We start from the raw sequence: 230,686 nt of genomic DNA on the forward strand, positions 1-230,686 counted from the left end.
ATAAGAATAGGCAGGATGAGAAAGGGCCGCTTTTTGGCTTCTTTGGTAGCGGACAGCAAGTTTTACAGGTTCACTGGTGCGTAAAAGAGCCATCGGAACAGTATGATTTTCCTTTTCCGGTAAATTAGAATGCGACTGCTCAGCTGCTTGATTTGGATAACTCTTTGGATCTTTAAAAGAGGTTCCTGCAAGGGCTTCGGCTAAGTCTGTGAAACCATCACCATCACTGTCTTTCACCGAAGATAGTGAAATAAGCCTAGAATTAGGATTAATGACAGCGTATTGCGTCAAATCAGCCTTAGCCAAATAATCTGCAAAAACAGTATCCATAGACGGTCCTTCTTCGCGGCTGCCGCCCAGCATGGTATAACCATCTCCACCTGCTGCTAGGAAATCATTGGTTACCAGATAGTAAGTTGCTGCTGTGTCCAAAGGTTTATAAGTCTTTGATTCTGGATCTAAGATATCAATATGAAGGATGCGTTTTTCTGGTTTCAGATTAGTATCATAATACACTTTAGCTCCCGCGACCTGTAAAAAGCCGCCGCTTGGTTCCATCAATGGCTGAGCGTTTTCATCAAGAACTGGATTCCCTTGACTGTCCACTTGTAAAATGGATCCTAAAGATTTAAGGAACATGTCTTTAATGCTCTGCCCTTTTACGGCAATCTGCGAAACGGTGTTGCCAAAAGGCAGAACAGCAATAATATCCCCTTTTGTAACCGGCTTATTCCTAGCAATTGTCTCCCGCAGACCGCCGCCATTAGTCACGGCCAAATGAGATTTGTGGGAAAAACCTGTCTGTCCATAATCCAATAAAGCATCTGCGACAGCATTGCCAAGATTAGTCTCCCGGACACGTACATTTGTCCGTTCACCGTTGAGTTCAACAGGGCTGTTAGGAATGACGACAGTCGCGCTGTCAGCCTTGTAAGCAGCATCAATCTTGTCTACCATGGCCTGAACGGTCGGATCAGGCTGAACTGAACTTATATCCTCAGCACTTAATAGGGCATTGCTCAGCACTTCTTTTGAATTCAATTTGATAAGGCCGACATTATTTAAGTAGCTGCCAGTCTGATTATAGATGACATTGCCATAAACGGCTGTTTTAGCTGTATGAGAGTGCCCGTCAAGAACGATAACATTTTTTCCAGCCAACAAACTATTCTTAGCCAAAGCCTGAGCCAGACTGTCTCCGCGCCATTCTGATTTTGTTGTTGTATCAACTCCCAGATGAGCTAGGATAATATAATTCTGATAGGATTTTCCTTCTGCTCTGGCCTGTGCTTCAGTCTGAGCAATAACATTGTTAACCTCGGTAATGGGATCAGTAAAAGTCACACCGACAACATTGCGTGGATGAGTTTTAGTCGCTGTTTCAGGTGTTGTAACACCGATAACCACATACTCATCCCCATCAATCTTTTTATTTTTGTCAATAACGGTTGAAGCCTCAAAAAGCCGTACACCATTGACATAAATATTAGAGCTGATAATGGGAAAGGTCATCTTCTGACTCAGCGTTTTCAGCTGATTCAAGCCAAAATCAAACTCATGGTTGCCAACCGTCATGGCATCATAACCGGCAGCATTCATAAGGGCAACCGCGTCTGTTCCCTGACTGTTATTGGTAATGGGCAGTCCTTGAGTCGCATCTCCCGAATCTAACAGCAAGGTAGTACCTTGCTGCCGAGAATCATTGGCAAGACCTGCTAATTTGGGCATACCGATAACACCGCTGCCGCTGTCTTCAAGAAAGCGCCCATGAATATCATTAGTGTGCAAAATCGTTACCGACGCATCATCCCTAGAATCAGAAGCCGGAGCTGCAATCCTTGCTGGTTCTGAAGAAGATGTAAGTTCTTCTGCTGGCTGAGCTGCTTCTTCTGAAACACTTGATACTGAAGTTTGCGGCTGACTGGCAGTGTCTGGCTCTGCTAGTTCAGACACTGCCGTTGTAACAGCATTTGACTGGACGCTTTCGTCTGGTATCTGTTCTGTCTGGGCACTGACAGCCGGAACCTGTTCACTGTCAGTGTTAACTGCCACAGATGTCTCATCTGCATAAGCATGCATAGACAAAAGAGCAGTTGATAAAAACAAAGTTGGTACAAGTAAAGCTTTTCTTTTCATACAATCCCTCCGGTTAAGTTATAGCATAGTAATCTTTCTTTTCTAAATTTTTAGAAAGGCCTGAAAATTTATCCTATCATCCATCTGTACAGTCAAAATGGGGCGGACTTTACTGTCCTAATCCTATTTTTCAGGCTTGATAAACAATTTGACCGCCGCAGATTGTATATTTGACTTGTCCTTTTAATGTTTCCCCAATAAAAGGCGAATTGGCAGCCTTAGACGCAAAATTTTCCGAAATCAAGCGCTCTTCTTTATCAGCAAAGATGACAAGATCTGCCGGTCCGCCTTCAGCTAAATAGCCTGCATCAAAATCATAAAGCTGTGCTGGATTGATGGTCATCTTAGCTAAAAAGTCCATCAAACTAAGATGCCCTGCCTCTACCAAATAAGTCAATCCCAATGAGAGAGATGTTTCCAAACCTGTCATTCCTGATGGTGCCTTGGTAACATCTGCTGTATTTTTTTCATCCGCATGATGGGGAGCATGATCTGTTGCAATGACAGAAATAACACCTGATTTGAGCCCTTCAATAACCGCAAGACGGTCTGATTCTAAACGAAGCGGCGGATTCATCTTAGCATTAGCTCCTTTTTCTAACAAAAGATTTTCAGTCTTGGAGAAATGCTGCGGTGCCGCTTCTGCTGTTACCTGAGCACCCAGTTTTTGTGCAAATTCAACCACTTTGACAGACTCCGCTTTGGACAGATGCTGAATATGAATATGAGCCTGTCTGTCATAAGCAATCATGACATCACGCGCAATCATGCTGTACTCAGCCACACCTGTTGCTCCGCAGATTTTAAAATGCTCCTTGGCAATCTTTTCGTTAAAGCCTAAAATACCGTTTAATTCTGGATCTTCTTCATGAAGACTGATAAAGGTATCATTTTTCTTAGCCAAATCCAGAGCTTCCTTAACAACCTTAGAGCTTGTCAAAGGAATCCCGTCATCTGAAAAACCAACGGCTCCTGCTTTTAGAAGTGCTTCAAAGTCAGTCAAATGCTGACCATCAAAATTTTTAGTAATGGTCGCTACAGACTTAATGTTAATCTTTTCTTTAACAGCACTTTCCAAAACTTCTGTCAAGGTCTCAACATCAGAAATCGTTGGTGTTGTATTAGCCATCATGACAACTGTCGTTACCCCGCCAGCTGCTGCTGCCAAAGCTCCCGTATGAATATCTTCTTTATGGGTCTGGCCGGGTTCCCGAAAATGGACGTGGACATCAACTAAGCCGGGAGCTACAACAAGCCCTTTGGCATCAATAACCTGAGCGTCTGCAGCTTCAATATTTTCTGCAATCTTGACGACTTTTTTGCCATCAAGCAAGACATCCGCTAGCTGATCAAGACCAGACTTAGGATCAAGAACACGACCGTTTTTAATTAATAACATAATATCTCCTTACTTAAGCCAATCAATAGGTTCCAAACCTTGACTGATTAAAAAATCATTCGTCCGCGAAAAAGGTTTACTGCCAAAAAATCCTCGATGAGCAGACAAAGGGCTAGGATGCGGCGACTCAATAATATGATGAATAGAGTTAGTAATAAGTGCCTTCTTCTTACGGGCAAAACCGCCCCAAAGGATAAAGACAACAGGTGTCTCTTTCTGGTTAACAACCTTAATGACAGCATCTGTAAAAGGCTCCCAGATTCCGTTCGCATGGGCATTAGCCTGATGTTCAGGAACTGTCAAACTAGCATTGAGCAAAAGCACACCTTGCTTGGCCCAAGAGGTCAAATCATGACTTGGTTTTTGTCCTATATCATCTGCTAATTCCTTTAAAATATTTTGGAGAGACGGCGGAGCAGGGACTTGATCGGGTACAGAAAAAGATAATCCCTGCGCCTGATTGGGTCCATGATAAGGATCCTGACCAATAATGACAACCTTGACCTTATCCAAAGGCGTGGTCTGAATGGCATTAAAGACCTTGTTTCTAGGCGGGTAAATAACACCTTGCGCATAAACTTCATTCATAAAATGATTAATCTGAGCAAAGTAACCTTCCGGCAGTTCTCTCTTAATCAAATCATGCCAAGCGGAATGTTCCATACATTTCTCCTTACTAAGTTCATCAATAAACACTGAGTTTTGCCTCTAAATGATTTTGAAAGATTTCAAATAAAAAGCAAAGCAGCCAATAAATAAAAGCAATCAGAATATACATAGACATGTAGTCATACTCACGGCCGCCGATAATTTTTGCATTTTGGAAGATATCCGGCACTGTAATCATAGCCGCTAAAGAAGAGCTCTTAAGCATATCCAGCATAACATTTCCCAAAGGCGGAATGGCAATCCGAAAGGCTTGCGGTAAAATAATACTTTTTAAAATAGATTTGGCAGGCAGGCCAAGAGACCTAGCTGCTTCCCATTGCCCCTTATCTACTGCTGATATGGAAGAGCGAAAGATTTCGGCTATATAGGCAGCGCTGACTGTGCTAAAACCAATATAAGCACAGAGTAAGGCAGGCAGCTGCACCTCAAAATAAGGCAGACCAAAATAAAGGACAAATAAAACAACAAGCATAGGAACGCCGCGCATAATAGAAATATATATCCGCGCAAAAGATCTGAACCAAGAATTCTTAGACATCCTCAGGAAAGAAATAATGATTCCCAAAAGACAGCCTGTCAGAAAGCTAAGTACCGAGATACCTAAGGTATATGGAATCCCCGTCAAAACAAAAAATAAACTTTTGACGATTAACTGAAAATTAATAAACATGAATTTGGAGTTTCCTTCTGCCGAAAGCTGTGCTTATACTCAATGAAAATCAAAATCAGACTAGGCGACGCAGACACAAGCAGAACTGTCTTCATCAAATCAAGACAAGAACGTCTGAGTTTGATTTTTGAAAAGTATTAATTGCATTCGTTAACGCTTATTAAACCTATTGTAACAAATTTTCAAACAGCATTCCAGTTAAGAAAAAAAGACAAAATAAAAGGAGTGGGACAAAAGAATCCCAACCCCGATTTTTTATAGTCATTATTTCTTGACGCAGCGCTTGGTTGGACAGATCTATTCCTTACTGTACAAGTGATAGCTCCAACAGTTTGGGGAACTGTTGGAGGTTATCTAATCCCATGAACGATAGTTCATATCAATCCCTAACCAACTGTACGGAGAGACGATCAAATCAGATTCTTTGCATTACTGATTTCTGTCCCATTCTCCTTTTCTCAGTCAATTTTAGAAATATCAATTTTCTTGTAGTTATTCTGGCGCTTTTTCGTCACATCTTCTCCTTGGAAGAATTTTTTAGATAGTTTTGAAAGACTTCCGTCCTTGCGCATATCTTTCATAGCCTTATTAATTTTCTTTTGCAATACTTTATTTTTCAAGGACAGTGTGAAACTTGTGCTGTAAGGGTTAGCATAAATCCCCTTATTTATTTTGACAGGATATTTATCCTTGACTGCTGCAACGGCCATTTTCTGCAGATAATAATCATTGATAATCACATCTGTGCGGCCATCAACCAAATCTTTCATGTAAACATCATTGGTTACATTGTCATAGACAACTAATTTTGCCCCTAATTTTTTAGCAATCTTCATATAATTAGTGCTGGCTGCTCCAGCGGCTTTCTTCCCTTTGATATCTGACCAAGAATGAATGCCTGAGTCATCCTTAGAACGAACAACCATTGATGTAAAAGAATATTTGTAGGGAGACGTCCTCAAAAATTTGCTGATATTCTTGTTGCCATCCTCTAAAGAGAAATTGGCGATATCAACTTGACCGCTCTTGACAGCTGTCAGCATGCCATCGACACCCATTTCAGTAAATTGGATCTTTAATCCTAAACGTTTTCCTATCTCTTTAAGAATCTCAACATCATAACCAGTCAGTTTATTATTGTCATCGTGATAAGACTGCGGATAAAGCGTTCCTGCAGTAGCCACTTTAAGAGTCCCTCTCTTTTCAATCTTATCCCAATTCCTCTGTCCAGAACTTGAAGATTGGGAACAGGCAGCTAGAAAGACAGCTGCCATTAAGAGACCCAAAGCAGTGAAAATTTTCTTTTTCATTGTGTATTTTCTCCTTAAATGAAATCAATATTTTTGTAATTCTGAAGAGGCTTACTTTGTGAAAATACACTTTTCTCAGAAATTTTTCAAGTTTTTTGTCTGCAATCTGAACTATCAAACAAAAAGCGACTGCTCCTCAAAAGACTGTGCCAGAGCCAAGAGCAAATCCTCTCTTCCTTTGGCGGCTGTTAACTGAACACCAAGTGACAGGCCTTGAGCATCGCGGTAAAGAGGAAGAGAGATAGCAGGCTGTCCTGTCAGATTGGCTTGCTGTGTAAAGGGTGTCCAAGCTAAACTGTCAGCAAACATCTGCCAAATGAGCTCCTGCTGCCGGCTGCTGTCAAAATCAGCCAGATGCATTAAGTCATTTTTTAAAGCAGCTGATAATTGAAACTGCCCATGTTTAGGTGCGGTCTCAGCCGTTGTCGGTGTTAGGAGTAAATCATATTTTTCATGGAAGAGAGCCATACGATGACTGTACTGATCCCATTGGCTGAGTACCTTAGAGTAGCATTTAGCAGGAATTTTTTGACCAGCCTGATAGAGAGCCCAGGACATGACTTCCATATCATTCACTGTCAGATCACGTCCCAAGGAAGCAGCCAGTCCGTCAAGCATGGCAGCCGTTTCGACACTATTCATCATATAGTAGGACTGCATAGCCTCTATACCGTCTAAGGGTTGCGCTGCTTCTTCTACCCTATGGCCGGCATCTTCCAGGTATTTAGCCGCTTTTTGAACAGCAGAAATAGCTGAGCTGGAAACTGAACTGCCAATAGGTGAATCAAGCAGCAGGGCTACTTTCAGCTTTTTCTCCAAAGGCTGCACTAGCGAGGCTTTTGATAAAGTCGGCAGAACAAAAGGACTTTCCATTTGACAGGTTTGAAGATAGTACAGTAAGCGTTTAGTATCACGCACTGTCTTGGTCAAGGCAAATTGGACAGAAGCTCCCTGCCAGCCTCTAAAAGAAGAAGGGCCAACCGGAATACGCCCTCGTGTGGGCTTTAATCCAATCAATCCATTAAAAGAAGCCGGAATACGAATCGAACCGCCGCCATCACTAGCAGCAGCCAAGGGCGAAACGCCAGAACTAACCAAGGCAGCAGCACCGCCACTGGATCCGCCTGCATTGCGGCTCATGTCATCAGGCAAATTGACATTACCATACAAGCTGGAATCACTGATGTTCTTAAAACCGAATTCCGGTGTATTGCTGCGGCCTAAAATAATGAAACCTAAGTTTTCCAAAGCTTTGACATAGTTGTCAGAATGACTAGCACGATAATTAGCCAACAAAGGAGAGCCAGACGTTGACAATTCGCCAGACTGTTCCTGACCCAAATCTTTAAGAAAGAGCGGAACACCTGCAAAAGGCTTGCCTGAAAAATCTCGATTTTGCGCTTCTTGCAAGGCCTTTTCAAAACGCGTATCTACGATGGCATTTAGCTTAGGGTTGACAGTCTGACTTCTTTCAATAGACTCTTTTACTAATTCCTTTGGGGAAACTTCTCCGCGCAAAACAGCCTGTGCCATTGCGGTTGCATCCAGCCACTCATTAGCTACCATATCTGTCTCCTATACTTTACCAACCAAATCAATTTGGGCTTTGGCGACAATATGACCCTCAGACGCATGCAGCAGCTCATTAAGATAGAAACCTTCATTGAGAGGCAGGTCCTCATCAAGAGCATAGACAGTTAGGGTATAGACATGATCCTTATCAGGTGGGTATGGTCCCAGATAGCCATCATACATATCGGAATAATCAGTCGTCAGAAACCTGCTGACGAGACTATTTTTCCCCTTCAAATGCTTTTGATCCTGTCTGGCAAAATCCTCTGAAATAAGCGTGATATCTGCCGGTACATTAGCAACAGTCCAGTGAATATAAGCAAAACCGCAGACCGGAATAGAATCATAATCCACCAAAGTCCAAGCTAAGGTTTTAGCATTTTCTGGAACATCTATCATTTCAAAAGGGAAAGATTTAATAGCGTACCCCTTATTGGTTTCACTGGCCTTTTTGGCATAGGCATCAGGGATAATGTGATTTTCAAACGGAACTGTAATTTTCATAGGACACCTCCCGATTCGTTAGTTTTCTGCTGATTTTTATTAAAAGTGTCAGCCTTAGTCCTGCCAAGTTTGCTGATTTTCTTTAAATTTCTTTAGGAGCTGCAGACCGTCTGCATCAATGTAACCTTGTACTTTAGCGACTTTAATCAATTCTGAATAATTTGAAAGTGTCACAAGTTTTACAGCGGCTTTTTCAAAATTTTCAGCAGCTTTTGGCAGTTCATAAGTAAAAATAGCAACCACACCAAGTACATCAGCGCCTTCTCTTTTCGCTGCCGCAACTGCATCAAGGACCGATCCGCCTGTTGAGATTAAATCTTCAACAATGACCATCTTTTGTCCTTTAATGACCCGGCCTTCAATTTGGTTGCCTGCACCGTGATCTTTTGGTTTGCTGCGGATATAAGCAAAAGGCAAATTCATCTTGTCTGCAATGATAGCACCGTGCGGAATACCAGCAGTCGCTGTCCCTGCAATAACCTCTGCCTCAGGAAACTCTTCTTTGATGGTTTCAACAAAGCCATTTTCAATCAAAGTACGCGTTTCAGGATAGGAAAGCGTAATACGATTATCTGTGTAAATAGGTGACTTAATCCCAGACGCCCAAGTAAAAGGATCTTCTGGTTTTAAGTAAACGGCCTTAATATCCAGTAAATCACGCGCGATGTCTTTTGCTAATGTCATAAAATTCCTCTTTCTTTTTTGAAATTCAGCACACACTGCTGTTTAAAATAGATTGGTTAAACTGGTCCTTTCAAGACTCATGGGCAGTACAGCCTTTCTTTTTACAGACCAGTCCATTCTGCCTTAATCGCCCGATAGGCTTCAACGGGGTCTTGGGCCTGCGTAACCGGACGGCCAACAACGATATAATCTGACCCAATAGCACGCGCGTCACTCGGTGTCATAACACGCTTTTGGTCGCCAATAGCAGAGCCCGCTGGACGAATGCCTGGTGTCAAACAGATGAAATCTTGTGAGGTCGCTGCTTTGATCGCCTCCACTTCATGGGCAGAACAGACAACCCCATCAAGACCGGCTTCCGCAGTTTTTCTTGCATAATGGGCCACGGATTCTGTTAAGCTCGTCTGAATGTTTTGATCGCTATGCATCTGTTCCTCAGATGTCGATGTTAATTGGGTCACCGCAATCAGTTTTGGGCCCTGTCCCAAGCCTTCACGCGCAGCCTTCATCATGTCAACACCGCCTGCGGCATGGACATTGGTCATATCAACTCCAAGTTCAGACAGCACCTTCATAGCTGATTTGACTGTATTGGGAATATCGTGCAGCTTCAAATCCAGAAAAACCGAGTGCCCAAGCATCTTCACATAGCGGACAATCTCAGGACCTGCTGCATAATAAAGCTCCATACCAATCTTGACGTAGAGTTTTTCCTCGGTTGGAAATTGTGCTAAGAAAGATTTCACATCATCAAAAGAAGGAAAATCAAGAGCAATTACAGGGCGATTTTCACGCATTTCTAACATCCTTTCTGAGTTGTTCAAGCGTTTCAATACCATATTTATCCATGACCTTAGGCAGGTCTTCAATGATATTAGGACAGGCAAAGGGATCTGTAAAATTAGCTGTTCCGACAGCAATGGCTGAAGCCCCGGCTACCATCATTTCCAGAGCGGCCTCAGCCGAGTCAACACCGCCCATGCCAATAATTGGCAGCTGTGATGACTGAGCGACTTGACGAATCAACTTAAGAGCTACTGGAAAAACAGCCGGACCGCTCATACCGCCCGTACCATTAGCAATAATGGGTTTTCTGGTCTTTAAATCAAAGCGCATGCCCACCAAGGTATTAATCATGGTAAAGCCTGCTGCGCCAGCTTCTTCTGCGGCCTTAGCTACCGTGGTAATGTCCGCCACGCTCGGTGTCAGTTTAACATAGACAGGCACTTGCGAAACCTCAACCGCAGCTTTGACTGCAGCGTAGGCCAATTCTGGCACCTGCCCAATCAGCAGTCCTTCATTGCCATGATCCACATTGGGACAGGAAATATTAAGCTCAATAGCTTTGACATTTGGCGCCTGAGAAATTTTTTCAGACACATGGGCATACTCATCATTTGAGAAGCCGGCAACATTAGCAATAATAGGCAGTTTCGGATAATGTTCAGCCAGCCAAGGCAGTTTTTCAGCAATGACAGCATCCACTCCCGGATTTTGCAAGCCAATCGCGTTCAGCATGCCTGAAGGTGTCTCTGCCACACGCGGTGTCGGATTGCCAAAACGCGGGTACTGAGTGGTCGCCTTAATCATGATAGAACCGAGCCGATTTAAATCATAATATTTAGCATACTCCTGGCCAAAGCCAAAACAGCCGGAAGCCGGAATAATGGGATTTTTCAGATTTAATCCCGGCAGCTTAACAGCAAGTCTATTTGTCACGGGCTTCCTCCTAATCTAAAGTAATCTGACCGGTTTTAAAAACCGGACCGTCTTCACAAACACGCAGATTTCTGGAATCTTCCTGCCCCTTAAGGTGAACAACACAGGCATAGCAAGCCCCCATGCCGCAAGCCATGCGTGATTCTGTTGATAAATAAGCGTGCGGATGCTTTTCAAATTTTTTATCAACATATTTGAGCATGCCGGGAGCTCCACAGGCATAAACCGCATCGGGCCTAAAGTTCAGGTTATCAACCACAGCTGACACATAACCTTTTTGACCGTAAGAACCGTCATCGGTTGTCACCGTAACATCGCCATAGCGGCGCAGCTTTTCTTCCAAAATGACAGCATCTTTATTGGCAAAGCCAATCACAGAAGTCACTGCAACCCCCTTATCATGCAGCTGCTTAGCTGTCTCAACCAAAGGCGGAACACCAATACCGCCGCCAATAAGCAAAGCAGTTTGATTGGCTCCAATAACGGATAAATCAAAACCATTGCCTTGAGGCCCCAGACAGTCAACCGTATCACCTGTCTTCAGCTGCGAAAAGACAGCCGTCCCCCCGCCTTCAATCCGGTAAACAATAGTAGCTTCTTTTTTTCGCCGATCAATCTCAGATATAGAAATCGGCCGCCGCAAAAGCTTGCTGCTATCCGGCACCCGCAGATGCAAAAACTGACCAGCCTGCATGTCACTGACCATCTCACCAGTTAGCACCATTTCAAAAATATCAGGAGCGAGTTTTCGCTGAGCGACCACCGTCATGTCTTCCTTTAAAATCATAAACACCCTTCTACGAAAAAACCTTGCCGGCAAAGCAAGGTTACACAAAAATCAGGCAGACAATTCTTCTGCCTCTTCAACGCACTCTCCCCTTGACAGCCTCTCTGAACCACATTAAAGGTTATTCATTTTTCTCATTATAGCTTGAAATCAGATGGATGTCAAATGGGGAGAGCTAGTCATCTTTTGATCTATGAAAAAGTTAACTTTTAGTCTCATTAATAGGAGATGAATACTCAAACAAGTCATCACATTTAATATTATCAACTAACTCTTGAAATAAAGGTAATTCTTTTATTGAATATTCCTCACTACCTAAGAATTCTGATAATAAATTCATATATCATTGCCCCTAGTGATTATCTCTATAATATCCAATTTTCTAAGGCTTCTCTGCCATCAATTTTAGAAAATTGCAGCAAGCCTAAACTAGTCTTCTACCAAATAAATATCTGCCGTATGATTGACTTGTTCGCTTTCCGGCGGCAATTGCATATAATTGCCATATTTTTTTTCTAAATAGTAATCCCAGTTTGAAGGACTTTTAACTGTCAGACCTTCAAAGTTAACATTAACAGTTGTTAAGAAAGCTTCCTTAGGCATCATTTCTTGCGCTTTTCTAGCCATGATATTCTCACCAACAAAATCACTGTCAGCAATGGTATAGCGCTGACACATTTTATCTGTGTAATTAACTAGACGTTTTACACCTACTATATTCAGTAAACTTTTAACTACTGGCTTAACTATTTTTTTAATCCTAGACTTACCTTCGCCTGTTCTAGACAGTGCAATGACTAAAAGTTTGTTTAATCTCCCCATTTGATTCAAATAAGACTGCACTTTTTGTTTATCACTAGGCAAGCCATCTAAAGGGAAAATATCAATCCATAGAAAGTTTTCTTCCGTGTCATCAATAAATTGTCGATTACAGATAGTTTGTTTATTCAGGATTCGACAATATGGTCTTTTTAAATTATTAAGACGGTTGCTGGCTACTGTAAAAGGGAACTCTTTTTCAAAGATATCATGCAGAGCCAAAAATTTTTCGTAGTCTTCTCTTGGCATCAGCAGATCAATATCATCATCCCACGGAATAAATCCCTGATGACGGACAGCCCCTAATAGAGTACCGCCGCACAAAACGTAGGTTAATTGATGACGATCGCAAAATTCCACAACAGCTTTCATCATATCCAACTCTAACAGCTGAATCTCCCTAAGCGTTAGTTTTTTTGTCATGGAGATCCTCCTTGATTTGGCTGGTAGAAATATCTGGCGTTCTTTCCAAATAAACTACTTCGCACAAATCTTTTAAATCATCAAAATGCCCAGTCCAGTCATTACCAATGACAAATACATCAATGTCAAAATCTACTACATCTGTACGTTTTTGTTCCCAATTTTCTTCAGGAATTACCTTATCAACATAACGAATCGCTTCTAACATTTTTTTACGTTCCTCATAGGAAAAATAGGTTTTCTTATTTTTCTCACGTGAGTTAAATTCATCTGTTGATAAGGCAACAATCAGACAGTCTCCTAACTTGCTGGCTCTTCGCAATAATTCGATATGACCGTAATGCAGCAAATCAAATGTTCCATAAGTAATTACCTTCTTCATAATCACTGCTCTCCTATTTCTGTTTTCACGTTAATATGCTGTGCCAATTGTTCATGTTCTGGCGGCAATTGCATATAGTCGCCATACATATGAGTTAAATAGGCATCAATTTGTTCAGGTGCCCTTACCTGCATACCTTCAAATGCAATGGTCGTGCCTGAACCAAAATAATCCTTCGGTACAAATTCTTTAAAGTAGTAGGCCCCCATACAAGTACCAATCACATCGCACTGCTCAACTGTATGTGACTTTAAAGTGGCATCTAAGCGATTTTTTACCTTGGTGGGATTAAAAAGCTTACCAATTTTAGTTGCTTTACCAAAGGTAATCGCTAAACGTTGTTTCCAATCTCTTTTGGTATCTCGCAGTTGATCAATATAATGCAGACCAAGTGCCAGTCTGTAGCTGTCCATCTTCAACTTAAAAAATTTTCGCTTCATAGTCTGGTTCGGCAAGCCGTCAATAGGTAAGATATCCATCCAGACCGGAGCAGGTTGGTTTGTTCTGGGATCAATAATCTGAACTTGAGTATTAACCAAACGAACAGGGTAAAAATATAGATGAGGATTATCTTTGTAATAAGCTATATCGATTGGCTGAACATTTTGTTCCTTAAAAATACGAATAAACTTTTCATAATCTTCGCGTGGCATAGCTACATCAATATCATCATCCCAGGGAATAAAGCCGCCATGGCGTACAGCACCAATCAACGTGCCTCCGATAATAAAATAATTTAATTGATTATTTTCACAAATGATTTGAAATACTTTAAAAATTTCAATTTCTGCCAATTGCAAATTTCGTAGTGTCTTATCTGTCATGCTTTAGTCCCTTACTAAATCCAATTAGGAAATCCTTTAGGGTATAAAACTTTTAATAAGTAATAAGCTTGGTAGTTTGTCATGCGAACTAATTTTAAAAATTTACCCAATTTACCCAAGGCTAAAATTCCTTTGTAAACTTCTGGAGAAACCGAATGAATAGCTTGATCAAAGGTTTTCAGACGCTGTTTGGTTTTTACAGTGACATCTAAGAGAAATAGGGTTTTAACTCCCTGCAGATAAGCCGATGTTGCTCGATGCAAAAGATAAGGAGCATTCTCATTCGTTTTCTTATTAGCGTAAAACTGAGCCAGCCGTTCACTGATTCCTAGCATCATCTCCACATTTTTAATCCTTGATGCGCGGCTGACACTTTGACCGTCACGCCCTACACGATAGCCATATACTGGCAAATCAATGTATTGGATAGTTTTGATGTAGGCAAAAGGAATTGTGGCATACAAAATATCGGTATATAGGGTTCTTCCCGGCAATTCAAAAGAAGCTTGCCGCAAAATATCGGTTCGATAGCACAGACTCCACATACTGATCGTTTGAAAGTTTTTGAGATGGGAAAACAAAGTTGACTCTTTGGGGTAAGCCGTTAAACTCTTCTTTTGCAGTTCGTTTTTATTGGGACCCCAGTTAAAGGGTGTCACCAAGACATCCGTTTGACTGTGCTCTAATAATTCGATGAGCTGATCCAGACTTTTAGTATCAAACCAGTCATCGCCATCTAATAACTTAAAGTACTTGCCCGTTGCATGAGCCATACTGTAGTTAACCGTTGTTCCATATCCCCCATTTTCTTTGTGAACAGGAATGACAGACGGATATTGTTTTTCATATTTTTGGGCAATTTCATAGGTCCGATCGCTTCCGCCATCGTCAACAACAAAGATTTCCAAACGGTCACAGTATTTGGAGGCCACCAGCGAGTCCAGTGTCTCCTCAATATACTCTTCAACATTATAAGCCGCAATGGATATGGTTAATAATTTTTGCACTCTGTACTCCTAAAATTTTCATAGTTGCCAGTAAGACTGCTGGCAGCAATTCTCTTATTTAAACTGTAGTTTATACTTTCCAATTCCCAAGGATCTCGTGAAAATGAGAGAAGCTAATACATAAGCAATAATAAAGATTTCCAAATTCGTAATATTTAAAACTGCTTCATAAAAGCGGTTAGAAAAGAACAGCATGCACAGGTCGTTAAACAAATATGCGTAAATAAACAGCCTGAAATCAATTACAGAATGAGGAACCGGATGATTCACAATTTTATCATAAAATTTCGAATAGTACCATGGAATGACTGTAAAAACAGGTACCCAGAAAAACAGACCAAAATCATAGATAAATTGATAAAAAGTTGTGTAAACATTGCCAAGACCATATTTAACACTGTACCTGACAAACGGAATATCCAAGGTATAAATACTGTCATCTTTGCCGACTTTGGCAAATACGTAGTTATATAAGGTTGAAAAGGTCTGCTGTCCCAAATGCTCCTGCGGTATCGGCAAAGCATAGGTCTGAATAAAGACGTCCAAATTATAAAGCGGAGCACCTGTATAAATGAATAAGTAATGGAAAAGATTGTAATGGCTTGAACGGCCAAAAATGCCCATGGTTACTAAGGACAAAACAACAGTGACAACGCCAATCACCAGCAATCGCTGAAGTAACTGTTTTTTGATGCCAATGCTTGAATCTTTTTTGAGATACAAAACATAATAAACACAGACAGCAAATGTTACCATACGTAAAATCGGCGATCTGCTCCCCGCAAGATAAATAGCAACACACATTAAAAGAAGTGTTATCACTTGTTCAATTTTTATTTTTTTATAAGCTACAAAGTTGTTAATAGCAACAAACAGCGTGAGATAGCCAAAAGAAAAAGATATTGTTTTAAAAATATTATAATAGCGCGGCGGTATAATTCCTAGTTCACGATAATGGTCTGAGTGAAATTTAGACATATCGTTGAAAAAAGAAATCTTTTGAGACAGGGAATAGTCCGAATGATCCAAAGCATTTGCCAGCTGTGTCAAATGCTGATACTTAAGAAAAATAACAAGCAAGAGCAGACCAATAAAAACAAGAGAAATCCATGTTGGTAAATTGATATAGGTCAACTCGCTATTTTTTAATGGAATTTTAGCAGCTATTTGTTTTTTTGAAGACGATTTTGAATGATAATAAAAATTAAACAGTGTGAATATTGTAAAAGCAACAGCCAAAATGAGAACAGTTTCAATGTGAAATGTCAAACTCATATAAGTGAGTGCCAGGGTACACATGACGGCCTGTAATAAAAATATCAATGAAAAAATGACGGCCGGATTCATGAAGTCTTTATTTGCAATTCTGAAATTAATGAATAAGGATACCAACGCTGTCAGTATAATCAAAAAAAGCATCATCACCTTCTTCTCCTCTTCTAAAAACTCTTCCCATATTTCTTTCCTAAAAATTTAGCAGCTAAGAAGGCCTTGCCTTTTTGGAAAAGATTAATTTTTTCCATGTACATAAAAGGAACTTCTTTGATGGTAAGCTCTTTTTGCTGGGCCAGCCACACATTGAAAAGGCGTTCGCTAACGCGACCGAACAGGCGCGCATCAAAACTTGAATAGCCTGTAAGATCAAGGCGCTCATAAAGCTTGTCAATCAGAGCAAAGAGCCACTCACAGTAAGCATCGGCCAGCTCTTTTTTCATGATAAACATATTAAACATATAACCGCTGCGCTGCTTCATGACGCTGTCAAAGGCTGGGAGATAATCCGGATACAGCTCTGCCATTATCTCTCTGGTTACATCCAAATGTTTAGCATCATGGGTATGAGCATAGTGGGAATAAAGGGTTTCAATATAGTACTTTCGCTTTTTAGGAACTATGACATCAGCTGTGTCAAGGAGTTTTTCTGCATCAGCTTGTGACAGAATAACATCATCAATCTTTATGTCTTCTTTATAGGACTGTTTCTTTTTGGTGAAATAGCGCCGATAGTGAACCAATCCCAGATAGTCGCAGTCCAGATTTTTCCATGCCCAGTAAAGGCCTGTCAGCTCACAGTAATAGGGGTTTAAGCGCGAAATGTTATCGCCGGTATTGTCCCCTTTATATCCCAGGTCTTCCTTGCCTTCTCTGCCGACATGCAAGGGAAGATAGAGATTTTGATCCTTTGGCATCTTAAATTGCTTGTGTGTTGCCACAATTAATTTAATGTCTTTCACGCTAATTTCCTACTTTCAGAGTATAGACAAAGTCTTTTTTGAGATTTTCCTTAGGTGATAACGGACGGCAGCGACTTCCTTCGGAATTCCATACCTAAGATTTGAGCCTAAGGTCTCAAATCTTCCGAGTTCCTGAAACTTCAGAGTTTCAGGAACTTTTATCACGGCGGAAAATCTCGATTAAGGCTCACTTCGCTCGCGAATAAATGCCATCAAATTGGCATCATTTTCAGAACTTTAAAACATACACATGCCATATTCATAGAAAAAACAGGTTTGTCTTCAAGTTACTACTTTACTTCTTTTCTGACGCATTGAAGGGCTGCTGCAATGACCTGGTGCATGTCATAGTAACGATAATGCCCCAGACGGCCGCCGAAGATAACCTTGTCTTCCTTATCAGCTAAAGCCTTGTAAGCATTATAAAGATGATTGTTGCGGTCATTATTGACAGGATAATAAGGCTCATCCCCTTTTTGCCAAGTCTTTGAATATTCTTTGGTGATAATCGTTTTTTCCTGAGTGCCGAATTCAAAGTGCTTATGCTCAATGATCCGTGTATAAGGTGTCTCGCTGTCAGTATAATTGACCACGGCATTGCCCTGATAATTTTCCATATCCAGCAGCTCCGTCTCAAAACGAAGGCTGCGGTATTCCAGCTCGCCCAGCTGATAGTCAAAGAACTGATCGATCATGCCGGTAAAGACAATCTTTGGAAAGTCTGCCAGATAGCGCTCCTTATTCTCAAAGAAGTCCACGTCTACTTCAACATCAATATTATCATGAGCCAGCATTTTGTCAACAATCTGCGTGTAACCGCCGATAGGAATACCCTGATAGGTATCGTTGAAATAATTGTTATCATAGGTCAGGCGAACCGGCAGCCGGCGGATGATGAATGCAGGTAAATCACGGCAGGGCTTGCCCCATTGCTTCTGGGTATAATCTTTGATGAGCTTTTCATAAATATCCGTTCCGACAAGGGAAATGGCCTGTTCTTCCAAATTTTCCGGTTTCTTACCGCCCAGAACTGCTCGCTGCTCTTCAATTTTTGCCATAGCCTGCTCTGGCGTCACCACACCCCACAGCTTATTGAAAGTATTCATATTGAAGGGAAGATTGTAAATCTCTCCCTTGTAATTGGCAATGGGTGAGTTGGTGTAGCGGTTAAATTCCGCAAACTGATTGATGTAATCCCAAATTTCTTTATCAGATGTATGGAAAATATGGGCACCATATTCATGAACCTGAATGCCGTGCATTTCTTTGGTATAAATGTTGCCGGCAATGTGGCTGCGCTTTTCAATGACTTTGATTTTTTTGCCCTTAAGAGCTGCCTCATGAGCAAAAACAGCACCGAATAAGCCCGCTCCTACTACTAAGTAATCGTAATGTGACATGTGATTCTCCTATTTAAACCGCAGCAATAATGATTGAAGGGTATCTAATGTAAACTTTTCCTTTGTGATAAGCAAAAACATACCATAAACAGCAAAAAAGACAAGAGCTGTCACAGCAAGGGTTAAGAAGGTCCCCACAGACAAAAAGCCTTTTAAAACCAAAGTAGCACAGACCGCCGCCAAGGTACTTAATATGATTTTCCATAAACCGATTCGCTTGAGCATAGGCACAATCAAATCACGTAAGAAGTATAACTGAACCAAAACAACTGTCAGCTCTGCAACGCTTCCGGCAAAGGCTGCTCCGGCAGCGCCGAATAAAGGAATGGTAATGACATTGATCAGAACATCCACCACAGCTCCGATGATTGTCGAGACAACTACTAGCATTTCTTTTTGCATAGGAACTAAAATCTGTATGCCCATTAAATTGGAAATGCCGATAAAAATAACCGTCGGCATAATCAGCTGCATAGGAAGAACAGCGGGCAGGAAATTGTCTCCCGATAAAAAGAGAATGCTTTCCTTAGCGTCAAGAATAAAGAACAGAGTCAGGGGCACAGCCAGAACAAAAACAAAACTGAGGGCTTTCTCAACCAGCGTTCTGAATTCATCATGGCGCTCCTGCTCGTGGTAAAAGGACAAACGAGGCAGCAAAACTGTCCCCAGTGAGGTCACAATACTGACCAGAATCTGCTTAATCTTTACAGCGGCGGTATAATAGCCAACCTGATGATCTCCTTTAATAAATCCGAGCAAGGTAGTATCTACATTGAGATAAATGGTCGTTGACACCGTCAAAAGGAAAAAAGTCAGACAGGGTTTGATATGCTGCTTTAAATCTAAGTTTTTGAGGGGCTTGAGGTCAATCAGTCTTCTTAAGTTTAAGAAGTTCATCAAATTGGATCCTACTCCTGCAAATACTGTTATGGCACCATAAATGACATAGTCTTCTTTATTTTTCACCAGAAGCAAGAGTAAAATCAGCGACAGAAATTTGAAAATAATAGACCGAACCGTAATATAGGAATATTTTTCCAAGGCCTTATAGAGCCATTCAACCCCCAGAACATTGAAGATTAGTGTTGAAGACATAATCAGGTAAAGTGTTTTTTCCTGAGAAAGTTTTGGAACCATAAAAACAGAAACAGCTAAACCAATCAAGGCCAGCAGCATAACAGCGGAATTGAGCAGAAAAATTTCCTGAACTGTTTTTCTTAATTTAGCCTGATCATTTCGAATCTTGGCACAGGCTCTTATACCGTAAGTAGGAATCCCCATCATACCGACCATGGTGAAATAAGTAATGATTGAAGTCGCAAACGATACCGTTCCGACCCCCTGAGCCTGCAGCACTCTGGACGCATAGGGAAAAGTTATCAGAGGAAAAATAAAATTTGAAATGGTCAGAACAAAGTTCATCACGAAATTAAATCTGACGGAATTATAACGATTCACTGTATATCATACTCCAATTTACGGATAGTTTAGTTTATGGATATTGAGCCCAGGACTGCTGCTCAATGGGCCCCTTCGCCTGTGAAAACTTTCTTGATGGTCAAAAAGAAAATTTTTAAATCTAACTTGAAAGAAAAGTTTCTGACGTAATAGAGCTCCAGCTGACAGCGCTCAGGATACAAGACTTCGCTTCTTCCAGAAACCTGCCACCAGCCCGTTGCTCCCGGCTTAATAGACAGGAGCTCTGCTTGTTCATTCGGTGTGTATTCTTCTAATTCAGATGCCAGAATAGGTCTGGGGCCAATAAAGCTCATATCTCCCTTGATTAAGTTGATAAATTGCGGCAATTCATCGATACTGGTTTTCCGAATAAAATGGCCGATCCTGGTCAGCCTTGGATCTTCTTCAGGCGACAATTTATAGCTGTTATCAAGGTACTGCTGATAGAGTTCGGGGTTTGTTTTTAAAACGTCCTCAGCATTGACAACCATAGAGCGGAATTTTATGATTTTAAAGGTCTTTCGCCCCTTGCCCATTCTTTCCTGGGTAAAAAAGATACCGCCCTTATCTCTGCCAAAAAGATAGCAAACAAAGATAATCAATGAAATCGGAAGCAGGAGAAAAACTGCGCCAAGCAGACCGATAATAATGTCTAACAGACGCTTGACGTATAAATAAAACCGATGAACTTCCTCAAGATCATTTTCAGTCAAATAATCCCCTCCTATCTTTTCTTTTTTCATGAATCATGGTTTGACCGATTCTTCAGAATGGCAGTTTTTGATTAGATTTTACCTATTTTCCATCCATAGTATCATTGATAGCATCTTTAGCTTTTGCTAGGCTGGACTCATCAATAGACAGCATATAAAGGCTGGCATTTGGCATCGCATAAGACGTCAGTTCTCCAGTTGAGCCTGTGCCGGTAAGCGCCTGTGACTTCACAGTGTATTTTGAACCGGACTCCAGCTGTGAGTTGACTAAAGACATCATTGTATTTAAGGACATGTTGGTTTGGATAGATTTTCCAAGTCCCTTAATAATGCTGTTGTAATTAGATACAGCTTTCATAGAAGACAGTTTGTCAACAATAGCTGCAATGACTTTTTCCTGATTTTTACCGCGGTCATTATCACCGGCTTCCAATGAATAGCGTTCACGGACAAAAGCTAGGGCTTTTTCAGAATTCAGTTTCAGCTTTCCAACTGGAAAATCATAGTGACCGATGTGGCTAGTAAAGGCTTGATCGTTATAAACTTCAATACCGCCCAGCAAATCAACCAGAGTTATGAAGGAAGTAAAGTTAATCCGTGCGTAGTAATCAATATCAATATCGTAGAGATTTTCTAAGGTATGGATAGATGAATCAATACCATAGATACCGGCATGAGTCAGTTTATCTTTTTGATTGTTGCCGCCATCAGCAATGGGAACATAGGAGTCGCGCGGTGTTGTTGTCAAAAGAATCTTTTTGGTCTTGCGGTTAACCGTCATGATGATATTAACATCTGAACGTGAAACCGATGAAATAGATCCATAGCTGTCAATACCGCTGATATAGAGGTTAAAGACATCCCGGTTGGCTTTCTTCTTGGCTGAAGCCACCTTTTGTTTAATGGTATAGCTGTAGATTGTCTTTAGCTTATCCTTATAGTTTTCATCTGTTTGAGAAAGCAGTTCATTGTAGGCGCTGTTCAACACCATAGCCTTGCTGGAGTCTTCCTGAAGGCTTTGATAAGCACTCTGATAAGAATCAGTTGCTTCTGTTGTTAAATTAACACCCTCGTCAGTTTGAATTTTACTGATAAGAGAAGCAATATTAGTTCCGTCATTGCCGGTTGGTGCTAAAACGCTCTTTAAATCAGCAACCTTGGACACTGAGCTGTCTTTAGGCACCACAACACTCATTTTAACTTCTGAATAAGATGCAGTTTGATTCATCCTGTCAGACATATCAATTGCTGACTTCAGGAAGTACAATGCTCCTGAAGCTGCTAAGCTTCCCAGCAAGAGAAGAATAAATGTGAACTTGCTGGCACGTTTTTTTAGGATCAGCACCAGCGACAGCAAAACGATTGCAATCAAAACTACTGCCGCTATTACATTTAGACCTCTAAAGGCCAAGAAATCATAGGCAAAAACAAAAAAGAGAGTCACAGCAGACAGGACCGTAAAAAGAACTAAGAGGATACTGTTGATAATACTTAGTTTTTTGTGATTTCCTGTATGATGACTCTGATGACTTCTATTTGAGCGACTAACCATGCTTTCCTTCTCCCAAACTTTAATTATTTAATAGGTAATATTAACCTGTTCATTATACCATTTCAAAAGCTCCTTTGCAATGGTGAACTATGAGCAGAAATCCGCTTATAAGCAAGCTGTATTTATTAACAGCCTGATTTGTGTTACAATAAGCATATGCGTATCCAACAATTACATTACATTATAAAAATCGTAGAAACCGGCAGCATGAACGAGGCTGCCAAACAGCTGTTTATCACTCAGCCTTCACTGTCCAATGCTGTCCGCGACTTAGAGCGTGAAATGGGCATTGAAATCTTTATCCGCAATCCTAAGGGCATCACTTTGACCAAGGATGGTGTCGAATTTCTTTCTTACGCCCGCCAGGTGGTCGAACAGACAGCTCTGCTTGAAGAGCGCTATAAGAGTCAGGGACACACACGCGAACTTTTCAGCGTTTCTGCCCAGCACTACGCTTTTGTTGTCAATGCCTTTGTCAGTCTGCTGAAGGAAACTGACATGACCCGCTACGAGCTTTTTTTGCGCGAAACCAGAACCTATGAAATCATTGATGATGTCAAGAATTTTCGTTCAGAAATCGGCGTGCTCTTTTTAAACAGCTATAATCATGATGTTTTAACAAAGATGTTTGATGATAATCATTTGACCTATACCAATCTTTTCAAGGCACGCCCTCATATTTTTGTCAGTAAATCCAATCCTCTGGCCGACCGAAAAATAGTTTCCATGAGTGATTTGGAAGATTTCCCTTATCTCAGCTATGATCAGGGAATCTATAATTCCTTTTATTTTTCGGAAGAAATTATGTCTCAGATTCCCCACAAAAAATCCATTGTCGTATCCGACCGGGCAACACTCTTTAATCTTATGATCGGTCTGGATGGCTACACTATCGCCACCGGTATCTTAAACAGCAATCTCAACGGAGATAATATCGTTTCCATCCCTCTTGACGTGGACGATGAAATTGACATCATCTATCTCAAACATGAAAAAGCCAATCTTTCCAAAATGGGCGAAAAATTCATTGACTATCTGCTTGAAGAAGTTAAGTTTAATAAATAAAAAAGAGCCTGATGGCTCTTTTCAACTTGAAGATAAAGTCTTTTGTGAGACTTTCCTTAGGTGATGCGGACGGCAGCGACTTCCTTCGGAATTCCATGCCTAAGATTTGAGCCTAAGGTCTCAAATCTTCCGAATGGCAGAAACAATGGGGTTTCTGCCACTTTTATCACGGCGGAAAGTCTCGGATTAAGGCTCGCTTCGCTCGCAAACCAAAGCCATTTAATCGATAGTTGAAGAACTTCAAAGCATGTTTGCATTGAAAAATGTGTTTGTCTACACTCTGAAAAAGCCTGATGGCTCTTTTTTATTTAACTGTGTTAAAACAACTACAGCGGACTATCAATAGATCTTTTTGATCAGTCCATTGACCTTATCGAAATAAAAGATGCCGCTGTCATAAATGACCCCTGAAAAAATAGCCAGATCAATAATCTTCTCTAAAAACATTTTGGAAGAAAAGCCTGTCGTCCGGTGAAGTTCCTCTTCATCAAAAGGTTTGATGAGGTGAGCTAGAGGGTTGCGGGCTGATTTTTCAAAGTCTCGCAGCAACAAAACAGCAGCTTTAATTTCTTTAGGCAGATCGGTCAGCTCAATAAAGTCAACCAAGCTTTTAGAAGTCACTTTGCTGTCCCTGGCCTTAGCAACAAAGCGCTGAACAAAGGAATTTGAAGAGCTGTGCATCTTGTCAAATTTCCAAACATCGTACTGGTCATTTTTGGCATCATAAATATAAGCATCAATATTTGGCACCTGACTGTTCAGCAAACGCATGAAGAGCCGGTATAAGATCGGACTGACACTTCTGACAAAGTCAATAATGTTATCATTGCGCAGCTTTGCTTCCAGATCCATGATATAGTTTGCCAGCAACTCTTCTTCGTAGGCATTGTCCAGCAAGGAAATCTGATAGGTAGCCTCCAGCTCTTTCAGACATTGACGGTTCTCAAAAAGAAAGTCAACATTGAGTTCCCGCCTCTCTTTCAGCAGCTCCAAAAGAAAAATAATATCATCAGAAAACTCACAGCTGGCCTTTACAATCTGATAAGCATGGTGATAAGCGTAAACATTCAAAAGAATGTCCAGAGTTTCTTTTTCTGTCATTTTAAGCAATCAGGGTTTCTAAGCCTACCTTCATCATATCGGTGAAGGTTCTTTCACGTTCTTGGGCAGTCGTGTCCTCGTCTGCGACCAGACTATCTGAAATGGTCATGATACCCAGCGCCTGGACACCATGCTTAGCTGCAAGGTAATAGAGCGCCGCTGCTTCCATCTCAACAGCCTTTACACCCATTTGCCCCAATTTGATATTATTCTCAGCAAAATCAGAGTAAAAGGCATCGATTGACAAGACACTGCCGACATGGGTTGTCAAGTCCATGTCCTTAGCAATATGATAGGCCTTGTCCAGAAGTCTGAAATCGGCAATCTGCGGAAAATCATACTGAGGCCATTCGTTTTTTATCATGCTGGATGTGGTTCCTGCAGCCTGGGCCAAAACCAATTCACGGACATGAACATCCTGATTGAGCGAACCAGCAGTTCCGACACGAATCAGTTTTTTGACGCCGTAAGATGTAATCAACTCATTGGCATAAATAGAAATAGATGGCATGCCCATCCCTGTTCCCATGACAGAGATGCGCTCTCCTTTGTAAGTGCCGGTATAGCCCAGCATGCCGCGGACATTGTTAAAACACTCGGCATCCTCTAAAAAGTTTTCGGCAATAAATTTAGCACGCAGGGGATCGCCTGGCAGTAAGATTTTATCAGCAATTTGCCCTTCTTGGGCACCAATGTGAATAGACATAATTTATGATACAGAGAGCGACCAGAAAGCGACTGAAAATTAGGAAACCGCAGGGAAATCCCGATTTCCCATGAGGTTTATCTATTTTCTAAGCTTTCCGCTCGAGTTCAAATCAGAATGATTTCACTCTCTTTCCTTTCTTTCATTTTCAGAACTAAACCTAGGGCGGGTTCAATTCCTTTCATTTTAATTTGCAGGTATAGGGAAATCCAAGTCCTTAGCCCGTATTCAGTCACATAGAATATAGCACCCTATCCTTTCATTTAATTTTTGAAGAACCTAGGAGGACTACAACGAAGTAAGACTTACCTATTTTCTTTTATTTGTAGTTCCAGCCATTCCTAAAATAAACCAGAAACAAGCCATGATAAACCAAAAAACTCTTTGATGATTGGAGGTCAAACTAGCCATCAAGGTGATTAAAGCTGCTATAAAATATAGATACTCGTTTTTAAACTTTTTCATACGAGTTCTCCTCTGCCGTCAATTTGTCTAAAAAATGGTAGAGAGCTTGATTCATTTTAGAGTAATCGTAATCAAGAATTTCCCATGCAGGCTGATAGTAAGGCTCTTTCTGCACATGTTGGTCATAATTGACTTCGTGGGCTAGCAAGGCTTTCACCAGTTCTTTTGAAAATTCCAAGTGGCATTGAAATGCGTAAACTTTGTCTGCATACTTAACAATTTGCCGCGGACAGCCTTTGGAAGCTGCTAAAACAAGAGCCTCATCTGTCAGCCCCGGCATATCACCGTGCCAATGACCGACAACCATACCATCTGCAAACTCTGCCAGCAAAGGATCTTGCCTGCCTGCTTCTGTTAAATAGATAGGGAAATTCCCAATTTCCCTATTTGGACTGGGCGGGCAATCCGCACCAAAAGCTACGCCCAGAAGCTGCGCTCCCAGACAGGCGCCAACGATATATTTATCAGCGGCTGCTGCTGATCGAATCAAGGCCATTTCTGAATCTGCATCATAGTAAGGAAATTCCTTTTTAGTGCTGAAAGGACTTTGAGGCCCTCCCATAAGAATTAACATATCAAAGTCATCTACGCTCTCAGGAAGCTTTTCATAATGATAAACCTTGGTCATAGATACTTCGTGACCGCGCAAAGCTGCCCAAGCCAAATAAGCACCCGCTGCCTCAAAAGTCTCATGAAGAATAAAATGAATTCTCATTGATAACACACTTCCTTCGTCTGATTTTTATAGAGCTTTCGAAATAAAAATGACTTTAACACCATTTTTCTGCAGTCAAAACGATTATTTCTCATCACTATCATCATCTGATTTTCCAACAGCTAATGCAGTTTGTGCTGCTCCAAGACAGATAAAGAGAATCCCCATTATTCTGGAAGGGCCTTGAACTAAAGAGATAAGTCCAGCTATGTAAAATAGGATGGCACTTACTAAGTGCCATTTTTTAGCATCCCTGTTATTCATACAAACACCTTCTTTCAAATTGATTTTACAATTCTGCCAAAATGGCTTTAACCAATCTCTTGAAGTCTTCTTTGATACGCTCAGTCACGGCGACTACTTCATCATGATTGAGCTCATCTTGAAAACCAGCGGCATGGTTGGTGATAGCTGAAATTCCCAGAACCTTGAGTTCTGAATGCGCTGCGACGATAACTTCAGGAACAGTTGACATACCAACAGCATCAGCTCCCAGTGTTTTAAAGGCTCGGATTTCAGCCGGTGTTTCGTAAGAAGGGCCTGATACACCGATATAAACCCCTTCGTCCAGCTGAATTCCCAGCTTTTGTGCAACAGCTTGAGCCTTTTCCCGATAATCCCTGCTATAGGCATTGGACATATCAGGAAAACGCGGACCGAAGTCTTCAAGATTTTTCCCAATTAATGGATTTTGTCCTGTCAGGTTGATATGATCCGAAATTGCCATGAGTGTTCCCGGACCAAAACCGATACCGCCAGCAGCATTGGTCACGATGACGCCTTGACAGCCCAAGGCTTTCATGATTCGCACTGGGAAAGTCACTACTTCCAGTGGATTGCCTTCATAGAAATGAAAACGTCCCTGCAAAGCCAAGACCTTGCGGCCAGCCAAGTCACCATAGATCAGCTTGCCAGCATGACCTGTGACTGTTGAGCGTCCCCAGTTGGGAATATCAGCATAGTCAAGAACGATAGCATTTTGGATCTCTTCTGCCAGCTCACCCAGACCAGAGCCTAGGATCAGGCCAAATTCAGGCGCTGTCATGCCCTTGGCTTGTAAAAATTCGCGGGTTACATTGATTTTTTCTACTAGTGTCATAAATTAAGATATTAAGGGCGTTGAGCGAACAATACCAAAATAGAAAACTGACCGACAGCTTTACCGCCCAAGTTCTATTTGTATCTAAAAGCATCTGTAGCTGTAATTATCTAAAAATGAACAGCTACGGATTTGTTTCAGAAGTCCTTAGCCCGTGTTCAGTTAAACTAACTATCTTACAAGCTCAACTGAACAATCCTTTCTGTAAATTTTAATTTTTTCTTTTAATTAAGATTGCAAGAATGTCAAAATTCTTTGATTAAAATCTTTAGCTTCAACATAGGCGGAATGCCCTAAATGAGGGTAGATGTAAGAGCTACAATCAAGAGCCTGAGCTAATTCAGCTGACGACTGGGCACCTACTACTTTATCCTGAGCGCCTCCGATTACAAAGACAGGGCAGGCAATTTCTTTGAGCTTGTCGCTGGCATCAAAATGCAAAATGGAATCCGCTAAGATAATAAATCTATCCAACTCTTTCGGTTTCATCAATTTTGACCAGAGAAAAATCAACCAGCGGTACCTTCTAAGCCAAGGTTCTGAAAAAACCTTGTTCATAGCATTAAGAATCAGCTGTTCCCGATCATTGGCTTTAGCCAGTTTAATCCAATTGCCTATGGTAGATAGAGCTGTATCATTAGCTTTCGGCAACGTTACACCAAGAACCAATTTATGGACTAGTTCTGGATAACGTATTGCTAGCAGCTGAGCAATCATCCCACCTTGTGAAACACCGACAACATCAACGGTTTTAAGCCGCAGCTGTTTAATAGCTTCAGCCAATTCATCTGCCATATCTTCAATGCTGTAGCCAGTCTCTGCCTGAGCTCTGCGGTCAAACATATAAACTTTATAATCTTTGGCAAAGATACGATAAGCATAAGACATGGAAAAAGCTCTGCCTTTGAGTCGCTGTGTACTCAAACCCAGTATCAATATTAAGGGTCTGCTTCCTTTTCCAAAAGTAAGATAATCCATTTGGATACTATTCAAAATTAGCGTTTTATTTTTGGCCTTATACATTCTACACCAATTTATCCAAGAAGCTTTCCCCAATCATGGCCTTGTCTACTCCGAAGTTCTCAGCAATGGTTGCTGAAATATCGGCATAGTGGCCAACTGGGATAGTACCGCTGCTCTTGAAGGTTGGGCTGTAAGCCAAAAGCGGCACATATTCACGGGTATGATCAGTTCCCGCGTAGGTTGGGTCATTGCCGTGATCGGCCGTAATGAGCAGCAAATCTTCTTCTTTCATCGCCGCTACAATCTCTGGCAGGCGCTCATCAAACTCATGCAAGCAATCACGGTAGCCGTGTGCATTGCGGCGGTGACCATAAAGGGCATCAAAATCAACTAAGTTGGTAAATGAGAAACCTTTGGTGAACTCTGGCAGGCCCATGGTCTTAATCAAGGTGTCCACACCATGGCTGTTTGATTTATTGTGCCCCATATCGTGATTGATACCAGCGCCATTGAAGATATCATTGATTTTACCAACGGCATAGGTGTCAATTCCAGCTTCATTAAGTTTATCCAAAACTGTCGGCGCAAAAGGCGACACTGCTAAATCACGGCGGTTGGCTGTCCGCGTAAAGTTACCGGGTTCCCCGACATAGGGGCGAGCAATAATACGGCCAAGAAGAGCAGGACGCTCCAATGTAATAGACCGCGCATATTCACAGATTTTGTAAAGTTCCTCCAAAGGAATCACATCTTCGTGGGCTGCAATTTGGAGCACTGGGTCAGCAGAGGTGTAGATAATCAATTCACCTGTTTCCATCTGACGCGGACCAAAATCAGCAATGACCTGAGTACCGGAATATGGCTTATTGGCTTCACGAATGACCTTACGACCTGAAAAGTCTTCGATTTTGGTGATAATTTCTTCAGGAAAGCCATCCCAAAAGGTATCAAAAGGTTCTGTGATATTGAGCCCCATAATTTCCCAATGCCCTGTCATGGTATCTTTCCCGAGGGATACTTCTTCTAGTTTTGTTGCGTAGCCAGTTGGCTGACTTTCAGCGGCAACTGTTTTTAGAGCCTGCGGACGCGGGATATTTCCAAGACCAATCTTCGCCATGTTAGGCACATTAAGCCCGACAGTTTTTGAGATGTGCCCCAGAGTATCGGAAGCACCATCAGGCACGCCCGCATTAGAGAAGTTATTAGCATCGGGCGCTGCCCCAATCCCAACAGAGTCTAAAACAACAAGATGAATACGATTAAAAGTTGACATAGTTTTCCAATCTAAGATAACAGGCTATTTCCTGTCATCACTATTAATTTATAATATTAAAATGAAGTCAAAACAGCAAGAATCTAGCTGTCAAAGCGAGAAAGACAGTTTCTGCCGCCTGCCCCCTAGACTTTTTAAATGAATTTCCTTGAGCTTAAGTGCTTGAAACCGTCAAATCAGGCATGATTTTCTAAAATCCGCACGCCGTCTTTGCCAGCAACAATGACACGGTTGACCATGCCGCAAAAAAGACCGTGTTCAACAAGGCCGACTTGATGATCCAGTTTGCTGCCAAAGGCAACAGGATCAGAAATGGCGCCTAAGTCCAAATCAATGATAAAGTTTTTCATATCCGTCACGAAACGAACACCGTCATATTCCCTGAAAGAAGGCTTGTATCCCTTCTTTTCAAATTCTCTGAAAAGACGTTCAGCCCCATACTGAACAACCTCAACCGGCAGTTTAAAAGCTCCCAGAGTATCAACCAGCTTACTCTCATCAACAACCCAGATATAATCTTTGGTAGGAACTGCGACCACTTTTTCCATGAGCAGGGCACCGCCGCCGCCTTTGATACCATTAAAATTTGGATCAACTTCATCTGCACCATCAACAGTCACATCAATAGAGTCAACCTCATCAACAGACTTCAGCGGAATACCAAGGTTCTCAGCCTGAGCAGTTGTCCCGCTTGAAGTTGTCACACCAACAATCTGCAAGCCTTCTTCCTGAACACGGCGGCCGATTTCCTCAACAAAATAATAGGCTGTTGAACCTGTTCCAAGTCCCACAGTCATACCGTCTTTGACATATTCTGCCGCTTTGATGCCCGCAATTTTTTTGAGCTCTTCCATAAAGCTTCCTCTTTCACACATAATCACTTTATTATAACATGAAATCGCATACTTGTTAAATGGCAATCTTCCTTTTCTGAACGTCTCAAAATCTTGCAGCTTCCGTTCTTTTGCGCTACAATTAAACTATGATCACTAAAGAATTCGACACAATTACTGCTATCGCAACACCTCTGGGTGAAGGAGCCATCGGCATCGTCCGTATTTCAGGCTCTGAAGCGCTAGCCATTACTAAAAAAATTTTTAAGGGAAAAAATTTGGATAATGTTCCCTCTCATACCATTAATTATGGACATATCGTTGAAAATGGGGAAATTATTGATGAAGTCATGGTTTCTGTCATGCGGGCGCCCAAAACATTCACGCGCGAAGATGTGATTGAAATCAATACGCATGGCGGCGTGGCTGTCACTAATGAAATCCTTCAGCTGGTCATTCGTTCTGGTGCCCGTATGGCAGAGCCCGGCGAATTTACCAAACGTGCCTTTCTCAATGGGCGTGTTGATTTAGCGCAGGCTGAAGCTGTTATGGATCTCATTCGCGCTAAAACAGATAAGGCTATGGCTATCGCTGTCCAGCAATTAGATGGTTCTCTTTCCAACCTTATCAATAACACACGCCAAGAAATCCTCAATACTCTGGCTCAGGTCGAAGTCAATATCGACTATCCCGAGTATGATGATGTGGAAGAAATGACAACCGCACTCATGCGGGAAAAAACGCAAGAGTTTGAAACTTTGTTGACCAATCTCCTTAAAACAGCCCGCAGAGGGAAAATCCTGCGTGAGGGCTTATCTACAGCTATCATCGGCCGGCCTAATGTCGGTAAATCCAGTCTGCTCAATAATCTTTTACGAGAGGAAAAGGCTATTGTCACCGATATCGAAGGAACGACTCGTGATGTCATTGAAGAGTATGTCAATATCAAGGGAGTGCCGCTCAAGCTTATTGACACCGCCGGTATTCGTGAAACGGATGATTTGGTTGAAAAAATCGGCGTTGAGCGTTCTAAAAAAGCCTTGGAAGAGGCTGACCTTGTTTTGCTTGTCCTCAACAGCGCTGAAAAACTGACAGATCAAGACCGCGCCTTACTAGATATTAGTAAAAACAGCAATCGTCTCATTCTTCTTAATAAGACAGATCTGCCAGAGCAAATTGAAACCGACCAGCTTCCAAACGATTGTATCAAAATCTCTGTCCTCAACAACCAAAATATTGATGCTATTGAAGAACGGATCAATGATATTTTCTTTGACAATGCCGCTAGTGTCGAAAAAGATGCCACCTACCTCTCTAATGCCCGCCATATTTCCTTGATTGAGCAAGCCCTTGAAAGTCTGCATGCTGTTAATGAAGGGCTGGAACTTGGCATGCCAGTAGACTTGCTGCAAGTGGACATGACCAGAACTTGGGAAATCCTTGGCGAGATTACTGGCGATGCGGCCCCAGATGAACTCATTACCCAACTCTTTAGCCAGTTTTGTTTAGGGAAGTAAAAAAGTAGGCCAACCTCTGCTATTGCTCAGCAAGCAAAAGGTTACACCTACTTTTTTTAATTTATTTCTCTTCTTGTTTTTTATAGAATGCCAACGCTAAACCGGCTGCTAAAGCCGCTGATCCAAAGACGGTCAAATAAGCATTTGACTGACTTCCTGTTTCAGGGAGACTAGCTTCTTCACTTGTTCTATTAGTTTTATGAATAAGAGGATCATAATGAACAGGGGTTGTTCTATCAGTTTTATGAATAAGACGATCATAACGAACAGGGGTTGTTCTATCGTTTGCTGGACTTATTTGCCCTGTAGAATTAGCTCCCTTTGGTTGAACTATTACTTCAATATAAAAATCATATTTTTCAGTAACAATTTTCAGCAAGCGTCCTTCCTTAATCGTTTCAACAATCCAAGTTGAAACATCTTCTGACAAGGCTTTTGAAAAATCACTATAAATATCAATGTAAATACCATTAGTATCTGTAAAGAGAGATTGATAGGTAGATTTCAAGTAATTTTCAGTAATAACTGTAGTACTGATACCAGCTGTTTTTAAGCTATTAATAGCTGATTCTACACTTGGTGTATCTGCAGTAGCGAAGTCATAGTCTTCATCCGTAATTAAAACAGCAAAACGTTTGACATTAGGATCTGTAGACCAGTCATAATTATTGGCAATATAAGAAAGAGGAATTGTTGCTGATTCAACAGAACCGTTGATTTGAATATTATCCAACGCTTTAGTAAAAGCATCTGTGTCTGTTGTAAAATTTGAACCAGAAAAGTCAATATAGTGAACACCACTACTACTATCATTATCATAGTCAACCAGTCCAAGTCTTGTCGTTACTTTTTTATCAGCAAGGCCTTTGACAAAATTCTTAATATTATTTCGAACACTTGCAATTTCATCACTCATGGAACCTGTGTGGTCAATAACAAAAACAATATCAGCGCTTCCAGCAACTGTCTCACTAGTATCTGCTTCTTTAACAATTTCTACAGTTGTTGTCTTAACAACCTTTTCACTGGTTGTAATGATGTAATCAACAGTTTCTTCAGTTTTTGAAGATTCTCTAACTTCCACCACTGGTGCTGATTTCCCAACTTTTTCTGATGGTTCCGCCAGACTAGTAGTCTTAACGGTAGCTGAACTTTCAGATCTCGTAATTTCCTTATTACCCTCTTGAGTTTTTGTTACTTTAGGATCTGTTTGTGATGTTTCGACAGCGATAACATCACCAGTTTTCGCTTGCCTTTCAGGTACTACTGCTGTCTGACTCTTCTGTTTCACTTCTTCTTTAGCTGCCGCAACCACACTAGAGGTTGATGCCTGTTGAGAGGCTGGATTAGAAGCTGATTGAGCAGATGCTTGTTGAGAAGTTGGCTGAGTCGTTGATGCTGGTGTGTTTGCACTACTCGTTGTAGAGGCTGGCGCTGATGTGTTTGCTGAATTTGTTGTTGATGCTGGTGTAGCATTTGTTGTCGCATTTGTTACTGGAGTAGAGCCAGTTGCAGAATTTGCTTGACTTGATGTCGGTGTTGAAGCTACTGTGTTCGTTTCTTGAGCTCCTACTTGAGTTGCTGTCCCAAAGACAAAAGCAATTGCCACTGATGTAAGTCCAAATTTGAGTTTCCGAAAAGAGTAACGTTTTTTCATTTCCATACTGTTTTTCTCCTATTTTTTAGTTACGACATACTATCGTAATTCAATAGTAACACTTCTGAAAATATAATTCAATAAAAAATCGGATTAAGACAATTTTTTTACTAAAAAAGACCACTAAAAATCTTTTGAGGAAAAAATTTAGTAGTCTGATTTCTTATTTTTTTATAATTTTTTCAACGAGATTTTTTAGGTCTGGTAGTACTTGCTCTTCAAACCAAGGATGTTTAGACATCCAAATTTGATTTCGAGGCGATGGGTGAACAAGTGGGAAGAATTCCGGCAGATAGTCTTTATAATGTTCGACTGTATCTGTCAGCTTGACAGAAGACTTTTGATGTAAATAATATTTTTGGGCATAATTGCCAATTAGAACAGTCAGCTGAACGTCCGGCAATAAGTCTAAAATCGGCTGATGCCACTTCTGAGCAAAGCCTTTGCGAGGCGGCAGATCACCTGATTTTCCCTTGCCGGGATAATAAAAGTCCATAGGAATAACAGCAAAATAACCAGAATGATAGAAAGTATCGTAATCAACTCCCATCCAGTCACGCAGACGCTCGCCGCTCTTATCATTCCAGTAGAGCCGCGATTCCTGCGCTTTAATGCCCGGCGCCTGCCCGACAATATTAATACGTGCTGTTTTAGGTGCTGCAAAGAGAGGTTCAATGCCTTTTTCTGTAAAAACTTTATTTTGACTGTCTGCCATAATGGCCTTGGTAATTTCTTCAATAGCCGTCATTGTTTTCCCCTTTGTGAAAAAGAACTGAGATAAGCAGCCATCATCAGTTCTTTGTTTTTTTAGATAAGATGTGTCCATGCATATGGTCTACTGCTTACTTGTTACTTGATTAATTCATAGATGGCTTCGGCGTAAATAGCTGCTGCTTTATACAAATCTTCCACCTCAATAAATTCATTAGCCTGATGCATGGTGTCTGTTGAATGCGGGAACATTGCTCCAAAAGCAACGCCGCGTTTCAGCAGACGGCCAAAGGTACCGCCGCCGATAACCCACTCATGACCTTTATCACCTGTATGCTTTTCATAGACAGCCAAAAGCGTTGACACCAACGGATCATCCATCGGTACATAATGGGGAGTGTGCTCGTGTTCAGACAGAGTGACTTCTTTAACGCCGCTTAACTGTTCCAGTTTTGTTTTTATGGTTTGTGAATCTATTCCTTGAGGATAGCGGAAATTAAGAGCGATGGTATTGTTCTCTGATTCTGCATCAAAATCAAAGACACCGGCATTCATGGACAAAGCTCCCATTTGTTTATCAACAAAGGCAACGCCTAATTTTTCGCCCGCATGATCGTTCAGCAATATCTTACCTGCTAAATCAAGGTAGGCTTTGGCATCGCCAGCAAAATCAAAGCGAGACAAAAAGAGAGCCAAATAAGTAGCGCCGTTGATACCAGCCTCTGGAGTAGAGCCGTGAGCGGACTTCCCATGAATCGTCAATTTAAAACGGCCCTCGTTTTCAGTCAGACTGGCTTTAAGATTGTGAGACTCAGCAAAAGTATCTAAAGACAGCTGCAGGTCTTCTGAGCTAATATTGCCGGTAAAGACAGCCACCGCTGACTCCGGAACCATATTCTCACGCAGACCGCCCTTGAAGGATTCAAGAGTGAAAGAACCGCCGTTTTTGCTGCCAAAATGCAAATATTCGGTGATGTTCCCCTTTTCACCATTGATGATAGGGAAATACGCATCCGGTGAAAAGCCAAAATCAGGATCGGGTACACCGACATGTTCAAAATAATAATCCATATCCGCCCAGCCAGACTCTTCGTCCGTACCGACAACAAAGCGCACCTTTTTAGAAACCGGCAGCCCCAATTCCTTGATAATCTTTAAACCATAGTAACAGGCAATTGTCGGTCCCTTATCATCACTGGCACCGCGCGCATAGAGCTTGCCTTTAATAATCTCAGGCAAATAAGGAGATGTTTTCCAGCCGCTGCCGGCAGGAACAACATCCAAATGAGCAAAGATGCCTAAAACTTCATCTCCCTGCCCATATTCAAAATGACCGGCGTAATTATTGACATTCTTAGTTTCGTAGCCGTCGCGCTCTGCCATTTTCAAAAAATGATCAAGAGCCTGAGCAGGACCCGGTCCGAATGGGTGTTTTGCATCAGCCTTGCTGTCATCTCGCTCAGAATTAATCTGTAAAATCCGAAAAAGATCAGCCAGAATATCTCCTCGGCGTTTATCTACTTCCTTTTGAAAATCTACAAACATCTTAACTTAACCCCTATCTTTCTTCAATAATTTCATCAACTGGCAAACGATAGCTTGGCTCTATCTTTTCGTCTGTATAGCCAACCGTAATCAAGAGTTCTGGACGAAAGCGCTCGTCAATATCTAAAACAGCATTAGTTTTAGTCTTATCAAAGCCAAGAATAATATTAGAGGAAATACCTTGGTCTGTTAAAGCTAAAACCAGATTCATGGCTACAAGACCTGCATTTAAAGCCAAGTATTCACCTTTAGTTTTTTCATCAAAAGTCGCAAAACGAGCTGGCAAAGTTTCCATGAAATACCCAATCATATCATCAGGAAGATTCTTACTGCCAATTCGCGCAATTTTGCGAGCACGCTGAATCAAATCAGTATCGGTAAATAAAGCAATGACATACTGTGCACCTTCAACCTGAGCTTTGTTTAAAGCAGGCAAATCTTCAGCCAAGGCAGCCTTTTTATCTTTAACAATGACAAACTTCCAAGGCTGGATATTATGAGCGCTGGGAGCTAATTGGGCAATCTCAATCGCTGTTCTGATATCTTTAAAATCAACTGCCTTATCATTAAAGTGCTTCGTTGCATGGCGTTTTTTATTTAATTCTAAAAATTTCATATATGGACATTCCTTCTAATAGGGTAATAGTTACTTTTATATTTTACCACTTTTTGAAACGGTTTTCAGCTTTTTCAGTATCTTCTAAAAAATAAATAGGGAAACCTAGGGCAGTAAAAAAGCAGACTAGAAATCTGCTTTTTGATTTATAGCCAAGTGGCAGAGGCCGCAATAATGCCTTTGGCAATTTCATTGTTTCTCAATTCTGATCTCTCTAAATTGTTAAGAGAATCATAGAAAGCCTTAACAGGCAGCGATAATTTCTTCTTTTCCTGAAAATATCTCAACGATAAGCGCTGTAAATCCCGACAGAGACGGTAAGATTGTCTTGAAAAATCACGTCCAGCCTCCACTTCTTTCTTGAAGATCAGCAGCAATTCGCGTTCTTCTGGAAAAATATCTGGATTCAGCAAAAGATTGTAGCAATCTGTCATGAGTTGCGTTTGCTTGGCGTCATCATTTGTTTTCGTCATTCAATTCCCTCCCTGCACTGAGTCATCATTGTAAAAATAAGTGCTCTTTAAAATTATATTTTCAAAAACTGCCTTAGTTTATCATAAAAACAAGAAAAAATATAATGAAAATTTTTCCAAAGTAAAACTCACACTTCTTCCTTTAATTGTTTGAAGTTTCTGTTCTCTGATTTACCCCAGCAGTCAGTCTCAGAATTTGCGGCCATACAAGATTAATAGTCTGTGTTCAAAGGGTGGATTTGATAGCCTTGATCATCAAAATTTGCCGGGGCCAGCCAGTTGTCAAATTTAGCTTTCATGGCTTGGTATTCTTCTTCCAGCATGGAATACCAATTGGTATCGCGGCTGCGGTTTTTATAGACTGCTGCTCGCCGAAAGGTGCCTTCAAAAGTAAATCCCAGACGCTTAGCCGCCTGATTAGAAGGCGCATTAAGGCTGTCGCACTTCCATTCATAGCGGCGGTAATGCAGTTCGTCAAACACATAGCGCATGACCAAGTACTGGGCCTCAGTTGCCACTCGTGAGTGTTTTAGTTCCAGACCGTAAAGAACCCAGCCCATTTCCACTACACGGTTTTTGGGATCTATTCGCATGAGAGAAAATGTTCCTATTACCTTGTGACTCTCCTTATCCAAGATGGCCAAGTAGTAAGGATCCTTGGAATCAGCCATCCCTTCAAAGTAATCTCTAAAATCTTCTTTATTTTCAAAACGGTCAATCGACAGATAAGTCCATTGTTCTTTGGGACTGTCAGGACCATAAAAAGTATAAGCATCCTCAAAATGTCTGTCCACATTCAGAGGTTCAACAATGGTATAAATTCCTACGAGCTGTTCAATGTCTGGCAACTGACCGGGCACAAAATCAAGCACTGGTTCTCCAATTGGCTGATCAAAGTTATTTGTTGGCATAACTGTCTCCTTATTTACCCTCAAGGGTTTTGCCTTTTCTCTTCTACATTAACTCTGTGTAGTCGCATATCCTCAGCAGTTTCTAAAGGAAAACAAGGCTTCAATTTTTCGCAAGCCCTGCCCTTAATCTTTTTCCTGCAGCTTCTCCTGCACATTTTCTGCGACCTTTTGTGGGATTCCCAGAGCAATTATCTCATCCGTGCTGGCCGCTTTAATCTTGGGCAGACTCTTAAAATGCTTCATAAGCAGCTGCTTGCGCTTTGGTCCAAGTCCTGCGATGCCATCTAGTTTGGAAGAGAAGGAATTTTTACCGCGCAGCTGGCGATGGAAGGTAATGGCAAAGCGGTGCACTTCATCTTGGATGCGCTGCAGGAGAAAGAACTCTTCTGAATTTCTAGGCAGTTCGACCACTGCCAGCGGATCGCCAAAGAGCAGTTCATGGGTCTGGTGCTTGTCATTTTTCTGCAAACCAGCGATAGGAATATTAAGTCCCAATTTATTTTCAATGACATCACGCGCCACATTGACCTGACCTTGGCCCCCATCAATGATAATAAGGTCTGGCGGTGTCAGACCATCTCGCATGACGCGGCTGTATCTGCGGTAAATAACCTCGCGCATGCTGGCATAATCATCCGGACCAGTAACGGTTTTGATTTTATATTTGCGGTATTCTTTTTTACTGGGCTTGCCATTTTCAAAAACGACCATAGCCGCAACCGAACTGGTTCCTTGGATATTGGAGTTATCAAAAGCTTCAATGCGCACCGGCTTAGGGATGTTAAGTAACTCTCCAATATTTTCAATAGCACCCTGTGTTTTTTTCAAATCCCTTTCCAGCAGGTCAAATTTTTGCTGCAGGCTGACGCGGGCATTTTTCGTCGCTAAATTAACCAACTGCTTCTTCTCACCGCGCTGCGGTTTGATAATCTTAGTATTGACCAGAGCCTTGACCAATTCTTCGTCAATATCCTTAGGAATAAAAATCTCTTTGGGAATAAAGTGACGTTTATCTTGATAGAACTGCCCCAAATAGGTCAGAAAATCTTCTTCGGGCTCGTTGTAATAAGGAAACATATTGACATCGCGCTGGATGAGCTTGCCTTGCCGGACAAAAAAGACCTGCACGCACATCCAGCCCTTTTCCACGTAATAACCAAAAATGTCCCGGTCAATCAAATCCTGAGCCATTACCCGCTGCTTGGTTCTGAGAACACCGATCGCACTGATCAAATCGCGGTACTCCGCAGCCCGTTCAAATTCCATATTTTCAGCCATGGTCTGCATTTTTTCCTTGAGCCCATTGACAATCTTATCGTCATAGCCATTTAAAAAATTGCTGACATCGTCTATCATCTTATCGTAATAGGCCTGGTCAGTATGGCAAATGGTGTGAGCGGAACACTGGCCGATGTGATAGTAAAAGCAAACCTTTTCCGGAGGATTGGTACATTTCTTAAAGGGGAAAATCCTGTCCAGCAGCTTTTTAATTTCATTAGCAGCCCCGACATCAGGATAGGGACCAAAGTAATGCCCCTTATCTTTTTTGACCTGACGCGTAATCAACAGGCGAGGGTATCTTTCATTGGTAATCTTAATAAATGGATAAGACTTGTCATCTCTGAGTCTGATATTGTATTTGGGGTGGTTTTCCTGAATGAGATTAATTTCTAAAAGAAGGGCCTCAATATTGGAACCCGTCACAATGTATTCAAAATCTTCGATTTCTGACACCAGCATCTCTGTCTTAGTGTCATGGCTGCCGTGAAAATAGCTGCGCACACGATTCTTTAAATTTTTAGCCTTCCCCACATAAATAATCGTTCCCTTTTTATCCTTGTGAAGATAGCAGCCGGGACTGTCCGGCAAAAGTTCTAATTTATGCTGTATCAATTGATTCATAATGTTATTATAACAAAAACAAGGCAGGTTTTCTGACTTTTGTCACAGTTGATTTTGCTTTTCTTTCCAGTAACTTTCTAACACTGCCTTCTATTCACGAACTTTTAGGCAAACCTTAACACCTCGTGAGATTGTCGATAAAACTTTAGCTTTCTCTGATGAACTTCGCTTTTATTATGAGCTTTACCCACTACTGCTCTTCCATTTTCAAGAAAAACGAGCCACTCAATTTTTTAGACTGATTGAAGACCATTTGAACGGTGTCAATCAGCACTTGTCAACAGTCTTCAAAATCTTTCTCAAATACAAAGCTTTTGGTTTTCGAAACTTCAAAAACTTTAAAACTAAAATTCTCATCGCTTTGAACATGCAAAGAGAGAGAACCAATCTGATTCTCTCTCTTTGCTAATTATAAGTCATCCACTACAGTTGACAAAGAGCCCCCATCTTAAGCTCGTTTTTTTAGGCTTACACTGCTGCCAGAGATTGCTCAAAAGCAGCAAATCTTATCTTTATTTCCCTTTTCTTGACAAGTCTGGTACTGTTGATTCGTCTGCCTGAAAGTGCAGCACTTGCCCTTTAGAACAATCACAAATTGTGCTTAGCCATGCGCTCTTTAAAAATATCATTGACAATTAAGCTCAGACTTTCTTTAGCCTCGGGACTCAAATCGCCCTCTTTTTGCGCTTCCGCATAAGCTTCGGGAAACTCACGCGCAATCAACTTGCAGGTTGCTTTAGTCGCATGCCCGCGTACTAACAGCGGAATACGCTCCATATATTCAGGCTTAACCAAAGCTATGATTTTCTCATCAGCGTTCATCTACTCTCACTCCTTTACCCTAAATACTATACTCCTTTTTTAGGGAGATGTAAATTCCTAAACATGCCTCTGTTTTAGTATCTAATAATTTCTTTTTTAACTGTTTTTAAAATATCATCAGAAATATCAGCTATATTCAAGAGAAAAACTTTATTCTGTCTTGGGTTGTAGACCCCCAGCTTCGTTATTGATTGAAATTCAGGATGAACGGATTGTATTCCCATGAGATAATAGATTAATAGTTGAAGGGTATGGTCTGTTAGTAGGCTTGGTTTTAGAAACTTTAAAATCCCACAATGTATCTGCTGTCAAAAAATCACCATCACCAGCAGTAATGGTGTCTGTGTAACCACCTTCTAATGTAAAACCATCTTTTACAATCGGACCGTATTGTGTAAAGAAAGCCAGACTTCGTTCTACCATAATACGAATATTCAAAATCGTTGCCTCATCTGGAATGATATCTTCAACAGGCTTATACCCTGATCGACCTGCTCTAAAAATAACATCGAAGCCAGCTAACTGACAAGCACTAATAATAGAGGTATCGTCAAGACCAGTAATTTTAGAAAGCAAATCAGAACTAGCTTCCGATTTCTCTATCATAAGAGCTCCGTACAAGGAAATCTTGAAAGCTTCTTCTAGCGACGCACCATTCATGAACCGTGTCAGATAGTCCACACAAAGTCCCACAAGCGAAGGGTGAATATTCTCCTCCCTACTAAGTTCCTTACCATCTATCAACTCATCGACTGAAAATAACTTAGGTGGTAAGTAGCTACCATAGGGCTGTTTGACTTGTTTAATACGCTGAGTAACTGATACGTTCCTGTCTTTATTTTTGTGAATAATTAAAAAAGACATGGGAAAAATAACAATTATTTGAAAAAGTTATAATACCTGTTCAAGTCGTTATCCACTTCTAACACTTTAAGTGTTGTAGTATCACCAAAGTTTCCTGCAAAGCTATGCGACAAGGAGACAGTAAACGCTAAACAATTCACAATTGAATCTGCACTACTACTTCTCTGAAAATTTACTAAGCATAAATTAGCGATTTCAGGTTCTCCTTTATCATCACTAGGTATTTTACTGAATTCATATCTTTTATATAAATGATTTTGGCTTGGTCCTTTAATAGATATTATGTTATCGTTCGTCAATAGGGCTAACCTTCCTCCTCCTAAAACAGAATACAAAGTATTAAGTGTTATTTGTATAATATCCCTGAGGACGTATAAAGAGAAAAAGAAATACTCTAACTGTTCTTCGAAAGATAATGAACCATGTATTTTATGCTTACTTATGTTTAATAAGCTTGGAGGAACCTCTTCATAGCCATATTGACTTTCGTCTCTGCTAAATATTGTAAAAATTTCTAACATATTATTTAGCTGAATCTTATTTAAAATATCACTACTAATCTGTTTTTGTTGCTCTCTAAGAGAGTTTACTAAATGCAACTTTTTAAAACTCTGAGAAAGTTTGGAGAGATCTATATTTTCTATGTTCTCCATTGGGATATTTTCATAAAAATCATTACCGATTTTCCTTAATTTGGTATATGGATTTAAAGACTCTTTTATTGGGGTAGGCAAAAAATCTAATTCATTAATCAACAAATTACATACCTTCAATAAAAATTCATTTCCATATTTGCATATCTTTAGCTCTTCTTCACTTAAAAGTGGCATTTTTGAAATTATGCCATTATTATTTTTTTCGTTTGATTCACTAATACCCAGTAATACGCCGTAAAAATGATTTTGTCTATCATTTGTCATTGAAAGCCATATTGATTTAGCTAATTGGCCGTCTGAATTATTTAAGTTCGATCTCATATTTTTAATTTTATTAGCTAGATCTGAGCGCTCTAAAACCTTGCATAATGCAAATAAATTTGATTTATATGTACTCATTTTATCTCTCCAATTTGTTGATTATATACTTTATTTTCTGCTCCAATTCTTTCTCTGATAATTGATTTCTAAAATCTTCGGTTGGTATTATCTGATTAGTAAATTTGTGCTTTTTACCTTCAACAATATCTAAGATATAATTTGGAAAATACCTCCTCATCATATTTAAAAACTTTTCAATAAAATTAACTAAACCATCTCTGTTATTTTTTATAAAAGAATTCCACACCTCTGTATGATATCTGCTTACTGTTGCTAATACATACAATGCCATAACTCCTAAGAACATTGGATTAATAGTGGGAGTATTCGCAAGTTCCAACTGGAGATAATACTCCCCTAGAAAAGATTTTTTTATATTATTTTCTTTACCTAATTTGAGATAAAAGATATATTCGTCATTGCTATTTTTTTGATATTGTAAAAATGTACGCTTAAAACTTTCTGAGTTAACAATATTGTTAATGGAACTAGACTGGGTTATGTCTAATTTAGATACATAAACAGTAAAGTCCTCAGATATGCGTTCAATTAATGGTAATACATGACCTGTCTCTTTTTTAGTTATATCAACATACTCTCTATAAAGTTCCGGTATAGATGAAAGAATATCCCCGAGTTTTAATTGAAATTTTTGATTAATTTGTGTTTCAGATAAACTGTTAGTATACTCTTTTAAGCCCGCACCTCTGTTATTATATACTTGAATTTCAATATCTAATAAGTTTTTATCATCTAATGTGGACTTTATTAGACTGAGTCCATGTCCTGTAATTTCAACAACTCTCCCTTCTTTCAAACAGGTCGCTGCGTAAAGCAAATTGATTGTCCCATAATATAAAAGCAGAGGAGAAGTCTGTAAAGTTACAACCTTACTGGCTTCAAAGTATTCAAATGCTTGAACTAAAGAGCCTGAAATAGTATCCAACATCTTTTGCTCAAAATCAGTACCTCTCTTAGAAAAAAATTCTTCTAAATATCCATTATAAGAATAATTTTTTAAACTATTCCAAATATCAGATTCTGGCTCTTCTGAGAAAAATATTTGTTCATGATTATCCAATTATTTGTACCTCAATCTAATTTTTAACACTAAATAAACATCTCCTGTAATAGTTTTTTCTTCAAAATTTCTAGTTGGCCAATTTTTTCTTGATATGATGACATTAAACTATCAATGCTTGAAAAGAATTTACCGATAGCTTCTTGTTCTTCATCGGTAGGAAATATAAATCTCATTTTTTTAAAATCACCAGTTGTAAATTGATTGATTGTTGCACCTAGATTTTTATGAATCTCTCTTTTAAAATTAGCGTGATCTAAAGTGGCACTAATAAAATTATAATTTTTGGCTCTTATTCCCGTCATAAAAGCGCCAATTACCGTATTAGGTAAATTACTCTTGATAAGTGCATGCTTTTCAATTAAATTTCTAGAGCTGTTTCTCACAACCACTATGATATCTCCTACTTGTACTTCTTCTGATTTTGCAACTTCTGTATTTACAAATAAATTATCATTAAAAGTTAATCAATTTGCTTGTATATTTGAAGATCTTAATACAAGCGTACCACCATTTGAAATATCATCAGGCGTATAGGTTAAACCTGAGTAAAACTTGACGACTTCTCCCAATTTCTTCTCTTCCATTACGAAAGTTATTACAGTAGAATGACATCATTTCTGAAAAAGACATATTATTATTGGCCTCAATTTTTGACTCACTAAGTTTATTTTTTATTTCTGTATAAAATGTATAGGACAAAACTTTTCTGGTCTCAGTACTTATGCCAGCTCCACAAAATAAAATTAAGTCATTTTTTAATGTTACCCTCTATTACATCTTTCGGCAAAACGAATTCATTATAATTTTCACAATAAACACAACCAGCAACTTTTTCCCCATCAATTTTCACCATATAATCACCTTACTCTTTCTTCCATAAATCCGTCAAAATAACATCATCACTGCTTGGTCTGTTTTCTTTCTCTTTATCTACCTTAACAAAAACTGGTACTTGCATAGCATTTCCTGTTATGATAACTTCCCCTTGACCAAGTGACGGAATCCTTTGAAACGAAGATTTATCAAGTGTAGGCATAGTATTAGATAACATTCTAAGATCGTTATCATTGACAAGTCTATGAATGAAATAGTTGTGGATTTGTGAAAGTATTGTCGGAGAAATATCGGCTGGTCGTTGACTTGCAAGTGTTAAATAAAAACCAAACTTTCTTCCTTCTTTGATAATTTCTTCAAATACACTTAGTCTATAATCCTGCCAACTATCTCCAAGACTATGATTTTGCGCATTTAAGATATTATGGGATTCATCAATAATTAAATGTTTTGTACATGAAACTTCGTCGCCTGCTACCAATAATTTCTGTTGATCATAAATCATTTTTGATAATAGCATTGGAATAAGTCTAGTAATTTCCTGATTTGCATGCACTAAATTAATGACATTGATACTTGAAAAAGACTGATTAATACCATCTGTTATTTCTACAACCTTTTTAAGACTCTCCAGAGCGGTATCAATTCGATGAAATAAAGGATTGATGTGTTCAATATTGGTTGATTTCCAAGCAGATTGATGTACCTTTTGAAAATCTAAATGGAATTTTAATTTGTGAATGTCATCTAATTGTTTAAAACGATTTGAAAGTTTTTCTTGTATCGCCTCAATGTTCAACTGATTTATAATGTCTTCGGTCATGTCTGATTTATCATTAATATATGATGATGTTCCAGAAATTTTGTAGGCTTTAGATGTCGAATAATACTCTAAAGATAAAAGTGTTTTCAAAATATCTTGTTCTGAGCCTTCTAAATACTGTTTAGCAACATTTATCCAATTATCTTTTGCGTCTGAACTAGCTGCATCACCACTAGTTAAAATTTTCTTTAATGTACCGACTACAAATTTTGAAATACTTTCTCCAGTGAAATTTCCACTATTCCAAATTTGTAAAGCTTTCCTCAAAAAAGGAACTTGGGTAGCTGATGTTGCTCCAAATAAGATTGATAATATATCTGGATCAAAAAGATAATCCGTTGTCACAGGTATCTTATCGCTATTTTCAGTTCTGGTATTTATATTAAAAACTCTCTTATTCTCTATTGGGTCAATTCCAAAACTATTATCAGAAGTATACTCCCCATTAAAATCTATTATAAAAAATTGGGACTTTTTCAAAATCTCATTTCTATATTCTGAACGAAGCAATTCCAAATATAATTTATGCAGTGTATTTGATTTTCCACTACCAGTATTGCCAAATACACCAATATGTGAAGCGAAGATTTTATTAATTGATAAGGGGACTGTCTGTCCTTCTAATATCGATTTACCAATTGAAATAACATCATTATCTGCACCTACTCCATAGATTATTTTTAAATCTTCCAATGTTGTTAATGTTACTTCATTACCTATCATTGATACAAATTGACTGGTTACTTGAAATTTCTTATTTTCAATAACACCTTTAGTTTTAATCTGGACAATCCTATTGATTGAATTTTTAGAGTATCTATTATCAAATTCAGTGCTCTTAATCGTATTCTGCTGGTCAATAATTTTTTCAGTAACAACAGTCGCAATTAATTTAATATCATTCTGAATAATTGTTAAGAATGCTCCAATTTTTGGGCCATTTAATACATCACCGTGCCACAAGAATTCTGAATCATTTGACATTTGATACATACCAACCTGTGAAATATCACCATCCACACCAACAATAACACCTAATTTTTTTACCGGGATATTCTCTCTCATCAATCTTTTTCATCCTTATCATGGTTGCTAGAAATCGAACTCAATAAGGCTGTTAAGTTCGCAATTGTAAAACTAAACCACTCTTCTCCATTTGATTCATTTGAAGTCTTTAACGTTTTCTCTTCAATATCTTTCGGAGTGATAATTTTTAAATTTCGCAGTTCATTATCTAACGATAGATTGTCTAAAATCCTTTTCCTATCATCATCAGAATACCCGAAAACATATATTATCAATTCAGGATTTTGAAGTGCTCTAGTAATCATTTTAGCAATATGCTTATCTTGAAAAGAAAATCCAATGACAAACAATACAGACTGAGGCTTATCTAATTCTAATTGGAAAACCCGAAGCATTTCATGAAAATGGTTATTTAAAAATGTCTCTTGCCCTTCCAATCCAGTTGGTTTGACAATAACAGGTTTATCTACAACTTCCTGCTTTATCATAATTGAATTGTCTTGTCGTTTTTCCCAATTCATAGAACCATGGGGCTTAATTAACGAAATAGATGGTAACTCATTCAAATAATTATCATTCAAGCCTCGGTAAGCAACTGTTTTATTATAATTTGAACTATCTAATTTCCTGTCAAAATAACCATTAGCACCATCATTAAAGATAAATTTATTAACTTTCATTAATTTATCAACTGATTTTTCAATAAATAAATCGTAGTTAGTTGTAAAGATATTAATATTTTTTGTCGTTTGTCTTGAATTAGAAAGATAGAGTAAATCAATGATGGTCTTAATAAATCTATCGTATTGATTTACTACTTTCTCAATTTTTTCATCCTTTATGCTTTCATCAGAAGTTAACTTATCACTTACTTCCTTAATTTTTTTCTCTAAATTTTGATTTGCAATAGTATCTTCAACTTCTTTTCCTTCAGCATCTTTTTTGAAATAACTCATTAAAGGAATCGCAGGCACTGAGGCACCGGAACCAATTAAAAAGTTTAATCTCTTTGTAATAGCATTTTTTCTTAGTTGTTTAATATCAATTCCTTCTTTGTTCATAAATTTTTAAAATCTTTCTGACTTTTAATACTCGTTATATTTATTATACCACCACTTCTGTCCCTCTCAAAGGATAGCTCCCTGATTTTCAAACAATTCTTATTGTCTCCAGCTCTGCTATTTCCAAAAGAAAAAGACCAGACTGGAAATGACTGATCTTTAAACAAGGTATTTAGCCATTGGCAAAAATTTATTTAGTCTTTGGCATTATCAATTTCATATGTTAGAATGAATCTGATAAAAATAACTTTTGAAGTATTAAGGCTAAATCCCAGAATGGGGTAGGCACTTCTGCGCTAAGCATTCCTAGTACTTAGGATTATCTTTTTTAGTATTACTATTCTTTAGACCCTCAGAAAAGTTTTGAGGGACTTTTATTTTATAACCAAAAAGAAAAACCGCATTGCTACACCCACTCACTGACCTTACAAAAAAACTTATCACGAGGCTTTGTGACAAGTTTTTCTATCCCATCCTCTCTTTCAGCTTTTCCACAAAAAGATAGGCCGCTGGGCAAAAGAGGGTATTTTTGAGGGTCAGATGATTAATTTGATAAATTTTTTTGCGGTCTGTATGCGGAAACTCGCGGCAGGCCTTGGGGCGCACGTCATAGATGGAGCAAAGATTGTCGTCTGCTCCTAAAAAGGGACAGGGCATGGCCTTAAAAACCTTATCGCCATCTTCATCCACATGCAGGTAGAGGTCTTCAAAAACCGGCAGCCTCATGCGAAAATGCTTGGCAATTCTGGTAATATCAGCTTCTGTAAACAGCGGACCTAAAGTTCTGCAGCAGTTGGCACAGGCCATGCAGTCTATTTCCTCAAACACTTGGTTGTGCACTTCCTGAACAATCTTATCCAGATTTTTCGGTGCTGTTTTCTTTAATGCTGCTAAAAAGAGCCGGTGTTCTTTCTGCTTTTGGAGAGCTAAGTCATGATATTTTTCAAGGTCAATACTTGTCTTAGGCATATTATTACTTTCTAAAAGGGTTAATCACTAGAATTATACCATAAAAATCAGCCGTCAAAAAAAGAAGAGATATAGACATTCATGTTCACAGCATGGCCTAAGTCTCTCTTCTTTTACAATATTAAACGATTCATCGGTTTACTGGAATTTAAAGAATTTTATCTTCCCAGGGAGTGGCTGTTTTCTTAAGCACCTTATTGAGTTCGTCAATATTGCGAAATCCTTCTGTCCGCAGCCAGTCTCTGGCTGCTTTTTCGTCTTTTTCCATATAAACCTGTACACAGCCTGACCAAGTCGCCCGGCCGCAGAGAACGCCGTTGAAGTTAGCACCGGCTTCGTGAGCCAAGAGCAAGGTTTCTTGGAACAGCTGAGCACTGACACCAGCACTTAGGTAGATATAAGGAAGATTGGTTGAGGTATCTTGCTCCTGAAAAGCTTTGAGCGCTTCTTCCTTTGTGAAAAGGACTTTATCAGCAGCATAACCTTCAACAAAATGCATATTTACTGGTACTTCCACTTTTAGGACATCCACTCCAAAACGAGGATCAGAAAAAACTGCCATCGCGCCATTTACCTTATGGGTTTTTACCTTTGCAAAGGCTGTGCTATTGTTATCTGCAATGTTTTCATCATAGGTCAGAATTTCGAGGAAGAAAGGGATGTCTTCTGCCTGACACTCAGAGCCTACGCGTTCGATATAGACCTGTTTTTGCCGATTGACAGCTTCATCGCCATCCACATCGTAATAAAGCAAGAATTTAACCGCATCGGCTCCTTGCTCTTTCAAACGCTTGACCGACCACTCTGGCAGACAGTCTGGCAGCCGGCTGGTTGTCTTTGCGTCATAACCTGTTTTTTCATAGGCCAGCAAGAGGCCCGAATGCTTATCTTTAACATCAACAGCAGGAAGTCCATATTCTGGATCTAAAAGAATGGATGAGGCATACTTTGTTAATTCTTCAGATACTAAGGACTTGAGGCGCTCTATTTGTTCTCTAGTAGGGGTGCTGTCTTGATAGTTTGCCATCATTTTACGAAGAGCCCCGCGCTGGTCAAATGCCAGCGCAGAGATAATACCGTTTTGGCTGACCTTTTCCAGACAGGCTCTTTTTTTAGGGGTTAATGTTAACATCTTTCTCCATCCTTATCCTTCATTAAAAATATATTCATAAACTAACTGCTCAACTTATCTTCCAGCAAGGCTTTTAGCTCTGGGGGTGTCTGTGCAGCTTCAAAAGCTTTCTTAAAGTCATCTTTCATCAATAAACGAGCCAGCTGAGACAGCAATTTCAAGTGCGTTGTACCGGCTTCAGTTTCTGGAATAAATAAGGCAACAATATATTGAGTTGGTTTGCCGTCCATTGACTCCCAATTAATTCCTGCCGCCAGTTTTAAGAGAGCTACACCAGGTTTAGTGATGGTGCTTGATTTCGCATGAGGAATAGCAAAACCATCCATCATTCCTGTTGAGCCTTCTGCTTCTCTGTCTTTCAAAGCTTTTAAAACCTCAGAAGCTTCTTTGGCGTAGCCTTCTTTAACAACCAGCTCTGACAGATATTGAAAAACGTCTTCTTGGCTTTCCAAAGTCAAAGCGATTTTAATTAACGATTCATCAATCATACTATTCTCCTCTTTTAGGCTTTCTTAGCTTTGGATTTTTGAATCAAGCCCATGAGAATGCCTGAAACCACAGCACCGATAGCGATAGCCAATACCCAAAGAAAGGCATGTGTGACAACTGGCAGAACCAAAAATCCACCATGCGGAGCAGGCACTTTAACCTTCCACATATAGGTCAGAACAGCTCCTATAGAGGAACCTAACATAAGAGTTGGAATATTGCGCAGCGGGTCTTTTGCTGCAAAAGGAATGGCTCCTTCAGTAATATGGGTAGAACCTAGAATAAGATTTGCTAATCCGGCATTACGGTCCTCAGCACTGTAGGAATCTTTAAAAAGGGTGGTTGCAACAAATGTTGTCAGCGGAGGTACGATACAGGCTGCCGAAACACCAGCCATAAAGGACGTATTGCCTTGTGCCAAAAGAGCTGTCCCTGTAACATAAGCCGCTTTATTAACAGGTCCACCCATATCAAAAGCACTCATACAGCCAATAATAACACCTAAGACTAGCGGATTGGCATTTTCAAAGTCTGCCAGCCACTTCATCAAGCTTGTATTCACCCATACCATAGGGGAATTAATGAGGGCCATGACCAGTCCTGTAAGCAAGACACCAAATACTGGATAGAGGAAGATAGCTTTCAGACCATCCAATGATTTTGGCAGACCGCTAAATACTTTGATCAAAGCCAAAATAATATAACCTGCAGCAAATCCACCAAGAATCCCGCCTAAAAATCCTGAGCCGCCGTTAGCTGCCATCAAACCGGCTACGAGACCTGCTACAAAGCCTGGGCGCTTAGCAATGGATTCAGCAATGAAAGCGGCTAAGACCGGCGTCATCATTCCCATTGCAACGCCGCCAATATCATTTTTCAACAGAGCAGCAAACCAGTTATATTGGTCGCTGTTTTTGTCAAATGAATAAATACCAAAGAGAAAGGAAACCGCTACCAAGACACCGCCGGCTACAACAAAGGGCAGCATGTGTGAAACGCCATTCATTAAATGTTTATATAGCTGACGGCCTATACTTTCCTGGCTGGGAGCTTCTTGATTTTCAGAATGCTCATTTTGCTGTCTGCCTTCTTTGATATAGCCTTTGCCAGCAAGAGCATCATCAATGAGCTGATCTGCTTTTTTAATACCATCAGCCACAGACACCTCAATCAGGCGTTTGCCGGCAAAGCGTTCTGCCTGAACATCTTTATCTGCTGCAATGATAACCGCATCTGCCGCTGCAATTTCTTCCTGTGACAAGGCATTCTCCACACCAACTTGTCCGTGAGTTTCTACCTTGATGCTGACGCCTCTGTCAGCTGCTGCTTTTTCCAAAGCTTCCTGTGCCATAAATGTATGAGCAATTCCTGTTGGGCAGCCAGTTGCTGCAATAATTTTGTATTTTGCCATTTTTTTACTCCTATATCTGATGACATTTAATTTGTTTTTGCAATAGTTCAACATCGCTAAAATCGGTTAAACCGCTTCTGAAGGCTGTTGATGAGCCAGCTGCAACACTTCTTGGTAATACAGCAGTAATTGCCTCCTGCCGGATTAGTCCCGTTAAAAAAGTTGCCAGCAAGGTGTCACCGGCACAAGCTGTATTAACCACCTCACCTTGCGGAGCATTGCACTCAAACACTTCTAAAGCTGAATTCACAGCCACCGCACCAGCTCCGCCCAATGAGACCAGAATGTTTTGAGCGCCTTTGTTCACCAGCTCTTTAGCACACTCAACAATTTCAGTAAGGCTGAGCGATTCTTTTCCAAACCAGTTAGCCAGCTCTTCTTCATTAGGCTTCAGCAGATAAGGCCTGTAGGTCAAACTTTCTAAAACAGTCGGATGACTGACATCAAAAATCAGCTGCAGGCCTTTCTCCTGACCAATTTTTGAGATTTCTGTCAGGATTTCAGGCTTCACACCTCGAGGCAAGCTTCCTGAGACTACCAAGTAATCCCCTTCTGCAAAATTTCTTATTTGCCCTAAGAGTTCTTCCTGAGCCGTCTCACTGACCAATGGACCTCGATTCACCAGCTTGAATTCCTTATGTTCGGCATTTACTTTTGTAAAAACATTGATCCGGGTGAGACCGTCAACCTCAACAAATTGCTCTCCTATGTCCTTGGAAACCAAAGTATCAGCTATAAACCTGCCGGTAAAGCCTCCTGCAAATCCAATAGCTGTTGTGGAAATGCCCAGCTGCTTCATAATAAAAGAAACATTAACCCCCTTTCCATTGGCCTGGACATCATCTGACAAGGTACGGTTCACTTTTGATGCCAGCATCTGCTCGGTTTCAATAAACAAATCAATAGCTAGGTTCATCGTACATGTGTAAACCCTTGACATTATTTCCCTCCTTTCGTTTTTTTGATATAATCTTTTTACAGTCATTATCTTACTATTTTATCGTTGAAAGTGTTTCCAAAAGCAAAGGGAAGTTTGAAACGATTTTCAGGAGTTATTATGAATAAATCAACAAAGCTGACAGACACCGAAGGATATCTCTGGTCTTATATCACTAAAAATACCAACTCCATTGCAAGATACAGCATTTCCGAGCTCAGCGAAGCAGCCAATGTTTCAAATGCTACTATCACAAGAACACTGCAGAAAAAAGGCTATAATGGCTTTTCTGATTTTAAACATTCTATTGTCATGCAAAAGAAGGATCAGCTCAATATCCTTGACAGTAAAAAAATGGCTATGGATACCAAGCATTCAATCGTTAAAAATTATCAGGAAGTTGTCAGAACCTTGAACATGCTTGATGTAGATGCTTTGGAAGAAGCCATTCCTCAGCTGACTGAGGCTAAAAGGATTATTATTTTTGCCAGAGGTTTCTCAGAAATGCTGGGCAAGGAGTTGCTGGTTAAATTTCAATTGCTGCATAAATACTGTGAGATGCATACTGATCCAAACATCATTGTTCCTGTCAGCAAACAGCTGCTGCCGCATGACTTTGTTCTCTTTATTTCATTAAATGGTGAAACCGCATCCCTTGTCACAGCAGCAAAAAATTGCCAACAAAACAATATTCCTAATTTATTAATAACCGCCAACAAATCTGGCAGTCTGGCCAAATTTGCTAGATTAAAATTATACGGTTTTAAAACAGAGCTGTCTTACTTTCCAGATTTCGAGGTGCATTCCCGCCTGCCGCTCTATATTTTAGGCAGGGTCTTGCTGGATACTTTTTCAGCCAGTGTTCAGTCAAAGTAAAAACTATCCTTGCTGACTGCAAAGATAGTTTTTGTTTATTCTGCTGCTGTAGTTATATTACCGGTGCGATGCTGCAGCTGTTCTGCCGCTACACTATTTATTTTTGAGGAGTTTGCCATGACCTTTGAACAACTGCTCTATGCAGAAATTTTAGCACAGCATCATTCGATTCAAAAAGCTGCGGACATCACAGCCGAGATTCAATCTTTTCAGGCTTAAGCCGACCAACAGTCTAACACACTAAACACCAAAACAAAGATCTGCCAAAAAATCTGGTCCAGGTCCTACTTGAGCGCTACTAGCTGCAGTTATTAGTTATTACAGCAAGTGGGAAAAGTCATCTGAGAACATCAAGCGTATAAGCACTGTTATTAGGAGACACAGCCAGTCTTTAGCTACTCCTTCTTTTTTTCATATCAAACTGCACACAGCTCCGTCCGCATAACTTGCTCCCTTAACTTTCCTTATTTTCATCGAACAGCTCGTGTTCTCGTTTTTGAATTTGATTTTCATAGTTTTCAATTTTGTAATTGAGACGCTCACGAGCCTGATTCAGTTCGTAAATCCGCGCATCCATTTCTTCACGCTGCTCTATAAGTAAGGCCAGACGAGCCTCTTCAGTGCCTTCTCCTTTTTCCAACAAGGCAATGTACTCGATAAGCGACTCCACGCTCATACCTGCCTTGCGAAAACAGCGGACAAATTCCAAAATACCAATCTCATGCTCTGTAAAATTCCGTACACCCGACTTGTGGCGCGGTACAGGCGGAATCAAGCCAATCCGCTCATAGTAGCGGATGGTATCCGCAGACACCCCTGTCAGTTCACTGACCTTTTTAATATTCATTTTCTTCTCCTTGATTTTTTGAAATATAGCAAAACTGACAGCTAATCTTCGCTGATAACAATCAAAGATTTGACAGCCTCACGCTTGTCCATAGCTTCATAGGCCGCCTGAATATCATCCAGCCCGAAACGCTTAGTAAAGACTCGGCCAGGGTGAATATCCCCATTTAAAACGGCCTCCAAGAGAATTTCCCTGTCATAAGTTGTCACAGAAGCTATACCCCCACGCAAGCCAATATTCTTCCAAAACAAGGCATTGGTAGCAATCTCAGAATTGTGCGGCACACCGACACGGCCGATAATGGCACCCGGCCGGCAGATTTTTGTTGCTGTATCAACAGACAGGTCTGTTCCGACGCACTCAAGAACAGCGTCAGCTCCATTGCCTTCGGTCAAATCAAGAACTCTTGCCACACCTTCATCGCCGCGCTCTGCAACAATGTCCGTCGCTCCAAATTCCTTAGCCAGAGCCTGCCGATCAGCATGGCGGCTCATTGCAATAATGCGGCCAGCACCCAAGAGCTTAGCGCCGATAACAGCGCAAAGGCCAACAGCACCATCTCCCATAACAACGACCGTATCCCCTGCTTTCACTTCTGCTGTTTTAGCAGCATGATAGCCCGTGGCCATCACATCTGCGAGGGACAAAAGAGAATTCAGCTGCTCATCAGAATAATTTGAAGGTTGACCCGGAATTTTAACCAGAGCCCAATTGGCATTGGTATAGCGCAGATACTCACCCTGATAGCCTGCATTGCCGCCTGGTTCTTGATTCGTACAGTTGCCATCAAAGCCAGCCCGACAAGCTGCACAGTGTCCGCAGCCATGCGTGAAAGGCACAATAACAAAGTCGCCTGCCTTCACGTCTGTCACAGCAGCACCGACTTCTTGGACAATACCAATAGCCTCGTGACCGGCAAAAGAACCATTTTCACGCTGCGAAATGCCACGAAACCACCACAAATCAGACCCGCACACGCAGGCACGTACAATTTTAATAATGGCATCCGTGTCTTTCTGCAGCTTAGGCTTGGGTGCCTCAGTCACAGTCATTTTTCCTGGTTCAATAAATGTTGCTACTTTCATCTGTATTCCTTCTTTCGTTAAAATTAGCTGGACATCCGTGCTATCACACTCAGATAGACCCACTGACACCTATCATTATACACCTTAGAGTGCACTTCAAGGCAAGAAAAAATCAAGGAAAAGTATATTTCCTTGATGAAATGACCATAATTTTACGTCATAAAACCTGTGGTGCTAGCAGCTATCAAGTATCTCTGATGACTGCTCTCTGTCAGGCATGATACTTTTACTTCATCGGCAGCTGGAAATGCTTTAGGAAATCAGGCAGACGCCTGTTGACGGACTCTTTTGTATTTTTTAAAGAATGCCCTGCAAAATGACTGACCAAAACAGCCAATGATTTACGCATGAGACGGCGTTTATCATCATCCAGATCTTGAAAATAATCCGTCATGACATGGCCTAATTTTTGCGGAATATCCCGATTCCGGCCTAAAAAATCATTGAGACTGTCAATTCCGTTATCCATAAAAAGATTAAAGAAAGTATCAAAAAAAATCTTCAGCTCCTGGCTGGACAGCTCTTCATTCCACGTTTGAAAGGTTTTCTCTAAAGCAAGACTGAAGTCTGTCCCTTTGCTGACTTTGATGAACTGCCCCAGTTGCAAATCAACCTGCCAGTTAGCGACATTGTGCTGATTGATGCCAAAAGAAACACTGTCTACAATTTTAGCATCAACTCCAGCCCTACGCATAATACCGACAATGGACTCTTTAGGACGGATGGCCAAGATTTTTGACTGAATATTGCCATAGCCAAAAGAAGACAGTACACTTTGATGAAGCCCAGGCGCATCAAGCATGTAAACCGCTGAAATCTTTTCTTGATAAGAACTGAGCAGATGGCTGCTGGCATAAACAGCCAGATTGCCGCCTTTAGAGTGGCCAGAGACGACCGCCTGCCCATCAAAATCTTTGAGAAAGTCCGCTAAATAGCGGCTGGCCATCCGCTGAGCTGGAATTTCACGCATATATGTCATTCGAAAATCTTCCTGCCAGCCAATCAAACTGTCATCCGTTCCTCGAAAGATAACCTGTGTATGCTTGAGAGACGGCAGACTGAGAACCATAGCAGCAAACTGCCGTTCAAATTCCGGACTGACTTCATTGACATAACAACTAAGAGACAAGTCTGCAAAACGCTGGCTGGAAAGAAGGCTATCCAGCAGCAATAAGCGCTCCTTGGTCACTAAAAAATCATGCTTAAAATGAACCAGTGCTTCTTTATCCAGATAATCTTTAAGGCATAGGCTGTCTCTCGTTAAAGACGGCTGCTGCAGCCACTCTCCCAAGGGCAGATAGCCCAGCTCATTGAGACAGGCTATATCTACTTCATTTAAGGGCAGGTCTGCAAAAGACTGCTCGGTATTTGCTTTAACATAATCAATAAAATTAGCCACAGTTTTCCTACTTTAAGATGTGTTTTTTACTTTCATTCTACAAAGTTTTTGCTTACAGGTCAATGAAAATATGGTATGATAAAAAAAGATTTTGAACACGATAGAAAGGTTACGCTATTACGCTATGTCAAAGACACTGATTTTTAGAATTCTCATTGCTCTTGCTGGTATCATTGGTGTCTCTATCCAAATCACACAGTCCGGCTGGGGCATGCTTTTATATTACACAACTCTCTCAAATGCTTTAGTATTCAGCTTTCTTATTTACCTCATTATCCAAGAAATAATGGCTCCGCAGAAACCTTTTACCCTTCAGCTGCTGCGTCTTAAGGGCGGTGTTACCATGATTATCATCATGACGTTCATGGTTTACCATTTTATCCTAGCTCCTAAGGTGAGAGCCTATGATTACTATACGCTTCGGAATTTTCTGGTTCACTATGTTCTTCCTTTGGGAATGATAGCTGACACTTTGATTGTTGATCGGCCGAGAGTTTATCGTTGGTTTGATCCTTTGATTTGGACAGTTTTTCCTTTAGTGTATTTTGCTTTGGCGCTTATCAACGGACTTATTGTAAAATGGGAGGTCCCCGGTTCTGCTGACAGTCCTTTCCCTTACTTTTTTATCAATGTGACCAAATATGGTTTCAAAAGTGTCCTAATCAATGCCCTTAGCATTGCTCTTATTTATCTTTTTCTCAGTTATAGTTTAGTATGTATCAAATACTTCATCGGTTCCAAAAAGAGAGCCGTCCAGAATCAAACGGCAAGACTAAAAATTTCTTCAAACTAAAAAGCAGGGCGCAGCTGTCTGACACAGACAGTTTTGCAGCTCTGCTTCTTTTCTTATTGCTGATCAGATTTATAGAGAACTCCCTTACTGAAATCATCACTGCCAAAAGTTGTTTGTGAACTGATATAAAGACGGTCACGGGAAGTGTCTGATGTATCACTGTAACCTTCAGTGAAGAATTCAGCAGGAATCGCTGCTCCGCCTTTGACAAACAAGAGATTGTAAACGACTGTTCCATCGGCTGAACTTAAGCTAGCCTGATAAATAGTATCGCTTGCAGCTTGGCCAGGAGTCAGTGTAAACTCTGTTACATTTTGAACAGTGGCACTCTCAAGCCCTGTTGCATTGAATTTCAGACTATCTCCCAGTTCATTGGTCCAAGTACCTACTGCAGAAGTATAATCCCCGGCCGCAAGGGCTGCTAAATCAAAACTGGACGCCGGTGCTTGCGAAGAAGTTGTTGTCTCCTGCTTTTCTTCTGGATCTTTCTTAGGATTGACTACATGTGTCTGCGTTTTGCTGCCTGATGTTTTGTCCGAATTCTTAAAGTAGGCAGAAACAAAATAGACAGCCAAACCTATAATAATAAGAAGCAGTCCCAGCAATAAGATGCTAAATACTGTCTTTCTTCTGGATTTTCTGCGGCTAGCACGACGTCTTGGCATAATCAGCCCTCCAATTTCAATATTACTCTTCCATTTATTTTACACAATTTTTTGTTAAAAAAACAGACTTTTTGGGGTTTTTTAAAGAATTTTTTCCATTTTGGTTTCCCGAGCTTTTAAGCCCTGACGCTCATAAAAGGCTAAGGCTCCTTCATTGTCATTCCAGACATTGAGAGTAAGGTCATAGCAGCCCAATTCTTTAGCATATTTTAAGGCAAAGTCAAAAAGTTTCTGACCGATTTTTTGTCCTCTGACTTCTTCGGATACACACAAATCATCGATAAAGAGAGTTTTCAGCGGTTTTGATACCGAAGGCTCCTTGCTTGCCTTTATTATTAAAAACAAATGGCCCAAAACTCGCCCTTTATCATCAACATAAACAAAGATTGGTTTTGATGCATCCTGCAGTAAATCTTTTAATTCCTCTTCGGAATATTTACTTCCCTGCTCTGTATCCTGAAAGAGATCTGGACGAACCCTTTGGTGAACCTGAAAAATCTGATTTAAAAGCTTTTGCAGGTCTGGAATATCTGTAATTTGTGCTAATCTAATGGGCATAATAATCTCCTTCTGCTATTAAAAGCTATTTTTTCTTATTATCGTCATCATCCATAGATAAAACGCTGAGAAAGGCTTCCTGAGGAACCTCAACCGAACCGATTGATTTCATCCGCTTTTTCCCAGCCTTTTGTTTTTCAAGAAGTTTGCGTTTTCTGGAAACATCACCGCCGTAACATTTGGCAAGGACATTTTTCCGCAAAGCTTTAATATCAGAACGAGCCACAATTTTTTGACCGATAGCTGCCTGAACTGGCACTTCGAACTGCTGACGCGGAATAATTTTCTTGAGCTTCTCAACAATCAGCTTGCCGCGTTCATAGGCAAATTCCTTATGCACAATAAAGCTGAGCGCATCAACCTTATCGCCATTGAGCAGAATATCCATTTTAACCAGCTGTGATTTCCGGTACTCAGAAATCTCATAGTCAAAACTGGCATAGCCGCGGGTAGAAGATTTTAATTTATCAAAGAAATCAAATACAATCTCAGCCAAAGGAATTTGATAAATGACATTAACACGATTATCATCAATATAATCCATAGTCACAAAGTCACCGCGCTTGCGCTGCGATAATTCCATGACAGCTCCCACATATTCCTGCGGCACCATAATCTGTGCTTTAACATAGGGTTCTTCAATCGTATCAATCTTGGTCGGATCCGGAAATTCAGATGGATTGGACACTTCCAGCACCTCATTATCGGTCGTATTGACATGATAAACTACTGACGGTGCTGTCATGATGAGGTCAATATTGAATTCACGCTCCAAACGCTCCTGAATGACATCCATATGCAGCAAACCTAAGAAACCACAGCGAAATCCAAAACCAAGAGCTTGAGAAGTCTCAGGTTCAAACTGAAGGCTGGCATCATTGAGCTGCAATTTTTCAAGAGCTTCCCTCAAATCATTATATTTTCCAGAATCAATCGGATAAATCCCTGCAAAAACCATGGGATTCAGCTGTTTATAACCATGCAGCGGTGCCTCAGCCGGACGATTCGCCAAAGTCACCGTATCACCGACACGCGTATCTGCCACGGTCTTGATAGAAGCTGCCAAATAACCAACATCTCCGGTCGCCAAAAAATCACGGCTGATAGCCTTAGGGGTAAAGATACCTACCTCTGTCACATCAAAGGTCTTACCATTGCTCATCAGCTTGATCTTATCTCCAGGCCTAACCATGCCATCTATGACCCGAATCTGCAAGATAACACCGCGATAGGCATCATAAACAGAATCAAAAATAAGCGCTTTGAGCGGTGCTTCGACATCGCCAGCAGGAGCCGGAACCTTTTCGACAATCTGTTCAAGAATATCTTCAATGCCGATTCCTGCCTTGGCAGATGCTAGAACAGCTTCGCTGGCATCAAGACCAATCACATCTTCAATCTCAGCTCGCACGCGCTCGGGATCCGCAGCCGGCAGGTCAATTTTATTGATGACCGGCAAAATTTCCAAATCATTATCCAGTGCCAAATAAACATTGGCCAAGGTCTGCGCTTCAATTCCCTGGGCAGCATCTACCACCAAAATCGCTCCCTCACAGGCTGCCAAAGAACGCGACACCTCATAGGTAAAGTCCACATGCCCCGGCGTGTCAATCAAGTGGAAAATGTAAGTCTCACCGTCTTTAGCGGTATAATTAAGCTCAATAGCATTGAGTTTAATGGTAATACCGCGCTCACGTTCCAAGTCCATGCTATCCAATAACTGAGCCTGCATCTCCCGGCTGGAAACTGTTTCTGTTTTTTCTAATATGCGATCTGCCAGGGTGGATTTCCCATGGTCAATGTGGGCTATAATCGAGAAATTCCTAATTTTTTCCTGACGTTTTTTAAGTTTTTCAGTATCCATTTTTTGTCCTTGTCAAAATTAATCAGTAGCTTTATTATAACAAAAAAGACAGGACCTTACCATATCTTATCCCTGATTTCCCTCTTGAAAGAATCCAAGGCAAAATCCTGCTTTTTAAGCCAATAACTATAGCAGTCTCGCACAGCGGCTGAGAGTATGCAAGATTATCACAAACCTTTGCTGCCTTATCCAGCAGGCATTTTTATCCAAGCCTAAAAATAAAAAAGTCGATTTCTGCAAATTCACGATTCAGCTCCAAACCCATCACTAACTGGCAAAGTTTAAAAAACAAAGAATCTAGGATCGTAACTATCCCAGATTCTTAAAGTAATATTTTTTAAATAAGAATGATTACTGATCTTTGCGTCTGTGTGCTGCAATAGCTGTTGCCGCTGCAAAAGCTGTTGAAACAAGACCGAGAGCAAACATCGCTGTTTGATTGTCATCACCAGTTTGTGGAAGAGATGGCTGATACTCACGTTCTCTGACACGCACCTCATCTTTTCTTGCAGGCCTAAAGCTAGTTGGCTTATTTGGTACAGATGATTTTGGTGCATCTGGTGTTGGTGTGTTCGGCCTTGTTGGAGGTGTAGTTTGCGGTGTCACCGGTTTTTCAGGTGTTTCAGGAGGTATTACCGGAGGAACATCCTCTTGCTTAGATTCTACAACAAAGTTTTTATGCCAAGTAACCGTTGGCTTTTCAAGGTTTGGCTCGCTTGGTTTTTTCGGTTCTTCACCTGGATTTTCAGGAACCGCAACTGTGGAGTTAGTCGCAAACCAAATAGATGTTGGCAGTCCTTGATCATTGCCGCCGACAGTAAAGGTGAATGGTTCGCCCTTATAAGTCATAGCACCGGCTCCATAATAAGCTGTGGCAGAGCGAGGATCCCCGTCTGCATTGACAGCATCCCAGCCATCATCGCCATCACCATCAAAAGTTGCACCATTTTTCTTATATTGGTTATCATTAATTGAGTAGATCTCATTGCCGTGCAGACTAATAGACGATCCCGGAATTTGGATAAATTCGTTATTTCCTAATTCAACTTTTTCAACATGATCACCATAATCTGCTGTCCAGTGGTTAAGTGACGACAAACTCATAATTGATCTGTTATCACTCAAATCAATAGCTTTGCCATTCTCATCAAAGAAGGTAATCTGCATTGTGACGCTGATCTTGTCATTTCTGCCGGTGTTAGATGTCTGTGCACCGATAAAAATTGTTTTCGTCGGATCATGGAAGAGCTCAACAATAGCAGTTCCATCCTTATTTGTTGAACTGTTCAGCTTATAAGTAGTGACAACCTTACTGATTTTTTGTTTATTATAGCTTGAATTAACAATATTTTCATAAGTGACCGCAATCGTGTCACCAACAGCCATTTTAAACCAAGTGTCTTCATTCGGATCGTAAGGGTTGTTTAAGGTAAATTCGCTATCAGTATACTTATCAGTATTAAACTGTTCCAAAATGTCATCTGCCTGGTGAGCAGCCCGGGCCGCTTTGTCCAAATAGTCAGTAACCCCCTGAATGGTCACTGTAGCTTTTGGCTCGCTTTCAAAAATAAGTCCCTGAGCCTTCTCAACCCTGCCGGCACCCTGACCAGAAGCAACCTGCTGCTGATAATCATCATAGGCTTTCTTTTTAGCATCATATTCAGATTTTTGTGTATTATAATCTGCTAAATCTTGTTGGTACTGTTTTTGATCCTGAGCATACTGAGTCTTAGCCTTGTCATAGTCAGCTACTGCTTGATTAATTTTTTGCGCCTGAGCTTTGTTGTCAGCATCTGCCGCTGCTACAGAAGGCTGCTTCACAGCAGGAGTTTCAGTAACATTTAAATTAGCATTTTGTGCTGCTGCTTTTGCATCTTCTAATTCTTGAGATGTAACATCAGATGTTGTTACTGTTGTATTGCCAACTGTCTCTGTTTTTGTGACAGTCACTGATGGCGACTGTGCCTGCTGGCTAGCATCTGCAGGTGCTGTCTCAGCAGCGTTGCTGTTAACATTGGTATTTGCAGTTGTACTAGGCGCCTGACTGGCTGCGGCATCTTCTGCCAACACATTAGTTGTCCCAAATGCGGCTAAAGCAAGACCGCTCAATAAAGTAATCCTAGCAGTTTTCGATTTCATAAAAAACCTTCCTTATATATTGATTCTAATATAAAATACTATCTCATTATAGCAGGATAAAATATATTTGCAATCATTTTGACTTAAATTAAATTTTTCTGAAAATTATACTTGTACTTGCATGGTAAAGATGAGGTAATTCTAAAATTTAAAATATAAATAGCCTACGTAATATTTTTAAGCTTACTTTCTTTAAATTTCTGTTTTAAATCGGATTCTGGGCCTAAAAAAACAGAATCTAGATTGATACCATAATAATCAGCCAAAGCGTTAGCCAGATGAATGGGGATATCCGAGCTATCCTCTTCGTACTTCAGCAGAGTTTGTTGTTCAATGCCCAGACAATCAGCCACCTCTTTAGGACTTAAACTATAGTTCACTCTGAGAGCTCGCAAGGTCAACTTCTCCACTGTTACATCCCCTTTCATCTCACCAACATTCCCATACAGCCCGATTTTAGGGGCATGGTCAAAAATAGCAGCATTATAGCAACGCTCTTGACTTTCAGAAGGGGACTGACTTAGAAAAAGGGAAACCAGTCAGCCGTTTTGACGGAAACAAAGATTTTGAAATTTTGAAATAATGCTGAGGTGAAGATTTTATATCGTCAAAACTTGGCCCCAATGAAAACTATTTTTAATAGGAATATTATAATTCGTTTTAAGACGAAAGTCAAGCCTTTGCCTTTTTTATTTACTTTTACGGTTGAAAACGGTATTATGTAAATAGTAATTTTCTAAAGAAGGTGAAATATGGGACGCGGAAAATTAACACCACAAGATTTAGAAGACATGAAAGTGATCTCCTCCAATATCCAGCGCCTGCTGACAGAAAGCGGCATGAATCAATCACAGCTTGCATCTGTTCTCAATATTCCTAAAAGCAGCCTCAATGAGTACGTCAAAGGGCGGACACTGCCAAAAGCCGGAAATATTCAAAAAATCGCGGATTACTTTGGCTTGCAGAAATCTGATATTGATCCCAGATTTTCTAAAAGTTCCAGCTCTTCTGTACTTGAACAAATTTCTTACATGGCTCGGCAGCTGAACAGTCCAAGGCAGCAAAAACTCCTTGATTTTGGAAAGCAGCTGCTGGCTGATCAAAAGCAGGCTACGGGATTAGCTGCCCAAAAACACTTGGCAGACAGCCAAAGTTCGAGTGCTGCCGGCGGTGCTAAGTATCAAGAGATTGTGGATAAATTTATTACAGATGAAATAAAACATCAGGATAATATTCATTTAGACAATATTAAAAAAGCCAAGGATCTCTACCAAGCCTTGGGACATAGCTATAAATCTATCGTGCTTTATGGTGAGGTCTCGGCTGGTACCGGTGTCTGGGTTGGCCATGAAAAACAGGAAACCATTAAGTACCCAGCACCTATTCCTAAACATGATATTGCTCTCAGGGTAAACGGCAACAGTATGGAACCTCTGTTTTATAACGGTGAAGTCATCTTTGTAAAGAAAACACAGGAAATTTACCACGGTCAATTTATCGTTGTCATTGTCAACAATGAAGCTTATCTCAAAAAACTATACAAAAAAGACCATGAGATCAGGCTGATTTCGATTAATCCCCATTATGACGATATTATTTTGCAAGAAGATGACGACATAGAAATTATCGGCACTGTTATTAGCTGACGCCTATCCTGTCTGACAAGTAAACTATCCATTATACAGCTGGTATTTGCTTGCGCCAAAGGACGCGAAACATACTAAAAGCCGCATCATAAAAACTGCAGTGAATCCGCTGCAGTTTTTTCAATGCTTAAACTAAAAAAAGAAAATCCGTAGATTCTCTTTCAATCTGTTCTCTCCCACTGTAGACTTAACCTAAAAGATCAAAGACCGACAAACCAATTTCAAAATTAGATTTTGGAACCATTCGAAACAACACAGCTCTAAAACTATCCCCACGGGTAAGATCATCAGGTTGTAGTTTTGGAACCATTCGAAACAACACAGCTCTAAAACCAGCCTTTGGCACAATTGCAACAGCTATTGTGTTTTGGAACCATTCGAAACAACACAGCTCTAAAACGCGCCAAAAGCCGATAAGCCAGTAATTGAAGGTTTTGGAACCATTCGAAACAACACAGCTCTAAAACCAGCCTTTGGCACAATTGCAACAGCTATTGTGTTTTGGAACCATTCGAAACAACACAGCTCTAAAACAAAGACATTCAAACTGCTATCCGCTTGTTAGTTTTGGAACCATTCGAAACAACACAGCTCTAAAACGGCAAGCCTTGAAAACTATCTTTTGTATCAGTTTTGGAACCATTCGAAACAACACAGCTCTAAAACCCAGTAGCTATCCTTGATGATATAGTGCACGTTTTGGAACCATTCGAAACAACACAGCTCTAAAACACATAGTTGCCTGTTAGGTCAAAAGCAATAGTTTTGGAACCATTCGAAACAACACAGCTCTAAAACCCAAAAACGTCGATAAATGTATCAAAATCAGTTTTGGAACCATTCGAAACAACACAGCTCTAAAACATCTTTTTAAAACTATTTTCAATGCCAGGGGTTTTGGAACCATTCGAAACAACACAGCTCTAAAACCGCATAGATAGCAGCGTTAGCGTTTTGATGTTTTGGAACCATTCGAAACAACACAGCTCTAAAACCTCGTGGACCAATTTTCGTCCCGAAATTTCGTAATCGCGCTATTCATCTCAGCCAGATTTCAGCTTCGAAATGATTCCTTTTTAAAGTTTTAATTATTTATATTATACCTTAAAAAGCGCTAAAAATCAACATTTCCAGCACTTCCTACTTTTATTTATAATTGTAATTTCTTTTCCAAAGCCTTTGTTAGTACTTCAGAATAATTCACTTGATCACGATCTGCCAATCGCACTAACCATTCGGGAACCGTCACATTTTTCCGAATGGCTTTGTTATTTCTAAGATAAGGACTAGGATCAGCTTGAATCATGGTAACGAAACCATCATCGACAGACACTTCCCTTATGTCACTTGGACTAGGTAATTTCATTCCCTCATCTAAATAAGATGCCAGTACACTTTCTAACATTTGACGAGCATTCTTCATAGCTTCTTCCAAATCTTCCCCTTGTGTACCACCACCAAATTCAGGAAATTCAACCCAGTATCCCTTTTTCTCCTTGTGAAAAATCGCTGGATATGATTTTAACATAGCTACTTCCTCCTCTGTTCTAGCAGCCCTAAATCCTTCAAGATTTTCTTTTCAAGACCAACTTTAAGTGATTGATTACCATGAATCGGAATCGTTACGATACAAGACACTCCATTTTTCTTAAAATGATGATGACTCCCTCTCACCCGAACTTCTTCCCATCCATTTTTTACAGCCAACCTGGCTAATTCTTTGCCAGTCAAGGGCAACTCCTATCTCCTCCTTTAATTCTATACGTATTATACGTATTTGTCAATCCATAATAAAAGATAGTTCCAAATTATAGAACTATCTTATTTATTCGTATTTAGTTGCCACTTTCTGTTATCAAGAAATAATCTTCATCTAAAATATACTGGGAAAAACCATCAACTTGATGTGGTTCCAGAAATAGAACAGTCATATGTGATAAGTGAATATATTCTAAAATTTGCACTATTTCTTCCTTCTGAAAATAGGACAAGGAATTAATAAAAACTAGAAGTTTCTTCTTACTTAAGTATTTATAAACTTGAAGGATTTCAAATATTTTTTCAAAAATGGTGTCACTTCTGGTTTCAACTTTAACACCTAAAGCCTTAATCAACTCTAAAATTGTGATCTCATCATATTCCAAGTCTAATTCATTCTCTAAGCATTCATAAGCAATCAACTCTGTAATAGTATTCGCCAGTTTTTCAACCATGGACTTAACTTCTGGTTTTTCATTAAATTGATTTTCTAAATCAGCATGCACTAATTTCATCAGAGATGGCGCATTGACATCATAGCCTAATATGTCTGTCACAAGCATCAACTCGGGTGTTTTTAAACTCTTCAATTTTTCATCAAATAGTTTGAGCTCACCATCTTCTTCATATTGATAAAAATTTTTCACCAACTGAGCGAAGACCTGTACATCTTCTATGGCTAAAATCGTTGATTTCCCAAGTTCAATCGGTTCATCTAAAATCGGAAAATTAAGTTTCATCAGGAAAAGCCTCCCCTAAAAATACCAAACGTGAATCTGAACTGGCAACACTAGTATCACGCTTACCGTTCAAATAAATCATACGGGAAAATTGCTTTTCAGTCACTGTCAATAAGGTGATGCTTCCCTTCTTTGGATTATTCTCTTTCAAACGGGCAATCATGGCTGTATTAGCAGAGTTATTCAAAAGCAGTTTGCTGTATATTGAAAACTGATGCATAATGAAACCTTCGCTTAGTAAAAACTTCCGAAATTTCCGATAGGCTTTGCGTTCCTCAGCAGTATCTGTGGGCATATCAAACATTAAAATCATTCGCATATATCGGTAACTCATATCCTAAATTCAGGAACCCCTTTCCCATCATTATTCAGCGCCTTAATCACCTTTTTAGTATAATCACTGACAATATTTGTCAGATACATCTCTTTATTTTTGTAAAGGTAGGTATCTGAAAACATGCTGAACAATTCCCGTTTTATTTTAACAAAAGAACTGTTTCGATTTTCGTAAACAATACGATCAACAATTGGACGGAAAGGTTCCATAATATCACTGGCAAAGTTAAATTGATTGAATTGATTAGCATGTTTAAGACCAAACTGCGTCATACAGCCAGATACAACCACTTCACGCGCAAACATACTTAACAGCAAGGTATAGCCATAGTCAAGACCTGCATTGATATCATTATCTTGTTCTCTGGAAAAATCATTTCCAAATAAGGTATTAAAATAAATCCGTGCAGAATGTCCCTCTCGATTACTAGGATCAAAAGGCTCTAAACCATGATACAACTCCATGATAGATTGTGATTTTTCAAAATAAGAGCATTCTCCCAAATAACAAGACTGGTTTAAAATCTTCTGTGCAATGATGTTTGTCCAAACATCACGTTTTATCTCTTCTGCCCAAGAAATCTGATTGTTTAATTGTAAACTAGAATCGTGACGTGCATAGTAAGGCATGAGCGTGGCTGTTGGCAGACGTTTATCATCACAAAAAATGACTAAAATATTTTCATCAACTAAACGCTTGATTAGCATGGTTGATAAGACAATATCTGTTGTCTCAAGCAATAAGATGTCAATCTCAGACAGATGAATCATCTCTGTCTGATAAGCATCTTTAAAAATCAAGTGGTTGTTTTTATAAGACAACTTGGAATGTGTATTGACAACTACTGTTCTCCATCCTGCCATCAGTCTTCTCCTAATTTACTAAGATCAATCCGCGTTTCGTAAAGACCAGTGATGGATTGGTGGATGAGGGTGGCAGAGAGAATGGACTGAGGTGACCCATATCGCTTCCTCGGTATTGTTGTCCCAAAAAACTTAAAGTCTGCTGGTGCACCCAATGCTGTTAATGTTAATAAATTAACGAAAGAACTACAGATTTCACTCACGGAATACTCTGCCATAGATTTAGAAAGAGATCTTATTTTACTTAAATTTTTATCTACATCAACAAACTTATCCGCAAACTGCCTAATATAATTCAATAAATCTTGAAACTCAGAGCAATGCTCGTTTATATAGTTTTTATGAGCTGGCTCTCCAACGCTATTTATATGTTTAGCATGATAAAGCAATTTCACAAGATAAGCTGGCAAAATCATTTCATTTGCTTTTTGCAGATCTCCACGTTTGTTATCATTAGCCATAACACTTGATAGCATTCTCCTACTACCGTCTTGGAACTCAAATAGGCTATATTTAGGTAACTTGATTATCTTTTTCTCTTGAACTCCTTGATATCCTTTTCTACTTAAAAAATCTAAGGAATTATTTTCAAAATCATTTTTTTCAAGAATTGTAATACCAAGCAATTCAGAACCTAATTTTAATTTCTTTACCTTGCCATTCTCATTTTTACTATCTGCAACTACTAAAACGCAATAAGCTACTGTTGGACTGCCAAATCCTCCATACTTACTAGCTTCTAAAGTATTTTTCCGATTCAATAATTTATCAAAACTACCACGCGGATATATCGTTTCATTTGTTAATCCACCTGTCTGTTCCTCTACCTTCTTCACAATATTGATTTGTGGATAGGAGAGAACTTTTTTGACAGTAGCGATATGCTTTGTTTTATCCCAGGCAATTTCTCCTGTTTCATCATTCACTTCAATCATCGGACGTTCAATAATTCGCTCATCTGCTAGTTTGACTTTGGATTTGAACATATTCATGATATTAGAATAGAAAAACATCCTTTGAGTTGCCGTTTTACGTTCTCGGTAGCTATTATATTTTGGATACTCGCCATACACAAATTCCGGTTCCAGTTTAGGATATTTCATTAGGAGAGCCTTAGCCACAACTGCATTAAGATAAGCATCATGCGCATGATGGTAATCATTAATTTCACGCACTTTATAGAGTTCAAACTCCTTACGGAAGTTAGATACCAGATTGGATTTTAGAGTGACTACTTTGACCTTACGAATCCGTTTCTTATCTTCATCAAATTCTTTATTAAAATGTTCATCAAGAATACGTGCTACATGTTTAGTAATTTGACGTGTTTCAACTAATTGACGCTTGATAAAGCCAGCCTTATCATTTGGTGTTAATTCTTTTTTGGTTAAATTACTGTATTTCCGTTGAGAAATCAGCCCACAGTTCAACAATTTATTCCAAAACGGTCTCATCCTATTGACAACATCTTCACTTGGTACATCATCTGACTTCCCACGATTTTTAGCTGACGAGACTAGAACACGATTATCAATCGAATTATCCTTAATAAAGGCCTGCGGAATAATATGGTCAATATCATAGTCACTTAAACGATTAATATCTAATGACTCACCAGTATACATATCTCGGCCATTTTGGAGATAATACAGGAAAAGACGATCATTCTGCAAAGCTTGGTTATCTGTTGGATGTTCTTTTAAAATTTTATAATTTAAATCGCGGTCAAGATTTTTTATTGCCTCCTCAAGTCGTTTATAACGTTGTTGTGAATTGCGACGCCCCTTGGCCGTCGTTTGATTTTCACGTGCCATTTCAACAACAATTTGTTCTGGTTCGTATCCCATGACTTTCACCAGTTCATCAACAATCTTAACACTTTGTAAAATGCCTTTTTTAATAGCAGGACTGCCTGCTAAATCTTGAACAACTTGATGCAAATCATCGCTATTATCACTATACTGAGCCTTCGCAATCTCATCTTTAAACGTTAAGTTATCATCCGTAATTAGCTGCATCAAATTACGATTTGAACGACCATCATCAACTAAATAATCCATGATTGTCTTACGTGATCGTTTATCTCGAATTCCGTTGAGTAATTTCGCTGACAAACGCCCCCAGCCCGTGTAGCGACGGCGTGCAAGATTATCAATCACTTTTTTATCAAACAAGTCCGCATATTTTGCCAATCGTTGCTTAATCATTTCTCTGTCTTCGAAGAGTGTTAATGTAAGAACAATATCTTCAAGAATATCAGCGTTTTCAGAATCGTCCATAAACGCTTTATCTTTAATAATCTTTAATAGATCCTGATAGATACCATAAGAGGCATTAAATGTTTCAGTTTCCTTATCCAAGCCTTGGATATCAACAATTCTAAACTCATCAAAATTCTTCTCTAAGAACGTTAACAGTTTTCTCTTAGTAACTTTTCGTTCTTTCTTGAAAAGACCATCAAAAATTTCTTGTTTCAAATTCGCATCAAAGAATTTAGCTGTGCCTGTTTCAGTAACATATTTAATTTTAGTCAATTCATTATAGACGGTATATTTTTCGTACAAGGGACTATGCTTTGGTAGCACTTTCTCGTTTGGCAAATACAAATCTTGATTAGTCATACGTTCAATAAAAGCCTGAGCTGATTTGTTTTTATCAATAATCTCTTCAAAATTCCAAGGTGTCACTTTTTCTTCCGAATTAAAGCTTGCCCAAGCAAAATCACTATGACCATGACGATCCAAAGGACCGACATAGTAAGGGATTCTAAAGGTCAAAATTTGTTGAATTTTTTCAGCATGTTCTTTTAGGAACGGATAGTATTCACCTTGACGTCTTAAGATAGCCTTCATCTCAGCTAAATGTACCTGATGAGGAATTGAACCATTATCAAAGGTACGTTGCTTTCTTAGAAAATCCTCACGATCGATTTTTTCAATAAAGTCTGCACTGCCATCTACTTTACCAATTAGATTTTTCACGTATTTATAAAAGTCTTCCTGGCTGGTTTTACCTTCAATATAACCCGCATAGCCATTCTTACTTGCATCAGAAAAGACTTCTTTAAATACATCATGTGTAAAATTCGCTTTGACAAAGGCTTTTAGTTTAGCTAAATCCTTATTATGCTCTTCATAACGTCTAACCATAGAAGCAGATAAGATCGCTTTTGTACTCAAATCATTAACCGTCAAGATTCCTGATAACAAAATGCTGTCGTACAGCTTTCGAGCAGCTACAAAGACATCTGTATATTCATCACCAATTTGTCCTAATAAATTCTCCAAATCTTCATCATAAGAATCCTTAGATAACTGTAGCTTAGCATCTTCAGCTAAATTAAAATTCGTCTTAAAATTAGGGAGTAATCCAAAAACAAGTGACACGAGGTTTCCAAAAAATGAATTTTTCTTTTGACTTGGGAAATGAAATAATAGAGCTTCTACTTTACGAGACTTATTCATTTTTTCAGTAATAATATCAGAGATATTGATCTTTACATCTGCCAGATGACTATCTTCCTGTGTCACATCATAAGCCGTTAAAAACTGGCTGAACAATTCCTGACTATCAGTATTTTTTACATCCAATTTCGGATCATCAATTAAAAAATGGCCTCTAAACTTAATCATATGTGCCAAAGCCAAATAAACCAAACGTAAATCAGCTTTTTCTGGAGTATCTGCAAGATATTTTCGTAAATGATAAATGGTAGGAAACTGTTCATGATATTTCACTTCATCCACAACATTTCCAAAAATAGGATGGTGGTCTCCTCGCTTATCTTCAGAAACAAGAAAAGAATCTTCTAAACGATGGAAAAAACTCTCATCAACCTTATTCATTTCATCTGAAAAAATATCTTGCAAATACAGCAAACGATTTCGCCGACGTGTATAACGACGGCGTGCTGTACGTTTCAAGCGTCTATCTTCCGCAGTATTTCCACTATCAAACAATAAAGCTCCCAATAAATTTTTCTTAATGTAATTTTTGTCTGTATTTCCCAGAACTTTCATCTTCTTGGCAGGAACTTTGTAGTCATCTGTTATGACAGCCCAGCCGACAGAGTTGGTACCAATATCAAGTCCAATAGAGTAAGGCTTTTTCATCAAATTCTCCTTCAAAAATCTCTTGCAAAATAGCATTAAAAATTGTAAAATAAGTATGTTGGAATTATTCGAAACAACACAGCAAGTTAAAATAAGGTTTATCCGTATTCAACTTGAAAAAGTGCGCACCGATTCGGTGCTTTTTTCTACCATTTGTCAAGTCTATCAACGGTTTTGAGAACTATTTTTTAAAGATATAGTAGATGTTTAAAGTCTACTGTATCTTTTTAAGTTGTTTAAATCTAAAAAGTGTACACTAAACCAACACCTTATTTTGTGATTTTTTTGATAAGGTGTTACAATAATAGTGCATAACCCCTTTATTGATTTTGGGTTGAAGTATAATCGTAAAGTTTGTTATGCGTTATGAGGTAATACATTGTCCGAATGAGACGATGTATGGAGGCAATCGTGTGCGGCTTAGTTGAAGTCGTTTGCGATTGTCTTTTTCGTTTCTCATAAAAGTCTGCGATATGGCAAGGATTGGTGTGACTGGCTGAAGCGATATTGTGAATGCATTTGAAAAGAATCTTTCTGGCATAAGGGTTGCCGCGTTTGGTAATATGTTCCTGTGCCAAAAAGTTTCCAGATTCATAGTGCCTAAGATCAATGCCGATAAAGGCGTTGATTTGATTGGCAGAATGAAACCGACGAATGTCACCGAGTTCACCAATAATGCTTGTTGCAGTTGTTTCAGCGATACCAGGAATAGAGAGAAGGATCTCATATTCTGGTAAGGATTGAGCTAGTTCCACCATTTCGTCTAAGATTGTTTGTCTCTTTTCAGAAAGTCTGAGTAATTCTTGTGCATAGTAACGGATCTCTTCGAACATTGGAGAGGTTTTCTTAACGGCACAATAAGACTGATTGGCTAGTGCTGTCAGCTTCTCTGCTAAGTAAACCACACGCTTGTCAGAAATGCGTTTTGAAGTGGATTGCCGAATACTATCTAAGAGTTCATTGCCATCCCTATCTAAGACCAACTCCTTACAAGGAAAAGTCATGACCAATTTCCAGTATTGTTCCCCAGTTGGTGTTGCCAAGATATTTTCCAACTCTGGGAAAGTGACTTGCAAAACCTTGTGCAGACGATTTTTGGCCCGAACAATGTCCTCAGTCAGATTCTGATAGAAACGGCTGAGATCCCGCAAGTTTTGGTAGACTTCTTCTTGGACATAAGTCGGTTTACGATTCAGCACAAATTGAGATTGAGCCAGTTTTTCAGCGTCAATTTGATCGGTTTTACGCACACGCAAGCTATCCAGTTGCTTCTTAGCTTCTAAGGGATTAAGTCGTGTGTAAGCATAGCCATTATCTTCTAGAAAAGCTTGGAGACGGCGAGAGTAGACACCTGTTGCTTCAAAGATGATTTCTGGCTTGTGGACGGTTTTCAAATCGCCAAGTAGCCGAGCAAAGCCAATGGCATCATTGGGCATGGTATAGCCATGAACCTTCTCGCCGTTGACTAGAATAGCCACTTCTGAACTTACCTTACTCACGTCAATCCCAAATACTACTCGCATGCTATTACCTCTTTGTCTTGAATGATTCCTTGTTTTAGTGATGTCATTTTCAATACGCGACGTCTGGCGCCCCACATACTTTGATAACATTCTTCCTAAAACAGGTGTCTTGCCAGTTTTTATTGCGACGTCTAGCGTCAAAAGCACCCACGACTTAACAAGACACCTCTACTTTAACATAAAGAAAAAGCAGTGAGTACTTTCTCCCGTTGGAGATTTCCTCACTACTAATCTTAGTATGTTTTTATTTTATAATCCCAATATCTAAACCTAAAATTTTTCCGTTTGTCATAAAGAACTCCCTTTTATTTTTATGTAAGCGCTTCTATTATACCACTATCTATGAAATATTTTAACGATATAAAAGAAAAAATACAGAAATTTCTCTGTATTTTTTCAACGAGATATATTAGGCAAGCTTTAAAAGGTATGTCTATTTTTCTTTGAAACTGTCAGTCAGATGAATAAAACGAATGAAGTGCTGAAAATTGTTGGATAGGCGAGCGATGAGGTCGGGATCTTTGATTTGCCCGTTTTCATCAAAAGCCCTTGGGGCAGTTTTTAGAAAGAAAGGCTTATCAGCCATGACCCACGCTTTTAAGCCGGGGGCTGCGAGAACTCGTTTCAGGTCTTCTTGTGCCTTTTGCGGAATATGCTCATTAAGGGAAGCTCCGACAAGCATGACAGCTTTATTCTCAAAGGGACTCTGCTGATAGGAAAACCATTCTAACATGGATTTAAGATTGGGTGTCAGGCTGTGATTGTATTCTTCTGCTGCTAAAATAAGACCGTCTGCAGCTAAAATACTGTCTGTCAATTTTTGTAAGATGGGATACTTATCTCGGCTGTCATCCTGATTAAAAAGCGGAAGCTTCTCTAGTTCAAGCCATTCAAAATCAAAAGCCAGTCCAAACCGTTCTTGAATAAATGACAGCAATAAATAATTGTAAGAAAAGGATGTGCTTGCATCCGTAATTCCCAGCAATTTCATTTCTTGTCTCCTTTACATCATAATCGTCTTATTATACACAAAAACCCCACCAGCTTCTAGCATTTGATTTGAGATAAAAAAAGCGAAACAAAAGATAATCATCTAGTGTTTCGCTTCTTGTCTTTATTCCGTTCGTAGGGCTTCAACCGGATCTTTTTTGGCGGCAACCCGCGATGGCAGAATACCTGCAAAGACGGTCAGCAAGATAGAAATAGCAATCAGCACCACTGCCGACCAGACAGGCAGAGAAGAGATATTATTGATATCCAGCAGATTGTTGACAATCATATTGATAGGAATATTGAGCAAAAGGGTGATTAGAATACCAAGAATACCAGCAATGGCTCCCTCAATAACAGTCTCTGCGGTGAAAATACGCATCACGTCTTTTTTAGAAGCCCCCATGGCACGCAGGATACCAATTTCTTTGGTCCGTTCAAGAACTGAAATATAGGTAATAATACCAATCATGATAGATGATACAACCAGTGAAATCGCAACAAAGCCAACCAGAATATAAGTAACCGCGTTAATCATTGTGGTTACCGATGACATCATTAAACCAACAGTATCCGTGTAATTAATAACTTTTGATTTTTGCTTATCTTTTTTGACCTGTTTGTTATAATCGCTGATCAAATCTTTAAGAGCTTCCTTATTCTCAAAAGAATCTGCATAGAAGTTTATGGTTTCAGGATTGGCTGTGTCTATAATGCCGATTTTTTCTAAATTGTCATCGTAGGTAGCCGTTGCATTTTCATTATAGCGATTCACATAATCTGCCAGCTCCTCTGCTGACATTGAAGCTAAAGCAGCTCTTTGTTCAGCACTTAGATTAGCAGATGAAAAGGGCTTGCTGGAACTTGAAAAGTCCTGACCGGTAAAGATATTGCGCTTCTTATTAGCCAGCTGTTCTTTAGCAATACTGCTGGCATTGATCTTTTCAGAGAGATAGCTGGTCAATTTCTGGCTGTAGCCAACCCCAGCATTTGAACTGCCTGAAGCCGTTCCCTTCTGAGGTTTTACGATGCCCACAATTTTGATCGTTTCGGCCGCATTGACCAGCTTTTTCATATAAGTATCATTATCAGACCGATCAACCCAGATTCCTCCTTCTTTTTGATAGACATCTGAATTGATAACCAGCTTATAGGTTCTGCCGACTAAATCGGAGTATTGATAGCTGCTTTCTTTGATATGTTTCAGCTCTTTGCTGCTGTTTAATTCGCTGACATCTTTAATCCCTAGACTGTAGAGAACATAGTCATCAATTTTGTTATTTTCCTCTGCTATCAGGACAACTTCATTGTATTTTTGCGGCAGATGGCCATCAACAACTTGATATTGAGAAGACAGCATTTTCGGACTTGATGATAATTCCTGCCAAACATTGAGATTGGAAAGCAGCACCTGAATATTGCTGCCGGCATTTTTCACTTCCTTGCTCAGATTGCTGGGATTAACTGGCCTAACACCTTTAGAAGTATTAGTTTGATAAATTCTTGGCGACAGTTTGTAAGAATACTGGATGTCCTTAGTTACTTTACGGAATTTGCGCGAATGCTTTTTAATATAAGCTTTAAAGGAGGCTAAATCATTATCCACAACCTGAGTTGAAATCATGTTTTTTAGAATATTATCGGTTTTGAGCGTCTTCTTTTCTGACTTTTTCTTGCTGCTGTTGCTATCTTCATTGCCGGCAGCAAACAAGCCCATAAAATTTTCATTAGAAGATTTCTCAATGGACAAGGGATAAGCAACTAAGGTATCTTCCTGGGTCTTTGAGATGTATTTTTGAGCACCGTTTGAAAGGGATAAGATCAAGGCAATCCCAATGATGCCAATAGAACCTGCAAAAGCAGTCAGAAAGGTTCGGCCTTTTTTGGTCAGTAAATTATTGAAAGACAGCGACAGAGCCGTCATAAAAGACATCTTGGTCTTCTTAAAATCAACTGCTGACTGGTCAAGATCCTTATCGTTATAGGGATTGCTGTCATCAATAATCCGACCGTCCAAAACCCGAATGATGCGGTTAGAGTACTTTTCTGCCAAATTTGGATTGTGCGTTACCATAATAACCAAACGTTCTTGAGCGATTTCTTTGAGTAAATTCATAATCTGCAAAGACGTTTCTGAATCCAGAGCTCCGGTCGGCTCGTCAGCCAGTAAAATATCCGGATTATTGACTAAAGCACGCGCAATAGCGACCCGCTGCACCTGACCGCCTGACATCTGACTGGGTCTTTTATGTATATGGTCTTCTAGGCCAACACGTTTCAAGACCTCCAAAGCGCGGCTGCTGCGCTCTGATTTGGAAACGCCTGACAGGGTCAGTGCCAATTCAACATTTGCCAGCGCTGTCTGGTGTGAAATGAGATTATAGGACTGAAAGACAAATCCAATCGTATTATTGCGGTAACGATCCCAGTTCTTATCTTTAAAGTCCTTGGTTGACTTACCATTAATCAATAAATCACCGGATGTATATTGGTCTAAGCCTCCCACAATATTAAGCAGGGTCGTTTTTCCGGATCCAGACTGTCCTAAAACAGAAACAAACTCACTGGCCCGGAAATTGATACTGATATCGTCCAAGGCCGTCCGCTTGATTCCCGCCGTGTCATAGATTTTGGTAATGTGCTTTAGCTCTAACATCATAACTCCCAGCAATATATAATAGTAACTATTATTTTAGAGTTTTACGGCTAAAACTGCAAAGAAAAAACGTCTCAAACATAAAAGTTTTATCCTATTAAAAAAGAAAACAAACCAGCCGTCAGAACTGGTTTGTTAGAGTGCAGACAAAGGTCATTTTCATTAAAACATGCTTTTGCGCATTATGTAATAATTCTAATGAGACTTTCTGCTGTGATAAAAGTGTTTGGAATATTACCGTTTCAAGCACTCAGAAGATTTGAAAACTCAGACTCAAATCTTAGCATGAAATTCTATAGGAAAGCGCTGCTGTCCGTATCACTTAGAAAAGGATTTGGTCTCTTCTACACTATTTCTCTTTTCTTACTTTTCTTTCTGATTTGCCATAAAAGAGCGCAAAAAGAAGACTCATAAAGAAGGAAAAAGAGAATAAAACAATGCAAAAAGAAAGTCTCAGGCAAAATATAAATGACAGAATCCGTATAAGGATTAAAAAGCCAAGTCTCATCTCCAGCAAAAAGAACCTGATGGAAAAGCGTAAAAAAGCTATCAAAACCAATTGCTACAGCTATCAATGTCAATATAATAGGAATGAGTGCTGCAATCTTTAGAGCTTGCTTATACAGGATACCATAACCCTTTTGGATGCTATTTCTCATAAAAAGAAGGAAGCTAGGAAGGGTTAGAAGAAAACAGACTTGCGCCAAGTGAAAAAGCCATTTCACTTGCTCAAAATGATGCAAGCCATCTTTGGAAGACGGAAAATCAGGCATAGCCAGCTGCCAATGAAAAGGACTGGTCAAATACAGCATTAAACGATTAAAATTATGCTGAATCTGACTGCTTTTCATATAAACTACTTTTTCCAAACCTAAGCAAGAAATTTCCAAAGGGTAAAGAAGCCAGACCAAATAAATAGTCGCAAGAATTGAAAAAGCCAGCAAAAACAGAAGGCTAAAAGCAAAGTGAATCTTATCTTTCATCAAAATCCCACTCCGCAAGACTGGATAGAACAAAATCAGGCTGGACTGGCAAAGCAGGCACTTCTTCTGGCTTGGTAAAACCAGTCGTGACTAAAAGCGTAGCAATATCATTCTTAATGCCAGCGGTAATGTCTGTCAGATAATTATCCCCAACCATAATAGCCTCATGACGTTTAACACCTAGACGTTCCAAAGCCTTATTCATAATGACAGCTTCAGGTTTACCGATAATAATCGGTTTCACACGTGTCGCTTTTTCTAAAAGAGACAAAATAGAACCCGCTCCTGGTAATAAGCCGCGTTCCGTTGGAATATTGAGATCAGGGTTTGTTCCAATAAAAACAGCTCCCTTTTGAATGGCCAAGGTTGCCAGCGTCAGTTTTTCATAAGTCAAATCTGTATCTAAACCAACCACAACATAGGCCGGATTTTCGGTATCTTCCAGATAACCCGCCTCAGCAAGAGCTGTTTTCAAACCTGTTTCACCAATAACATAAGCCGTTTTCCCGCGATTCATATCATTCATATAATCAATGGTCGCCAAGGTCGCTGTATAAATAGTTTCCAGCGGTGTTTGAATATTGAAAGAAGCCGCCAGCATTTCCTGAACCATTTTAGGTGTGCGCGTGGTATTATTAGTAACTAAAATATAAGGAATCTGTCTTTCCTGCAATCGTTTAACAAAATCTTCTCCTGCAGGAATCCTGTCCTTACCCTTATAAATCGTGCCATCTAGGTCAATCAGATAACCCTTATATGCCATTAGTTTTTCTGCTCTCTTTCCATTTTTTCTTGTTTTAGTCCTTTAAGACAGCTGAGCGCTGTTAGGGTGTCTGCTGTCCTGTCTATGTAGGATTCTCTTTTTATCTCTCCCCCAAGTCTGCTGGATTTTTAAGCGGCTGCTCTTTATTGGATACTTTCCCATTCTGTAATGGCTTGAGCGTTGATACCGCCGTTTGACATGATTTCATGCTTGGTTAAAAGACCTTCTTGTTCTAAGTGTGAATTGATATCATGGCCATACTGAACTTCTTTGACATACTTGAGATTAATTTTTTTAGGGACATGGTTCTTTAAAAACTCAAAGTCAAGCACATCATACATCCATTCCAGATAACGGCTGTTGTTGACATGACCGTTGATATCAAGGTCAAAATAACGAACATGGTAAAGAGTGCTGCTTGCATTTTCCAGCGGTCTGTATTTAGGGCCCCGCAAAATTTTTCGGATTTTTTCAGATTCATAAGGAGCAATCAGGTCTTCCGGAACATCATGCACCTTACGCGTATCATAATCCATAAGAACAAAGGTTGAAAAAATATCCACAATCTTTTCCCCTTTGTCATCGTAAATACGGAATTTACGATAGCAAAAATAGCGATTGTAAGAAATCGGTTCTGTTTCAATTTCCACAACTTCATTGAAGCGCGGCAGCCGCTTGATAGTCACCTCGTGCTCAGAGACAACCCAGACTAAATTGTAATCTTGAAAAAGGCGCTCATCTCCTAATCCTAAGCCAACAGACTGATCACTGGCAATCTGCAAAGCGACAGATAGCAGATGTGGCAGCTTCACATGATGATTGACATCACTTTCATAAAAAGGTATTTGATAATGTGTTTTGTATTTTTTCCCCATAATTTTTTACTCCAAAATAAATTTTTCAGCAACAGTGTCGCCTAAAAAAAGACCCTTTTTAGTCATTCTAATCCTGTCTTTGTCCGACACAATCAATCCGCTTTCTTCTAAATCATGAAGGGCCGGCCCATAAACTTCCTGAAGTGTCCGGCCGAATTTTTCTTCAAACCGCGAAAGAGACACCCCTGATTTTTTTCGCAGACCTAAAAAAAGCTCTTCTTCCATCTGTTCTGCCTGAGTCAGTTTTTCTTCCTGAAGTCTGGCATGTCCTTCTTCTGCAGTAGCTTTTAAATAGTGCTGGATGGGCCCTCGATTGCGATAACGGATGCCCTCAACATAGCCAGAAGCTCCAGCACCGCAGCCAAAATACTCAGCATTGTCCCAATACATCAGATTGTGGCGGCTTTCAAAACCGGGTTTGGTGAAGTTAGAAATCTCATAGTGCTCAAAACCATGGGCTTCCATTTCAGCAATGATATAGTCAAACATTTCCGCTTCTAAATCTTCTGTCGGCAGATTGAGTTGCCCGCGGCGCATTTTATTCATGAAAACCGTATGATGCTCTAAAATTAAACTGTAAAGACTGAGATGCGGAATATCCAAGGCCAGCGCTTTAGCAACGTTTTCCCTGACATCAGCCATGGTTTGATTGGGCAGGGCATAAATGAGATCGATGGAAATGTTGTCAAATCCAGCTTTTCTCAGACTGTCAACACTTTCATAAATCTGCGCCTCATTATGCCCTCGGCCAATTTGCCTGAGATGCTTATCATTAAAGGTCTGTACTCCCAAAGACACACGATTAACAGCTGACTGCTTTAGCACTGCTACTTTATCCGGCGTTAAGTCTCCCGGATTGGCTTCAATGGTAAATTCTTCCAGCGTGTCCAAGTTAAGATTTTTGGATAAGTGGCTCAGCAAATACTCCAGCTGCTTTGCTGAAAGGGCTGTCGGCGTCCCACCGCCGATATAGAGCGTCTGCAGATCTTTAATCCGGTAATAATCATTGAATTCCTTAATTAAAGCTTCCAGATAAGCATCAACTGGCTGATTCTGGATAAAAACTTTTGAAAAATCACAATAATAACAAATCTGTGTACAGAAAGGAATATGCACATAGGCTGATCTTGGTTTTGAATACATGATATTATTTTACCATTTTTAACCTGAAATAACAGAAAATCCCCATTTTTTACAGTAGTAAGTTGACAAAATAACGTAGACAGTGTAAACTTATTTTTAAAAGTAGACGTTGTCTACTTTTAAAAAACTTGGAAAGATCTGAATCAAAGCACAGCACAAAAAATAAAAATCTATATCAGTTACAATGATACCGACAACTGCTGCCTGGCTTGGTTCAGAGGATTTACGATGAAACGAAACACTGCAGAACTCAAAGAAAAACTGATACAAACCGGTGTTGCTGAGATAAAAAAACATGGCATTGACAGGCTCTCTTTAAGGACAGTAGCCAAATCTTGCGGTGTTACTCACGCCACACCCTACCGTCATTTTAAAAGTAAAGAAGACTACCTAAGGGTTGTTTTGAAGCGTCTTTCTGCCTTTCTCAGTCAGGAGATGGAAAAAGGCCTGCAGCAAGAGCTGACTGCGAGCAGACAGCTGGCAAAAATGGGATTTAATTTTATTGCTTTTGCTCAGGCCTACCCCTACTTCTTTGAAGCACTCTTTATCAAATTTCCTTTTAAATATATGGAAGTCACTCAGGAAACAATCGTAACAGCCTCTGATTTACCGGGATTTGATAAATTTAAACGTATTGTTTTGAATCTCCGTAGAGAGGAGCACTTTAGCAATAGCGAAGTTGAGACGCTCTTTCATTTTTGGAGCTTTATTTCGGGCTTAGCTATTTTAGCCAAGAGTCCAATTGGCAGGGACTTAAATAATGAGGCCATCCAGACAATAATCAATCACATGCTTGACATTTACATCAAAGGAGAACAATCATGAAGATTTTAATTATTTACACACACCCAAATCATCAAAGTTTTAACGGTGCTATTCTCAAACAGGTTCAAAATAATCTTTCTAAGACACACACTGTTAAAACATTAGATTTATATGCTGAACAGTTTGATCCGGTTTTACAGTTTGATGAAAATCATAGACGGCGTGATTTGGATAAAGTTGCTGAAATGGAACAATACCGTGATCTTGTCACTTGGGCAGACCATCTCATCTTCATCTTTCCTATCTGGTGGAGCGGTATGCCTGCTATTCTCAAGGGCTTCATTGATCGAGTCTTTGTATCTGGCTTTGCCTATTCCTACAAAAAAATGGGGATGCAAGGGCATCTTCAAGGAAAGTCAGCTTGGATTATCACAAGCCACAATACACCGGGTTTCTTACTGCCTTTCGTTCAAGATTACGGTAAAATACTAAAACGGCAAATCCTAGGTATGTGCGGCATCAAGCCTTGCAAGATAACCTCTTTACCTTATCTCAGAGCAACTAACCTAGAAAAACGCCAAAAAATGCTGGATAAAATCGCTCAGCAGGCCAGCAAAATCTAAAGATAAGACAAAATGAAAAGGGAATGTTCAAACTGAATTTCCCTTTTCTTTAAGTTTAAAATACTAAACTGTAAGCATCTTCCAAATAAGAAACAATAGCTGCTAAGAATTCAGAAGCTGGTGCGCCATCTAGGACTTGATGGTCAATGCTCAGACTAAGTGGCAGGTATTGTTTTTCTACTACTTGTCCTTCTTCATCCAAAGCAAGAGCTTTTTGAATAGTACCAACACCTAAGATAGCCACTTCTGGTGTATTTAAAATTGGAGTAAAGTATTCAACACCCTGACCGCCAAGGCTAGTGATACTGAACGTTGAACCAGAATAAAGAGAAGCATCTAGAGTTCCCTTTCTAGCCTGTGCTGCCTGTTCTTTAATCGTTCGGCCCAAATCCGACAAAGTCCGCTTGTCTGCGTTAGGGATAACCGGCACTACTAAACCATCGCTCAAAGCAGTCGCTATACCAATATGGATTTCTGATTGCACTTGATACTGGCCGTTAGCATACCAAGCATTAACTTCTGGGTGATCTTGCAAGGCTTTAGTAACAGCCTTCGTTAGGAGTGTGGTGATTCCAATTTCGCCATTTTCCAGCGGTTCTTTAACCTTAGACTGAATATCTTTTCTAAAGGCCAGCAAAGACGTTACATCAGCTTTACGGTGGATGGTTAGCTGTGCACTTGTCTGCAGACTGTTCATCATGCGCTCAGCAATAACTTTGCGCATCCCTGTTAAACCAACTCCGTATGCAGCAGATACAGGAGCAGCTGCTTGGATGGCTGCAGGCTGAGGAGCTGGAACACTTGCTGGGTTAAAGGCTTCAACGTCCCGCCGTGTAATACGCCCGTTTCCGCCCGTTCCTTTAATGTAGGAAATATCCAAGCCTCGTTCTTCAGCAATTTTACGAGCCAGCGGTGTGATGAAAATACGTCCGCCTCCATGCTTGACAGCTGCTGCAGGAGCCGCTTCTGCAGTTTCAGTTTGGTTTGGAGAACTGCTGCTTTCTTCTGCTGTAAGATCTGGCTTAGGCTCTGTACTTTCCGCATCAGGAACAGTTTCTCCTTCTTGACCTACCCAAGCAATGACTTGCTTGCAAGGGACAGTTTCTCCCTCGCCTTTAACAATCTTCAAAATGACGCCGGCTGTCGGAGCTTCAACTTCACTTGTTAATTTTTCAGAGCTAATTTCCAATACAGGATCGCCCGCAGCAACGCTATCGCCTTCTTTGACGAGCCATTGGTTAATCAGCCCTTCTGACATAGTTAAACCTAATTTAGGCATCACAATTTCTGTTGCCATATTATCCCCCCTTCTAGGCCTTCAAGTCATCAATCAATTCAGCTGCTTCTTCGATGACACGGTCTGCATTAGGGATGTATAATTGTTCAAGGTTGGTAGCAAATGGTACCGGCACATTTGGTGCACAAACACATTTAATTGGGCCGTCTAAGTAATCGAATGCCTTATCATTAACAACAGAAGCAATATCTGTCGCAGTATTGTTATGCGGATTGGATTCATCCACAACAATCAAGCGTCCCGTCTTTTTAACTGATTGGATAACTGTTTCTTGATCCCAAGGCGCGACAGTTCTCAGGTCAATAACTTCAACAGAAATACCGTCCTGCGCCAAACGGTCAGCCACTTCATAAGCCACATAAAGCATCTTACCGATAGTTACAATAGTCAAGTCACTGCCTTCACGGCGGACAGCAGCCTTACCGATTGGAACCGTATAATATTCTTCCGGCACTTCCCCTTTAGAGCCATAGAGAGTCTTGTCTTCTGAAAAGATGACAATATTGTTATCTTCAATCGCCGAAAGAAGAAGCCCCTTAGCATCATAAGGTGTTGCCGGAACGACTACCTTAAGACCTGGAATTGACCCAAAAATACCATAGTAAGAGCCCGAGTGCTGAGCAGCTGCTGAAGCTCCTGCACCATGCATAGTTCTTACTGTCATAGGAACCTTGGCTTTGCCACCGAACATGTAACGTACTTTGGACCCTTGACCAATAAGAGCATCAAAACAAAAGCCCAAGAAATCATTGAACATCAGCTCAGGAATAGGACGCAAGCCCGTTAGAGCCATCCCGACAGCAGCTGACATATAGCCATGTTCTGAAAGAGGGGTGTCAATGACACGATCGCGGCCATATTTAGGCATAAGTCCAGTGGTAACTCCCATAACGCCGCCCCAAGCTTCTTCATTTTGTTCTTCTAAATGTTTAACTTTGACACCGCCTGCGATATCTTCACCAAGTAAAACGACTGTGTCATCTTTGGCCATTGCCATATCAAGCGCTTCGTTAATTGCTTTCATAAATAACAGTTCTCTAGCCATTTCTAACCTCCTTCATTTACTCAGCAAATACATCTTCAAGCAGGGATTCTGGAGCAGGAATCGGACTGTCTTGGGCATATTGAATAGCTTCTTCAACATCTTTTCGCGATTCTTCCAAAATTTCATTCAATTCTTCTTCAGTCAGCAGCTCGTGTTCAATAACATGATCGCGGAAGACTTCCAAAGGATCAACATCTGCCCATTCCTTTTCTTCACCGTCAGGTGCCTTATATTTTTGTTCATCACCTTCAAAGTGACCGTAATTACGGTAGGTAACAGCTTCAATCAGAGTTGGACCTTCACCCTTTCTCGCACGTTCAACTGCTTCTTTAGCCACTTGATAAACAGCAAAGAGATCCTTACCATTAACCCGAATGCCTGGCATATCATAAGCCAGAGCTCTTTCAGCAATTGTTGGAGATGCGGATGAATACCACTGAGGCGTCGATTCAGCAAAGAGATTGTTTTCATTGACAAAAATGACAGGCAGTTTCCAAATAGAAGCCATGTTCAGACATTCATGGAAAAGTCCTTCATTAGCAGCCCCATCACCGAAAAAGCAGACAGCTACACTATCGGTTTTTAGATACTTGTTGCGCATGGCTGCTCCGGTTGCCAGACCAAAACCGCCGCCAACCATACCGTTGGCACCTAAAATTCCCTTATCGATGTCAGCAATATGCATGGAGCCGCCCTTGCCCTTGCCAAGACCTGTTGCTTTACCGAAAATTTCGGCCATCATTCCTTTCAAGTCGCCGCCTTTAGCCACACAGTGTCCATGGCCGCGGTGGGTACTGGTGATATAATCCTTGTCTGTCAGATTAGCACAAACCCCTGTAGCAACTGCTTCTTCGCCTGCATAAAGGTGAACAAAGCCCGGAATTTGGCCTGCTGCAAAAAAGCGGCGGGCATTTTCTTCAAAATTCCGAATATCCCACATGGTCTTGTACATGTCCTTAGCCTGTTCTTTTGAAACTTCCTCAGCTTCAATGTCTGTTGCTGTGTGAACTTTCAGGTCAACCAGTTCTGAAACAGATGTATTGCTTCTGGTTCTCGTTAAATCTTGTGGTAAATCTTTATAGTTTGGCATTCTGCTTCCCTCCTATGTTAAAGTCTTTACTGAACAATTCGTTTAGCAACTTCCTGTATCAGTTCTGAAATAGTTGGATGAGCAAAGACAGTGTCAACAACTTGATCCAAGGTTCCCTCTGCCTGTCTCAGTAAAATCAGCTGCTGCAGTAAATCCGTTGCGTGCTCGCCAACAATAACAGCTCCTAATAGTTGGTGGTACCTCCTTTCTGAGATGAGTTTTACAAATCCTTCTGATTCAGCCGCTGCAAGGGCTCGGCCGTTGAAAGAAAACGGCAGCTGTTCAACCTGAACATCATATCCTTGTTCCTTGGCTTCCTCTTCACTGAGTCCGAAAGAGACTACTTCTGGACTGGTATAAAGCGAACGCGGGACACCCAAAGCATCAACAGGCTCTTCCGCCCGGCGGCAAATAGCCTTAACGGCCTTGATGCCTTCCATGCTGGCAACATGAGCCAGCATATAACTCTCTGTTAAATCACCAATAGCATAGACATGAGGGAGGGTTGTTTCGTAGTAGTCATCAACCTTGATAAATCCCCGCTCCGTCAAAGCAGCGCCCATTTCCTCTGCCAGTTTGGTCTTTGGTTTGCGTCCCGTCGCTACCAATAATTGGTCAAATTCCTGAGTTCCGGCACTTTCTAAGACAACTGCCTGACTCGTCACTTCTTTTATCAAAGCGCCTTCAAAGATACGCACTCCCAATGCCTTTAGCTTATTTCTGATGATGCTGCGGGCAGCTTCATCTTCTGTTAAGAGAATTTGCGGCGCTACTTCGATAACCGTAACATCCACACCCAGCGGTTTCATGGCAAAAGCCAATTCAATAGCAATAACACCGCCGCCAATAATGACAAGTTTCTCAGGCAGAACCTTTAAATCGAAAAAGGTATCTGTTGTCAGATAAGCTGCCGAATCAATACCATTAATGGGCGGAATAAACGGATAGCTTCCAGTTGCCAGAATGACATCTTTTCCTGAAATTTTTTCGCCATTGACGATAAAGGTCTTGTCCTTATCAAATATTGCCTCGCCTTCATAGTAATCAATTTTCAGTGCTTTAAAAGTTGCATGAATCCCGCCTTGCAAGGCAGAGACAACTTGATTTTTACGGCGGACTAATTTTTCAAAGTCAATTCCTTCAAGATTAGCTGAGATCCCATGTTTTGCGGCTTCCTTCATTGACAATAGCCAATGGCTGTGCTGAAGATAGGCTTTTGAGGGAATACAGCCAACATTCAGACAAGTACCGCCAATCGACTTTTTTTCAATAACGGCAACCTTTTTGCCAAGCCTAGCAGCTTCCTCAGCGGCAACATAGCCTCCAGGTCCGGCACCAATGATTAAAACATCGTATTTAGCCAAAATATCACGCTCCTTTCTCATAAGACTAAAGGGCATTAGATACCGTTGTTGAAAACGCTTTCCACAACTTGATTGTAGTACTTTTTAGAAGGAATTTCAAGCAAAAACAGTTTGTGAAATTTATTTTTTTCATCTTTTTTTAAAATAAAAATCATCGATTAAGACGCTTTTATAAAGGTATTAACCGATGATAGGTTTCTTAAAAAATCAAAAAATTAGTGAAATATTAAAAAACTAAGAAAAACTAAAGGCGAGTTTACCATCTTTAAGCGACACCTTGACGAAAAGCTCCTTTTTAGAGTCAGTTTGATTTTGAATAATGTGCAAGGCAAGCGGATTTTCCAATTCCTGCATAATAGTTCTCTGTATGGGACGGGCGCCAAAGGCCACATCAAATCCCTTCTGTGCCAAAAAAGAATAGACAGGCTCAGTCAGCTCAAGATGGACATCCTGATCCAAGAGACGCTTTTGCAAGTCTGTTACCATGACCTTAACCACGCCAATCATATTGTCTGCTGAAAGCGCATTAAAGAGAACAGTCTCATCAATTCGATTGAGAAATTCTGGCCTGAAACTGTGATTCAGCTCCTCTAACACTTCTTGGCGAACCTCATCAGTCAGACAGCCATAGTCATGCAGACTCTGTAGAATCTTGGATGAACCTATATTGCTGGTCATAATCAGAATCGTATTTTTAAAGTCAATGGTCCGTCCCTTAGAATCTGTTAGCCGGCCTTCATCAAGAACCTGCAAAAGCGTGTTAAAAACATCCGGATGGGCTTTTTCAATTTCATCAAGAAGAACAATAGAGTACAGGCGCTGGCGTACTGCTTCTGTCAGCTGGCCGCCTTCTTCATAGCCGACATAGCCAGGAGGGGGACCAACCAAACGAGCAACGGCATGCTTTTCCATATATTCAGACATGTCCAGACGCACCATCTCAAGTTCACTGCCAAAGAGTACTTCAGCTAAGCGTTTAGCTAGGGCAGTCTTGCCGACACCTGTCGGACCCAAGAAAAGGAAAGAGCCAATCGGCCGTTTAGGATTTTGAATGCCGGCACGAGAACGAATAATGGCCTGTGACACCTTTTGAACAGCCTGATTTTGTCCAATGATTTTCTCATGCAGCAAATCTTCTAGGTGTAAGAGACGGTCACGTTCGTTTTCCATGACACCTTGGACCTTGATACCGGTCAGCCGCTCAACAATAGCTGCAATATCCTCTCTGGTGACTAAAACATCAATCATTGATGCCTGAGACAAGCGCTCTTGCTCCAAATCCTTAATGACTTGCTGCTGCTCTGCAATTTTACTGTCTTTTAAATTAACGTAGTCAGCAATCCGATCTTCTTCTAAAGCTCGGTCAGCTTGGTCTTCTAATTCTGCCAGCTGCAGCTGAATATCCTGTTCCTGATCCAAAAGCTGGCGCTCATTTTGCCACTGTGCTAACAGAGCATTTTTTTGATCTTCCAATTTTGCTAAGCGCGCGGTCAGCTGGTCTGTGTCTTTAGCATCAGCCAATCGCAGCAGATGAATTTTCTGAGAGACAATCTGTACTGATAACTCATCTATTTGCTTAGGATAGGCCCGAGCAGCAATCTGCTTGACCGCACAAGCCTCATCAATTAAGTCCAAAGCCTTATCCGGCAAAAAACGATCCGAAATATAACGTTTAGACAATGACACCGCAGCTTCAAGTATATCTTCTGCAAGTCTGACCCCGTGAAAATTTTCATAAATTGACTGCAGACCCTTTAAAATCTCCATGGTCTGCTCTGTATCCGGTTCATGGATTGGAATTCTTTGAAAACGTCTTTCCAGAGCCTTGTCATATTCAATGCTTTGCCGGTATTCTGCATAGGTTGTTGAGCCTAAAATCCGAATATCTCCCCTTGCCAGCAGCGGTTTTAAAATGCTGGCAGCATCAACCGAGCCTTCTGTCCGTCCGGCACTGATAATCGAATGGATTTCATCCACGAAGAGAATGATTTTACCCTCTGAAGTCACAATATCATTTAAGAGCGCTTTGAAACGCTCCTCAAACTCGCCTCGATATTTGGTTCCTGCCAGCAGCGCCCCCATATCAAGGCTGTAGATCACTTTACCCTGAAGATTTTTAGGCACCTGATTTTTAACCAAACGCTGAACAAAACCTTCCATAACAGCCGTTTTACCGACACCTGGATGACCTACCAGGACAGCATTGTTTTTAGTCTTTCGCGATAAAACCCGGATGATGTCATTGATTTCATCCTGTCGGCCGATAATTTTATTGGCATGGCCATCCAGAATACGCTGATTCAGATTAGTGGCATATTTTTCTAAAGCATCATAAATAGCCTCTTGACTGGAAGAAATCGCTGGCTTTCCCTTACGCACCTTGTTCATTTTTTGATAAAGCATGTCTTTAGTTAAACCATGCTCCAGCAAAAAAACAGTCAGTGGATTGCGCTGTTGGTCAAAAAGCGCTAAAATGAGGTGCTCCGCAGTCACCACCTGATCGCCCAAATCCGTCATCTCCTCTTGTGCATCATCCAAAAGTTTTTTCAGACGCTGGCTGTACAGGCGGGCATAGCTGCCTTTTTCGGTGCTTGAAAAAGTAGGGATTTTGGCCACTTCCTGATCAATCACTTTAAGCAGCTGATGGCTGTTTATCCCTACAGATTCATAAAACTGAAAGGCAAACTGATCAGGCTGCACTAAAACTGACCATAAGTGAGGAATATCCACTTGATAATTGTGGTGAGTAACAGCTAACTCTTTTGCCTCTGCCAGAGAATCCTCAACCAGCTGAGTCATCTTATCTGCCATAAAATCACCCTTTCTCATTTGTTAAACGCTTACATTTTCTAATCTACGTTTAGTATAGCACAAATTATTCTTTCTGGCATTGTTTGCAGCTGCTCAGTACCTGCAAACAAAAAGGAGCAGAAAATAAAGGCATTTCTGACTCCTATTTATTATTTAATATAATCATTGTGGCAAACAGTATTGGCATCAATGGCGTTAAAGCTTGTTTTAAATACCTATTTCTGCTTCTACGACCTTGGCAATCGTATTAACATAATAATCAACCTCTTCAGAGCTGGGAGCTTCTGCCATGATACGCAAGAGCGGCTCTGTTCCGCTCGGACGGACTAGAATGCGCCCGTTGCCTGCCATCTCTGTTTCCATCTTTTCAATCACGCTTGCAATCAAAGGTACATCCATAGCCTTATCTTTCATATCGTTTTCAACACGAATATTAACCAGTTTTTGAGGATAGATGGTTACTTCACTGGCTAATTCGGACAGTGATTTTCCAGTTTCTTTCATGACCTTGGTCAGCTGAATAGCTGTTAGCTGGCCGTCCCCAGTAGTGTTATAGTCCATAATAATCACATGGCCGGACTGCTCTCCGCCCAGATTATAGCCGGAACGGCGCATTTCTTCAACGACATAGCGGTCGCCGACAGCAGTGATTTCTTCATTGATGTTTTCTCTATCCAAGGCCTTGTGAAAACCGATGTTTGACATTACCGTTGTCACGATAGTATTCTTAGCCAATTTTCCTTTTTCAGAAAGGTATTTGCCGATAATGTACATGATCTTATCGCCATCAACAATCTCACCGTTTTCATCAACAGCAATCAAACGGTCGCTGTCTCCATCAAAGGCAAGACCGACAGCCGCATCGGATTCTTTAACCAGCTCCTGAAGCTGTTCAGGATGAGTAGATCCTACACCATCATTGATATTAAGACCGTCAGGATCATCGCCAATGACAGTAATGTCAGCATTTAAGTCTAGGAATACTTGACGGGCAGACGAAGAAGCCGCGCCATTAGCTGCATCAATAGCAACCTTCATCCCTTCCAAATCCAGGCCGGTAGAAACGAGGAATTTTTCATACTTGCGGACACCCTCAGGATAGTCAATAAGTCTTCCTAAACCATCAGCACTCGGCCGCGGAAGAAGGTCTTCTTCAGCATCCAAAAGTGTTTCAATTTCCAGTTCGCGGTCATCATCCAGTTTAAAGCCATCACTGCCAAAGAATTTAATGCCATTGTCCAAAGCTGGATTATGGCTGGCCGAAATCATAACACCAGCACTGGCTTTCTCGGTACGAACCAAGTAGGAAACGCCAGGTGTTGCTAAAACTCCTAGCTGATAAACCTCAATGCCTGCTGACAAAAGACCTGCAACCAAAGCACTTTCAAGCATCTGACCTGAAATACGTGTGTCACGTGCCACAAAAACCGTTGGATTTTCTTTTTCATGCTGGCTGAGCACATAACCGCCAAAACGGCCGAGTTTAAAGGCTAACTCCGGCGTTAATTCAACATTTGCTTCACCGCGCACACCGTCGGTACCAAAATATTTTCCCATAATAATTTGATGCTAGGCATCTTCCTCCCTTTAATCTAATGTCATTATAATATTATTTTTTCTTAGCTGTCAACTTAACCGTAACTTTATCAGGACTAACCTTAAGATTGCCAGCTGACAGGCTGACTGTCTTGGTCGTATCCTTGGTAACATCGGAAATATTGACTTTGACCTTAACGTAAGCGGTCTTATCAAGCTCTGCCTGTTTACCGTAAACAACAGCTTCTTTGGTCTGCAGTTCGTAACGAATGTCAGACAGATTGCTGTTGAGCTGACCAGTCAGTTCAACAACAATTGGAACTTTTTTAGACAGCTCCTCCACATCAACATCCAAGTCTGTTTTAGTCGGATTAATGATACTTGGTAAAATTTTGCCGTTTTCAGAAACTGCCTGCAGGGTTACCGTACTGCTGTAATCCTTAGACAGAATCTCTTCTTCTGGCAAAATAGCTGCGACATGGTCAATTTGATTGATGGTTGCTTCATCACTGGTTACCTCCACCTCAGACACCCCAGTTGAGACTTTTGCCAGCCTGTAGCCATCTGCAATCTGATCGGCATTAATCTTTCCTTCAACTCTAAAGGTCTTTGTTTTTTTCTTGCCGACATTGACCGTGATGGTGGTCGGTGAAGACTCTGCACTGACACCGCTGGGAAGGTTTTTCACTTCCAAAGGCACTCTGTTGGTTCCTTCTCTGGCATTTGATAAGTCGGCAACCACCTTAAAATGTCTAGTGTCGTCATTGATCTCGGAATCCAATTTGACCCGATTGGTGGATGTCAAGTAGACTTCTGTATCATAAGAATAACCGCTGATAAAGTATTTATTGCTGTCATACTTGATATCGATAGGGACATTTTCCAAAGTATGGCTGTAGGTCTGTAAGAGCCCGCTTGTGTGATTTCTTGAACTGTAATTAACAGAATTAGCAGTCAGAAACAGCAAAATGGCAAAGAAGATTGAAACAAGAGCCAGCCAGAGGCGTTTGGTAAAAATTCGTTTAAACATGATGTTGACCTCCAAAGAACTGTTTCAGACGATTCTTTTTCTTGGGTTCTTCTTTGATAAAATGGTCACGCAGCAAAACTTCAAAAGCGTCGATAGACAAATCGTGAACAAAGTCTCCCTTATAAGCAATTGATATAGCTCCTGTTTCCTCAGAAACGACAAAGGTAAAGGCGTCAGAGTTTTCAGAAAGTCCGATAGCCGCCCGGTGTCTTGTGCCAAATTCCTTGGAAATATGGCTGGATTCTGAAAGAGGCAGGTAAGCACAGGAAGCCGCTATCTTATTGCCTTCAACGATGACAGCTCCATCATGCAAAGGTGTGTTAGGAATGAAAATATTAATCAGCAGCTCTCCTGAAATATCTGCATCCAAGAGAATTCCTGTCGCAATATATTCCTGCAGAGTCTGCGTTTCTTCCACAGCAACCAGCGCTCCGATTTTCCGCGGACTCATATAAGCAACAGCTTTTACAAAGGCATTGACCAACTGTTCCTCATCGCTGAGCTGCTGCCTTTGAATAAGGGACTGAGGAGTCCGGCCGAAACGCTCCAAACCCGAACGAATTTCAGGAGCAAAGATAACAACGCCGGCAATAACCCCGTAAGTAATCACCTGATTCATCAAGAAAGCAATCGTCGTAAATCCTAGAAATTCTGCCACAAACTTAAAAAGGACAAATAAGACAACCCCTTGAACTAAAGACATGACCTTAGTTCCGGCCAGAGCCTTGATAAATTTGTAAATCAGCCATGATACAATGGCAATATCAAGGGCGTGAATCAAAATTTTCAGCGGGCTGTCAAACAGACTGGCCCAAAAATTAGCATTAACATCAAATAAAGTACTCATACCATTCTCTCTTTTAGTAAAAACTAGCTAAATACATGCTTTACCATTATATCACTTTTCAGGCGATTTTTCTTGTATCTCAAACGCTTTTTTTATGATAAAATAAACGTATGACTCTTAAAACACAATTAGGCATTATTGCTGGCAGAACCGCCCATTTTATTCTCAGCAAATTGGGACGCGGCTCAACCCTGCCGGGGAAAATTGCCCTTAAATTTGACAAAGATATCTTAAATACGCTGGCCAAAGACTACGAAATCATCGTTGTGACGGGGACTAACGGTAAAACCCTGACCACTGCCCTGACAGTCGGTATCCTCAAGGAAGCATACGGCCAAGTGCTGACGAATCCCAGCGGTGCTAATATGATCACAGGCATTACAGCGACCTTTTTAACGGCCAAAAAAAATAAGAATGGCAAAAAGATAGCTGTCTTGGAGATTGATGAGGCCAGCCTCCCTAAAATCACAGAATACCTGACACCCAGCCTTTTTGTCTTCACTAACATTTTTCGTGACCAGATGGATCGTTACGGAGAAATCTATACAACCTATCAGATGATTTTAGACGGTGCAGCCAAGGCACCGCAGGCAACTATTTTAGCTAACGGAGACAGCCCGCTTTTTCATTCTGTCAAAACGATCAATCCTATGCGCTACTATGGCTTTGATATTGAAAAGCATGAAGCTAAACTGGCCCACTACAATACAGAAGGAATTCTTTGTCCCAACTGTCAGCACATCTTACAGTATCACTTCAACACCTATGCTAATTTGGGCGATTATATCTGCCAGCATTGCGGCTTTAAACGGCCTCGGCTGGATTATGCACTGACGGATTTGACCAAAATCACCAATACAGCTTCTGAATTTATCATTGATAAGCATAGCTACAAAATTAATGTCGGCGGACTATATAACATTTACAATGCCCTTGCTGCTGTTGCAGTTGCCGAATTTTTTGGGGTTGCTCCTGAAAAAATTAAGGCTGGTTTTAATAAGAGCCGGGCAGTCTTTGGCCGCCAGGAAACCTTTAAAATCGGCAATAAATCTTGCACACTGGTTCTCATTAAGAATCCTGTCGGAGCCAGTCAGGCGCTTGATATGATTAAATTGGCTCCCTATCCTTTCACCTTGTCTGTTCTTCTCAATGCCAATTATGCTGACGGAATTGATACCAGCTGGATTTGGGATGCGAATTTTGAAAGTATCTTAGAGATGGATATTCCTGAAATTTTCACAGGGGGTATCCGCCATTCAGAAATTGCCAGACGTCTGCGGGTAACAGGATATGACGAGAACAAGATTCACCAAGCCGAAAAATTAGAGGACATCATGACCATGATTGAACAGCAGGAGACAGACCATGCCTATATTCTGGCGACTTACACTGCCATGCTGGAATTTCGCAGCCTTTTAGCAGGCAAACATGCTGTCGGAAAGGAGATGAACTAATGGTTTATACATCTTTGCAGTCCCCTGACAGACCGGATTATCAATATCAACTCAGAGTTGCCCATCTCTATGGCAATCTGCTCAACACCTACGGTGATAACGGCAATGTGCTCATGCTCAAATATGTCGGTGAAAAATTAAAGGCCCAAATGACCTTTGATATTGTTTCACTGGGAGATTCTTTTAATGAAAAGAACTACGATATCATTTTCTTCGGCGGCGGCCAAGATTATGAACAATCTATCGTTGCCAAGGATCTGCCCGATAAAAAGGTTAGCATCAGCCGCTTTATTGAGGCAGGAGGTGTTGGTCTTGCCATCTGCGGCGGCTTTCAGCTTTTGGGAAAGCACTATATCCAAGCTGACGGAAAAAAGATTGACGGTATCGGTGTGATGGGCCACTATACGCTCAATCAGGACAACAATCGCTATATTGGTGATATCAAGATTCACAATGACGAATTTAACGAGACCTATTATGGTTTTGAAAATCATCAGGGCAGGACTTTCCTATCAGACGACGAAAAACCTTTGGGTAAGGTCGTTTACGGCAACGGTAACAATCAAGAAGACGGCACCGAAGGTGTCCATTATAAAAATATTTTTGGCTCCTATTTTCACGGTCCCCTGCTTTCACGCAATGCCAACCTTGCCTATCGTTTAGTCACCACTGCTCTTAAAAATAAATATGGTCAAAACATCAGTCTGCCTGCTTACCAAGATATTCTCAGCCTTGAAGTCGCTGAAGAATACGGCGACGTTAAAAGCAAGGCAGAATTTGAGAAATAGCAGGCATCAAAAAGAGTGCAGCAGTATTCCAGAAGGAATTGATCTTGCTGCACTCTTTTGATTGTCATGCCATCTTTATCGTTGAATAAACAGTCGCTACCTTACTTAACAGACTAAATGCACAGAGACTGGAAATTGTATTGACCCTCACAAGAGTTGGACAAAAAATCTAACTTTAGAGGTGTGGTACACCTTCCTTCCAGACTCTTTTAAAACTGCATCAACACGAGTTTGTGCGCTCAGCTAGAGCTTAGCTAATATGCTGCCTAGCTACTGACAGCCTTCTGCTTTTTCCGATAAAGCTGCCCATTCTTCCATAAGCTCCTCCTGCTGAAACGCCAACTGATCCATCTCCTTTTGCAGCTCCATAAGTTGGTTGGCATCGTTGGTTGCTGCCATCTGCTCACTAATGCTATTTTGCCGATTTTCAAGCTCTTCTATCCTTCTCTCTGCTTCTTCGAGCTGACGGATTACTTTCCTTAATTCTTTTTGACTAGCCTTTTGACTGTGATAATCTTGGGCTGCCGCTGATGCTGAAGACGATGGGGCTTGGTTTTCCAGTTTAGCTGTTTTTTCTGGTTTCTTTTCTAAATAATAATCATAATCCCCCAGATAGAGCTTAGAACCGCTTTCTGAAATTTCTAGGACCTTTGTGGCAAGACGGTTAATAAAATAACGGTCGTGACTGACAAAAATGAGTGTCCCATCAAAATCAATCAAGGCATCTTCAAGAACTTCCTTGCTGTCAATATCCAGATGATTGGTCGGTTCATCCAAAACCAGAAAATTATTGTCTTCCATGGATAATTTAGCCAGCAGCAAGCGAGCCTTTTCACCACCTGACAGCATGGCGACTGTCTTTTGCACATCATCACCAGAAAACAGAAAGGCTCCCAAACGGTTTCTGATGTCTATTTCCCGGCTTGTCGGAAAAGCCGACCAAAGTTCTTCCAAAACAGTATTGCCAGCTGTCAGATTAGACTGAGTTTGGTCGTAATAACCCAGCAAAACATTGGCACCGTATTTGATATCGCCTTTAATGAGCGGGACTGTTCCAAGAATTGACTTTATTAAAGTTGTTTTTCCGATGCCATTAGGGCCAACAACAGCTATAGCATCATACTTGCTGACGTCCATATTAATGGGGGCAGACAAAATCTCGCCCTCATAACCAATAGCCGCATCGGTAACTTTTAGAACTTCTCTGCCGGAAGGCTTGCTTGATTTAAAGGTCATGTGAGCTTTTTTAGCCTTGCTGTCAGGCTTTTCCAAGCGTTCCATTTTTTCCAGCTGCTTACGCCGCGACTGTGCACGCTTGGTCGTTGACGCACGGACAATATTGCGCTGAACAAAATCTTCTAATTTGGCAATTTCCTTTTGCTGCTTTTCAAACAGCTTTTCCTCAGCTAAAAGTTTCTGGGCTTTTTGCTCCATAAAACTAGAATAATTGCCAACATACCGATCCAATGAATGCTTGGTCAAATCAAGGGTTAGGGTTGCTACCTTATCTAAGAAATAGCGGTCATGGCTGACGATAATCAGCGCCCCTTGATAATGTGTCAAATAGTTTTCCAGCCAGGCGATGGTTTCAATGTCCAAATGGTTGGTCGGCTCATCAAGAACTAAGAGTTCAGGTTTTTCTAAAAGCATCTTGGCCAAGGCTAAACGCGTATTTTGTCCGCCAGACAGATCTGAAATTTTCATTTGCCACATGGACTCATCAAATTGGAATGCATTTAAAATAGCACGAATGTCACTCTCATAAGTAAAACCGCCTCTTATTCTAAAGTCTTCAGACAGTTTATCATAAGTCTGCATGAGATCATCCAATTCAGAACCTGTCAGCTCACCCATTTTCATTTCCAGCTGACGCAGGCGCTCTTCGTCTTGGCGCAGATTATCAAAAACATGGAGCATTTCTTCAAAAATAGTGCTGTCAGACTCAAAACGGCTGTTCTGTGCCAAGTATGACAAAGACAGTCCCCGCTTTTTGTCAATGCTTCCTGAGCTCGCTGCTTCTTCTCCCACCAGTATTTTTAAAAGAGTAGATTTTCCTGCACCATTGCGTCCGACAAGAGCAATGCGATCGCGCTCATCTACCTGAATAGTAATATTATCAAAAAGTACATCACCGGCAAAAGAACGTTCAATCTTGTTTCCTTGTAAAATAATCATAGGTCTATTCTATCAAATCTCCATCATCTAAGCCAGCTGCAATAGCAAAAAAAGAGCGGCTGCTCAACTCTCAGGCACAGCTGCCGAAGTTTAAGTCAACCGTTCTTTTGATTATTTCGTCATTTTTGCTAGCTTTCAAGCAGCAATCAGTCTCCCAAAACAGCCATAGTGGTCAAGGCTGAGTCATAATAATTCGTTGAGGACAGACCGTCCATAAAGACTTTCTTTTCCTGCTGGTGGAGACGCTCATATTTATGGTCTAACTTTTTAGCCGCATAAAAGATAGGTGCATCAAAGCTGGCAGACTGATGCGCATCCAAACGTTTGCCGTTCAGCTTATAACCCGCATAAATGCTTTTTTGTTTCATAAAGAAATTCATCATCTTTTTGAGCATCTTCTGACTTTGCTTGTCCTTGCTTCTGGCTAGGTTATAAGGCATGCGGCAGGCATTGTAATAATAATCGCCGTCATACTTGCTGGCAACCAAATTCGCTTTAGCAGCCTTAACTTCACCGGACTCGCGAACCCACATAAAGTCTGGGAAAAGGCCAGTCTTATGCTGATCGCTCATTTTTTCCAAGCTGTTAAGCATTGAAGATTTAATCGTTTTCCAAGTATCATTTTTACTAAAATCGTAGAAAACATCAAACTGTTCGGGCAGGACATCTGACGTTCTAACTAGGTCATAATAATCAGTTCCCTTGACGGCCCAATTTCCGACAGTCAGGGATTTCGTTTCTGCATTATAATTGTAGGCTAAAATATCATTTAAGAGGAGCTTAGCCTGCTTCTTATAAGTATCAGCTTTATCAGACCAAAGCTCAGCAGCCTTAATCAAAGAATAAGCAATATAGAGATCCCCGTCTGTGGCGCTGTTAGACAAGTCTTCAATAGAACCGTCTGCTTTGATGTTTTGCTTCCAAGACATCAGCTGCGTACCTGCGGTACGGTGGTCCATATAATAGCGATAGAGCTTGCTAAATTCTTCCTTACTGTCGGCACCTTTTCGAGCAGCCTCAACAGCAATATACATCCCATAGCCTTGTCCTTCAGAAAGGGCTGTTGTCGCGTCTTCGTCTGTTGCTGTCTTGATATAGGCGCTTTTGCCGTGGGTCACCACATAGTATTTGGACCATTCTTCATAAACGTTTTGCTGCATATCATCAGTACTTTTAATACGAATAATGTAAAATCCTGCAGTCAGTATCGCAAGAAAGAGGATAAACCAAATATATTTTAATTTCTTCTTTTTCACTTCTTTCTCCTTTAACCTGCAAATCGTTTCGTTTTAACCCACTTCGTTCCATCACGGCGTAAGATTTTATCCATCATAACAGAACAAACAGATGAAATTGATACTATGATAAAGAGCTGCGTATAAGTAAAATAAGACAATAACGCAATCCAAATCTGGCTAACCGTTGCCTGACCGTGCTGGGTCGCCTGCGAGATGGAAATTTGCAAAAGGTAAAGCAAGATCATCAAGAACCAGTTAAAGAGCAAAAGCTGCGCCATATACACATTGTTGGTATCAAAGGCAAAAGGAATCTGAACACCTGGTTTGAATAAACCAATAATCAAGGCTATCAGATTAGAGAAGAAAAGAATATCTGATAAAACAATAGCCGCATTAAACCAAAAGAAGGTACAGGCATAATAGAAAACTTCCCATTTGACACGCCAGTTGCCGCGACCAAAAAGATGTTTGAAATTGGCAATAACCACTTCATAATTTCCCTTAGCCCAGCGCTTTCTTTGCAAATAGTAAGATTTCAGCGTTTCAGGTTCTTGCTGGAAGGCTTCAGAGTTATGGGCCAGGGCGATTAGTTTTCCGCTTTGCATAATTTTAAAGGAAATATCCGCATCTTCTGTCAGCGCACCATTTCGCCAGCCGCCAATACTCTTAACAAATTCTGTGTTGATGATAAAGTTCGTTCCGGGAATCCGGCCAATCTTACCCAAATGCCACATGCCAACATGCTGGATCCGCTGTGTCACAACGATTTCCTGATTGATACAGCGAGTCAGGAAATTTTGGTTGGCGTTACGAGTCTTATTGCGTCCAAAGGCTGCAACATGGCGTTCAGGATCTTCCATCACTTTTTGCACAAGGAAATACAGAGCATTTCTTTCAGGCATAGCATCAGCATCGTAAACGCAGATGTAATCCCCTTTTGCCATTTTCAGGGCGTCATTCAAAACGCCTGCCTTTCCGCCAGTACCAGTACGGTCAATCAAGGTTAAATCACGGTTAGCATATTGCGGCATAGCCTTCACCTTTTGCATTTCCTGATAGGTATTATCTTCACAGTTATCCGCAAAGAGAATAACTTCTACCTTATCATGAGGGTAATTCATGTCTAAAATAGCCTTAGCTGTCTGCGCGATAACCACATCTTCATTATGGGCCGGAACAACCACTGTTATCATCGGATATTCAGGCAAAGGGCTGGTATCAACGTCAAAATCACTGTGCTTAAACCAGAAATGAACGGCCGACATTAAAATGATTAAGGCCATTGCCAAAGAAGACCAAATTGAGATTAAACTAATAATCATTAAAATCTGACTAATCATCATCCACCGCCTTAAAGTTTTTATTCACTCGTTCAAGAATCACTAAATAGCTGATGAATAAGATGACAAAACAAGCCGCAAAAAAGAGACTTATGCCAAGTCCGATATTAAAAAATACATTTGTTAAATTCATAACTCCACTCACTTAATATTCTACAATGATATGAGTTTCCAAGAGACGTTCCAATCTCTTGATAATATCCTCATAATAGGCATAACGCTGCCAATTCTCATGATCAACCATCTGATAGCCATACTGAAATTGGATCTCATGAGTACTGTTTTCGTTATTAAACCGAATCTTGCTCAGATTAATACTGATTTCTTCTTCAAGTCCCCTATGCCAGTTGGGATCTGAACTGGTCTGAACAATGAAAAACAAACCATTTCTCAAGTAAAAGACCCTGTCGCTGTCTTGTTTGGACTTAAAGATAGCACGGTTAATCCGCTTAATACTGGCATAGTATTCTTTGGGCTGCGTTTGCTTAAATTGTTCGGCATGTGCCCAGCTGACCAGCATGGTCTGAATTGTGATATCATCAGAATGCTGAGCCTTGCGGGCATAATATTCATAATAGCTCTTAGCCTTAGAAGTCTGAACTGCAATAGAACTTTTTTTCTCTAAAATCAGACCTTCCATCCGATTGGCAATGATTAATATAATAGGCAGAGCAACAATTAAAACCAAGCGGTCTCTCAAAGGAATATAAGAAATACCGACTATAAGAATAAAAGCTCCAATAATAAGAGTAAAGAGCTCTGTCCAAGTGACCAGCAAATCAGTCAAGAACCAAGGGGTCAGTACAGCCATAAAAATAAGAAAACCATAAATACCCGCAATCATCGGTCCATACTGAAAAGCAACATAGATGCTTGAACCAGCAGCCAAGATCAAAAGCAAGAACATACCGGAAAGATTTAGTAATCGTCTCATGCTAAACTCATTCCCCCATTCCAAAATCTTCTGGACGCTCACCGCCGTTAAAATAATAAGAAATAGCGTCTAAAATACGTTCAGAGGCTTGACCGTCTCCATATGGATTTTTAGTCTGAGCCATCTCATCATAGGCTTCTTTATTATCCAGCAGCTCTGTCATCGCGCTTCTTACAGCATCTTCTTCGGTACCCACCAGTTTCAAAGTTCCAGCAGCTACACCTTCCGGACGCTCTGTCGTATCCCTCAATACTAAGACCGGCTTGCCCAGCGAAGGAGCCTCTTCCTGAACACCGCCAGAATCCGACATGATGAAATAGCTCTTGTTGGCTAAATTATGAAAGTCCACAACATCGAGCGGTTCAATCAGATGAACCCGTTTAACATCTGCTAAAATTTCCTTGGCCGCTTCCTGTACAGAAGGGCTGAGATGAACTGGATAGACAATTTCAACATCGGGATAGGCAGCTAGAACTGATCTCATCGTTTTAAAGACTCTGCGCATGGGCTCACCTTGATTTTCACGGCGGTGCATGGTAACCAAAATAATCCGGTTGTCTGGATTAATGGCATCAAGCACCTGGTGATGGTAGTCCTCTTTTACGGTCAGAGCCAAGGCATCAATAGCTGTGTTTCCAGTGACAAAAATTTGTTCAGCGGGATGATTTTCTGTTAACAGATTATCCCGGCTTTGATTGGTCGGTGCAAAGTAAAGATCCGATACAACATCGGTTACCTGACGGTTAACCTCTTCAGGAAATGGCGAATACTTATTCCATGTCCTAAGACCTGCCTCAACATGACCGATTTTAATTTGATTGTAAAAAGCAGAGATACTGGTTGCAAGAGTTGTTGTTGTATCACCGTGTACTAAAATAACATCAGGTTTTTCACTCTTGAGGACTTCGTCAAGTTTGTTAATCACATTGGTTGTAATTGTTGACAAGGTCTGCTGCTTACTCATGATGTTCAAATCATAATCAGGGTCAATGCCAAATGTTTCCAGTACCTGATCAAGCATCTGCCGATGCTGAGCAGTCACAACAGTCACCGCATCAAAACGATCAGTCTGCTGTTTTAAAGACCTGATCAAGGGAGCCATCTTAATGGCCTCCGGTCTGGTACCGAAAACAAGCATAACTTTAATTTTTTTCATGTTTCCTCTTTATGATAATTTTGAATTAATGTGTGCTAAAATGACACATCTTTGTCATAATATCACTATTTTATTACAAATTCAAGACAAAAAGCTTTGAATTTTTTAAAAAACTTTTCCTTTATTTTATTATTATATTAAAAAACGCTCTTATTAAATAAGAGCGTTCAATTATTCAAAATCTTTATTTTATCAACCTTCAGCTGAGTTTAAGCAGAGCATCATATTTTTCTAATAAAATAATAAAAATAACAAAATCTGACAATTGCAACTATTTCACAAATAACAATAAGATTAAATAAATATGATGATTACATTATATCATTAAAATATTTCACATTTACTGAGCATAGAGCTTCTTAACAGCTGCAACATCTACATCTTGGATGCCATGATAAGAACCCGATGAAGCCATTACTGAAATCTCATTATCATCGTGACCAAGACCGATAGCATGTCCCAATTCATGTTCTGCTGTATGAACGATTCGCTCAAAACTATAGCCGTAGTCTTTGTTTAAAAGATAGTAACGATTAAGTTTAATATCAACATGGCTGATCCGATTGGTGACAGCGTTAGTTTCAGATTCGGCCAGACCGGCAGCCTGAGAAGCAGCATCTGTATAATCAGTTGCTACGATATCAGCTGACTCTTTATTAGAAACAATAGTAAAAGTGAAACTGCCTGTCGCATTCCAATTAGCAATGGCTGTCTGATAAGCTTTAATAAAAGTCTCATCAGTTGAAGCTATATAAACCGCGGCCTTATTTTCAGCCCAGCGGCTGCCTCTGTCATGCTCATAATTATCCGTAGATAATTTGGACATGGTATCTTGCAGGTTGAAATCATTGCTAAAAAAAGCTGAAATCTTATTGAGCTGATTAGAAACTGCAGCTCCAAAATTATCTTTATTACTGCTGGTGAAATAGAAAAAAGCTAAACCGATGACCGCTAGGATAATGACCGTTCGAAAAATACTCCAAATCAGGCTGAAAATGAGCCTAGGAATAAAAAATAAAATCCTGATTATTTTTTTCATAAGAGATGTCCTTTCGTTTTTGTTAGAAAAGACCTAAAACTTTCAAATTAAATTTAAGTATAGCAGGCATCAAAATAAAAAGCAAGAATTTTATACCAGCACAGATTGGCAAAAAAGAAAAACGAGGCAAAACAGCCAGCGGCTTTGTCAGCCTCAGCTTTTCTGTCTCGTTTACAACTATTTCTATTCAAGATTCAGTTTTTTAAACTGTCCCTTTTTAACTTTGGTATAGCCTTGTTTCTTAAGCAATTTTTCACTTTGTTTTAAACTAACATAAGTTGCTTTTTTGCCTGACGGTGTGTCAATATCTATTTCCGGCAGTTTTTCTGCTAGCTCATTAAGATTAACTTTGTCATAGTTGACACTAACCTTTTCTATCATATAGGTATCTTTATATTCGATGCTTTCTTTGACCCCTGTAATACCTTGGTATTTTTCTGCATCAGCAGAAAACTTTTCCTTGGCTGCTTCTGCTTCATCTACCTTAAGAGCTGCATAGGTTATAGTATTTTTTGTTAGCTGTTTGGTAACACGGTCACTTCCTTTTTTGTGGTAGTAAGTCAGTCGAACATCTGCTGCACCTTCTTTAAACATTTGATAATAGACAGCTTCCGTACGAGAGGACTTTGCGCTGGCTGTGTCTTGAATCAGCAGAGCTGCAAGCAAGACTGCAGCAAATGTTCCTAAAATAAGAATGAGTTTCTTTTTCATAAATACCTTCCTCGCTTTTCCATTTATAATTTATACCCTTTCATTGTAACCTCTTACAAATAACCTGTCAAGGTCTCCAAAAAGCCTTGATATAGGATTAAGACAGCCGCTCTTCTTTTTGATAGTCAATCGGCAGCCGCTCCAAAAGAAAATCCAGCTGCTTTTCCCAATAATACCACTCGTGCCTGCCGTGATCTGTGCGGTAGTCAATGTCGAGCCCCAGAGCCCTCAGCTTTTCAACAGCTATTTCATTAGCCTGATAGAGAAAATCTTCATAGCCGCACCAGGCATAAAATTTTGTTTTTTTATCTGATTTTTTTGCCAGTGTAGTCAGAAAATGTTCCTGCAGCTCTTCTCCTTGCAAATCGCCAAAGATTCCCTGCCAGTAGCTTGGCGAACCTTCTGTAACCGTCGTTAAACTTTTTCCGTCAATACCAATGCCAAGTGCTCCTGAAAATGACGCCGCATATGAAAACATATCGGTGGAAAGAGCAATCTTGTAAGCACCGTAGCCGCCCATAGAAAGACCTGCAATAAAAGTTTTTTCGCGCTTCTTTGTCATATTAGGAAAAAAACGCTGCATAACTTCCGGCAGTTCCTTGGCAATCATATCGTAATAGTTAAGGCCGTAAGCGGTATTGGTATACCAGGCTAAATCTGTTGAAGGCATGATGACAATTAAATTCGTTTTTCTCAGCAGGCGCTCAATAGCTGTCCGCTTTTGCCACGAGTTCTCATTGCCGCCCATCCCGTGTAAAAGATACAGCACAGGAATGTCTGTGTCATTAACATATTCTTCTTTAACCTCTGCGGCATCCGGATAGATGACATTGACATGGCGCACCATATCTAAACTTTGTGATTGATATTCTATTTGAAAAAAAGCCATTAATCAATTTTCCTCCCAATTTATTTCTCTCATTATAGCATAAATTAATTTCTTTTGATAAACTTAAAAAGAAAGGTAGGAAAGAAAAATGCTCACAATCTACGGTGATCTGACTGATAATGAAACAAGGTGCACTGACTATCATGGACCGACAGACATTGTCGCTTTGAAATGCTTTGCCTGTCAAAAATACTACCCTTGTTTTAAGTGTCACAACTGCCATGAACAGCATTTATTTGCCCCGTACCCACAATACCTGAAGAAAGACAAAGCAGTCTTTTGTGGTGCCTGCCAAAAAGAGTTAACTATTGAAGATTACAAAGGACAGCCTGCCTGCCCTTGCTGTGGCCATCCCTTTAATCCTAACTGCAGCCGCCACTATGACTACTATTTTTCAGATAAGCCCTAATTATCTACGCGCAGCTATGCTAGTTGGTATATCAAAAAAAGAATGGGACAAAAATCAGCTATTGAAGCAGTTGATTTCATAGTCCCACTCTTTTCTTTTTATGTTCTTTATCTCACTTCCATGACAACCGGTAAAATTGCCGGCCGGCGCTTGGTCTGATCAAACAGAAATTTACCGATTTCATCGCGGACAAGGGATTTTAATTCGCTCCAGTCAAAAGTGTCTTGAGCCAGATAATTTTCGACAGCATTGTTAACAATATCAGCACTTTCACGCAAAATATCCCGGCTCTTTTTGACATAAACAAAACCGCGGGTGTTAATTCTTGCCTTAGAAATAATCTTCTTTTCTTTCTTATTGACAGTCAAGGCGACAATAAAGATACCGTCTTCCGACAGAACCTTGCGGTCACGCAGGACGATATTGCCCACATCACCAATCGCATTGCCGTCAATCATAACATCCCCTGCAGGCACAGCTCCTTCATGAACAAAACCGTCTTGGCCGTAAACCATGATATCGCCACGCTTCATGATGTAAATATTTTCTGGGAACATGCCGATTTCAAGCGCTAAATCAGCGTGAGCTGCCAGCTCTCGATACTCTCCTTGAACTGGGAAGAGGTATTTGGGTTTAAGAAGGTTAATCATCAGCTGAAGGTCGCGGCCATTGGCATGCCCTGACACTCGAAGATCCTGTGTAATCAGTCTAACATTGCCGCCCGCCTTATAAATCAGATTTTCAACTTGTGCCACAACGGCTTCTTTCGAAACCGTCGGTGTTGTCACAATGTAAACCAAGTCTCCGTCTTTAATTTCCACATAGCGGTGACGGCCGACAGCTATTTTTCTCAGACCGTTCAAAGGCTCACTCATCCGGCCTGTTTCTAAAATAATCAGCTCATGATCTTCAAACTTATGCATATCCTTAGGCTTCACAATGAGCTTTTCATCCACAACTGAAAGCTTTTTAAGGCGGATAGCTGTGCGGACAATATTTTCAACATCAAAACCAGTCAGAACAACACGGCGGCCGTTATTGGCAGCAGAATCAAAGACCTGCTGGATACGAACAAGGTTAGAAGCCACTGCTGCAACAATAATGCGCCCTTCCCAGTTGGAGATGATCTGCTCCATCTCAACTCCTACCTCAGCTTCACTGGCAATTTGCACATTGCTGTCAGCATTTGCCGAGTCTGATAACAGAGCCAAAACACCTTCACGTCCAACCTCAGCAATACGGGCTAAATCGGTCTGATAGAGCTTACTTGCAGCCTGATCAAACTTGAAATCACCGGTATAAACGATGTTGCCTTCCTTGGTGCCAACAACAATTCCCAAACTTTCAGGGATTGAGTGGGTTGTTTTAAAGAAAGAAACCAGGGCATCCTTAAATTCAATCTCAGTTTCGGCATCCACCACATGAAAGTTATGAAATTTTTTTGTAGCATCATTATTTTTGACAACCAGTTTGGCTAGTTCAATAGTCAGTTCTGAGCCAAAAACCGGTGCCTTGACATTGGTTAAGAGATAAGGCAGAGCGCCAATTGCGTCGGCATGTCCGTGCGTCAGAAAGATTCCTCGAACTCGTTTTTTATTGTCAATCAGATAATCTAAATTGGGTATGATAACATCCACACCTAGCTGTTCATTTTCTGGATATTTCAATCCGGCATCTAGAATAAAAATAGAATCATTGACCTCTACTAGATAGAAGTTCTTGCCGTTTTCCCGAACTCCTCCCAGGGCCATAATTTTAATGTCAGTCATTAGTTCTCCTTATGTTTTCATAGTGTTTTTCAGATCATTTCAGTCCTGTGACTCCTTGTCTTCTTTCACTATCTTTATTTTCATACAAACGATCCCTGCCTCCCGTGTTCATGCACAAGACAGCAGGTCGAATTACTGCGGGCAATTAAAAAATTGCATACATGAGTAGTATACAACTTTTCAGCTTATTTTTCAATTTATTCAGGCTCTATAATATCTGTAGTGGGTAACTCCCATTCAGATATCATAGAGCCATTTTAGGTCACTGTCTCATTTTTCTAACTTCAAAAGAGTATGCACTAACCTTTAGTGTAAAATAAGACAATTTCCTTATTTTGACTACTGTCCTCAAAATATTTTTATTCTATAGTCTTGATAGACTTGACAAATAGTAGAGAAAAGAGCCTTTATTCAAACAGGCCATAGTAGTCAGAGATATCCATTTGAGCCTTTTCTTCAGCAGATAAATCCTGAATAATACGACCGCCCTTCATGACCAGCAGGCGGCTGCCGTATTTGAGAGCATCTTCCATGCGGTGAGTAATCATGAGAGCCGTCAGATGATCACGGCTGACAAATTCTTCGGTCAGCTCCATCAAGGCCACGCTGGTTTTTGGATCAAGAGCAGCCGTATGTTCATCCAGCAGCAACAGCTCAGGCCTTTTAATCGTCGCCATGAGCAGACTGAGCGCCTGCCGCTGTCCTCCTGAAAGGAGACCAGCCGGCGTTTCCAAATGCTTTTCCAAACCATTGCCAATTTTATCAATAACCGCCTGAAATTCTTTTTTGTGAGCATTGATATTGCGCGAAATAAGGCTGCGCCGCTCTCCGCGGTACTTAGCAATTAAAAGGTTTTCAGCTACTGTCATTCGAGGCGCCGTCCCCATTTTAGGATCCTGAAAAACACGGGATAAGTATTTAGCACGCTTTTCCGCAGGATAAGCAGTGACATCCTCACCCATCATATAAATGCTGCCGCTGGTCAGACTGAGCGTCCCGGCAAGAACATTAAAAAGCGTGGATTTACCGGCTCCGTTTCCGCCGAGAATCGTCAGAAAATCGTGCTCATAAATATCAAGGCTGACATCATTGAGAATTGTCTTATAGTCATCAAAACCATTATTCACTTTGACCGTAGCATTTTTTAATTCAACAATTTTTTTAGTCATCGGGACAGTTTCACTCCTTTAAAGAATTTCTTTTTCAATTCCGGAATCATAAGACAGACAGCCAAGACTACCGCACTAAAGAGTTTGAGATAGTTTGTTTTAAAGCCTAGAGAAATAACTGCCAAAATTAAAAATTGGTACAAAACAGAGCCAACAACAATAGCTATCAGGCGCTCCAACAAGGTCAGACCCGTTGAAAAGAGCACTTCTCCGATAATGATACTGGCTAAGCCGATGACAATGACACCAATACCTTTGGAAACATCAGCATAACCGTCCTGCTGACTGATAAGGGCGCCAGCCAGGGCAATCAGACCATTAGATAAGACTAAGCCCATCAGCTCCATTTTATCAGTATTTATTCCAAAACTCTGTGCCATATCATGGTTGTCACCAGTTGCGATATAGGCCTGGCCTAGGCGTGTATTCAAAAAGAAAATCATACTGCCGACCACCAGAACGACAAAGATAAGCCCCAGAACAAGCAGGTTGATGCTGCCGGAAAAAGGCAGCAGATCTTGTAATTTTCTGGCGTCCAGCAGGCCCAGATTGGCACGTCCCATAATCATCAGCATGATAGAATGACAGGAAGTCATAACCAAAATTCCCGATAAAAGGGTAGGAATCTTTCCTTTTGTATAAAGAAGCCCCGTTACCAAGCCTGCCAGACAGCCTGCCAAAACAGCTATTACAGTTGCCAGCAGAGGGTTGGTTCCCTGTGTGATTAGCGTCACTGCTACGGCGCCGCCCAAGGGAAAGGAGCCTTCTGTTGTCATATCCGGAAAATCTAAAATCCGAAAGGTCATAAAAATTCCTAAGCCTAAAATAGACCAAAGAAAACCTTGTGAAATCGTTGAAAGTAACATCTTCTATCCTTCTTTTATAAATATCTTTTATTTTAACACAAAAAAAGGAAGGGGACAAAAGTCATTTTGATTGGTTGACTTTATCTCCTCCTTTGATCAAGAAAAATCTTTTGGGGGTAAGCCTTGCTTACTTGTTTTTTGTCTTTTTAAGCACATCAGCAGGAATAGTGATACCCAGCTCCTTAGCTACCTTTTTATTGACAACAGGGGTTCCCTTGTCAAATATATTAACAGGCAGGTCAGAAACGTTTTTCCCTTCAAATAATTTCACAGCCATCTTGCCAGTGGCAACACCAAGCTCATACTGATCAACAACAACCGAAGCAAGACCGCCTTCATTGACCATGGTATCCACACTTGGATAGATAGGTTTTTTTGCTGCCTTAGCAGCTGATACTACAGTCGGGAAGGCACTGGCAATGGTATTGTCCAGCGGAATCCAGACAGCATCTGCCTTCTCCAGCATGACATTCATGGTCGTAGCAATTTCATTGGTTGAAGGGACAGAATATTCCAGTACTTCATAGCCCTTTTTCTCGGCCCTTTTCTTGAATTCTGCCACCTGAGATTTAGAATTGTCTTCGCTGCTTGAATAGATAACACCAATCGTTTTGACTTTTGGTGTTAAGGTCTTTACTAAATCAACTTGAGCCTTGATTGGAGTCTTGTCAGACACACCTGTGACATTGCCGTCTGGTTTTTTTAGATTTTTAACCAGCTTAGCGCCGACTGGATCTGTCACAGCTCCCATAACAATCGGAGTGTCCTTGGTCGCACTGGCCAAGCCCTGTGCTGCCGGTGTTGCAATTCCAATCAGGACATCATTTTTATGGTTAACTAGGGTTTGGCTCATGGTTTGCACCTTGCTTTGGTCCCCTTCAGCATTCATAAAATCAATTTTTATTTTCTTGCCGGAATAGCCCTCTTCTTTCATGCCGGCTTTGATCCCCCGGTAAATTTCATCCAGAGCATTGTGGCTGACATATTGAAGCACACCAACTTTAAAGGTATCCGACTGGGATGATTTTTGATTTTGACTGCTGAGAGACTGGTAGACAATAATGCCGATGACAAGCAGAGCCAGAGCTGCTAGAACTCCTATTAAACGTTTATTTTTCATGTTTCCTCCTCAAATAAATACCGTCTTTATTTTACTGCAATTTTCAGCATTTTTCAATACAGCATTAAAAACGCTTTCCCTGCTCTTTAAAAGCGCATTGCAGCTTTCGTGTGGTATAATAGAAAAGACTAAGAGAAAAGAGGAAAAACCATGTCCTTTGATGGCTTTTTTTTGCATCATTTAACCTTGGAATTAAAAGAACAGCTCCTGTGGGGGCGGATTCAAAAGGTTAATCAGCCTTTTGAACATGAACTGGTTTTGTCAATCCGCAACAACCGCCAAAATTATAAACTGCTGCTTTCGGCTCACTCTGTTTTCGGCCGAATTCAGGTGACTAAAACTGATTTTCAAAATCCTCAAAATCCTAATACCTTTACTATGATTATGCGGAAGTATTTGCAGGGAGCCGTGATTGAACAGATTGAACAAATTGATAATGACCGTATTGTCGAAATCACTGTCTCCAGCAAAAATGAAATTGGAGATCAAATCAAGGTGACTTTGATCACAGAGATTATGGGCAAGCACAGTAATATTATACTGATTGACAAAAATGAACAAAAAATCATTGAGTCCATTAAACATATCGGCTTTTCTCAAAACAGCTACCGTACCATTCTGCCCGGTGCCAGCTATCTGGCGCCGCCAAAAACAAAAGGGGAAAACCCCTTTACTGTTTCTGATGAAAAGCTCTTTGAAATCCTGCAGACAGAAAATCTAGCCGCTGATAATTTACAAAAGCTCTTTCAGGGACTGGGCCGTGATACAGCTGAGGAATTAAGCAGGCGCTTGAATACTGACAGACTGAAACAGTTTAAGCAGTTCTTCGACCTGCCGGTCTGTCCTGTTTTGACTGAAAAATCTTTTTCTGCAGTAAACTGGCATAATGCTCAGGAACAATTTGCCAGTCTTTCTGATTTACTGGATTATTTTTACCAAGACAAGGCTGAACGCGACCGCATTGCTCAGCAGGCCAGCGATCTCATTCACCGCATTCAAAATGAACTGGAAAAAAATAAGAAAAAACTCAAAAAACAAGAAAAAGACCTGCTAGATACAGATAAGGCAGAAGACTTCCGCCAAAAGGGAGAATTGCTGACAACTTATTTGAATCAGGTTCCTAACAACCAAGACCAGGTTATCCTTGACAATTACTACACAGGCGAAAAAGTAAGAATTGCACTTGACAAGGCTCTGACACCCAGCCAGAATGCCCAGCGTTATTTTAAAAAGTATCAAAAATTAAAGGAAGCCGTTAAGCATCTGGGCAGATTAATCGAAGAAACCAAGGCCACTATTCAATATTTAGACAGTGTTGATACTGCTCTCAATCAGGCCAGTCTTGCTGAAATCAGCGATATTCGCGAAGAATTAGTCGAAACAGGCTTTGTTAAACGCCGCCACAAAGAAAAAATACAAAAGCGCAAGAAACCTGAACGCTATTTAGCTTCTGACGGCAAAACCATCATCATGGTAGGCAAAAATAATTTGCAAAATGATGAGCTGACCTTTAAAATGGCTAAAAAGGGCGAGCTGTGGTTTCACGCCAAGGACATCCCAGGCAGCCATGTTCTCATTAAGGATAATCTTAATCCTAGTGATGAGGTTAAAACAGACGCTGCTGAATTAGCTGCCTATTTTTCAAAAGCCCGCCTCTCTAACCTCGTTCAGGTTGATATGATTGAAGCCAAAAAGCTCAACAAACCTACCGGCGGAAAGCCAGGCTTTGTCACCTATACAGGACAGAAAACTTTGCGTGTCACTCCTGATGAGGATAAAATAAAAGCTATGAAAATCTAAAAAGCGGGCCGGACAACCATGATAGTTTCTCTACCTCCCGTACACGAGTATAATCCGGAGGCTTACCTATAAAAAGTGTCCTGTTTCCCGCCTTTTTATAATCATAAAATTTTGACGCAGCGGTTGTCTGAGCTGGGACGGCGAAATCAATCCTTCCAAATTACCAATTTCTGTCCACCCTTCTAAAAAACTCAATTGCCCGCTTCAGTTCATTGCTATCGCCGCCTTCTTATTTTCTGCTGTTAGGCTCCTCCTCTTTTTAAGCTTTATTTGTACTTTTTATAAAATAATACTATAATAATAAAATATTTATAGAAAAGGATGAAATTATGTCAGATCAATCAGATACCAAACAGACCAGCCAAGGTTCAGAAGAACTGGAAAACGGTATGGTTCGCGGCTTGCAAAACCGCCACGTTCAGCTCATTGCCATCGCCGGAACGATTGGAACCGGACTTTTCCTGGGAGCTGGCAGATCCATCAGCCTAACCGGACCGTCTATTATCATCGTCTACCTGATCACAGGTTTTTTTATGTTCTTGATGATGCGGGCCATCGGTGAAATGCTCTATTACGATCCCGACCAGCATACGTTCATTAATTTTATTACTAAATATGTTGGCAAGGATTGGGGTTACTTTTCCGGCTGGTCTTACTGGCTGTCGCTGATTTTTTTAGGCATGGCAGAAATTACTGCCGTTGCGACCTATGTTCAGTACTGGTTTCCTGCTTGGCCGGCCTGGATTATCCAGATTGTTTTCTTAATACTGCTGTCTTCTATCAACCTGATTGCAGTCAGAGTTTTCGGAGAAACAGAATTCTGGTTTGCTATGATTAAAATTATCGCTATTCTGGCCTTGATTGCTACCGGAATTTTCATGGTACTGACTGATTTTAAAACCTCTCAGGGTCATGCCAGCCTAAGCAATATTACCAACCATTTCGAATTTTTCCCTAAGGGCTGGACAAGATTCTTTATGGCCTTTCAAATGGTCTTCTTCGCCTATCAGGCTATCGAATTTGTCGGAATTACTACCTCAGAAACACAAAATCCCAGAAAAGTCTTGCCTAAGGCTATTCAAGAAATTCCCGTTCGGATTGTCATCTTCTATATCGGTGCCTTGATTGCCATCATGGCCATCTTTCCTTGGCGGGCCCTGCCGGTTAATTCATCGCCTTTTGTGATGGTCTTTAGACTTGCCGGAATTAAGTGGGCTGCTGCTTTAATTAACTTTGTCGTTTTAACCTCAGCAGCTTCGGCACTTAATTCCACTCTCTATTCAACAGGACGGCACCTTTACCAGCTGGCCAATGAAGTACCCAATCCTCTTTTGAGTTATTTCAAGGCTGATCGCTTGTCACGAACAGGTGTCCCAAGCAGAGCTATTATCATGTCAGCAGTTGTCATTGCTATTTCGGCCTTCATCACTGTTTTACCGGGAATATCTGATGCTTTTGCCCTGATCACGGCATCATCATCAGGCGTTTATATTGCTATTTATATCCTAACGATGATTGCCCATTACAAATACAGACAGTCTAAAGATTTCATGCCGGACGGCTACCTGATGCCAGCTTATAAGTTTTCTAATCCTATCACCACACTCTTTCTTGCCTTTGTCTTTATTTCCCTCTTTTTACAGGAGTCAACCTACATCGGAGCTATTGGTGCAACGATTTGGATTATCGGTTTTGGTCTTTACAGCAAACTTAAATTTAAAAATCAGCCCTAGCCAATCAAACTAAAAAGTGAGATAGATATCCATTCCCAAGGAATGACGATCTCTATCTCACTTTTTGCATAGTCAATTGAGGGCTGCCTTACGATTGACAAAACAGATAGCTCTTATCCAAACGCTGTTAGCTTTCTAGATTACAGCTATTCAGCCTTGTCAATATCACCGCGGACTTCTTTGGCATTGAATTTAGCAAACAGATACTGACGGTCTTGAACAGGAAAACGCTGATCCAGCTGATCAACCGCTCCCACTTCAACCTGACCCTCTCTAATCACATAATCCATAACATGACCGCCAAAGGTATGATCATCAGAAATGAAATGAAGATGATAGCCTGCCACGCTGACCCCATGAAAAATTTCCGGAGTCCAAATACCAACAATTGTACCTGTAATATTTTCGGCGGTATATTCGGGCTGGTGGGTCGCTACTTCTGCAAATTTTTTATCCGATGTTGACCGCGGAATCATGCGCACATGCATTTTGGCAAAAGTACCATGAATTTTAATCGAACGGAAAAGATTTTCGCCGTCATAATAAGATTCTATGCGTGCCTGCAATTCCTTATCTGTCATTTCAAAACGCTGTTTAAAGATAACCTCAGCTTGATGATGAATAACCGCTGCATAAGGAACCTTCATATCATCAGGCACTTCAACAACTTCTGGCTTGTCTCCGGATCCCTTGGCCTGATAAGCTTTGCCATCCAAGACAATAAGCTCTCCGTCAATAGAATCAAGTGTTCCAAGACCTAAATCACCGTACTCCAGCAGCTCACCTACTGTTAGGGAACCGCCGTAAAGACCCGCCATAAGGGCTCCCAGAGTATTGTATTGAAACAATTTATTGGCTTCCATTTTTAAACTCCTTTTTAGTAAAACTCATCTGGTAAAATCGTTTCACCTAGTTTAATGTTATCCTTGTAATCAATTGGAATATCAATGAGCACCGGACCGTTTTCAGCTTCTTTTAGAGCCGTTTTTAAAATAGCATCAAAATGCTCCTTGCTGTCGGCACGATAGCCCTTAGCACCGAAACTTTCAGCGTATTTGACAAAGTCAACAGATCCGAAATCAACGCCCGATGACCGTCCGTATTTCATCTCTTCCTGAAACTCAACCATATTGTATTTACCGTCATTCCAAATGATATGAACGATAGGCAGCTTCAGACGGACCGCTGTTTCCAGCTCCTGTCCGGAAAAGAGAAAGCCCCCATCGCCTGAAATCGAAATGACTTTGGTATTTGGCCGCAAAAGACTGGCTGAAATGGCCCAAGGCAAAGCAACTCCTAAAGTCTGCATACCATTTGAGAAAAGCAGATGACGGGCTTCATAGCTCTTGAAATAGCGAGCCATCCAGATATAGTGGCTGCCGACATCAACAGTAACAGTCATATCATCTGTTGTCTGCCTTTGAAGAACATCAATCACATCAAGCGGATGAACAAGGCCCTCTTTTGGTATCTTATCAAATTTGACATCGTCAGTTACATTCGTTTTGAGACCGACAAGATACTCTCTGGAGCCTTCCGGCAAATCATAGCCCTTGACAGCAGGCAACAATAAATCCAGTGTCTCTGCTATATCGCCAATCAGTTCACGCTCAGGCTGGAAGTAGGTATCAATCTCAGCAGGAGCTACATCAATAACGATAATACGAGCTGAGATTTCGGCATTCCAGTTTCGGGCTTCATATTCAATCGGATCATAGCCGATAGCGATAATCAAATCTGATTTTTTCAGCAGCATATCACCCGGCTGGTTGCGAAAAAGCCCGACGCGGCCAAAGAAGGTATCTTCTTCGAGATCACGCGAAACGATACCGGCACCTTGGAAAGTTTCTACAACCGGCAATTTAACAGATTCCAAAAGCTGGCGGATAGAGGCTGTTACATCGGCAGTCGATGCCCCGTTGCCCAAAAGCAAAACAGGCAGGACAGCATTTTTAATAGCCTGGGCTAGATAATTAATATCAGCAACAGACGCTGAGCCTAGTTTAGGGTCTGTCAGAGGTTTAATAGCTTTAACAGAAACGGAGCTGTCTGTCACATCCTGAGGAATGGACAAAAAGCTGGCGCCAGGTTTGCCGGCTTTAGACAAACGATAGGCATTAGCAATATTTTCAGATAGAGTTTCTGGATCTTGGACCTCAGCCGAATATTTGGTAATTGGCTCTAGCATAGCAACATTGTTCATGGATTGGTGAGCCCGTTTTAAAAGGTCGCCCCGCTTGACCTGACCGCCAATTGCAAGGACGGGATCACCTTCAGCTGTCGCTGTCACAAGACCGGTCGCCAGATTAGAAATACCAGGACCGCTGGTTGCAATAACCACACCCGGTTCACCTGTGATACGTCCAATTCCCTGAGCCATAAAAGCAGCATTTTGTTCATGGCGGGCAACAATCAGTTCAGGACCCTTATCCTCTAAAGTGTCAAAAACACGGTCAATTTTAGCGCCGGGAATGCCAAACACGTATTTGACATCATGATTAATGAGGCTGTCAACGATTAAGTCAGCCCCATAGTTTTTCTTATTGTTTTCTGTCATTTAATATCCTTTCTTCACAAGTTTCATGTCAATTATACCACAGATTTTTCAAGACTTTGTGAATTTTTATTTGTGAATTTTTGAGCGAAATCATAAAAACTCTTCCAAACACGGATACCTCTTTCTGTCTGTTCAGAGTTCTGCCAAAAAATCTGCTACATCACTGTCATCAGGTACCAGCTGCAAATAGCTGTCAGCCAAGGATTTGACCTTTTCTTGATAGCCAAATTCTCGCAAAATATAGATATAGTCCTTGAGAAATTCCGGATTGCCGGCCAAATCTGCTGCCAGATCTTCATACAGCTCAAGTGCTTTTTCATCCTGATCCAATGCCTGATAAGCCTTAGCAATGTTCCATTTGGTCAGCACATTGTCAATAGCTTCAGTATCTAAGTTTACTACTTCCTCAAAGCGTTCTTCTTCCAGATACAAGTTGCTGAGCCGCATCAGAATTTCTTCATCATCTTCGGCAACATCCAAAGCCTTAAGCAAATAGTTTTCTGCTGCTTTTTTATCGTGCAGCTCATAGGACAGCTGTGAAGCTAAAAGCAGCAGGCGGCTGTCAAAAGCATTTTTGGTCAGGCCTTGCTGCAGCAGCCGCAGGGCATCTTCTGTCTTGTGTTCAGCATGAAGAGAAAGGGCATAAACATATTCATAGCCGGCAAAATCAGGATTTATAGTATCCAACTGCTTAAAGTAGAGATTGGCTCTTTGGTATTCTTCTTGGTCATAAAGAAGAACAGCCGTTTCAAACACCGTTTGGTCATCGAATTCAATCTCAATAGCTTTTTCAAAAAACTCGATAGCTGCTTCAAATTTACCTAAACCAGCATAGGCACGGCCTATTCTTTCATAGGTCGAGATTCCTGTTTCCTCTAGAATTTCACGATTGTCCAGCTGAGCGTAGTGCTTGATAGCGTCCTGAAAAAGCTCCAAATTCATTTCAATTTCTGCCAGACCAAAAATCACAAGAGAGTCCTGGCTGATACGGCTAGCTTCAAGCATTTTTTCCCTGGCAACATCTGTAAGTCCTTCCGCATCATATAAATCAGCCTTGACAAGCAGAGCAGCCAGATAATCGGGGCTTTCAGACGCAATAGCATCCAAATACATGAAAGCCTCGTCAGTCTGACCGTCCTCACTGGCAATCTGAGCCAGATTGATATTAACTTCGGGAAAATCAGGCTGCAGCTGCAAATAAATCTCTTTAGCCTGAGGGTAAAAGCCAATAGACTGCAAGTATTCGGCCAAAGACAGAAGTGTCTCAGCGTCGTCTTCTCTCAGCGCCCGTTTTAAATATTTTTTAGCATGCACTAAATCCTGATTGTGAATAGCTGCAAGCATTTTTTCACTGTTTAACATTTTCTTTACTGACCTCATCTTCCTTTTCATAGAGACCGCTGACAGGCTTGTACCACTCGAAAATTTCCTTGACAAGAACTTTTAAGGAGGCATAGACAGGAATTCCTAAGAAAACACCCCAAACACCAAACATAGAACCGGCTGTCAGCAAAATAAACATAATGGTAATAGGATGGATACTGAGTTTGCTGCCTAGAACAAGCGGCGAAACAAAACGCCCTTCAATAGTCTGTTCAATAATAAAAACCACTATTACCTTAATCACCATAATCGGGCCCTCAACCAGCGCTAAAATTAAAACTGGTATTGTAGCCAAAAAACTTCCTAAATAAGGAATCAAATTTAAAAAACCGGCAACAATCCCGAAAGTCACTGCATAAGGCAAACCAATAATACTGAACATAAGGGAAAACAGAAAACCAACAATGATAGCTACCGTTACCTGCCCTTGAACGTAGCTGGCCAACTGGTTGCTAACATCATTGAGAATGCGGTGAGCCGGCTGGCGCATTTTTGTCGGCAGGTAAGAAACAAAAGCTTTTTTCATCTTGCTACTGTCGCGCAAAAGATAAAAAACAATAAAAGGCGAAATCAAAATAGAAACCGTAACACGCGCAAGCACAGAAGCAAAATTTCCTGCCCAGGTTACAGCACCCTTAGAAAAGGACTCTGCATAATCTACAGCCTTTTGACTGAAATTCGTAACTGTCTCTTCGATTTGCGGGCGAAAGCTGGCTAAAATATCATTTTTTAACAGACCCGCAACTTGATCATCAACAGACCTAACATAGCTTGGCAGCTGCCTGATAAAAGAAGACAGCTGATCATTGAGCATTGGAAAAAGATTAGCAATTCCCCAAGCTAAAAGCCCAGCTATCGCCAGAAAAACAATCGTAATGGCTGTGACACGGCTGGTACCCCGCTTTTCAATAAAATCAACAATAGGTTTTAAGAGATAGTACAGCAAAGCCGCAATGACCAGAGGAAGCATAATAACAGCCATAAAAGAAAAGATGGGCTTTAAAATAGGGCTTATTTTCGTGAAAACAAGAATATTCAAAAAAAACAAAAGCAAAACCAGTAAAACTGTTACAGCTTTATTATTTAAAAACCATTTAAAAAACCAAGTCATATCAAATTTCTTTTGATTATTATCCATCCGCATCCTCCTAACAAGTACTCCTTAGCTTATGGCTGCCCTTTGGACTAAGGCTTTTAAAGCTATTTGTCATAAAACGTCACTTGTTTATCAATCAATTTTTTCTGAACATAGGTAAATTTGGCTGAGAAAAAAGGAACATCTTCCAAAATCCATTTAAAAATTTCATAGTCCCCTTCCCATGTCGGCTTTTGAAGTACCTGATCATAAGGAACCCAAGCAAGAGTCCCCTCACGGCTTTCCTCATCTGAAATAAGCTCACCTTCAAAATCAGTTACCTTAAACACATAAGTGTACCAGTCGTGTCCCGGCGTAAAGTCAGGAAAGGTAATTACTCCTTTGAAGTCCATCTTTTTGACCTTTAAATGGGTTTCTTCAAAAATTTCCCGACGCGCACACTCATCGGGACTTTCTCCTCTTTCTATTTTGCCGCCGACACTGATCCACTTACCCTCATGAACATCATTTTCTTTTTTATTTCGATGCAAGAGCAGCAATTCACGTCCGTTATCAATATAACAAATCGTTGCTAACTTTGTCATTTCTCCTGTCCTCTCTTTTCTCTTTATTATTATAACAAAAATTATGCTATAATTTGGACAAGAAAACTACAGGGAAGAATCAAATGATTGAAACGGTTTATTTTGGCATTTACACCAGACACACACCAAAGAGGAACTACACTGCTCGTTTCGATACTGAAAGAGGAACTTTATCAGATCTAGAATTGCTTGCGGCTGCGGCCAAAGAAAATCCGACTTATCTAGCTTTTGACCGGAACAATCATCTTTTCAGCGTCTCAAAACAAGCTGACAGAGGCGAAGCTGCCAGCTTTGCTCCGGACAATCAAGCTCATCAATCGCGTCTTAGAGGCAGACGCTCCGCTGTGCCACCTCATTGTCGGCCATCAAGATCTGACAATATTACCATTTTTAGGCGTGATGGTCAAACAGGACGGCTGACAGAAGTCAGCCACAGTTTTAAAGTCCCTGAAATAGTTTGTGTGGCCTTTAAGAATGAGAAAGAGTGATGATATGGTGCCAAAATTAGGTTTAAAAACCAGCAGCGACCCCGAACAATTGAACAGCCGCCTGATCCATCAGCCAGAGATTCTAGAATTTTATACCGACCAAGCTGATTTTTCAAAAAACGGGCTCAAGCGTCTGAACGACGCCATCCAAGAGGTTAAAGAGCGCGCTACAGACAAAATTATTCTCCGTCAGCCCATGACTTTTCAAGGTGATTTTCTGGAGATGATTGTGCCTAAAGAGCTCTTTCCTAAAAGCTTTCATTTCTTGGAAAAATCAACCAGTGACCTGCTGCAGCTGGCATTTGACCATCATATTCAGGTTCTGCTTCACGGTTCTTATGAAATGCGAAATCAGGCTCTGATAGCCTATTACGGCAGCTGGGAAGCCGCTAATCAATATCTTTTTGACCAGCTGGACAAATTTTCAGAGCTGGGCCAGGAACATATCATGTTTGAAAATTCGATCTCACCCCTTTTTTACTTTGGCGACCCTGATTACGATGCTCTGCTATTTGCTAAAAATTACCGGCTGGCCTACGATCTTTCACACGCCTTTATCAAAATGCGGGGCAGCAATCGCAAACTCCTTGCTTCACTGAAAACTTTGAAAGATCATATTGTCCATTACCATTTAGTGGATTCTATGGGCAAAACGCACGACAGCCTGCCTTTGGGGCAAGGAAAAATCAACTGGAAAGCTGTTCTTGAGCTGCTCAATCCAGATGCTACTTCCATCTATGAAATCAATCTTAAAAACATGCTGGACCCTACCGAGCAGCTGCAAAGCCATAATTTTTTGCTGCAGCTGGCACAGAAATAAGGAAGGGACTTCCAAATTCACGCCTTTTATGGTTTAATAGAGGAAAAGAAATGAGGTAAACCTATGAACCCAACTGAACTGTTTAATCATGTTAAAGAACTTGTTGAAAAACAAGACTTCTCTGCTGCTCAGGATTTTATTGACCAGCACAAAAACGATTTGGGAGAGTATTTTGAACAGGCTAAAGGCCTTATTGACGGCGGTAAGGGGCTTGATGGCCTTGCTGACAAAGTCAAAGGACTTTTCGGCGGTAAATAAGACAATCAAAAACTTAGTTTATCCAAGGATAGGCTAAGTTTTTTTAGTATAAGCCAAAATACAAAAAAGAACCTTGCTACCAACGACAAACGTTGATATGACAAGGTTTTTTAACTTTTACTTAATAACTTCCTGAGTTTTAGCGTAGTTAGCCTCAACAGCTTCTTTTTCAGCCTTCCACCAGTCTTCGTGTTCAGTGTACCATTTAATGGTATCTTCTAGGCCTTCTTCAAAGTTGGTGAACTGCGGTTTCCATCCGAGTTCTTCACGCAGTTTTGTCGAATCAATGGCATAGCGCAAATCGTGTCCTGCACGGTCTGTCACATGGTCGTAAGCATCTTTAGGTTGTCCCATCTTTTCAAGAATTAACTCAAGAACTTCTTTGTTGTTCTTTTCACCATCAGCACCGATAAGGTAAGTTTCACCGATGCGTCCTTTAGTCAAGATAGCCCAAACACCAGTTGAATGGTCGTTTGTGTGAATCCAGTCACGAACGTTTTTACCGTCACCGTAAAGTTTTGGTTTAATTCCTGATAAAATGTTTGTGATTTGACGAGGAATGAATTTTTCGATGTGTTGGTATGGTCCATAGTTGTTAGAGCAGTTAGAAATGGTTGCTTTGACACCAAAGGAACGTACCCAAGCTTTAACAATCAAATCTGATGCAGCTTTTGTTGATGAGTAAGGTGATGATGGATTGTACTTAGTTTCAGCCGTGAATTTCTCACCTTCGCCTTCACCATGACCTGGTAAGTCTTCACGAAGGGGAAGATCACCATAAACTTCGTCCGTTGAGACGTGGTGGAAACGGATGTTGTATTTACGCGCCGCTTCGAGCAAAGTATAAGTTCCCACAAAGTTAGTATAAATAAATGGTGATGGGTCATTGAGGGAATTGTCATTGTGACTTTCAGCCGCATAGTGAACGATTGCATCCGCTTTGGCAGCCAATTTGTCAACCAATTCGGCATCCGCAATATCACCAACAACCAGCTCAACACGGTCACCAAGAATTTCTTCCAAGTTAGCACGGTTCCCAGCATATGTGAGTTTGTCAAGAACGGTCACATGAACATCTGGATGGTTGTTATAAACATAGTGGACGAAGTTTGAACCGATGAAACCAGCGCCACCGGTTACGATGATATTTTTATATTCTGTCATTTTTTTCTCCGAAAAGTTTTTTTCTTTTTTGATAGTTTCCTTAGGTAGTGGGGACGCCAGCAAACCTTCGGTTTCATGGCTAAATTTTGAACCTAAGGTTTCAAAATTTCCCTGCAAGATTACGTAAAACGTAATCTTGGAACCTGTGTTCACAAGTAAAGTGCTTTTATATAAGAGATAGTTTTTCGCTAATCAAGGCAGTTTTTTGAGGGAATACTGACTGTATTCTGAAAAAAACTAACGATGAGTAGCTGAAAAACTAGCCTTAGATGAAAGTGCTGAACTATGAATACAAGTTCCCATTTTCACTACGGCGGAAACTATCGCTAATGGCTCGCTAGGCTCGCCTTCTTCTATTGCCAGATTACTTTAAAATCTCTTTCAAGTAAGCAATCTTAGCAAAATCTTTTTGGTTATTTTTGTCTGCCCGATATGAATCTTTGGAAGAGGCCAGATAGATTTTCAAATATTGCTCAAGCGTTGGTAAGTAATAATGAACACCCTGAGTCTCCATTTCTTCTAACTCTTCTAGCTCCACACCTGCAAAGTCAGGAAGTGAATGAAGGCCACCAAATTCAACAGACAGGCCATCCTTTTGAAATTCATGCTCATGGCGGTCGACCAGGGTATAACCCAGTTGATTCATCATGGCAATCAGCTCATCCTCACGGTAAATCCGTTCTTCATCAGGTGCTTCCCAACCCCGTGGATCACTGGGCACATGAATATCAAGGTCCCTTGCCTACCAATCTCGTCCTGTTCGCCTTTCCAGACCGACAGAGCCCATTAACAAGGGAGTAATTCCTAGCTTGTTTAACTGCTCTGCTATTTCCAAAAAAGCTTGAAACATTAGAGGTCCTCTTTTCTCAAAGGTTTAACGTCTTTGAGTAAAGGATGATTTTTATCTGCTTCTGAGACTTCTGCTTCTGCCAAGTTTTCCCATGTGATGCCAAGTGCTGGGTCAGCATAGTTGACAAAGGCGTATTTTGGTTTTAGTTCGAGCGCCCAGTAGTCATTAACGAGATAACTATAAGAAACCTTGTCAGACAAGACTTGAAAACCATTGGCAACACCGCGCGGTACAAAGATACCCTTGCTAGCATCGATGACGGTTTGGTAGACATGTCCAAAACTATCACCCTCGCGCAAATCAACCCAAGAACCAAGAACTTTTCCCTCATCAGCTACTGAAATGTATTTATCCCATGGTTCTGCGTGAAGACCACGAAGAACATTTTTGCGGGAGAAGGAAACATTATTCTGCAATTTTCCTTCTGCAAAGAAGCTTTCTGGGAATCCTAGCGGCACCATTTTTTCTTTTTGGAAATTCTCTTTAAACCAGCCACGGTTATCGCCGTGAACAGGAATATCAAATTCCAGCATACCGGGAATAGCTTCAATCTTGCGAGCAGCTAATTCTTTTCCAAAAAATTGTTCTGTCATTTAAGCTTCTCCAATCAAACGGAGCAAGTATTGTCCGTATTCATTTTTCTTAAGAGGCTGAGCGAGTTCGCGAACTTGCTCCTTGGTGATGTAGCCCATGCGATAGGCAATTTCTTCCAAATTAGCCACTTGCAGATTTTGCATGCGCTGAACAGTTTCAATATATTGGGCTGCTTCAAGCAGGCTTTCATGCGTACCAGTATCCAGCCAAGCAAAGCCACGTTCCATGACCTCAACAGAGAGATTGCCGCGATCAAGATAAGCTTTATTGACATCTGTAATTTCAAGTTCTCCACGAGGGCTTGGTTTGATATTTTTAGCAATATCAATGACATCGTTATCATAGAAATAAAGACCTGTGACAGCATAGTGGGACTTAGGATGTTCTGGCTTTTCTTCAATTGAAACAGCGTTCATATTCTCATCAAATTCGACAACACCAAAACGTTCCGGATCCTTAACCTGATAACCAAAGACTGTTGCTCCTTTTTCCTTGCTGGCAGCCTTTTGCAGCATGCGGCTGAGACCAGGACCGTAATAAATATTGTCTCCTAAAATAAGGGCCACATTATCATCACCAATAAATTCTTCGCCAATAATAAAGGCTTGCGCGAGACCATCCGGACTTGGCTGTTCAGCATACGAAAGTTTAATGCCGAATTCTGAGCCATCCTGAAGCAGCTCTTCAAAACGCGGCAGATCCTGCGGCGTTGAGATGATCAAAATATCTTTGATTCCCGCCAGCATCAGAGTTGAAAGCGGATAGTAGATCATTGGTTTATCATAAACCGGCATGAGTTGTTTTGATGCAGCGCGCGTCAGTGGATACAAACGTGTACCAGAGCCGCCTGCAAGAATAATACCCTTCATTCTAGGTCTCCTCTTTATATTTAATCATCTTACATTTTATCACTTTTTGTTAGCGGTGTCACTAACCACCCTTAATCACATATTTGTCAGGACTGTAATCGTCGGCTGGCAAATCTAAAGACTTACCAGTCAGCATTTTAACCAGCTGATTGGCTATGAGAGGACCTGTAGTCAGTCCAGACGACCCCAGACCGCTTGCCGCATAGACATTGGGCAAGCCAGACACTTCTCCAAAAAATGGAGAAAAGTCACTGGTGTAGGCACGTATTCCGACACGGGTGCCTGTTGAAGCAGCAGCTTTTAATTTAGGGAGATAGGCCTGTGCTTCTTTTTCCAATGCATCTAAGCGATCGCTGTCAATTTTTAAATCAAATCCCTGATTATTCTCATGGGTAGAACCTATGCTGACCTTGCCGCCGACAAATGGAATAATATCCACTTCCCCTTCCGGCATAATCACCGGATAGTGCTCAGTTTTTAAATCCTTAAAAAAGAAATCCCTTAGCTGTCCCTTTTGCGGTCTGACATCAGCTTTGTAACCTAGCGGCTCTAGGATTTGCGGCAGCCAAGCACCACAGGCAAGTAAAACAGTATCAAAAGTTTGACCGTCAACATCATAGCAGCCATCAGCTCTGACCCCTAAGAGAACTTCCTTACTGATGAGTTCAGCCTGACTGGCTTCAAGCAGAGTCTGTGTCAATTTAGCCCCATCCACCCGAGCGGCTCCAGAAGCATAGAGCAAGCTGGTAAAACCAGTCAAATCAGCTAAGCCCTCATCAAGCTCTGCCCGCTTTCGGATTTGCAGCTGTCCGATTAAGGCCGCTTCTTTTTTTCGCTCTTTTAGCTTATCTTCATTTTTCTTAAGCAAGAAGACCCCTGCCTGATCATAAAAGTCAGCTTCATAGGCATCCGCTTGTAAATCAGCTACTAAGGTCTGATAGAAGTCTGCACCCAGACGGGCCAGTCGATACCAAGCCTTATTGCGGCGCTTTGAAAACCAGGGACAGATGATGCCTGCAGCTGCCTTGGTAGCCTGACCAACTCCTTGGTCAAAGACGGTTACCAACATATCTTTTTCTTTGGACAGATAATAAGCAGCGGTTGAACCTACAATTCCTGCGCCGATGACAGCAACTTTTTTCATCAAATTCCCTCATTATTTAGCTTTGCTTTAGACTTAATCCTATCATCAAAGCAATCCTACAAATGATAGAAAGGATTCGTATTGGCTTGGCTGGTCAAAATCTCAATGTCCCAGTTCTCTTCAGACTTCCATGCTTCAAATTTGGAAGCCAGTTTGTCAGCAAAAAGCACTTCAATGTGATGCCCTGGATCCAAGGCTAAAAGACCGTTGGTCAGCATTTCTTGAGCCGTATGGTAATAGATATCACCTGTGATATAGACCTGAGCTCCCTTATTCAGAGCTTCTTGGTAAAAACTTTGACCGCTGCCGCCGCAAATGGCTAAGCGCGATATGACCGGATTCGCCTGTTTGTAAGATACCAGGCGAATGCTGTCCAAATGAAAAATCTTTTTAACTTTCACTGCCAAATCTTCAAAAGGAAGCGGTGCAATGTCTCCGACACGTCCAATACCATAGCCATCCTTGCTGAGACTCAAGACCTCACGATTGGTAACCTCCAGCAAGTCGCAAAACCAATCGTTAAGCCCGTCAGGAACAATATCAATATTGGTATGGCTGACATAGACAGCAATGTCATGTTTAATCAAATCAATATAAATCTGGTTTTGTGCGCTTGCAGTCAAATCTTTTAAAGGCCGAAAAATTGGAGCGTGCTTAACAATCAGCAAATCTATCTTTTTTTCAATAGCTTCAGCAACCGTCGTTTCACGCACATCAAGAGCAATCATAATCCTTTTGATATCTTTATCAAGTGTTCCAATTTGCAGTCCAGATATATCGCCTTCAAGGGACAGCTCCTGCGGACAGTAAGCCTCATAGCGTTCAATAATCTGCCGTGCTTTCATGAAGTACCTCCTTAATCTGACTTATTTTTACCTTTATAGCCAGCCGATCCTGTTCATTTTTCTCAGGAATTTTCATCAAGGCCTGCTCTAATTTAGACAGTTCTCTTTGCCACCGTGCTTTAAAAACAGCTGACAGTTCCCGACGCAGGAAAGGACCAAAACGCAAATCCATATCCGACAAAGTCATCTGCCCCTTTTCAGCAACTAATATTTCATAGTATTTTTGCTTATCTGTCACTATCTTTTCAGCCGTTATCGCAAAGCCATTGGCCATTAGCCAAAGGCGCAGTTCATCTTCGCAGTTATTGGGCTGCAAAATCAGCTGCTTTACTAAAGACAGCTTAGCCTTCCCAGCTTCTAAAATTTCTGCAATCAAACGTCCGCCCATACCACAAACCGCAATAACATCAATATCATCTGATTCTGTAAAGGCCGCTAAACCGTCTGCTAGACGGACATCTACGCAATCTGATAAACCAGCTTGAGCCACATTTTCTAGGGCAGAGCTGTAGGGGCCTTCTGCCACCTCACCGGCTATAGCATAATCAATGCAGCCTTTTCCCAGCAGATAAAGCGGCAGATAGGCATGATCACTGCCGACATCAAGAAGCCTTGCACCCTTAGGTACAAAGCCCGCAATTTCCTGTAAACGCTCAGAAAGGTTGATGCCCTTCTTTTTATCTCGCATCCGAGTCACTCCATAAATTCATGGCCGACAGAAAATCGTCCGAAACTGTCACATTAGCCGGATTGGCTTCTTCACGCTCCTGCCGTCTTTCTTCAACCTGACGCAGGGTCGTAATTCCCTCCCGGCGCCAATTTCTCAAAATAGCCTGAATGTAATTCCAATTGGTTTTGCCATTAAACACAGCCTCCCGCAGAGCTGCCCGAACAAGATCAGGATCTGTTTTATCATCTGAAACTGTCTTTTCTAAGTCTTCCAATTCAAAGGGACTGAGCAGCCGTCCCAGCTCTCTTTCAAAATCTTCAACTAAATCTTTAAAGGCATTGCTGCTGTCAGCATTCGACTCCGGCTGACCTTTGCTCCGTTCGGGCTGCTCTAGCAGGTCATCCAGTTTTTTAAGAGCCAAGGCTGCATCAAAAATGACTTCACTCTCACCGTCCAGCTCAATTGTTTTCATGGCTAAAAGCTCCTGGCTGATCAGATTTGAAACACAGCGGTTAACCTGAGCTACGGTTTTTCCGACAGCTGCAGCAATTTGGCTAGTGGCAATTTCTTCCATATTTGTCGTATTTTGAAGATAGAAAAACTGCCAGACCAAAAAGTCATCAGTGCTGCTGAAAATATCTTTGTAATGAAAAAGCAAGGCACTGGGCAAAACCAAGTTCCCTGACTTATAATGTTGCAAAAAGCTCATAGGACCTCCTTACAGATAGCCATAAAATGAAACATCATTTTCTAACTCCTCTAAGCGATAAGGTGTTTCTTGATAGACCGCGTAATTAATCCAATTACTGAAGAACGTTGCCGCAGCAAGATTCCAGCGCATTTCTGGATAAGATTCGGGGTTGTCATTTTGATAATAGTTGCTTGGAATGTTAGGGTTTTTACCAGCCTTGAGGTCACGTTTATACTCATTGCCCAAGGTTTCTCGGTCATATTCCAAATGGCCAAAACTATAAATTTCCCGCATATCGCGGCTGGATAAAATGGACAAACCTACTTCCTCACCGCTGGCAATCACTTCAAGGTTTGTCTTATTGATAACATCTTTTAGGAGAACTTCTGTATGACGGGAATGAGGAGCGAGAAAACAATCATCAAAGCCTCTCATCAAAGGACTGTATGGTTTTTCTACCTTCTGCCAGTAGATACCTGAGAGTTTATCGCCCATATCAATCTTATCAATACCATAACGATAATAAAGTCCGGCCTGAGCCCCCCAGCAAAGATGTAAGGTTGAATAGACATGGGTCTTAGACCACTGAAAAACCTGGCAGAGCTCCTCCCAGTAATCAACCTCCTCAAAAGACATCGTCTCTACCGGTGCTCCCGTGATGATCAGCCCATCATAAAAGTTGCCTTTAATGTCTTCTAAGGTCTTATAAAAAGTCTTCATATGCTCAGCCTGTGTATTTTTCGAATGGTGGCTGGCCATGTATAAAAAGTCCACATTCATCTGCAAAGGAGTGTTGGCTAAGAGCCTAAGCAGCTGAGTTTCCGTTGCTACCTTTGTCGGCATCAGATTTAAAATCAGAATGCTCATCGGCCTTATATCCTGATGAATGGCCCTTTTATTATCCATAACGAAGATATTTTCAGACTTTAGAATATCCACCGCAGGTAATTTTTTATCAAGAGTAATTGGCATGAAAATATCTCCATTTCTACAATATCTATTCTAATATTATAAAGCAGAGAGATATAGTTTTCAAATATATAATTTCTCTATTTAGATATAGCAAACAGCTATAATCCACCCTTAATAATGAATGAGCACCTTATAATCATAATCGCCGATAGCCTTGCGGCCTTCAAGCTCATCCAGCTCAATCAAAAAGGCGCAGCCAGCAACAATTCCTCCCAGTCTTTCAATCATTTCAATCGTTGCCTTAACAGTTCCGCCAGTTGCCAAAAGGTCATCAACAATCAGCACACGCTGTCCTGGTTTGATGGCATCAGCATGCATGGTCAGAGTATCAATACCATATTCTTTTTCGTAATTAGCTTCAATCACCTTGCGCGGAAGCTTTCCGGGCTTACGGACCGGAGCAAAACCAACACCCAGCTCATAAGCAACCGGACAGCCGACAATAAAGCCACGTGCTTCTGGGCCGACAATCATATCAATCTTTTTGTCTGTCGCATACTGGACAATTTCGCGGACAGCATAGCTGTAGGCATTTCCATTAGCCATCAAAGGACTAATATCACGAAAGAGAATCCCGTCTTCTGGATAGTTCTCAATGGTTGCAATGTAATCTTTTAAATCCATTTCCTTACTTTCTAGGGCAATCTGCCAAAAAATCATTTACTCTTTATTATAGCATGAATTAGTCATTTTAGAAAATATTACCACTAAGACTCACGACAAACGCATGAGACGCTCCAATTCATTTTCTGAACGATAGAACCCTTTTTTAACTTAGAGTAGGCGGCTTAGATACTTGTCAAAGGACAAACTAAGGACATATTTCTTATGCCTCATACTCATTTTCTTTCCTGTATCTAGTCGCTTCAATACAGCTAAACAAAATTTATCCATCACATTCAAATTAAAAGCTAAGTGCTTGTTTAGCGTCTTATTGGCATCCTCACGAAAAACAACATCCAATAACCAGTGCATACTTTCTATCTGCCAATGCCCTCTAACATAAGCACACAATTCCTGAGCACTGACCTGGCAACTCAGAATAAAGTAGCGACTCTCTTTGCTTTCTTGTCCATTCTTTGTTATCTGAATACGAGCTCGACCTATACTCTGAATATGTCCCCAATCCGGATGAACTTTTCTCAGCCAACCGACATCGTGGAGGACATCATACTGTCTGACCTCGATTTGACCGTGGGCTTTTTCAACGGTTTCGTAAGTATCATCCCGCCTAGAATCCAACTCAAAATAGGGACGAATATCCTCTAATAGTCCCTTCTGATTCTCTTTAACAGCCAAACAGTAGTCGCCTTTTTTCTGGATAATCTTTTCCGCAATGGCCTTTTGAGTTCCTATAGCATCTATACTAATCAGGCAACCTTTGATAGAAATCATATCTAGTAAGACGGGGAACGCTGTGATTTCGTTGCTCTTCTCATCAGTCGCCACTTGACCGTAGGCTATCCCTAAGTCTGTCGCATAAGCTGTGACAATATGCAAGGCTTTCTGGGTTTGACTGGCGTTGCCTCGGACAGTTTTGCCATCAATCGCAACCAACCGTTTCGAAAAGGTTGTAAAAGTCTTGGCAGAGAGATCAGCCTCCTCTAAAATGTTAGCCCACATCTGCGTAACTTCTACAAGAACCTGTGGGTCTAATGTCGCGAAAACACGCTGAAGCGTATCGTGTGATGGGATGCCATTTTCTAAACTAAGAACAGTCCGTAAGGAGCTTTCGTAGGCATTGCCAAAGGCTTCAATCTCATCCCAGTACTCTGCGCCTGATAAACGAGCGAAGAATATTAAGAGAACAATGTCTGATAACAAATGTTTGATTTTCCAGGGCTCCCTGACATCTCTAACTTCTACCAAAAAACGAATCATCTCATTCATAACTACGACCTCCACTACTATTATAACGGAAGTCCTTTATCTCGTTTATGAAATTAATTTCTGAAAACGATATTTTCTTCATGCGTTTGTCGTGACTAAGACTCATTGGAATACATACAATTAATGTTCAGCAATTACTGATGATTGTTATGTAAAATAAATCCATACAGCCGCTACCACAGCTGTATGGATTTATCTTTTATTATCTTGTATTATCTTGTTTTACAGTTAGTTAATAGCGCATCACTCTTTTAACCAACTCCGCACAAGTTAGCTGCTTGCTTTCCTTGTCTTAAGGATTCCACCGACAAAATCGACTTACTTTTGATTTTTCGAAGTCAGGTAATCATAGATTTCCTGCGGGGTACCTAAGGCCATCAGCCCTTGAAATTTTACAAGTTTTTTCAAATCTTGATAGATATGACTCTCAGAGATCTCCCGTTTTTGCGCATCCTTATTAACTGTCATGATCCCATCATCAATAGTGACAAAATCCAGTTCATCAAAAATCTGAATCATCTTGACCAGCAAAATGTCTGGAATGTTTAGAAATTGGCTAAGCTCTTTTAATTTATGGCGCACATCAAATTCTGGAAATTGATAAATTGTCTTGTAGAGCTTGGCAAACTGCTCACGTGTTCCGTAACCTGTCAGATAATAACGATGCTTGATGATATTTTTAAAGTAAATAACCTCAAAATTACGATTTTCAAAAAGCGCTAGAAGATCTTCTTCATTTTCAGGAACTTCCAGCAGGACTACGGCCTTGCTGGCTGTTTTACCATCCAAAACAGGCACTGTTTGAGGAAGTGCGCTGCTGCGCGAGCGAATGTCAACCAGCTGGATGCCCTCAACCCTTGCATCTACCAACATAAGCTGAAGACTGGTATTGCCATTCCACCGATTAACAGATATGGTCACGGCCAATTCTAGATTCTGAGCCTGTTGAAATTCCTGAAGCAGAGCTCCCTGATTAAAAGCAATCAGATCAAATTCAGATGCTTCCTGAGCAAGACGAAGCTTGAGATGAGCACCGTTTTGTCCCATGATCCTAGCCTGTTTAACCTTAAAATCCTTTATCAGAAAAACAGGTTTATCATTGTCCATGCCAAAGGGCGCCAGTTTTTCCAAACCTTTAACGGTTTCAAAGCTCAGCTGTGACAAAGGAAGCTCAGCATCAATAACCAGCGGATTCTTTTGAGAGAGGTCAATATGGTGCTCTTCAATATAGGATACAAGGACTTGTTCAAGTTTTTCCAGCTGGTCGGCTTCCAAAGTCATACCGGCCGCACCGCTGTGTCCGCCAAAGGCCGTAAACAAGTCTCTATGCTCATTCAAAGCAGCAAAAATATTGACCGTGCTCAAGCTGCGGGCGCTCCCCTTAGCCAAGCCGTTTTCAATATTGAGGACAATCACCGGCTGGTTAATTTCTTCCATAATACGTCCTGCGACAATGCCCAAGACGCCGGCATGCCAGCCTTCTTTGGCCAGAACCTGGGCAGGTTTTGTTGTATCAACCATGGCCATGGCCTCATCAAAAATTGTCTGAACAATGGCCTTGCGTTCCTCGTTTTTATCATTAATCATGACCGCAATCGTACGGGCTTCTTCTTCATCAAAGCCTGTCAATAGCTCTACAGCAGGATTGGGATCATCCAAGCGGCCTAAAGCATTGAGCTGCGGAGCCACTTTGAAGCCGATGGTCTCTTCGCTGATACTGTCTGCTTGAACGCCTGAGAGAGCCAGCAATTCCTGCAGGCCAATACGCTCTGTCTGCTTAAGCAGTTCTAGGCCGTATTTTACCATGATACGGTTTTCATCTGTCAGAGAAACCATATCAGCAATCGTTCCGATAGCTACTAAATCCAGCATCTCCACAGGAACAGACTCTAAAAGAGCGCAGGCCAGTTTAAAGGCAACACCGCAGCCGGCTAAATATTTAAAAGGATAGGCTGCATCAGGATGCTCAGGGTGAACAATGGCATAAGCAGATGGCAGTTCTTGGGGCAGGCTGTGATGGTCTGTCACAATGACATCAACGCCCTCTTTCTGCGCATAGGCAATCGCCTCTTTGCCGGCAACACCATTATCTACCGTAACAATCAAAGACACACCCTGCTGTTCAATAAAATACCGATAGACACTCTGGTTTGGACCATAACCATCTGTAAAACGGTTGGGAAGATAGACCAGACATTCTGCTCCCATCATCTCCAGCGCTTCTTTGACAATAGAACTGGATGTCATACCATCAGCATCATAATCGCCGTAAATTAAAATAGTTTCATAGTTTTCAATGGCCTGACGAATCCGCTTAACCGCTTTTTCCATATCGTTTAAAAGATAGGGATCATGAAGCTGTGACAAATCAGGATGCAAAAACTGCTCGAGAGCACTAGCTTCGTTAAGGCCGCGTCCATAGAGAATTTGGGCAGCCGCTTGACTGAGCTTTTCTTTTTTAATCAGCTCAAAAAAGCCATCATCTGGCTTTTCCTGTTTTATTTTCCAATCAAATTTGGATGTAATCATTTATAATTAAATACCTTTCTGGCCAAAAAATCCGACAATCTTGGAAAAAGGCTATAGGCCTTGTGTGCAGCTCTTAGCGTCCAAGGCAGGTTGAGTTCTCGCTTGTTTTTCCCTAAAAGCGCAATGATTTTCTTTGCGACATCACTCGGCTGCAGAGTGAATTCTTCAATACTCTTAAGGTAATTGCCGCTAGGATCAGCCTTATCAAAGAATTTAGTGGCAATCGGTCCGGGATTGACAGTAGTCACGTAAACACCCTTGTCTGCTAACTCCAAGCGCAGAGCATTGGAAAAACCGATAACAGCAAATTTGGTGGCTGAGTAAATCGTTGACTTGTTCGTCGCAATCAGGCCAGCCATGCTGGCAATATTAACGATGTGCCCCTTGCCTGCTTCAGCCATTCTTTGGCCGACAAGGCGTGAAAAATTGATGGTCGCCAAAGTGTTAACATCAAACATTTCCCGAATGTCACTGTTTGAGAATTGATCAAAATCCTTAAATTCACCAAAGCCGGCATTGTTGATAAAAATATCAATGCGGCCAAATTGCTGATAAATAGTATCAACTATCGCCTTTAAAGCCTTATCATCTGTGATGTCAACTGAAAAACAGCTCACTGGTCTGCGATGGGCATACATGGTTTCTAATTTTTCCTTGCTCCGGCCGAGCAAAACAAGCTGATCAGTCTGCGGAAGACGCTTAATCATCGCCTCTGCAATTCCTCCGGACGCTCCGGTGATTACAATAATACGTTCCTTCATAGTTTTACTTCCTCTAAATCCCTGACAACATGGACATCTTCAAAAATTTCCTGAGCATCGCTGCGCATCTTACTGATGTCCCGCGACAGAAAACGAGCACTGATATGGTTGAGCAGCAGTTTCTTAGCCGAAGCAGCTTTTGCTACTTTAGCTGCTTCCATATTGGTAGAGTGGCCGTGACGCCTGGCTAATTTTTCATCCCCCTTACCGTAGGTTGACTCATGAACCAAGACATCTGCTCCCAAAGCCAGACGGATGCTGGCATTTGTTTTGCGGGTATCTCCTAAAATAGTAACAACTTTTCCTTTTTTAGGAGCTGAAATATAATCCTTAGCAATAATTTTTCTCCCATCCTCCAAGACAATATCCTGGCCATTTTTTATTTTGCCAAAGAGCGGGCCAAAAGGGACCCCTGCGGCAGTCAGCTTTTCAGCATCAAGCGTGCCTTCCAAATCTTTTTGCACTACACGGTAGCCTACACAAAAAATAGTATGGTCTAATTTTTCAGCATAGATTGTGAATTGATCCGTTTCAAGAATCTTTCCCAAATGTTTTTCATTAAATTCATGAAAGTAAATCCGGTAAGGCAGATGAGCGCCCGAAGCCCGCAAACTGCCCATTACCAGCCCTTTGATGCCAACAGGGCCGTAAATATCAACATCTGTCTGCTCTTCATTAGCCTGAAAGGCGCGGCTTGATAAAAAGCCCGGCAGACCAAATACGTGATCGCCATGCAGATGGGTAATAAAAATCTTTCTGATTTTACGCGGCTTGATTGTTGTTTCTAAAATTTGACGCTGAGTTCCTTCCCCGCAGTCAAACATCCAAATTTCATTAATTTCATCCAAAAGTTTTAAAACAAGACTTGATACATTCCTGGCTTTAGCCGGCTGGCCGGCACCAGTTCCTAAAAATTGAATTTCCATACTTACTATACTTTCTGTTTATACTTTTCTATACTGGTTAATCTTCAACAATATAAAGCACAGCTTGACGCTGAGCATAGCTGTAATAGCGCTGACCTTGATAGGCCTTAGCCGCTTCCATAATTTCTTCCTGATTAAAACCGGAGATTTTAACGGATCCATCTTTTAATTTCTTAATATCAGTCAGAAGGGCTGAGCTGTTTTCGATGATCTCATTCTCACTTTCTTCAAAGGCCAAAGGTTTCATTTTTATGGTCTGGCCGTCCACAAAAACCTTATACTGCGGAAAAATCTGAGCCAATTCAAATAAAAGACTGTCAGTAATCGGCTCGTCCAGCTCACTGAAAACCTGAGCAATTTCCTCTTCATTTTCATAGGCAAAGCCATAGGATTTTCCCGATAGATTAAGGCGAACAAAGGGTTTATGCTCGTCAAAGGAAGGCTTGTCGGTCAATAGCTGCAGCTTTTGACTCAAATCAAAATAATAATCTGTCGCTGCCTTAGGTGACTGCTTTTGATAAATTTCAGCAAAATAGGCATTAATAACACTGGGCGGCGGTGTGATAAAGGCCAGCTTATCTGCATGAGACAGAGACGCCAGTTTATTTTTCAAATAAACCTTATCCAAGCTGGTGAACCCGCCATACTTAAGAGCTAAGTCAAGATAGTTCGACATAAAATGTTTCCAGCCTCCACTTGTTTTTTTCTGCAATATAGCCTCTAATCTCTTTGCTATCTTGATCAACATCATAGGAATCAAGCAGAGCTATACGGCTTAGATCATAGAGTTTATAGGCATTTTCCTGATTTATCTTAAGGGTGAAGGGCATAAACATAGTTTTTATTTTCTCCACAATAGCCTGACGTAAAATCAAAGCTCCTTCCTGAGATTTAGCCGAAAGACTGACATAAGGATACTGGCTGGCCGCAAATTTTTTGACCTTGTCCATTTTATTATAAACCACTAAACGCGGAATCGCTGACATGCCAAGGTCAGACAGAATATCCAGAACAACCTGTTCATGTTCCTCATGGTTAGGATCGCTAGCATCAACAATATGCAGCAGCAAATCAACCTGACGGCTCTCCTCCAGCGTTGATTTAAAAGCTGCTACAAGTTCGGTTGGTAAATCCTGAATAAAACCAACGGTATCTGTCAAAGTCACCTGAAAACAGTCCAACAGATAAATTTGCTTGGTTGTTGCATCAAGTGTTGCAAAAAGCTCATTGGCTTCATACTGGCTCTTGTCAGTCAACATATTCATGATTGTTGACTTTCCAGCATTGGTATAGCCAATCAAACCAATTTTAAAAATCTCTGAATCAAGCCGCTTGTCACGATTGGTTCCCCGATTTTTTTCGACAATTTTCAACTGGCGCTCTATATCTGCAATTTGTTTGCGAATGGAGCGACGATTGAGTTCTAACTGACTTTCTCCAGGACCGCGGCTGCCGATTCCACCTGCCTGACGGCTAAGCATAAGACCCTGTCCGACAAGGCGCGGCAGCATATATTTGAGCTGAGCTAAATGAACCTGAAGTTTTCCTTCGTGGCTTCTGGCCCGCATGGCAAAAATATCCAAAATAAGCTGCATGCGGTCAATCACTTTGATACCAAACTCTGCTTCCAGATAAGTGTTTTGACGCGGTGTCAAGCGATTGTTGACGATAACCGTATCAATTTCATCAGCAGCAATCATTTGTTTGATTTCAAGCAATTTCCCTGAACCAATGAAACTTTTACTGTCATAGCGTTCCCTTTTTTGGGAATAGGAATGAATGACCTCAGCTCCTGCTGTCTGTGCGAGACTGGCCAGCTCTTTCATGGACATCTCAAAGTTATCACTGTCCGGTAGATCTACTCCGACAAGGATAACACGCTCTTGTTTCTGACTGGTTTCAATCATTCATTCCTGCCCCTTGCTTTCATCAATTTTCAGCCTTTTTCCATTACCATCAGAATGGTAATTTTACACATTATTATATCACAGCTGTCTGGAAAAGTCAGACAATTTTCCTATTCTTTATCAGCCCTTAACGAATGTAAAGTGCATTTAAAATAAGAAAAAATAAATCCTTGACAAGACCAGCTTTTCGCAGAAATTTGCTGTGTTTTTCTTTGTTAAGGCGTCACCCTTCCCCTAAAAAATTAGCTGCTGCCCGATCGATCTTTGTCTTGTAATCTGCTTCACTGACCATGTAAAAATCCACAGCCATGCGGTTTTTAAACCAAGTCAGCTGACGCTTGGCAAAACGGCGGGTATTCTGTTTGATTTTAGCAACCGCTGCTTCCAAACTTACCTCTCCTGCAAAATAGGCAAAAAGTTCCTTGTAACCAATGCCGCGGCTGGCTTGTGACTTAGGGTAGTTTTCATAAAGCCATCTTGCCTCATCTAACAGGCCTTGAGCCATCATCTGGTCAACACGCTGGTTAATCCGCTCATACAGCCTTTGGCGCTCATCATTTAGACCAATCACTAAAAAATCGTAAGGTTTCTCATGATTGCGGGCTCCCTGACTGAATCTGTGAAGTTCCAGCGCCCGGGTGGCCCGGCGGCGGTTTACCTCTGGCAATTTAATCTCATAAGTCTTCAGCAAATCCAAAAGCTCCTGATCCGACAGCTCCTCTAACTCTTTGCGGTAATGTAAAACTTCCTCTTGATTGACCTCACCGCCCAGATGATAACCTTCTAAGAGACTCTGCAAATACAGTCCAGTCCCTCCGACAATGATAGGCAGCTGTCTGCGCTCCCTAATCGCTTCAACAGCACTCGCTGCTTCCTGAACAAAATCAAAAGCTGAATAACTGTCATTGACATCGCGTACATCCAGCAGATGGTGAGGGACCGCTGCCTGTTCAGCTGCGCTTGCTTTGGCCGTTCCGATATCCAGCTTGCGGTAGACCTGCTGACTGTCTCCGCTGATGATTTCTCCTCCATATTTTTGAGCCAGCTCTATACCCAAAGCTGTCTTACCGACTGCCGTCGGACCTAAGACCACAAGTATTTTTTCTTTCATACACTTTTTCCTTGAAAAAAACAATAATTTTTAAGATAATAATACTATTATAACATATAAAAGGAGTCTTATTTATGGCTAAAAAACACGCATTTGCTAGAGGTCTTGCGACAGGTGTCATCGGTACTGCTGCAACAGTTGCCGGAGCTGTCTTTGCTGTTAAGAAAACAATTATCGATCCGGAAGAAAAGAAAGCTGCCTTTATTGAAGAAAATCGTAAGAAAGCTGCACGCCGCCGCGTTACTCGATAAAAACAAGAAAAAATCGTCCTCAGGGGCGTTTTTTTCTTAGAATAAATAGTATTAAGATAATGAAGGAGAACGGACTTTGACTAAATTAAATGCGGTTAATCTAGGTGAACTTTATAGAGAACTTAGGCTGGCTAGAGGTCTAAAAATGAAAGATGTTGTTAATCACAATTTATCACAGCCTCAATTATCTAAATTTGAAAATGGTCAAACAATGCTCTCCGCAGATAAATTACTGATTGCAATCTCTGCCATCCACATGAGTTTTTCTGAATTTGAGCATGCTTATCATCACTATGAAGACAGTCCATTTTTTAAACAGGCTAAACTCATTTCTGAATATCATGCCAATAAAGATATTAGCAGTTTGGAAAGTCTTTTAAAAAATGATAATTCTGAAACATATGATACCTATAAGCAACTTAATAGACTGGTTATCCACTGCGCAATACACACTCTAAAACCAGAGCATACCATTTCAGATAAGGACAAAGAATTCATCGCCACCTACCTCTATAGCATTGAAGAGTGGACGGAATATGAATTGTATATTTTTGGAAATACCTTACAGATATTATCCAATAGTGACCTCATTTTTCTTGGAAAAGCTTTCACCGAGAGAGACTCCTTGTATTTGTCAATTCCAAATAGTAAACATCGAACACAACTCGTTCTTCTAAATATTATCTTTGTGCTATTGGAAAGAGAGCAAGGATATTACGCTGATTACTTCATGAAGCATCTTGAAAAGATCCTAAACTATCAAGATATGTTTGCAAAGACTGTCCTTATTTTTCTGAAAAAAGTGCTCAATTATCAAGAAGGACAAACCACGGATAGCATAACTATAGAACACTATATTCAATCTGTTAAAGAGTTAGGGCATGAGGAAGTTGCAGAATTTCTCCAAGATAGTTTAAACAGTCTCATACAAGATTGACAAAACTTTGACAATTAAGAGTGCTTTTTTACTAGGACTAAACTCATTACGATTAATAATAAAGCATAAGCAATAAAACCTAGATAAGCAAGGGAACTACTAACCGTTGTCAACATCGGAAATATCAGGCTTGTCATAGGTGGCACTATTACCAAGAGAGCATTAATACTGGTAATAATTCCGCCGATTCTGTCTATGGGATAACGGTTGACCACTTCTGCTGAGAATCTTGGGGAAACAATCCCTAAGAGCAGAGCGAGGCAGCCATTCGCTGCGAAAATCATCCAAAGGTTACTGAAGACAAAACCTAGTCCTACTAAGAGAATCATCAAATCAGACCAAAGGTTAATATAAAAGATTGAATGGTTCTTAAATACCTTTGTGGTCAAGCTATTTCCGATAATCATAAATACAGTAATCATCCCTGATAAGAGTGCAATTTTTACAGGGTTGCTTAAAGTAACTAATTCATTATTCTCCCTAATAAACAAGGCAAATAATGGCGTCAAGCCTCCAAAAAAACCATTTAACATAGCTAGCTGAACTAGATTAACCAACAAAATACGGTCAGTAAGGAAAGATTTTAAATTCTCTCTAACAACCAAAATAGTATTCCCGTGCTCAAATGGTTTTATCTTAGCTTCTTGATTTTTAAGAGCAGGCTTAATGATGGCGTAAAGTATTGCAACGCTCAGAAAAATAAATGCATTTATCATTGCAAGAGAACTTTCTGTATACATCGTTAACAGAGATGCTCCAAGAAGGGTTGCTAAAACAGTGACCAATTGTGTTCCTAAGCTGACAAGTCCTTGCGCTTCTTCCATGTCTTCTGGCTTTATTAAAGTCTTGGTAAAAGGTGAAAAAAGCGCTGCCGCGTAATTCCCACTAATATCCGATAACAGATTTAAAAAGGAAGCAAAGACAACCAAAGGCAATGTTAGTTGGTATCTCAATAGAAGTCCAATACCAATATACATACCTGTTCGGAAAAGCGAGCTGCTTACTAAATGGTTTAGCTTTTGCTTTTGCCTATCAGCCATCACTCCTAAGAATAAACTAATCAATATAGGAAGTGTTTCTGAAGCGGACACAATCATTAGAGCAAAGCTGCTATTCGGTAATGAACTTGCTATAGTCAGCATTGCTGTATAAAACAACCTATCTCCAATCTTTGATACTAAATTAATTCCTGTTAATTGTGCAAACAGTCTATTCTTCTTTAAGAACTTTAACATATAGGATTCTCCGCAATTAAGCTATCGATTTGATAACAAGACTTTGTTCTCATAATCCCACTCCTTTAAATAAGTCTGCTTTAGTAAGTAGCTAGTCTAATTCCTTTAGTGAGTACAGTGATTTGCTCTAATTTCACATTTATCACCCCAGGCTCTTACTTGCATACTATCACAAAAAAAGGGCTAAGGAGCTTATATTCAAATATGAATTTATTTTATTTTTGGTTTTCATCTTTGAAGAGATAAATGTTGGAGACCTATACAAAAAATCGCTAGCTTATTCAAAATAATCAATCCTTCAACCTAAAATATACTGAACTAAGCCATTTTATTCTTTTATAGCATTGTTTGCTGATGCTTCCAATCTCTCACCGTTTTCTAGTAACTGAACAAACCGTCTTTTGATTTTTTCTTGACTATTGCCTATCAATGTGGGAAAATATTTTTATTAAATGAAAGGGGTTACAATATGATTATTGGTGTACCTAAGGAAATCAAGAACAATGAAAACCGAGTGGGGCTGACACCAGCCGGTGTGCTCACACTCAAACAGGCTGGTCACGAAGTCTGGGTCGAAAAGGATGCGGGCCTTGGATCCGGCTTTAGCGATACTGAATATGAAGAACAGGGAGCTCTTATCAAATCTACAGCCCAGGAAGCTTGGGCTGCTGACATGGTCATCAAGGTTAAAGAACCTTTAGAAAGTGAATACCAGTTTTTCCGCCCAGGCCTCTTGCTTTTCACTTACTTGCACTTAGCACCAGCACCAGAACTAACGCAGGCTCTGATCGATGGGGATGTGATTGCAATTGGCTACGAAACCGTTGTTGACCATGGTACGCTTCCGCTGCTCAATCCTATGAGTGAAGTAGCAGGACGCATGGCAACTCAGCTCGGTGCTCAGTTCCTCACTAAAATTGAAGGCGGCGCTGGCATTCTTCTCGGCGGTGTTCCCGGTGTTAAAAAAGGACATGTTGTCATTATCGGCGGAGGCAATGTCGGTGTTAATGCCGCACAGATGGCTGTCGGACTCGGTGCTAAAGTCACTATTGTGGACATCAATCCAACACGTTTAGCAGAATTAGATGCTCAGTTTGATGGAAAAGTACAGACACTCATGTCAAATCCGCTTAATATTGCTCAAGCCGTCAAAGATGCTGACCTTGTTATCGGGGCAGTGCTCATCCCTGGTGCACGCGCTCCAAAACTGGTTACCAAAGAAATGATTGCTCAAATGCGACCAGGATCAGTTGTTATTGATGTTGCTGTTGACCAAGGCGGTATCATTGAAACAGCTGACCGTGTAACTACTCACGATACACCAACCTACCTTGTTGACGGTGTCCTTCACTATGCCGTTGCCAACATGCCTGGAGCCGTCGCCCGCACCTCTACTCTCGCTCTTACAAACGCAACCTTACCTTATGCTCTTGAATTAGCCAACAAAGGCGCGGATAAAGCCCTCGCAGAAAGTTCGGCCCTGCGCACCGGACTAAATATCTACCGCGGTAAAGTCACTAACAAAGCTGTAGCTGACTCACTCGGTTTAAAATACAGCGATTTATAATTCAAAAACCACGAACCTTCTCACTAGTTCTAAAGGCCTGGGAAGGTTCGTGGTTTTTTGAGTGTTTGCGAACTTCTATTTTTGACTTTATAACTGTCAGCCTTAATTTCCTAAGGCCATTCGAAAAGAGAATACTTCAAGAGGCTGGACAAACTCAGATTACTTTTTTTGCTGTTGTCAGTGCCTTTAAAAATCAGTAAGTTCTGTGGCAAAAACGGCAGGCATTTGGGTGTTTAAGAGATGGCCGCCTTTTTTTATGATAGCAAGTTTGGCATTGGGAATCAGCTCTGCCATTTCTTTGGCAGGCAAAAGATTAGGCTTATCCTTTTGTCCGCAGAGAATCAAGGTTGGTAGCTGAATACATTTGAGCCTTTCGCTTAAATCAAGATTGGACATAGACTTTAAAAAAGTAAGGAGAGGTCTCTTAGCGACTCCCCGCTTTTTAAAAACCGACTGAGGCAAAAGCTGAAAGACAAATAGCTGCAGTTTGTAGAGAAAATTTCCTTTCAAACGGTATTGCGCACCAGAGATGATCAGACCTTTGAGATGCACAAAGTGGTACTGACTCAGTGCCAGAGCCAGCACACCGCCCAAGGACAGACCGATTAAAATAAAATCTTCTTCTATCTCTTGGAGACTGCCAGCAACCTGCTCTGTCAAAGTCTCAAAATTTTCAGACATTTTTCCATCTACAAATAAATCTAAAGTCAAGCAATGCTGATGAGGCAGGGCTGCTATCACATCATCCCAAGCCGTCTTGTCCTGTCCCAAGCCGTGCAAAAAAATTAATCTCATACCTCATGCTCCTTCGGCCACATCTATCCAGTATCGTTTCATCAGATCCCCTGTCGATTCGTCCAGACGGCTATCTTCGTAAACACCTCCGTTTGCTAGAATGGTGCGTTCAGAACCAATATTCCAGTCTGCGCAGGTCACCAGAACCTTGTCGATTCCTAATTTTTGGGCTTCACTCAGAGCTAAATGCAACTGCACTTTGGCATAGCCTTTCTGCCGCTCATCAGGACGAATGGAGTAGCCAATGTGACCTGAAACATTAAGCAACTCTAGACTATTGAGATGATGTCTGATATTGCAAATACCAACCATCCGTTTATCAGACTGACGGATACAGAGAAAAGCTGTTGCCGTCCAGCCTTCTTCTGCTGGTTTATCCATTTCCAGTTTTTCTAAGTAGGCTAGCCAATCAGACACCTTATCAAATTGATAAAGACCGGCCCCGCCGTGCATGTGCTCATCTTTAAAAGCATCCTTGTAAGCTAATAATTCCTCCTCCCAGTCAAGACTGGGGCGGACTAAGATTAAGTTTTCGGTCATTAGGTTCGCTCGCTTTCGTTTAGGGGGGTGAGTGTTCAGATGTGATTTGGAATCCCAATACCAAACTCTCTGCCAATATTTTCTCAATCACCTGAGGATTATCAGTTGTTTGATGGTCATTTTTCTCTCCTAAATTATCTCCCCTTTTTCAATCCCATACTCCTCCAGAATTTGCTGGATGCGGTCGAATTGGAGGCGGAAGTGCTCGAGTTTGTGGCCGTCGGAGCCGATGGAATACTTGTGGCAGCCTAAGTCTTTGACTAGACCGAGCGCATAGCGGTAGAGGTGCTCGTGACCATAGAGGTACATGGACTTGCTGTTGAGTTCAAAGGCTAGGTTATGGTCGATCATCTTTTGGAAAATGCGGCGAAGCTGGGCTTCGTATACCTTTAATTCCTCCACAGTGACATCAAAGAGTCTGAAACCATAGTCAAAATGGGCCAAAACATCCGCCTCCACGCGCCCGATGGCATATTCCAGCTTGTCTAGGTATTCTTGGATAATGGCATTCTTGTCCATATCCGCCACTTCTTCATCCAGGTAATCATTGACCCCATTGTGATGGACGGAAAGCAGCTTCAAATCATAGTCCTTGTCGGCCAAAAAGCTGAGAATATCTGCTTCTCGCGGCTGGTAATAGCCAATTTCAATCCCGCGCTTGATGCGGTTGCCATACTGGGCATTGAGCGCAGCGATTTCTTCCGAATAAGCCTCATAATCAGGGACATCGTCCTGCTTGCTATAGGGGTTGGACAGATCGTAGTGCTCTGTCGTGACGATGTCACCATCATAATGAGTCAGATAGTCCTCAAAGCTGGCATCAGAATCGTAGGAAAAATGGGTGTGTAGATGGTTGTCGCGCATAGAAAATCTCCTAATATTCTTTAAAAATCAAAACGGTACCTTGCTAATTTATTCTGCCGTACTTTGGTGATATCAGTTAGGCTTGCTTCATTTCCTAGCTCATCACCTTTCTTCTATTTTACCAAAAAGGAGAGGGAAGAGAAAACTTCTTTTTCTGTTGAAGAGACTTATATTGGCAAAAAAGAGATATAGTTTTAAACTATACCTCTTTCTCTAAATTAACTATTTTTCAAAAAGGCTCAGCTCCTGTACAATAAAAGGCAAGAAATCTAGAAAGAGGCATGTATATGGCACAATCAAAATTCCAACTCGTCGGCTCCCTGCTTCGTCCGGCTGACCTTCTTGACTATAAGAATAAAATCGAACACCGCGATGATATTCAATATCCCTTTTATGACAGCTTCCCTGGCTATCTTGAGACAGAAACGGCAGATATTAAAAAAGTCATTGCCGATGAAAAGGCCAATGGCATTGATATTCTGACAGACGGTGAATATTCTAAATCAATGTGGCATTTAGACTTTGTTTGGGGACTGAAAGGCATTGAACGCTATATTGCAGACCATGGTTACACCTTCCAAGACCATGACGGCGGGCATTTTGAAACCCGCAAAGATATCGGTATTCGTATCACTGAGCCGCTTTCAGGCAAAAACCATCATTTCTTGGACATCTACAAACTGCTCAAGGAAGAGGCTGGCGATACGCAAACCAAATTAACGATTTGGGGCCCTGCTCACGCTTATACCGAACTGGCCATCTTTGATGGACTTGCCGGTCCCGATCAAGTTTACAAAACCAATGACGAATTAAAGGCCGGCCTCATCAAGGCTTACAAGGAATTCTTGGATGAGTACAAGGCAGCTGGCGGTGAAATCATTCAATTTGACGACTGTCTCTGGGAACTCTTTGACGAATCCAACCCCGCTTCCTTTTTTGCAGAAGGCAATGCCAGCCTGGCCGATCTTGCCGATGAATTTATTGCTATTAACAACGAAGTGGCAGACTACGGTCACCAATTAGGGCTTAAGGTCTGGACGCACAACTGTCGCGGCAACTACGAAAGCCGCTCAGCTTCAGGCGGAACTTACGAAGCCATTGCCGAAAAGTTCCTGCGTGATCAGCACTACGACCGCTTTTTCTTAGAATGGGACAGCGATGTATCAGGTGATTTAAAGGCTCTTGCTTCCCTTAAAGATAAAGAGGCCGAAGTGGTTCTCGGACTGCTTTCCAGTAAGACAACCGATCTTGATGATGAAGAACGCGTTCTGAAGTTATTGGAGCAAGCCAGCACCATTCTTCCGAAAGAACGTCTGCTGCTGTCACATCAATGCGGCTTTGCTTCCTGTGATTCCGGCAATGAACTGGCTATTCCTCAGCAATGGGCCAAAATCAAACAAGGTCAAGAAATCGCTGAGAAGTTTTGGGGGTAAAGCAAACAGCTGTTAATTTTCTGTCCTTCTTGCACTGCGCTGGGTGCTCCTTGCGGTTGGTTCAGCTCATTTTTAAGACCGAATCCTTACAGCTCAGCGGCCTGCGGATGCCTCTAGCTTTGCATGTCTGATGCGCAGGCCGTCTGCTGTATTAAAAATCCATTTGGAGATTCCTAACTCCAAATGGATTTTTAGCATGCTCTGAAAAATTCCCCTGCAGCAAAGGAAAAACCAGCTACTGGCTAATAGTCGCTGCTTTAGCTGATTTTTGAATTAGAAGCTGCGGTTCAGCATTTTGCCGAATTTATAAAACGGTGATGTCAAAATATTTGCGATCAGTCTGCCCGGGAGCCAGCAGGCTGACACCGCGCTTTTCTTCCACATAATCAGATTCATCCAAAGACGTTGACAGGCCGCTCCAAGGTTCCAAGGCTATAAAAGGGCTTTTAGTGACTGTTGACCAAAGAATAAGGTAGGGAAAATCTGCAAAATCCAGACGCAGACCCCCATCCTGATTTCGAGAACGCAGGGTGACACTTCTTGACTGCAACTGATCTAAAGTAATGGCATTATGCTCGAATAAAGAATAATCTAAGTCAAGGAATTTCTGCTCTTCCAAGAAAGGGCTTCTGTCTCCTAAATCAAGCAGTCCTGTTTCAGGGAAGGACCTTGGCACCGTGCAGGTCTCTTCTTTTTCAAATTCAAGATAGTAGTCTTCATAGCGATCCCCTTCAAACAAAGGACAGTTAAAACCGGGATGCCCTCCGATAAAATAAGGCATTGTCCTTTCCTTTTCATTATTGCTTACCTGATACTCTGTGCGGATGGTTGACCCTTTTAAAGTGTAGATAATCTTTAATTCAAAGCGATAGGGATACTGCGTCAGCATTTCCTCGTCCGGCTCAATGGTAAAAGCAAGACTGTTTTCACTCAGCTGTTCAAAGGCAAACTGTTTCTTTCGCACCAGCCCATGTCTGGGAATGCGGCCGTAAAAATGCGGATGCTCTTTAATATTGTAAATTCCCCAGTCATTTCTCAAGCTGCCGCAAATGGGGAAAAGAACCGGTGCTTGGGAACTCCAGTATTCAGGATTTCCCTGCCATAGATACTCTATGCCGTTTTGATCTTTGACAGAAGACAGGGCACCGCCGAATTCTTTAAACTGAACCCTAAGTTTTTCGTTTTTTAGTTCGATTGTCATGTTTATCCTCCCTGTTGAGACTTGAAAATAAAGCAAGAGCGCAGCCAAAGACTGCAACTCTTGCCCATAAAGTCCTTTCAAAAAATACAAACGTTTTATTTTGACTGATTTAGCAGCTTATGTGTTAAATAATGGAGTATTGTTGAATGCCAGCAGACAAGAAAGTATTGCTAAATCATCAGTCAATAGTATGCGTTTCAGCCAATTTTTTATACCAGTAGGCACTCTTTTTAGGGTAGCGCTCCTGCGTATCAAAATCAACATAGAAGAGACCATAGCGCTTTTCATAGCCATTTGACCATGAGAAGACATCCATAAGTGACCAGATAAAGTAACCTTTGACATTGGCACCGTCAGCGATAGCATCGGAAATGACTTCCAAGTGTTTCTTCACGTAATCAATGCGGCCGTCATCATAAACAGTATTGTCTACAAATTCATCTTTATAGCCCAGACCATTTTCGGTGATATAAATTTTCTTGTAGTTTGGATAATCTTTCTTCACGCGCATAATTTGGTCATAGAGACCTTGCGGATAGATAATCCAGTCCCAATCCGTTTTTGGTACATCAACCGGCGCTTCTCTGCGGCCAACACCCTTAATCTGGTACTTAGAACTTCCCTTTTCGCCCTTACCATTATGAATGATCTCTGTTTCGCCATCGAAAGCCTGCATCCAGTCACTCATATAGTAATTGATTCCCAAGAAGTCATTCAAATCCTTTGCTGCTTCAAGTGCTGCAAAGTCCTCATCACGAAGGTCAAGCTCCCCGCCATTCAGAGCAAGGATATGGTTAACGCCTTCCATGGTTTTTTCTGAATACCTGCCAAGATAGGTGGCATCAAGAATAAACTTGTTATGGATAATATCTTCCAGCTCTGCTGCACGCACATCGGCCGAATTAGACGGATCGTAAGGATATTTAGTTGGCAGGGCATGTACGACACCGATTTCACCGGAGTAGCCCCCGTCTTTGAAAAGTTTAACCGCACGGGCATGGGAAACCATCATATTGTGATGGGATTGGAAAACTTTGGCCAAGTCATACTTAATACCCGGCGGGAACTTTCCTACCAGATACTGACCATCGCCGATCGGACCGATTTCATTGAAGGTTGTCCAATAGTTGACTTCTGGAAATTCCTTGAAACAGAACTCAGCATAATCAACAAAGTGGTCTATATTGTCGCGGTTAAGAAAGTCGCCTTTAGAATGCAGAGCTTCCGGAGTATCAAAGTGGTGCAGGGTCACAAAGGGTTCAACATGGCGCTTGTGGCATTCTGCAAACAGTTTGTGATAGAATGCAACCCCTTTAGGATTGACTTGGCCAAAGCCTGTCGGAAAAATCCGCGACCAGGCGATGGAAATTCGGATACCGTTGACACCAAATTCTTCAGCCAATTTTAAATCAACAGGGTATTTATGATAAAAATCGCTGGCAGGCTCTGCTGTGTACCAATAATTATCTTCCAGATACTTGTCCCAGGCAACCGGACCCTTGCCCTCTCCTTTGGTGACACCTTCTGCCTGATAGGCAGCCGTCGCACCGCCGAAGATAAAATCTTTAGGTAATGTTTTAGTCATCTTGTGACCTCTCAATCTTTAAATTGCTCTTCAACAAAAGCCAGAGCTCCCTGACCGTCACGGGTCAGCTGAATATATTGGGCTCCTTCAGTCCTAGCCAATTTAATATCAAGCTTGTCTGTTTCTGCTTTCATATCTTCATAGTTAGATGCCACTTGCGGTGCCAGAATAACTAATTGATACTGCGGCAGAATTTCGCGGTGGGCACCATAGCTGCCGGCAGCTGCCTTGACAGGTGCTCCGTATTCGGCAGCTGCCTTATTGAGTGCATTGGCCAAGAGACCGCTGGTTCCGCCGCCGGCACAGAGAACCAGAACATTTGTCTGCTCAGTGATGGCACTGTCAGCTGTTTCGGCAGTGCCTGCTTTTCCAAGAATAGCATCTGCTTTTTTAGTATCAAAGTTGGCGGCAACTTTTTCTTTAAGAGAATCCGCTGCGCTCTTACCCTCTGCTTCTTCGGCTAAGATTTGTTCATCATAGACTTTAACAAAAGGATAGTAAATGGCAACATCAATCACAATCAAGAGAGCTGCAAGGACAAAGGCTAATACACCGAAACCTGTCCCCATGATAATTCCCAACGGTCCGGGAGTTGTCCAAGGAAGATTGACACTGAAACTATTCATTCCCAAGGTATCTACAAAGAATTTGAAAACCCAAACATTAACAATTGGTGCTAGGATAAAAGGAATGAAGAAAACAGGGTTCAAAACAATGGGTGCTCCAAATAAGATTGGTTCGTTAACACCAAAGAAAGTTGGTACAACAGAAGCACGGCCGATAGCCTTGTTGCGTTTTGACTTAGTCAGCCACATGAACATGAAAGGAACAACCAAGGTCGCACCTGTCCCGCCCATGGTAACGATAAACATTTGAGTTCCTGAAGTAATGACCTTATCCGCATGCTGACCTGCTTGCAGCAGCTGATAGTTGGTTTCAACATTAGCATAGGTAATGGCTGCGATAGCCGGCTCCACGATAGAAGGACCGTGAATACCAACAAACCAAAACAGTGCATAGGCTCCAAAGATAATGGTGATTCCAAGATAGCCGTCAGCTGCCGAGAACAGGGGTGCTAAGAGAGTTCCGATTGATTCAGCGACATTAACGCCAAGAACCGCTTTGATTCCCAACTGGATAGCATAAAGAATAACGATTGAGAAAGCAAAGGGGAAGATATCCTTGAATACTTGAGAAATATTTGGCGGAACTTCCTCAGGCATGCGAATGGTCACATTATTTTTGACGCAGACCTTGTAAACATTAACAGTGATAAAAGCTGCAATGAAGGCTGTCAAGAGACCTTTGGTTCCCATGAAGGCGCTTAGGAAGCCGCCTTCTTTAGCTGGGTCGGCTGCCATGATTAAGAATCCAGCCATTGATGCCAGCATTGTTGAGATAAAGTTAATCTGATTGGTATCATCTAATTGGCGATTCATTGAATCGGTCAAAGACTTAGCCGTTGTACCGGCAACCAGAAAACCGATAATCCCCATCGTATAGTTATACGGTGTCATCAAGCCGTTTTCGATATTTTTCGGCCAAGAAAAGCCGAAGATATTAGGCACGTAAGCAATCAGAAGAAAGAGACTGGAAAACAGGATAACAGGCATCGCTGAAATGAAACCGTCACGAATAGCGCGAAGATAAATATTGCGAGATACCTTTTCAAAGAAGGGTTTTCCTTTCTCAATCTGGGCAATTAATGCATTCATATTTAGCTACCTCTCTTATATAGTTCAATCAAGTGCTTCATCAAATCTTTCAGCAAGATAGTGGTCATCAAATGATCCTGACCATGCATCAATGTAACACTCAGCTCAATCGCATCTCCCTGTGCCTCTTTTGTCAAAAGACTAGTCTGCGCTTTATGAGCATCAGTGATACAGTCCTCAGCTGCTGAAACAAGCTCATCAGCCTTAGCGAAATCGCCGGCTTGGGCTGCATTCAGGGCTTCAAGCAGCTTTGAGCGTGCATCGCCGGCATAGGCTACAATCTCAAACCCTAATAGGGTACTTTCTTCTCTATTCATAATTTTTCCTCCTGTCATTATTTAATTTGACATCACAGCAAACGTTGAATATGTAAAGCTATATAAAGTCTTTCACTTTGGTAAACATTTATTCCGGTTTCATTCGCGATAATAGTATAAATCTCATTGCCGATTTTATAGGCTTCCGGATAAGTCTTCTTAATCTGTTTTTCCATGTCCAAAAGGGACCTGTTATCATCTTTACTTCTATCTAAATACTCAATGAAAAAAGTTAAATGAATCATCAGGCGATCATAAAAATTAGCATTGTACGTGTTTCTCTTAATATTATGCTGCTCCAAAATTTTTTGGACTTTTTCTAAAATATTTTTAGCAGCACCTGTCTGTGAGGTTTTCACTTTGATATCAACACTCTTAGCATTAATAAAATGCAGAGCAATTCTCTCCACTTCATCATCTGGGAAATCAGCTGATAATTTTTGTCGGAAAATTTCCAAAGCTTCGGAAGCCATGGCATATTCCTGACTATAGTCTTGTGAAATCCGAGGTAGCTTGCTCTCTTGATAAGAACCATCAAGAATCGCTTTGTAAGAAAAATAAATATGATCAGTCAAGGTAACATATAAGTATTCTTGAACAGGGTAACTATATTTGGCTGATAAGCTATCAATAACATCGTAAGTTACTGTGATAAAGTCAAGCGGCACATCCTTTAAAAGAGTTAAAAAGTTCTTTTTCGATTCTGAATTTTTTAAAGAAAAAACTTTTTCAATTTTATTAGTGACAATTAAGTCACCTTTACTTTTATTAAAAGTAAGTCCTAACCCCATCACAACAGCTTGCTCTCCATATTCATCTTTAACAAGAGCTACATTATTATTTAAGGCTTGTACAATCCTATACATGTGCTTTTTCCTCCTTTCTATTCCAAACAAAAAAGACCACAAACAAACCAAAGAGATTTATCGCTCCCTTGACCCATTTGTAGTCTCGCCTAATTCGATTAGTTACGATCTACTCTATTCTATTATGCATTTATACTAACATAAATAAGGAAAAATGTAAACCCTTACTTTTCATGGAATTTTCGCTTAGTTTTCATTATCAAGGTTATTATACTCAATTCTTAAACTAATCTTTTGCTTCCTTATAAACCTTATTGCGTTTTTTCATCTGACCGACATACCAGAAGAACAGTAAGGTATAGACAGCTAAGGCAAGCAGGGCATATAGAAGAAATGTCATATCACCTTCAGAGGCTTTCCCTACGAAGTAAGCTAAGAACTTTTCTACCGGCCCTTCCATAGTTGTGTGTGAAATCATTGTTGAAGAACTCAGTCCTTTTGGAAAGGCACCAACTTTTTTCGCCGTCTCTGTAATAAACGGAGCAATCAAAGTACCAGACCACAGAAACAAAGGCAGCTCAATCGCACCGATAACAATCATGCGGATCAATTTACCACGGGTAACAACAAGCAAAGCCGGTGTAACCCCCATAGCAATAATTCCGGCCAGAGGCAAAAGTTTGTTGCCCGGAAGGATCATCGCTTCTAAGAGCATGATAGGGGCTAAAACATTAGCTGCTGCCCAAATTTCAGCACGCCCGGCCAAGAATGGCCAGTCCAACCCAATATTTAAGGTACGGCCTTTAAGTTTTGATGAAGCAAAGTCGGTAATGCCCTGAGACAAAGGCTCAACCGCCGCAATAAACCAAGAACCGATTAAAGAGAAGAGCTCCAAGCAGACTGCTGCTGTGAAAGCTAAAGTCAGTATATCAACAGGCTTTTGTCCTGCTAAGAGTCCCACAAAAATCCCTAAATAGATACCAATAGCAAATTTTGAACCCCAAAATCCGATTTTAGCATTTAATTTTGCGGCATCAAAATCATATTTATCCAGCCATGGAAACAGCTTGTCAAACAGCTTATCAAATACCATAATAATAGGATTCATCATGTAGTTCATATGAGTAGTTGTCATAGGATTTTCATCCCCGGTATTTAATAAGTCATTAAACGTTGGTTTCATCACGTCTGAGTTGATAATCTTTAAGATACCAATAAAGATAATTAAAACTGTCGCAATAATGAGATTGGCACCGCTGTAAATCGCAAACAATCCGACAATAGAGAGATGCCAAATATCAAAAATATCAACATCCAAGGTATTTGTTTTATTTAAAACCAACATGATGATATTGACAATCAGCATAACCAACAGAAAATAAAGTGTGTAGGGCGACCCCCAAGTAATGGTAGCCAAGGGTGCCCAGCCTACATCGGTGATATTCAGATGAAGGCCTGTCCTAGCCACAAAATCTGCCATTGCTCCTGAAAAAGCTGTCGATAAAATATTGATGATTGCACTGATACCTGTCAGAGCAATTCCCAGTTTAATGCCCCCTTCCAGTGCCTTAGAAAATTTAACTTTAAAACAGAGTGCAATGACCGTCAGCACAATCGTCATTAAAGGCGCGGCCCCTAAATCAATAATCGGCTGAAATACCTTATTTGCAAGATCAATAATTACATTCATCTTTTACTCCTCTCACTAAAGGCTATTTGTTTAAGCCTTTAATGACCTCTTCCATTTTTTGATAAACAGGTTCGGCCATGGCTGGGATACGGTATAAAATAGCACCGGCATCAACAACTGGAATTTTAACGTCAAATCCTAAATCCGTTTTAGAAATTTGAGCAAAAATATCATAATGAGACAGCATTTCCTCATTGATATCTTTAATCATCACAGCATCACATGATACTTGGTAGCCTCGTTTGGTTAATTCAGATTCCAAAGCGCTTTTAATTTGGTGACTAGAATTAACACCTGCCCCACAGGCAGCTAAAATTTTAATCATTTGTTTTCTCCTTAAAATTGTTGTTTCAAAAAGTCATAAATTTTTTGAGGATCATTCAAGTTAAAAAAGTCAATTAACTCATTAGAATCCTGTCGATTGATGAAATCCATAACGTTTTGCAGCAAACCTGCCTGTTCTTTCTCATCATTATTTAAAATCATAAAGAGAAAAGAAACGTCAACATCTTCATCAGGAAGTATCATGTTCTTGAACATAACAGGATGCTTTAATTTGACTGGTACGATACGGGTATCTTTAACAAATTCACTTTCTGTGTGAGGGATCGCTATATTAGGCAGCAAAGGATTAATCGGAGACAGCGGCAAAGCAGTTGGATAATTCTCTTCTCTCTCAATTAAATGATCAATATAATCCTCTGTTACCAAATCCTTGTCCAAAAGTTTTGACGCAATCTCCTTGAAAATCTCTTCTTGGTTCACCTTATCAGAAACAAACACAGTATCCTCATGAATCAGTGAAGTCATTGTAACTATGCCTCCTTAACTTAAGAATAAAAGGTTTGACTTTCACCTTTTTAGACTTTTTCCTTCCAAGATGTTGCTGTCTTTTGCAGCACTTTATTGAGCTCATCAATATTTTGAAAACCTGTTGTCCGCAGCCATTGACGCGCAGCTTCTTCGCCTTGTTCAATGTAGTCTTTGACAGAACCTGCCCAAGTAGCGCGGCCGCAAAGGACACCGTTAAAGTTTGCCCCTGATTCATGAGCGAAGACGAGGGTATCTTGGAACAATTTAGCAGATACACCTGCACTCAGGTAAATATAAGGGAGGTCAGTTGCTTGGTCCTGCTGTTTGAAGAAGGCTGCTGCTTCTGCTTTGCTGTAAACCGTTTCGCCGTTGCCAAAGCCTTCAACATAGTTCATGTTAACAGGGACTTCAACTTTCAGCACATCAATATTAAAGCGCGGATTTGAAAAGACCTTCATCGCTTCGATAACCTTATGAGGTTTAACTTTTGCATACTCAGGGCTCGCTGCATCAGCAATCTTTTCATCATAAGCCAGAATTTCCAAGAAGAAAGGAATATCTTCTGCCACGCATTCAGAACCAATGCGTTCAATATAGGCTTGCTTTTGCTGATTAAGCTCGTCAGAACTGTCGACATCATAGTAAAGCAGGAATTTGACAGCATCGGCGCCTTGTTCTTTCAGGCGTTTGGCTGACCAAACATCCAAGCAGTCCGGCAAACGTTTGGTACTGGTAGTGTCATAGCCTGTTTTTTCATAGGCCAACAGCAAACCCGCATTTTTATCAAGAGCTTTTGTGGCAGGCAGGCCGTATTCTGGATCAAGCAGCATTGATGAAGCATAGGGGGTCAATTCCTGTGCTACCAGCACTTTTAATTCTTCCATCTGTGCAACGCTCGGCTCTTGCGTTTGATGCTGTGCCATCAAACGTTTCAAAGCGCCGCGCTGGTCAAAGGCAAGCGCTGAAATAATCCCGTTTTCATCGCTCAGTTTTTCCATGTATTTGCGTTTTTGTTCTGTCAGTACCATTTTTAAACCTCTTTTACTTGAATTTGTTGATACAAAGTATCGTAGTTAGCCATGTTGACATGACCGGTCATTTTTTCCTGGGCATTCAGCATGCCAAGAACATTTGCCTTTTTCAAAAGGCTAGCATCATCTTCGTCGTGCGCCAGTGCTGACGCAATTCCAGCTACGGTTGAGTCGCCTGATCCAACTGGATTGACAACATCAATTTTAGGAATATCCACTTTGTAGAATTTATCCCTATGTTTAGCAAAAGCGCCGTCTGCTCCCAAAGAAACAATAATCCACTCAATTCCTTCAAACAAGGGATCAAGCAGGACGTCCTTCAGGCTGTCTGTGTCTTCTGAAATATCTCTGCCTAATAACTGTGATAATTCCTCACTGTTAGGTTTGATGACGGCTGGTTTTTCTGAAGATTTCAAAACAGCTTCAAGCGCTGCACCTGAGCAGTCAAGAACTACTTTTTTCCGGTATAAGTTAGCCAGTCCGATCAATTCTGCATAATAAGTCTTTTCAAGACCCTCCGGCAGACTGCCGGAAATCGTTACCACATCAAAGGAGGTCAAGATCAGTTTAAAATGATGCAAAAAGCCTTCAGCTTCATCAGGGTCAATCAAAGGGCCGCTTTCTAAAATTTCAGTTTGCAGTCCCTCATGCAGAATTGCAATGCAGTTTCGTGTTTCGCCATGAATAGGGAAAAACTGATGTTTGATGCCTGCCTGTGTCAGTTTTTCAGTCAAATAATCACCTAGTCTGCCGCCAATTAAACCCGTCGCACTAACGTCATCGCCTACTTCTGCTAAGACACGTGTCACATTCAATCCCTTGCCGCCCGGCGTCTTGGTGACTTCTGAGACACGGTTGACCGTATCAAGCTTGAGCTTATCCAGCGGATAGGAAACATCGATGGAAGGATTCATCGTTACGGTAAGAATCATAAGGTCAGCCTTTCTTAATCGTGATATTCCCCGCGATCCCATTTGTCAAGAAACTCTTTAAAGAAGTCAGGGTCTTTTTGATCAGCATTAGAAGTTTCAACGTGAGCGATTTTAGCAATCAATTTTTTGTTTTCCTCCGTTTCTTTGTATTCGGCTTTGATGAAAGCTTCAATAATATCATTCATCAAGAGCCCGCCAACAATTTTCCCGCCAAAACTAATAACGTTAGCATTAAGTTCTTCTTTGGCATAGAGAGCTGAGGTCATATCACGAACCAAGGCAGAACGAACACCCGGTACTTTATTTGCTGCATTAGAGATACCAACACCGGTACCGCAGATACAAACACCCAAATCGGCCTGTCCGCTGCTTACAGCTTCTCCGACTTTTTTTCCAAAAATAGGGTAGTGGGTGCGGACATGGTCATAAGTTCCGAAATCAAGTACTTCATAGCCTTTTGATTTTAAAAATTCTGAGACAGCCATTTTTTCATCTGTCACAATGTGGTCACAGCCGATAGCGATTTTCATTTTATCCTCCTTTTTAGCACATCTTGTTAAGCATATCTACGCGAATTTGGTGGCGGCCGCCGTCATAGTGGCCTTCAACGAATCCTTTGACAATGTTTTTCGCCAATTCATCACCAACAATTTCTGCACCCATGGTAATGATACGTGCATTATTGTGGGCACGTGTCATGTATGCAGAGCGTTCATCCGATACTTCTGCTGCAATCATTCCTTTAACTTTGGTTGCTACCATAAAGGAGCCAGCACCGTAAGCATCAATAACAACACCTAAATTATCGTCAGCTTTATCAACCTCTGCTGCTACAGCTAAGGTAAGATCAACGAAATCCTGACCTTCTGCACTGACATCTGTGACATCAAAACCTTTTGCCTGCAGATAATCTTTCACAAGATTTTTCAGTCTTTCTCCTGCCTTATCGGCACCAAGTACAATTGCCATGTTTTTACTCCTTTTTGTTTGTTTTTGTTTGTTATAAGATAATAATAAACCAAAACAAACATTTTGTCAAGAAAAATTTATCTGTTTTTGTTTATTTTAAAAATACCAATAAAGGTTGATCTAACAATGATTTCTGTTAATATCTAATAATTTCTGAGAATTTTTTCCTTTCAAGTTTGTTTTTTTTTGTTTATAAATGTGATATTTTTCTATCTTTATGCTATAATATCATCAAAAGGGCACTGTATAGGAGTTTCATATGATTAAAAAAGAGAGATTAAATTGGATATTAGAACAATTAAAACATCAATCTATTATTACTGTAAATGATATTATCAAAGAACTTGGAGTTTCTGATATGACTGTCCGACGCGATTTGGCTGAGCTCGAAAAAGAGCACCAGCTGATCCGAGTACACGGCGGTGCCCAAAGCATCAATCTGTTAAACAAACCCGAAAAGTCAAACACTGAAAAACAATCTGAACAGGTCAGTGAGAAAAAAGAAATTGCTGCTTTTACTGCCCAGCGTGTTCAAGACGGTGAGACGATCTTTATTGGTCCAGGAACCACGCTGGAATACTTTGCTCAGGAACTCCTTCAGCGCAATTTGCGCATTATTACCAACAGCCTGCCGGTATTTGATATTTTAAAAGAGAGCCCAAACATTGATCTTCTGCTCATTGGCGGAGAATATCGCCCTGTGACTGGAGCCTTCGTCGGGTCTTTAGCCAGCAGCAACATAGCTTCGCTAACCTTTTCCAAGGCCTTTATCAGCGCTAATGCTGTCTATCAGGATTCGGTTGCTACTTACAGTGAATCTGAAGGCACCATTCAAGAACTTGCCTTGGATAAAGCATTGGAAAAGTATCTCTTAGTAGATAACCAAAAATTTGATTCTTATGATTTCTTCGTCTTTTATAAGACCAGCGATTTTGATTATGTCGTGACAGACTCCAAACTCTCAGATGACAAACAAGCTCTTTATAATAAGTTCACTAAGGTTCTAAAAGCTAATACGAATTCACAATAATCTGCTCTGCCAGCAAATAAAAACGAGGGGCGGCATTTTAACATCAACTGTCACCTCTCGTTTATTATTGATAAATTTTTATACAGCTCCAACTAAACATCTGATTTTTAATCCATCACTTTAAAAAAAACATAAAAGAGCCGCCAAAAAAGGGCTCTATAATTTCTGTAGTGGGTAGAATTCCCACCAGAAGTTATAGGGCCTTTTGACTACACAAAAAGCCTCATAAGACTTATAATGAAAAGCGCTAACCAAATTCATTAGAAAGTGACTTATGGAGACGCCTTTCAATACTACAGAATTACTCGGAATGAAAGACCAAAATATCAAAATAATCTTTTCATATCATTAGATCATCCAAGTATCTTACGCGCTTTTTCTGAAGAGGCAATCAAGATATCTGGATCGCCAAGACGGCGATCGGCTTTTTTAGCTGAAATTTCTTTGCCAGTGACTTTGCGGGCTGCTTCAAGGGTTTGCAGATTTGAAAATCCTGTTACGGTATTTTTCAACTTCTGCTAATTCGTCCTTTAGTCTGGGCGGCAAAATAGCCAAGCCCATGGCCTCAATGAGACTGATATTTTCCCTCTTAATCTGCTGCACATGAAAATGTTGAACTCCTATAAGGATACTCGGCCAATGTATGATTGTCATACAAAAAGCCATCAAGGCTCCTTTGTATGAAAAAAGTCAGGCTGTAAGAATTGCTTATCTGCCTGTATTGGAAGCATTCAGCACTCTTACACTGATACAACTTCCAGTTGCTCACCGCCCAGTAAAATCAAGTATTTTTCAACAGCTGAGATACCATAGGATTTGCTTAAGGCCTGGGCATACAGTGCCATCTGACCTTGATAGCGCTGCTTGATGTCCTGACTGTTGGTAAATTTATCAGTCTTATAATCAAAGAGAATAATGCGGTTTTCAAAAAGAATATAGCCGTCAATGATACCGCGTACAACAAATTTTTCTCCGCTTGCAGAGTCTGTTTCCAGCATGGCAAAAGGCGCTTCACGGCGGACTTTGTCAGCATTTTTCTGGATTAATTTTCCTAAATCAGTTGTCTGAAAGAAAGCCAAAATCTTGTCCGTCTGGATGGCCTTTTTGATATCAGCTTCAGCCGGCAGCTCTTCTAAGGCCTGTAAGATATCATTCATGCCGACTTCTTCACTTAAGCGAAGGCGCTGCATCAATTCGTGTAAACTGGAACCAAGAGCAGCAGCCGCCACGGCTTTTTTCTCAGAAAAATCCGGAAGCTTGAACTTCAGTTTGGCAGCAGGGCTTTTCTCCATAATGTCAACACCATCAGTGTCCATGACAGGTTCATAGAATTTCTTGACCTGACTGGGCGTGCGGACAGTTGGCAGATTGATGGCTGCCTGATAATCTTTGTTGAGCTTCTCGACAGCTTCCAGCATATCCAAAGCACGCGCAATATCTTCTGACTGGCGATTATCCTTAAGGTCATCAGGATTGTAGAGACGTTCTCCTTTAACCATTCCGATTTTATCTTCAGTTAGGTCTTCATCTGTCACAAAGACTGTTTTAAAATGTAAATTTTCACTGCTGAAAGCCTGCTGAATAGCTAAAAGCCAGTCTTGAAAGGTCATATAGCTTTCACGCTCGGCTGCCGGCAGATGATTATTTTCAGATTTTCCGCTGTATTTGTCTGCCAGCTTTTCCGCACTGCCCTTTCCAACCAGATATAGTTTTTTCTCCGCCCGTGTCATGGCGACATAGAGAAGCCGCATCTGCTCTGATAAGGTAGCCAGACGCAATTCGCGTTTGTTAAGCTGATAAGGCAGCGTTGCCATATTAACCTTGACAGCCGGCAGGAGTTTTTCCTGCAGTTCTTCTTTCATATCAACCAAATACTTGATCCCTACGCCATTGCGACGCGATAAAATGAGCGGCGAAGTCATGTCTTGAATGCTGAACTTCTTGTCAATATTAAGGATAAAGACATAGTTGAATTCCAGCCCCTTACTCTTATGGATGGTCATGAGCGTAACAGCCTTCTTAGGCAGGGCAACCTCAACATCAGCTAAATCATTCTGGCTTTCTAAAACACGATCAATCATCCGAATAAAGCGTGACAGCCCCTTAAATCCCGTCCGCTCGAAATTGTTAGCCCGCAGAGCCAGCGCATAGAGATTGGCCTGGCGCTGTTCTGCTCTTGGCAGACGTCCGACATAATCATAGTAAAATCTGTCGTTATAAATTTTCCAAATCAGATCATAGAGCGAATGCAAGCGAGCAAATCGGCGCCAGCTGCCAAAGACATCTAAGAAAGCCTGCAGCTTGGCAGCTAAGTCCGGTGTCATAAGCTCCGGATGCTGGCCTTGTTTATTTATAGCGTTCTGCATTTTTTCATAGAGATTTTCCTTATGACTGTCCGATGTCTTTTGAAGCGCTAAGCGCGTCAGCTCATCTTCATCAAAAGCAAACATGGGCGAGCGCAAGAGTGCCGTCAAGGCATAGTCATTAAGCGGATTATCAATAGAACGCAGGGTATCCAGCATGACCATAATCTCAACTGACTTGAGATAATTTTGCTCGCCGCCGTCTGTCACCAAAGGAATTCCATAGTGGTCAAAGGTCTGTATAATACCATCATTGCGCGTTCTTGAAGCAACCAGCAGGGTAATATCTTCAAAAGGAACCTTCTCTTCATTATGAAGACGGATAATTTCCTTGGCAACTAATTTAACCTCCGAAGGACTGATTTGATTGCTGTCATCATCAGACAGAGCCTCCTCATTTTCATCTGTATCGTACAGCAAAACCTGTGTTGCATTTTCTGGATGGGCTTCTTTTTGGCGGTCGCTGCCTGCCAGCAGCTGATGGCTGTCATCGTAAAGAATCTCACCGACAGCTTCATCCATCAGGTGGCTGAAAACACTGTTTGCTGTTGCTAAAACTTCTGACTGGCTGCGGAAATTTTCCTTGAGCAAAATCAGCTTACCGTGTTCAGGATGTTCCTGAAAATCCTTGAATTTGGCGTTAAAAATCTGCGGATCTGCCTGACGGAAGCGGTAAATGGACTGCTTAATATCTCCTACCATGAAACGATTATGCCCATTGGACAAAAGCTCCAGCATGCGTTCCTGCGTGTGATTGTTATCCTGATATTCATCCACCATGACCTCATGATACTTATTTTGGTAGAGCTGCCTGATGTCAGGATTTTCTTCCAAAATTTCAATAGCAAAGTGTGCAATATCTGAAAATTCAAAGGCATTTTCCTGCATTTTAGCCTGCAGGTACTGCTCAGAGAAATCCAGAACAAACTGCTGCAGCAGTCTCAGTAAAGGCAGGCTCTCAGCTTGGTAGGCAAAGATTGTCTCCAGATGTCTCAGCTCAGCCAAGCGTCCCTGAAGAGCTTTGAAAACAGGGTATTTGACCTTAGCAACCGTCACACTGTCTCCGGACGGAATGAGATCCGCAATATCATTGGCCAGCTTTCCAAGACCTTCACGCCCATATAGGCTTTCAAAGTTCCAAGCCCAGTCTTGCAGTTTTTCAATCATATTGAGATGCTTTTTATAATTGGCCGTCGGAGCACCTTTACCAGTCAGCTGTTTATAGTCTTCCAAATCTGTCAGATCACGCAAAGCCTTAGCAGTATCTTCCATACTTGCCAGAAATTCTGCGACTTCCTGCTCTGGAATAGCCGAAAAGTCTGTATAGGTTTCAGCACCTTTTAAAAAGCTGTCTGTCAGCCAGCTTTTAGGATTGTCCGTAGCCTGACTGAAATCGTAAATCTTATAAACCAGCTGCTTAAAAGGGTCTGAGTCCTTACGGCTGCCAGCAAAATTCTTAACCAGCTTGACAAAAACAGACCTGTTTTCAGAGCGCATATAATCCGCAAAAAGATCTGCAAAGACATCATTTTTTAGGATGTCCTGCTCACTCTTGTCCTGCATAATCCGAAAGCTGGGTGAAATCCCCAGTGTGTAGCCGTATTGATTGACCAGCTTTTGTGTGAAGGCATCCATAGTACCGATATCAGCAGTCTGAACACTGGCCAGCTCCTCAGCTAAAAACTGCTTAAGTTTTGGATCAGAAGCTGTCTGTAAGTGCTGAGTTAATTTTTTCTCCAAACGCTCTTTTAACTCTCCTGCAGCCTTGACCGTAAAGGTTGAGATAAAGAGATCTTCAATTTTCACTCCGCGCAGAATTTTATCCATAATACGCTCAATCATGACAAAGGTTTTGCCAGAACCTGCCGAGGCAGAAACTAGAATATTATTGCCATAACTGTAGATGGCCTCAATCTGTTCTGGAGTGCGTTTTTGCTGCTTATTTGATTCAGCCTCTTCAAGCTGCAGGGAGGCAATCTCTTGAGCACTTAAAAAGTTTTTAAAAGTCATTGTTTTCCTCCTCCTGCTTGGCCTGCATAAGATGCAGGAAGCCCTGACGTTTTTCTTTGCGCGGCAGCTGATGAAGCTTGCGGGCATAAGGCATGTGACGGTCCGCTTCAAAGTGTGTAATAGCTTTGAGCTGCTCACCTTGTACCGATTTGCCGTCCTGACTATAAGGATTAATCAGAAAATGTCCGCTTCGAATCTGCCGGGCTGCTTTTTGATAAAGCTCTCGGTTATAAGCAAGCAGCAGATCAATCTCTTTTTGACTATAGACCGAGTCGTTCAAATGGTATTTGCCATCAGCTAGATAAGCTTTTTCTTCATCTAAGAAAAGCCCTCTGTAAGTCAGTTCCTTATGGATTGCCTCAGGAATCTTATCCAAGGATTTTACACTACTTAAGTCTAATTTTGGCTCTTGCATATGCAGATACATAGCTCCAAAAATCTTTTGACGGTCAGGCAAATCACTTCTGTTATTGACGGCCTCCATATAAGTCAGGAGCTGCGGACTGAGACCATTGTAGAATTTCTGAATATCAAAGGTATTTCTGCTGGATTTATAGTCAATAATTCCTAGGCTGCCATCAGACAGACGGTCAATACGGTCGATAAAACCACGGATTTTAACAGCATTTCCCAGCATGAGCTCAAAGGCCTCTTCTTCGCTTTCCACCTGAATTTGAGCATCATCACGCAAAATACTGGCTGTGCTTCTGGCAATGTCTTCTAAAACATCTAAAGAATAACGGCTTTCCTCATCTTCCTCATAAAGCATCTTAAAGCTGTTTTCCTCATTGGCCTTTGCTATAGCCTGATTTAACCTGCCATCAAAATCATCAGGAGCCGCTGCATCCTGCATCACCAATTCAAAAACACGGTGCAGGTAGCTTCCGTGATTCTTAGCGTCCGGATGAATGGTCTCCAATTCCTGCAAACCAAGGACATACCGCAGAAAATAAAGGTACTGATTGTTATAAAAAGCTGTTAAAGCTGACGACGACAGATTTATGGGCTCATCTGCCGGAAAGCGGGCCTTTATAACCGAAGGAGCAAGCGGTTTGGTCTGCATACTGTCATTAATCTCAGGAATGACAATCCCCTGCTCATTAAGTTTCTTGCGCAGATAACGCACGGCCACCGACCAGAAGGTCTGCTCCTCCTTAGTCATTTCTTGATCAATGGAAGCACGCTCTAGCTCAATCACGCGCGACAAGAGCGCTTTATAGTTGCCAATGTCTTCCGGATTACTCAGCTGACCACTCCGTCCCTTTTCCACTATCGGCACACCAAACTCAGCTAATTCCAGTAAATAAGAGGAAGTGCTGTCTTCTGTCTCATTTAAAATTTGCGGCAGGCTGAGAATTAATTCCTCAGTCGCAGCATTAAAAAGCGATAAAGCTGCAAAGTGATTTTTTTTGAGATTTTCACTGCTGACAATATCAAACCGGCGATTATCCGGTGTTATATCATTGATTCGTGCTCGCTCCTCATCCGAAATCAGGCTCCGGTTTTGGACAATCTTAGGAAAATTGGACTGTGTCATACCCATGGCAAAGACAATTTTATTGGTGTGCGGCTCTACCAAATCATAGGCTTTAACCGTGACAACATCAACTGCAGCAGGAATCGTACGGTAATCAGCCGCTAGCATGCTGGCGCGGAGCAAAGACAAAAATTCATCCAGCGTCAGCTTTTCCCCGCCGAAGATTCTTTGAAACTGCTCTAAAATAGCTGTAAAGGTCTTCCAGACTTGTTCGTGCTTTTCCTGCTCAATTTCCCCGCTTTCTGCTGTCAGCAGGACAAAATTTTCCGGCAGGGCAATATCCTCTAAAAAAACAGTCAGTTTTTTCAGAAGACTTTTTCCCAGCTGCTTTTGTGCCTTAACCAGCTGCCGCAAGGGACTTATAAGTTCAGAACGCCACTGATTTAACTGTTTCAGATCAAACTGTCCCTGATTGTCCAAAGTAAAATCGTTGAAAAACTTGCTTTGTCCCTTGATATCTGCATAACTAATATAGTATTCCAATTTATCCAGCTCTTCTTGCTGCAAGCGGCCATACAAGCCTGACTTAAGCACATTCATAACATCCTCAGCCCGAAAATTGTAACGCTTGATCCGCTCTAAACTGTCTATAAAATGCACCAAAGGATGTGAACTCATCGATTCGGCCTTGCCGAAATAATAAGGAATCTCATACTTATCAAAAATTTTTCCTACCTGCAGCTGATAAGCATCTGTGTCTCCCAGCAAAACTAAAATATCCTTGTAACGATAGCCTTGATAAAGCTTTCGGCGTATAGCTCTAGCGACATGTTCTGCTTCTTCCTTTTGATTGACAGCATCCCAGATAACAATGTGTTCTTTATCTTCTTTTGTCAGGGTCCGTCCATCGGCAGAAAAATCATGGCGGCTCTCAAAAATGCTGGAAAGATTTGCAAAAGCCTGCAGTCCCTTTTGCTTGGACCTTACATATTCTGGTTTTGTTTTAAATTTAGCAGCCAGACCGCGCATAAAATCCAAACTGGCCTGATAAACATTCCCCTTTGAGAATGCTGAACGGTAGGCCTTTTGGCTGATGTAAGTACCGATGATAACGGGCACTTTTTTTTCATGCAAGAGACTGATAAGGTTCTCTTCTTCGGCAGAAAAACGAGTAAAACCATCCACAATAATCAGCAAGTCCTTAAGTTCACTGTCCAGATGTCCTGCCTTAAGCTGTTGGGTAAAAAAGGCTGTTTTACTTTGACTATCAAAATTTCCAGCATTTAAAATCGCCTCAGCCTTGTTAAAAATCTTAATCAGATCTTCCTGCTTTTCTGGAGAATTAAGCTCGGTCAGTTCTAAAACCGTCATATTGGAAGCCTTAAGCTCTTTATATAAATCGACCAATTGACTGATAAAGTTCGTGTCCTGTTTCAAACGGCCAAACACAGGCAAATCCTGTTCAGAAAAACCAGCCAAAGCCCGGTAAAAAATCATAGCCAGACCATTGTCATCAATAACTTCTCTTTGATAGGGCTCATTTAAAACAAAATAGCGGGCCATCTGCGCAAAACGCGTAATGGTAATGGCAAAAGAGGCCTCTTCAGGCAGAGCCTCTAAAACCGCCCGCTCCTTTTCAAAAGACAGAGAGTTAGGAGCAAGATAAAAAACACGCTTGCTCTCTTTAGCAGCCTGTCTAGCCTCAGCAGCCAAAATCTCTGTCATATCATATTGAATGTCAGTGTATAAAAGTTTCATAAATAATCCTCTGTAAAACTTTTTAACAAGATAAGTTTAAATTTAATTTGCTTATGAACCTAAGCTTCTTAGTTCTATTATCTAATATTTTACTTCTCTTGTCACTGTTTTGCTTTATGATAATTATTATCTAAAAGCAAATTAACGATTCTTTTAATCATTTTATCTTGATTCTTTCAAAGGTTCTTGATGTTTCTGCATATTATTTCTTCTTGGAAAAACTGCTTCATGTGTGTAAAGAATCACTGTCTGATTATAAATACAAAAAACATCAGAAAGATGCCGAGACATAAACTGTGGACATATCATACCCCCTTTGTTGTTGATACCAACAACAAGCCTGACTGATTTATCTGATGAGCTTAAGAACCTTAAGACAAGAGATAATCAGATGTCTTGACTGGCAAGAACAAACTGCTGCACAATCACATAAGGTAATCATTTGAAATTCAAACAGTTTTTTGTTTGCCCCTGAATTAGGAATTACTTGCAGGAGAAAGGAATCCCCGCTCATACAGGGAAAACAGCTACAAATAATTGACAACGTAAACCAATTGTAGTAAAATAAGTGATGAAAGGAGTGATAGTTATGGCAACAGTACCTACTCAAATTCGTATTGATGAAACTGTAAAAGCTCAAGCTACTTCATTGTTTAATGATTTAGGTATAGATATGTCCAGTGCAGTTAATATTTTTTTACGTCAATGTCTTTTACATGATGGTCTTCCCTTTAATGTAGAACTTCCAAATTATAATTCTAAGACATTGGAGGCCATGGCAGAAGCCAAACGAATTTCTCATGATGAGGCGGTTGTAGCTTATGATAATATGTCAGATTTGAAGAAAGCTTTGGAAGCGTAGATGTATCAGGTTAAATTTACCTCTGCTTTTAAAAAGAGTTTTAAGCGTATGAAAAAGCGGGGAATGGATGTATCATTATTAGATGATGTTATTGAAAAGCTGCATTTAGGACAGGCTTTGGAAGATAGGTATAGAGATCATGAACTAAAAGGTAGTTTTAAGGGTTTTAGAGAATGCCATATTAAACCTGATTGGCTGTTAATTTACCTATTAGAGGATGATATTTTGACTTTAACTCTGGTTGATACAGGCAGTCATGCAGATTTATTTAAGATGTAAAGAGATAACTTTAATCAGTTGTCTTTTTTTATTGAATTGAGGAATACATTATAGCCAGACTCTACCCCCGCGTGTGCGGGTAAAACATCTGTTCCTACTTTGCGACTTGTGAAAAAGAGAGGATCACCCCCGCGTGTGCGGGTAAAACTTCTATCGATAAATTCTCTTGAACTTGGGGAATGGAAGATATTAGAATCTTTGTAGCATCTTCAGCCATAATTTCTTCCACTCGTTGAGCTAATCCATTTTTTACGCCCTGTTTAGGAGACTGAAAATTTTCTCTTGAATCACGTTCTTGTGGTGTTTCTTGTGAAGCTACTGTCTGCTCATTAGCTTCAGTTGCAATAGATTGATTAACTTCTTGATTTTCTAGCTGAGAAAGAACCTTCTCATCGATAGCTGCTAAATTTGGATAGTCCTCTAAACGACGATAACCTAGCCCCAGAAGACGTGATACAGGCTGCGTTTCATCGCCAATAGCATAACGGACACCCTCTTTAATCAGGGCGCCACCTGGAGCGTAAATATCAAATGCGATTGGCTTAGTCCGAGAGACATCCTGATTAGCCTTGTAAACCTCTGTGACAAAGTCTTGATAAGAAACTAAGTGAGTCGGTTCAAACGGTAACTGAGGGCTGTTTGGCCCCTCATTAGAGCTTCTAAGACGAACATGATAGGTATCGTTATAAATCTGATCCTGTTGCCAGTCTTGATAGAAAGCCGTGGTCTTGTCTAGCAATCCAAGCTCATCAGCTTTGGCTATAATAGTTTTAAAGTCTCCCAAAGATGCTTCAGACAGTTGGTTATACTGCTCCCAGCTCGCTTGAAATTCTTCAGGAACTTCAACACCTAAGTCAGCAGGATTACCAACGTTATAAGCGGTATCCAAAACTTTCGTAAAGGTCGCAGCATCGATAAGCGCTTCAGCTGGAGATGGCGTCAGGTCATGACTTGGTTCATCTGAAGAAACCTGCTCACCTTTCAGAATAGAAAGCATTTCTTCCCCGTTATCCGTGATATACGCCTCATTGATGGACAACTGAGTAAATTTGCCATCTCTTTCTTGATAAACGCCCAAAATAACGTTTTGGTGTTGAGATTGTTCCGTCTGAATTTTGAGTTGTTTGGTCAATTCCATCAAAGAGGCTGGATAGATATTCTCCTCGTTTGATGAAAAGGCCAGTAACACATCTTTGTCATCAGACTTAATAGCTTTTTCAAGAGATAGGGATTGCAGTTTTGGAATATCTTCCATCTGGTCAAAATAGAAAGCGTCTGTTTCCATGATAGCTTTTAAATCAGGTAAGACTTTAATTTTTTGAAAGGCTGCTTCATTGTCAGCAATCATCAGATTATCATAAGTTCCACGACCTTCCGCAAAATCATGAAGGGTCTTAACCGCTGTTTGTCCCCTTTTCAGCGGAAAAAGACCGGTCAAGTGCATGAAATGATACTGTTCAAATTCAATGTTGATATTATATTGCTTGTTTCCCTGCTGGTAAAAGTAATGTAAGGTTGTATCTGACAAGTTATCAAGATACCATTGCGCTGCACTTTGAATATTAGGGGCATGATGATTAAGTTTGTTTAATTCATGCGTTTTTATCGGGTGATAATTATCCTTATAGATTGACCTTTTAGGGTTTTCTATGGTAAAATGTAATAAAGAATGAGATTCGGTTTGACTTGGTGACAAGTCTTTCAAAGGTTGCGACGGTGTCACTTCAGGTAATGGTGCTGCCTCCTGAGCTTGCTCAGAAAGATCCCTTATATTTGTCTCATTCTTTTTGTGTTGCTCCGAAGTAATCTGCTCTTGAGTTTTCTCAGGAGCTTTTTCTTGTTGTATTGTCATTAGAATTTGTTCATCAAGTTTCTTTATCTGTTGTCTTACATATCGTGAATTATCTGCATAGTGAGCATCTAATTCCAGTGAACTACGTTTGGCAAATAATTGATCTAACTCAGTGGTGAGGAATGCACCCTGATTGCGTTCAAGTTCCCACCATTGAGGAGTGTGCCCTAAATGTTGGGTCACCTTATTTTTTAATTCCTGTTTCCATTCAGAATGTAATGTACTGATATCTTTTAGTTGCACTTCCTGTTCTTCACTCCTTGTTTGATAAGTTTCCCTACCATCAGACAGACCCAAAATTCTATGTTGTTTTAAAGCATCGTTCCAGTCTGTCTTATCTTGCCCTGGTTGTAAATCTGGTAAATCCTCATTAATAGTAGCTCCCTTTTCTCTCAGAGAGTCAATAAAATTATGCCCACCAGTATCATTATCTACTGCAAGAGTAATCCAATCCGCATGTTTTCCATCTGTAAAGAAATTATTATCAATCGCTGTCTGTAATCCTTCAGCTAATTGATCATGACTCCATCGCAGAGGGCGACCAGAGAGTTCTGATTGCAGTTGCGCTAAATGCCTACCCACAACCGCTTCTTTTACCCCATCCATTGATACCAGGCGTACGTCTTGAAGACTATCTTTATGTAGTTCATAATAGGACAGGATCACCCCCGCGTGTGCGGGTAAAACAAAAAACAAGGTCACAAAACGTCTTTGGATAAAGGATCACCCCCGCGTGTGCGGGTAAAACCTCATCAGTAAATCACCATTAGAAACATTATCAGGATCACCCCCGCGTGTGCGGGTAAAACATCATATAAACCTCTGTTTTATTGCTCATTTTAGGATCACCCCCGCGTGTGCGGGTAAAACCAGTGTTCACTGTAAAGATAGCGCCTGCCCCATAGGATCACCCCCGCGTGTGCGGGTAAAACACCGCATCAGTTGGAACATCTGCAACACGGCCAGGATCACCCCCGCGTGTGCGGGTAAAACTGATACTTAGCTATACGGCATCTATCCTATCTAAGGATCACCCCCGCGTGTGCGGGTAAAACTGAGTATCAATGGCAGCGGTGCTTCGATCGTTAGGATCACCCCCGCGTGTGCGGGTAAAACACAGGAGCTAAGGCTCTTGACTTTATCAAGTCAGGATCACCCCCGCGTGTGCGGGTAAAACTTTTGATAAGAGCTGATGTCGATAAAGTAATCAGGATCACCCCCGCGTGTGCGGGTAAAACTACAGCCTTCGGAGATGAGCCTTACAAAGTCTAGGATCACCCCCGCGTGTGCGGGTAAAACTTCAACAAGGATTTAACAATCTTAAAAATCCTAGGATCACCCCCGCGTGTGCGGGTAAAACCACTCTATGAACTGACCGGTCAATTTTTGGATAGGATCACCCCCGCGTGTGCGGGTAAAACTGTTAAATTGAGATGGTAGATAGGTTTTAGCCAGGATCACCCCCGCGTGTGCGGGTAAAACTTAAAACACCACTCTTTGCTTGAACGGATATAAGGATCACCCCCGCGTGTGCGGGTAAAACAAACAGTATTAAGTGCGAGTTATACAATGATCAGGATCACCCCCGCGTGTGCGGGTAAAACTGGCTATGCTAATTTTAAGGTAGGTGACTACTAGGATCACCCCCGCGTGTGCGGGTAAAACTCATAGATATAAGCTGTTTTATCCGATACATTAGGATCACCCCCGCGTGTGCGGGTAAAACCGTTATTTGCGATTGTCACGATTTGTTCTGTCAGGATCACCCCCGCGTGTGCGGGTAAAACAACACTTTCATCTGTTAGGTTTGACAAGAGTTAGGATCACCCCCGCGTGTGCGGGTAAAACCATAAAAGACGCATAAATATATTCAGCGTCATAGGATCACCCCCGCGTGTGCGGGTAAAACCTTGACGCTGTTAACGCTCTGAAATCAGCCGGAGGATCACCCCCGCGTGTGCGGGTAAAACTGACACAAAACCAACTATCAGAACATGCAGGGGGGATCACCCCCGCGTGTGCGGGTAAAACACAGCCTGCAAGTGTAACACATACTATCAACAAGGATCACCCCCGCGTGTGCGGGTAAAACAGATCGCAAACAGGCGGCAACTGGAATCACTCAGGATCACCCCCGCGTGTGCGGGTAAAACTGTAAATAGCTGCCGGTTTGTCGTATGTGACTAGGATCACCCCCGCGTGTGCGGGTAAAACGAAATAACTGTCAATCCGTTTGTACCAATGGTAGGATCACCCCCGCGTGTGCGGGTAAAACCTTAATAATTTAATTAATTTATCAAGTTTATCAGGATCACCCCCGCGTGTGCGGGTAAAACCGAACGTTACCTTATCATTTGCTGAAACACCTAGGATCACCCCCGCGTGTGCGGGTAAAACTTTCTTTTAGGATTGAATGGTAAAAACGGTCTAGGATCACCCCCGCGTGTGCGGGTAAAACTCTCTGGTACGCTTGACGAGCTAAAAGATGCAGGGATCACCCCCGCGTGTGCGGGTAAAACTTTTTTAGATGTGTCATCGTATCAGCCAGCTAAGGATCACCCCCGCGTGTGCGGGTAAAACGGTTACATCTGGCAAGTCGACGCTGACGGCACAGGATCACCCCCGCGTGTGCGGGTAAAACAAAATAAAAACTCTTGAAAATCAAGGGTTTTTAGGATCACCCCCGCGTGTGCGGGTAAAACACTAAAAGATCCCAATAAAATCGCTACTTCTGATTGATCCTAGTCAAAAATTTATTCACTTTTGTCGACAAGTCTAGAATGAGTCTTGCATCAAGAAGAGCTCTGTGAGGAACTTTCTCATCTATCCCGTATGATTTCAGCACCGTCTGTAATTTATAATTCTCTAAAAATAATTTCTCTGATTTCACATACTTCATCAAATCATACACTGAATTCGTTATGACAGGATAACCAAGATCGGTTAATTTAGTATTAATAAATGTCAAATCAAAATTAACACCATATCCTACAATATCTAGACTGCCAATGAAATTCAACAATCCATTAAGCGCTAACTCAATATCTACACCTTCTTGCTGTAACATATCATCTGTGATACCTGTCAGCTGCACAATTTCTTTTGGCAGTGTATTATCACACTGTACTAAGTAATGACACTCTTTCAACTCTGATCCAGAAACCTTAATAGCGCCAATTTCGATGATTTTATTCTTATTTTCATCCAGTCCATCTGTTTCAATATCTAATATCACATATGGCTTAACGGCATGCTGAATCGTCTTCGTGGGTGAGGCAAACTTTCTTGCTTTTCTAAATCTAGCTGCATCGCTATAGCCAAATACATCTTGTTTTCTTCCCTCTTCAGGATCAAGAGGGAATCGTATTAAAGGAATACCATCAAAATCAACCACTTCTCGCTGAGCATTTATCGTGGCAAACTGGTAACCAATCTCGTTTCGATAGGCATAACTTAAGGTTGCTTCTCCACTGCCAACACTATCTTGCACACGCTCCCATAATTGTTCGCGCACCTTAGTATTGAAATTGCCAACAAAAACACCCGTAGCAATTTCTTGCATCCACTTGGTTAGATCTCCCCTCAAGGATTGAGGAACACTTTTTAAAGTAATAACAGTAAGTGGCATACTAATCACCTTCTCTATAGCTGACACCATGTTTAACAAGGTTGTCTTTATCGTCCCACAAGGCTATTATGTCAACTAGCAGTTCTTCCTCATCACCAATATCAAGCAAATATTGGATATCTTTTACCATTCGAGTCATTAATTTACCATCGACAAAGGAATCTCTCACTTTCAGGCGTGCTATTTTCCCGATATCATCATCCTCTTGACTTTCGGATGCAATTTTAAAAGCAAGTGGAATCGTCGTTTCAGCCTTGTACAAATCGGCTACATCATAGACAAAAGACAAATCATGCCCTGTATGAACAAAGCCTAGACCTGGCGAAGCTCCCAGAGCTACAATGATACTATGAACTAATCCATATAAAGCAACATTAGCAGCTGATAAAGCTTGATTAACAATCGTTCCGGACTCAAAATCATCAGGACTATATTCCCTCTTATCCCAAGGAACTCCGTATTCTCTAGAATACGTGCGATAGACACTGCGAATCCTAGCTCCCTCACGCCCTCGCAACTGTTGCAACGTTAAGGCAGACACATCTTCATTAGGAAAACGCATCTGATACATTTTTCGAGCTACTTTTAACCGAGAACGCGTATTTGAAAATAATTTTGCTTGCTTCTCTAAGAATTTCGTAGAATGCGCTAGCGCTCTACCATGAGCATATTGGCGGACACCACGTTCACCAACCCAAACCATGCTTGTGCCTGTATCCCCTATCAATTCAACCGCACGATGGCTGATATCCGTCCCAGGACCAAGCAACAGGACACCCAGCATAGCCGCAGGAATTCTCACAACTCCTCGACTATCTGCAATGGTAATAGCACTATCTACTCGATTAATCTTAGCATGTTCCACATACAGAAAACTAACACGGTCACTGATTTTAGGAAGCTCCCTAAGTGAGGTTTTCTTAGCTCCGTTTTGTTTTTTCATACTATTTACCTATAGGAATTACTGTCATCAAACCAAATCCATACGCTTTTTTCTTCCCAATACCATCTGTCAGCACTTTTCTAAACAGCTCAACATCTGTAATCGTTAAAACACCTTCATAAACAGCTTTGACAAGACGAACAGGTTTCATCGTAGATTTTTTCAAAACCTCATAACCTCTTTCCACTACAGAAAAATCACCTTCGCGTAAAGAAAAGCCATTTTTTTCTGAACGATCCATCAAATATTGCATCTGACGCTCAACTGTGACATGAGGTTTCACAACACCTCTTTTGGAGTGATCTCGATTCGATAATGAAATAACAGGATTTAATACCACACGAAATTGAAAATTATCCCCAGGCTTAAGATTTTCTAAAAATGGATCATATGGCTTAGTTTGTGCACTACCAGAAACTCCATATTTCTCCAATAAGGATAAATCAGGTTTTCCCTGACTCACAACTATCAAATAATTCCTTCCTTTAATAGTATCCACGCGCCACAATTTTCTTGTTCGAATGCTTTTCTCAATTTCAGCAGGAAAAGATGATTCAACCCAACCATGATAAGCATCAACATGAGTCAAATCCTTTATTTTTCGTCGATTAGCATGGTCAATCTCCACTCTCGAAATATACATTATTCTTCTCCTATAAAATCGAAAACATTATGATCAGTGTTCTTTTTGTAAAATGGATTTTGAACAGGTACAATCATCCTTGACTCATACCTAAAACCAAATCGCCGCTCTTTTTGAGAAAACGAAACAACACGATCTTGCCTAAGTTGGTAATGATTGTTCTTAGTTAAGTGGCTATCCATATAGATTTCCAAACTAAAACCAGCTTCTCCCGAATGTTTTTTCATATACCATTCATCTGCTTGCCACTCCAAGGTATGCAAAGTATTAACAACATTTTCAGAACCTGTTCCCAATACAAAATCAGCTGGTACAGGACAAGAACGACGCCCCATAAATGGTTGAAAATAGAGGTTACGCAGCCCTTTTTCAATCGTTGTCATAAATTCATCATCTGCATGAGAAATAGCTACAACAAAAATAGCATCTTCTAGATAATAACGATTAGTTACATAGGATCTCTCAAATTCACCACTAGTTTTGTATTTCTGGGCAATATGAAAGTCCCTCATTAAGTTTCCTTGTTGATCTACTCGAACTGCAAAGTCTATCTCATTCAATTGCTTAATTTTTTCGTCTTCATCTCGCCTATGGCCAAGACAAGCTGCAATCAAACCAATGACTGCGCTTTTTGAAGGATAGAAATCTGTATGTCTGGTTTCAAAATGTGAACGAGTCCCCCATGCTTGCAAAGGACCAGAAAATTTTAACAAAATTGTTTTCATTTTGTTCACCCATCTTACATCAAATTCACGAGTTCTTTTGACAAATCTTCCAGTAATTCTGGTAAAGAATTTTTCTCTACACCTATTGTTGACAATTCAGCGACTTCTTCTAAGCTAACATAAAAGGTTAAATCTGATTTTTTCACCATTTTTTCAACTTTGGTAAATTCGTTAGCTAACTTTTCAATTGATTCTTTAACATAACCTTCAGAAGATTTGACTGGCTTTTCAAATGCACTCACAAGATTAACAGGCCGATCGGTTCGTACAGTCACGACCAACGTTTGTGGTAAAGTTTGATTAGCAAATGTATTAACTTTTCCAGTTGGCAATGAGTTTGCAAATGCTTCAACAAATAATTTTACGGCATTAACAACACTTTCTGTATCATCTAATTGCAATGCTAAGTCATGAATAGCGACATTGGCATAGCGATAAAGTGTAGATGAGTTAAATTCGACAGTTCCAAGCATACCTGCTCCCGCATTATCCTCAGGAGCCAAATCATCAACAGCCGTAAAGAAATCAAATTCTGTCTGCACAGCATGAGTTGATATAGCATGTGCCACTTGTGAAGAAGCATCTTCATTTAGGGATGGATCATCTGCTACCATACGCCCAAATAGAGCAATATCAATAGCCGGACTAGATGTAATCATCTTCTGCAATTCTTTTTTATCATTGACACTATCGATAGCGGCTTGAGCAAGTTGTTTAGCCTGAGTATCACTTAAAAAGAAAAGTGCCTTAGACTTAAAATCTTTCGTTTTGATTCCACCTTTATTTAGTATATTGTCTGCCTTTTTAAGCGCATCATCATTACTAATCGCAGAATCCAACTCCATCATTTTATCAGCAATATATTGTACAATCTCTTTTGTTCGAATACCTACATTACTTTGTTTTCCATTAGTATTGAAATACTCTCTCATAACTCGTTTCCAAGACTGAGAACTAACACGCGCACGCCTAACGCCACCATATTGAGCTGTTTTAGGACTACCAGTATCATCACGGTTAATATTTGATGGTGGTAACGTTTGGATAACATGAATATCTAAAAAAAGTTTTGATTGGCTAGTTGTCATTTTCTTCTTCCTCCTTGGATGAATGTTTATAATATTGCCGTGCCCAGTTTAAGCGTACTGTTTCTGGATAATCTCGCAAAAACCAGTATAAGTCAGCTGATAAACGAGCAAAGTCTATTTTAGTTTCAGGTGATTTTGCTTTTAGCAAAGTGACCAAGTGTCTAAGATGATGGGTAAGTTCATCAAATGTTGTAGCAGTAATCATAGTGTTGAACCTGCGATCCACCGCAATCGTATCTTCCTCTCTACGCAGATTTTTCAGTGAATAACCGATATTTTGATGTTTCTCAGCAACCTCATCAAAAACACTTTGTGCCCTACCTTGTTGATACAAAGCATATAGCTGGATAGCTGTTAGAATTGCTGTTTCTTCATAACTAGCATCATCATATTGGCTCAAAAATGTCTCAGGTAAATTTTCAAATAGAATTGGCCAGACTTCTTTTGCTTCGCTAATGGGTTTACCAGCAGAATGTCTTAACCTTGCTAGCATAGCCTTGCCAGCTGAAGTATCTAGCTGGTTAGTCAGCTTCGTCACTATCTTTTTTGTCACAGAATACACTGTTCCATTAGATTCTTCTGGCATTATTTCCCCTCCTTTACATTTTGATTCAACCAGTAAGTGAAATGATCATAAGCAGTGGCAATATTTTTTACTGTCCCTTTATCCTTATCAACGATACCAATGTAATCTCTAGGACCGCCCTCGTGCAAAAGTGTTTTTGCCTCCTCTAGGACAAGTCTTTTAAGCTCTCCTCGCCATTCAAAAACTTTTTGATCCTTTTCATCTTCATATTGTATGCTTGAAAGCCACTGTCTAAAAGGTTGGTCTATTTTAAAATAACATTCTTCAACTTTTTGGCTAGTAAATGCGTCTGATTTTATATTCCGGATTTCCCTAATATCCGTAATAAATTTCCTATAAGTCCTTGAAACCACTGTTTTAGTTTCCTCCACCACATCATTGATTCGAGTTACCCACCCTTTTTCATGAAGGTCGGTTAAGACAAACTCGTTAATGGAAAGTGTGTCAATAATTTCATCAGTAGGTAACCATGACGTAGCATTACCATCATCCTGCATGCTAACCGCATTTAGTATTATTTGCTGCTCTCCGATTTCCTCCTTTAAAACATCTAACCAATCAATAATTCCCGGCTTTCTTTGATTATCTACTGTCGTAGTCAACAAGGCAAATGAACGCCACAGCGACTGGTTTACAGAATGTTTATTAGGAGTGTGACTACCCTTACTTTCTCCTGATAGATTATATTTCCATAAAGTAAACGGTTCTAAAAAATTATCCTGGTGAGGAACTTCGGGTAGTTTAACAATTTGAACTGAAAATGGAGTCTCTAAACCTATTTCAGGATTAATATATACTGATCTACTCCAACTAGTATATAAACTTGAGAGATTATTAATAGCCTTACCGCTGAGATACTCTTCAAGCAACTCCTTACTTGCCAATTCCCAGCAAGGTCGTTGAATGTGTTCTAAATTGTCTCTTTGAGAGTAGGGCAAAATACAATTTAATAGTAATGTTTCATATAAATTTTCTCCCTTTACAAAAATTGCTCCTATATCAAATAACCAACCTTTAGATAATTTAACTTCATTATCTAGATTGTTAAATTTTGTTTTATCACCCGTTCCAGTATAACCTTGAAACGCCAGTAACCACCTTGCAATCTCACCAAAACCCAAAAGTTCTTTTTTTTGTGAGCTTCGTGGTGCAAATAAAGATACCTTATTACCACTCTCCGATATTGTTCGATTTATAAATTTTCCCGAAACCGAGCCAGCTTTTGCCTTATTAATCTTCTCCTCAGAAATATCCTCTTTCCTCACTTGGAAAAATGGATAGTCTTCATCAAAAAGATAAAATCGATCTCGCCATTTTTCGAGATAGTGCGAAACAATCTCAGGAAATTGACCTCGGTTCCATAAATTTACCCAGGTATCATATAAGTCATCCTCATAATCAATTAAATCAGCTTCATCAACTGCTTCTAGCTGTCTGAAACGTTCATCTACTTCTAAGTATTCATAGACTTGTCCATTTGCATCAAAACGTGAAAATACTGTATGCAAAACAGCTAGTAAAACTCTCAAGACAGCAAAGTCCTGCGTTTTAGTATCTCCAGCTAAATCTTTATAGTTATGAGCATTTTGAAATAAGTCTAGCAAAGAAACTTCCTTGGTTGCTCCTCTGTCATCATAAACCACGGATACCCAAGGCTCATTCAGTAAATTAAACTTTCCCACCTATTCTACCTCCTCCATTGAGATACCGTATTTTTCATTGTATCGTAATTTTCTTCCATTGAGAACGAATTCATTATTTTCATCAAAAATGATGCCCAACGCTCCTTTCAACCAAGTGCTCTTTCGCCATGTTGGTAAATGCTGATTATTATAGTTTTCCAGCTCTTTAATTGACTGATCGATATTATATGATTTAGACAGAGATTGTGGAAGCCGTAAGGTATTTTGAGCTACTTCTCTTGCTAGCTGATAGTCAGTAATATAGTCTGAAATATCCTTATCTTTACCAAACAAACCATATCCAGATTCTACTTTCTTTAGAGCGATAACTTCAATGGTTTCTTCAATATCTCGTACTTGAGAATACGATGTTTCTTCGCTTTCAGAAAGGTTAGGATTTTTTAACCAGCCAATCAGATTGCCTTTGTGACTTATACTTTCTACAAGAATGGGATCAGCAATCCGGTAATTTTTTGCCTTATTTTCTTGACGTTCAATTTTAACATCATGTCCATTCTTGGCAACCTGATACTTTTTATTCAGATTTTCATCCTCAAAATCAATATCTGAATTCCTATAAACTTTCTGAACTAAAGAAGAAATATCTTCCGGAATAGTCACTGTATCCGGCAAAAAATATTGCGTTCGTATCAGCAAATAATCTCCATAGACAAAAGATGTACCACTTTCAAAATCTAAATTGTCAGTCATACCTAGCACATAAAAATAGGGTCTTTGATGGTTTACTGGACGCTTAATATCATGACGGTGCAGGCGCCCCATCCGCTGAATCAGTAAATCCATAGGTGCTAAGTCACTAATCAACACATCAAAATCAATATCTAAAGATTGCTCAATGACTTGTGTCCCAACAATAATTTTTTTCTTAGGCCTATCAGCACCTTTACCTATCATTTGCAACAAGTTTTGTTCTTTACGAATACGATCTGTCTCAGACTAGACAGTCTGTTGATTTAATATGGTGCTTATTGTATAATGCTTGTGACAAAATGACAAGAACAAAAATAAACATTCTGTTGATTTAAGAAATTATTTTTCTAAAATCCTGTTTTTGATAAGGAGTATCAATATGAGCCAAGTACGTCAAACTCAAAGTAAAGCTAAAATAAAAGCCGCTTTTATTGCCTTGCTTGAGAAAAAAACTTTATCTGAAATCAGCATCAGTGACATCACACGTCTTGCAGGCATCAACCGCGGTACCTTTTATCTACACTACCTAGATAAAAATGATTTGGCAGATTCTATCACCCAGGAAGTCACACAGCGTTTTGCAGCTATTTTCACGAATAATAGTTTCGCCGATCAAGATTCCATCACAAAAGCTCTGTATAATGTCAAACAGGACTATGAGAGCTTTTTCAAAATCGTTTCTCATCTATCTTTCATTGATTTTCCTAAGAAAGTCCGCAATTTTTTAGAACAGGTGATTCATAGCAGTCCCTCTTCTGTCAAAAAAATTATGGACAGTATGCAGCTGCCGGAAATTTATGCTGTCAGCAGCCTGTGTGCAGCTATTGAGAGTATTGTTGTTCTCTGGATCAAAAACGGCGTGCGCGAATCACCGGAAGAAATCGCCTCAATGATTACCAAGATTGATCATGTCTTTGGCATTTATTAAACTGATACTTAATCGGGTACCAGCAAAAAAACAGTCAGGCAGCATCAATCTGGGATAAAAATCAGTAATGGCAGATATATAGAGGATTGCTTGATTTAGCATGGTTTAACTATTAGTATTAAGGACTGGCACATTTACTTTCATTCTTTTTGTTCAGTCTCCCTGATTCAATTCTTATCCCCACAAAAATGTGAACAGAAATCGGGTTTTTACTTACTTTTTACCCATTTTTCGTCTTCTATTTTACTGAAAGGGCTCTCTTTTCTACCATTTGTCAAGTCTATCAACGGTTTTGAGAACTATTTTTTAAAGATATAGTAGATGTTTAAAGTCTACTGTATCTTTTTAAGTTGTTTAAATCTAAAAAGTGTACACTAAACCAACACCTTATTTTGTGATTTTTTTGATAAGGTGTTACAATAATAGTGCATAACCCCTTTATTGATTTTGGGTTGAAGTATAATCGTAAAGTTTGTTATGCGTTATGAGGTAATACATTGTCCGAATGAGACGATGTATAGAGGCAATCGTGTGTGGCTTGGTTGAAGTCGTTTGCGATTGTCTTTTTCGTTTCTCATAAAAGTCTGCGATATGGCAAGGATTGGTGTGACTAGCTGAAGCGATATTGTGAATGCATTTGAAAAGAATCTTTCTGGCATAAGGGTTGCCGCGTTTGGTAATGTGTTCCTGTGCCAAAAAGTTTCCAGATTCATAGTTCCTAAGATCAATGCCGATAAAGGCGTTGATTTGATTGGCAGAATGAAACCGACGAATGTCACCGAGTTCACCAATAATGCTTGTTGCAGTTGTTTCAGCGATACCAGGAATAGAGAGAAGGATCTCATATTCTGGTAAAGGCTTAGCTAGAGTAACCATTTGGTCTAAGACAGCTTTCCTGCGTTCAGAAAGTCTGAGTAATTCTTGTGCATAGTAACGGATCTCTTCGAACATTGGAGAGGTTTTCTTAACGGCACAATAAGACTGATTAGCTAGTGCTGTCAGCTTCTCTGCTAAGTAAGCCACACGTTTGTCAGAAATCCGTTTTGAAGTGGATTGCCGAATACTATCTAAGAGTTTATTGCCATCCCTATCTAAGACCAACTCCTTACAAGGAAAAGTCATGACCAATTTCCAGTATTGTTCCCCAGTTGGTGTTGACAAGATAGTTTCCAATTCAGGGAAAGCGACCTGCAAGACCTTGTGCAGACGATTTTTGGCCCGAACAATGTCCTCAGTCAGATTCTGATAGAAACGGCTGAGATCCCGCAAGTTTTGGTAGACTTCTTCTTGGACATAAGTCGGTTTACGATTCAGCACAAATTGAGATTGAGCCAGTTTTTCAGCGTCAATTTGATCGGTTTTCCGTACACGCAAGCTATCCAGTTGCTTCTTAGCTTCTAAGGGATTAAGTCGTGTGTAAGCATAGCCATTATCTTCTAGAAAAGCTTGGAGACGGCGAGAGTAGACACCTGTTGCTTCAAAGATGATTTCTGGCTTGTGGACGGTTTTCAAATCGCCAAGTAGCCGAGCAAAGCCGATGGCATCATTGGGCATGGTATAGCCATGAACCTTCTCGCCGTTGACTAGAATAGCCACTTCTGAACTTACCTTACTCACGTCAATCCCAAATACTACTCGCATGCTATTACCTCTTTGTCTTGAATGATTCCTTGTTTTAGTGATGTCATTTTCAATACGCGACGTCTGGCGTCCCACATACTTTGATAACATTCTTCCTAAAACAGGTGTCTTGCCAGTTTTTGTTACGACGTCCAGCGCCTAGAGAGAACACGACTTAACAAGACACCTCTACTTTATCATCTTGAGAATGAAAAAAGTAGCGAGTACTCTCTCCCGTCGGAGATTTCTTCACTACTAATCTTAGTATGTTTTTGTTCAGTCTCCCTGATTCAATTCTTATCCCCACAAAAATGTGAACAGAAATCGGGTTTTTACTTACTTTTTACCCATTTTTCGTCTTCTATTTTACTGAAAGGGCTTTCTTTTTGTATAATAGAAATTGAAGGATATTTTTGAATAAAGGAGTTTACTATGTCCAAACAGTATTTGTCTAAGAGTGTATTAGTGCTTTCTCTTTTAGCTGCGGCCAGCGGTGCAGGCCTTGTTGCCCAAGCAGATGAAACACCTGCTGCTAATGATATAAGTGCTGCTTCACCAGCAGCAGACAGCAGTACAGCCGTGGCAGATAATAAGGGAGACACTGCCTTGCCTGCTTCGGGGGTTTATAACAGCACAGCCGAACAAGCCAAGCTAGAACAAGCCAATCCAGCCCCTGCACAAGCAGAAACAACTCAAACGGCTCCTGATGAGTCTGCTCCCTTAGCTGACAGAAGCTCAGAAACTATGATAAAGGAAACAGACACTGCCGCACCTAAGGTGAATACACTGACTGCAGCAGCTGTGCCAGTTAAAAAAGCTGTTAAAACACCTGACCCCGTTGAAGGTCAAACCGTAGATATGCGTATTCTCTCAACAACTGACCTCCACACCAATCTGGTCAACTACGACTACTATCAAGATAAGGTATCTCAAACTGTGGGTCTTGCTAAAACAGCCATACTTATTGAAGAAGCCCGTAAAGAAAACAGCAATATCGTTCTCGTTGACAGCGGAGATACTATTCAAGGAACACCCTTTGGTACCTATAAGGCTCTCATTAATCCTGTTAAAGAAGGACAGACCCACCCCATGTATGAAGCTTTTAAAAAGCTAGGTTACGATGCTGAAACTCTGGGGAACCACGAATTTAACTACGGACTTGATTTTCTCAACCGTATGGTTAATACATCAGACGTTCCTATCATCAATGCCAATGTCCGCGATGCCCGTACAGGCTATTATTATTTCCAGCCTTATGTTATTCTCGACAAAGTCTTCACAGACACGGCAGGCAAACAAACAACCATCAAAATTGGCATTACAGGTGTTCTGCCAAGGCAGATTTTGGTTTGGGATAAGGCCAATCTTGAGGGCAAGGTTACCGTCGACGATCCGGTCGAAGCTGTTAAAACCATTGTCCCAAGTATGAAAGAGGCCGGTGCTGATATTGTTTTGGTCCTGGCGCATTCGGGTATTGGTGATGACCAATACGAAAATGGCGAAGAAAACGAGGGCTATTTCCTTGCTGGTATTGACGGTGTTGATGCTGTGGCTACAGGGCATTCACATGCCGATTTTCCTAATGGCGATGGCAGCAGTTTTTACGCTAAATATAAAGGTGTTGATGATATTAACGGTCTCATCAACGGCAAACCGGTTGTTATGGCTGGAAAATTCGGTGACCATCTTGGTATTATGGATCTAAGCCTCACTTATAAAGACGGCAAATGGCAGGTAAGAAGCAGCAAATCCAAGCTCCGCAAAATTGACACTGCCTCGTCCATTGCCGATCAAGAGTTGATTGACATGGTCCAAGAAGAGCACCAAGGTACGATAAACTATGTCCGTCAAAAGGTTGGCGAAACAACAGCACCGATTAACAGTTACTTTGCCCAGGTGCTCGATGATCCGTCCATTCAAATTGTAAATAATGCACAAATCTGGTACGGCAGGAAAGAATTAGCCGGTACTGCTGACGCCAATCTCCCAATTCTCTCAGCTGCTGCACCGTTTAAGGCGGGAACACGCGGAGATGCTAGCTACTACACTGATATTCCAGCTGGATCGCTCGCTATCAAAAATGTTGCTGATCTTTACCTCTACGACAATGTCACAGCTATTATTAAACTGACAGGCGCTCAAATTAAGGAGTGGCTGGAAATGTCTGCCGGGCAGTTTAATCAAATAGATCCCAATAAGAGCGAACCTCAGCAGCTGATTAACAACAGCTATCGTTCCTATAACTTTGATGTGATTGACGGTTTGACCTATAAATTTGATGTCACACAGCCAAACAAATACGATGAGGAAGGCAGACTGGTCAATCCTGCTGCCAGCCGTGTCCGTGAGCTTCAATACAAGGGAAAGCCGATTGATCCTAACCAAACCTTTATTATCATCAGCAATAACTACCGGGCAACTGGCAATTTCCCAGGTGTCAGGGATGCAGCAGAAAAACGCCTGCTCAATCTTGAAAACCGCCAGGCCATTATTGACTACATTGTCTCTGAAAAAACCATCAATCCTTCAGCCGATAACAACTGGTCATTTACAGACAGCATTAAGGGCTTGGATATTCGTTTTCTCTCTTCTGAAAATGCCCAAAAATACTTAGCTGACCATGCTGAAATCGCCTATGTCGGTCCGTCCGCTTCGCAAGGTTTCGCAGAGTATCGCTACACCTATATGGATCCTAAAGTACCCGCTCCATCAGCTGCTAAGCCGACTGTTGTGATTTCTTTGAGTCAAGACAGACACCAAGACATCTACAATCTAGTAGCCAAGGCTTACGCTGAAACCCAAGCAGCCGCTGCTAAACCTAGCAGCACCGGAACATCCTTGAAAACAGCAGGCAAAGCTCCTACCAGCGGTCTTCAAACAGCAGCCCAAGCCCAATCAACTTTGCCGCATACAAGCGCATCTCACAGTGTGCTATACAGTTTGTTTGGTTACAGTTTTGTTGCTCTGGCAGGTCTCTTTATTAAGAAAAACAAGAAAGACTAGCCTTCAATCATTAAAAATGATACTCAATGAAAATCAAAATCAGATTAGGCGACGCAGATGCAGACAGAACTGCCTTCATCAAATCAAAGGCAATAAGGTCTGAGTTTGATTTTCGAAGAGTATGAGATAAAAATCGCTTTTAGTGGGCAGAAAAGTATCATTAAATAAAAGGGTGGAGACAGACCGAAAGTTTATCGGTTTGTCTCCACCCTTTTCACTTTTCATAGAAGTAACAATCACTAAGCAAGGCAATTTTAGCGTACTTCTGCCCCCAGCCGTTCGGTCAGAGACTTAGTGATTTTTTCCATATATTTGGCAACTTCTTCATCTGTCAGACTGTCATTTGGGTTTTGGAAGGTCAGGCTGTAGGCCATGGATTTCTTGCCGAATCCCAGTTTTTCACCAGCATAAACATCAAAAAGTTTTACCTTGGTCAGGCGTTTCACGCTGCTGGCTGCAATAGCATCTAAGACATCTTGGTGGCTGATTTCTTCTGAAAGAAGCAGAGCAACGTCACGAGAAACCGCTGGGAATTTTGTGATGTCTTCAAAGACCAGATTAGTTTTAAGAGCTGCTTCCAGCAGATTGAGGCTCAATTCAGCCACATAAGTTTCTGGAATATCATATTGTTTGGCGATCTGCGGATGAACTTGTCCAATATAGCCGATAACTTGTCCGGCAAGCTCAATTAAGGCTGTGCGTCCGGGATGCATGTTAGCCATTTCCTTGGTCGCAACAAATTGAACAGTCACATCAAGTTTAGCAAGGATGGCTTCCAGAATACCTTTGGCATAGAAGAAATCAACTGGTGTCGCTGGTGTTTGGAAATCTTTTTCAGCAATTAAGCCTGTTAGGGCAAAAGCAAAGGTATCAATTTCCTTAGGCAAATCTTTTTTAGGATCTGCTGTCTGCTCAAAGACCTTACCAATTTCATACAGGGCTAGATTGCTGCTCTTGCGTGCCACATTGTAGGCAATGGTGTCTAGCATTCCAGAGACCATATTTTGACGCAGGGCTGAACGCTCAACAGTCATTGGCCAGAGCAGCTCTGTCAGTTTTGTCGGACGAGGTGTGAAAGCTACTGCCTTTTCAGGTGTGGTCAGCGCATAGGAAATGATTTCTGACAGTCCAACACCCTCAGCTAAAGTTCTCAATTTGCGGCGGAGTTTTTGTGTCTGTGTCAATTCCCCTACAGTTCCGTCAGCCTTTGGCAGGGTTGTTGGCAATTTATCATAACCATAAATCCGGGCAATCTCCTCAACCAAATCAGCTTGAATGCTAATATCCCAACGGCGGCGCGGCACGGAAACGGTAAATTTTTCATCATTGCCAGAAAGACCAAAACCAAGGCGGGCAAAGACATTTTCAATATCTGAAAAAGTTAAGTCTGTTCCCAAGCGAACGTTGACATAATCAAGGCTAGTAGACACTTGAACATCATCTGTCGGAACTTCTCCTGCACTTACCTGACCAGCAAGAACATGTCCTCCTGCCAATTCCGTCAGCATAGCTGCTGCATAATCAAGCGCCTGTCCGACAGTAGCATAATTAACACCCTTTTCAAAGCGTGAAGAACTCTCAGAACGCAAGTTCAGGCGGCCACTAGTTTTACGGATTGATTTGCCATCAAAGACAGCGGCTTCCAGAACAACGTTTTTAGAAGAGGCATCAATTTCAGTTGCGGCGCCCCCCATGACACCTCCCAAGGCTACGGGTTTATCGTCAACGGTGATGACTATATCATCTTCCACTAGGTCACGCTCTTCTCCGTCAAGGGTCACGAGTTTCTCACCAGATTTAGCCTGACGGGCCAGAATGTCCTTGCCCTCAAACTTGTCCAAATCAAAGGCATGCATCGGCTGACCAAAGTAAAGCAGAACGTAATTGGTCACATCGACCACATTATTGATGGGACGAATGCCGGCATTCATCAGGATATTCTGCAGCCATTGAGGACTTGGTTTAATGGTCACATTTTCAACCACACGCGCCTTGTAAGTGAGCACATTTTCAGATGCAATGTCTACCTTGATAAGATCTGCCGCCTTTTTGTCACTCTCAGTCAGTTCTTTTTCGTCAAAATGAACAGGCTTATCATAGATAGCTGCCACCTCATGAGCAACCCCGCGCATAGACAGCGCATCGGCACGGTTAGGCGTGATAGACAGTTCGATAATCTCATCATCTAAATCCAGATAAGAGAAGATACTTTCACCCGGCACAGCATTTTCAGGCAGAATCTGAATACCATCTGAAAATTCCTTAGGAATAATCGAATCAGACAGTCCCAGCTCTTGGAGGGAACAGATCATACCGAGCGATTCCATACCGCGGATTTTGCCTTTTTTAATCTTATAATTATCCGCAATACGCGCTCCCGGAAGTGCTACAATCACCTTGATCCCAGCTACAATATTGGGTGCTCCGCAAACGATTTGACGCGGCTCATCATCACCAGTGTCCACTTGACACAAATGAAGATGAGTTTCTGGGACATCCTCGCAAGAAAGGACATGACCGACGACTAATTTGGACAGTCCTTCTGCCGGAACTTCTACTCCTTCAACTTCAATACCTGTTGTAGACATTTTCTCAGCTAGTTCATGACTAGGCACAGCAATATCTACTAATTTTTTTAACCATTTATAACTTACTAACATGTATTTCCTTTCTCTACTTTAAAGACTTTTTAAGCAGCCAATCTGTATCCACTTTATCACCGACAGCAAAAGAATGCTGAGAAAATTTTTCAAATCCATATTTAGCATACAAAGACTGAGCCTTGAAGTTCTTTTCCCAAACGCCCAGCCAAGCCCAAGACAAACCTGATGCTTGAGCTCGTTTTAAGGCAAACTCAAAGAGCTGCTTGCCCAATCCTTGACCTTGATAGGCTTGCAAAATATAAATCCGATGAATTTCAAAAGCATCAGCTAACTCCTGCTCGGTCTGAGAGCTTCCCCAATTAACTTTTAAAAACCCTGCTGCCTGACCATCTACCAAAATAAAATAAGTCTCTGATTGCTCGTCAGCTAATTCTGACGTCAAAGCGGGCAAAGTATATGTTTCATCGAAAAAATCCTGCAGCTGCTCTTGTGTATTATCAAAAGCAAAGGTCTCACAGAAAGTTTGTATGGCAATTTCCTGCAGCAAAAGAATCTCATCTTGATTGACTTTTCTAATTTCAACCTGTGCCATTTTCCGCTCCTTTCACCTCTGGGCAGCCAAGCAAGTATTAAGCAAGCTGCTCAAAACACCTTATCTTTTTACGACATTATTTAAATTGTTCTGTAAAGCGGCTGTCACCTTGGTAGAAGCCGCGAATATCATTGATGCCATAGCGCAGCATGGCAATACGTTCTTGGCCTAGACCAAAGGCAAAACCAGAGTATTCTTCAGAGTCAACGCCAGACATTTCAAGAACACTTGGATGAACCATACCGGCACCCAGAATTTCAATCCAGCCCGTTTTTTTGCAGACATTGCAGCCTTTACCGCCGCATTTAAAACAGGAGACATCAACTTCAACAGAAGGCTCTGTAAATGGGAAATAAGAGGGACGCAAGCGAATCTTGCGGTCTTCACCAAACATTTTCTTACTGATTAACTCAAGAGTGCCTTTGAGATCCCCCATAGAAATGTTTTTTCCAACGACCAAGCCTTCAATTTGATGGAATTGATGGGAATGTGTCGCATCATCCGTATCACGGCGGAAAACACGTCCGGGCGAAATCATCTTAAGCGGGCCCTTAGAAAAATCATGTTTGTCCAAGGTACGTGCCTGTACAGGACTGGTATGCGTCCGCAGCAAAATATCTTCAGAAATATAAAAAGTATCCTGCATATCACGCGCTGGGTGATCTTTAGGCAGATTCATGCGTTCAAAATTATAATAATCCTGTTCAACTTCATAGCCATCAACAACCTGATAGCCCATCCCTAAGAAAATATCTTCAATCTCTTCGGTAATCTGGTTGAGCACATGCCTGTTCCCGATAGAAATCTGGCGTCCAGGCAGGGTAACGTCCAGCGACTCTGACTCCAATTGAGCCTGAATTTGGGCTTCTGCAAGAATCTTACTCTGCTCTTCAAAGGCCTTGGTTAAGACATCGCGTACCTCATTTACCTGTTTACCAACAACAGGCCGCAGTTCCTTAGGCAAATCCTTAAGTCCCTTTAATAGTTCGGTCAGGGAACCTTTTTTCCCCAGAACCTTGACGCGCAGCTCCTGCAGCTCTTTGGCATTTTCAGCCTTGATGGCTTGCAGCTGATCTTGGGTACTCATTCTTAATTCTTCTAATTGTGTTTGTAAATCCATATGTCCTCCATATAAGGTATAAATAAGCGGTCCTAAGCTGGCTGTAACGAATCTTTTAGCCGTAAGGCTAGCTTTAATTTAAAATGCCAGTCCATTAAAAAACCGCCTGCCCTCACTCACATCGGAGCGTTGACACGCGGTACCATCCGTTTTTTATCCAGCATCTGCCAGACCTTAATTTTCAAGTCTGCTTCTTGAGTGAATTCACTAAACTTTCATCTAGCAGGCTTCCAGTCACGGCCCGCATTCCCTGTCAGACTGCCATAAAGTTACTAATCTCATAGACTTTTTTATTCAATTGTTATCATTTTATCAAATTTCAAAGACTTTCACAATAGCTACCTCAAAATTAATATTCGCTAAAGGCAAAGGCTCATATTGTTTACTTAGAAAGGCAAGCCCTTAGTTTTGCAAAACAGAGTCCGCTTCCTTAAGCTTGACAGAGACAATCTTTGAAACACCCGATTCCTGCATGGTTACACCGTAAATACTGTCAGCTGCAGACATGGTTCCCTTGCGGTGGGTAACAACGATGAACTGGCTGGATTTGTCAAAACGGTTGAGATAATCGCCAAAACGTTTAACATTAGCTTCATCAAGAGCCGCCTCAACTTCATCCAAAATAACAAAAGGAATCGTCTTCACGCGAATAATAGCAAACAAAAGTGCTAAGGCAGACAGAGCCTTTTCGCCGCCTGACATCAGGTTGAGAGACTGAATTTTTTTACCTGGCGGCTGCACTGAGATGTCAACACCAGCTGTCAGCAAATCACCTTCAGTCAGCAGCAAATCAGCACTGCCGCCGCCAAACATCTGCGTAAAGGTCGTCTTAAAGCTTTCCCGAATAGCCTCAAAGGTCGTCTTAAAGCGCGCCTTCACCTCATTATCCATATCATGAATCGTGCTCAGCAAAAGGTCTTTGGCACGGACCAAATCATCTTTTTGCCCATTTAAAAAATGCAAACGTTCAGACACCTCTTCATATTGAGCAATAGCGTCCAAATTGACCGGTCCCAGCTCTTTGATTTGTTTTTCTAGCTGCCTTAGATGAATCTTCGCAGCTTCTGGATTATCCACCGCTTGAGCCTGTTTTTTTGCCTCATCCAAACTCAGCTGATAGTCTTCAGCTAAATTGCCAGCAAAGTGGCGCAGCTGAGCAGACAGCTGATCAATTTTAGCTTCAAGCTGAGTCTGGCTGCGGATTAATTCTTCATTTTTTTGACTGGCTTTTAACAAGCTTGCTTCAATTTCTTCCAGCTGGGCTTCACAGTCTTCTAATTCAAAACGATGACGAACCAAAGCTTTTTCACTGTCTGTTTTTTTGACCTGGCTGGCTGCTAGTTGCTCTTTCAGCCTTGGCAGACGGTCTTCGTCCAGATCTTCCTCTTGACTACTGAGAAGCTGAGTCATATTAGCTTCATTTTTTTCCAGTTCAGACAAATCAGCAAACAAGCGGTTTAAATTGCTTTTTTCAAATCGCTCTGTATTGGCTAAATCGCGCTCTGACAGACGCAGAGCAGACAATTCCTGACTGAGGTCAGCTGTCTTTTGCTGGATGCTGTCTTTGTCTTCTTTGAACTGAGCAATCTCCTGACTGAGTTTTTCCTTAGCAGTTGCTATTTTTTCAAGTTTTGCCTCCAGATTGGTCTGTTCTTTTTCTAAATTGAGCGTAGAATCCAGCCTGTTAGCCTGCGTCAACTGTTTATAAAGAAAACTCTGCTCCTCTAAGCGGGTCTGCAGCTGCTGATACTCCAAATCTGCCTTTTGCTCAGACAGTCTGGCCTGATTGCCCTCTTCTCGAAGCTCCAAAAGACCCTCTCTTTGCTTATCTAAAGCCTGTTTAGCCTGACTGACCTTTTTTTCCTGCCGGCTCTGCCTGTCTTCTAAAGCAGCTAACTCTTTAGTCAGGCTGTCTAATTCTGGCTTAATAAAGGTGCTGTTGTTCTGGCGGCTGGCTCCACCTGAAAAAGAGCCTCCCGGACGAATTTCTGTCCCATCAAGTGTTACAAGACGCACTTGATATCGCAGTTTGCGCGCGGCTTGATTGGCATGGTCAACACTGTCAAAAATAGCCGTAACCCCCAATAAATTACCAAAAATACCGGCCAGACGCTCATCAAAACTCACCAAGTCACGGGCTAAACCGAGAAAACCTTGGCTGGATGTCAAAAGGGCTTGATTTTGTTCAGATAGACGCCGCGGCTTGATCGTTGTCAGCGGCAGGAAGGTCGCACGGCCCTGACGGTTTCGCTTGAGAAAGTCAATGGAGCGTTTTGCGGCCGCTTCATCCTCAACAATAATATTCTGGCTGCTGCCGCCCAGAGCGATTTCAAGGGCCGTCTGATACTTTTTGTCAAAGGTCAAGTGTTCGCTGACAGCACCGACAATTCCTTGAATTTGATCAGCCTGCTGCAAAACGGATCGAACCCCAGCATAAAAATTACTGTGACTTTTTAGAATGGACTCTAAACTGTGCTGTCGAGCTCTTTTTTCTTTCAGCTCATCCAGTAAGGTAAACATCAAGTCCTGCTGTTGATTGTAATCAGCTTCCAGATTTCGGACAAGCTGCGCTGCTTCCTGATAATCAGCCAGCAGCTTCTGAACTTTATCTTTAGCAGCTTTTAAAGCCTCTGCTTCTTTTGCTGCCAGCCGATTTGTCTCATCCAAGTCTGCTTTTAACTGTTTGACTTCAGCCGTCTTATTTTCAGATTCCTGCTTTTGGCTTTCGATCTCAGTCTTTAAAATAGTCAACTGATTAGACACATCTGCTTCGTCCTGCATAAGCCTGACAAAATCTTCACGCAGGTTTTCGATCATCTGGTCAGGATCCGTTGAAAAACGTGACAATTCAGTTTCTAAATCCTCAATAGCCTGCTTTTTTTGCCGACTTTTTGTTTCTAAATCGGCTAACTCACGTTCTTTCTCAGCAATCTCATCCTTAAGAGCATTTTTTTGAATAGCCAGCTGAGACAGGTGCTCCTGAGTGGACTGTTTCTTCTGCGCTTTCTGACTGGACTCGAGTTTAATAAGCTCAATCTGCCGCTCATAATCACTGATAAGACGTGTCACTTCAAGAAGCTCAGCTTGCTTTTGGTCAATTTGCTGAGCTAAACTGTGGCGTTTTCCTTTCAGCTGCTGATTTTTGCTCTCCAGCTGTTCACGTTCTTGGTAATAGGCCTGAAGGTCTTGCTTTACTGCCTTTAAGCGCCCTTGCTCATCCTCTAGCTGCTCCTTATGATTTAAAATTTGATAGACCAGCAAATCCAGATGTTTTTCCTTGCGCTCTGCTTCCAAAACTAAAAAGTCTTTAGCCGTTTTAGCCTGCTTCTCCAGCGGTTTAATCTGTGTTTCCAGTTCATAAATAATATCGTCCAGACGGTCTAAATTGTCTTGGGTCTGATTTAGCTTGGATTCAGTTTCTTTTTTGCGTGTTTTATACTTTAAAACACCGGCCGCCTCTTCAAAAATAGCACGGCGTTCCTCAGGCTTACTGTTAAAGATTTCTTCAACCCGCCCCTGGGAAATAATCGAAAAAGAATCCCGTCCTAAGCCAGTATCCATAAATAAATCATGAATATCACGCAGGCGGACCTTTTTGCCATCAATCAGATAATCACTGTCTCCGTTGCGATAAATATGACGCTCTACTCGAATTTCTTCCTGAGCATTCTTAATAAAAGCATCACTATTGTCTAAGACAACCGTTACCTGAGCATAATTGAGAGGTTTACGATTTTCGGTTCCGGCAAAAATAACATCCGGCATTTTACCGCTGCGCAAACTCTTAGCGCTCGACTCCCCCAAAGCCCAGCGCAGACTTTCGGTAATATTGCTTTTTCCAGAACCGTTAGGACCGACAACGGCCGTTACGCCTCTGTCGAATTCAATCTTGGTCTTGTCAGCAAAGGACTTGAAGCCTTGCATTTCAATCTCTTTTAAAAACATTAGGAACCTCGTTGAAGTTTTTCAAGCGCATTTTTGGCTGCTTCTTGCTCTGCTAATTTCTTAGACCGGCCTGCTCCGTGGCTCAGCTGCTTGTGGTTCACAGCAACAGCAACCTCGAAATACTTGGAATGAGCCGGTCCCGATTCCTTTAAGACTTCATAATCAATGAAAACATCACCATCCACCTGCAGGAGCTCTTGCAGGGCTGTCTTATAATCCGTCACACGCTCATAATTGCCGTTTTCAACCTGCGGAATAACAACCTGACCTAGAAAAGTCTCGACAGCTTCAATGCCTGCATCCAATAAGAGTGCACCCAAAAAGGCCTCAAATAAATCACCCAAGATTGTGTCTCGTTTGCGGCCGCCTGATTTTTCCTCACCCTTGCCCAACTTGATATAACGGTCAAATTCACAATCTCGGGAAAAACCGGCCAAACTTTCCTCACGGACAATCATTGAACGCATTTTTGATAAGTCCCCTTCAGCCCTTTGAGGGTATTTGTCAAACAGATAGCGAGAAATCGTCAATTGCAGAACGGCGTCTCCTAAAAATTCCAAGCGTTCATTGTGTGAAATGTTTAGGAGACGATGTTCATTAGCGTAACTGGTATGCGTAAAGGCGGTTCCCAGCAATTCCTTATCAGCAAAGACAATATTAAAATCCTTTGCCAATTTTTTTTCTAGTGCTTTCATATAAATCCTTTCCATTCTTGTCACTAAGACCATTCTATTATAGCAAAAATTACCCAGAACAGCTAATTCTGAGTAATCCTCTTTGTTTATTCTGGGAGTGGGAAAGAACTCAAAAATTGAAAATTTTGATTCGTATTCCCATCCCCTGCACAGTTGGTAGGTTTTCCGCTTTGGACTTGTGGCAAAAGGAAAGCCAACCAGCAGTGGTTCATTGATGCTAAAGTACCAATGAACTGTGCAGGAGTAAGACTAAGTTGGCGTAGCTAGTAAGTCTTATACTCAAAGAAAATCAAAATCAGACTAGGCGACAAGCCGAAGATAGTACTGGAGTACGGCAAGGCGAAGTTAACGACGTATTATTTTGATTTTCAAAGAGTATTACTCCCAACCACTGCGTCAAGAGCTTATTCAAAAATAAGAATACTGGACGAGTTTTGCCCAGCCTCTAACAGCTGATGAATATCGTCAAGCAAAACAGAGCTATCTTCATCCAGATTAGAGGGGCAAAATAAATTGAAATACCCATCAAAAGGTAAATTTGCAGGACAATTTTTTCTTACGGCCGGCTGAGATACTTTTACTTTCTGCCTAATCAGCTGTATAGAATTGATAAATCCTGCTTAAGCGCAGCAACTTTTCAAATCGCTTGGAACTTCTGGCAAAGCAAAAAACCGCCAAGAACAAAAGAGGCTTTGTCAGAATGATTGGGAGAGCCATCTCGACCAAACTCGTTTAAAAAACTCAGCCAGCCTGCCATTAACTTTTCATAGAGCGTCTGTCTAAATCCTTGCCAAAGGCAGAGGAATATCAGGCGAAGTATCATAAATTTTAAAATCATGGCCTACAGCCAAGTCCGCCTGCATAAGAGCATTTTCCATGGTCATATGAGCCAATTCCTTAATATTATTTTCCTTACTGAGGTGGCCCAAATAAATTTTCTTGGTTTTATTGCCCAGCGTTCTGATCATGGTTTCTGCACCGTCATCATTTGAAAGGTGGCCTTTGTCTGACAAAATCCGCTGTTTTAGCCGCCATGGATAAACGCCGGAGCGTAAAATTTCAATATCATGGTTGGATTCAATCAGATAGCCGTCAGCATTTTCAATGAGACCTGCCATTCGATCACTGACATAGCCGGTATCTGTCAACATCACAAAGCTCTTCCCATCTTTCATAAAACGGTAGAACTGGGGTTTGGCAGCATCGTGGCTGACACCAAAACTCTCAATATCAATATCACCAAAGGTCAGCGTTTTGCCCATTTCAAAAATGTGCTTTTGACTGGTATCAATTTTGCCAATGAGGCCATCCATAGCCTGCCAAGTTTCTTCATTAGCATAAATATCCAGGCCATATTTTCTGGCTAAAACACCGACGCCATGGATATGATCCTTGTGCTCATGCGTAATCAAAATGGCATCAACATCGTCTAATTTTCGGTCAATACCCGTCATTAGCTGACTGATTTTTTTACCTGAGAGCCCAGCATCAACCAAAATTTTTTTCTGTGGAGTTTCAAGATAAAAACTATTGCCGCTTGATCCAGAAGCCAGAATGCTGTATTTAAAACCTGTTTCTGTCATGATTCGTCTTCATCTTCCTCCCATTCATCAATTGTACCGTTGTCGCTTTCATAAGGCAGAACAATCGTAAAAGTTGAGCCCTTGCCTTCTTCACTGTTGGCCCAAATAAAGCCATTGTGCTGTTTGATAATTTCTTTGGCAATAGCAAGTCCCAAACCGCTGCCGCCCTGCGCCCTGCTTCTCGCCTTATCAACCCGGTAAAAACGATCAAAAATAAGCGGAAGATCCTTCTTAGGAATTCCCAGACCCTGATCCGATATGGAGAGAATGACCTGAGTATCGGTTGTCTTCATATTGACAGTAATCTTACCGCCATCAGGTGAATACTTAATAGCATTATTTAAAATGTTATCAATCACCTGAGTCATCTTGTCTGTATCAATTTCAATCCAGGCAGAGCTGTCAGAATAATCTCTGACAATTTCATAGACCTTACCGCCTGACTGCTGGCTCTGAATTTGGTCAAAGCGATCGAGAATATAATCCATAAAAGCCGTGAAATTGGTCAGCTCAACATCTAAGCGGCTGGTCTGATTATCAATCCGCGACAGGCTGAGTAAGTCTGTAATCATCCGCATCATTCGGTTGGTTTCATCCAGCGAGACCTTTATAAAACTCGGAGCGACCGATTCAGTCAGAGCCCCGTCATCCAAAGCTTCCAAATAAGATTTTACGGAGGTCAGCGGTGTTCGCAGCTCATGACTGACATTGGACACAAAGAGACGGCGTTCGCGCTCTTCTTTTTCCTGCTCAGTAGCATCATGCAAAACTGCAATCAAACCCGAAATAAAGCCGCTTTCGCGTCGATTCAGAGCAAATCGAATCCGCAAAGTGATAAATTCATCATACTCATCACGGCGGTTTAAAACAATCTCAGGTGTTTTAGTAATCAGATCATTGTATGTATAGCTGTCATCATCCAAGATATCAAGGATATTATATTCCAGAGCTTGTTCGCGGGTCAGATTGAGCTGTTTTTGAGCCATATCATTAATCATGGTAATTTTTCCGCTGCGGTCTGTCGCCAGCACCCCGTCAGTCATATAGGCCAAAATACTGGTCAGTCGGTTTTTTTCCTGAGCCAGATTTTCATGGGTCAGCCGAAAAACCTCAGACAGATCGTTGACATTTCTAACTAGCTCTGACAGTTCGGGATTAGCCTTGAACTTTAACTTTTCGGTATAGTCACCGGCAATCAAAGAGCGTACCTTAGCATTTAACAGCTTAATGTGATTGTTGTTTTTGTATTCTCTGTAATTGAGAAAGACAAAATAGATAAAGAGCAGAATCAGCAAAACTGCTAATAATATTCGTAAAAATAAAGGACTTGATTCAAATGTATTAGTCATATGATTTCATATAATAACCAACACCGCGTCTCGTCAGAATATACTCAGGACGGCTCGGCGTATCTTCAATTTTTTCACGCAGGCGGCGAACAGTCACATCAACGGTTCTGACATCGCCAAAATAGTCGTATCCCCAGACAGTTTCAAGTAAATGCTCACGGGTCATTACCTGACCGGTATGGGTCGCCAGATGATGCAGGAGTTCAAACTCCCGATGGGTCAGCTCTACTTCCTGACCATGCTTTTTAGCGACAAAAGCATCGGGCAGAATCTGCAGATCCCCAATAACAAGCTCTGGCATGCCCGATGCATTTTCTTCGGCTACAGCTGTTTCAATATTTTCCGTTCTGCGCAGGTGGGCTTTAATCCGAGCCAGCAGCTCACGGTTTGAGAAGGGTTTTGTCACATAATCATCTGCACCGATTTCAAGTCCGATGACCTTGTCAAATTCGCTGTCCTTGGCTGAAAGCATGATAATAGGTACATGGCTGCTTTTTCGAACTTCTTTAGCCACTTCAAGACCGTCTAATTCCGGCAGCATCAAATCAAGAATAATTAAATCAGGATTCTCTTCTTCATACTTAGTCAGCGCTTCACGTCCGTCAAAAGCCGTAATCGTGTCATAACCTTCTTTGGCCAGATTAAACTTGATAATATCAGAAATTGGTTTTTCGTCATCAACGATTAAAATTTTCTTCATTATGAATACCTCACTTATGGTTCTAAACAGGTTTCATTAAATAAGTAAGAAATTTCAGAAATCAGAATACTTTTTAATAATTATCTGACTTTTATTTCAAACTGATTAGAATCCTCCTCGTATCAGAACCATTCTTATTTTACTTCAAACCTTACTGTTTTAAGTAATCTCCTTTCGATTATACCAAAATCACTAACAAATGAAAACCAACAAGTTTATTTCAATTATTATAAAAAGTTATCTTACTGAATTTTCTGATAATATTTGACAAGGAAAAATTTGTATGATAGTATATTTGTACAATGTTAGAAAATCTAACAATAAATTTATGTTAAACAAGGAGAAGACTATGACGCTTATTAGCTTTAAAAACGTCGAAAAATACTACGGGGACTACCATGCCCTCCGCAATATTAACTTAGAAATCGAGAAAGGACAGGTCGTCGTTTTGCTTGGGCCGTCTGGTTCCGGCAAATCTACACTGATTCGTACGATAAACGCTCTCGAATCTATTAACTCCGGTGAACTCACTGTGAACGGCCATGAAATCACCAATGCTTCTAATAAAGATTTGGTTCAGCTGCGCAAGGAAGTGGGCATGGTTTTCCAGCATTTCAACCTTTATCCTCACAAGACTGTGCTAGAAAATGTGACCTTAGCTCCTATCAAAGTTCTAGGAATGGACAAAGATAAGGCCAATGCCATTGCTGAAAAATATTTAACCTACGTTAACATGTGGGACCGCAAAGACTCTTATCCAGGCATGCTCTCCGGCGGACAAAAACAACGGATTGCCATCGCCCGCGGACTTGCCATGAATCCCGAACTCCTGCTTTTTGATGAGCCTACTTCGGCACTGGATCCCGAAACTATCGGCGATGTTTTGGCTGTTATGAAAAACCTCGCTTTAGAAGGAATGAATATGATTGTGGTTACTCACGAAATGGGATTTGCCCGAGAAGTTGCTGATCGGATCATCTTCATGGCTGACGGTGAGATTCTTGAAGATACAACCGATGTTCAAGGTTTCTTTGAAAATCCAAAAGACCCGCGTGCCAAACAATTCCTAAGCAAGGTCATCCATCATACCAGTGATCGTGTTGACCGTGTTGCTAGCAAAAATTAGGATATTTAAGGAGAACGTCTATGAATATTAAAAAGATAATAGCTGCAATCAGTCTCCTTCTCATCTTGCTTGTCGGTTTTGCAGGTGTCCCAAAAGTTTCTGCGGATACAACCTTTAAGGAAGTTCAGAAAATAAAAAAAGCCGGCGTGCTAAAAGTCGGCGTCAAACAAGATGTGCCTAATTTTGGCTACTACAGTGCTGAAACCGGCAAATACGAAGGAATGGAAATTGATGTTGCCCGCAAAATTGCTAAATCTATGGGCGTCAAACTAGAGCTCGTCCCTGTTACCACGCAGACGCGTGAACCGCTTATGGATAATGGCCAGGTTGATCTGGTAATTGCTACCTATACCATCACTCCTGAACGTCAGGCTTCCTACAGTATTTCTAAACCTTACTATTACGACCAGATTGGGTTTTTGGTTCGCAAATCCAGTAAAATTTCAAAAATCTCTGACCTGGACGGTCTGACCATCGGGGTTTCTCAGGGAGCAACAACCAAGGCCAGTCTGGAAGCCTATGCTAAGGAGCATCATTTAAAATTTAAGTATGTTCAGCTGGGAAGTTTTCCAGAATTAGCTATTTCTCTCTACTCTAAGCGTATCAATGCTTTTTCGGTTGATAAGTCGATCCTTACCGGCTATGTCAGCAAGCAGTCACGGTTGCTTAAGGCAGGTTTCAACACACAAGAGTATGGAATTGCGACGAAAAAATCAAACACTGGATTGACCAAATACGTCAATCAGTTACTCGATAAATGGTCGGCTGACAAGAGTCTGGAAAAGATTTACAATAAATACAATCTGGAATCAGCTGAGCCAGACAGTCAGAAGTAATTGAACACGGGCTAAAAGCGTCGAGAAAAAGATAGCCTGCCTTATGCGCAAAGCACCTGGCGTCAGGCTCCTATTTTCTTCTCGCTTTCATAACGCCCTTTGTATCTTGGTAATTGAACACGGCTACGACACTGTGCAAAAAGACAGCTTCTCCAGAGTCCCGAGACTCTTTCATCGAACCTCCTATTTTGCTGTGTGTCGCTTACGCCTTAGTATCTTGATAATTGAACAGGAGCTAAAATCCTAGTAAAAAAGATAAACGTCCTTGTGTCTTATTGACACAGCGTCAGTTTCCTATTTTTTATACGGATTTCAAACGCCCTTTGTATCTTAATTAAAGGAGACATTATGATACTACTCACAACAACCTCTGGACCTTTTGCTTTGAGCCGCTGGGGGGCCTTCTTTGCCAACTTCGGAGAATTCTTAAAAGGTTTCTTATATACCCTTGAAATGTCACTTCTTGCCCTACTTCTTGCTTTACTTTTAGGCATTGTGTTCGGGGCAATGGGATCTTCTAAAAGTAAGGTCCTTAAAGGATTAGCCCGTGTCTATGTTGAAGTTTTTCAAAACACCCCCCTACTCGTTCAGTTTGTTTTTGTTTACTATGGTTTAGCTATTCTAACAAACGGAGCTGTCATGATTTCGGCCTTTTTCACAGCTGTTCTTTGTGTGGGAGTTTACCACGGTGCCTATATCGCAGAAGTCATTCGTTCTGGTATCGAATCTGTTCCTAAAGGACAGACAGAAGCCGCTTTATCTCAAGGGTTCAGCTATCGTGAAACCATGAGCTTAATTATTCTGCCACAAGCTATCCGAACTATTTTACCGCCTATGACTAACCAAGTGGTTAATCTTATCAAGAATACCTCAACGGTTGCTATCATTTCCGGTGCAGATATCATGTTCACAGCTAAGGCCTGGGCTTATGATACAACCAACTATGTTCCAGCCTTTGCCGGTGCTGCCCTTCTCTACTTTATCATGTGCTTCCCGCTTGCAACCTGGGCGCGCCGTAAAGAAGAAGCCAACAAAAAGGCCTATAATTTATAAAAGGAGGTTAACTAATGAAAGAACTCTTAACATCAACAAATATCAACTTCTTACTTGAGGGTTTATGGTTAACGCTCTATATCTCCTTTATTTCTATCGTCCTGTCAACGATTTTCGGCACTATTTTAGCCGTTATGCGTAATGGTAAAAACAAACCGCTCAAATGGATTGCCAGCATTTATATCGAATTTGTCAGAAATGTTCCCAATCTTTTGTGGATATTCATCGTTTTCTTAGTCTTTCAGATGAAGTCAACACCTGCTGGTATCACAGCTTTTACCGTATTTACCTCTGCTGCTTTGGCAGAAATTGTCCGCGGCGGTTTAAATGCTATTGACAATAGACAGACAGAAGCAGGCCTGGCTCAGGGATTTACGCATTTTCAGATTTTCATTTATATCGTTTTCCCTCAGGCTATCCGAAAGATGCTGCCTGCCATCATTTCTCAGTTTGTAACGGTGATTAAGGATACTTCCTTCCTTTATTCTGTTATCGCCCTTCAAGAGCTATTCGGCAAGAGCCAGATTCTCATGGGACAGTATTTTGAAGCTGACCAGGTCTTTGCGCTTTATGGTATTGTTGCAGCAACCTATTTTGTCATCAACTTTATCATTTCAAGCTTCTCACGCCGTCTGGCTAAGCGTTGGGAACAGGCTGCTGATTAAGGCTTTTGTTTTTCAAATACAGTAAAAGTGCCAGATAAACAGCAATGACCGCTGTTTATCTGGCACTTTTTGATATTCCTACTCAACAGACTAAGTGACGCAGATGCAGATAGAAAACTATCTTCATTAAATCAAGGCAAGAGGGTCTGAGTTTGATTTTCGAAGAGTATCAATTGGTCCTAACCTGACCTGTAGCATAATCAAATGTCAAACCGCTCTGAACATTGGGAATAAATACATTAAACTCTAAACTGCCATCAGAAGATTTGGCCTCTAAATGACTGCCGCTTGCTAAAATATTATTGCCCTCGTACAGGAGAGTTACGCGGTAGCGAACACGCTTACGGCGATCCAGAGCCCTTCTGATCATCGTTTCATAATAATTTTGCCCGGTTGAATCCGAGCTGCTGGCTTGATTAGACCAAGTCGTTTGAGTTGCTATATTCTCAGGATTACTCGTTGAAGCATCAAAGCCCTTTAAACCACCGACCAAAGCATAACCCAGTAAGTGCCCGCGATCAACAGCATGGTCATAGTCCCCATTCAACCCGTACAGCTGATGCCAGCCGGCGGGCTTCCAGTCGGTCGTCCCATTTCCTGTTTCTGCGCGGTTTCTGTACTGACGCGTTGCCTTGGTCAAAAGTGCATTAGCTACTGTCGGAACGGTCTCTCCCTGTACTGTTTTTGTTTTATTATTAGCATAAGGGAGACTGGCAACATCAGCTTTAAGATCAGTCTTATTATGATTGATGATAAAAGCACCGCTGCCATTCCATTCAATATGAGGTCCCAGCGATTTTTTAACAGAGGCCGTTAAAACCGTGTTCGCCAGCTCTTGACTGGGTGCAGTTTGATTGCTTTGAGAACCATTCGAGGGAATTCTTGGAGATTGCTTCTTTCCGGTCACCAGCTGAGCCATCTGTTTTATTGGATTGCCATCAGCAATGCGCTCATCAGTCGCAATATAGGTCAAAAGCAGCAGGAGTAAAGCTGCTGCCAAAGAAATCAGTAATTTGGTTTCTTTTTTCTTGGACCTGTAATTCCTTCTCGCCATAACGTTTCCTCATTCCTAAATATGCCAGTAAAAAAGCAGGGAGCCCCTACTTTCCTGTAAATTTATCAATCAGCGACTGCCACTTATCCCAGGATAAAATAGACAGGGGATTTTTGCCTTCGCCGATAAGACTGTAGCCAATCATCAGCCCAGCTGCTAAAAAAACACAGCATAAAAGAGCTATCAGAATAACAAAAGCTAGTTGATTACGAACATATTTCCACCCGCTGTTCATTGTCAGTCTCCATTAATACGCTGAATTGCTGCACCCAATTGAGCTAATTTTTTATGAAATTGAAAGTAACCGCGATCCAAATGATTCAAATTGCCGACAATCGTACGGCCGTCAGCCACCATACCTGTCAAGATAAGCGCAGCACTGGCCCGTAGATCGGTTGACATCACTTGTGCTCCTTGAAGCCGGCGGCCACCGTGAATCATAGCAGTATCCCGTAAAATCTCCGATGTCAGACCCATCCGGCGCATTTCTTCCAAATGCTGGAAACGATTTTCAAAGACAGTCTCAATCATAGTGGATTCACCCTGAACCACAGCCATCAGGGCTGTAAACTGAGCCTGCATATCTGTTGGAAAACCAGGATGCGGCATAGTCTTAACAGTGACTGGCTTTAACTTAGTCACATCAGAGACCACTCGAATTCCTTCGTCCTCTTCAGTGACCTGCACTCCCATTTCTCTTAACTTAGAGATAAGCGGACGATTATGCTCCCAGACAGCATCTCTGATCAAGACATTGCCGCTGGTCATGGCAGCCGCTACCATGAAAGTTCCTGCTTCAATGCGATCCTGAACAACACTGTGCCTAGCACCATGCATCTTGTCAACACCGATAATGGTCAAGGTTTCGGTTCCTGCACCGATGACTCTGGCTCCCATTTTATTGAGAAGATTGGCCAAATCAACAATTTCAGGCTCGCGCGCAGCATTTTCAATAATCGTCGTTCCTTCTGCCAAAGTCGCAGCCATCATCAAATTTTGCGTTGCACCAACACTTGGAAAGTCCATGTAAATATTTGCGCCCCTTAGACGGTCAGCACTGGCTGTAATATCACCGCCAGCCTGCTCAATCTTGGCTCCCATAGCTTCTAAGCCTTTAAGATGCAGATCAATAGGACGGCTTCCAATCGTGCAGCCTCCCGGCATAGAAACCTTAGCATGCCCGTTTCTTGCTAAAATAGGCCCTAAAACAACGATTGAGGCACGCATCTGGCTGACATACTCATAGGGAGCTACATCAAGAATATCCCCTGTCGCATCAAGCAAGACCTGATTGTTAGCCTCGTCAAAATCCACTTTAACATTAAGACCGCGTACAACATTATTCATTGTAAATACATCTGACAGAATCGGAACATTCTCCAAAAGTGTCTGTCCTTCTGTCGGCAAAATAGCAGCCGCTAAAAGGGGCAAAACAGCATTTTTAGCCCCCTCGATAATAACCTCACCTTTAAGCTGTGTTTGACCGCCCTCAATAACAATTTTATCCACGAATTTCTCCATTCACTGTATTATATTCTTGCATTATACCATAATAAATTATGAAGACAATTAATTAGACCGCAAAAAAGAGGTCCTGACTCAAGGAAATGACAGACCAAATAAAGGTGCTGACCATATAACCTACTGCAATACTGACAAATAATAAAAATAATTTTAAGCGGCTCACGTTCTCAGAGCTGTTTTTAATAATTTTTCCCCAATCAAACAGATGGATGAGCAAATGATAAAAAATAGCAATAAAAATTAAGTGACTCACCAGCATCACAGCATCATTTAAAATATTCATAGATCTATTATATCAAAAAAGAGGGACGAACTGAACTTAGAAAAACAAAGATTTTCAGCTCACAGCAAAAAAGCATCAAAAAGGGCTGAATTTTGCAATACTTTTAAAGACTAGAGCGAAGTTTTTAAAGCACTGTCTTTTACTTTTACTCCCAAAGAGGCAAAAAGCAGAAAAGACAGCCATTATGACCGTCTTTTTTGAGTTGTTCATACTATTTGGAACCGACATTGATACGATTAAGGGCACGCCTGAGAGCAACCTGAGCACGCTGTACTTCATCAATGCGATGCTGTTCTTTGGCTTCTTCAATTTCCTTTTCAGCCCGAAGTTTAGCCCGTTCAGCTCTGGATACATCAATATCGCGCTCGCGCTCAGCTGAGTCCGCAACAATGGTGACAACATTATTTTTAATCTCAATAATGCCGCCATTGACTGCCACCCAGTCCACATGCCTATCATCATCAATGCGTCTGATTTTCATTTCGTGAACTTCCAGCGGTGCCATCAAATTTTCATGGTTGGCCAAGATACCCATTTCTCCATCGGGCGTTTTTACTAAGATAAACTTAGCGTGATGGTCATATTTTAAGCCGTCGGGCGTTACGATTTGTACAGTCATTTCTGCCATTGGATCACCTCATTAAAAGCCCATCTTTTTCGCTTTTTCAACAACGTCTTCAATAGCACCGACGCTGCGGAAAGCATCTTCGGGAAGGTCATCGTATTTTCCTTCAAGAATTTCTTTGAAACCACGAACCGTTTCAGCAACTGGCACGTAAGAACCCGGCTGTCCGGTAAATTGTTCTGCAACATTAAAGTTTTGTGACAGGAAAAACTGAATGCGGCGGGCACGGCCGACCAAAGTCTTTTCTTCATCAGACAGTTCATCCATCCCGAGGATAGCGATGATATCCTGTAATTCACGATAGCGCTGGAGCACATGCTGCACTTCTGTTGCTACGTCATAATGCTCTTGCCCGACAATTTCCGGAGAAAGAGCACGGGAACTCGATGCCAAAGGATCAACCGCCGGATAAATCCCCATCTGAGTTAGACGGCGTTCAAGATTGGTGGTTGAATCCAAGTGAGCAAAGGCTGTTGCCGGTGCTGGATCCGTATAGTCATCGGCTGGTACATAGATAGCCTGAATAGAGGTAACAGACCCCTTTTTCGTTGATGTGATCCGTTCCTGCAGCTGCCCCATTTCGGTTGCCAGAGTTGGCTGGTAACCAACGGCTGATGGCATCCGGCCTAAAAGGGCTGAAACCTCTGAACCTGCTTGAGTAAAACGGAAGATATTATCAATAAAGAGCAGCACATCCTGACCTTCAACATCACGGAAATATTCAGCGATAGTAAGACCAGTAAGGGCAACACGCATCCGTGCTCCAGGTGGTTCATTCATTTGACCAAAGACCATGGCTGTTTTTTCGATAACGCCAGATTCTTTCATTTCCCAGTAGAGGTCATTCCCCTCACGGGTACGTTCACCTACACCGGTAAAAACCGAAATACCGCCGTGCTCTTGGGCAATATTGTGAATCAGCTCCTGAATCAAAACAGTTTTGCCGACTCCGGCACCGCCAAAAAGACCGACTTTCCCGCCTTTAAGGTAAGGAGCCAAAAGGTCAATGACCTTGATACCTGTTTCTAAAATTTCAGTTGAAGTGGATAAATCATCAAAGGAAGGTGCTTTTTTATGAATAGGCTGCCGCTCAGCATCTTCTGGAAACGGCGCATCAAGGTCAATGGTATCTCCAAGAACGTTAAAGACACGGCCCAGTGTTTCCTTACCAACCGGGACACTGATGGCACGGCCGGTATCAAGAACCTCCAGACCGCGTGTCAAACCGTCTGTTGACTCCATAGCAATGGTACGTACAAGACCATCGCCAAGTTCCAGAGCCACTTCGAGAACGATTCTTTGTTTCTTATCGCCATCTTTATAGACAATCAATGCATTATTAATCTCAGGAAGTTTATCATCTGCCGCAAATGCAACATCAACGACAGGACCGACTACCTGAGCAATTTTGCCTGTGCTCATTTTCTTCTCCTTTAACTTAAGATACTAAGGCGTAAGCGACACAAAGCAAAATAGGAGGTTCGACCAAGAGTCAAAGAACTCTAGGAGAAGCTATCTTTTTGCACAGTGTCGTAGCCGTGTTCGATTTTATAGAGAAATTAATCCAGGGCATTGGCCCCCGCGACAATCTCTGTAATTTCTTGTGTAATCGCGGCCTGACGCACACGATTGTATAATTTGGTTAAATCTTTAATGACCTTATCAGCATTGTCTGTCGCTGTCTGCATAGCTGTCATGCCCGCTGCATGTTCTGCTGTTTTCGCATCAATAATAGCCCCGTAAATCAGGCTTTCAGCATACTGAGGCAAAAGTTGTTCTAAAATTGCTTCCCGATTGGGTTCTAATTCGAAGCCTGTAACATCGCCTTCGCTCGCTTCGTCTGCATCCAAATCCGAAATAGGAAGCATCTTTTCCACACGCACCTGACTGGTCAGACTGTTGATATGATGGGTGTAACAAACATAGAGTTCATCAAAGATTTCATTTTTGTACATTTCAACCGATTTTGAAATAATACGATTGACTTCTTCAAAACTGGGGTTGTCTTCCAATCCGCGCAATTCAAAGGCAACGGGAATATTGCGGGCCTTGAAAAAATCAGAACCCATTCCGCCGATAGAAATAATGGTATAATCGCTGCCATCCGGATGATAATCCTTGATAGTATCCATAACAGCCTTGAGGATGGTTGAATTGTAAGCCCCAACCAAGCCTTTATCAGAAGTAATCACGATATAGGCTGTCTTTTTAATCGGCCGCGATATCAGCATGGGATTAGTCGATCCCTTGGTCAGGTCCGAATGCAGCAGGTCTGTTGTAATCTGACGAATTTTTGAAGCATAAACTTGAAAATTCCTAGCAGCCTGTTCAGACTTCACCAATTTCGCAGAAGATACCATTTTCATGGCACTGGTAATCTTCCCGGTCTTTTGCGTTGACGTAATTCTCACTTTAATTTCACTAAGAGAGCCTGCCATATTAGATCCCTCCTGTATTAACTAAATTGTGACTGATCTTTAAAGCTTTGAATAGCCTTGTCCAAAACTGATTCTTCCGGAAGGTCTTTTGTCGTCCGAATTGTTTCAAAGATGTCATGGTAATGTGAGTCAAAATAATCAAACATATCATCCTGGAAGGTCAAAATGTCATTGACAGGAACACTGTCCAAGAAACCATGCGTAAGCGCATAAAGGATGAGCACCTGCTTTTCAACCGCCAAAGGTTTATGAAGGCCTTGTTTAAGCACTTCTACCGTACGGCGACCGCGGTTGAGCTTGGCCTGTGTCGCAGAATCAAGATCCGAACCAAACTGCGTAAAGGCCTCAAGTTCTCGGTAAGAAGCAAGATCCAGACGCAGAGTTCCGGCTACTTTTTTCATAGCTTTAATTTGGGCAGAGCCGCCGACACGCGATACTGAAGATCCCGCATCAATAGCCGGCCGAATACCAGAGTTAAAGAGGTTTTCCTGAAGGAAAATCTGACCGTCTGTAATCGAAATCACATTCGTCGCAATATAAGCCGAGATGTCTCCTGCCTGTGTTTCAATAAAGGGCAGAGCTGTCACAGAGCCGCCGCCTAGTTCATCCGAAAGCTTGGCAGAGCGTTCCAAGAGCCGGCTATGGAGATAAAATACATCACCCGGATAGGCTTCCCGTCCCGGCGGACGACGCAAGAGCAGAGAAAGTTCACGATAAGCCACCGCCTGTTTGGATAAATCATCATAAACAATCAAGGCGTGTTTACCCTTGTACATAAATTCTTCCGCCATGGCAACACCTGCATAAGGCGCAATGTAGAGCAGAGGTGATGGCTGCGAAGCAGAAGCCGTAACAACAATCGTATAATCCAGAGCCCCGTATTTTCGGAGAGTCTCTACCTGACTGCGAACAGTGGACTCTTTTTGACCAATGGCAACATAGATACAAATCATATCCTGCCCTTTTTGATTGATGATGGTATCAATAGCAATCGAAGTTTTACCCGTCTGGCGGTCACCGATAATCAATTCGCGCTGACCACGGCCAATCGGTACCAAAGCATCAATAGCCTTGATTCCCGTTTGCAAGGGCTCAGAAACGGACTGGCGCTGCATAACACCAGGAGCCGGTGTCTCAACCGGACGGGTGTCCTCTGTCGCTATTTCTCCCAGCCCATCAACAGGCTGGCCAAGCGGATTGACAACACGGCCGATAAGAGCTTCTCCAACCGGCACTTCCATGATTTTGCCAGTACGCTTAACCGTATCGCCTTCGCGAATACTGTCAAAGTCTCCCAGAATAATGATACCCACATCATTGGATTCTAAGTTTTGCGCCATCCCAAAAGTTCCATTGCCAAATTCAAGGAGTTCCCCGCTCATGGCATTGTCCAAGCCGCGTGCGCGGGCAATACCATCACCGACATAAGTAACAACACCAGTCTCTGTGACATCAAAATTTGGCTGGAAGTTTTCAATTTGCTTTTTAATTAAAGCGCTAATTTCTTGTGCGTTAATTGCCAAAAATCACACCACTTTCTATTTCAAATTCATTTTTAATTCCTGTAATTGGCTGCGAATACTAGTGTCAATTACCTTGTTATTCGCCTTGAGGATAAAACCGCCAATAATCTCTTCATCAATTTGTTCGATGAAATCGCGTTTGGTCAAAGCGAATTTCTTTTCGGCCAATGCACCCAGCCGTTCCTTTTGGCTGTCTGACAAAGCAACAGCTGTCGTTACCTCAATATCAAAGGTCTGAGTTTTGAGGTTGAGCTCTTTTAAAACTTCTTCCATAATAGGTTTAAGCAAGCTCTGGCGCTCATTTTGCAAAATTATCTCAAGAAAATTTTTCATGTAATCTGAACCAGACTCTTGAAATAACCTGACCAAACAAGCCTTCTCAGACAGGCTGACAGCCGTGCTGGCTAGGAAATTCTGCACTTTTTTATCATCAAGGACACTCAAAATGGCTTTAACATCATCATAGACAGCGGCTGCCGCATTTTTCTCAACAGCGACATCTGCCAGACTCTTCGCATAGGTTTCCGTTAAAGCCTGCGTTTTTTTATCCATTAGGCATCTCCTAGCTTATCTAAATAGCTGTCAATCAATTCGCTCTGAGCTGTTTCATCAAGACTCTTTGCCATGATTTTTTCAGCCAAAAGAACACTGAGATCAGCGACATCTGCTTTGACACTTGACAGGGCTTCTGCCTTGCTGGTAGCAATATCCTGATTAGCCTTGTCCTTAAGGCGGCTGACTTCTTCATGAGCTTCTGTAACAATCTTAGCTTCCTGAGCCTTGCCAGTCTCTTTGGCATTTTCAATAATTTGAACAGCCTCATCCTTGGCTTGATTTAATTCATCCTGACGCTTATTTTCCAAAGTCTGAGCATTTTGACGCGCACTTTCTGCATCGTCAATATCTTTTGAAATTTTCTCTTCCCGAGCCTGAAAAACAGCCGTAATTTGAGACCAGGCAAATTTCTTAAGAAGAACAAACAGAAGAGCAAAAGACCCTGTAACAATAATAAAATTTCCGATAAGCTGACCAACTGATCCCGACATTTATTCTCCTTTCTTACTCTCCATTAACCTTTTTACTCAAATACATGGACGTTAACAGCGTAAAAACATAACCCTGCAAACATGAAATAAAGACAGAAAAAGCCGTCCAAACCAAATTAAGAGCAAAGGCAACAGGAAAAACAAAAACACTAACATCAACCATTTTTAAAATAAGACCTGTGACCACTTCTCCTGCGTAAATATTTCCGTAAAGACGCAAAGCAAGGGAAGCGAAATTCGTCACTTCTTCTAATAAGTTCATCGGCGTCATTCCGATGGGGGTGACAAAAGCCTTCAGATAATTTTTCACCCCGCGTCGTCTGATACCTTCAGCATGGACAATGATAGTCACAAAAAAGGCGAGACTAAAATCGTACATCATATTAGAAGTTGGCGATGTCCACAAATTATATTTACTTGTTTCAATCCTGCTCATTAATCCGAGATTATTAGCAAAAGCAACAAAGGTAAACAAGCTAAACAGAAAAAGCGAATAGCGTTTCCCATTTTCCTCACCTAGGTTTGTTTTAGCGATTCCTGTTACAAAGTCATAAAGGTACTCCAAGACATTCTGCTTGCCTTTAGGTTTTAGAGCCATGCGCCGGCTCGTCCAAAAAACAAATCCAAAGACAGCAGCAACGGTCAAAAGAGACATGGCAAGTAAGGTCAGATCAAATGTTACCGGTCCAATACTAATTGTTGGTGTGTTTGATTCCAACTAACTCCCCCCTTTCCTAAATAGGCAGGACACAAACCCTTTATTTAAGAATAAGTGTCATGGCGAGGGTAACGAAGAAAGTACCTTCAATAAAGGCAACACCCATGATCATAAGAGTTCTTAACTGACCGATAATCTCAGGCTGACGAGCAGCTGCTTTAAACAAGTTACCTACCAAGTAACCTTCTGCCAAACTAGCACCAAAACAGGCTAAACCAAGAGCCATAATACCTAAACTCATTTTGAATTCTCCTTTTAAATTTTTTTACTTGTTTAGTTTATTCCTATTTTCAGTGTTTGTCAACGAAAACCATAAATTGTTTGCGCTTTCTTGACCTTTAAATGTAACTATTTCCGCATACCCATTTTTGTGAATGAAAATGGACATAACTGTTTGAATAATCAGCATTGTTGAACTGAAAACAAGGCAGAGAGCCAATTTTTCTAGGTAAAAATTAAGCGCAAAAAAAGAGAGAACGGAGCAAATTCTCTCAAAAACTGAAGAATTGCTGCCCCGCCCTCTTTTGGGAAGGCTTATTTTTCTAACTGCCAAATGTCTTTTGCATACTCTGTGATGGTATCATCAGAGGTAAATTTATCAGAATTAGCAATGTTAAGCAGACTCATGCGAGCCCAAGCTTCACGATCGCGGTAGAGTGCATCAATTTTTTCCTGCGCTTCCACATAAGAGGTAAAATCCTCAAGCAGGAAGTACTCATCATTATGCGTAATAAGGGCTTCATAAATTTCTGCACCCTCACTTTGACTGTTTGGAATTGTTCCATTGATAAAGGTATCCACCACGCGCTTAATGACTGGGTTTGATTCATAAACACCGCGCGAATAATAATCATGATTGCGATAGTGGCTGTATACATCATCCTTGTTCATTCCGAATATGACAATGTTATCATCACCAACTTCATCCTTAATTTCAATATTAGCGCCATCAAGCGTTGCTAAGGTGATAGCCCCTGTCATCATGAACTTCATGTTAGATGTTCCAGATGCTTCCTTAGAAGCCAAAGAAATCTGTTCAGAAACATTTGCTGCCGGAATGATAAGCTCTGCTAAACTGACATTATAGTTTTCAAGAAAGACAACCTTAAGTTTACCTTGAAGTGAGTCATCATGATTGATAAGATTTGCCAGTTCATTGATAACTTTAATAACAGACTTGGCAAAATGATAACCCGGTGCTGCCTTGGCACCAAAGATAAAGACACGGGGAACAATATCAAGATCAGGATTATCCTTTAAATCCCAGTAAAGTTTGACAATATGCAAAACATTGAGCAGCTGGCGCTTGTAGGCGTGAAGCCGTTTGACCTGAACATCAAAGATAGCATCTGTAGATACTTCTACACCTGTTGATTCTTTAATGTAAGCAGCTAATTTTGCTTTAGCTTCCTGTTTAACCTGATAAAAATGATTAAGTACTGCAGAATCATCAGCAAAATCATTTAGCTTGCGTAACTCATGGATATCTGTACGCCAGCCCTTGCCGATTGTTTGGTCAATTGCTGCCGATAATTCAGGTGCTGCAATCTGTGTCCACCGGCGTTGGACAATACCATTGGTCTTATTATTAAATTTACCCGGATAGAGTGTATAAAAATCATGCAGAGTATCTTCTTTAAGCAGCTCTGTATGGAGTTTTGCCACACCGTTTACAGAATGTCCGCCGATAATAGCAAGATTAGCCATATGAATCTGATTGTCTTTTACAATCCGAGTATTCTCAATAATGTGCGGATCAATGCCTTTTTGTGCCAGACTGGCAACAAATCGGTTGTCAATTTCGAGAATAATCTGGTAAACACGCGGCAGGACATTTTTGAAAAGTCCGGCATCCCATTTTTCCAAAGCTTCTGACAGAATGGTATGATTGGTGTAACTCATGGTCTGTACCGTCGTTTCCCAAGCCTGATCCCACTCTAAACCGTAATCATCAACTAAGAGACGCATAAACTCAGCCGGTGCAACCGCTGGATGGGTATCATTGATATGGACAGAGATTTTTTCATGAATCCGCTCCAACGGCCGTCCCTGCTTCAGATAAGATTTGATAATGGTTTGCAAGCCAGCACTTGTCATGAAGTACTCTTGAATTAAACGCAGTTCTTTTCCTTCATAATTAGAATCATCCGGATAAAGAACAGCTGTGATATTCTTCACCCGCCGGCGATCTTCCAATGTCGGGTAATTAAGCTCATATTCTTCAGGGATTTCAACATCCCAAAGACGGAGATTGTTGATATTGTCATTGCCAAAACCAATCTGCGGAACATCGTAAGGTACGGCGCGAAGAATCTGAGCACCGTCATAGACAGGGACAATACGCCCTTCTTCATTAGCCTGCAGATACACATTGCCAAAGAGCTTAACTTCAACAGCACCATGATCTTTACGGGTTTCCCAGACATTGCCGACAGAGCCAAACCAAGAATCAGGCAGCTCTGTCTGATAGCCATTGACGATGCGCTGTTTGAATAAACCGTATTTATAGCGCAGTCCGTTACCAAAGCCAGGATAACCGGTTGTTGCCAGCGAATCCATGAAAGCTGCCGCTAAGCGTCCCAAGCCTCCATTACCCAGAGCCATATCATGCTCAGCATTTTTAACATCATTAAAGTCAATACCCAAATCTGCAAAGCCTTCTTTAACGGTATCAAGAATACCCAGATTCAGCAGATTGGTTTCAAGCATCCGGCCAGGAAGAAATTCAATAGAGAAATAATAAGCTACCTTTTGATGGTTCTCTGAAATTTTGCGGTTTCTTTCCAGCCAAAGCGGTGTGTAATATTTGCGAATAACCTTTGCCAGAGAACTAAAGAGTTCTGCCGGGGTGGCATCAGGTACTTTAATCAGCTGTTCTTCATGAAGAGTGTCTTTGAAATCACGGATAAATTTTTCTTTTGTTAGTTGCATTTTTTTCCTTTCATAAGAGACTGCAATAACTGCTAGGATTTGTGCTGTTAGCCAACAAACTGACTGCTGCTGTTTTAAGGTCAGAACAAGCAACGAGTTGCAGCTTGAGTGAAAAAATTTTTAAAAGAACTGTCAATTCATACTGGCCAAAAATACTGAACCCTAAGAAGCAAGAGTCAATCTGCTGATACAGACAATCATCTTACTTTTTATTTTGCTATTTCTTTATAGAGATCTTCATAGGCCTGACTGGCCGTATCCCAAGAGAAATCCATGTTCATCGCATTTTGCTGCAAAATTTTCCAGTCTTCCTTCTTATTATAATAAACATCCAGCGCAGTCTCAAGTGTTTTGGTCAACCAATAGCCTGAGAACTCTTGGAAACCAAAACCTGTCCCTGTTCTTTCAAATTCATTATAAGGAATGACAGTATCCCGCAGTCCGCCCACTTCATGCACGAGCGGCAAGGTACCATAGCGCATAGCCATCATTTGTGACAAGCCGCACGGTTCAAAAGCACTTGGCATTAAGAAAATATCACTGGCAGCGTAAATCTGCTGAGCCAATTCTAAATCAAAAGTGATATTAGCCGATATTTTATCAGGATAGGCATGACCAAACCAAGAAAAAGCATTTTCAAAATCAGCATAGCCAGTTCCCAGCAAAACTATTTGCAAATCAAGCTGCATCATTGTATTGAGCTGATCAACAACCAAATTAAACCCTTTTTGATCTGTCAGACGGGAAACAATACCCACTAAAGGAACATCATCACGCACTGGCAGACCGACACGTTCCTGCAAGGCTGCTTTATTTTTAGCTTTGCCTGAGAGATCATCTTTTGAAAAATGTGCTAGTAAATACGGATCTGTTTCCGGATCAAATAAATCCGTATCAATACCATTGACGACACCGCTCAGCTTACCTGATTCCATCCGCATGATTTGGTCAAGTCCCTTACCAAATTCAGGAGTCATGATTTCTTTAGCATAGGATGGTGACACAGTGGTGACACGATCAGCATACAGCACTGCTGCCTTCATCCAGTTGAGACAATCATTCCAGCGCAAAGTACCATCACGATAACGTTCATCTCCAACGCCAAAAAGTTCTCCTAACATGGATGGATCAAACTGTCCTTGAAATTCAATATTGTGAATGGTAAAGACTGTTTTAATGCCATGATAGGCATTAATCCAATGATATTTTTCCTTTAACAAATAAGGAATCATTGCAGTGTGATAGTCATGAACATGGAGAATATCTGGAATAAATTGAATTTTTTCCATAGCCTCTAAAGCAGCTAATTGGAAATAGGCAAAGCGTTCGCCATCATCAAATTCTCCATAAACCTGACCACGATAAAAATAATGCTTATTATCAATAAAGTAAAAGTCAACACCGTCTCTAAAAATATGTTTAACACCAACATATTCACGGCGCCAGCCAACATTAGTGAAAAAGTAGAATAAGTCTTCTATCTGATCACCAAACTTAGCATCAACAGCATCATAATAAGGAAGAATAACGCTGACGTCGTTTCCGTTTTTAACAAGGGATTTAGGCAATGCCCCAATGACATCGCCTAATCCGCCAGTTTTCGCAAAAGGAGCTCCTTCTGCTGCTACAAATAAAATTTTCATTAAATCATATCCTCAACAATTTCGCTTGCTTTTGCTATAACAATCGGTTTATCTGCTGTTCCGCGAATTGTCACTCCCGGTGCAATCTTGACATTCTTATCCAAAATCGCATTTTCAACCACAGCTCCTTCACCAATAGTAACCTTAGGAAAAACAATGCTGTTTGCAACTCTGGAATTATCCGCAATATAGCAAGTCCGCGAAATAATGGAATGCTCTACCGTACCTTTTACAATACTGCCCGAAGCAAACTGGGCATTTTTCACAGTTGAGTTAGCCGCAAAATAGGTTGCTTCTTCATTTTTAACCTTGGTATAGACCTTTTGGTTAGAATAGAGGAGAGAATAGAATTTTTGGGAATCCAGCATATCCATATTAGCATCGTAATAAGACTTGACTGATGAAATATTTGCCAAATAGCCAGTGTATTCAAAGGCCAAGGCTCTTTCAGAAACCGTTAAATCACGAAGCAGGAAGCGAAGATTCTGAGGATTTTCCTTTTGATTTTCTTTTTCCATCTGCTCAATCAGCCAAGGAGTATTAACAATGTAGATACCTGCAGACATTTTTTCAAATTCATTGCTGCCGTAGCTTTCCTGACGGCCGGTAACGGTATCTGTTTCATCAATTTCCAAAATATCATTGGCCTTAGAAATAATATCAACAGGCAATTTCTTATAAACAACTGTGATATTGCGCTTATTGGCGTTGTGCAGGTGAATGACCTGCTGGAGATCAATGTTACACAGAATATCGCAGGACATGTAGATGGTTTGATCTGATCCTGAGCGCTTGAGATAAGTCAAAATTTGATCGTAATAATCTTTGTCTGCGTAGATACTGTCTTCTCTAGTATTGTAGAATCCTAGGAAATAGTGGCTCAAAAGAGTATTTAACCCCCATTCGCGCCCGCTTCTAATGTGGTCAAAAATGGAACGGATATTTTGTCCGCGGAAAATACCATAAATACTGCGAATCCCTGCATTAGCTAAATTTGATAATTGAAAGTCAATCAAACGGTATTTGCCATCAAAAGGCAGGTTTGCCAGAGGACGTGTATCTGTTAATCCTTCCATTTCAGGAAAGCCAATAGCGCTGCCTAAAATTGCAGAATATTTATCAATCTTCATTTGGAACCCCCACTACTTCATTATAACCAATAACTTGAACTTCATCTGTTCCGTCAACTTCAACACCTTCACCAATCTTGGCTCCTTCACCAACGATGGCACGCTTAATCTTAGCACCTTCGCCAATAACAGCACCGCTCATGATAAAGGAATCTTTAATCTCAGCGCCTTCTTTAACTTGAACATTAGTTGATAGGATAGAATGCTCAACTTTACCAGAAACGAAGCAGCCATCTACCACCAGTGAATCTTTGACATCTGCCTCATCAGTAATGAAGTTAGGCGGTGCAATTAAGTTTCTGGAATAAATTTTCCAAGAACGATCGCGGCTGTGAAGGTCATTGTCTTCCCCAATGTACTCCATATTGGCTTCCCAGAGTGATTCAATGGTCCCAACATCTTTCCAGTAGCCATCAAAATTATAGGTATAAACGCGTTCACCTGATTCAAGATAAGCAGGGATAACATTTTTACCAAAGTCAGACATGTCAATATTATTTTTTTCAGCATCTACAAGCATGGTCCGCAGACGATCCCAATTAAAGATATAAATCCCCATTGAAGCTTTAGTTGATTTTGGATGTTCTGGTTTTTCCTCAAATTCAACAATACGGTCATTAGAATCAGTATTCATGATACCGAAACGGCTGGCTTCTTTGAGAGGAACATCAATAACAGCCACAGTCAAACTGGCCATATTATCTTTATGCGTCTGAAGCATGTCATCGTAATCCATCTTATAGATATGGTCACCTGACAGGATTAGCACGTATTCAGGATTAACACTGTCGATATAATCAATATTTTGATAAATAGCGTGACTGGTTCCTTGGAACCAACGATTTCCTTCAGTCGCAGAATAAGGCTGAAGAACTGTTGTTCCGGAGTCGATACCATCAAGACCCCAACTTGAGCCATTTCCGATATGATTATTAAGAGCCAGCGGCTGGTACTGAGTAATCACACCAACATTATTAATTCCTGAGTTAGCACAGTTTGACAGTGCAAAATCAATAATACGGTAACGTCCCCCAAATTGAACAGCAGGCTTTGCAATACTTTGTGTCAGTTTGCCCAGACGTGTCCCTTGTCCTCCTGCGAGGATCAAAGCTAACATTTCATTCTTCATGTGAATTTCCTTCCCAAATAATTTTTATTTTTTTAAACGACGTTTAATTTTCCAGATACTTGCTCCCAGAGCCGGCAGAGTGAAACTGAGCGTATTTTCATAGTCCTTCCACAAATCTTTTTGCGTTTTGACTGTCTCGTTGTGCTCTTTCCAGACACCACCGAATTCCTCAAGTTCAGTATTCCAGATTTCTTCATATACGCCTGCGACTGGCACGCCAATTGTAAAGTTTTTGCGTTCCACAGGAGCCATATTGAAGACACAGACCAATAAATCTCCTTTCTCATTTTTTCTAATAAAGGATAAGACACTCTGATCAACATTGTCAGCATCAATAATTTCCAAGCCATCATAGCTGGTATCGACCTGCCAGAGAACTTTGTGATCCTTGTAAAATTGATTGAGCTTGCTTGTAAAAGCCTGCATTTTCAAATTCAGCTTGTCTTCTTCTTCTAAATTTCCCCACTCCAATTCATGGTCGTATTTCCATTCCAAAAACTGACCGTATTCGCTGCCCATAAAAAGCAGCTTTTTGCCGGGATGGCACATTTGATAAGTGTAGAGATTGCGCAGCCCTGCGAACTGATTGTAACGATCCCCCCACATCTTATGCATCAAACTCTTTTTCCCGTGAACAACCTCGTCGTGCGAGAATGGGAGAATAAAATTTTCAGAAAAGAGATACATGAAACTAAAAGTTACCAGGTTAAAATCATACTTGCGGTAAATTGGATCCTCTTCATAGAACTTAAGAATGTCATTCATCCAGCCCATATTCCATTTATAGTCAAATCCCAAACCGCCTTCTTCGCGGCGGCCTGTAATCTTGGTCATGGCCGTTGATTCTTCAGCAATCATCATGACATCCGGATGAGCCAGCTTAAGCACTGTATTTAAGCGCTGCAGGAAGTAGTAACCTTCCAGATTGCGGTTTCCTCCTTCTTTATTAGGCTGCCAAGGCCCTTCATCATAATCCAGATAAAGCATATTGCTGACAGCATCAACCCGAATACCGTCGATATGATAAAAATCTATCCAAAATTTAGCACTGGAAATAAGGAAAGACTGTACCTGATTCTTTCCAAGGTCAAAATTCAAAGCACCCCAGCGGTAATTATGAGCTCTGTCATGATCCTGATATTCAAAAGTCGGAGTTCCGTCAAAGTAAGCTAAAGCATCATCATTGATAGTGAAATGCCCCGGTACCCAGTCAACAATAACACCAATATTGTTTAAATGGCAGGCCTCAACAAAATCTTGAAACTGCTCAGGCGTTCCATAAGTATGTTCAAAAGCAAAGAAACCCATGAGCTGATAGCCCCAGCTCATACCCAGAGGGTGAGCCATAAGCGGCATGAATTCAACATGTGTATAGTTCATCTTAACCAGATAAGGGACCAGCTCATCTTTTAATTGGTCAAAGGTGTAAGGACTGCCATCCTCATTGTGTCTCCAAGAGCCAGCATGAACTTCATAAATATTAACCGGACGCTTAAAGAATCCTAAGCGCTTGCGGCGGCCCAGCCACAATCCGTCTTTCCATTTCTTTTCAGGAATAGTTCTGATTACAGAGCCTGTTCCCGGACGCTCTTCCAGATAAATGGCAAAGGGATCAATCTTTTCGACAATCTGTCCGCCCTGACGCGTCACAAGATATTTATAAATATGCCCCTCCTTAGGCAAATCAGTAAAGACTTCCCAAACACCGGCTTCATTTTTTTGCATCTGCAGAGGATTGTCAAACCACCCTGTAAAATCACCGATCACATGAAGATCTTCAGCATTGGGCGCCCAGACTCTAAAGACATATCCCTTAACACCATCTTTTTCGGTTTCATGAAAACCAAAGTAATGCTGCGCATGGAAATTTTCACCCGTTCCGAATGTTCTCAACGCCTCTTTTTCGTCCATTCAACCACCTCCTCTAGTTAATTCGTTAAAAATATAATAATTCTGCCTTAATAAAACAAAAATAACCCAAGTAAAAACTTGGATTATTTTTTAATTCAAGGACCACAGCTATCAAATTTTCAAATCAATGATTCAATATGAAAGCGCTATCTATATCTTTACTCATATTATAGCATACTTTTCATTCTATGTCATATTAATTTCAGTCTTTTTCTCATTTGCATTAAAGTCTAGTTGGAAAACCTTACCAGCACCGCTGACATTAACAGTAACCAGTCCTGAGCCATATTCTGCTGACGCTACATAAACATGTTTGCGGATGTCCTCAAAGCTCTGATATGAAAAGGCGGTTTCCTGCGTTTTCAAATAAATTAGTTTTTTTACAAAATCAACAGTCGATTTATACAGAGTAACATGATTCCAGTTAACCTGATTGACAGCATCAGGTGCATTATAACTGTTCATGGCCCGTTCTTTGTCTGCAGCAGTAAGCTCTCCGTCCGGGCCTGTCGCAAAGAGCTTAGTCCGCAGAAATTCCTGTCCTAACTGCAGAAAGACCATACCCTGCATGAGAATACCAAGACTGGTAGCCAGCTCTACCCGCTTAATGTGACTGACTTTGTCATCTTCAGGGTGCAGTTCTAAAAGAAGGTCATTCAGGTTGTAATTATCATGTGCTTCAACATAGTTAAGCACCTGATCGGGTGCCAGATAGGGTGCCAGCTCATCGCTTCCCAGCATTCCTTTGGCCAGTTCGTATTCGGTTGCTTCTCCAGAAACAAAGCCACATTTGAAATCTCCGTAAACCTCAGCACCTTTAATAGCATTTCTGACATCATCATTAAAGAAACCGATGCGGGGCATCTGATTGGCATTGTCCTTTTTAGCCTTGTCTTCTGGCATGAGTCCTATTCCCATATCCCAGCCTTCACCGTAAAGTAAAATATTAGGATCAATCTCATCAACAGCCTGACGAATAGCATTCATGGTTTCAATATCATGCAGCCCCATCAAATCAAAACGGAAACCATCAATATTATAGGCTTCTATCCAATAAAGGACAGAGTCAATCATATATTTGCGGAACATTTCCTTTTCACTGGCTGTCTCATTACCGACACCTGAGCCATTTTGAAAGGAGCCATCACGGTTCATCCGATAGTAATAGTCCGGCACTGCCAGCTGAAAGGCCGAATCCGAATTTGAATAAGTATGATTGTAGACAACATCCATGATAACACCGATTCCGGCATCATGATAAGCCTGAATCAGCTGCTTGAGTTCAAGAATTCGAGTGGTCGGTGCATGTGGATTGCTGGCAAAACTAGCCTCGGGAACATTGTAATTTTCCGGGTCATAGCCCCAGTTGTAGGCATAAGAACCATCAGCTTCAAATGTTTGATGATGGTCAAAAACTGGCTGCAGCTGAACATAATTAATGCCTAAATTTTTCAGATAATCAAAAGCAGTAGAATCACCGTACTGATTTTTTGTGCCTCTTTCAAAGGCTCCCAGGAATTTACCGCGATTTTCCAGCCGGACACCTGATGTTTCAGATGAGGAAAAATCTCTAATATGCATTTCCGTGATTACTGCTTTATTGGGATTACTGAGCCGCCAGACGGCATCTTTACCTTGTTTAACTGCAAATCCTTCAGGCTGTAAATCGCTGTCTGAAACAACAACAGAGCGTCTGCCATCCGCTGTCACTGCAATTGAATAAGGGTCTCTTGTATCTCTAAAGGTTCGCTTGCGGTAGTAAACACGATAACGGTAAGCATGAAAGTTCAGGTCTCCTTCCATCTTTAAGAACCAGACCCCTTGTGTGTTTGTTGTATGGTCAGCAGGGGTTCTGCTGTTCCCACGATTCATGCTGATGACCTGACTGACACTGGCGTTTTCTGTAGTTGAACTGTAAAGAATCAGCTCGACCTTCTTGGCAGTAGGCGCCCAGAGGCGAAATTCAGTCGCATCTTTTTGGTAGGCAAAGCCAAGCCAGCCCTGAAAGCCCCATTCTTGGTCAAAACGCTTGCTGTTAACAGCCATATCAAAGGCATGCGGCTGGCGTCGGTTATAGGCATGGCTCGCAACTGCTGCTTGCCTAGAATAATAGAGCGTATCATCACCTTGGACAATCCAGACTTCACTCTTGGACAAACCGGGATTGCAATTAATACTAAAATCAGGAGTTCTAATGGACCAGTCAGCATTCTTGACAATAAGATAGACTTGATTTTGAAATTCATCAGACTCATAAACGACATTTCCAACAATTCCGAAACTATCAAAACGTGAGAAAGAAGCGTCTTTTCCCAGCTGTCCGCTCATCCATTGCCATAAACTAAAATCAAAATAATTTCCTTTATTACTATGGTAATGTACAACTACGGTATTTTTCATGTATTTTACCTAACTAATTTGTCTCCTCTGTTTTATCCAGCCCATCTAGATTTTCGGCTTCTTTAGTGAATTTCTGAGCAATTGCTTCTAAGGCTAGTTCTTCTGTATCAAGCGTAATAGCATCGTCAGAAATCTCGTCTGTATTGGCAAAAAATTCAATATGATTATTCAGATTGCGCAATTCAATCGGCGCATCACCGCCATATTCACCATCGAGATTAATCATCATTCTCTTAGGAGGATTGCCCTGAGGAATTATTTTTAAATAGCTTGTCTTTATGTACTCAATTTTTTTATGATTGATGTGCCGGCCGCCAGCAAGAACAAGACGAATCAGATCAGTCAGTTCGAAAAGATTGGCCGTCTTAACCAAAATCAAGGTGAATTTGCCGTCGTCTAATTTAGCATCCGGAGCAATGGTTTCAAAACCGCCGACCGAATTGGTCAAAGCCACAAAAATCATGGAAGCCTCGCCTTCAAAAACTCCGTGGTCGTGAAATACCTTAACAGGAACATTGCGAACACGCGGCAGCAGTTCAGCCCCCTTGACCAGATAAGCCAAGTAGCCAAACATTGTTTTTAGCTGGCTGGGCACACTGTAAGTTAATTCAGTCAGACTGCCAGCTGCGGCAATATTGATAAAGTACTTATCCTTGTAAGCCTGACCAATATCCATATGGACCGTCTGATTCTTGCCGATAAGCTTCGCTGCTTCAACCGGATTGCCGCGAGGAATCTTAAGAGCCCGGGCAAAATCATTGGTTGTGCCGGTGGGAATAATAGCCATCTTGGGACGTCGTTTCAAAGGCGCAATGCCGCTGACCACTTCATTGATTGTTCCGTCTCCGCCTGCTGCAATGACAAGATCAAAACCGGCAACAGCAGCACGTCTTGCTTCGTTTTTGGCAGAATCTGCTTCAGGAGTCGTTTGAAAAGCACTGGTCTCATAGCCAAAGCTTTCCAGAAGGTCTAAAACATCTGCCACATTTTTCTTCATGATTTCCTGACCAGAGGTCGGATTATAAATCAAACGTGCACGTTTGCGTTTTCTTACCATATTCTTTCTCCCTTCACAGACTTTCTAACCAAGCCTCATCTTTAATTTCAATGCCTAAATTTCTAGCTTTTTCTAATTTTGAACCGGCGTCACTTCCTGCCACCACCAAACTGGTTTTTTTAGAAACACTGCCGGCAACATTAGCACCAAGATTCTGCAGTTTTTCCTTGGCTTGACTGCGGGTCAGTTTTTCCAGCTTTCCTGTCAGGACAACGGTCAGGCCCGAAAGAGCCGCATCATCCGACACGCGCTTGCCCAGATAAGCCAAGTTTAAGCCTGATGCCTGCAGTTCAGTCAGAAGTTTTTGAGCACCGCTGGTAGCAAAATAAGTTTTCAGCGACTGAGCAATAACTGTTCCGAGACCGTCAATAGCAGCAATTTCGTCAAAATCTGCCGCTGCCAGCTGCGGAATATTGTCAAATTTTTCCAGCAAAAGCCGGCTGACCTTGCTGCCGACATGGCGAATACCAAGGCCAAAAAGCAGCTTTTCAGCCGAATTCTCCTTGGAAGCCTGAATAGCTTTATACAGTTTAGCCGCTGATTTTTCTTTGATACCTTCAAGCTGCATCAAATTCTCAGTGCTCAGCTGATAAATATCAGCCACATCATGAATCAAATCCGCCGCAAACAGCTTCTCTACAATGGCAGGACCGAGGCCTGCAATGTTCATGGCATTGCGACTGGCAAAGTGAATCAGTTTTTCCTTGAGCTGAGCAGGACAGCGAGGATTGACACATCTCAGCGCCACCTCATCTTCAAAATGAATCAGTCCGCTTTGGCAGGACGGACATAGATTAGGAATCGGCATTGCTTCCTGCTGATGGCGCTTGGATTTTACAACATGCAGAACCGCCGGAATAATATCGCCTGCCTTATAGACAACGACTGTATCCCCAATTCGAATATCTTTGTCAGCAATATAGTCAACATTGTGCAGTGTTGCCCGGCTGACAGTTGTCCCTGCCAGCTGCACTGGCGTCAGATTGGCTGTCGGTGTCACAACACCGGTTCGTCCGACCGTCCAGTCAACCGATAGAATTTCTGCTTCTTTTTCCTCCGCTGGAAATTTATAGGCAATGGCCCAGCGCGGCGCCTTAACTGTAAAGCCAAGCTCCTCCTGCATGGCTAAGCTGTTGACCTTAATGACAATGCCATCAATATCATAATCCAGCTGAGAGCGCTCCTTGGCAACAGTTTCAATAAACTGCCAAATATCATCCATTGATGAGGAGACCATATGACGCGGATTAACAGTGAAACCTAGTTTAGCAAAACTCTCAAGCACCGCTTCCTGACTTTCAGCCGCAGTCGGCCCAGCTTCCTGATAAATGAAGGTTGCCAGCCTGCGTTTGGCTACAATCCTTGTATCCAGCTGCCGCAGGGTTCCTGCTGCAGCATTTCGGGGATTGGCAAATTCGGGTTCTCCATTTTCACGGCGCTCAGCATTGATGTTTTCAAAGGAAACTTTGGGCAGATAGCATTCTCCCCTCACTGTCAGATTGATAGGCTGAGGCAGGTGCAAGGGAATATCCTGAACACGCTTTAGGTTTTCCGTTATATTTTCACCGACAGTTCCGTCCCCCCTTGTGGCACCGACCTGAAGAATTCCATCTACATATGTCAGAGAAATTGAAAGGCCGTCGATTTTCAATTCTGCTAAATATTCGGCCTGCGGAAATTCTGTCTTCACCCGCTGGTCAAAAGCACCCAGTTCCTCACGGGAAAAAGCATCCTGCAAGGAAAACAGAGGATACTCATGAGTGTATTTTTCAAATCCCTCTAAAACAGGTCCCCCCACACGGTGAGTAGGGCTATCCGGCAAAACATCCTGCGGGTACCTTTCTTCTAATTCTGCCAGTTCCCGATAGAGCCTGTCATACTCCGCATCAGAAACACTGGGACTGTCTTTAGTATAGTATTCTTTGGCATATCGGTTCAGCAGCTGAACCAGCTCATTCATACGTTCTTTCATACATCTTATTTTACCATATTTTCACCGGCTTTCCCTAATTTTTTAAATTAGGAAATAAAAACAAGGTAAAAATTCAAAAGATAAACGTCACATATTTAAAAAGACGCTCAACCGCCTGCTCTCAAAGCATTATCCTACTAGACTGCCTAGGTTTACACAAGGCAGCAGATGCTTTCTGCAAGCATTGCCCCTTCTTATACTCAATAAAAATCAAAAATAGACTAGGCGATGAGCTGCAGGCTGTACTAAGGTCGGGCAAAGCGAAGGCAACGACGTATAGTTTTGATTTTTGAAGAATATAAAAAAATAACCTTCACGCGGAAGATTACTTGGTAAAATCAATATGCTTGGCTGCTCGGTCAACCACCAGCGCACCAATAAACAAGGAAATAAATTCTCCCAGAGCCGTTGTCAGCCAAGTTATTAAAAAGGGAGTGTTAAAAATGATCTTTAGCTCTGCTGCAATGGTGAACATAGACAGGGAAAAGAAAACAGCAAAATAAAGGAAAGCTTTGTTAATAAAGCCCTTAAAAAAATAAGCATTTTTGTATTTGGCAAAAAGGATAACGCCCAAGCTGACAAAAATCAGGGTTGATCCGCCGCCGACAAAAACATCAATCAGACCGATTGTACCCAGAGCATTAGCAATCATGCAGCCCAAGGTTACAGCAATAATATACTTCGGATTGTAAAAGGCCAAAAAATAAAGCATTTCAGCCAAACGAAACTGTATACCGCCGTAAGAAAGAGCATTGAGAGGCGGTGTGGCAGTCAATACAACGTAAGCAGCTGCTACAATAGCGATATGGCTTAAATCACGAACAGTTAATTGTTTCATCAGTTCTCCTTTGACGGCTCTACCGTTTGTAATATGCTTGGTGAAAGGACATAAGCACCAAGGGCTGCTGAGCGCAGCTTATTCAGTATAGCATATTTTCGCTTTTTTTGATATAGTAAGTTTATGAAAAAATTATTGACTAACAACTTTGTAAAAAAAGTTACCCAGCATGAAATTTTCAAATATTTGATTGCAGGCGTACTAACAACTATCTTTTATGCCATCATCCGTATCGGACTTTATTCTATTCTGAAAAATGCTGCTTTGACGGCAACAATAGCTAATATCTTGGCTATTATCTTTGCCTTTATCATTAATGATACCTACGTTTTTAATCAGGCCAGACAGGATTGGCAAAGCCGCTTTGTTAAATTTTTCTTGGCTCGGCTGTCAACCCTATTTTTGGATACCGGTTTGGCCTATCTTTTAGTTGACCGTTTCCCTGGAATTATCGGTCAGTTTGTAAACAATAACATGGACTTGGTCAATGCTATTGCTATTTTGATCGGTCAGGTATTAATCATGGTGACCAACTACGTTATCAGTAAGGTCTTTATTTTTAAAAATAAAAAATAATGGCTCATGATATGATATCATGGCCTTTTTTATATGCAAATCTGTATTGCTTTAAATCCAATTCTTTTTCTGGGCAATTCTGACAGCATCTGTTCGATTGCCGGCAGACAGCTTGTTAAAAATACTGGTCATGTAATTTCTAATCGTCCCGTTTGACAGGAATAACCTTTCGGAAATTTCTTGATTGGACAGTCCTTTAGCTGCTAAAGCTAAAACATCTTGTTCACGCTGACTGAGAGGGTTAGAGGGGAAGGCTGCTTCCTCAATCAATTCAGGGGAATACTCCCTTTGCCCGGTCAAAACAGTATGGATAGTCTGCATGAGCTCAGAAGCCGAGCGGTCCTTTAAAACATAAGCATCTACATGAGCAGAAAGAGCACGTTTGAAGTAGCCAGCTCGCTTAAAAGTCGTCACAATGATGACTTTGGTATCCTGATGCTGGCGAATCCATTCTAATACGTCAAGACCTGTTTTGACAGGCATTTCAATATCCAAAATGGCAACATCAACATCTTCTTTACTGAGTAAGTCAATAGCCTCCAGACCGTTTCCTGCCTGATAGACCTGCTCCACATCATCTTCCATGAGTAGGAGCTGACAGAGGGCATCCCGCAGCATGGACTGATCTTCTGCTACTAATAAATTCATTGTCGGCCTCCTTCTTCTAAAGTCACATGTATAAGGGTTGGATCTTGACTAGATAAAATCATGACATCTCCCGTAACCAGTTGCAGACGTTCCCTTATCGAATGCAGCTCCTCACCAGTCAACTGGCCAAACCCACAGCCATCATCACTAACATCAACAATCAACTTGTCATCCCTGTAGAGTTTGATGTGGCACTGACTGGCTCTGGCATGCTTGATGATATTGGTAGTTAATTCGCGCAAAATCATGGTCATGCTAGACTGGATAACTGGCGATAGCGCAGCTAAGTCCAGCCGATTATCTATCATTAGGTCAATCTCTGACATAGCAAACATCTCTGCGATATTGTCCAACTCTTCAGCTACCGTGCGGTATTTGAGATTGTTAATCAGCTCGCGAACATTTTTCATGGACTCTTTACTGATCTGGTTGAGATCTAGCAATTCCTTACGGACAGCATCCAGCTTCTCCTGGTCCAATTGTCGCAGTGCCAACTCTGTCTTCAAACTCATCATAGCAAAGGTATGCCCTAACGTATCGTGCAAATCACGGCCAATCCGATTGCGCTCATTTTCGGCGGCTAAGAGATTAATTGTCTCATTTTTCTGATACAGTTCATCCTGCATCTCACCTTCTACTCGCAGATTATACTGAGAGTAAGTCATAAAGAGAATGAAGATGGGAACAATGGTCACCATAACGTGTTCAATAAAGCTAGCAGCTCGTATTTCCCCGCCAATAACCGTTATCAATAGAGCTAGAAAATAGCTGAGTGCTCGATAGGATCTAACCTTATCTCGAAAACGCCAAACCAAAAGATTGCTGTGAAAAAAGAAGAACCAGGCGAATCCACCATCATAAACACACGACATGTAGACCGTGTAAGCTAGAGAATAAAGCCAAAGAACCGCAATTATCTTGTGGTAAGTCTTTGAAATTCTCACGAGAACGACATAGGAAAAAGCAAAGAGAGCTGTTGGCACTAAAGTCCACAGAGGATAACCTAGAAAAAAGGCTCCCGCAACGGGATAGACCATAAAAATCAAAGTCAAATAATAAAGTAAGTTATAATTCTTAAAAAGGCGAAACATCATTTTACCTCAAGTTTTTTTCCGACTGCCAAAGCAATTGTTAAAACTATGATAGCATATCCTGCAAGAATTAACAGGGAGCGAACGGAAAAATCACCCTTGAAGTAAGAAATTAAGAGATTGTTGAGATGATAAGTTGGCGTAAGCTTGGCTAGCTTTTGCATAAAGTCAGGGAAGCTTGACACTGGCATCCAAAGTCCGCCCAAAACTGCCAAGCCCATGTAGAAGATATTGGCAACAAGGGAGAGACTTTGGGCTGACTTGATATGAGCAAAAAGAGCGCCAAAAGGCATAAAACAGATTGCTCCTACAAATAAAAGACTCGCACTAGTCAGCCATTCTCTGGCAGACATATCAACTCCTTTGACAAAGTGTCCTACCGCAAAAACCACCAAAATTGCCAACATAAAATGAACAAGAATCGCCAAAATTTTACTAAAGTAGTACTGCCAAATAGGAATAGGACTGTGTTGGATATTTCTAAGACGGTTGCCATTTCGGTCTTCCTGAAAAGCATAGGGTAAGGAAAAGAAGGCAAAGCTAAGACTAGAAAAAGCTGTCATTTGTATCATATATTGTCGTACCCAATAACTCACTTGTTCCTTGGGCATACTGTCTTCATTAGCCCAGATGCTAGTAAATAGCAGAAAAAACGCAAGAGGCATTCCTATTCCCATAATTAAGTTAGATAGGGAACGTTTATTGACGAGGTATTCTTGGTGTAAAATGGCTTTAAACGTTTTCATGGTCTTGCTCCTTTGCCATATCAAAGATAGTATTTAACAGTGTGCGGTTGGTCATTTCGATGTCTTCAATAGGACATTTGGCTTCTGAGATTAAGTCCCAAATCAGCTGCGGCTGTTTGCTGCTAAAGGAAATAGTATCTGTTTTGATGGTCAGATCTTGAATTTCCTGCCCCTCAACGGCAAAGAGGTAATCAGCCGGCAGAGTGAAGACTTTTTCCTTTTCTTCAGAACGTAGGAGATAAGGCGTAGTGTCGCGCAGCAATTTTCCTTCATGCAAGACTAAAATTCTGTCTGCCGTATGTTCCACTTCTTCAATATAATGACTGGAATAAATAATGGTCTTGCCTGCTTTTTTCAGCTCAGCAATAATTTCCCAAAAACGCTTTCGTGTACTGGTATCCATACCCGCCGTTGGCTCGTCCAAGATAAGAATATCAGGTTGACCCACCAAGACTTGAACAAAAGCCAAAAGCCGTCTTTGACCGCCAGATAATTTCTCAGCAAATTGATTTTTCTGCTGTTCTGTAAATTGTAGCAAGTCATCAATGTCCTTATCTGTTAGCGGATTTGGATAAATGGCTTTTTGAAAGTCTAAAAGCTCTGAAACTTTCATCTTCTGCTCAGTCTGATTTTCTTGGAAAAGGATACCGACTTTAGATCTTAGCTGTAAGGCTTGAGCTGCCTGACCAAGAACATTCACTTTTCCTGTCGTTGGTAAATAATCTCCCAGAAGGCAGTTAAAAAGTGTTGTTTTCCCTGAGCCGTTGGGACCAATGAGCGCTAAACAATCGCCTTCATTAACCTCAAAAGAGAGGTTTTTCAGCACCTTTTTATCCTTAAAATTTTTTGTCAGCTGTGACACCTTAATTACTGTTCCAGTCATGCTAGTTCTCCTTTGCTCTGTTAACAGTTAAAAATATTTATCTGGATCAAAAAAACATACATCAGTCCTATGTTAAGATAAGCCCTATACCAAGCATTTCTGCTATCGCTACCAAAAACACTAAAAAGTAAGCAACACGTAGTATTTTATTGATTCCTTTACTTTCTGTCTTTATTATAAAAAATAAAAGACACTCCGTGTAGCACAGAATGTCATATCGTGACATGACTTTTGTCATATCTAATTTGTGATGGCTGAGTTTGCACAGCTGGCTCGGTCAAAAACAGAGCCTAGCAGACAATCTTAGCTAAATACCATCATTTCTTATTTTCGTCATCTTTTTTAGCTATATAGTCCCGTCTGGACTGGATAATAGTAATGATGTTGCCGCGTCTTGGCTTAAATTCTTTAACGTATTTTTTCTGATAGCTGGCATTTAAAACAGCACCTAAAATCAAAATTCTGGCAAAGACAATAAACCACAGCATTAAAGCAAACAAAGTCACCGAGCCAAAAATCCGAAGATTTTCCATACTGGCAGTGGCATAGTTCAGATAAGTCCCAAACAAGCTCGTCATCGTAAAGAAGAGAATACTGGTAAAGACTGTTCCCGGCAGAATATAGCGGACTTTTCTAATTCGGACATTAGGCAAAATATAGTAGAGAACCGCTAAGGCAACGAAGAAAATTGCGGCCGTTACCGGCTGGGTTAAATTCATCAAAATATCATACAAATCCTGATTGAGATAGGAATTGTGATAGAGGAAGGTCAGCACCGTCTTACCAAAAGTTGACAGCATAATAGCCATTGCCAAAAAGAAGATTACTAGTAGACTGGCAAAGATACCTACCATATGTCCTAAAATTAAGTCACGATGGCTTTGAATACCATAGGACTTATTCATTGATTTTTGCAGGAAAATCAAACTTTTCGACATCGTCCACAGACCTGTCACAATAGCCAGCCATAAGAGACTGGTAGACGGCTTATTAAAAATCCCCACCACAATACCCGATGTGCTTTCATAAAGCTGTTCAGGCAGATTATTCTTCATAAAAGATAAAAGCTCTGAAGTATCAATATTAAGATAAGGAAACAGGTTAGCAAGCAAGATTAAAAAGGGAAAGATAGTCAGAATCAGATAATAGGCTACTGCTATGCTAGAGAGATCCATCTCAGAGCTTTTATAATAGGTTAAAAAATTCTGAACATACTGGCTTGCCTGTAATTTTTCAATAAACTTTTTCACTGCAACTCCTGTTAGTAGGTGCCCTCTTCTCCTTGGCTGGTAAGAATACGCGGTCCGTCTTTTGTAATAACAAACTGATGTTCATATTGGCAGGAAAGGCCTCCGTCCAACGTTTTGTGAGCCCAGCCTGTCTGCATATCGGTGTCAATTTCCCAAGTTCCCGTATTAATCATGGGCTCAATTGTCAGCACCATTCCTTCCTTCAAGCGCAGACCGCGGCCAGCTCGGCCATAGTGGGGAACATTGGGCTCTTCATGCATAGTCGGACCGACACCGTGGCCGACTAAATCACGGACAACACCATAGCCAAAGCTCTCAGCATATTCCTGAATGGCCGCACCAATATCACCGATACGGTTGCCGACCACAGCTTTTTCAATTCCTCTGTAAAGGCATTCTTTAGTAACATCCATGAGTTTTTTGACTTCTTCAGAAACATTCCCGACAGCATAGGACCAGCAAGAATCAGCGATGCCGCCGCGAAAACTGTCTGTATATTTTTTGACTTCAGCAACATTATCAAAATTCAATTTTGACACATCCAAATCTTCCTTGGCAATAGGACCGCCAAGAACCATGTCAACTTTAAGAAGATCACCTTCCTTCAAAGTATAATGTCGCGGAAAAGCATGAGCCACCTCATCATTTAACCCGCAGCAGGTTGCATAGGGATAGTCCATAAAATGACCGTCTGCTCCAATTTGTAAGGGCAGGAAATTTTCTTCCTTGCAGCGCCTGCGGACATATTCTTCAATTTCCCACATGTCCAGTCCCGGCTTAATCAAATCACGCAAACCGATATGAATGCTGGCTAAAAAATCGCCGGCCTCATCCATGGCTTCAATTTCACGCGCTGATTTCAATGTAATCATGTTTTATTTAACTCCTTAGTTTTAATTCAATTTTGTCGTAACGACGGCTTTGGTAACAACCTGGCTGCCGTGGTAAATTTCAAAGTCAAGCGTCGCACTCCGTCGGTTTTCAGTGATAACCTTGGGCTGAATTTTCAGCAGGTCATCAATTTGAACGGCCTGTAAAAAGTATAACATCATTTGTTCAATAATGATATTCTTTTTATGCTTTTGCGTCAAGACGCGCATGGTGATATC

At 41.2% G+C, this 230,686-nt stretch carries 200 protein-coding genes, 1 tRNA gene, 10 pseudogenes, 2 CRISPR repeat arrays and 1 riboswitch (2 of these 214 cut by a window edge); of the genes and pseudogenes, 31 read left to right on the forward strand and 180 right to left on the reverse strand.

What is annotated here, in order from left to right; genetic code table 11:
- From nt5e to cpsA, 21 genes are all read right to left on the reverse strand, one after another.
- A protein-coding gene (gene nt5e, locus SRA_RS05600; RefSeq protein ID WP_003088565.1) for a cell surface ecto-5'-nucleotidase Nt5e crosses the window boundary here: on the reverse strand, positions 1-2,136 show its 5' portion. It extends 135 nt beyond the left edge of the window; only the first 2,136 of its 2,271 coding nucleotides appear in the window; its start codon is at positions 2,134-2,136; its stop codon lies beyond the left edge, outside the window.
- A 130-nt stretch (positions 2,137-2,266) separates the two neighbouring features.
- Positions 2,267-3,535: a dihydroorotase gene (locus SRA_RS05605; RefSeq protein WP_003088568.1), complete on the reverse strand. Its 1,269-nt coding sequence runs from the start codon at positions 3,533-3,535 to the stop codon at positions 2,267-2,269.
- Positions 3,536-3,544: 9 nt separating this feature from the next.
- Complete coding sequence (locus SRA_RS05610; RefSeq protein WP_003088569.1) at positions 3,545-4,198, reverse strand: uracil-DNA glycosylase; 654 nt, start codon at positions 4,196-4,198, stop codon at positions 3,545-3,547.
- A 22-nt stretch (positions 4,199-4,220) separates the two neighbouring features.
- Positions 4,221-4,874, reverse strand: a complete 654-nt coding sequence (locus SRA_RS05615) for an amino acid ABC transporter permease (protein WP_003088571.1) — start codon at positions 4,872-4,874, stop codon at positions 4,221-4,223.
- A 458-nt stretch (positions 4,875-5,332) separates the two neighbouring features.
- Positions 5,333-6,184, reverse strand: coding sequence for a transporter substrate-binding domain-containing protein (locus SRA_RS05620; protein WP_003088574.1), 852 nt, complete (start codon positions 6,182-6,184; stop codon positions 5,333-5,335).
- Positions 6,185-6,298: 114 nt separating this feature from the next.
- Positions 6,299-7,750, reverse strand: a complete 1,452-nt coding sequence (locus SRA_RS05625; RefSeq protein ID WP_003088576.1) for an amidase — start codon at positions 7,748-7,750, stop codon at positions 6,299-6,301.
- Positions 7,751-7,759: 9 nt separating this feature from the next.
- Positions 7,760-8,260: a YbhB/YbcL family Raf kinase inhibitor-like protein gene (locus tag SRA_RS05630; RefSeq protein WP_003088578.1), complete on the reverse strand. Its 501-nt coding sequence runs from the start codon at positions 8,258-8,260 to the stop codon at positions 7,760-7,762.
- 54 nt (positions 8,261-8,314) lie between these two features.
- Positions 8,315-8,944 (reverse strand): orotate phosphoribosyltransferase, encoded by a 630-nt coding sequence (pyrE, locus tag SRA_RS05635; protein ID WP_003088579.1) that lies wholly within the window; start codon positions 8,942-8,944, stop codon positions 8,315-8,317.
- Between the two features lie 101 nt (positions 8,945-9,045).
- Positions 9,046-9,741: an orotidine-5'-phosphate decarboxylase gene (gene pyrF, locus SRA_RS05640; RefSeq protein WP_003088581.1), complete on the reverse strand. Its 696-nt coding sequence runs from the start codon at positions 9,739-9,741 to the stop codon at positions 9,046-9,048.
- Positions 9,734-10,663, reverse strand: a complete 930-nt coding sequence (locus SRA_RS05645; RefSeq protein ID WP_003088583.1) for a dihydroorotate dehydrogenase — start codon at positions 10,661-10,663, stop codon at positions 9,734-9,736. The genes pyrF and SRA_RS05645 overlap by 8 nt, the downstream gene beginning before the upstream one ends.
- A 10-nt stretch (positions 10,664-10,673) precedes the next feature.
- Positions 10,674-11,456, reverse strand: a complete 783-nt coding sequence (locus tag SRA_RS05650) for a dihydroorotate dehydrogenase electron transfer subunit (protein ID WP_263641520.1) — start codon at positions 11,454-11,456, stop codon at positions 10,674-10,676.
- Between the two features lie 423 nt (positions 11,457-11,879).
- Positions 11,880-12,692 (reverse strand): LicD family protein, encoded by an 813-nt coding sequence (locus SRA_RS05655; protein WP_003088586.1) that lies wholly within the window; start codon positions 12,690-12,692, stop codon positions 11,880-11,882.
- Positions 12,670-13,074, reverse strand: coding sequence for a glycerol-3-phosphate cytidylyltransferase (tagD, locus tag SRA_RS05660; protein WP_003088588.1), 405 nt, complete (start codon positions 13,072-13,074; stop codon positions 12,670-12,672). Before tagD ends, SRA_RS05655 begins: the two co-directional genes overlap by 23 nt.
- 2 nt (positions 13,075-13,076) lie before the next feature.
- Positions 13,077-13,898: a LicD family protein gene (locus tag SRA_RS05665; protein ID WP_003088589.1), complete on the reverse strand. Its 822-nt coding sequence runs from the start codon at positions 13,896-13,898 to the stop codon at positions 13,077-13,079.
- A gap of 14 nt (positions 13,899-13,912) precedes the next feature.
- Complete coding sequence (locus SRA_RS05670) at positions 13,913-14,905, reverse strand: glycosyltransferase family 2 protein (protein ID WP_003088590.1); 993 nt, start codon at positions 14,903-14,905, stop codon at positions 13,913-13,915.
- Between the two features lie 54 nt (positions 14,906-14,959).
- A complete protein-coding gene (locus SRA_RS05675; RefSeq protein WP_003088592.1) occupies positions 14,960-16,327 on the reverse strand; it encodes an O-antigen polymerase in 1,368 nt (455 codons plus the stop codon).
- Between the two features lie 17 nt (positions 16,328-16,344).
- A complete protein-coding gene (locus tag SRA_RS05680) occupies positions 16,345-17,139 on the reverse strand; it encodes a DUF4422 domain-containing protein (protein WP_003088594.1) in 795 nt (264 codons plus the stop codon).
- A 290-nt stretch (positions 17,140-17,429) separates the two neighbouring features.
- Positions 17,430-18,539: a UDP-galactopyranose mutase gene (glf, locus tag SRA_RS05685; RefSeq protein WP_003088596.1), complete on the reverse strand. Its 1,110-nt coding sequence runs from the start codon at positions 18,537-18,539 to the stop codon at positions 17,430-17,432.
- A 9-nt stretch (positions 18,540-18,548) separates the two neighbouring features.
- A complete protein-coding gene (locus tag SRA_RS05690) occupies positions 18,549-19,961 on the reverse strand; it encodes a flippase (RefSeq protein WP_003090945.1) in 1,413 nt (470 codons plus the stop codon).
- Between the two features lie 98 nt (positions 19,962-20,059).
- Positions 20,060-20,740: a sugar transferase gene (locus tag SRA_RS05695; protein WP_003088603.1), complete on the reverse strand. Its 681-nt coding sequence runs from the start codon at positions 20,738-20,740 to the stop codon at positions 20,060-20,062.
- A 52-nt stretch (positions 20,741-20,792) separates the two neighbouring features.
- Complete coding sequence (cpsA, locus tag SRA_RS05700) at positions 20,793-22,262, reverse strand: LCP family glycopolymer transferase CpsA (protein ID WP_003088604.1); 1,470 nt, start codon at positions 22,260-22,262, stop codon at positions 20,793-20,795.
- Positions 22,263-22,418: 156 nt separating this feature from the next.
- Here cpsA and SRA_RS05705 point away from each other — a divergent pair, with 156 nt between their 5' ends.
- Entirely contained in the window at positions 22,419-23,327 is a 909-nt protein-coding gene (locus SRA_RS05705) for a LysR family transcriptional regulator (protein ID WP_003088605.1), read from the forward strand.
- Between the two features lie 339 nt (positions 23,328-23,666).
- Here the strand turns inward: SRA_RS05705 and SRA_RS05710 are convergent, their stop codons facing one another.
- The 9 genes from SRA_RS05710 to rpiA all read right to left on the reverse strand — a co-directional run bounded on the left by SRA_RS05710 (position 23,667) and on the right by rpiA (position 30,503).
- Entirely contained in the window at positions 23,667-24,428 is a 762-nt protein-coding gene (locus SRA_RS05710) for a Gbs1250 family HEPN protein (protein WP_037611129.1), read from the reverse strand.
- Position 24,429: 1 nt separating this feature from the next.
- Entirely contained in the window at positions 24,430-25,134 is a 705-nt protein-coding gene (gene deoD / locus SRA_RS05715) for a purine-nucleoside phosphorylase (RefSeq protein ID WP_003088610.1), read from the reverse strand.
- Positions 25,135-25,443: 309 nt separating this feature from the next.
- Positions 25,444-25,599: a hypothetical protein gene (locus SRA_RS10195; protein WP_003088611.1), complete on the reverse strand. Its 156-nt coding sequence runs from the start codon at positions 25,597-25,599 to the stop codon at positions 25,444-25,446.
- Positions 25,586-26,314, reverse strand: a complete 729-nt coding sequence (locus SRA_RS05720; protein ID WP_003088612.1) for a glutamine amidotransferase-related protein — start codon at positions 26,312-26,314, stop codon at positions 25,586-25,588. The genes SRA_RS10195 and SRA_RS05720 overlap by 14 nt, the downstream gene beginning before the upstream one ends.
- A gap of 84 nt (positions 26,315-26,398) precedes the next feature.
- Positions 26,399-26,578, reverse strand: a complete 180-nt coding sequence (locus SRA_RS05725) for a DUF8582 domain-containing membrane protein (RefSeq protein WP_003088613.1) — start codon at positions 26,576-26,578, stop codon at positions 26,399-26,401.
- A gap of 25 nt (positions 26,579-26,603) precedes the next feature.
- The gene (locus tag SRA_RS05730; protein ID WP_003088614.1) at positions 26,604-27,413 is read right to left on the reverse strand and encodes a purine-nucleoside phosphorylase; all 810 of its coding nucleotides are present in this window, start codon (positions 27,411-27,413) and stop codon (positions 26,604-26,606) included.
- 228 nt (positions 27,414-27,641) lie between these two features.
- On the reverse strand, positions 27,642-28,301 hold the full coding sequence (locus tag SRA_RS05735) for an alpha/beta fold hydrolase (RefSeq protein WP_225310754.1): 660 nt from the start codon (positions 28,299-28,301) through the stop codon (positions 27,642-27,644).
- Between the two features lie 136 nt (positions 28,302-28,437).
- The gene (locus tag SRA_RS05740) at positions 28,438-29,649 is read right to left on the reverse strand and encodes a phosphopentomutase (protein WP_003088616.1); all 1,212 of its coding nucleotides are present in this window, start codon (positions 29,647-29,649) and stop codon (positions 28,438-28,440) included.
- 176 nt (positions 29,650-29,825) lie between these two features.
- The gene (gene rpiA / locus SRA_RS05745) at positions 29,826-30,503 is read right to left on the reverse strand and encodes a ribose-5-phosphate isomerase RpiA (protein ID WP_003088617.1); all 678 of its coding nucleotides are present in this window, start codon (positions 30,501-30,503) and stop codon (positions 29,826-29,828) included.
- Between the two features lie 128 nt (positions 30,504-30,631).
- On the opposite strand from rpiA, the gene mnmE reads away from it, so the two are divergent.
- On the forward strand, positions 30,632-31,999 hold the full coding sequence (gene mnmE, locus SRA_RS05750; protein ID WP_003088618.1) for a tRNA uridine-5-carboxymethylaminomethyl(34) synthesis GTPase MnmE: 1,368 nt from the start codon (positions 30,632-30,634) through the stop codon (positions 31,997-31,999).
- Between the two features lie 61 nt (positions 32,000-32,060).
- Here the strand turns inward: mnmE and SRA_RS05755 are convergent, their stop codons facing one another.
- The 7 genes from SRA_RS05755 to uvrC form a co-directional block, all read right to left on the reverse strand.
- Positions 32,061-33,662, reverse strand: a complete 1,602-nt coding sequence (locus SRA_RS05755; protein ID WP_003088619.1) for a vWA domain-containing protein — start codon at positions 33,660-33,662, stop codon at positions 32,061-32,063.
- A gap of 157 nt (positions 33,663-33,819) precedes the next feature.
- Positions 33,820-34,404 carry a uracil-DNA glycosylase family protein gene (locus tag SRA_RS05760; protein ID WP_003088620.1) on the reverse strand — a complete coding sequence of 195 codons (585 nt, stop codon included), beginning with the start codon at positions 34,402-34,404 and terminating at the stop codon, positions 33,820-33,822.
- 101 nt (positions 34,405-34,505) lie between these two features.
- Complete coding sequence (gene pepV / locus SRA_RS05765) at positions 34,506-35,912, reverse strand: dipeptidase PepV (protein ID WP_003088622.1); 1,407 nt, start codon at positions 35,910-35,912, stop codon at positions 34,506-34,508.
- Between the two features lie 13 nt (positions 35,913-35,925).
- Complete coding sequence (locus SRA_RS05770; protein ID WP_003088623.1) at positions 35,926-36,528, reverse strand: nitroreductase family protein; 603 nt, start codon at positions 36,526-36,528, stop codon at positions 35,926-35,928.
- Positions 36,529-36,674: 146 nt separating this feature from the next.
- Positions 36,675-37,001, reverse strand: a complete 327-nt coding sequence (locus SRA_RS05775; protein WP_003088625.1) for a bacteriocin immunity family protein — start codon at positions 36,999-37,001, stop codon at positions 36,675-36,677.
- Positions 37,002-37,213: 212 nt separating this feature from the next.
- Positions 37,214-37,912 carry a GNAT family N-acetyltransferase gene (locus tag SRA_RS05780; protein WP_003088628.1) on the reverse strand — a complete coding sequence of 233 codons (699 nt, stop codon included), beginning with the start codon at positions 37,910-37,912 and terminating at the stop codon, positions 37,214-37,216.
- A gap of 123 nt (positions 37,913-38,035) precedes the next feature.
- Positions 38,036-39,814 carry an excinuclease ABC subunit UvrC gene (gene uvrC / locus SRA_RS05785; RefSeq protein WP_003088629.1) on the reverse strand — a complete coding sequence of 593 codons (1,779 nt, stop codon included), beginning with the start codon at positions 39,812-39,814 and terminating at the stop codon, positions 38,036-38,038.
- A gap of 73 nt (positions 39,815-39,887) precedes the next feature.
- Here uvrC and SRA_RS10395 point away from each other — a divergent pair.
- Positions 39,888-40,223 (forward strand): annotated as a pseudogene (locus SRA_RS10395) (ISL3 family transposase); the annotation flags it as partial.
- Positions 40,224-40,402: 179 nt separating this feature from the next.
- Here the strand turns inward: SRA_RS10395 and SRA_RS05790 are convergent.
- From SRA_RS05790 to pfkB, 12 genes and pseudogenes are all read right to left on the reverse strand, one after another.
- Positions 40,403-40,636, reverse strand: coding sequence for a hypothetical protein (locus SRA_RS05790; protein ID WP_003088630.1), 234 nt, complete (start codon positions 40,634-40,636; stop codon positions 40,403-40,405).
- A gap of 74 nt (positions 40,637-40,710) precedes the next feature.
- A pseudogene (locus tag SRA_RS10400) lies at positions 40,711-41,500 on the reverse strand (hypothetical protein).
- A 14-nt stretch (positions 41,501-41,514) separates the two neighbouring features.
- Positions 41,515-42,555: a hypothetical protein gene (locus tag SRA_RS05800; protein WP_003088633.1), complete on the reverse strand. Its 1,041-nt coding sequence runs from the start codon at positions 42,553-42,555 to the stop codon at positions 41,515-41,517.
- Between the two features lies 1 nt (position 42,556).
- A complete protein-coding gene (locus SRA_RS05805; protein WP_003088635.1) occupies positions 42,557-43,618 on the reverse strand; it encodes a YaaC family protein in 1,062 nt (353 codons plus the stop codon).
- Between the two features lie 29 nt (positions 43,619-43,647).
- Entirely contained in the window at positions 43,648-44,010 is a 363-nt protein-coding gene (locus SRA_RS05810; RefSeq protein ID WP_003088638.1) for a restriction endonuclease subunit S, read from the reverse strand.
- Between the two features lie 473 nt (positions 44,011-44,483).
- A complete protein-coding gene (locus SRA_RS05815; protein ID WP_003088642.1) occupies positions 44,484-46,343 on the reverse strand; it encodes an ATP-binding protein in 1,860 nt (619 codons plus the stop codon).
- Entirely contained in the window at positions 46,343-47,365 is a 1,023-nt protein-coding gene (locus tag SRA_RS05820) for an SIR2 family protein (protein WP_003088645.1), read from the reverse strand. The genes SRA_RS05815 and SRA_RS05820 overlap by 1 nt, the downstream gene beginning before the upstream one ends.
- 465 nt (positions 47,366-47,830) lie before the next feature.
- On the reverse strand, positions 47,831-48,334 hold the full coding sequence (locus SRA_RS05825) for a YkgJ family cysteine cluster protein (protein WP_003088647.1): 504 nt from the start codon (positions 48,332-48,334) through the stop codon (positions 47,831-47,833).
- 148 nt (positions 48,335-48,482) lie between these two features.
- Positions 48,483-49,466, reverse strand: a complete 984-nt coding sequence (gene lacD / locus SRA_RS05830) for a tagatose-bisphosphate aldolase (RefSeq protein WP_003088648.1) — start codon at positions 49,464-49,466, stop codon at positions 48,483-48,485.
- Between the two features lie 41 nt (positions 49,467-49,507).
- Positions 49,508-49,954, reverse strand: a complete 447-nt coding sequence (locus SRA_RS05835) for a PTS sugar transporter subunit IIA (RefSeq protein ID WP_003088650.1) — start codon at positions 49,952-49,954, stop codon at positions 49,508-49,510.
- A 14-nt stretch (positions 49,955-49,968) separates the two neighbouring features.
- A complete protein-coding gene (locus tag SRA_RS05840; protein ID WP_003088652.1) occupies positions 49,969-51,366 on the reverse strand; it encodes a PTS fructose transporter subunit IIC in 1,398 nt (465 codons plus the stop codon).
- 10 nt (positions 51,367-51,376) lie between these two features.
- Positions 51,377-52,306: a 1-phosphofructokinase gene (gene pfkB / locus SRA_RS05845; protein WP_003088654.1), complete on the reverse strand. Its 930-nt coding sequence runs from the start codon at positions 52,304-52,306 to the stop codon at positions 51,377-51,379.
- A 117-nt stretch (positions 52,307-52,423) separates the two neighbouring features.
- Here pfkB and SRA_RS05850 point away from each other — a divergent pair, with 117 nt between their 5' ends.
- A complete protein-coding gene (locus SRA_RS05850) occupies positions 52,424-53,179 on the forward strand; it encodes a MurR/RpiR family transcriptional regulator (RefSeq protein WP_003088656.1) in 756 nt (251 codons plus the stop codon).
- 454 nt (positions 53,180-53,633) lie between these two features.
- Here SRA_RS05850 and nmlR read toward each other — a convergent pair whose 3' ends face one another.
- From nmlR to SRA_RS05865, 3 genes are all read right to left on the reverse strand, one after another.
- A complete protein-coding gene (gene nmlR / locus SRA_RS05855) occupies positions 53,634-54,026 on the reverse strand; it encodes a stress response transcriptional regulator NmlR (RefSeq protein WP_003088659.1) in 393 nt (130 codons plus the stop codon).
- A gap of 41 nt (positions 54,027-54,067) precedes the next feature.
- Positions 54,068-55,111 (reverse strand): zinc-dependent alcohol dehydrogenase family protein, encoded by a 1,044-nt coding sequence (locus SRA_RS05860; protein ID WP_003088660.1) that lies wholly within the window; start codon positions 55,109-55,111, stop codon positions 54,068-54,070.
- Between the two features lie 226 nt (positions 55,112-55,337).
- Positions 55,338-56,510 (reverse strand): Mbeg1-like protein, encoded by a 1,173-nt coding sequence (locus tag SRA_RS05865; protein ID WP_003088664.1) that lies wholly within the window; start codon positions 56,508-56,510, stop codon positions 55,338-55,340.
- A gap of 124 nt (positions 56,511-56,634) precedes the next feature.
- On the opposite strand from SRA_RS05865, the gene SRA_RS05870 reads away from it, so the two are divergent.
- Entirely contained in the window at positions 56,635-57,303 is a 669-nt protein-coding gene (locus SRA_RS05870) for a Pr6Pr family membrane protein (protein WP_003088666.1), read from the forward strand.
- A gap of 53 nt (positions 57,304-57,356) precedes the next feature.
- On the opposite strand, the gene SRA_RS05875 is transcribed toward SRA_RS05870, so the two are convergent.
- The 5 genes from SRA_RS05875 to SRA_RS05895 all read right to left on the reverse strand — a co-directional run bounded on the left by SRA_RS05875 (position 57,357) and on the right by SRA_RS05895 (position 62,957).
- Positions 57,357-57,968 (reverse strand): DUF6287 domain-containing protein, encoded by a 612-nt coding sequence (locus SRA_RS05875; protein ID WP_003088668.1) that lies wholly within the window; start codon positions 57,966-57,968, stop codon positions 57,357-57,359.
- 81 nt (positions 57,969-58,049) lie between these two features.
- Positions 58,050-58,526, reverse strand: a complete 477-nt coding sequence (locus SRA_RS05880) for a GNAT family N-acetyltransferase (protein WP_003088670.1) — start codon at positions 58,524-58,526, stop codon at positions 58,050-58,052.
- Between the two features lie 25 nt (positions 58,527-58,551).
- Positions 58,552-60,390, reverse strand: a complete 1,839-nt coding sequence (gene lepA, locus SRA_RS05885) for a translation elongation factor 4 (RefSeq protein WP_003088672.1) — start codon at positions 60,388-60,390, stop codon at positions 58,552-58,554.
- Between the two features lie 351 nt (positions 60,391-60,741).
- On the reverse strand, positions 60,742-62,529 hold the full coding sequence (locus SRA_RS05890) for a GbpC/Spa domain-containing protein (RefSeq protein WP_003088674.1): 1,788 nt from the start codon (positions 62,527-62,529) through the stop codon (positions 60,742-60,744).
- Positions 62,530-62,693: 164 nt separating this feature from the next.
- Entirely contained in the window at positions 62,694-62,957 is a 264-nt protein-coding gene (locus SRA_RS05895) for a helix-turn-helix transcriptional regulator (RefSeq protein ID WP_003088676.1), read from the reverse strand.
- Positions 62,958-63,281: 324 nt separating this feature from the next.
- Between SRA_RS05895 and SRA_RS05900 the strand changes: the two genes are divergently transcribed.
- Entirely contained in the window at positions 63,282-64,175 is an 894-nt protein-coding gene (locus SRA_RS05900) for an XRE family transcriptional regulator (RefSeq protein ID WP_003088678.1), read from the forward strand.
- A gap of 231 nt (positions 64,176-64,406) precedes the next feature.
- Positions 64,407-65,170: direct repeats of the CRISPR family, unit length 36 nt; unit sequence GTTTTGGAACCATTCGAAACAACACAGCTCTAAAAC.
- A 155-nt stretch (positions 65,171-65,325) separates the two neighbouring features.
- On the opposite strand, the gene SRA_RS05905 is transcribed toward SRA_RS05900, so the two are convergent.
- The 13 genes and pseudogenes from SRA_RS05905 to hemW all read right to left on the reverse strand — a co-directional run bounded on the left by SRA_RS05905 (position 65,326) and on the right by hemW (position 80,918).
- The gene (locus SRA_RS05905) at positions 65,326-65,703 is read right to left on the reverse strand and encodes a type II toxin-antitoxin system HicB family antitoxin (RefSeq protein ID WP_003088681.1); all 378 of its coding nucleotides are present in this window, start codon (positions 65,701-65,703) and stop codon (positions 65,326-65,328) included.
- Between the two features lie 2 nt (positions 65,704-65,705).
- Positions 65,706-65,912: a type II toxin-antitoxin system HicA family toxin gene (locus tag SRA_RS05910; RefSeq protein ID WP_003088683.1), complete on the reverse strand. Its 207-nt coding sequence runs from the start codon at positions 65,910-65,912 to the stop codon at positions 65,706-65,708.
- Positions 65,913-66,010: 98 nt separating this feature from the next.
- A complete protein-coding gene (gene csn2, locus SRA_RS05915) occupies positions 66,011-66,673 on the reverse strand; it encodes a type II-A CRISPR-associated protein Csn2 (RefSeq protein WP_003088686.1) in 663 nt (220 codons plus the stop codon).
- Positions 66,663-67,007, reverse strand: a complete 345-nt coding sequence (gene cas2, locus SRA_RS05920; RefSeq protein ID WP_003088688.1) for a CRISPR-associated endonuclease Cas2 — start codon at positions 67,005-67,007, stop codon at positions 66,663-66,665. Before cas2 ends, csn2 begins: the two co-directional genes overlap by 11 nt.
- Complete coding sequence (cas1, locus tag SRA_RS05925; RefSeq protein WP_003088691.1) at positions 67,004-67,873, reverse strand: type II CRISPR-associated endonuclease Cas1; 870 nt, start codon at positions 67,871-67,873, stop codon at positions 67,004-67,006. Before cas1 ends, cas2 begins: the two co-directional genes overlap by 4 nt.
- A complete protein-coding gene (cas9, locus tag SRA_RS05930) occupies positions 67,873-71,985 on the reverse strand; it encodes a type II CRISPR RNA-guided endonuclease Cas9 (protein WP_003088697.1) in 4,113 nt (1,370 codons plus the stop codon). The genes cas1 and cas9 overlap by 1 nt, the downstream gene beginning before the upstream one ends.
- Before the next feature lie 320 nt (positions 71,986-72,305).
- The gene (locus SRA_RS05935; RefSeq protein ID WP_003086305.1) at positions 72,306-73,508 is read right to left on the reverse strand and encodes an IS110 family RNA-guided transposase; all 1,203 of its coding nucleotides are present in this window, start codon (positions 73,506-73,508) and stop codon (positions 72,306-72,308) included.
- Between the two features lie 433 nt (positions 73,509-73,941).
- Positions 73,942-74,499 (reverse strand): NADPH-dependent FMN reductase, encoded by a 558-nt coding sequence (locus SRA_RS05940; RefSeq protein ID WP_003088699.1) that lies wholly within the window; start codon positions 74,497-74,499, stop codon positions 73,942-73,944.
- A 123-nt stretch (positions 74,500-74,622) separates the two neighbouring features.
- Positions 74,623-77,154, reverse strand: a complete 2,532-nt coding sequence (locus tag SRA_RS05945) for an ABC transporter ATP-binding protein/permease (RefSeq protein WP_003088701.1) — start codon at positions 77,152-77,154, stop codon at positions 74,623-74,625.
- 318 nt (positions 77,155-77,472) lie between these two features.
- Positions 77,473-78,137: pseudogene (locus SRA_RS05950) on the reverse strand (TIGR01906 family membrane protein).
- Entirely contained in the window at positions 78,127-78,900 is a 774-nt protein-coding gene (locus tag SRA_RS05955) for a TIGR01457 family HAD-type hydrolase (protein ID WP_003088705.1), read from the reverse strand. The pseudogene SRA_RS05950 and the gene SRA_RS05955 overlap by 11 nt, the downstream one beginning before the upstream one ends.
- Positions 78,901-79,043: 143 nt before the next feature.
- Complete coding sequence (locus SRA_RS05960) at positions 79,044-79,775, reverse strand: acyl-ACP thioesterase domain-containing protein (RefSeq protein WP_003088706.1); 732 nt, start codon at positions 79,773-79,775, stop codon at positions 79,044-79,046.
- 6 nt (positions 79,776-79,781) lie between these two features.
- The gene (hemW, locus tag SRA_RS05965) at positions 79,782-80,918 is read right to left on the reverse strand and encodes a radical SAM family heme chaperone HemW (protein WP_003088708.1); all 1,137 of its coding nucleotides are present in this window, start codon (positions 80,916-80,918) and stop codon (positions 79,782-79,784) included.
- A 228-nt stretch (positions 80,919-81,146) separates the two neighbouring features.
- On the opposite strand from hemW, the gene SRA_RS05970 reads away from it, so the two are divergent.
- Both SRA_RS05970 and SRA_RS05975 read left to right on the forward strand, forming a co-directional pair.
- On the forward strand, positions 81,147-81,743 hold the full coding sequence (locus tag SRA_RS05970) for a TetR/AcrR family transcriptional regulator (protein ID WP_003088710.1): 597 nt from the start codon (positions 81,147-81,149) through the stop codon (positions 81,741-81,743).
- On the forward strand, positions 81,740-82,306 hold the full coding sequence (locus SRA_RS05975) for an NAD(P)H-dependent oxidoreductase (protein ID WP_003088711.1): 567 nt from the start codon (positions 81,740-81,742) through the stop codon (positions 82,304-82,306). Before SRA_RS05970 ends, SRA_RS05975 begins: the two co-directional genes overlap by 4 nt.
- Positions 82,307-82,361: 55 nt before the next feature.
- Here the strand turns inward: SRA_RS05975 and SRA_RS05980 are convergent, their stop codons facing one another.
- From SRA_RS05980 to cdaA, 8 genes are all read right to left on the reverse strand, one after another.
- Positions 82,362-83,603 carry a dihydrolipoamide acetyltransferase family protein gene (locus SRA_RS05980; protein WP_003088712.1) on the reverse strand — a complete coding sequence of 414 codons (1,242 nt, stop codon included), beginning with the start codon at positions 83,601-83,603 and terminating at the stop codon, positions 82,362-82,364.
- Positions 83,604-83,616: 13 nt separating this feature from the next.
- The gene (locus SRA_RS05985; RefSeq protein WP_003088713.1) at positions 83,617-84,648 is read right to left on the reverse strand and encodes an alpha-ketoacid dehydrogenase subunit beta; all 1,032 of its coding nucleotides are present in this window, start codon (positions 84,646-84,648) and stop codon (positions 83,617-83,619) included.
- Positions 84,649-84,664: 16 nt separating this feature from the next.
- Positions 84,665-85,738 (reverse strand): thiamine pyrophosphate-dependent dehydrogenase E1 component subunit alpha, encoded by a 1,074-nt coding sequence (locus SRA_RS05990; protein ID WP_003088719.1) that lies wholly within the window; start codon positions 85,736-85,738, stop codon positions 84,665-84,667.
- A 26-nt stretch (positions 85,739-85,764) separates the two neighbouring features.
- Entirely contained in the window at positions 85,765-87,102 is a 1,338-nt protein-coding gene (gene lpdA, locus SRA_RS05995; RefSeq protein WP_003091548.1) for a dihydrolipoyl dehydrogenase, read from the reverse strand.
- A 234-nt stretch (positions 87,103-87,336) separates the two neighbouring features.
- Positions 87,337-89,913 carry an ATP-dependent Clp protease ATP-binding subunit gene (locus SRA_RS06000; RefSeq protein ID WP_003088724.1) on the reverse strand — a complete coding sequence of 859 codons (2,577 nt, stop codon included), beginning with the start codon at positions 89,911-89,913 and terminating at the stop codon, positions 87,337-87,339.
- Positions 89,914-90,120: 207 nt separating this feature from the next.
- On the reverse strand, positions 90,121-91,470 hold the full coding sequence (glmM, locus tag SRA_RS06005; RefSeq protein ID WP_003088726.1) for a phosphoglucosamine mutase: 1,350 nt from the start codon (positions 91,468-91,470) through the stop codon (positions 90,121-90,123).
- A gap of 52 nt (positions 91,471-91,522) precedes the next feature.
- Entirely contained in the window at positions 91,523-92,479 is a 957-nt protein-coding gene (locus tag SRA_RS06010; RefSeq protein ID WP_003088728.1) for a CdaR family protein, read from the reverse strand.
- On the reverse strand, positions 92,472-93,326 hold the full coding sequence (gene cdaA / locus SRA_RS06015) for a diadenylate cyclase CdaA (protein WP_003088730.1): 855 nt from the start codon (positions 93,324-93,326) through the stop codon (positions 92,472-92,474). The genes SRA_RS06010 and cdaA overlap by 8 nt, the downstream gene beginning before the upstream one ends.
- A gap of 110 nt (positions 93,327-93,436) precedes the next feature.
- Here cdaA and murT point away from each other — a divergent pair, with 110 nt between their 5' ends.
- Both murT and gatD read left to right on the forward strand, forming a co-directional pair.
- Positions 93,437-94,780: a lipid II isoglutaminyl synthase subunit MurT gene (gene murT / locus SRA_RS06020; protein ID WP_003088732.1), complete on the forward strand. Its 1,344-nt coding sequence runs from the start codon at positions 93,437-93,439 to the stop codon at positions 94,778-94,780.
- A complete protein-coding gene (gene gatD, locus SRA_RS06025; RefSeq protein WP_003088734.1) occupies positions 94,780-95,568 on the forward strand; it encodes a lipid II isoglutaminyl synthase subunit GatD in 789 nt (262 codons plus the stop codon). Before murT ends, gatD begins: the two co-directional genes overlap by 1 nt.
- Positions 95,569-95,838: 270 nt before the next feature.
- On the opposite strand, the gene SRA_RS06030 is transcribed toward gatD, so the two are convergent.
- The 8 genes from SRA_RS06030 to SRA_RS06065 form a co-directional block, all read right to left on the reverse strand.
- Positions 95,839-97,743, reverse strand: coding sequence for an ABC-F family ATP-binding cassette domain-containing protein (locus SRA_RS06030; protein WP_003088737.1), 1,905 nt, complete (start codon positions 97,741-97,743; stop codon positions 95,839-95,841).
- 146 nt (positions 97,744-97,889) lie between these two features.
- Entirely contained in the window at positions 97,890-98,999 is a 1,110-nt protein-coding gene (locus SRA_RS06035; protein WP_003088742.1) for a glycosyl hydrolase family 8, read from the reverse strand.
- Between the two features lie 11 nt (positions 99,000-99,010).
- Positions 99,011-100,321, reverse strand: coding sequence for a glycosyltransferase family 2 protein (locus SRA_RS06040; protein ID WP_003088743.1), 1,311 nt, complete (start codon positions 100,319-100,321; stop codon positions 99,011-99,013).
- Positions 100,322-100,466: 145 nt separating this feature from the next.
- The gene (locus SRA_RS06045) at positions 100,467-101,255 is read right to left on the reverse strand and encodes a hypothetical protein (RefSeq protein ID WP_037611539.1); all 789 of its coding nucleotides are present in this window, start codon (positions 101,253-101,255) and stop codon (positions 100,467-100,469) included.
- 7 nt (positions 101,256-101,262) lie between these two features.
- Positions 101,263-102,411, reverse strand: coding sequence for a non-hydrolyzing UDP-N-acetylglucosamine 2-epimerase (gene wecB, locus SRA_RS06050; RefSeq protein ID WP_003088746.1), 1,149 nt, complete (start codon positions 102,409-102,411; stop codon positions 101,263-101,265).
- 340 nt (positions 102,412-102,751) lie between these two features.
- On the reverse strand, positions 102,752-103,450 hold the full coding sequence (locus tag SRA_RS06055) for a M57 family metalloprotease (RefSeq protein WP_003088753.1): 699 nt from the start codon (positions 103,448-103,450) through the stop codon (positions 102,752-102,754).
- A gap of 183 nt (positions 103,451-103,633) precedes the next feature.
- Positions 103,634-104,161, reverse strand: a complete 528-nt coding sequence (locus tag SRA_RS06060) for a YehR family lipoprotein (protein ID WP_003088756.1) — start codon at positions 104,159-104,161, stop codon at positions 103,634-103,636.
- Between the two features lie 97 nt (positions 104,162-104,258).
- Positions 104,259-105,050, reverse strand: a complete 792-nt coding sequence (locus SRA_RS06065; protein WP_003088757.1) for an alpha/beta hydrolase — start codon at positions 105,048-105,050, stop codon at positions 104,259-104,261.
- Positions 105,051-105,138: 88 nt separating this feature from the next.
- Between SRA_RS06065 and SRA_RS09980 the strand changes: the two genes are divergently transcribed.
- Positions 105,139-105,459 (forward strand): CHY zinc finger protein, encoded by a 321-nt coding sequence (locus tag SRA_RS09980; protein WP_003088758.1) that lies wholly within the window; start codon positions 105,139-105,141, stop codon positions 105,457-105,459.
- Positions 105,460-105,566: 107 nt separating this feature from the next.
- Here SRA_RS09980 and SRA_RS06075 read toward each other — a convergent pair whose 3' ends face one another.
- The 4 genes from SRA_RS06075 to trpX form a co-directional block, all read right to left on the reverse strand.
- Complete coding sequence (locus SRA_RS06075) at positions 105,567-107,228, reverse strand: ribonuclease J (protein ID WP_003088762.1); 1,662 nt, start codon at positions 107,226-107,228, stop codon at positions 105,567-105,569.
- 407 nt (positions 107,229-107,635) lie between these two features.
- Positions 107,636-108,397, reverse strand: a complete 762-nt coding sequence (locus tag SRA_RS06080; RefSeq protein WP_003088764.1) for an ABC transporter ATP-binding protein — start codon at positions 108,395-108,397, stop codon at positions 107,636-107,638.
- Positions 108,394-109,263 carry an ABC transporter permease gene (locus tag SRA_RS06085; RefSeq protein WP_003088766.1) on the reverse strand — a complete coding sequence of 290 codons (870 nt, stop codon included), beginning with the start codon at positions 109,261-109,263 and terminating at the stop codon, positions 108,394-108,396. The genes SRA_RS06080 and SRA_RS06085 overlap by 4 nt, the downstream gene beginning before the upstream one ends.
- Positions 109,264-109,390: 127 nt before the next feature.
- Positions 109,391-110,383 (reverse strand): tryptophan ABC transporter substrate-binding protein, encoded by a 993-nt coding sequence (trpX, locus tag SRA_RS06090; protein WP_003088768.1) that lies wholly within the window; start codon positions 110,381-110,383, stop codon positions 109,391-109,393.
- 150 nt (positions 110,384-110,533) lie between these two features.
- Here trpX and SRA_RS06095 point away from each other — a divergent pair, with 150 nt between their 5' ends.
- Positions 110,534-112,183: an Rqc2 family fibronectin-binding protein gene (locus tag SRA_RS06095; protein ID WP_003088770.1), complete on the forward strand. Its 1,650-nt coding sequence runs from the start codon at positions 110,534-110,536 to the stop codon at positions 112,181-112,183.
- A 329-nt stretch (positions 112,184-112,512) separates the two neighbouring features.
- Complete coding sequence (locus SRA_RS06100) at positions 112,513-113,916, forward strand: amino acid permease (RefSeq protein WP_003088772.1); 1,404 nt, start codon at positions 112,513-112,515, stop codon at positions 113,914-113,916.
- A gap of 146 nt (positions 113,917-114,062) precedes the next feature.
- Here SRA_RS06100 and budA read toward each other — a convergent pair whose 3' ends face one another.
- The 5 genes from budA to SRA_RS06125 form a co-directional block, all read right to left on the reverse strand.
- Entirely contained in the window at positions 114,063-114,779 is a 717-nt protein-coding gene (gene budA / locus SRA_RS06105) for an acetolactate decarboxylase (protein ID WP_003088774.1), read from the reverse strand.
- A 14-nt stretch (positions 114,780-114,793) separates the two neighbouring features.
- A complete protein-coding gene (gene alsS / locus SRA_RS06110; RefSeq protein ID WP_003088776.1) occupies positions 114,794-116,473 on the reverse strand; it encodes an acetolactate synthase AlsS in 1,680 nt (559 codons plus the stop codon).
- A 132-nt stretch (positions 116,474-116,605) separates the two neighbouring features.
- On the reverse strand, positions 116,606-117,835 hold the full coding sequence (locus SRA_RS06115) for a tetratricopeptide repeat protein (RefSeq protein WP_003088778.1): 1,230 nt from the start codon (positions 117,833-117,835) through the stop codon (positions 116,606-116,608).
- Positions 117,822-118,994, reverse strand: a complete 1,173-nt coding sequence (locus SRA_RS06120; RefSeq protein WP_003088780.1) for an AI-2E family transporter — start codon at positions 118,992-118,994, stop codon at positions 117,822-117,824. The genes SRA_RS06115 and SRA_RS06120 overlap by 14 nt, the downstream gene beginning before the upstream one ends.
- Positions 118,995-119,056: 62 nt before the next feature.
- On the reverse strand, positions 119,057-119,536 hold the full coding sequence (locus SRA_RS06125) for an NUDIX hydrolase (protein WP_003088782.1): 480 nt from the start codon (positions 119,534-119,536) through the stop codon (positions 119,057-119,059).
- Positions 119,537-119,619: 83 nt separating this feature from the next.
- Here SRA_RS06125 and SRA_RS06130 point away from each other — a divergent pair, with 83 nt between their 5' ends.
- The 3 genes from SRA_RS06130 to SRA_RS06140 all read left to right on the forward strand — a co-directional run bounded on the left by SRA_RS06130 (position 119,620) and on the right by SRA_RS06140 (position 121,102).
- Positions 119,620-120,024 carry a beta-propeller fold lactonase family protein gene (locus SRA_RS06130; protein ID WP_003088784.1) on the forward strand — a complete coding sequence of 135 codons (405 nt, stop codon included), beginning with the start codon at positions 119,620-119,622 and terminating at the stop codon, positions 120,022-120,024.
- Between the two features lie 4 nt (positions 120,025-120,028).
- Entirely contained in the window at positions 120,029-120,844 is an 816-nt protein-coding gene (locus tag SRA_RS06135; protein ID WP_003088787.1) for a sugar phosphate isomerase/epimerase family protein, read from the forward strand.
- 63 nt (positions 120,845-120,907) lie between these two features.
- Positions 120,908-121,102 carry a hypothetical protein gene (locus SRA_RS06140; protein ID WP_003088790.1) on the forward strand — a complete coding sequence of 65 codons (195 nt, stop codon included), beginning with the start codon at positions 120,908-120,910 and terminating at the stop codon, positions 121,100-121,102.
- Positions 121,103-121,219: 117 nt separating this feature from the next.
- Here SRA_RS06140 and rfbB read toward each other — a convergent pair whose 3' ends face one another.
- From rfbB to miaA, 17 genes and pseudogenes are all read right to left on the reverse strand, one after another.
- Positions 121,220-122,266, reverse strand: a complete 1,047-nt coding sequence (gene rfbB, locus SRA_RS06145) for a dTDP-glucose 4,6-dehydratase (protein ID WP_003088794.1) — start codon at positions 122,264-122,266, stop codon at positions 121,220-121,222.
- 364 nt (positions 122,267-122,630) lie between these two features.
- Positions 122,631-123,116: pseudogene (locus tag SRA_RS06150) on the reverse strand (phosphoribosylanthranilate isomerase).
- The gene (locus SRA_RS06155; protein WP_003088797.1) at positions 123,116-123,709 is read right to left on the reverse strand and encodes a dTDP-4-dehydrorhamnose 3,5-epimerase family protein; all 594 of its coding nucleotides are present in this window, start codon (positions 123,707-123,709) and stop codon (positions 123,116-123,118) included. The pseudogene SRA_RS06150 and the gene SRA_RS06155 overlap by 1 nt, the downstream one beginning before the upstream one ends.
- Positions 123,710-124,579: a glucose-1-phosphate thymidylyltransferase RfbA gene (rfbA, locus tag SRA_RS06160; protein ID WP_003088800.1), complete on the reverse strand. Its 870-nt coding sequence runs from the start codon at positions 124,577-124,579 to the stop codon at positions 123,710-123,712.
- Between the two features lie 61 nt (positions 124,580-124,640).
- Positions 124,641-125,723, reverse strand: a complete 1,083-nt coding sequence (locus tag SRA_RS06165; protein WP_003088802.1) for an NAD(P)/FAD-dependent oxidoreductase — start codon at positions 125,721-125,723, stop codon at positions 124,641-124,643.
- A gap of 56 nt (positions 125,724-125,779) precedes the next feature.
- Positions 125,780-126,568: a Nif3-like dinuclear metal center hexameric protein gene (locus tag SRA_RS06170; RefSeq protein ID WP_003088804.1), complete on the reverse strand. Its 789-nt coding sequence runs from the start codon at positions 126,566-126,568 to the stop codon at positions 125,780-125,782.
- Positions 126,546-127,256 (reverse strand): tRNA (adenine(22)-N(1))-methyltransferase, encoded by a 711-nt coding sequence (locus tag SRA_RS06175; RefSeq protein WP_003088805.1) that lies wholly within the window; start codon positions 127,254-127,256, stop codon positions 126,546-126,548. The genes SRA_RS06170 and SRA_RS06175 overlap by 23 nt, the downstream gene beginning before the upstream one ends.
- Positions 127,246-127,947 carry a DnaD domain-containing protein gene (locus SRA_RS06180; RefSeq protein WP_003088806.1) on the reverse strand — a complete coding sequence of 234 codons (702 nt, stop codon included), beginning with the start codon at positions 127,945-127,947 and terminating at the stop codon, positions 127,246-127,248. Before SRA_RS06180 ends, SRA_RS06175 begins: the two co-directional genes overlap by 11 nt.
- Positions 127,948-127,956: 9 nt before the next feature.
- Positions 127,957-128,901, reverse strand: a complete 945-nt coding sequence (gene metA / locus SRA_RS06185; RefSeq protein WP_003088807.1) for a homoserine O-acetyltransferase MetA — start codon at positions 128,899-128,901, stop codon at positions 127,957-127,959.
- A 111-nt stretch (positions 128,902-129,012) separates the two neighbouring features.
- Entirely contained in the window at positions 129,013-129,525 is a 513-nt protein-coding gene (locus SRA_RS06190) for an adenine phosphoribosyltransferase (RefSeq protein WP_003088808.1), read from the reverse strand.
- 150 nt (positions 129,526-129,675) lie between these two features.
- Positions 129,676-130,791 carry an ISAs1 family transposase gene (locus SRA_RS06195; RefSeq protein WP_003086492.1) on the reverse strand — a complete coding sequence of 372 codons (1,116 nt, stop codon included), beginning with the start codon at positions 130,789-130,791 and terminating at the stop codon, positions 129,676-129,678.
- A 318-nt stretch (positions 130,792-131,109) separates the two neighbouring features.
- A complete protein-coding gene (gene recJ, locus SRA_RS06200) occupies positions 131,110-133,320 on the reverse strand; it encodes a single-stranded-DNA-specific exonuclease RecJ (protein ID WP_003088809.1) in 2,211 nt (736 codons plus the stop codon).
- Positions 133,317-134,081 carry an SDR family NAD(P)-dependent oxidoreductase gene (locus tag SRA_RS06205; RefSeq protein ID WP_003088810.1) on the reverse strand — a complete coding sequence of 255 codons (765 nt, stop codon included), beginning with the start codon at positions 134,079-134,081 and terminating at the stop codon, positions 133,317-133,319. Before SRA_RS06205 ends, recJ begins: the two co-directional genes overlap by 4 nt.
- A complete protein-coding gene (gene rnz / locus SRA_RS06210) occupies positions 134,078-135,007 on the reverse strand; it encodes a ribonuclease Z (RefSeq protein WP_003088811.1) in 930 nt (309 codons plus the stop codon). Before rnz ends, SRA_RS06205 begins: the two co-directional genes overlap by 4 nt.
- A 37-nt stretch (positions 135,008-135,044) precedes the next feature.
- Positions 135,045-135,683, reverse strand: coding sequence for a hypothetical protein (locus SRA_RS06215; RefSeq protein ID WP_003088812.1), 639 nt, complete (start codon positions 135,681-135,683; stop codon positions 135,045-135,047).
- A complete protein-coding gene (gene hflX / locus SRA_RS06220; RefSeq protein WP_003088813.1) occupies positions 135,667-136,914 on the reverse strand; it encodes a GTPase HflX in 1,248 nt (415 codons plus the stop codon). Before hflX ends, SRA_RS06215 begins: the two co-directional genes overlap by 17 nt.
- A gap of 223 nt (positions 136,915-137,137) precedes the next feature.
- On the reverse strand, positions 137,138-138,025 hold the full coding sequence (gene miaA, locus SRA_RS06225) for a tRNA (adenosine(37)-N6)-dimethylallyltransferase MiaA (RefSeq protein ID WP_003088815.1): 888 nt from the start codon (positions 138,023-138,025) through the stop codon (positions 137,138-137,140).
- Between the two features lie 74 nt (positions 138,026-138,099).
- Here miaA and SRA_RS09985 point away from each other — a divergent pair, with 74 nt between their 5' ends.
- Together SRA_RS09985 and SRA_RS06230 are read left to right on the forward strand one after the other, a co-directional pair.
- A complete protein-coding gene (locus tag SRA_RS09985) occupies positions 138,100-138,276 on the forward strand; it encodes a DUF3042 family protein (RefSeq protein ID WP_002263068.1) in 177 nt (58 codons plus the stop codon).
- 76 nt (positions 138,277-138,352) lie between these two features.
- Positions 138,353-139,213: an Rgg/GadR/MutR family transcriptional regulator gene (locus SRA_RS06230; protein WP_003088839.1), complete on the forward strand. Its 861-nt coding sequence runs from the start codon at positions 138,353-138,355 to the stop codon at positions 139,211-139,213.
- 14 nt (positions 139,214-139,227) lie between these two features.
- Here SRA_RS06230 and SRA_RS06235 read toward each other — a convergent pair whose 3' ends face one another.
- A complete protein-coding gene (locus SRA_RS06235) occupies positions 139,228-140,448 on the reverse strand; it encodes an MFS transporter (RefSeq protein WP_003088840.1) in 1,221 nt (406 codons plus the stop codon).
- A gap of 469 nt (positions 140,449-140,917) precedes the next feature.
- Between SRA_RS06235 and ald the strand changes: the two genes are divergently transcribed.
- Positions 140,918-142,015, forward strand: a complete 1,098-nt coding sequence (ald, locus tag SRA_RS06240; protein ID WP_003088841.1) for an alanine dehydrogenase — start codon at positions 140,918-140,920, stop codon at positions 142,013-142,015.
- Between the two features lie 186 nt (positions 142,016-142,201).
- On the opposite strand, the gene SRA_RS06245 is transcribed toward ald, so the two are convergent.
- The 3 genes from SRA_RS06245 to SRA_RS06255 all read right to left on the reverse strand — a co-directional run bounded on the left by SRA_RS06245 (position 142,202) and on the right by SRA_RS06255 (position 144,214).
- Positions 142,202-142,810, reverse strand: coding sequence for an alpha/beta fold hydrolase (locus SRA_RS06245; RefSeq protein ID WP_003088842.1), 609 nt, complete (start codon positions 142,808-142,810; stop codon positions 142,202-142,204).
- Positions 142,811-142,813: 3 nt separating this feature from the next.
- Positions 142,814-143,350 carry a GNAT family N-acetyltransferase gene (locus SRA_RS06250; RefSeq protein WP_003088843.1) on the reverse strand — a complete coding sequence of 179 codons (537 nt, stop codon included), beginning with the start codon at positions 143,348-143,350 and terminating at the stop codon, positions 142,814-142,816.
- 129 nt (positions 143,351-143,479) lie between these two features.
- Entirely contained in the window at positions 143,480-144,214 is a 735-nt protein-coding gene (locus SRA_RS06255) for a PHP domain-containing protein (protein WP_003088845.1), read from the reverse strand.
- A 287-nt stretch (positions 144,215-144,501) separates the two neighbouring features.
- Between SRA_RS06255 and SRA_RS06260 the strand changes: the two genes are divergently transcribed.
- Complete coding sequence (locus SRA_RS06260) at positions 144,502-145,647, forward strand: cobalamin-independent methionine synthase II family protein (RefSeq protein WP_003088847.1); 1,146 nt, start codon at positions 144,502-144,504, stop codon at positions 145,645-145,647.
- Positions 145,648-145,951: 304 nt separating this feature from the next.
- Here SRA_RS06260 and SRA_RS06265 read toward each other — a convergent pair whose 3' ends face one another.
- From SRA_RS06265 to lacA, 12 genes are all read right to left on the reverse strand, one after another.
- On the reverse strand, positions 145,952-146,848 hold the full coding sequence (locus SRA_RS06265; protein WP_003088851.1) for an aldose 1-epimerase family protein: 897 nt from the start codon (positions 146,846-146,848) through the stop codon (positions 145,952-145,954).
- Positions 146,849-147,026: 178 nt separating this feature from the next.
- Complete coding sequence (lacG, locus tag SRA_RS06270) at positions 147,027-148,433, reverse strand: 6-phospho-beta-galactosidase (RefSeq protein WP_003088856.1); 1,407 nt, start codon at positions 148,431-148,433, stop codon at positions 147,027-147,029.
- 11 nt (positions 148,434-148,444) lie between these two features.
- Entirely contained in the window at positions 148,445-150,148 is a 1,704-nt protein-coding gene (locus tag SRA_RS06275) for a lactose-specific PTS transporter subunit EIIC (protein ID WP_003088857.1), read from the reverse strand.
- 2 nt (positions 150,149-150,150) lie between these two features.
- Positions 150,151-150,465: a PTS lactose transporter subunit IIA gene (gene lacF / locus SRA_RS06280; protein WP_003088858.1), complete on the reverse strand. Its 315-nt coding sequence runs from the start codon at positions 150,463-150,465 to the stop codon at positions 150,151-150,153.
- A 32-nt stretch (positions 150,466-150,497) separates the two neighbouring features.
- Entirely contained in the window at positions 150,498-151,331 is an 834-nt protein-coding gene (locus SRA_RS06285) for a PRD domain-containing protein (protein WP_003088859.1), read from the reverse strand.
- A 226-nt stretch (positions 151,332-151,557) separates the two neighbouring features.
- Positions 151,558-152,961, reverse strand: coding sequence for a PTS galactitol transporter subunit IIC (locus tag SRA_RS06290; RefSeq protein WP_003088861.1), 1,404 nt, complete (start codon positions 152,959-152,961; stop codon positions 151,558-151,560).
- A 22-nt stretch (positions 152,962-152,983) separates the two neighbouring features.
- Entirely contained in the window at positions 152,984-153,286 is a 303-nt protein-coding gene (locus tag SRA_RS06295) for a PTS sugar transporter subunit IIB (RefSeq protein ID WP_003088862.1), read from the reverse strand.
- Positions 153,287-153,297: 11 nt separating this feature from the next.
- A complete protein-coding gene (locus tag SRA_RS06300; protein ID WP_003088864.1) occupies positions 153,298-153,771 on the reverse strand; it encodes a PTS sugar transporter subunit IIA in 474 nt (157 codons plus the stop codon).
- A 50-nt stretch (positions 153,772-153,821) separates the two neighbouring features.
- Positions 153,822-154,802, reverse strand: coding sequence for a tagatose-bisphosphate aldolase (gene lacD, locus SRA_RS06305; RefSeq protein ID WP_003088867.1), 981 nt, complete (start codon positions 154,800-154,802; stop codon positions 153,822-153,824).
- A 2-nt stretch (positions 154,803-154,804) separates the two neighbouring features.
- Positions 154,805-155,737 (reverse strand): tagatose-6-phosphate kinase, encoded by a 933-nt coding sequence (locus SRA_RS06310; protein ID WP_003088870.1) that lies wholly within the window; start codon positions 155,735-155,737, stop codon positions 154,805-154,807.
- 14 nt (positions 155,738-155,751) lie between these two features.
- Positions 155,752-156,267: a galactose-6-phosphate isomerase subunit LacB gene (lacB, locus tag SRA_RS06315; RefSeq protein WP_003088875.1), complete on the reverse strand. Its 516-nt coding sequence runs from the start codon at positions 156,265-156,267 to the stop codon at positions 155,752-155,754.
- Positions 156,268-156,280: 13 nt separating this feature from the next.
- A complete protein-coding gene (lacA, locus tag SRA_RS06320; protein WP_003088876.1) occupies positions 156,281-156,706 on the reverse strand; it encodes a galactose-6-phosphate isomerase subunit LacA in 426 nt (141 codons plus the stop codon).
- A 259-nt stretch (positions 156,707-156,965) separates the two neighbouring features.
- Between lacA and SRA_RS06325 the strand changes: the two genes are divergently transcribed.
- Positions 156,966-157,736 carry a DeoR/GlpR family DNA-binding transcription regulator gene (locus SRA_RS06325; protein ID WP_003088877.1) on the forward strand — a complete coding sequence of 257 codons (771 nt, stop codon included), beginning with the start codon at positions 156,966-156,968 and terminating at the stop codon, positions 157,734-157,736.
- A 356-nt stretch (positions 157,737-158,092) separates the two neighbouring features.
- On the opposite strand, the pseudogene SRA_RS06330 reads toward SRA_RS06325, so the two are convergent.
- From SRA_RS06330 to rexB, 4 genes and pseudogenes are all read right to left on the reverse strand, one after another.
- Positions 158,093-158,233 (reverse strand): annotated as a pseudogene (locus SRA_RS06330) (UDP-glucose 4-epimerase); the annotation flags it as partial.
- A 4-nt stretch (positions 158,234-158,237) separates the two neighbouring features.
- A pseudogene (locus SRA_RS10465) lies at positions 158,238-158,415 on the reverse strand (UDP-glucose--hexose-1-phosphate uridylyltransferase); the annotation flags it as partial.
- A 61-nt stretch (positions 158,416-158,476) separates the two neighbouring features.
- A complete protein-coding gene (gene addA, locus SRA_RS06335; RefSeq protein WP_003088880.1) occupies positions 158,477-162,109 on the reverse strand; it encodes a helicase-exonuclease AddAB subunit AddA in 3,633 nt (1,210 codons plus the stop codon).
- Positions 162,099-165,344, reverse strand: coding sequence for an ATP-dependent nuclease subunit B (rexB, locus tag SRA_RS06340; RefSeq protein ID WP_003088881.1), 3,246 nt, complete (start codon positions 165,342-165,344; stop codon positions 162,099-162,101). The genes addA and rexB overlap by 11 nt, the downstream gene beginning before the upstream one ends.
- Positions 165,345-165,933: 589 nt before the next feature.
- On the opposite strand from rexB, the gene SRA_RS06345 reads away from it, so the two are divergent.
- Positions 165,934-166,206 carry a type II toxin-antitoxin system RelB/DinJ family antitoxin gene (locus SRA_RS06345; RefSeq protein ID WP_003088883.1) on the forward strand — a complete coding sequence of 91 codons (273 nt, stop codon included), beginning with the start codon at positions 165,934-165,936 and terminating at the stop codon, positions 166,204-166,206.
- Entirely contained in the window at positions 166,207-166,485 is a 279-nt protein-coding gene (locus tag SRA_RS06350; RefSeq protein WP_003088886.1) for a type II toxin-antitoxin system YafQ family toxin, read from the forward strand. It begins immediately after the preceding gene.
- 148 nt (positions 166,486-166,633) lie between these two features.
- Here SRA_RS06350 and SRA_RS06355 read toward each other — a convergent pair.
- From SRA_RS06355 to SRA_RS06395, 9 genes and pseudogenes are all read right to left on the reverse strand, one after another.
- Positions 166,634-168,400: pseudogene (locus SRA_RS06355) on the reverse strand (PBECR4 domain-containing protein); the annotation flags it as partial.
- A gap of 595 nt (positions 168,401-168,995) precedes the next feature.
- Positions 168,996-171,039: a CRISPR direct-repeat array (repeat unit 29 nt; unit sequence AGGATCACCCCCGCGTGTGCGGGTAAAAC).
- A 23-nt stretch (positions 171,040-171,062) separates the two neighbouring features.
- A complete protein-coding gene (gene cas2e, locus SRA_RS06360; RefSeq protein WP_003088894.1) occupies positions 171,063-171,965 on the reverse strand; it encodes a type I-E CRISPR-associated endoribonuclease Cas2e in 903 nt (300 codons plus the stop codon).
- Position 171,966: 1 nt separating this feature from the next.
- Complete coding sequence (cas1e, locus tag SRA_RS06365; protein WP_003088896.1) at positions 171,967-172,908, reverse strand: type I-E CRISPR-associated endonuclease Cas1e; 942 nt, start codon at positions 172,906-172,908, stop codon at positions 171,967-171,969.
- A gap of 1 nt (position 172,909) precedes the next feature.
- On the reverse strand, positions 172,910-173,551 hold the full coding sequence (cas6e, locus tag SRA_RS06370; protein ID WP_003088897.1) for a type I-E CRISPR-associated protein Cas6/Cse3/CasE: 642 nt from the start codon (positions 173,549-173,551) through the stop codon (positions 172,910-172,912).
- Positions 173,551-174,276: a type I-E CRISPR-associated protein Cas5/CasD gene (gene cas5e / locus SRA_RS06375; RefSeq protein WP_003088898.1), complete on the reverse strand. Its 726-nt coding sequence runs from the start codon at positions 174,274-174,276 to the stop codon at positions 173,551-173,553. Before cas5e ends, cas6e begins: the two co-directional genes overlap by 1 nt.
- 14 nt (positions 174,277-174,290) lie before the next feature.
- A complete protein-coding gene (gene cas7e / locus SRA_RS06380; RefSeq protein WP_003088900.1) occupies positions 174,291-175,364 on the reverse strand; it encodes a type I-E CRISPR-associated protein Cas7/Cse4/CasC in 1,074 nt (357 codons plus the stop codon).
- On the reverse strand, positions 175,354-175,950 hold the full coding sequence (gene casB / locus SRA_RS06385; RefSeq protein WP_003088903.1) for a type I-E CRISPR-associated protein Cse2/CasB: 597 nt from the start codon (positions 175,948-175,950) through the stop codon (positions 175,354-175,356). Before casB ends, cas7e begins: the two co-directional genes overlap by 11 nt.
- Complete coding sequence (locus tag SRA_RS06390; RefSeq protein WP_003088905.1) at positions 175,950-177,632, reverse strand: type I-E CRISPR-associated protein Cse1/CasA; 1,683 nt, start codon at positions 177,630-177,632, stop codon at positions 175,950-175,952. The genes casB and SRA_RS06390 overlap by 1 nt, the downstream gene beginning before the upstream one ends.
- A pseudogene (locus SRA_RS06395) lies at positions 177,633-178,583 on the reverse strand (CRISPR-associated helicase/endonuclease Cas3); the annotation flags it as partial. It lies immediately after the preceding gene.
- A gap of 139 nt (positions 178,584-178,722) precedes the next feature.
- Between SRA_RS06395 and SRA_RS06400 the strand changes: the two are divergent.
- Positions 178,723-179,271 (forward strand): TetR/AcrR family transcriptional regulator, encoded by a 549-nt coding sequence (locus SRA_RS06400; protein WP_003088909.1) that lies wholly within the window; start codon positions 178,723-178,725, stop codon positions 179,269-179,271.
- Positions 179,272-179,709: 438 nt separating this feature from the next.
- On the opposite strand, the gene SRA_RS06405 is transcribed toward SRA_RS06400, so the two are convergent.
- A complete protein-coding gene (locus SRA_RS06405) occupies positions 179,710-180,912 on the reverse strand; it encodes an IS110 family RNA-guided transposase (RefSeq protein ID WP_003088910.1) in 1,203 nt (400 codons plus the stop codon).
- 411 nt (positions 180,913-181,323) lie between these two features.
- Here SRA_RS06405 and SRA_RS06410 point away from each other — a divergent pair, with 411 nt between their 5' ends.
- Positions 181,324-183,894: a bifunctional 2',3'-cyclic-nucleotide 2'-phosphodiesterase/3'-nucleotidase gene (locus SRA_RS06410; RefSeq protein ID WP_003088913.1), complete on the forward strand. Its 2,571-nt coding sequence runs from the start codon at positions 181,324-181,326 to the stop codon at positions 183,892-183,894.
- Positions 183,895-184,148: 254 nt separating this feature from the next.
- Here SRA_RS06410 and pheT read toward each other — a convergent pair whose 3' ends face one another.
- From pheT to SRA_RS10210, 3 genes are all read right to left on the reverse strand, one after another.
- The gene (gene pheT / locus SRA_RS06415; RefSeq protein WP_003088915.1) at positions 184,149-186,554 is read right to left on the reverse strand and encodes a phenylalanine--tRNA ligase subunit beta; all 2,406 of its coding nucleotides are present in this window, start codon (positions 186,552-186,554) and stop codon (positions 184,149-184,151) included.
- 13 nt (positions 186,555-186,567) lie between these two features.
- The gene (locus SRA_RS06420; RefSeq protein WP_003088916.1) at positions 186,568-187,089 is read right to left on the reverse strand and encodes a GNAT family N-acetyltransferase; all 522 of its coding nucleotides are present in this window, start codon (positions 187,087-187,089) and stop codon (positions 186,568-186,570) included.
- A gap of 76 nt (positions 187,090-187,165) precedes the next feature.
- Positions 187,166-187,330 carry a tRNA ligase subunit PheS family protein gene (locus SRA_RS10210; RefSeq protein ID WP_155960966.1) on the reverse strand — a complete coding sequence of 55 codons (165 nt, stop codon included), beginning with the start codon at positions 187,328-187,330 and terminating at the stop codon, positions 187,166-187,168.
- A 72-nt stretch (positions 187,331-187,402) separates the two neighbouring features.
- Here SRA_RS10210 and SRA_RS10215 point away from each other — a divergent pair.
- A tRNA-OTHER gene (locus SRA_RS10215) sits at positions 187,403-187,478 on the forward strand.
- Positions 187,479-187,945: 467 nt separating this feature from the next.
- On the opposite strand, the pseudogene pheS reads toward SRA_RS10215, so the two are convergent.
- The 7 genes and pseudogenes from pheS to yycF form a co-directional block, all read right to left on the reverse strand.
- Positions 187,946-188,209, reverse strand: a pseudogene (gene pheS / locus SRA_RS10520) (phenylalanine--tRNA ligase subunit alpha); the annotation flags it as partial.
- 402 nt (positions 188,210-188,611) lie between these two features.
- Entirely contained in the window at positions 188,612-192,154 is a 3,543-nt protein-coding gene (gene smc / locus SRA_RS06430; protein ID WP_003088920.1) for a chromosome segregation protein SMC, read from the reverse strand.
- Entirely contained in the window at positions 192,154-192,849 is a 696-nt protein-coding gene (rnc, locus tag SRA_RS06435) for a ribonuclease III (protein ID WP_003088921.1), read from the reverse strand. Before rnc ends, smc begins: the two co-directional genes overlap by 1 nt.
- A 445-nt stretch (positions 192,850-193,294) precedes the next feature.
- A pseudogene (locus SRA_RS10000) lies at positions 193,295-193,566 on the reverse strand (DUF454 family protein).
- Positions 193,567-193,628: 62 nt separating this feature from the next.
- The gene (locus SRA_RS06440; protein WP_003088924.1) at positions 193,629-194,432 is read right to left on the reverse strand and encodes an exodeoxyribonuclease WalJ; all 804 of its coding nucleotides are present in this window, start codon (positions 194,430-194,432) and stop codon (positions 193,629-193,631) included.
- The gene (gene vicK / locus SRA_RS06445) at positions 194,429-195,781 is read right to left on the reverse strand and encodes a cell wall metabolism sensor histidine kinase VicK (RefSeq protein ID WP_003088926.1); all 1,353 of its coding nucleotides are present in this window, start codon (positions 195,779-195,781) and stop codon (positions 194,429-194,431) included. The genes SRA_RS06440 and vicK overlap by 4 nt, the downstream gene beginning before the upstream one ends.
- Positions 195,774-196,481: a response regulator YycF gene (yycF, locus tag SRA_RS06450; RefSeq protein ID WP_003088928.1), complete on the reverse strand. Its 708-nt coding sequence runs from the start codon at positions 196,479-196,481 to the stop codon at positions 195,774-195,776. Before yycF ends, vicK begins: the two co-directional genes overlap by 8 nt.
- 349 nt (positions 196,482-196,830) lie before the next feature.
- On the opposite strand from yycF, the gene SRA_RS06455 reads away from it, so the two are divergent.
- From SRA_RS06455 to SRA_RS06470, 4 genes are all read left to right on the forward strand, one after another.
- Positions 196,831-197,607, forward strand: a complete 777-nt coding sequence (locus tag SRA_RS06455; RefSeq protein WP_003088930.1) for an amino acid ABC transporter ATP-binding protein — start codon at positions 196,831-196,833, stop codon at positions 197,605-197,607.
- Between the two features lie 20 nt (positions 197,608-197,627).
- Positions 197,628-198,443 carry a transporter substrate-binding domain-containing protein gene (locus SRA_RS06460; RefSeq protein WP_003088931.1) on the forward strand — a complete coding sequence of 272 codons (816 nt, stop codon included), beginning with the start codon at positions 197,628-197,630 and terminating at the stop codon, positions 198,441-198,443.
- Between the two features lie 348 nt (positions 198,444-198,791).
- Positions 198,792-199,496: an amino acid ABC transporter permease gene (locus tag SRA_RS06465; protein WP_003088936.1), complete on the forward strand. Its 705-nt coding sequence runs from the start codon at positions 198,792-198,794 to the stop codon at positions 199,494-199,496.
- Between the two features lie 14 nt (positions 199,497-199,510).
- A complete protein-coding gene (locus SRA_RS06470; RefSeq protein WP_003088938.1) occupies positions 199,511-200,161 on the forward strand; it encodes an amino acid ABC transporter permease in 651 nt (216 codons plus the stop codon).
- 169 nt (positions 200,162-200,330) lie between these two features.
- On the opposite strand, the gene SRA_RS06475 is transcribed toward SRA_RS06470, so the two are convergent.
- From SRA_RS06475 to SRA_RS06575, 21 genes are all read right to left on the reverse strand, one after another.
- Positions 200,331-201,215, reverse strand: coding sequence for a DNA/RNA non-specific endonuclease (locus SRA_RS06475; RefSeq protein WP_003088940.1), 885 nt, complete (start codon positions 201,213-201,215; stop codon positions 200,331-200,333).
- 46 nt (positions 201,216-201,261) lie between these two features.
- Positions 201,262-201,450 carry a DNA-directed RNA polymerase subunit beta gene (locus tag SRA_RS06480; RefSeq protein WP_003088941.1) on the reverse strand — a complete coding sequence of 63 codons (189 nt, stop codon included), beginning with the start codon at positions 201,448-201,450 and terminating at the stop codon, positions 201,262-201,264.
- Positions 201,451-201,452: 2 nt separating this feature from the next.
- A complete protein-coding gene (murA, locus tag SRA_RS06485) occupies positions 201,453-202,724 on the reverse strand; it encodes a UDP-N-acetylglucosamine 1-carboxyvinyltransferase (RefSeq protein ID WP_003088943.1) in 1,272 nt (423 codons plus the stop codon).
- A 64-nt stretch (positions 202,725-202,788) separates the two neighbouring features.
- Positions 202,789-203,022 carry a DUF1146 family protein gene (locus tag SRA_RS06490; RefSeq protein WP_003088945.1) on the reverse strand — a complete coding sequence of 78 codons (234 nt, stop codon included), beginning with the start codon at positions 203,020-203,022 and terminating at the stop codon, positions 202,789-202,791.
- A 211-nt stretch (positions 203,023-203,233) separates the two neighbouring features.
- The gene (locus SRA_RS06495) at positions 203,234-203,650 is read right to left on the reverse strand and encodes a F0F1 ATP synthase subunit epsilon (protein ID WP_003088947.1); all 417 of its coding nucleotides are present in this window, start codon (positions 203,648-203,650) and stop codon (positions 203,234-203,236) included.
- Between the two features lie 12 nt (positions 203,651-203,662).
- The gene (atpD, locus tag SRA_RS06500) at positions 203,663-205,069 is read right to left on the reverse strand and encodes a F0F1 ATP synthase subunit beta (RefSeq protein ID WP_003088949.1); all 1,407 of its coding nucleotides are present in this window, start codon (positions 205,067-205,069) and stop codon (positions 203,663-203,665) included.
- 137 nt (positions 205,070-205,206) lie between these two features.
- On the reverse strand, positions 205,207-206,085 hold the full coding sequence (locus tag SRA_RS06505) for a F0F1 ATP synthase subunit gamma (RefSeq protein WP_003088951.1): 879 nt from the start codon (positions 206,083-206,085) through the stop codon (positions 205,207-205,209).
- A 17-nt stretch (positions 206,086-206,102) separates the two neighbouring features.
- Positions 206,103-207,608, reverse strand: coding sequence for a F0F1 ATP synthase subunit alpha (gene atpA / locus SRA_RS06510; RefSeq protein WP_003088953.1), 1,506 nt, complete (start codon positions 207,606-207,608; stop codon positions 206,103-206,105).
- Between the two features lie 15 nt (positions 207,609-207,623).
- Complete coding sequence (locus SRA_RS06515) at positions 207,624-208,160, reverse strand: F0F1 ATP synthase subunit delta (protein WP_003088956.1); 537 nt, start codon at positions 208,158-208,160, stop codon at positions 207,624-207,626.
- Positions 208,160-208,654 (reverse strand): F0F1 ATP synthase subunit B, encoded by a 495-nt coding sequence (gene atpF / locus SRA_RS06520; protein WP_003088958.1) that lies wholly within the window; start codon positions 208,652-208,654, stop codon positions 208,160-208,162. Before atpF ends, SRA_RS06515 begins: the two co-directional genes overlap by 1 nt.
- A gap of 13 nt (positions 208,655-208,667) precedes the next feature.
- A complete protein-coding gene (gene atpB, locus SRA_RS06525; RefSeq protein ID WP_003088960.1) occupies positions 208,668-209,372 on the reverse strand; it encodes a F0F1 ATP synthase subunit A in 705 nt (234 codons plus the stop codon).
- A 40-nt stretch (positions 209,373-209,412) separates the two neighbouring features.
- Positions 209,413-209,613 (reverse strand): F0F1 ATP synthase subunit C, encoded by a 201-nt coding sequence (locus tag SRA_RS06530; RefSeq protein ID WP_003088962.1) that lies wholly within the window; start codon positions 209,611-209,613, stop codon positions 209,413-209,415.
- A 293-nt stretch (positions 209,614-209,906) separates the two neighbouring features.
- Positions 209,907-212,303, reverse strand: a complete 2,397-nt coding sequence (locus tag SRA_RS06535) for a glycogen/starch/alpha-glucan phosphorylase (protein WP_003088964.1) — start codon at positions 212,301-212,303, stop codon at positions 209,907-209,909.
- A gap of 209 nt (positions 212,304-212,512) precedes the next feature.
- Positions 212,513-213,946, reverse strand: coding sequence for a glycogen synthase GlgA (gene glgA, locus SRA_RS06540; protein WP_003088966.1), 1,434 nt, complete (start codon positions 213,944-213,946; stop codon positions 212,513-212,515).
- Positions 213,946-215,076 (reverse strand): glucose-1-phosphate adenylyltransferase subunit GlgD, encoded by a 1,131-nt coding sequence (gene glgD / locus SRA_RS06545; protein ID WP_003088969.1) that lies wholly within the window; start codon positions 215,074-215,076, stop codon positions 213,946-213,948. The genes glgA and glgD overlap by 1 nt, the downstream gene beginning before the upstream one ends.
- Complete coding sequence (locus SRA_RS06550; RefSeq protein ID WP_003088972.1) at positions 215,066-216,205, reverse strand: glucose-1-phosphate adenylyltransferase; 1,140 nt, start codon at positions 216,203-216,205, stop codon at positions 215,066-215,068. The genes glgD and SRA_RS06550 overlap by 11 nt, the downstream gene beginning before the upstream one ends.
- 24 nt (positions 216,206-216,229) lie before the next feature.
- Positions 216,230-218,116, reverse strand: a complete 1,887-nt coding sequence (gene glgB, locus SRA_RS06555) for a 1,4-alpha-glucan branching protein GlgB (protein WP_003088975.1) — start codon at positions 218,114-218,116, stop codon at positions 216,230-216,232.
- Positions 218,117-218,302: 186 nt separating this feature from the next.
- Positions 218,303-220,516 carry a type I pullulanase gene (gene pulA / locus SRA_RS06560; protein WP_003088978.1) on the reverse strand — a complete coding sequence of 738 codons (2,214 nt, stop codon included), beginning with the start codon at positions 220,514-220,516 and terminating at the stop codon, positions 218,303-218,305.
- 13 nt (positions 220,517-220,529) lie between these two features.
- Positions 220,530-221,573, reverse strand: a complete 1,044-nt coding sequence (locus SRA_RS06565) for a diacylglycerol kinase (RefSeq protein ID WP_003088981.1) — start codon at positions 221,571-221,573, stop codon at positions 220,530-220,532.
- A 13-nt stretch (positions 221,574-221,586) separates the two neighbouring features.
- Positions 221,587-223,545, reverse strand: coding sequence for an NAD-dependent DNA ligase LigA (ligA, locus tag SRA_RS06570; RefSeq protein ID WP_003088984.1), 1,959 nt, complete (start codon positions 223,543-223,545; stop codon positions 221,587-221,589).
- Positions 223,546-223,870: 325 nt separating this feature from the next.
- Positions 223,871-224,383 carry a QueT transporter family protein gene (locus SRA_RS06575; protein ID WP_003088987.1) on the reverse strand — a complete coding sequence of 171 codons (513 nt, stop codon included), beginning with the start codon at positions 224,381-224,383 and terminating at the stop codon, positions 223,871-223,873.
- A riboswitch (PreQ1 riboswitch) is annotated at positions 224,381-224,478 on the reverse strand. Its footprint overlaps the gene before it by 3 nt.
- A 28-nt stretch (positions 224,479-224,506) precedes the next feature.
- On the opposite strand from SRA_RS06575, the gene SRA_RS06580 reads away from it, so the two are divergent.
- Positions 224,507-224,959: a GtrA family protein gene (locus SRA_RS06580; RefSeq protein WP_003088990.1), complete on the forward strand. Its 453-nt coding sequence runs from the start codon at positions 224,507-224,509 to the stop codon at positions 224,957-224,959.
- A 51-nt stretch (positions 224,960-225,010) separates the two neighbouring features.
- Here SRA_RS06580 and SRA_RS06585 read toward each other — a convergent pair whose 3' ends face one another.
- The 7 genes from SRA_RS06585 to spxR form a co-directional block, all read right to left on the reverse strand.
- A complete protein-coding gene (locus SRA_RS06585; protein WP_003088993.1) occupies positions 225,011-225,607 on the reverse strand; it encodes a response regulator transcription factor in 597 nt (198 codons plus the stop codon).
- The gene (locus tag SRA_RS06590) at positions 225,604-226,698 is read right to left on the reverse strand and encodes a sensor histidine kinase (protein ID WP_003088996.1); all 1,095 of its coding nucleotides are present in this window, start codon (positions 226,696-226,698) and stop codon (positions 225,604-225,606) included. The genes SRA_RS06585 and SRA_RS06590 overlap by 4 nt, the downstream gene beginning before the upstream one ends.
- Positions 226,698-227,444: an ABC transporter permease gene (locus SRA_RS06595; RefSeq protein WP_003088999.1), complete on the reverse strand. Its 747-nt coding sequence runs from the start codon at positions 227,442-227,444 to the stop codon at positions 226,698-226,700. Before SRA_RS06595 ends, SRA_RS06590 begins: the two co-directional genes overlap by 1 nt.
- Positions 227,431-228,327, reverse strand: coding sequence for an ABC transporter ATP-binding protein (locus SRA_RS06600; protein WP_003089002.1), 897 nt, complete (start codon positions 228,325-228,327; stop codon positions 227,431-227,433). The genes SRA_RS06595 and SRA_RS06600 overlap by 14 nt, the downstream gene beginning before the upstream one ends.
- A gap of 317 nt (positions 228,328-228,644) precedes the next feature.
- Positions 228,645-229,577 (reverse strand): YihY/virulence factor BrkB family protein, encoded by a 933-nt coding sequence (locus SRA_RS06605; protein ID WP_003089004.1) that lies wholly within the window; start codon positions 229,575-229,577, stop codon positions 228,645-228,647.
- An 11-nt stretch (positions 229,578-229,588) separates the two neighbouring features.
- Positions 229,589-230,449 (reverse strand): methionyl aminopeptidase, encoded by an 861-nt coding sequence (locus SRA_RS06610; protein ID WP_003089008.1) that lies wholly within the window; start codon positions 230,447-230,449, stop codon positions 229,589-229,591.
- A 21-nt stretch (positions 230,450-230,470) separates the two neighbouring features.
- Positions 230,471-230,686, reverse strand: the 3' end of a protein-coding gene (spxR, locus tag SRA_RS06615; RefSeq protein ID WP_003089010.1) for a CBS-HotDog domain-containing transcription factor SpxR. 1,068 nt of this gene lie beyond the right edge of the window; the window shows 216 of its 1,284 coding nt (coding positions 1,069-1,284); the start codon falls outside the window, past its right edge; its stop codon occupies positions 230,471-230,473.

This window comes from Streptococcus ratti FA-1 = DSM 20564 (assembly GCF_000286075.1).
Lineage (GTDB): Bacteria > Bacillota > Bacilli > Lactobacillales > Streptococcaceae > Streptococcus > Streptococcus ratti.

What these genes read in the sequence shown, in the direction of transcription:
- SRA_RS05605 (WP_003088568.1), bottom strand. Translation starts at nt 3,535, where the DNA reads ATGTTATTAATTAAAAACGGTCGTGTTCTTGATCCTAAGTCTGGTCTT.
- SRA_RS05610 (WP_003088569.1), bottom strand. Translation starts at nt 4,198, where the DNA reads ATGGAACATTCCGCTTGGCATGATTTGATTAAGAGAGAACTGCCGGAA.
- SRA_RS05615 (WP_003088571.1), bottom strand. Translation starts at nt 4,874, where the DNA reads ATGTTTATTAATTTTCAGTTAATCGTCAAAAGTTTATTTTTTGTTTTG.
- SRA_RS05620 (WP_003088574.1), bottom strand. Translation starts at nt 6,184, where the DNA reads ATGAAAAAGAAAATTTTCACTGCTTTGGGTCTCTTAATGGCAGCTGTC.
- SRA_RS05625 (WP_003088576.1), bottom strand. Translation starts at nt 7,750, where the DNA reads ATGGTAGCTAATGAGTGGCTGGATGCAACCGCAATGGCACAGGCTGTT.
- SRA_RS05630 (WP_003088578.1), bottom strand. Translation starts at nt 8,260, where the DNA reads ATGAAAATTACAGTTCCGTTTGAAAATCACATTATCCCTGATGCCTAT.
- pyrE (WP_003088579.1), bottom strand. Translation starts at nt 8,944, where the DNA reads ATGACATTAGCAAAAGACATCGCGCGTGATTTACTGGATATTAAGGCC.
- pyrF (WP_003088581.1), bottom strand. Translation starts at nt 9,741, where the DNA reads ATGCGTGAAAATCGCCCTGTAATTGCTCTTGATTTTCCTTCTTTTGAT.
- SRA_RS05655 (WP_003088586.1), bottom strand. Translation starts at nt 12,692, where the DNA reads ATGACAAAAAAACTAACGCTTAGGGAGATTCAGCTGTTAGAGTTGGAT.
- tagD (WP_003088588.1), bottom strand. Translation starts at nt 13,074, where the DNA reads ATGAAGAAGGTAATTACTTATGGAACATTTGATTTGCTGCATTACGGT.
- SRA_RS05665 (WP_003088589.1), bottom strand. Translation starts at nt 13,898, where the DNA reads ATGACAGATAAGACACTACGAAATTTGCAATTGGCAGAAATTGAAATT.
- SRA_RS05675 (WP_003088592.1), bottom strand. Translation starts at nt 16,327, where the DNA reads ATGATGCTTTTTTTGATTATACTGACAGCGTTGGTATCCTTATTCATT.
- glf (WP_003088596.1), bottom strand. Translation starts at nt 18,539, where the DNA reads ATGTCACATTACGATTACTTAGTAGTAGGAGCGGGCTTATTCGGTGCT.
- SRA_RS05690 (WP_003090945.1), bottom strand. Translation starts at nt 19,961, where the DNA reads ATGAACTTTGTTCTGACCATTTCAAATTTTATTTTTCCTCTGATAACT.
- SRA_RS05695 (WP_003088603.1), bottom strand. Translation starts at nt 20,740, where the DNA reads ATGAAAAAAGAAAAGATAGGAGGGGATTATTTGACTGAAAATGATCTT.
- cpsA (WP_003088604.1), bottom strand. Translation starts at nt 22,262, where the DNA reads ATGGTTAGTCGCTCAAATAGAAGTCATCAGAGTCATCATACAGGAAAT.
- SRA_RS05705 (WP_003088605.1), top strand. Translation starts at nt 22,419, where the DNA reads ATGCGTATCCAACAATTACATTACATTATAAAAATCGTAGAAACCGGC.
- SRA_RS05710 (WP_037611129.1), bottom strand. Translation starts at nt 24,428, where the DNA reads ATGACAGAAAAAGAAACTCTGGACATTCTTTTGAATGTTTACGCTTAT.
- deoD (WP_003088610.1), bottom strand. Translation starts at nt 25,134, where the DNA reads ATGTCTATTCACATTGGTGCCCAAGAAGGGCAAATTGCTGATAAAATC.
- SRA_RS10195 (WP_003088611.1), bottom strand. Translation starts at nt 25,599, where the DNA reads ATGAAAAAGTTTAAAAACGAGTATCTATATTTTATAGCAGCTTTAATC.
- SRA_RS05720 (WP_003088612.1), bottom strand. Translation starts at nt 26,314, where the DNA reads ATGAGAATTCATTTTATTCTTCATGAGACTTTTGAGGCAGCGGGTGCT.
- SRA_RS05725 (WP_003088613.1), bottom strand. Translation starts at nt 26,578, where the DNA reads ATGAATAACAGGGATGCTAAAAAATGGCACTTAGTAAGTGCCATCCTA.
- SRA_RS05730 (WP_003088614.1), bottom strand. Translation starts at nt 27,413, where the DNA reads ATGACACTAGTAGAAAAAATCAATGTAACCCGCGAATTTTTACAAGCC.
- SRA_RS05735 (WP_225310754.1), bottom strand. Translation starts at nt 28,301, where the DNA reads ATGTCTTATGCTTATCGTATCTTTGCCAAAGATTATAAAGTTTATATG.
- SRA_RS05740 (WP_003088616.1), bottom strand. Translation starts at nt 29,649, where the DNA reads ATGTCAACTTTTAATCGTATTCATCTTGTTGTTTTAGACTCTGTTGGG.
- rpiA (WP_003088617.1), bottom strand. Translation starts at nt 30,503, where the DNA reads ATGGAAGAGCTCAAAAAAATTGCGGGCATCAAAGCGGCAGAATATGTC.
- mnmE (WP_003088618.1), top strand. Translation starts at nt 30,632, where the DNA reads ATGATCACTAAAGAATTCGACACAATTACTGCTATCGCAACACCTCTG.
- SRA_RS05755 (WP_003088619.1), bottom strand. Translation starts at nt 33,662, where the DNA reads ATGGAAATGAAAAAACGTTACTCTTTTCGGAAACTCAAATTTGGACTT.
- SRA_RS05760 (WP_003088620.1), bottom strand. Translation starts at nt 34,404, where the DNA reads ATGACGGCTATTGAAGAAATTACCAAGGCCATTATGGCAGACAGTCAA.
- pepV (WP_003088622.1), bottom strand. Translation starts at nt 35,912, where the DNA reads ATGTTTGTAGATTTTCAAAAGGAAGTAGATAAACGCCGAGGAGATATT.
- SRA_RS05770 (WP_003088623.1), bottom strand. Translation starts at nt 36,528, where the DNA reads ATGAAATTTTTAGAATTAAATAAAAAACGCCATGCAACGAAGCACTTT.
- SRA_RS05775 (WP_003088625.1), bottom strand. Translation starts at nt 37,001, where the DNA reads ATGACGAAAACAAATGATGACGCCAAGCAAACGCAACTCATGACAGAT.
- SRA_RS05780 (WP_003088628.1), bottom strand. Translation starts at nt 37,912, where the DNA reads ATGCCAACAAATAACTTTGATCAGCCAATTGGAGAACCAGTGCTTGAT.
- uvrC (WP_003088629.1), bottom strand. Translation starts at nt 39,814, where the DNA reads ATGAATCAATTGATACAGCATAAATTAGAACTTTTGCCGGACAGTCCC.
- SRA_RS05790 (WP_003088630.1), bottom strand. Translation starts at nt 40,636, where the DNA reads ATGAACGCTGATGAGAAAATCATAGCTTTGGTTAAGCCTGAATATATG.
- SRA_RS05800 (WP_003088633.1), bottom strand. Translation starts at nt 42,555, where the DNA reads ATGAGTACATATAAATCAAATTTATTTGCATTATGCAAGGTTTTAGAG.
- SRA_RS05815 (WP_003088642.1), bottom strand. Translation starts at nt 46,343, where the DNA reads ATGAGAGAGAATATCCCGGTAAAAAAATTAGGTGTTATTGTTGGTGTG.
- SRA_RS05820 (WP_003088645.1), bottom strand. Translation starts at nt 47,365, where the DNA reads ATGAACAAAGAAGGAATTGATATTAAACAACTAAGAAAAAATGCTATT.
- SRA_RS05825 (WP_003088647.1), bottom strand. Translation starts at nt 48,334, where the DNA reads ATGCCTAAGACAAGTATTGACCTTGAAAAATATCATGACTTAGCTCTC.
- lacD (WP_003088648.1), bottom strand. Translation starts at nt 49,466, where the DNA reads ATGTTAACATTAACCCCTAAAAAAAGAGCCTGTCTGGAAAAGGTCAGC.
- SRA_RS05835 (WP_003088650.1), bottom strand. Translation starts at nt 49,954, where the DNA reads ATGATTGATGAATCGTTAATTAAAATCGCTTTGACTTTGGAAAGCCAA.
- SRA_RS05840 (WP_003088652.1), bottom strand. Translation starts at nt 51,366, where the DNA reads ATGGCAAAATACAAAATTATTGCAGCAACTGGCTGCCCAACAGGAATT.
- pfkB (WP_003088654.1), bottom strand. Translation starts at nt 52,306, where the DNA reads ATGTCAAGGGTTTACACATGTACGATGAACCTAGCTATTGATTTGTTT.
- SRA_RS05850 (WP_003088656.1), top strand. Translation starts at nt 52,424, where the DNA reads ATGAATAAATCAACAAAGCTGACAGACACCGAAGGATATCTCTGGTCT.
- nmlR (WP_003088659.1), bottom strand. Translation starts at nt 54,026, where the DNA reads ATGAATATTAAAAAGGTCAGTGAACTGACAGGGGTGTCTGCGGATACC.
- SRA_RS05860 (WP_003088660.1), bottom strand. Translation starts at nt 55,111, where the DNA reads ATGAAAGTAGCAACATTTATTGAACCAGGAAAAATGACTGTGACTGAG.
- SRA_RS05870 (WP_003088666.1), top strand. Translation starts at nt 56,635, where the DNA reads ATGTCAAAGACACTGATTTTTAGAATTCTCATTGCTCTTGCTGGTATC.
- SRA_RS05875 (WP_003088668.1), bottom strand. Translation starts at nt 57,968, where the DNA reads ATGCCAAGACGTCGTGCTAGCCGCAGAAAATCCAGAAGAAAGACAGTA.
- SRA_RS05880 (WP_003088670.1), bottom strand. Translation starts at nt 58,526, where the DNA reads ATGCCCATTAGATTAGCACAAATTACAGATATTCCAGACCTGCAAAAG.
- lepA (WP_003088672.1), bottom strand. Translation starts at nt 60,390, where the DNA reads ATGGATACTGAAAAACTTAAAAAACGTCAGGAAAAAATTAGGAATTTC.
- SRA_RS05890 (WP_003088674.1), bottom strand. Translation starts at nt 62,529, where the DNA reads ATGAAATCGAAAACTGCTAGGATTACTTTATTGAGCGGTCTTGCTTTA.
- SRA_RS05895 (WP_003088676.1), bottom strand. Translation starts at nt 62,957, where the DNA reads ATGAAAGGGGATGTAACAGTGGAGAAGTTGACCTTGCGAGCTCTCAGA.
- SRA_RS05900 (WP_003088678.1), top strand. Translation starts at nt 63,282, where the DNA reads ATGGGACGCGGAAAATTAACACCACAAGATTTAGAAGACATGAAAGTG.
- SRA_RS05905 (WP_003088681.1), bottom strand. Translation starts at nt 65,703, where the DNA reads ATGTTAAAATCATATCCAGCGATTTTTCACAAGGAGAAAAAGGGATAC.
- csn2 (WP_003088686.1), bottom strand. Translation starts at nt 66,673, where the DNA reads ATGAAACTTAATTTTCCGATTTTAGATGAACCGATTGAACTTGGGAAA.
- cas2 (WP_003088688.1), bottom strand. Translation starts at nt 67,007, where the DNA reads ATGAGTTACCGATATATGCGAATGATTTTAATGTTTGATATGCCCACA.
- cas1 (WP_003088691.1), bottom strand. Translation starts at nt 67,873, where the DNA reads ATGGCAGGATGGAGAACAGTAGTTGTCAATACACATTCCAAGTTGTCT.
- cas9 (WP_003088697.1), bottom strand. Translation starts at nt 71,985, where the DNA reads ATGAAAAAGCCTTACTCTATTGGACTTGATATTGGTACCAACTCTGTC.
- SRA_RS05935 (WP_003086305.1), bottom strand. Translation starts at nt 73,508, where the DNA reads ATGCGAGTAGTATTTGGGATTGACGTGAGTAAGGTAAGTTCAGAAGTG.
- SRA_RS05940 (WP_003088699.1), bottom strand. Translation starts at nt 74,499, where the DNA reads ATGAAATTGCTGGGAATTACGGATGCAAGCACATCCTTTTCTTACAAT.
- SRA_RS05945 (WP_003088701.1), bottom strand. Translation starts at nt 77,154, where the DNA reads ATGTTAGAGCTAAAGCACATTACCAAAATCTATGACACGGCGGGAATC.
- SRA_RS05955 (WP_003088705.1), bottom strand. Translation starts at nt 78,900, where the DNA reads ATGGCATATAAGGGTTATCTGATTGACCTAGATGGCACGATTTATAAG.
- SRA_RS05960 (WP_003088706.1), bottom strand. Translation starts at nt 79,775, where the DNA reads ATGGGGAAAAAATACAAAACACATTATCAAATACCTTTTTATGAAAGT.
- hemW (WP_003088708.1), bottom strand. Translation starts at nt 80,918, where the DNA reads ATGTATTCAAAACCAAGATCAGCCTATGTGCATATTCCTTTCTGTACA.
- SRA_RS05970 (WP_003088710.1), top strand. Translation starts at nt 81,147, where the DNA reads ATGAAACGAAACACTGCAGAACTCAAAGAAAAACTGATACAAACCGGT.
- SRA_RS05975 (WP_003088711.1), top strand. Translation starts at nt 81,740, where the DNA reads ATGAAGATTTTAATTATTTACACACACCCAAATCATCAAAGTTTTAAC.
- SRA_RS05980 (WP_003088712.1), bottom strand. Translation starts at nt 83,603, where the DNA reads ATGGCAACAGAAATTGTGATGCCTAAATTAGGTTTAACTATGTCAGAA.
- SRA_RS05985 (WP_003088713.1), bottom strand. Translation starts at nt 84,648, where the DNA reads ATGGCTAGAGAACTGTTATTTATGAAAGCAATTAACGAAGCGCTTGAT.
- SRA_RS05990 (WP_003088719.1), bottom strand. Translation starts at nt 85,738, where the DNA reads ATGCCAAACTATAAAGATTTACCACAAGATTTAACGAGAACCAGAAGC.
- SRA_RS06000 (WP_003088724.1), bottom strand. Translation starts at nt 89,913, where the DNA reads ATGGCAGATAAGATGACTCAGCTGGTTGAGGATTCTCTGGCAGAGGCA.
- glmM (WP_003088726.1), bottom strand. Translation starts at nt 91,470, where the DNA reads ATGGGAAAATATTTTGGTACCGACGGTGTGCGCGGTGAAGCAAATGTT.
- SRA_RS06010 (WP_003088728.1), bottom strand. Translation starts at nt 92,479, where the DNA reads ATGTTTAAACGAATTTTTACCAAACGCCTCTGGCTGGCTCTTGTTTCA.
- cdaA (WP_003088730.1), bottom strand. Translation starts at nt 93,326, where the DNA reads ATGAGTACTTTATTTGATGTTAATGCTAATTTTTGGGCCAGTCTGTTT.
- murT (WP_003088732.1), top strand. Translation starts at nt 93,437, where the DNA reads ATGACTCTTAAAACACAATTAGGCATTATTGCTGGCAGAACCGCCCAT.
- gatD (WP_003088734.1), top strand. Translation starts at nt 94,780, where the DNA reads ATGGTTTATACATCTTTGCAGTCCCCTGACAGACCGGATTATCAATAT.
- SRA_RS06030 (WP_003088737.1), bottom strand. Translation starts at nt 97,743, where the DNA reads ATGATTATTTTACAAGGAAACAAGATTGAACGTTCTTTTGCCGGTGAT.
- SRA_RS06040 (WP_003088743.1), bottom strand. Translation starts at nt 100,321, where the DNA reads ATGATTAGTCAGATTTTAATGATTATTAGTTTAATCTCAATTTGGTCT.
- SRA_RS06045 (WP_037611539.1), bottom strand. Translation starts at nt 101,255, where the DNA reads ATGAGACGATTACTAAATCTTTCCGGTATGTTCTTGCTTTTGATCTTG.
- wecB (WP_003088746.1), bottom strand. Translation starts at nt 102,411, where the DNA reads ATGAAAAAAATTAAAGTTATGCTTGTTTTCGGTACCAGACCGGAGGCC.
- SRA_RS06055 (WP_003088753.1), bottom strand. Translation starts at nt 103,450, where the DNA reads ATGAAAAAAATAATCAGGATTTTATTTTTTATTCCTAGGCTCATTTTC.
- SRA_RS06060 (WP_003088756.1), bottom strand. Translation starts at nt 104,161, where the DNA reads ATGAAAAAGAAACTCATTCTTATTTTAGGAACATTTGCTGCAGTCTTG.
- SRA_RS06065 (WP_003088757.1), bottom strand. Translation starts at nt 105,050, where the DNA reads ATGGCTTTTTTTCAAATAGAATATCAATCACAAAGTTTAGATATGGTG.
- SRA_RS09980 (WP_003088758.1), top strand. Translation starts at nt 105,139, where the DNA reads ATGCTCACAATCTACGGTGATCTGACTGATAATGAAACAAGGTGCACT.
- SRA_RS06075 (WP_003088762.1), bottom strand. Translation starts at nt 107,228, where the DNA reads ATGACTGACATTAAAATTATGGCCCTGGGAGGAGTTCGGGAAAACGGC.
- SRA_RS06080 (WP_003088764.1), bottom strand. Translation starts at nt 108,397, where the DNA reads ATGACTAAAAAAATTGTTGAATTAAAAAATGCTACGGTCAAAGTGAAT.
- SRA_RS06085 (WP_003088766.1), bottom strand. Translation starts at nt 109,263, where the DNA reads ATGTTACTTTCAACGATTTCACAAGGTTTTCTTTGGTCTATTTTAGGC.
- trpX (WP_003088768.1), bottom strand. Translation starts at nt 110,383, where the DNA reads ATGAAAAATAAACGTTTAATAGGAGTTCTAGCAGCTCTGGCTCTGCTT.
- SRA_RS06095 (WP_003088770.1), top strand. Translation starts at nt 110,534, where the DNA reads ATGTCCTTTGATGGCTTTTTTTTGCATCATTTAACCTTGGAATTAAAA.
- SRA_RS06100 (WP_003088772.1), top strand. Translation starts at nt 112,513, where the DNA reads ATGTCAGATCAATCAGATACCAAACAGACCAGCCAAGGTTCAGAAGAA.
- budA (WP_003088774.1), bottom strand. Translation starts at nt 114,779, where the DNA reads ATGGAAGCCAATAAATTGTTTCAATACAATACTCTGGGAGCCCTTATG.
- alsS (WP_003088776.1), bottom strand. Translation starts at nt 116,473, where the DNA reads ATGACAGAAAACAATAAGAAAAACTATGGGGCTGACTTAATCGTTGAC.
- SRA_RS06115 (WP_003088778.1), bottom strand. Translation starts at nt 117,835, where the DNA reads ATGTTAAACAGTGAAAAAATGCTTGCAGCTATTCACAATCAGGATTTA.
- SRA_RS06120 (WP_003088780.1), bottom strand. Translation starts at nt 118,994, where the DNA reads ATGGATAATAATCAAAAGAAATTTGATATGACTTGGTTTTTTAAATGG.
- SRA_RS06125 (WP_003088782.1), bottom strand. Translation starts at nt 119,536, where the DNA reads ATGACAAAGTTAGCAACGATTTGTTATATTGATAACGGACGTGAATTG.
- SRA_RS06130 (WP_003088784.1), top strand. Translation starts at nt 119,620, where the DNA reads ATGATTGAAACGGTTTATTTTGGCATTTACACCAGACACACACCAAAG.
- SRA_RS06135 (WP_003088787.1), top strand. Translation starts at nt 120,029, where the DNA reads ATGGTGCCAAAATTAGGTTTAAAAACCAGCAGCGACCCCGAACAATTG.
- SRA_RS06140 (WP_003088790.1), top strand. Translation starts at nt 120,908, where the DNA reads ATGAACCCAACTGAACTGTTTAATCATGTTAAAGAACTTGTTGAAAAA.
- rfbB (WP_003088794.1), bottom strand. Translation starts at nt 122,266, where the DNA reads ATGACAGAATATAAAAATATCATCGTAACCGGTGGCGCTGGTTTCATC.
- SRA_RS06155 (WP_003088797.1), bottom strand. Translation starts at nt 123,709, where the DNA reads ATGACAGAACAATTTTTTGGAAAAGAATTAGCTGCTCGCAAGATTGAA.
- rfbA (WP_003088800.1), bottom strand. Translation starts at nt 124,579, where the DNA reads ATGAAGGGTATTATTCTTGCAGGCGGCTCTGGTACACGTTTGTATCCA.
- SRA_RS06165 (WP_003088802.1), bottom strand. Translation starts at nt 125,723, where the DNA reads ATGAAAAAAGTTGCTGTCATCGGCGCAGGAATTGTAGGTTCAACCGCT.
- SRA_RS06170 (WP_003088804.1), bottom strand. Translation starts at nt 126,568, where the DNA reads ATGAAAGCACGGCAGATTATTGAACGCTATGAGGCTTACTGTCCGCAG.
- SRA_RS06175 (WP_003088805.1), bottom strand. Translation starts at nt 127,256, where the DNA reads ATGCGAGATAAAAAGAAGGGCATCAACCTTTCTGAGCGTTTACAGGAA.
- SRA_RS06180 (WP_003088806.1), bottom strand. Translation starts at nt 127,947, where the DNA reads ATGAGCTTTTTGCAACATTATAAGTCAGGGAACTTGGTTTTGCCCAGT.
- metA (WP_003088807.1), bottom strand. Translation starts at nt 128,901, where the DNA reads ATGCCAATTACTCTTGATAAAAAATTACCTGCGGTGGATATTCTAAAG.
- SRA_RS06190 (WP_003088808.1), bottom strand. Translation starts at nt 129,525, where the DNA reads ATGGATTTAAAAGATTACATTGCAACCATTGAGAACTATCCAGAAGAC.
- SRA_RS06195 (WP_003086492.1), bottom strand. Translation starts at nt 130,791, where the DNA reads ATGAATGAGATGATTCGTTTTTTGGTAGAAGTTAGAGATGTCAGGGAG.
- recJ (WP_003088809.1), bottom strand. Translation starts at nt 133,320, where the DNA reads ATGATTACATCCAAATTTGATTGGAAAATAAAACAGGAAAAGCCAGAT.
- SRA_RS06205 (WP_003088810.1), bottom strand. Translation starts at nt 134,081, where the DNA reads ATGAAGGAACGTATTATTGTAATCACCGGAGCGTCCGGAGGAATTGCA.
- rnz (WP_003088811.1), bottom strand. Translation starts at nt 135,007, where the DNA reads ATGGAAATTCAATTTTTAGGAACTGGTGCCGGCCAGCCGGCTAAAGCC.
- SRA_RS06215 (WP_003088812.1), bottom strand. Translation starts at nt 135,683, where the DNA reads ATGTCGAACTATCTTGACTTAGCTCTTAAGTATGGCGGGTTCACCAGC.
- hflX (WP_003088813.1), bottom strand. Translation starts at nt 136,914, where the DNA reads ATGATTGAAACCAGTCAGAAACAAGAGCGTGTTATCCTTGTCGGAGTA.
- miaA (WP_003088815.1), bottom strand. Translation starts at nt 138,025, where the DNA reads ATGAAAGAAAAAATACTTGTGGTCTTAGGTCCGACGGCAGTCGGTAAG.
- SRA_RS09985 (WP_002263068.1), top strand. Translation starts at nt 138,100, where the DNA reads ATGGCTAAAAAACACGCATTTGCTAGAGGTCTTGCGACAGGTGTCATC.
- SRA_RS06235 (WP_003088840.1), bottom strand. Translation starts at nt 140,448, where the DNA reads ATGTTAAAGTTCTTAAAGAAGAATAGACTGTTTGCACAATTAACAGGA.
- ald (WP_003088841.1), top strand. Translation starts at nt 140,918, where the DNA reads ATGATTATTGGTGTACCTAAGGAAATCAAGAACAATGAAAACCGAGTG.
- SRA_RS06245 (WP_003088842.1), bottom strand. Translation starts at nt 142,810, where the DNA reads ATGAGATTAATTTTTTTGCACGGCTTGGGACAGGACAAGACGGCTTGG.
- SRA_RS06250 (WP_003088843.1), bottom strand. Translation starts at nt 143,350, where the DNA reads ATGACCGAAAACTTAATCTTAGTCCGCCCCAGTCTTGACTGGGAGGAG.
- SRA_RS06255 (WP_003088845.1), bottom strand. Translation starts at nt 144,214, where the DNA reads ATGCGCGACAACCATCTACACACCCATTTTTCCTACGATTCTGATGCC.
- SRA_RS06260 (WP_003088847.1), top strand. Translation starts at nt 144,502, where the DNA reads ATGGCACAATCAAAATTCCAACTCGTCGGCTCCCTGCTTCGTCCGGCT.
- SRA_RS06265 (WP_003088851.1), bottom strand. Translation starts at nt 146,848, where the DNA reads ATGACAATCGAACTAAAAAACGAAAAACTTAGGGTTCAGTTTAAAGAA.
- lacG (WP_003088856.1), bottom strand. Translation starts at nt 148,433, where the DNA reads ATGACTAAAACATTACCTAAAGATTTTATCTTCGGCGGTGCGACGGCT.
- SRA_RS06275 (WP_003088857.1), bottom strand. Translation starts at nt 150,148, where the DNA reads ATGAATGCATTAATTGCCCAGATTGAGAAAGGAAAACCCTTCTTTGAA.
- lacF (WP_003088858.1), bottom strand. Translation starts at nt 150,465, where the DNA reads ATGAATAGAGAAGAAAGTACCCTATTAGGGTTTGAGATTGTAGCCTAT.
- SRA_RS06285 (WP_003088859.1), bottom strand. Translation starts at nt 151,331, where the DNA reads ATGTATAGGATTGTACAAGCCTTAAATAATAATGTAGCTCTTGTTAAA.
- SRA_RS06290 (WP_003088861.1), bottom strand. Translation starts at nt 152,961, where the DNA reads ATGAATGTAATTATTGATCTTGCAAATAAGGTATTTCAGCCGATTATT.
- SRA_RS06295 (WP_003088862.1), bottom strand. Translation starts at nt 153,286, where the DNA reads ATGATTAAAATTTTAGCTGCCTGTGGGGCAGGTGTTAATTCTAGTCAC.
- SRA_RS06300 (WP_003088864.1), bottom strand. Translation starts at nt 153,771, where the DNA reads ATGACTTCACTGATTCATGAGGATACTGTGTTTGTTTCTGATAAGGTG.
- lacD (WP_003088867.1), bottom strand. Translation starts at nt 154,802, where the DNA reads ATGGTACTGACAGAACAAAAACGCAAATACATGGAAAAACTGAGCGAT.
- SRA_RS06310 (WP_003088870.1), bottom strand. Translation starts at nt 155,737, where the DNA reads ATGATTCTTACCGTAACGATGAATCCTTCCATCGATGTTTCCTATCCG.
- lacB (WP_003088875.1), bottom strand. Translation starts at nt 156,267, where the DNA reads ATGAAAATCGCTATCGGCTGTGACCACATTGTGACAGATGAAAAAATG.
- lacA (WP_003088876.1), bottom strand. Translation starts at nt 156,706, where the DNA reads ATGGCAATTGTACTTGGTGCCGATAAGGCAGGAGAAAGACTGAAAAAT.
- SRA_RS06325 (WP_003088877.1), top strand. Translation starts at nt 156,966, where the DNA reads ATGATTAAAAAAGAGAGATTAAATTGGATATTAGAACAATTAAAACAT.
- addA (WP_003088880.1), bottom strand. Translation starts at nt 162,109, where the DNA reads ATGACTTTTAAAAACTTTTTAAGTGCTCAAGAGATTGCCTCCCTGCAG.
- rexB (WP_003088881.1), bottom strand. Translation starts at nt 165,344, where the DNA reads ATGAAACTTTTATACACTGACATTCAATATGATATGACAGAGATTTTG.
- SRA_RS06345 (WP_003088883.1), top strand. Translation starts at nt 165,934, where the DNA reads ATGGCAACAGTACCTACTCAAATTCGTATTGATGAAACTGTAAAAGCT.
- SRA_RS06350 (WP_003088886.1), top strand. Translation starts at nt 166,207, where the DNA reads ATGTATCAGGTTAAATTTACCTCTGCTTTTAAAAAGAGTTTTAAGCGT.
- cas2e (WP_003088894.1), bottom strand. Translation starts at nt 171,965, where the DNA reads ATGCCACTTACTGTTATTACTTTAAAAAGTGTTCCTCAATCCTTGAGG.
- cas1e (WP_003088896.1), bottom strand. Translation starts at nt 172,908, where the DNA reads ATGAAAAAACAAAACGGAGCTAAGAAAACCTCACTTAGGGAGCTTCCT.
- cas6e (WP_003088897.1), bottom strand. Translation starts at nt 173,551, where the DNA reads ATGTATATTTCGAGAGTGGAGATTGACCATGCTAATCGACGAAAAATA.
- cas5e (WP_003088898.1), bottom strand. Translation starts at nt 174,276, where the DNA reads ATGAAAACAATTTTGTTAAAATTTTCTGGTCCTTTGCAAGCATGGGGG.
- cas7e (WP_003088900.1), bottom strand. Translation starts at nt 175,364, where the DNA reads ATGACAACTAGCCAATCAAAACTTTTTTTAGATATTCATGTTATCCAA.
- casB (WP_003088903.1), bottom strand. Translation starts at nt 175,950, where the DNA reads ATGCCAGAAGAATCTAATGGAACAGTGTATTCTGTGACAAAAAAGATA.
- SRA_RS06400 (WP_003088909.1), top strand. Translation starts at nt 178,723, where the DNA reads ATGAGCCAAGTACGTCAAACTCAAAGTAAAGCTAAAATAAAAGCCGCT.
- SRA_RS06405 (WP_003088910.1), bottom strand. Translation starts at nt 180,912, where the DNA reads ATGCGAGTAGTATTTGGGATTGACGTGAGTAAGGTAAGTTCAGAAGTG.
- SRA_RS06410 (WP_003088913.1), top strand. Translation starts at nt 181,324, where the DNA reads ATGTCCAAACAGTATTTGTCTAAGAGTGTATTAGTGCTTTCTCTTTTA.
- pheT (WP_003088915.1), bottom strand. Translation starts at nt 186,554, where the DNA reads ATGTTAGTAAGTTATAAATGGTTAAAAAAATTAGTAGATATTGCTGTG.
- SRA_RS06420 (WP_003088916.1), bottom strand. Translation starts at nt 187,089, where the DNA reads ATGGCACAGGTTGAAATTAGAAAAGTCAATCAAGATGAGATTCTTTTG.
- SRA_RS10210 (WP_155960966.1), bottom strand. Translation starts at nt 187,330, where the DNA reads ATGGTTCATCCAAGTGTTCTTGAAATGTCTGGCGTTGACTCTGAAGAA.
- smc (WP_003088920.1), bottom strand. Translation starts at nt 192,154, where the DNA reads ATGTTTTTAAAAGAGATTGAAATGCAAGGCTTCAAGTCCTTTGCTGAC.
- rnc (WP_003088921.1), bottom strand. Translation starts at nt 192,849, where the DNA reads ATGAAAGCACTAGAAAAAAAATTGGCAAAGGATTTTAATATTGTCTTT.
- SRA_RS06440 (WP_003088924.1), bottom strand. Translation starts at nt 194,432, where the DNA reads ATGACAGAAACAGGTTTTAAATACAGCATTCTGGCTTCTGGATCAAGC.
- vicK (WP_003088926.1), bottom strand. Translation starts at nt 195,781, where the DNA reads ATGACTAATACATTTGAATCAAGTCCTTTATTTTTACGAATATTATTA.
- yycF (WP_003088928.1), bottom strand. Translation starts at nt 196,481, where the DNA reads ATGAAGAAAATTTTAATCGTTGATGACGAAAAACCAATTTCTGATATT.
- SRA_RS06455 (WP_003088930.1), top strand. Translation starts at nt 196,831, where the DNA reads ATGACGCTTATTAGCTTTAAAAACGTCGAAAAATACTACGGGGACTAC.
- SRA_RS06460 (WP_003088931.1), top strand. Translation starts at nt 197,628, where the DNA reads ATGAATATTAAAAAGATAATAGCTGCAATCAGTCTCCTTCTCATCTTG.
- SRA_RS06465 (WP_003088936.1), top strand. Translation starts at nt 198,792, where the DNA reads ATGATACTACTCACAACAACCTCTGGACCTTTTGCTTTGAGCCGCTGG.
- SRA_RS06470 (WP_003088938.1), top strand. Translation starts at nt 199,511, where the DNA reads ATGAAAGAACTCTTAACATCAACAAATATCAACTTCTTACTTGAGGGT.
- SRA_RS06475 (WP_003088940.1), bottom strand. Translation starts at nt 201,215, where the DNA reads ATGGCGAGAAGGAATTACAGGTCCAAGAAAAAAGAAACCAAATTACTG.
- SRA_RS06480 (WP_003088941.1), bottom strand. Translation starts at nt 201,450, where the DNA reads ATGAACAGCGGGTGGAAATATGTTCGTAATCAACTAGCTTTTGTTATT.
- SRA_RS06490 (WP_003088945.1), bottom strand. Translation starts at nt 203,022, where the DNA reads ATGAATATTTTAAATGATGCTGTGATGCTGGTGAGTCACTTAATTTTT.
- SRA_RS06495 (WP_003088947.1), bottom strand. Translation starts at nt 203,650, where the DNA reads ATGGCAGAAATGACTGTACAAATCGTAACGCCCGACGGCTTAAAATAT.
- atpD (WP_003088949.1), bottom strand. Translation starts at nt 205,069, where the DNA reads ATGAGCACAGGCAAAATTGCTCAGGTAGTCGGTCCTGTCGTTGATGTT.
- SRA_RS06505 (WP_003088951.1), bottom strand. Translation starts at nt 206,085, where the DNA reads ATGGCAGGCTCTCTTAGTGAAATTAAAGTGAGAATTACGTCAACGCAA.
- SRA_RS06515 (WP_003088956.1), bottom strand. Translation starts at nt 208,160, where the DNA reads ATGGATAAAAAAACGCAGGCTTTAACGGAAACCTATGCGAAGAGTCTG.
- atpF (WP_003088958.1), bottom strand. Translation starts at nt 208,654, where the DNA reads ATGTCGGGATCAGTTGGTCAGCTTATCGGAAATTTTATTATTGTTACA.
- SRA_RS06530 (WP_003088962.1), bottom strand. Translation starts at nt 209,613, where the DNA reads ATGAGTTTAGGTATTATGGCTCTTGGTTTAGCCTGTTTTGGTGCTAGT.
- SRA_RS06535 (WP_003088964.1), bottom strand. Translation starts at nt 212,303, where the DNA reads ATGCAACTAACAAAAGAAAAATTTATCCGTGATTTCAAAGACACTCTT.
- glgA (WP_003088966.1), bottom strand. Translation starts at nt 213,946, where the DNA reads ATGAAAATTTTATTTGTAGCAGCAGAAGGAGCTCCTTTTGCGAAAACT.
- glgD (WP_003088969.1), bottom strand. Translation starts at nt 215,076, where the DNA reads ATGAAGATTGATAAATATTCTGCAATTTTAGGCAGCGCTATTGGCTTT.
- SRA_RS06550 (WP_003088972.1), bottom strand. Translation starts at nt 216,205, where the DNA reads ATGAAGAATGAAATGTTAGCTTTGATCCTCGCAGGAGGACAAGGGACA.
- glgB (WP_003088975.1), bottom strand. Translation starts at nt 218,116, where the DNA reads ATGGACGAAAAAGAGGCGTTGAGAACATTCGGAACGGGTGAAAATTTC.
- pulA (WP_003088978.1), bottom strand. Translation starts at nt 220,516, where the DNA reads ATGAAAAATACCGTAGTTGTACATTACCATAGTAATAAAGGAAATTAT.
- SRA_RS06565 (WP_003088981.1), bottom strand. Translation starts at nt 221,573, where the DNA reads ATGGTAAGAAAACGCAAACGTGCACGTTTGATTTATAATCCGACCTCT.
- ligA (WP_003088984.1), bottom strand. Translation starts at nt 223,545, where the DNA reads ATGAAAGAACGTATGAATGAGCTGGTTCAGCTGCTGAACCGATATGCC.
- SRA_RS06575 (WP_003088987.1), bottom strand. Translation starts at nt 224,383, where the DNA reads ATGAAACAATTAACTGTTCGTGATTTAAGCCATATCGCTATTGTAGCA.
- SRA_RS06580 (WP_003088990.1), top strand. Translation starts at nt 224,507, where the DNA reads ATGAAAAAATTATTGACTAACAACTTTGTAAAAAAAGTTACCCAGCAT.
- SRA_RS06585 (WP_003088993.1), bottom strand. Translation starts at nt 225,607, where the DNA reads ATGAATTTATTAGTAGCAGAAGATCAGTCCATGCTGCGGGATGCCCTC.
- SRA_RS06590 (WP_003088996.1), bottom strand. Translation starts at nt 226,698, where the DNA reads ATGTTTCGCCTTTTTAAGAATTATAACTTACTTTATTATTTGACTTTG.
- SRA_RS06595 (WP_003088999.1), bottom strand. Translation starts at nt 227,444, where the DNA reads ATGAAAACGTTTAAAGCCATTTTACACCAAGAATACCTCGTCAATAAA.
- SRA_RS06600 (WP_003089002.1), bottom strand. Translation starts at nt 228,327, where the DNA reads ATGACTGGAACAGTAATTAAGGTGTCACAGCTGACAAAAAATTTTAAG.
- SRA_RS06610 (WP_003089008.1), bottom strand. Translation starts at nt 230,449, where the DNA reads ATGATTACATTGAAATCAGCGCGTGAAATTGAAGCCATGGATGAGGCC.